At 68.2% G+C, this 223,843-nt stretch carries 226 protein-coding genes, 1 tRNA gene, 1 other RNA gene and 1 pseudogene (2 of these 229 cut by a window edge); 89 read left to right on the top strand and 140 right to left on the bottom strand.

What is annotated here, in order from left to right; all coding sequences use genetic code 11:
• Positions 1-92 carry the 5' end (the start) of a hypothetical protein gene (locus FHS98_RS02255; RefSeq protein WP_167099147.1) on the bottom strand. The gene continues 400 nt to the left of window position 1, outside the view, so the window shows 92 of its 492 coding nt (coding positions 1-92); it begins with the start codon at positions 90-92; the stop codon falls past the left edge of the window.
• Positions 93-244: 152 nt separating this feature from the next.
• Positions 245-1,408 carry a glutamine-hydrolyzing carbamoyl-phosphate synthase small subunit gene (gene carA, locus FHS98_RS02250; protein ID WP_243847807.1) on the bottom strand — a complete coding sequence of 388 codons (1,164 nt, stop codon included), beginning with the start codon at positions 1,406-1,408 and terminating at the stop codon, positions 245-247.
• A gap of 131 nt (positions 1,409-1,539) precedes the next feature.
• Between carA and FHS98_RS02245 the strand changes: the two genes are divergently transcribed.
• The 5 genes from FHS98_RS02245 (at position 1,540) to FHS98_RS02225 (ending at position 7,275) form a co-directional block, all read left to right on the top strand.
• Positions 1,540-1,992: a GatB/YqeY domain-containing protein gene (locus FHS98_RS02245; RefSeq protein ID WP_167099141.1), complete on the top strand. Its 453-nt coding sequence runs from the start codon at positions 1,540-1,542 to the stop codon at positions 1,990-1,992.
• A gap of 88 nt (positions 1,993-2,080) precedes the next feature.
• Positions 2,081-2,515, top strand: coding sequence for a GIY-YIG nuclease family protein (locus FHS98_RS02240; RefSeq protein ID WP_208401968.1), 435 nt, complete (start codon positions 2,081-2,083; stop codon positions 2,513-2,515).
• On the top strand, positions 2,512-4,383 hold the full coding sequence (gene dnaG / locus FHS98_RS02235) for a DNA primase (RefSeq protein ID WP_167099135.1): 1,872 nt from the start codon (positions 2,512-2,514) through the stop codon (positions 4,381-4,383). The genes FHS98_RS02240 and dnaG overlap by 4 nt, the downstream gene beginning before the upstream one ends.
• Positions 4,384-4,394: 11 nt before the next feature.
• A complete protein-coding gene (rpoD, locus tag FHS98_RS02230; protein ID WP_167099132.1) occupies positions 4,395-6,419 on the top strand; it encodes an RNA polymerase sigma factor RpoD in 2,025 nt (674 codons plus the stop codon).
• Positions 6,420-6,606: 187 nt separating this feature from the next.
• Positions 6,607-7,275, top strand: a complete 669-nt coding sequence (locus FHS98_RS02225) for a DUF6975 family protein (RefSeq protein WP_167099129.1) — start codon at positions 6,607-6,609, stop codon at positions 7,273-7,275.
• Positions 7,276-7,278: 3 nt separating this feature from the next.
• On the opposite strand, the gene FHS98_RS02220 is transcribed toward FHS98_RS02225, so the two are convergent.
• Both FHS98_RS02220 and FHS98_RS02215 read right to left on the bottom strand, forming a co-directional pair.
• Positions 7,279-7,605, bottom strand: coding sequence for a hypothetical protein (locus FHS98_RS02220; protein ID WP_208401908.1), 327 nt, complete (start codon positions 7,603-7,605; stop codon positions 7,279-7,281).
• Positions 7,606-7,619: 14 nt separating this feature from the next.
• Positions 7,620-8,720, bottom strand: a complete 1,101-nt coding sequence (locus tag FHS98_RS02215; protein ID WP_243847806.1) for an anhydro-N-acetylmuramic acid kinase — start codon at positions 8,718-8,720, stop codon at positions 7,620-7,622.
• Between the two features lie 33 nt (positions 8,721-8,753).
• Between FHS98_RS02215 and tyrS the strand changes: the two genes are divergently transcribed.
• Entirely contained in the window at positions 8,754-9,986 is a 1,233-nt protein-coding gene (gene tyrS, locus FHS98_RS02210) for a tyrosine--tRNA ligase (protein ID WP_167099126.1), read from the top strand.
• Positions 9,987-10,096: 110 nt separating this feature from the next.
• Positions 10,097-10,429, top strand: coding sequence for a PilZ domain-containing protein (locus FHS98_RS02205; protein WP_167099123.1), 333 nt, complete (start codon positions 10,097-10,099; stop codon positions 10,427-10,429).
• On the opposite strand, the gene recG is transcribed toward FHS98_RS02205, so the two are convergent.
• Complete coding sequence (recG, locus tag FHS98_RS02200) at positions 10,426-12,489, bottom strand: ATP-dependent DNA helicase RecG (protein ID WP_167099120.1); 2,064 nt, start codon at positions 12,487-12,489, stop codon at positions 10,426-10,428. The two genes, FHS98_RS02205 and recG, sit on opposite strands and share 4 nt — an antisense overlap.
• A gap of 74 nt (positions 12,490-12,563) precedes the next feature.
• On the opposite strand from recG, the gene FHS98_RS02195 reads away from it, so the two are divergent.
• The gene (locus FHS98_RS02195) at positions 12,564-12,827 is read left to right on the top strand and encodes an FAD assembly factor SdhE (RefSeq protein WP_167099118.1); all 264 of its coding nucleotides are present in this window, start codon (positions 12,564-12,566) and stop codon (positions 12,825-12,827) included.
• 7 nt (positions 12,828-12,834) lie between these two features.
• Positions 12,835-16,314 (top strand): transcription-repair coupling factor, encoded by a 3,480-nt coding sequence (mfd, locus tag FHS98_RS02190; protein ID WP_167099115.1) that lies wholly within the window; start codon positions 12,835-12,837, stop codon positions 16,312-16,314.
• A 167-nt stretch (positions 16,315-16,481) separates the two neighbouring features.
• On the opposite strand, the gene FHS98_RS02185 is transcribed toward mfd, so the two are convergent.
• Positions 16,482-16,697 carry a hypothetical protein gene (locus FHS98_RS02185; RefSeq protein WP_167099112.1) on the bottom strand — a complete coding sequence of 72 codons (216 nt, stop codon included), beginning with the start codon at positions 16,695-16,697 and terminating at the stop codon, positions 16,482-16,484.
• A gap of 138 nt (positions 16,698-16,835) precedes the next feature.
• On the opposite strand from FHS98_RS02185, the gene dcd reads away from it, so the two are divergent.
• Complete coding sequence (gene dcd / locus FHS98_RS02180) at positions 16,836-17,390, top strand: dCTP deaminase (RefSeq protein ID WP_167099109.1); 555 nt, start codon at positions 16,836-16,838, stop codon at positions 17,388-17,390.
• Between the two features lie 23 nt (positions 17,391-17,413).
• On the opposite strand, the gene FHS98_RS02175 is transcribed toward dcd, so the two are convergent.
• The 3 genes from FHS98_RS02175 to rnr are packed head-to-tail and all read right to left on the bottom strand — an operon-like array spanning position 17,414 to position 20,976.
• Positions 17,414-17,593, bottom strand: coding sequence for a DUF1508 domain-containing protein (locus FHS98_RS02175; RefSeq protein ID WP_167099106.1), 180 nt, complete (start codon positions 17,591-17,593; stop codon positions 17,414-17,416).
• A gap of 30 nt (positions 17,594-17,623) precedes the next feature.
• Positions 17,624-18,721 (bottom strand): AI-2E family transporter, encoded by a 1,098-nt coding sequence (locus tag FHS98_RS02170; protein WP_243847805.1) that lies wholly within the window; start codon positions 18,719-18,721, stop codon positions 17,624-17,626.
• Positions 18,718-20,976 carry a ribonuclease R gene (gene rnr / locus FHS98_RS02165; protein WP_167099104.1) on the bottom strand — a complete coding sequence of 753 codons (2,259 nt, stop codon included), beginning with the start codon at positions 20,974-20,976 and terminating at the stop codon, positions 18,718-18,720. Before rnr ends, FHS98_RS02170 begins: the two co-directional genes overlap by 4 nt.
• 117 nt (positions 20,977-21,093) lie before the next feature.
• On the opposite strand from rnr, the gene FHS98_RS02160 reads away from it, so the two are divergent.
• Entirely contained in the window at positions 21,094-21,282 is a 189-nt protein-coding gene (locus FHS98_RS02160) for a hypothetical protein (RefSeq protein ID WP_167099101.1), read from the top strand.
• A gap of 35 nt (positions 21,283-21,317) precedes the next feature.
• Here FHS98_RS02160 and FHS98_RS02155 read toward each other — a convergent pair whose 3' ends face one another.
• The 9 genes from FHS98_RS02155 to FHS98_RS02115 all read right to left on the bottom strand — a co-directional run bounded on the left by FHS98_RS02155 (position 21,318) and on the right by FHS98_RS02115 (position 32,200).
• Positions 21,318-22,355, bottom strand: coding sequence for an enoyl-CoA hydratase/isomerase family protein (locus FHS98_RS02155; RefSeq protein WP_167099098.1), 1,038 nt, complete (start codon positions 22,353-22,355; stop codon positions 21,318-21,320).
• The gene (gene wecB / locus FHS98_RS02150; RefSeq protein WP_167099095.1) at positions 22,352-23,446 is read right to left on the bottom strand and encodes a non-hydrolyzing UDP-N-acetylglucosamine 2-epimerase; all 1,095 of its coding nucleotides are present in this window, start codon (positions 23,444-23,446) and stop codon (positions 22,352-22,354) included. Before wecB ends, FHS98_RS02155 begins: the two co-directional genes overlap by 4 nt.
• A 142-nt stretch (positions 23,447-23,588) precedes the next feature.
• Positions 23,589-25,583 (bottom strand): acetyl-CoA carboxylase biotin carboxylase subunit, encoded by a 1,995-nt coding sequence (locus tag FHS98_RS02145; RefSeq protein WP_167099092.1) that lies wholly within the window; start codon positions 25,581-25,583, stop codon positions 23,589-23,591.
• A gap of 116 nt (positions 25,584-25,699) precedes the next feature.
• Positions 25,700-26,695, bottom strand: coding sequence for a biotin synthase BioB (gene bioB, locus FHS98_RS02140; protein ID WP_167099089.1), 996 nt, complete (start codon positions 26,693-26,695; stop codon positions 25,700-25,702).
• 1 nt (position 26,696) lies between these two features.
• Entirely contained in the window at positions 26,697-28,826 is a 2,130-nt protein-coding gene (gene scpA / locus FHS98_RS02135; RefSeq protein ID WP_167099086.1) for a methylmalonyl-CoA mutase, read from the bottom strand.
• Positions 28,813-29,232, bottom strand: a complete 420-nt coding sequence (gene mce / locus FHS98_RS02130) for a methylmalonyl-CoA epimerase (protein ID WP_167099083.1) — start codon at positions 29,230-29,232, stop codon at positions 28,813-28,815. Before mce ends, scpA begins: the two co-directional genes overlap by 14 nt.
• Complete coding sequence (locus FHS98_RS02125; protein WP_167099080.1) at positions 29,232-30,410, bottom strand: acetyl-CoA C-acyltransferase; 1,179 nt, start codon at positions 30,408-30,410, stop codon at positions 29,232-29,234. Before FHS98_RS02125 ends, mce begins: the two co-directional genes overlap by 1 nt.
• Before the next feature lie 9 nt (positions 30,411-30,419).
• The gene (locus FHS98_RS02120; RefSeq protein ID WP_167099077.1) at positions 30,420-30,671 is read right to left on the bottom strand and encodes a hypothetical protein; all 252 of its coding nucleotides are present in this window, start codon (positions 30,669-30,671) and stop codon (positions 30,420-30,422) included.
• Positions 30,668-32,200 carry an acyl-CoA carboxylase subunit beta gene (locus FHS98_RS02115; protein WP_167099074.1) on the bottom strand — a complete coding sequence of 511 codons (1,533 nt, stop codon included), beginning with the start codon at positions 32,198-32,200 and terminating at the stop codon, positions 30,668-30,670. The genes FHS98_RS02120 and FHS98_RS02115 overlap by 4 nt, the downstream gene beginning before the upstream one ends.
• Positions 32,201-32,313: 113 nt before the next feature.
• On the opposite strand from FHS98_RS02115, the gene FHS98_RS02110 reads away from it, so the two are divergent.
• Positions 32,314-33,720, top strand: coding sequence for a helix-turn-helix domain-containing protein (locus FHS98_RS02110; RefSeq protein WP_167099071.1), 1,407 nt, complete (start codon positions 32,314-32,316; stop codon positions 33,718-33,720).
• Between the two features lie 9 nt (positions 33,721-33,729).
• Here FHS98_RS02110 and FHS98_RS02105 read toward each other — a convergent pair whose 3' ends face one another.
• Entirely contained in the window at positions 33,730-34,107 is a 378-nt protein-coding gene (locus FHS98_RS02105) for a hypothetical protein (RefSeq protein WP_167099068.1), read from the bottom strand.
• 99 nt (positions 34,108-34,206) lie between these two features.
• Here FHS98_RS02105 and FHS98_RS02100 point away from each other — a divergent pair, with 99 nt between their 5' ends.
• Positions 34,207-34,836: a TetR/AcrR family transcriptional regulator gene (locus tag FHS98_RS02100; protein ID WP_167099065.1), complete on the top strand. Its 630-nt coding sequence runs from the start codon at positions 34,207-34,209 to the stop codon at positions 34,834-34,836.
• Between the two features lie 42 nt (positions 34,837-34,878).
• Here FHS98_RS02100 and FHS98_RS02095 read toward each other — a convergent pair whose 3' ends face one another.
• Both FHS98_RS02095 and FHS98_RS02090 read right to left on the bottom strand, forming a co-directional pair.
• On the bottom strand, positions 34,879-36,459 hold the full coding sequence (locus FHS98_RS02095) for an aldehyde dehydrogenase (NADP(+)) (protein ID WP_167099062.1): 1,581 nt from the start codon (positions 36,457-36,459) through the stop codon (positions 34,879-34,881).
• Positions 36,460-36,568: 109 nt separating this feature from the next.
• Entirely contained in the window at positions 36,569-37,723 is a 1,155-nt protein-coding gene (locus tag FHS98_RS02090; RefSeq protein ID WP_167099059.1) for a carbohydrate porin, read from the bottom strand.
• Positions 37,724-37,847: 124 nt separating this feature from the next.
• On the opposite strand from FHS98_RS02090, the gene FHS98_RS02085 reads away from it, so the two are divergent.
• Positions 37,848-38,819, top strand: coding sequence for a bifunctional helix-turn-helix transcriptional regulator/GNAT family N-acetyltransferase (locus FHS98_RS02085; RefSeq protein ID WP_167099056.1), 972 nt, complete (start codon positions 37,848-37,850; stop codon positions 38,817-38,819).
• 21 nt (positions 38,820-38,840) lie between these two features.
• On the opposite strand, the gene FHS98_RS02080 is transcribed toward FHS98_RS02085, so the two are convergent.
• From FHS98_RS02080 to proS, 3 genes are all read right to left on the bottom strand, one after another.
• Positions 38,841-39,530: an ABC transporter ATP-binding protein gene (locus FHS98_RS02080; RefSeq protein WP_167099053.1), complete on the bottom strand. Its 690-nt coding sequence runs from the start codon at positions 39,528-39,530 to the stop codon at positions 38,841-38,843.
• Positions 39,531-39,540: 10 nt separating this feature from the next.
• Entirely contained in the window at positions 39,541-40,788 is a 1,248-nt protein-coding gene (locus tag FHS98_RS02075) for a lipoprotein-releasing ABC transporter permease subunit (RefSeq protein ID WP_167099050.1), read from the bottom strand.
• 103 nt (positions 40,789-40,891) lie between these two features.
• On the bottom strand, positions 40,892-42,211 hold the full coding sequence (proS, locus tag FHS98_RS02070) for a proline--tRNA ligase (protein ID WP_167100287.1): 1,320 nt from the start codon (positions 42,209-42,211) through the stop codon (positions 40,892-40,894).
• 397 nt (positions 42,212-42,608) lie between these two features.
• Between proS and FHS98_RS02065 the strand changes: the two genes are divergently transcribed.
• On the top strand, positions 42,609-42,770 hold the full coding sequence (locus FHS98_RS02065; protein ID WP_167099047.1) for a hypothetical protein: 162 nt from the start codon (positions 42,609-42,611) through the stop codon (positions 42,768-42,770).
• Between the two features lie 46 nt (positions 42,771-42,816).
• Entirely contained in the window at positions 42,817-43,005 is a 189-nt protein-coding gene (locus FHS98_RS02060) for a hypothetical protein (protein ID WP_167099044.1), read from the top strand.
• 3 nt (positions 43,006-43,008) lie between these two features.
• Here FHS98_RS02060 and FHS98_RS02055 read toward each other — a convergent pair whose 3' ends face one another.
• The 3 genes from FHS98_RS02055 to tpiA form a co-directional block, all read right to left on the bottom strand.
• Positions 43,009-44,646, bottom strand: a complete 1,638-nt coding sequence (locus FHS98_RS02055) for a CTP synthase (protein ID WP_167099041.1) — start codon at positions 44,644-44,646, stop codon at positions 43,009-43,011.
• Between the two features lie 177 nt (positions 44,647-44,823).
• Positions 44,824-45,513 carry a preprotein translocase subunit SecG gene (gene secG, locus FHS98_RS19195; protein ID WP_481883001.1) on the bottom strand — a complete coding sequence of 230 codons (690 nt, stop codon included), beginning with the start codon at positions 45,511-45,513 and terminating at the stop codon, positions 44,824-44,826.
• Positions 45,514-45,854: 341 nt separating this feature from the next.
• Positions 45,855-46,598, bottom strand: a complete 744-nt coding sequence (gene tpiA / locus FHS98_RS02045) for a triose-phosphate isomerase (RefSeq protein WP_167099039.1) — start codon at positions 46,596-46,598, stop codon at positions 45,855-45,857.
• Positions 46,599-46,727: 129 nt separating this feature from the next.
• On the opposite strand from tpiA, the gene FHS98_RS02040 reads away from it, so the two are divergent.
• The 9 genes from FHS98_RS02040 to lexA all read left to right on the top strand — a co-directional run bounded on the left by FHS98_RS02040 (position 46,728) and on the right by lexA (position 56,464).
• On the top strand, positions 46,728-48,683 hold the full coding sequence (locus tag FHS98_RS02040) for a peptidylprolyl isomerase (protein ID WP_167099036.1): 1,956 nt from the start codon (positions 46,728-46,730) through the stop codon (positions 48,681-48,683).
• Positions 48,680-50,188 (top strand): anthranilate synthase component I, encoded by a 1,509-nt coding sequence (trpE, locus tag FHS98_RS02035; protein ID WP_167099033.1) that lies wholly within the window; start codon positions 48,680-48,682, stop codon positions 50,186-50,188. The genes FHS98_RS02040 and trpE overlap by 4 nt, the downstream gene beginning before the upstream one ends.
• Before the next feature lie 61 nt (positions 50,189-50,249).
• Positions 50,250-51,632, top strand: coding sequence for a methyl-accepting chemotaxis protein (locus FHS98_RS02030; protein WP_167099030.1), 1,383 nt, complete (start codon positions 50,250-50,252; stop codon positions 51,630-51,632).
• A gap of 41 nt (positions 51,633-51,673) precedes the next feature.
• Entirely contained in the window at positions 51,674-52,273 is a 600-nt protein-coding gene (locus FHS98_RS02025) for an anthranilate synthase component II (RefSeq protein WP_167099027.1), read from the top strand.
• On the top strand, positions 52,270-53,265 hold the full coding sequence (gene trpD / locus FHS98_RS02020; protein WP_167099024.1) for an anthranilate phosphoribosyltransferase: 996 nt from the start codon (positions 52,270-52,272) through the stop codon (positions 53,263-53,265). The genes FHS98_RS02025 and trpD overlap by 4 nt, the downstream gene beginning before the upstream one ends.
• Positions 53,265-54,056 carry an indole-3-glycerol phosphate synthase TrpC gene (trpC, locus tag FHS98_RS02015; protein ID WP_167099021.1) on the top strand — a complete coding sequence of 264 codons (792 nt, stop codon included), beginning with the start codon at positions 53,265-53,267 and terminating at the stop codon, positions 54,054-54,056. Before trpD ends, trpC begins: the two co-directional genes overlap by 1 nt.
• Complete coding sequence (gene moaC, locus FHS98_RS02010) at positions 54,053-54,529, top strand: cyclic pyranopterin monophosphate synthase MoaC (protein ID WP_167099017.1); 477 nt, start codon at positions 54,053-54,055, stop codon at positions 54,527-54,529. The genes trpC and moaC overlap by 4 nt, the downstream gene beginning before the upstream one ends.
• Positions 54,526-55,713 (top strand): molybdopterin-binding protein, encoded by a 1,188-nt coding sequence (locus tag FHS98_RS02005; RefSeq protein WP_167099014.1) that lies wholly within the window; start codon positions 54,526-54,528, stop codon positions 55,711-55,713. Before moaC ends, FHS98_RS02005 begins: the two co-directional genes overlap by 4 nt.
• Before the next feature lie 85 nt (positions 55,714-55,798).
• Entirely contained in the window at positions 55,799-56,464 is a 666-nt protein-coding gene (gene lexA / locus FHS98_RS02000) for a transcriptional repressor LexA (RefSeq protein WP_167099011.1), read from the top strand.
• 9 nt (positions 56,465-56,473) lie between these two features.
• Here lexA and FHS98_RS01995 read toward each other — a convergent pair whose 3' ends face one another.
• The gene (locus FHS98_RS01995; RefSeq protein WP_341786010.1) at positions 56,474-58,507 is read right to left on the bottom strand and encodes a ComEC/Rec2 family competence protein; all 2,034 of its coding nucleotides are present in this window, start codon (positions 58,505-58,507) and stop codon (positions 56,474-56,476) included.
• A gap of 192 nt (positions 58,508-58,699) precedes the next feature.
• Between FHS98_RS01995 and gltX the strand changes: the two genes are divergently transcribed.
• A complete protein-coding gene (gene gltX / locus FHS98_RS01990) occupies positions 58,700-60,163 on the top strand; it encodes a glutamate--tRNA ligase (protein WP_425057325.1) in 1,464 nt (487 codons plus the stop codon).
• 61 nt (positions 60,164-60,224) lie between these two features.
• Positions 60,225-61,511 carry a citrate synthase gene (locus tag FHS98_RS01985; protein ID WP_167099005.1) on the top strand — a complete coding sequence of 429 codons (1,287 nt, stop codon included), beginning with the start codon at positions 60,225-60,227 and terminating at the stop codon, positions 61,509-61,511.
• 77 nt (positions 61,512-61,588) lie between these two features.
• On the opposite strand, the gene FHS98_RS01980 is transcribed toward FHS98_RS01985, so the two are convergent.
• From FHS98_RS01980 to FHS98_RS01965, 4 genes are all read right to left on the bottom strand, one after another.
• Positions 61,589-62,971, bottom strand: a complete 1,383-nt coding sequence (locus FHS98_RS01980; protein ID WP_167099002.1) for a sensor histidine kinase — start codon at positions 62,969-62,971, stop codon at positions 61,589-61,591.
• Positions 62,965-64,017 carry a DUF2336 domain-containing protein gene (locus tag FHS98_RS01975; RefSeq protein WP_167098999.1) on the bottom strand — a complete coding sequence of 351 codons (1,053 nt, stop codon included), beginning with the start codon at positions 64,015-64,017 and terminating at the stop codon, positions 62,965-62,967. The genes FHS98_RS01980 and FHS98_RS01975 overlap by 7 nt, the downstream gene beginning before the upstream one ends.
• A 127-nt stretch (positions 64,018-64,144) precedes the next feature.
• Entirely contained in the window at positions 64,145-64,345 is a 201-nt protein-coding gene (locus FHS98_RS01970; protein WP_208401906.1) for a hypothetical protein, read from the bottom strand.
• A 117-nt stretch (positions 64,346-64,462) separates the two neighbouring features.
• Positions 64,463-65,680 carry a hypothetical protein gene (locus FHS98_RS01965; RefSeq protein ID WP_167098993.1) on the bottom strand — a complete coding sequence of 406 codons (1,218 nt, stop codon included), beginning with the start codon at positions 65,678-65,680 and terminating at the stop codon, positions 64,463-64,465.
• A 151-nt stretch (positions 65,681-65,831) separates the two neighbouring features.
• Between FHS98_RS01965 and FHS98_RS01960 the strand changes: the two genes are divergently transcribed.
• On the top strand, positions 65,832-68,090 hold the full coding sequence (locus FHS98_RS01960; RefSeq protein ID WP_167098990.1) for a coiled-coil domain-containing protein: 2,259 nt from the start codon (positions 65,832-65,834) through the stop codon (positions 68,088-68,090).
• A gap of 219 nt (positions 68,091-68,309) precedes the next feature.
• Here the strand turns inward: FHS98_RS01960 and FHS98_RS01955 are convergent, their stop codons facing one another.
• The 26 genes and pseudogenes from FHS98_RS01955 to thiE all read right to left on the bottom strand — a co-directional run bounded on the left by FHS98_RS01955 (position 68,310) and on the right by thiE (position 91,718).
• On the bottom strand, positions 68,310-68,582 hold the full coding sequence (locus FHS98_RS01955; protein ID WP_167098987.1) for a DUF1467 family protein: 273 nt from the start codon (positions 68,580-68,582) through the stop codon (positions 68,310-68,312).
• A gap of 52 nt (positions 68,583-68,634) precedes the next feature.
• The gene (locus tag FHS98_RS01950; RefSeq protein ID WP_167098984.1) at positions 68,635-70,275 is read right to left on the bottom strand and encodes a ribonuclease J; all 1,641 of its coding nucleotides are present in this window, start codon (positions 70,273-70,275) and stop codon (positions 68,635-68,637) included.
• 9 nt (positions 70,276-70,284) lie between these two features.
• Positions 70,285-71,076, bottom strand: a complete 792-nt coding sequence (locus FHS98_RS01945) for a type III pantothenate kinase (RefSeq protein WP_167098981.1) — start codon at positions 71,074-71,076, stop codon at positions 70,285-70,287.
• A gap of 4 nt (positions 71,077-71,080) precedes the next feature.
• The gene (locus FHS98_RS01940; protein ID WP_167098978.1) at positions 71,081-71,797 is read right to left on the bottom strand and encodes a biotin--[acetyl-CoA-carboxylase] ligase; all 717 of its coding nucleotides are present in this window, start codon (positions 71,795-71,797) and stop codon (positions 71,081-71,083) included.
• A 94-nt stretch (positions 71,798-71,891) separates the two neighbouring features.
• Positions 71,892-73,331, bottom strand: a complete 1,440-nt coding sequence (nuoN, locus tag FHS98_RS01935) for an NADH-quinone oxidoreductase subunit NuoN (protein ID WP_167098975.1) — start codon at positions 73,329-73,331, stop codon at positions 71,892-71,894.
• Between the two features lie 4 nt (positions 73,332-73,335).
• Positions 73,336-74,883 (bottom strand): NADH-quinone oxidoreductase subunit M, encoded by a 1,548-nt coding sequence (locus FHS98_RS01930; protein ID WP_167098972.1) that lies wholly within the window; start codon positions 74,881-74,883, stop codon positions 73,336-73,338.
• Positions 74,884-74,976: 93 nt separating this feature from the next.
• Positions 74,977-77,043 carry an NADH-quinone oxidoreductase subunit L gene (gene nuoL / locus FHS98_RS01925; protein ID WP_167098969.1) on the bottom strand — a complete coding sequence of 689 codons (2,067 nt, stop codon included), beginning with the start codon at positions 77,041-77,043 and terminating at the stop codon, positions 74,977-74,979.
• A gap of 7 nt (positions 77,044-77,050) precedes the next feature.
• The gene (gene nuoK, locus FHS98_RS01920; RefSeq protein ID WP_167098966.1) at positions 77,051-77,356 is read right to left on the bottom strand and encodes an NADH-quinone oxidoreductase subunit NuoK; all 306 of its coding nucleotides are present in this window, start codon (positions 77,354-77,356) and stop codon (positions 77,051-77,053) included.
• Complete coding sequence (locus FHS98_RS01915; protein ID WP_167098961.1) at positions 77,353-77,970, bottom strand: NADH-quinone oxidoreductase subunit J; 618 nt, start codon at positions 77,968-77,970, stop codon at positions 77,353-77,355. Before FHS98_RS01915 ends, nuoK begins: the two co-directional genes overlap by 4 nt.
• Before the next feature lie 38 nt (positions 77,971-78,008).
• Positions 78,009-78,494, bottom strand: coding sequence for an NADH-quinone oxidoreductase subunit NuoI (nuoI, locus tag FHS98_RS01910; protein ID WP_019833720.1), 486 nt, complete (start codon positions 78,492-78,494; stop codon positions 78,009-78,011).
• Between the two features lie 4 nt (positions 78,495-78,498).
• Positions 78,499-79,569, bottom strand: a complete 1,071-nt coding sequence (nuoH, locus tag FHS98_RS01905; protein WP_167098958.1) for an NADH-quinone oxidoreductase subunit NuoH — start codon at positions 79,567-79,569, stop codon at positions 78,499-78,501.
• Positions 79,566-81,557: an NADH-quinone oxidoreductase subunit NuoG gene (nuoG, locus tag FHS98_RS01900; RefSeq protein WP_167098953.1), complete on the bottom strand. Its 1,992-nt coding sequence runs from the start codon at positions 81,555-81,557 to the stop codon at positions 79,566-79,568. Before nuoG ends, nuoH begins: the two co-directional genes overlap by 4 nt.
• Positions 81,558-81,603: 46 nt before the next feature.
• Positions 81,604-82,902: an NADH-quinone oxidoreductase subunit NuoF gene (gene nuoF, locus FHS98_RS01895; protein WP_167100278.1), complete on the bottom strand. Its 1,299-nt coding sequence runs from the start codon at positions 82,900-82,902 to the stop codon at positions 81,604-81,606.
• A complete protein-coding gene (locus tag FHS98_RS01890; RefSeq protein ID WP_167098949.1) occupies positions 82,902-83,567 on the bottom strand; it encodes a complex I 24 kDa subunit family protein in 666 nt (221 codons plus the stop codon). The genes nuoF and FHS98_RS01890 overlap by 1 nt, the downstream gene beginning before the upstream one ends.
• 1 nt (position 83,568) lies before the next feature.
• The gene (locus FHS98_RS01885) at positions 83,569-83,907 is read right to left on the bottom strand and encodes a nuclear transport factor 2 family protein (RefSeq protein WP_341786009.1); all 339 of its coding nucleotides are present in this window, start codon (positions 83,905-83,907) and stop codon (positions 83,569-83,571) included.
• The gene (locus FHS98_RS01880; RefSeq protein ID WP_167100272.1) at positions 83,904-85,115 is read right to left on the bottom strand and encodes an NADH-quinone oxidoreductase subunit D; all 1,212 of its coding nucleotides are present in this window, start codon (positions 85,113-85,115) and stop codon (positions 83,904-83,906) included. The genes FHS98_RS01885 and FHS98_RS01880 overlap by 4 nt, the downstream gene beginning before the upstream one ends.
• Positions 85,116-85,168: 53 nt before the next feature.
• A pseudogene (locus tag FHS98_RS01875) lies at positions 85,169-85,822 on the bottom strand (NADH-quinone oxidoreductase subunit C); the annotation flags it as partial.
• Between the two features lie 9 nt (positions 85,823-85,831).
• Entirely contained in the window at positions 85,832-86,386 is a 555-nt protein-coding gene (locus tag FHS98_RS01870) for a NuoB/complex I 20 kDa subunit family protein (protein ID WP_026359747.1), read from the bottom strand.
• Positions 86,377-86,754, bottom strand: a complete 378-nt coding sequence (gene ndhC, locus FHS98_RS01865; RefSeq protein ID WP_167098941.1) for an NADH-quinone oxidoreductase subunit A — start codon at positions 86,752-86,754, stop codon at positions 86,377-86,379. The genes FHS98_RS01870 and ndhC overlap by 10 nt, the downstream gene beginning before the upstream one ends.
• A 171-nt stretch (positions 86,755-86,925) precedes the next feature.
• The gene (locus FHS98_RS01860) at positions 86,926-87,738 is read right to left on the bottom strand and encodes an inositol monophosphatase family protein (protein WP_167098936.1); all 813 of its coding nucleotides are present in this window, start codon (positions 87,736-87,738) and stop codon (positions 86,926-86,928) included.
• A 142-nt stretch (positions 87,739-87,880) separates the two neighbouring features.
• Positions 87,881-88,444 carry an elongation factor P gene (gene efp, locus FHS98_RS01855; protein ID WP_167098931.1) on the bottom strand — a complete coding sequence of 188 codons (564 nt, stop codon included), beginning with the start codon at positions 88,442-88,444 and terminating at the stop codon, positions 87,881-87,883.
• Between the two features lie 81 nt (positions 88,445-88,525).
• A complete protein-coding gene (locus FHS98_RS01850; protein ID WP_167098926.1) occupies positions 88,526-88,999 on the bottom strand; it encodes a GFA family protein in 474 nt (157 codons plus the stop codon).
• A 1-nt stretch (position 89,000) separates the two neighbouring features.
• The gene (locus FHS98_RS01845) at positions 89,001-89,582 is read right to left on the bottom strand and encodes a M23 family metallopeptidase (RefSeq protein ID WP_167098923.1); all 582 of its coding nucleotides are present in this window, start codon (positions 89,580-89,582) and stop codon (positions 89,001-89,003) included.
• The gene (locus tag FHS98_RS01840; RefSeq protein WP_167098918.1) at positions 89,579-90,580 is read right to left on the bottom strand and encodes a L,D-transpeptidase family protein; all 1,002 of its coding nucleotides are present in this window, start codon (positions 90,578-90,580) and stop codon (positions 89,579-89,581) included. Before FHS98_RS01840 ends, FHS98_RS01845 begins: the two co-directional genes overlap by 4 nt.
• A 56-nt stretch (positions 90,581-90,636) precedes the next feature.
• Positions 90,637-91,032, bottom strand: coding sequence for a hypothetical protein (locus FHS98_RS01835; RefSeq protein WP_167098913.1), 396 nt, complete (start codon positions 91,030-91,032; stop codon positions 90,637-90,639).
• Positions 91,029-91,718 carry a thiamine phosphate synthase gene (gene thiE / locus FHS98_RS01830; protein ID WP_167098910.1) on the bottom strand — a complete coding sequence of 230 codons (690 nt, stop codon included), beginning with the start codon at positions 91,716-91,718 and terminating at the stop codon, positions 91,029-91,031. The genes FHS98_RS01835 and thiE overlap by 4 nt, the downstream gene beginning before the upstream one ends.
• Positions 91,719-91,746: 28 nt before the next feature.
• Here thiE and FHS98_RS01825 point away from each other — a divergent pair, with 28 nt between their 5' ends.
• On the top strand, positions 91,747-91,947 hold the full coding sequence (locus tag FHS98_RS01825) for a hypothetical protein (protein WP_167098907.1): 201 nt from the start codon (positions 91,747-91,749) through the stop codon (positions 91,945-91,947).
• On the opposite strand, the gene FHS98_RS01820 is transcribed toward FHS98_RS01825, so the two are convergent.
• The 4 genes from FHS98_RS01820 to gap all read right to left on the bottom strand — a co-directional run bounded on the left by FHS98_RS01820 (position 91,920) and on the right by gap (position 95,646).
• Entirely contained in the window at positions 91,920-92,813 is an 894-nt protein-coding gene (locus FHS98_RS01820) for a fructose bisphosphate aldolase (protein ID WP_167098905.1), read from the bottom strand. The two genes, FHS98_RS01825 and FHS98_RS01820, sit on opposite strands and share 28 nt — an antisense overlap.
• Positions 92,814-92,886: 73 nt before the next feature.
• A complete protein-coding gene (locus FHS98_RS01815; protein ID WP_167098902.1) occupies positions 92,887-93,315 on the bottom strand; it encodes a VOC family protein in 429 nt (142 codons plus the stop codon).
• Entirely contained in the window at positions 93,312-94,508 is a 1,197-nt protein-coding gene (locus FHS98_RS01810) for a phosphoglycerate kinase (RefSeq protein ID WP_167098899.1), read from the bottom strand. Before FHS98_RS01810 ends, FHS98_RS01815 begins: the two co-directional genes overlap by 4 nt.
• Before the next feature lie 130 nt (positions 94,509-94,638).
• The gene (gene gap / locus FHS98_RS01805) at positions 94,639-95,646 is read right to left on the bottom strand and encodes a type I glyceraldehyde-3-phosphate dehydrogenase (protein WP_167098896.1); all 1,008 of its coding nucleotides are present in this window, start codon (positions 95,644-95,646) and stop codon (positions 94,639-94,641) included.
• Between the two features lie 227 nt (positions 95,647-95,873).
• Between gap and FHS98_RS01800 the strand changes: the two genes are divergently transcribed.
• The 6 genes from FHS98_RS01800 to FHS98_RS01780 all read left to right on the top strand — a co-directional run bounded on the left by FHS98_RS01800 (position 95,874) and on the right by FHS98_RS01780 (position 97,964).
• Positions 95,874-96,104: a hypothetical protein gene (locus FHS98_RS01800; RefSeq protein WP_167098893.1), complete on the top strand. Its 231-nt coding sequence runs from the start codon at positions 95,874-95,876 to the stop codon at positions 96,102-96,104.
• A 4-nt stretch (positions 96,105-96,108) separates the two neighbouring features.
• A complete protein-coding gene (locus FHS98_RS01795) occupies positions 96,109-96,426 on the top strand; it encodes a cell division protein ZapA (RefSeq protein ID WP_167098891.1) in 318 nt (105 codons plus the stop codon).
• 12 nt (positions 96,427-96,438) lie between these two features.
• Positions 96,439-96,595: non-coding RNA, 6S RNA (ssrS, locus tag FHS98_RS19125), on the top strand.
• Positions 96,582-97,169, top strand: coding sequence for a 5-formyltetrahydrofolate cyclo-ligase (locus tag FHS98_RS01790; RefSeq protein WP_167098888.1), 588 nt, complete (start codon positions 96,582-96,584; stop codon positions 97,167-97,169). Before ssrS ends, FHS98_RS01790 begins: the two co-directional genes overlap by 14 nt.
• On the top strand, positions 97,166-97,405 hold the full coding sequence (locus FHS98_RS01785) for a DUF2842 domain-containing protein (protein WP_167098885.1): 240 nt from the start codon (positions 97,166-97,168) through the stop codon (positions 97,403-97,405). Before FHS98_RS01790 ends, FHS98_RS01785 begins: the two co-directional genes overlap by 4 nt.
• A gap of 16 nt (positions 97,406-97,421) precedes the next feature.
• Positions 97,422-97,964, top strand: coding sequence for a YkgJ family cysteine cluster protein (locus FHS98_RS01780; RefSeq protein ID WP_167098882.1), 543 nt, complete (start codon positions 97,422-97,424; stop codon positions 97,962-97,964).
• Between the two features lie 225 nt (positions 97,965-98,189).
• On the opposite strand, the gene FHS98_RS01775 is transcribed toward FHS98_RS01780, so the two are convergent.
• The 21 genes from FHS98_RS01775 to FHS98_RS01675 form a co-directional block, all read right to left on the bottom strand.
• Positions 98,190-98,264 (bottom strand) — tRNA-Val (locus FHS98_RS01775).
• A gap of 68 nt (positions 98,265-98,332) precedes the next feature.
• A complete protein-coding gene (locus FHS98_RS01770; protein WP_243847804.1) occupies positions 98,333-99,211 on the bottom strand; it encodes a winged helix DNA-binding protein in 879 nt (292 codons plus the stop codon).
• A gap of 103 nt (positions 99,212-99,314) precedes the next feature.
• On the bottom strand, positions 99,315-99,713 hold the full coding sequence (locus tag FHS98_RS01765) for a flagellar export chaperone FliS (protein ID WP_167098879.1): 399 nt from the start codon (positions 99,711-99,713) through the stop codon (positions 99,315-99,317).
• A 49-nt stretch (positions 99,714-99,762) separates the two neighbouring features.
• On the bottom strand, positions 99,763-101,484 hold the full coding sequence (gene fliD / locus FHS98_RS01760) for a flagellar filament capping protein FliD (protein WP_167098876.1): 1,722 nt from the start codon (positions 101,482-101,484) through the stop codon (positions 99,763-99,765).
• 56 nt (positions 101,485-101,540) lie between these two features.
• The gene (locus tag FHS98_RS01755; protein ID WP_167098873.1) at positions 101,541-101,960 is read right to left on the bottom strand and encodes a hypothetical protein; all 420 of its coding nucleotides are present in this window, start codon (positions 101,958-101,960) and stop codon (positions 101,541-101,543) included.
• A 77-nt stretch (positions 101,961-102,037) separates the two neighbouring features.
• A complete protein-coding gene (locus FHS98_RS01750; RefSeq protein ID WP_167098870.1) occupies positions 102,038-103,174 on the bottom strand; it encodes an EscU/YscU/HrcU family type III secretion system export apparatus switch protein in 1,137 nt (378 codons plus the stop codon).
• Between the two features lies 1 nt (position 103,175).
• The gene (fliR, locus tag FHS98_RS01745) at positions 103,176-103,961 is read right to left on the bottom strand and encodes a flagellar biosynthetic protein FliR (RefSeq protein WP_167098867.1); all 786 of its coding nucleotides are present in this window, start codon (positions 103,959-103,961) and stop codon (positions 103,176-103,178) included.
• Positions 103,962-103,963: 2 nt separating this feature from the next.
• The gene (gene fliQ, locus FHS98_RS01740; RefSeq protein WP_167100264.1) at positions 103,964-104,236 is read right to left on the bottom strand and encodes a flagellar biosynthesis protein FliQ; all 273 of its coding nucleotides are present in this window, start codon (positions 104,234-104,236) and stop codon (positions 103,964-103,966) included.
• A 13-nt stretch (positions 104,237-104,249) separates the two neighbouring features.
• Positions 104,250-105,086: a flagellar type III secretion system pore protein FliP gene (gene fliP / locus FHS98_RS01735; RefSeq protein ID WP_167098864.1), complete on the bottom strand. Its 837-nt coding sequence runs from the start codon at positions 105,084-105,086 to the stop codon at positions 104,250-104,252.
• A 19-nt stretch (positions 105,087-105,105) separates the two neighbouring features.
• Positions 105,106-105,405 (bottom strand): flagellar biosynthetic protein FliO, encoded by a 300-nt coding sequence (locus tag FHS98_RS01730; RefSeq protein ID WP_167098861.1) that lies wholly within the window; start codon positions 105,403-105,405, stop codon positions 105,106-105,108.
• On the bottom strand, positions 105,402-105,719 hold the full coding sequence (gene fliN / locus FHS98_RS01725; protein WP_019833818.1) for a flagellar motor switch protein FliN: 318 nt from the start codon (positions 105,717-105,719) through the stop codon (positions 105,402-105,404). Before fliN ends, FHS98_RS01730 begins: the two co-directional genes overlap by 4 nt.
• 5 nt (positions 105,720-105,724) lie before the next feature.
• Positions 105,725-106,687: a FliM/FliN family flagellar motor switch protein gene (locus FHS98_RS01720; protein WP_167098858.1), complete on the bottom strand. Its 963-nt coding sequence runs from the start codon at positions 106,685-106,687 to the stop codon at positions 105,725-105,727.
• Between the two features lie 29 nt (positions 106,688-106,716).
• Positions 106,717-107,250 (bottom strand): flagellar basal body-associated FliL family protein, encoded by a 534-nt coding sequence (locus FHS98_RS01715; RefSeq protein ID WP_243847803.1) that lies wholly within the window; start codon positions 107,248-107,250, stop codon positions 106,717-106,719.
• A 56-nt stretch (positions 107,251-107,306) separates the two neighbouring features.
• Entirely contained in the window at positions 107,307-108,803 is a 1,497-nt protein-coding gene (locus FHS98_RS01710) for a flagellar hook-length control protein FliK (protein ID WP_167098852.1), read from the bottom strand.
• Positions 108,800-109,228, bottom strand: a complete 429-nt coding sequence (locus FHS98_RS01705; RefSeq protein WP_167098849.1) for a hypothetical protein — start codon at positions 109,226-109,228, stop codon at positions 108,800-108,802. The genes FHS98_RS01710 and FHS98_RS01705 overlap by 4 nt, the downstream gene beginning before the upstream one ends.
• The gene (locus FHS98_RS01700) at positions 109,225-110,553 is read right to left on the bottom strand and encodes a FliI/YscN family ATPase (RefSeq protein ID WP_167098846.1); all 1,329 of its coding nucleotides are present in this window, start codon (positions 110,551-110,553) and stop codon (positions 109,225-109,227) included. The genes FHS98_RS01705 and FHS98_RS01700 overlap by 4 nt, the downstream gene beginning before the upstream one ends.
• Positions 110,550-111,191, bottom strand: a complete 642-nt coding sequence (locus FHS98_RS01695; protein WP_167098843.1) for a FliH/SctL family protein — start codon at positions 111,189-111,191, stop codon at positions 110,550-110,552. Before FHS98_RS01695 ends, FHS98_RS01700 begins: the two co-directional genes overlap by 4 nt.
• A complete protein-coding gene (gene fliG, locus FHS98_RS01690) occupies positions 111,184-112,212 on the bottom strand; it encodes a flagellar motor switch protein FliG (RefSeq protein ID WP_167098840.1) in 1,029 nt (342 codons plus the stop codon). Before fliG ends, FHS98_RS01695 begins: the two co-directional genes overlap by 8 nt.
• A complete protein-coding gene (gene fliF / locus FHS98_RS01685; RefSeq protein WP_167098839.1) occupies positions 112,205-113,965 on the bottom strand; it encodes a flagellar basal-body MS-ring/collar protein FliF in 1,761 nt (586 codons plus the stop codon). Before fliF ends, fliG begins: the two co-directional genes overlap by 8 nt.
• A gap of 1 nt (position 113,966) precedes the next feature.
• Positions 113,967-114,326 (bottom strand): flagellar hook-basal body complex protein FliE, encoded by a 360-nt coding sequence (gene fliE / locus FHS98_RS01680; RefSeq protein ID WP_167098837.1) that lies wholly within the window; start codon positions 114,324-114,326, stop codon positions 113,967-113,969.
• Between the two features lie 11 nt (positions 114,327-114,337).
• On the bottom strand, positions 114,338-115,597 hold the full coding sequence (locus FHS98_RS01675; protein WP_167098835.1) for a sigma-54 interaction domain-containing protein: 1,260 nt from the start codon (positions 115,595-115,597) through the stop codon (positions 114,338-114,340).
• A gap of 306 nt (positions 115,598-115,903) precedes the next feature.
• Between FHS98_RS01675 and FHS98_RS01670 the strand changes: the two genes are divergently transcribed.
• Both FHS98_RS01670 and FHS98_RS01665 read left to right on the top strand, forming a co-directional pair.
• Positions 115,904-116,758, top strand: coding sequence for a flagellin N-terminal helical domain-containing protein (locus tag FHS98_RS01670; protein WP_167098833.1), 855 nt, complete (start codon positions 115,904-115,906; stop codon positions 116,756-116,758).
• A 111-nt stretch (positions 116,759-116,869) separates the two neighbouring features.
• The gene (locus FHS98_RS01665; protein ID WP_167098831.1) at positions 116,870-117,646 is read left to right on the top strand and encodes a hypothetical protein; all 777 of its coding nucleotides are present in this window, start codon (positions 116,870-116,872) and stop codon (positions 117,644-117,646) included.
• Here the strand turns inward: FHS98_RS01665 and FHS98_RS01660 are convergent.
• The 8 genes from FHS98_RS01660 to FHS98_RS01625 are packed head-to-tail and all read right to left on the bottom strand — an operon-like array spanning position 117,594 to position 123,744.
• Complete coding sequence (locus FHS98_RS01660) at positions 117,594-118,298, bottom strand: FliA/WhiG family RNA polymerase sigma factor (RefSeq protein ID WP_167100258.1); 705 nt, start codon at positions 118,296-118,298, stop codon at positions 117,594-117,596. The genes FHS98_RS01665 and FHS98_RS01660 overlap by 53 nt on opposite strands.
• Positions 118,299-118,312: 14 nt before the next feature.
• Entirely contained in the window at positions 118,313-120,442 is a 2,130-nt protein-coding gene (flhA, locus tag FHS98_RS01655) for a flagellar biosynthesis protein FlhA (protein WP_167098829.1), read from the bottom strand.
• A gap of 6 nt (positions 120,443-120,448) precedes the next feature.
• Positions 120,449-121,279 (bottom strand): transglycosylase SLT domain-containing protein, encoded by an 831-nt coding sequence (locus FHS98_RS01650; RefSeq protein ID WP_167098827.1) that lies wholly within the window; start codon positions 121,277-121,279, stop codon positions 120,449-120,451.
• A 53-nt stretch (positions 121,280-121,332) separates the two neighbouring features.
• The gene (locus tag FHS98_RS01645; RefSeq protein WP_167098825.1) at positions 121,333-121,656 is read right to left on the bottom strand and encodes a hypothetical protein; all 324 of its coding nucleotides are present in this window, start codon (positions 121,654-121,656) and stop codon (positions 121,333-121,335) included.
• Complete coding sequence (flgM, locus tag FHS98_RS01640; protein ID WP_167098823.1) at positions 121,653-121,943, bottom strand: flagellar biosynthesis anti-sigma factor FlgM; 291 nt, start codon at positions 121,941-121,943, stop codon at positions 121,653-121,655. The genes FHS98_RS01645 and flgM overlap by 4 nt, the downstream gene beginning before the upstream one ends.
• 18 nt (positions 121,944-121,961) lie before the next feature.
• Positions 121,962-122,513, bottom strand: a complete 552-nt coding sequence (locus FHS98_RS01635; protein ID WP_167098821.1) for a flagella basal body P-ring formation protein FlgA — start codon at positions 122,511-122,513, stop codon at positions 121,962-121,964.
• 50 nt (positions 122,514-122,563) lie between these two features.
• Positions 122,564-123,064 carry a flagellar motor protein gene (locus FHS98_RS01630; RefSeq protein WP_167098819.1) on the bottom strand — a complete coding sequence of 167 codons (501 nt, stop codon included), beginning with the start codon at positions 123,062-123,064 and terminating at the stop codon, positions 122,564-122,566.
• Positions 123,061-123,744, bottom strand: coding sequence for a MotA/TolQ/ExbB proton channel family protein (locus tag FHS98_RS01625; protein ID WP_167098817.1), 684 nt, complete (start codon positions 123,742-123,744; stop codon positions 123,061-123,063). Before FHS98_RS01625 ends, FHS98_RS01630 begins: the two co-directional genes overlap by 4 nt.
• A 258-nt stretch (positions 123,745-124,002) precedes the next feature.
• Here FHS98_RS01625 and flgB point away from each other — a divergent pair, with 258 nt between their 5' ends.
• From flgB to FHS98_RS01550, 15 genes are all read left to right on the top strand, one after another.
• Entirely contained in the window at positions 124,003-124,362 is a 360-nt protein-coding gene (flgB, locus tag FHS98_RS01620) for a flagellar basal body rod protein FlgB (RefSeq protein WP_167098815.1), read from the top strand.
• Positions 124,362-124,766 carry a flagellar basal body rod protein FlgC gene (flgC, locus tag FHS98_RS01615; RefSeq protein WP_019833840.1) on the top strand — a complete coding sequence of 135 codons (405 nt, stop codon included), beginning with the start codon at positions 124,362-124,364 and terminating at the stop codon, positions 124,764-124,766. The genes flgB and flgC overlap by 1 nt, the downstream gene beginning before the upstream one ends.
• A complete protein-coding gene (locus tag FHS98_RS01610; RefSeq protein ID WP_167098813.1) occupies positions 124,763-125,437 on the top strand; it encodes a flagellar hook assembly protein FlgD in 675 nt (224 codons plus the stop codon). Before flgC ends, FHS98_RS01610 begins: the two co-directional genes overlap by 4 nt.
• Before the next feature lie 28 nt (positions 125,438-125,465).
• Positions 125,466-126,779, top strand: a complete 1,314-nt coding sequence (locus FHS98_RS01605; protein ID WP_167098811.1) for a flagellar hook protein FlgE — start codon at positions 125,466-125,468, stop codon at positions 126,777-126,779.
• A gap of 33 nt (positions 126,780-126,812) precedes the next feature.
• Entirely contained in the window at positions 126,813-127,562 is a 750-nt protein-coding gene (locus tag FHS98_RS01600) for a flagellar basal body rod protein FlgF (RefSeq protein ID WP_167098808.1), read from the top strand.
• A 35-nt stretch (positions 127,563-127,597) separates the two neighbouring features.
• The gene (gene flgG, locus FHS98_RS01595) at positions 127,598-128,389 is read left to right on the top strand and encodes a flagellar basal-body rod protein FlgG (protein ID WP_167098805.1); all 792 of its coding nucleotides are present in this window, start codon (positions 127,598-127,600) and stop codon (positions 128,387-128,389) included.
• Positions 128,386-129,081, top strand: a complete 696-nt coding sequence (locus FHS98_RS01590; protein ID WP_341786008.1) for a flagellar basal body L-ring protein FlgH — start codon at positions 128,386-128,388, stop codon at positions 129,079-129,081. The genes flgG and FHS98_RS01590 overlap by 4 nt, the downstream gene beginning before the upstream one ends.
• Positions 129,082-129,090: 9 nt before the next feature.
• The gene (locus FHS98_RS01585; protein ID WP_167098802.1) at positions 129,091-130,185 is read left to right on the top strand and encodes a flagellar basal body P-ring protein FlgI; all 1,095 of its coding nucleotides are present in this window, start codon (positions 129,091-129,093) and stop codon (positions 130,183-130,185) included.
• Entirely contained in the window at positions 130,182-130,496 is a 315-nt protein-coding gene (locus FHS98_RS01580; RefSeq protein ID WP_167098799.1) for a rod-binding protein, read from the top strand. Before FHS98_RS01585 ends, FHS98_RS01580 begins: the two co-directional genes overlap by 4 nt.
• A complete protein-coding gene (gene flgK, locus FHS98_RS01575) occupies positions 130,493-131,857 on the top strand; it encodes a flagellar hook-associated protein FlgK (protein WP_167098796.1) in 1,365 nt (454 codons plus the stop codon). The genes FHS98_RS01580 and flgK overlap by 4 nt, the downstream gene beginning before the upstream one ends.
• A gap of 12 nt (positions 131,858-131,869) precedes the next feature.
• Positions 131,870-132,742 carry a flagellin N-terminal helical domain-containing protein gene (locus tag FHS98_RS01570; RefSeq protein ID WP_167098793.1) on the top strand — a complete coding sequence of 291 codons (873 nt, stop codon included), beginning with the start codon at positions 131,870-131,872 and terminating at the stop codon, positions 132,740-132,742.
• A gap of 143 nt (positions 132,743-132,885) precedes the next feature.
• Positions 132,886-133,749 (top strand): flagellar motor stator protein MotA, encoded by an 864-nt coding sequence (gene motA / locus FHS98_RS01565; RefSeq protein WP_167098790.1) that lies wholly within the window; start codon positions 132,886-132,888, stop codon positions 133,747-133,749.
• Positions 133,750-133,752: 3 nt separating this feature from the next.
• Complete coding sequence (locus tag FHS98_RS01560) at positions 133,753-134,724, top strand: flagellar motor protein MotB (RefSeq protein ID WP_167098787.1); 972 nt, start codon at positions 133,753-133,755, stop codon at positions 134,722-134,724.
• A gap of 369 nt (positions 134,725-135,093) precedes the next feature.
• Complete coding sequence (locus FHS98_RS01555) at positions 135,094-135,801, top strand: hypothetical protein (RefSeq protein WP_167098784.1); 708 nt, start codon at positions 135,094-135,096, stop codon at positions 135,799-135,801.
• A gap of 206 nt (positions 135,802-136,007) precedes the next feature.
• Entirely contained in the window at positions 136,008-136,655 is a 648-nt protein-coding gene (locus FHS98_RS01550) for a LuxR C-terminal-related transcriptional regulator (RefSeq protein ID WP_167098781.1), read from the top strand.
• Between the two features lie 6 nt (positions 136,656-136,661).
• On the opposite strand, the gene FHS98_RS01545 is transcribed toward FHS98_RS01550, so the two are convergent.
• The 6 genes from FHS98_RS01545 to FHS98_RS18735 form a co-directional block, all read right to left on the bottom strand.
• Positions 136,662-137,288, bottom strand: a complete 627-nt coding sequence (locus FHS98_RS01545) for a response regulator transcription factor (RefSeq protein ID WP_167098778.1) — start codon at positions 137,286-137,288, stop codon at positions 136,662-136,664.
• 549 nt (positions 137,289-137,837) lie between these two features.
• A complete protein-coding gene (locus FHS98_RS01540) occupies positions 137,838-139,253 on the bottom strand; it encodes an NAD(P)(+) transhydrogenase (Re/Si-specific) subunit beta (protein ID WP_167098775.1) in 1,416 nt (471 codons plus the stop codon).
• Positions 139,254-139,282: 29 nt separating this feature from the next.
• A complete protein-coding gene (locus FHS98_RS01535; protein ID WP_019833856.1) occupies positions 139,283-139,576 on the bottom strand; it encodes an NAD(P) transhydrogenase subunit alpha part 2 in 294 nt (97 codons plus the stop codon).
• Positions 139,577-139,594: 18 nt separating this feature from the next.
• Positions 139,595-139,735, bottom strand: coding sequence for a hypothetical protein (locus FHS98_RS01530; protein WP_167098772.1), 141 nt, complete (start codon positions 139,733-139,735; stop codon positions 139,595-139,597).
• A 5-nt stretch (positions 139,736-139,740) separates the two neighbouring features.
• On the bottom strand, positions 139,741-140,865 hold the full coding sequence (locus tag FHS98_RS01525; RefSeq protein WP_167098769.1) for an NAD(P) transhydrogenase subunit alpha: 1,125 nt from the start codon (positions 140,863-140,865) through the stop codon (positions 139,741-139,743).
• Positions 140,866-140,871: 6 nt separating this feature from the next.
• The gene (locus tag FHS98_RS18735) at positions 140,872-141,060 is read right to left on the bottom strand and encodes an aa3-type cytochrome c oxidase subunit IV (protein WP_167098766.1); all 189 of its coding nucleotides are present in this window, start codon (positions 141,058-141,060) and stop codon (positions 140,872-140,874) included.
• 78 nt (positions 141,061-141,138) lie between these two features.
• Between FHS98_RS18735 and FHS98_RS01515 the strand changes: the two genes are divergently transcribed.
• Positions 141,139-142,572, top strand: coding sequence for a sigma-54-dependent transcriptional regulator (locus tag FHS98_RS01515; RefSeq protein ID WP_167098762.1), 1,434 nt, complete (start codon positions 141,139-141,141; stop codon positions 142,570-142,572).
• Positions 142,573-142,746: 174 nt separating this feature from the next.
• On the opposite strand, the gene folP is transcribed toward FHS98_RS01515, so the two are convergent.
• From folP to msrA, 4 genes are all read right to left on the bottom strand, one after another.
• Positions 142,747-143,871: a dihydropteroate synthase gene (folP, locus tag FHS98_RS01510; protein ID WP_167098760.1), complete on the bottom strand. Its 1,125-nt coding sequence runs from the start codon at positions 143,869-143,871 to the stop codon at positions 142,747-142,749.
• Positions 143,868-145,004, bottom strand: coding sequence for a site-specific DNA-methyltransferase (locus FHS98_RS01505; RefSeq protein ID WP_167098757.1), 1,137 nt, complete (start codon positions 145,002-145,004; stop codon positions 143,868-143,870). Before FHS98_RS01505 ends, folP begins: the two co-directional genes overlap by 4 nt.
• Before the next feature lie 253 nt (positions 145,005-145,257).
• Positions 145,258-145,860, bottom strand: coding sequence for a ribonuclease HII (locus FHS98_RS01500; RefSeq protein ID WP_167098754.1), 603 nt, complete (start codon positions 145,858-145,860; stop codon positions 145,258-145,260).
• A gap of 248 nt (positions 145,861-146,108) precedes the next feature.
• Positions 146,109-146,651: a peptide-methionine (S)-S-oxide reductase MsrA gene (gene msrA / locus FHS98_RS01495; protein ID WP_167098751.1), complete on the bottom strand. Its 543-nt coding sequence runs from the start codon at positions 146,649-146,651 to the stop codon at positions 146,109-146,111.
• Positions 146,652-146,778: 127 nt separating this feature from the next.
• On the opposite strand from msrA, the gene FHS98_RS01490 reads away from it, so the two are divergent.
• Positions 146,779-148,101 (top strand): nucleotide sugar dehydrogenase, encoded by a 1,323-nt coding sequence (locus FHS98_RS01490; RefSeq protein ID WP_208401904.1) that lies wholly within the window; start codon positions 146,779-146,781, stop codon positions 148,099-148,101.
• Here the strand turns inward: FHS98_RS01490 and thiD are convergent.
• From thiD to glmM, 3 genes are read right to left on the bottom strand one after another with little or no spacing between them, the layout of a single operon-like run.
• Entirely contained in the window at positions 148,098-148,859 is a 762-nt protein-coding gene (gene thiD / locus FHS98_RS01485) for a bifunctional hydroxymethylpyrimidine kinase/phosphomethylpyrimidine kinase (protein ID WP_167098748.1), read from the bottom strand. The genes FHS98_RS01490 and thiD overlap by 4 nt on opposite strands.
• The gene (locus FHS98_RS01480) at positions 148,856-149,077 is read right to left on the bottom strand and encodes a DUF1272 domain-containing protein (RefSeq protein WP_167098745.1); all 222 of its coding nucleotides are present in this window, start codon (positions 149,075-149,077) and stop codon (positions 148,856-148,858) included. The genes thiD and FHS98_RS01480 overlap by 4 nt, the downstream gene beginning before the upstream one ends.
• Positions 149,077-150,414: a phosphoglucosamine mutase gene (gene glmM, locus FHS98_RS01475; RefSeq protein WP_167098742.1), complete on the bottom strand. Its 1,338-nt coding sequence runs from the start codon at positions 150,412-150,414 to the stop codon at positions 149,077-149,079. Before glmM ends, FHS98_RS01480 begins: the two co-directional genes overlap by 1 nt.
• A 95-nt stretch (positions 150,415-150,509) precedes the next feature.
• Here glmM and FHS98_RS01470 point away from each other — a divergent pair, with 95 nt between their 5' ends.
• Positions 150,510-151,457 (top strand): L-threonylcarbamoyladenylate synthase, encoded by a 948-nt coding sequence (locus FHS98_RS01470; protein ID WP_167098739.1) that lies wholly within the window; start codon positions 150,510-150,512, stop codon positions 151,455-151,457.
• A 203-nt stretch (positions 151,458-151,660) separates the two neighbouring features.
• Here FHS98_RS01470 and FHS98_RS01465 read toward each other — a convergent pair whose 3' ends face one another.
• A complete protein-coding gene (locus FHS98_RS01465) occupies positions 151,661-153,451 on the bottom strand; it encodes a peptide MFS transporter (RefSeq protein WP_167098736.1) in 1,791 nt (596 codons plus the stop codon).
• 197 nt (positions 153,452-153,648) lie between these two features.
• On the opposite strand from FHS98_RS01465, the gene FHS98_RS01460 reads away from it, so the two are divergent.
• Together FHS98_RS01460 and FHS98_RS01455 are read left to right on the top strand one after the other, a co-directional pair.
• Positions 153,649-154,227 (top strand): nitroreductase family protein, encoded by a 579-nt coding sequence (locus FHS98_RS01460; protein ID WP_167098733.1) that lies wholly within the window; start codon positions 153,649-153,651, stop codon positions 154,225-154,227.
• Between the two features lie 43 nt (positions 154,228-154,270).
• The gene (locus FHS98_RS01455) at positions 154,271-154,627 is read left to right on the top strand and encodes a GntR family transcriptional regulator (protein WP_167098730.1); all 357 of its coding nucleotides are present in this window, start codon (positions 154,271-154,273) and stop codon (positions 154,625-154,627) included.
• Between the two features lie 59 nt (positions 154,628-154,686).
• Here FHS98_RS01455 and FHS98_RS01450 read toward each other — a convergent pair whose 3' ends face one another.
• Together FHS98_RS01450 and kdsA are read right to left on the bottom strand one after the other, a co-directional pair.
• Positions 154,687-155,223 (bottom strand): TonB family protein, encoded by a 537-nt coding sequence (locus tag FHS98_RS01450; RefSeq protein ID WP_167098728.1) that lies wholly within the window; start codon positions 155,221-155,223, stop codon positions 154,687-154,689.
• A 248-nt stretch (positions 155,224-155,471) separates the two neighbouring features.
• On the bottom strand, positions 155,472-156,302 hold the full coding sequence (gene kdsA / locus FHS98_RS01445) for a 3-deoxy-8-phosphooctulonate synthase (protein ID WP_167098725.1): 831 nt from the start codon (positions 156,300-156,302) through the stop codon (positions 155,472-155,474).
• A 236-nt stretch (positions 156,303-156,538) separates the two neighbouring features.
• On the opposite strand from kdsA, the gene FHS98_RS01440 reads away from it, so the two are divergent.
• The 9 genes from FHS98_RS01440 to FHS98_RS01405 all read left to right on the top strand — a co-directional run bounded on the left by FHS98_RS01440 (position 156,539) and on the right by FHS98_RS01405 (position 165,139).
• Positions 156,539-157,525, top strand: coding sequence for a KpsF/GutQ family sugar-phosphate isomerase (locus FHS98_RS01440; RefSeq protein WP_167098722.1), 987 nt, complete (start codon positions 156,539-156,541; stop codon positions 157,523-157,525).
• A gap of 11 nt (positions 157,526-157,536) precedes the next feature.
• The gene (locus FHS98_RS01435; RefSeq protein WP_341786007.1) at positions 157,537-158,367 is read left to right on the top strand and encodes a 3-deoxy-manno-octulosonate cytidylyltransferase; all 831 of its coding nucleotides are present in this window, start codon (positions 157,537-157,539) and stop codon (positions 158,365-158,367) included.
• On the top strand, positions 158,364-158,966 hold the full coding sequence (locus FHS98_RS01430; protein ID WP_167098718.1) for a histidine phosphatase family protein: 603 nt from the start codon (positions 158,364-158,366) through the stop codon (positions 158,964-158,966). Before FHS98_RS01435 ends, FHS98_RS01430 begins: the two co-directional genes overlap by 4 nt.
• Positions 158,967-159,006: 40 nt before the next feature.
• Positions 159,007-160,047, top strand: a complete 1,041-nt coding sequence (locus FHS98_RS01425; protein ID WP_167098715.1) for a phytanoyl-CoA dioxygenase family protein — start codon at positions 159,007-159,009, stop codon at positions 160,045-160,047.
• A gap of 11 nt (positions 160,048-160,058) precedes the next feature.
• Entirely contained in the window at positions 160,059-161,741 is a 1,683-nt protein-coding gene (locus FHS98_RS01420) for a capsular polysaccharide export protein, LipB/KpsS family (protein ID WP_167098712.1), read from the top strand.
• Between the two features lie 89 nt (positions 161,742-161,830).
• Complete coding sequence (locus tag FHS98_RS01415) at positions 161,831-162,433, top strand: hypothetical protein (protein ID WP_167098709.1); 603 nt, start codon at positions 161,831-161,833, stop codon at positions 162,431-162,433.
• A 2-nt stretch (positions 162,434-162,435) separates the two neighbouring features.
• Positions 162,436-162,645, top strand: coding sequence for a hypothetical protein (locus tag FHS98_RS18635; protein ID WP_208401903.1), 210 nt, complete (start codon positions 162,436-162,438; stop codon positions 162,643-162,645).
• Positions 162,642-163,889, top strand: coding sequence for a capsule biosynthesis protein (locus FHS98_RS01410; RefSeq protein WP_341786006.1), 1,248 nt, complete (start codon positions 162,642-162,644; stop codon positions 163,887-163,889). Before FHS98_RS18635 ends, FHS98_RS01410 begins: the two co-directional genes overlap by 4 nt.
• Positions 163,886-165,139, top strand: coding sequence for a glycosyltransferase family 4 protein (locus FHS98_RS01405; protein WP_167098706.1), 1,254 nt, complete (start codon positions 163,886-163,888; stop codon positions 165,137-165,139). Before FHS98_RS01410 ends, FHS98_RS01405 begins: the two co-directional genes overlap by 4 nt.
• A 30-nt stretch (positions 165,140-165,169) precedes the next feature.
• Here FHS98_RS01405 and FHS98_RS01400 read toward each other — a convergent pair whose 3' ends face one another.
• The 5 genes from FHS98_RS01400 to FHS98_RS01380 form a co-directional block, all read right to left on the bottom strand.
• Entirely contained in the window at positions 165,170-165,643 is a 474-nt protein-coding gene (locus FHS98_RS01400) for a hypothetical protein (RefSeq protein ID WP_167098703.1), read from the bottom strand.
• A 116-nt stretch (positions 165,644-165,759) separates the two neighbouring features.
• Positions 165,760-167,115: an amino acid permease gene (locus FHS98_RS01395; protein ID WP_167098700.1), complete on the bottom strand. Its 1,356-nt coding sequence runs from the start codon at positions 167,113-167,115 to the stop codon at positions 165,760-165,762.
• Between the two features lie 77 nt (positions 167,116-167,192).
• Positions 167,193-167,477, bottom strand: a complete 285-nt coding sequence (locus FHS98_RS01390; RefSeq protein ID WP_167098697.1) for a hypothetical protein — start codon at positions 167,475-167,477, stop codon at positions 167,193-167,195.
• Between the two features lie 127 nt (positions 167,478-167,604).
• A complete protein-coding gene (locus FHS98_RS01385) occupies positions 167,605-168,666 on the bottom strand; it encodes a glycosyltransferase family 4 protein (RefSeq protein WP_167098694.1) in 1,062 nt (353 codons plus the stop codon).
• Positions 168,663-169,616: a UDP-2,3-diacylglucosamine diphosphatase gene (locus FHS98_RS01380; protein WP_167098692.1), complete on the bottom strand. Its 954-nt coding sequence runs from the start codon at positions 169,614-169,616 to the stop codon at positions 168,663-168,665. The genes FHS98_RS01385 and FHS98_RS01380 overlap by 4 nt, the downstream gene beginning before the upstream one ends.
• 259 nt (positions 169,617-169,875) lie before the next feature.
• Between FHS98_RS01380 and FHS98_RS01375 the strand changes: the two genes are divergently transcribed.
• Both FHS98_RS01375 and FHS98_RS01370 read left to right on the top strand, forming a co-directional pair.
• Positions 169,876-170,565, top strand: a complete 690-nt coding sequence (locus FHS98_RS01375) for a class I SAM-dependent methyltransferase (RefSeq protein ID WP_243847802.1) — start codon at positions 169,876-169,878, stop codon at positions 170,563-170,565.
• Positions 170,562-171,170, top strand: coding sequence for a hypothetical protein (locus FHS98_RS01370; RefSeq protein WP_167098686.1), 609 nt, complete (start codon positions 170,562-170,564; stop codon positions 171,168-171,170). Before FHS98_RS01375 ends, FHS98_RS01370 begins: the two co-directional genes overlap by 4 nt.
• Before the next feature lie 52 nt (positions 171,171-171,222).
• Here the strand turns inward: FHS98_RS01370 and FHS98_RS01365 are convergent, their stop codons facing one another.
• On the bottom strand, positions 171,223-172,905 hold the full coding sequence (locus FHS98_RS01365; protein WP_167098683.1) for an aminotransferase class III-fold pyridoxal phosphate-dependent enzyme: 1,683 nt from the start codon (positions 172,903-172,905) through the stop codon (positions 171,223-171,225).
• Positions 172,906-172,940: 35 nt separating this feature from the next.
• On the opposite strand from FHS98_RS01365, the gene asd reads away from it, so the two are divergent.
• On the top strand, positions 172,941-173,816 hold the full coding sequence (asd, locus tag FHS98_RS01360) for an archaetidylserine decarboxylase (protein ID WP_167098680.1): 876 nt from the start codon (positions 172,941-172,943) through the stop codon (positions 173,814-173,816).
• A gap of 416 nt (positions 173,817-174,232) precedes the next feature.
• The gene (locus FHS98_RS01355; protein ID WP_167098677.1) at positions 174,233-174,619 is read left to right on the top strand and encodes an endonuclease domain-containing protein; all 387 of its coding nucleotides are present in this window, start codon (positions 174,233-174,235) and stop codon (positions 174,617-174,619) included.
• Here FHS98_RS01355 and FHS98_RS01350 read toward each other — a convergent pair.
• From FHS98_RS01350 to FHS98_RS01325, 6 genes are all read right to left on the bottom strand, one after another.
• Positions 174,603-175,904 (bottom strand): Xaa-Pro dipeptidase, encoded by a 1,302-nt coding sequence (locus FHS98_RS01350; RefSeq protein ID WP_341786005.1) that lies wholly within the window; start codon positions 175,902-175,904, stop codon positions 174,603-174,605. The genes FHS98_RS01355 and FHS98_RS01350 overlap by 17 nt on opposite strands.
• 8 nt (positions 175,905-175,912) lie before the next feature.
• Positions 175,913-178,315: a TonB-dependent receptor gene (locus tag FHS98_RS01345; RefSeq protein ID WP_341786003.1), complete on the bottom strand. Its 2,403-nt coding sequence runs from the start codon at positions 178,313-178,315 to the stop codon at positions 175,913-175,915.
• 165 nt (positions 178,316-178,480) lie between these two features.
• Positions 178,481-180,391 carry a tetratricopeptide repeat-containing sulfotransferase family protein gene (locus tag FHS98_RS01340; protein WP_167098674.1) on the bottom strand — a complete coding sequence of 637 codons (1,911 nt, stop codon included), beginning with the start codon at positions 180,389-180,391 and terminating at the stop codon, positions 178,481-178,483.
• A gap of 19 nt (positions 180,392-180,410) precedes the next feature.
• On the bottom strand, positions 180,411-180,998 hold the full coding sequence (locus tag FHS98_RS01335) for a TetR family transcriptional regulator C-terminal domain-containing protein (protein WP_167098671.1): 588 nt from the start codon (positions 180,996-180,998) through the stop codon (positions 180,411-180,413).
• 1 nt (position 180,999) lies between these two features.
• Complete coding sequence (locus FHS98_RS01330) at positions 181,000-182,400, bottom strand: M20/M25/M40 family metallo-hydrolase (RefSeq protein ID WP_208401901.1); 1,401 nt, start codon at positions 182,398-182,400, stop codon at positions 181,000-181,002.
• 64 nt (positions 182,401-182,464) lie between these two features.
• Positions 182,465-183,553: an aminotransferase class V-fold PLP-dependent enzyme gene (locus FHS98_RS01325; protein WP_167098668.1), complete on the bottom strand. Its 1,089-nt coding sequence runs from the start codon at positions 183,551-183,553 to the stop codon at positions 182,465-182,467.
• 62 nt (positions 183,554-183,615) lie between these two features.
• Between FHS98_RS01325 and FHS98_RS01320 the strand changes: the two genes are divergently transcribed.
• Positions 183,616-184,791, top strand: coding sequence for a PrnB family protein (locus tag FHS98_RS01320; RefSeq protein ID WP_243847801.1), 1,176 nt, complete (start codon positions 183,616-183,618; stop codon positions 184,789-184,791).
• Here the strand turns inward: FHS98_RS01320 and FHS98_RS01315 are convergent.
• Positions 184,788-185,645, bottom strand: a complete 858-nt coding sequence (locus tag FHS98_RS01315) for an NAD(P)-dependent oxidoreductase (protein ID WP_167098665.1) — start codon at positions 185,643-185,645, stop codon at positions 184,788-184,790. The genes FHS98_RS01320 and FHS98_RS01315 overlap by 4 nt on opposite strands.
• A 133-nt stretch (positions 185,646-185,778) precedes the next feature.
• On the opposite strand from FHS98_RS01315, the gene FHS98_RS01310 reads away from it, so the two are divergent.
• From FHS98_RS01310 to FHS98_RS01300, 3 genes are read left to right on the top strand one after another with little or no spacing between them, the layout of a single operon-like run.
• The gene (locus FHS98_RS01310; protein WP_167098662.1) at positions 185,779-186,237 is read left to right on the top strand and encodes a PDZ domain-containing protein; all 459 of its coding nucleotides are present in this window, start codon (positions 185,779-185,781) and stop codon (positions 186,235-186,237) included.
• Positions 186,212-186,898: a winged helix-turn-helix domain-containing protein gene (locus FHS98_RS01305; protein ID WP_167098659.1), complete on the top strand. Its 687-nt coding sequence runs from the start codon at positions 186,212-186,214 to the stop codon at positions 186,896-186,898. The genes FHS98_RS01310 and FHS98_RS01305 overlap by 26 nt, the downstream gene beginning before the upstream one ends.
• 7 nt (positions 186,899-186,905) lie before the next feature.
• Complete coding sequence (locus tag FHS98_RS01300) at positions 186,906-188,276, top strand: ATP-binding protein (RefSeq protein ID WP_167098655.1); 1,371 nt, start codon at positions 186,906-186,908, stop codon at positions 188,274-188,276.
• Here FHS98_RS01300 and FHS98_RS01295 read toward each other — a convergent pair.
• The 5 genes from FHS98_RS01295 to FHS98_RS01275 form a co-directional block, all read right to left on the bottom strand.
• Positions 188,273-191,620: a trifunctional glycoside hydrolase family 18/polysaccharide deacetylase/glycosyltransferase family 2 protein gene (locus FHS98_RS01295; RefSeq protein ID WP_167098652.1), complete on the bottom strand. Its 3,348-nt coding sequence runs from the start codon at positions 191,618-191,620 to the stop codon at positions 188,273-188,275. The genes FHS98_RS01300 and FHS98_RS01295 overlap by 4 nt on opposite strands.
• Before the next feature lie 251 nt (positions 191,621-191,871).
• Positions 191,872-193,797 (bottom strand): sulfate adenylyltransferase subunit CysN, encoded by a 1,926-nt coding sequence (gene cysN / locus FHS98_RS01290; RefSeq protein WP_167098649.1) that lies wholly within the window; start codon positions 193,795-193,797, stop codon positions 191,872-191,874.
• A complete protein-coding gene (gene cysD, locus FHS98_RS01285) occupies positions 193,797-194,720 on the bottom strand; it encodes a sulfate adenylyltransferase subunit CysD (RefSeq protein WP_167098646.1) in 924 nt (307 codons plus the stop codon). Before cysD ends, cysN begins: the two co-directional genes overlap by 1 nt.
• Positions 194,721-194,792: 72 nt before the next feature.
• Entirely contained in the window at positions 194,793-195,530 is a 738-nt protein-coding gene (locus tag FHS98_RS01280) for a 3'(2'),5'-bisphosphate nucleotidase CysQ (protein ID WP_167098643.1), read from the bottom strand.
• Positions 195,531-195,594: 64 nt separating this feature from the next.
• On the bottom strand, positions 195,595-196,116 hold the full coding sequence (locus FHS98_RS01275) for an SH3 domain-containing protein (RefSeq protein ID WP_243847800.1): 522 nt from the start codon (positions 196,114-196,116) through the stop codon (positions 195,595-195,597).
• 131 nt (positions 196,117-196,247) lie between these two features.
• On the opposite strand from FHS98_RS01275, the gene FHS98_RS01270 reads away from it, so the two are divergent.
• Positions 196,248-196,532: a hypothetical protein gene (locus tag FHS98_RS01270; protein WP_167098640.1), complete on the top strand. Its 285-nt coding sequence runs from the start codon at positions 196,248-196,250 to the stop codon at positions 196,530-196,532.
• A gap of 58 nt (positions 196,533-196,590) precedes the next feature.
• On the opposite strand, the gene FHS98_RS01265 is transcribed toward FHS98_RS01270, so the two are convergent.
• The 4 genes from FHS98_RS01265 to FHS98_RS01250 all read right to left on the bottom strand — a co-directional run bounded on the left by FHS98_RS01265 (position 196,591) and on the right by FHS98_RS01250 (position 200,865).
• Complete coding sequence (locus tag FHS98_RS01265) at positions 196,591-197,298, bottom strand: glutamine amidotransferase (protein WP_167098637.1); 708 nt, start codon at positions 197,296-197,298, stop codon at positions 196,591-196,593.
• Complete coding sequence (locus FHS98_RS01260) at positions 197,298-198,701, bottom strand: nitronate monooxygenase (RefSeq protein ID WP_167098634.1); 1,404 nt, start codon at positions 198,699-198,701, stop codon at positions 197,298-197,300. The genes FHS98_RS01265 and FHS98_RS01260 overlap by 1 nt, the downstream gene beginning before the upstream one ends.
• A gap of 81 nt (positions 198,702-198,782) precedes the next feature.
• Positions 198,783-199,925 carry a glycosyltransferase gene (locus tag FHS98_RS01255; protein ID WP_167098631.1) on the bottom strand — a complete coding sequence of 381 codons (1,143 nt, stop codon included), beginning with the start codon at positions 199,923-199,925 and terminating at the stop codon, positions 198,783-198,785.
• A 52-nt stretch (positions 199,926-199,977) separates the two neighbouring features.
• Positions 199,978-200,865, bottom strand: coding sequence for an alpha/beta fold hydrolase (locus FHS98_RS01250; RefSeq protein WP_167098628.1), 888 nt, complete (start codon positions 200,863-200,865; stop codon positions 199,978-199,980).
• Between the two features lie 37 nt (positions 200,866-200,902).
• Here FHS98_RS01250 and FHS98_RS01245 point away from each other — a divergent pair, with 37 nt between their 5' ends.
• The 8 genes from FHS98_RS01245 (at position 200,903) to FHS98_RS01210 (ending at position 208,483) form a co-directional block, all read left to right on the top strand.
• Positions 200,903-202,312: a protein adenylyltransferase SelO family protein gene (locus FHS98_RS01245; protein ID WP_167098625.1), complete on the top strand. Its 1,410-nt coding sequence runs from the start codon at positions 200,903-200,905 to the stop codon at positions 202,310-202,312.
• Between the two features lie 46 nt (positions 202,313-202,358).
• A complete protein-coding gene (gene astD, locus FHS98_RS01240; protein ID WP_167100217.1) occupies positions 202,359-203,771 on the top strand; it encodes a succinylglutamate-semialdehyde dehydrogenase in 1,413 nt (470 codons plus the stop codon).
• 174 nt (positions 203,772-203,945) lie between these two features.
• Entirely contained in the window at positions 203,946-204,737 is a 792-nt protein-coding gene (gene cobA / locus FHS98_RS01235; RefSeq protein ID WP_167098622.1) for a uroporphyrinogen-III C-methyltransferase, read from the top strand.
• Positions 204,734-205,030 (top strand): DUF2849 domain-containing protein, encoded by a 297-nt coding sequence (locus FHS98_RS01230; protein ID WP_167098618.1) that lies wholly within the window; start codon positions 204,734-204,736, stop codon positions 205,028-205,030. Before cobA ends, FHS98_RS01230 begins: the two co-directional genes overlap by 4 nt.
• Position 205,031: 1 nt before the next feature.
• Entirely contained in the window at positions 205,032-206,666 is a 1,635-nt protein-coding gene (locus FHS98_RS01225; protein WP_167098614.1) for a nitrite/sulfite reductase, read from the top strand.
• Positions 206,659-207,084, top strand: coding sequence for a DUF934 domain-containing protein (locus FHS98_RS01220; protein ID WP_167098609.1), 426 nt, complete (start codon positions 206,659-206,661; stop codon positions 207,082-207,084). The genes FHS98_RS01225 and FHS98_RS01220 overlap by 8 nt, the downstream gene beginning before the upstream one ends.
• Positions 207,077-207,847, top strand: coding sequence for a phosphoadenylyl-sulfate reductase (locus tag FHS98_RS01215; protein ID WP_167098604.1), 771 nt, complete (start codon positions 207,077-207,079; stop codon positions 207,845-207,847). The genes FHS98_RS01220 and FHS98_RS01215 overlap by 8 nt, the downstream gene beginning before the upstream one ends.
• A gap of 99 nt (positions 207,848-207,946) precedes the next feature.
• Complete coding sequence (locus tag FHS98_RS01210) at positions 207,947-208,483, top strand: hypothetical protein (RefSeq protein ID WP_167098598.1); 537 nt, start codon at positions 207,947-207,949, stop codon at positions 208,481-208,483.
• A 49-nt stretch (positions 208,484-208,532) separates the two neighbouring features.
• Here the strand turns inward: FHS98_RS01210 and FHS98_RS01205 are convergent, their stop codons facing one another.
• Entirely contained in the window at positions 208,533-208,952 is a 420-nt protein-coding gene (locus tag FHS98_RS01205; RefSeq protein WP_167098595.1) for a nuclear transport factor 2 family protein, read from the bottom strand.
• Positions 208,949-210,469, bottom strand: coding sequence for a replicative DNA helicase (locus tag FHS98_RS01200; RefSeq protein ID WP_167098592.1), 1,521 nt, complete (start codon positions 210,467-210,469; stop codon positions 208,949-208,951). Before FHS98_RS01200 ends, FHS98_RS01205 begins: the two co-directional genes overlap by 4 nt.
• A 159-nt stretch (positions 210,470-210,628) precedes the next feature.
• Here FHS98_RS01200 and FHS98_RS01195 point away from each other — a divergent pair, with 159 nt between their 5' ends.
• From FHS98_RS01195 to FHS98_RS01185, 3 genes are read left to right on the top strand one after another with little or no spacing between them, the layout of a single operon-like run.
• A complete protein-coding gene (locus FHS98_RS01195) occupies positions 210,629-211,111 on the top strand; it encodes a UPF0262 family protein (RefSeq protein ID WP_167098589.1) in 483 nt (160 codons plus the stop codon).
• Positions 211,112-211,113: 2 nt separating this feature from the next.
• Complete coding sequence (locus FHS98_RS01190) at positions 211,114-211,581, top strand: cytidine deaminase (protein WP_341786002.1); 468 nt, start codon at positions 211,114-211,116, stop codon at positions 211,579-211,581.
• Between the two features lies 1 nt (position 211,582).
• Entirely contained in the window at positions 211,583-212,275 is a 693-nt protein-coding gene (locus FHS98_RS01185) for an HAD family hydrolase (RefSeq protein ID WP_167098586.1), read from the top strand.
• Between the two features lie 108 nt (positions 212,276-212,383).
• Here the strand turns inward: FHS98_RS01185 and ilvD are convergent, their stop codons facing one another.
• From ilvD to FHS98_RS01170, 3 genes are all read right to left on the bottom strand, one after another.
• A complete protein-coding gene (gene ilvD / locus FHS98_RS01180) occupies positions 212,384-214,237 on the bottom strand; it encodes a dihydroxy-acid dehydratase (protein WP_167098583.1) in 1,854 nt (617 codons plus the stop codon).
• Positions 214,238-214,312: 75 nt separating this feature from the next.
• Positions 214,313-214,609 (bottom strand): putative quinol monooxygenase, encoded by a 297-nt coding sequence (locus FHS98_RS01175; protein ID WP_167098580.1) that lies wholly within the window; start codon positions 214,607-214,609, stop codon positions 214,313-214,315.
• Positions 214,609-215,388, bottom strand: coding sequence for an enoyl-CoA hydratase-related protein (locus tag FHS98_RS01170; protein ID WP_167098577.1), 780 nt, complete (start codon positions 215,386-215,388; stop codon positions 214,609-214,611). The genes FHS98_RS01175 and FHS98_RS01170 overlap by 1 nt, the downstream gene beginning before the upstream one ends.
• A gap of 147 nt (positions 215,389-215,535) precedes the next feature.
• Here FHS98_RS01170 and leuC point away from each other — a divergent pair, with 147 nt between their 5' ends.
• Both leuC and leuD read left to right on the top strand, forming a co-directional pair.
• Complete coding sequence (gene leuC / locus FHS98_RS01165) at positions 215,536-216,972, top strand: 3-isopropylmalate dehydratase large subunit (protein WP_167098573.1); 1,437 nt, start codon at positions 215,536-215,538, stop codon at positions 216,970-216,972.
• The gene (gene leuD, locus FHS98_RS01160; RefSeq protein WP_167098570.1) at positions 216,972-217,571 is read left to right on the top strand and encodes a 3-isopropylmalate dehydratase small subunit; all 600 of its coding nucleotides are present in this window, start codon (positions 216,972-216,974) and stop codon (positions 217,569-217,571) included. Before leuC ends, leuD begins: the two co-directional genes overlap by 1 nt.
• A 4-nt stretch (positions 217,572-217,575) precedes the next feature.
• On the opposite strand, the gene FHS98_RS01155 is transcribed toward leuD, so the two are convergent.
• From FHS98_RS01155 to FHS98_RS01135, 5 genes are all read right to left on the bottom strand, one after another.
• Positions 217,576-218,475, bottom strand: a complete 900-nt coding sequence (locus FHS98_RS01155; protein WP_208401899.1) for an ROK family protein — start codon at positions 218,473-218,475, stop codon at positions 217,576-217,578.
• Positions 218,476-218,686: 211 nt separating this feature from the next.
• On the bottom strand, positions 218,687-219,985 hold the full coding sequence (locus FHS98_RS01150; protein WP_243847798.1) for an MFS transporter: 1,299 nt from the start codon (positions 219,983-219,985) through the stop codon (positions 218,687-218,689).
• A gap of 84 nt (positions 219,986-220,069) precedes the next feature.
• Entirely contained in the window at positions 220,070-221,110 is a 1,041-nt protein-coding gene (locus FHS98_RS01145) for a substrate-binding domain-containing protein (protein WP_167098567.1), read from the bottom strand.
• A gap of 32 nt (positions 221,111-221,142) precedes the next feature.
• Positions 221,143-222,201, bottom strand: coding sequence for a Gfo/Idh/MocA family oxidoreductase (locus FHS98_RS01140; RefSeq protein ID WP_167098564.1), 1,059 nt, complete (start codon positions 222,199-222,201; stop codon positions 221,143-221,145).
• 31 nt (positions 222,202-222,232) lie between these two features.
• Positions 222,233-222,637 (bottom strand): hypothetical protein, encoded by a 405-nt coding sequence (locus FHS98_RS01135; protein ID WP_167098561.1) that lies wholly within the window; start codon positions 222,635-222,637, stop codon positions 222,233-222,235.
• 150 nt (positions 222,638-222,787) lie between these two features.
• Here FHS98_RS01135 and FHS98_RS01130 point away from each other — a divergent pair, with 150 nt between their 5' ends.
• A complete protein-coding gene (locus tag FHS98_RS01130; protein WP_167098558.1) occupies positions 222,788-223,561 on the top strand; it encodes an SGNH/GDSL hydrolase family protein in 774 nt (257 codons plus the stop codon).
• Positions 223,562-223,564: 3 nt separating this feature from the next.
• Here FHS98_RS01130 and pip read toward each other — a convergent pair whose 3' ends face one another.
• Positions 223,565-223,843, bottom strand: partial view of a prolyl aminopeptidase gene (gene pip / locus FHS98_RS01125; protein WP_167098555.1) — the final stretch only. 684 nt of this gene lie beyond the right edge of the window; 279 of the gene's 963 nt are visible here — the last part of the coding sequence; the start codon falls outside the window, past its right edge; it ends in the stop codon at positions 223,565-223,567.

Below are 223,843 nucleotides of genomic sequence, written 5' to 3'. Positions count from 1 at the left end.
GCATATCGCAACCCGTCGCCTGTAAGGCGGCCTGCAGCAGTTTCATCCCCAAACATTGGCTCGATACCGCGCACCCAACCCTTGGCTTGCATCTCCCTCGACGCTTCAGCGAGGTACCCCCGTTCGTATTGGATACCGTACCTTGAAGCGAGCGCTTGGAACGAAATAAATCCATCCTGCTCTCGATGTTCACGATACAAAGCACGTACGAGATCAAGAAAAAAATCGTTGTACCGTATCCGGGTCACTTCAGAGCGCCCACGAACTGCTTGAACAGATAATGGCTGTCCTGAGGGCCGGGGCTGGCTTCGGGGTGGTACTGGACCGAGAAGGCCGGCTTGTCGGTGAGGCGAAGCCCCGCCAGCGAGCCGTCGAACAGCGAGACGTGCGTCGCCTCGGCATTGGCCGGGAGCGTCTCCACATCGACCGCGAAGCCGTGGTTCATCGAGGTGATCTCGACGCGACCGTCGTCCGAGCGCTTGACCGGATGGTTCGCGCCGCGATGGCCCTGATGCATCTTGTAGGTCTTCGCGCCCACCGCGAGGCCGAGCATCTGGTGGCCGAGGCAGATGCCGAACAGCGGCTTGCCCACTTCCAGAAGCTTCTTAATCACGGGCACGGCATATTCGCCGGTCGCGGCCGGATCGCCGGGGCCGTTCGAGAGGAAAACGCCGTCAGGCTCGTGGCGCATCACATCCTCGAAGCTCGCGGTCGCCGGCACCACCGTCACGCGCGCACCGGCGGCGACGAGGTTGCGCAGGATGTTGCGCTTCAGGCCATAGTCGATGGCGACGACGTGCGGCCCTTCCGGGTTCGCGGCGTGGGTCGCGTAGCCCTGGCCGAGCGTCCAGAGGCCGTCTTCCCAGGTGTAGCTCTGGAGGGCGGATACGTCCTTGGCGAGGTCCATGCCTTCGAGGCCGGGCCACGCCTTCGCCTGCTCGATCAGCGCGGGGATGTCGAACTTGCCGTCCGGGTCATGCGCGATCACGCCGTTGGGCGCGCCCCGCAAGCGGATCATGCGGGTCAGCGCGCGGGTATCGATGCCGGAGAGGCCGATGCGGCCGTTGACCTTCAGCCACTCGTCGAAATGCTGCGCGGCGCGGAAGTTGGAGGGCGCGGTCACGTCCTCGCGGACGATGCAGCCGAGCGCATGGGCGTTGGTCGCCTCGATATCCTCACCGTTCGCGCCGACATTGCCGATGTGCGGGAAGGTGAAGGTGATGATCTGCTTCTCGAAGGAAGGATCGGTCATCGCCTCCTGATATCCGGTCATGGCCGTATGGAAGCACACCTCGCCGACCGCCGAACCGACGGCGCCGAAGCCCCGCCCGAACAGCACATCGCCCGATGCCAACACCAATACGCCAGTGGCTCCTTGTGGAACGCGCACGGGTTCGGTCTCGGCCAAGGCGGCTCTCCTCATAGATGGACAGGCGGGTAAACGGCCGGGTTCCTAGGAGCCACCTCCTGCGCGGTCAATCTAGTAAAATCGGCGCGGGATCGCTATGTCTTCTCCTTTCCTGAATCCGACGGGGCCCCATGATTCGAGACGACATCAAGCAGGCGCTCGTCGCCGCAATGAAGGCGCGTGAGAGCGAGAAAACGGCGGCGATCCGCCTGATCCAGAGCGCTCTCAAGAACCGCGACATCGAAGCGCGCACCGGCGCGCCCATCGCCGACGATGATGCGCTCGTGGTCGAAGTGCTCAACAAAATGGCGAAGCAGCGCCGCGAATCGATCGAAATGTACGAGAAGGGCAACCGCCCGGAGCTGGCCGCCGCCGAGGCCGCCGAGCTTGCCGTCATCGAAAGCTTCATGCCCCAGCGCCTGACCGAGGAGGAAACCATCGCCGCGATCGACGCCATCAAGGCCGAGATCGGTGCCGAGGGTCTCAAGGACATGGGCAAGGTGATGGCCGAGCTGAAGGCCCGCCACGCGACCAGCCTCGACATGGCGAAGGCCAGCGGCCTCGTGAAGGCGCGGCTGGCCTGAACCGATCGGGAGGGGGAAGCCCCCTCCGCTCGTCCTGAGCGGAAGCGAAGGGCCTGCTACGGGAGAAGCAGTGGCATTTTGGGCCTATATGCTGAAATGCGCGGATGGCCGATATTATGTCGGCCAAACGGACGCGCTTGAGCGGAGGGTCATGCTGCATCAGGCCGGCAAAGGCAGTGATTTCACCGCGAGGCGACAGCCCGTCATGCTGGTTTGGAGCGAGACATTCGCCACGCGCGCGGAAGCGCTCGCGGCCGAATTGCGGATCAAGGGCTGGTCGCGCGCCAAGAAGGAAGCGCTGATCGCCGGCGACTGGAATCGGGTTTCCGAATTGGCGGTTTCCCATGGGGCACGTCCTTCGACAAGCTCAGGACGAACGGGAGGAATGGAGCCGACCCCGGAAACCTCCTCAGTTCCAGAAATTTCGCTGACCTCGGAAACTCCGTTCGTCCTGAGCGAAGTCGAAGGACGTGCCCCAGGCACAGGGACCGGAACGCCTCCCCGCCAATGGAGCGAGAAATGAGTCTCTCGCCGGCATGGCTGGACGAGTTGCGGGCGCGCACCCTGCTGTCCGCATTGATCGGCAAGACGACCAAGCTCCAGCGCGCGGGTCGCGAGTGGAAGGCGTGCTGCCCCTTCCATAACGAGAAGACGCCCAGCTTCACGATCAACGACGAGAAGGGCTTCTACCACTGTTTCGGCTGCGGCGCGCATGGCGATGCGATCCGCTGGATGACCGATCATCAGGGGCTGCCCTTCATCGATGCGGTGAAGGAACTGGCGCAGTCCGCCGGTCTCGAAGTCCCGGCGCAGGATCCCCGCGCCCGCGAGAAGGCCGAGCGCGCCTCCACGCTCCATGACGTGATGGGCGATGCCGAGGCCTTCTTCGTCGAGGAACTCGGCAAGGCTGAGGGTGCCTCTGCCCGCGCCTATCTCAAGAAGCGCGGCATCACCGAGGCGCAGGCGCGTACCTTCCGCATCGGCCTCGCGCCCGACAGCCGCACGCGCCTGCGCTCCGCTCTCTCCAAATGGGGCGACGAGAAGCTGATCGAATGCGGCCTCCTCATCCAGCCCGAGGAAGCCAAGCGCGAACCTTACGACCGCTTCCGCGGTCGGCTGATGATCCCGATCCGCGACGCGCGCGGGCGAACGATCGCGTTTGGTGGCCGCATCCTGGGCGAGGGCGAGCCCAAATATCTGAACTCGCCGGAAACGGTGCTGTTCGACAAGGGCCGCACCCTCTTCAACCTCGACCGCGCCGCACCCGCCAGCCGCAAGGCCGACCGGGTGATCGTGGTCGAAGGCTATATGGACGTGATCGCGCTCTCGGGCGCGGGGATCGACGAGGCCGTCGCCCCGCTCGGCACAGCGCTCACCGAAGGGCAGCTTGAGCGGCTATGGCGGCTCGATCCGCAGCCGATCCTCTGCTTCGACGGCGACAGCGCCGGGCAGAAGGCCGCCGTCCGCGCCATCGGCCGGGCGCTGCCCTTCCTCACGCCCGGCCGCACCCTCCGCTTCGTGACGCTGCCGCAGGGGCAAGACCCGGACGACCTGATCCGCTCGGGCGGCCGCGTCGCGATGGAAGCGCTGCTCGCCGAGCCCGAACCGCTGGTCGAGCGGCTGTGGCGTCACGAGCAGGCCGCCCTCCCCCTCGACACGCCCGAGGCCCGCGCCGGACTCAAGCAGCGGCTGGCCGAACATGCCCGCGCCATCGCGGACAAGGATGTGAGCCACGCCTACCTCTCCGAGTTCCGCCAGCGCGCCGACGCCCTCTTCGCGCCCCCCAGACGCGAGTGGCAGCCCCGGCCCCCGCAGGCCCGCCCGGCGCGCGGCAACGGGCGCGGCGGCTGGCCCCCAGTCCCTTCCCAGCCTCTCGCGGGCACGCGCGCCGTCAACCAGAGCGGCGTCGGCCCGCTGGAAGCACGCGCGCTGCTGATCGGCCTTGCCCGGCAGCCGGCGGTGATTGCGGCCCATGCAGAGCATCTTTCGCACCTGCATTTCGCCGACCCGGCGCTCGATCGTGTGCGGATGGCGCTCGTCGAGGCCACATGGCGGGGGGAGACGCTTGAAGGAGACGGAATTAGCACCATATTGCGGCGAGTCGGTGCGATTGAACTCCTATCGAAGCAGGGCCGTGCGAACGGGCTTGCCTTTTCCTTCCAGCGCGGCGATGCGGACCCTGAGCGCGCTCGTCGCGATCTGGGGGAAGTCATCGACGTGATGGTCAGGCGATCGGAGCTTGATGCTCGGATCGCAGAGGCGACCGCCCGGCTGGGGAATGCGACGGACGACGGCGCGTGGGAGGAGCAATTGCACCTCATACGCGAAAGACAGGAAACGGAGCGGCGGCTTTCCGAGTTGAGAGAGCTGACAGGCGACGCGGAACTTTGAGGTTGGGTGGTATGGCGAAGACGAACGGAGTGGACACGGCGGAGAAGGCGGACGGCGGCGATGCGCCCCTGATCGACCTGAACGACGCGTCGCTCAAGAAGCTGATCGCCCGCGCCAAGAAGCGCGGCTACCTCACTTATGACGAGCTGAACGACGCGCTGCCGCAGGGCGAGATGTCGTCGGACCAGATCGAGGACATCACCTCGGCGCTCTCCGAGATGGGCATCAACATCGTCGAGAATGAGGATGCCGGCGAGGACGAGAAGCGCGAGGAAGAGTCCGACGACGAGGAGCAGTCCTCCGACGACGGCTCGGGCGAAGTCTTCCAGGTCGCGGCCAAGAAGGAAACCGTCGACCGCACCGACGATCCCGTCCGCATGTATCTGCGCGAGATGGGCGCGGTGGAGCTTCTGTCGCGCGAAGGCGAGATCGCCATCGCCAAGCGCATCGAGGCCGGCCGCGACACGATGATCCTCGGCCTCTGCGAAAGCCCGATCACCTTCAACGCCATCATCGACTGGTCCACGGCCCTCAACGAAGGCACGATGCAGCTTCGCGAGATCCTCGATCTCGACGCGATGCTCAACAAGGATCCGGCGCCGGAAAGCCTCACCGAGGACGGTGAGGAGGACAATGGCGAGATCAGCGAGAAGACCGCTGGCCCGTCCTTCAAGGAAGAGGAAGAGCCCGAGGAGCAGTCCGCCGACGAGGACGAGGACGGCCTGACCGAGCGCCGCACCCCGCGCCCCGCCGAGGAGGAGGAAGAGGACAACACCCTCAGCCTCGCGCAGATGGAAGAGCAGCTCAAGCCGCTCGCGCTGGAGCGCTTCGCCAAGATCACCGAGCTGTATCACCAGTTCGCCAGCATCCAGCAGGCGCGCGTCGAGGCGCTGAACTCGGGCGGTTTCCCGGAAGCCGACGAGGCCCGCTATCACGAGCTGCGCGAAGAGCTGACCGCCGAGGTCGAAAGCGTCCAGTTCCATGGCGCCAAGATCGAGCATCTCGTCGACCAGCTTTATGCCTTCAACCGCCGCCTGACCGCGCTCGGCGGCCAGATGCTGCGCCTGGCCGAGCGTCACAAGGTGCCGCGCAAGGCGTTCCTCGATGCCTATATCGATCATGAGATCGAGGAAGGCTGGCTCGATCGCGTCAAGGGCATTGACAAGAAGTTCGCCGCCTTCGCCGCCGCCGAGGCGGGGCAGGTCGAGCGCATCCGCTCCGAGATCGCCGAGATCGTGCAGGCGACCGGCATGGCCCTGCCCGAATTCCGCCGCATCGTGAACATGGTGCAGAAGGGCGAGCGCGAGGCGCGTATCGCGAAGAAGGAGATGGTCGAGGCCAATCTCCGCCTCGTGATCTCGATCGCCAAGAAGTACACCAATCGCGGCCTTCAGTTCCTGGATCTCATCCAGGAGGGCAATATCGGCCTGATGAAGGCGGTCGATAAGTTCGAATACCGCCGCGGCTACAAGTTCTCGACCTATGCGACCTGGTGGATCCGTCAGGCGATCACCCGCTCGATCGCGGATCAGGCGCGGACCATCCGTATCCCGGTCCACATGATCGAGACGATCAACAAGCTCGTCCGCACCAGCCGCCAGTTCCTCCACGAGACCGGCCGCGAGCCGACGCCTGAAGAGCTGGCCGAGCGCCTCTCCATGCCCCTGGAGAAGGTCCGCAAGGTCATGAAGATCGCCAAGGAGCCGATCTCCCTCGAAACGCCGATCGGCGACGAGGAAGACAGCCACCTGGGTGATTTCATCGAGGACAAGAACGCGATCATCCCGGTGGACGCCGCGATCCAGCAGAACCTCAAGGAGACGGTGACGCGGGTATTGGCCAGCCTCACCCCCCGCGAGGAGCGCGTGCTGCGTATGCGCTTCGGCATCGGCATGAACACCGATCACACGCTCGAGGAAGTGGGCCAGCAGTTCTCGGTGACCCGCGAACGCATCCGCCAGATCGAGGCGAAGGCGTTGCGGAAGCTCAAGCATCCGAGCCGCAGCCGGAAGATGCGCAGCTTCCTCGATCAGTAAGACACAAACGGGCAGGGTCATTCCTGCCCGTTTTCGTTTCGGGTGGAGCGCATTCCGACGCAAAACCCCCGCAAATGCAGCGCTTTCCGTCAATTCGACATCATAAACCGCGCATTTACGCCTTTGGTCTATTCCCTGTTCGCAAGCGCGGCGACCGGCCCGCGTGGAGGACGAGCGGAGTGGGTTGATGACGGCGACAGCGAGGAGCGAGAAGCCTGAAGGCGTAGGCGCGCGTCTGTCTGCGCTGCTGTCCGCCGAGGGCAGCGCCCAGCATCCCTATTGCGGCTCGCCCGATCTGCTGACGGGTGCCGACGGCGCGCGCAATCTGGCTGACGCGGCGCATTTTCTGACCATGCTGCACGGCCGCCATCCGGGCGTCGCCGATCATGCCGCGCATCGCATCGTCCACCCCGCCGCGCGAACATGGATCTCCCACGTCACCGCCGGTTTCTCGGCCGAGCGGACGCTGCTCACCAAGCTTGCCGTCGTGGTCGGCCCGCTGCCGAGCACGCTGGGGCAGGCGCAGAGCGAGGCGGCGGTCTCAGGGCAGACCCATGCGCTCGCCACCCTCGCCCAGTCCGATCGCAACGGCACAGCGCTCGGCGCGACGCTGGCGCTCACGCTCGACTGGCGGCCGATCCGCCGCGTGCTGGATGCGGCGGCCGAGCGATTCGACCTCCAGCCGCCGCCGCTTGACCTGCCAGGCCTTCAGGAGGCGCTCGACGTCGCCACGCGGGCGGCCGAGACGCCCGGCATCGAACGCGCCATCCTGTTCGGCGCGCAGCAATTGCTCATCCAGCATCGCGGGCTGTGGGATCTGCTCGAAACCCGCCACTCCGCGCGCCGCGACGCCTGAGCGTCAGCGCTTGCGCGCCCAGGCGCCCGCTTCCTGCGTCTCCGCCTTCTTCGCGCGGCGATCGTAGAGGCACAGCATGGTGCCCGGCTTGCCCTTCATGAACTTCTGCGGATAGCGGCCGGTCACGAGGATCACGTCCTGCGCGGTGCGATCGCTGAAATGCACGGGCGCGGAGGCCGCGGCGTCGTTCAGCCCGCTCGCCTTGACGCAGGCGTTGCGCGCCGCGCTCTCCCCCGCCGTCCAGGCCGCCGTCGACGAGGCCGTGGCCGGTGCGGACAACAGGGCGGTCGCGGGCGCCAGCAGAGGCAGAAGGGCAAGGCGGTGACGCATGGATGCTCCCGGATTCAGGGCAGGCACAGGCGCCCCCCCGTCAATGGCTGAGCGACACCCGTGGTCCCTGGGAAGCTGATCGGCAAGCCCTTCAGGCTGCGTACCGCCATATAGGCAAAGCCTTCCGCCTCGGTCGCGTCGCCATTCTGGCCGAGCGCCTCGATCGGCTCGACCGGGATTTCGCAGGCGTCGGCCAGCATCGCCATCATCGTGGCGTTGTGACGCCCGCCACCGGCGACGATCATCCGCACCGGCCGCTCGGGCAGATGGTTGAGCGCCAGCGCCACCGTCGCGGCGGTGAAGGCGGTGAGCGTCGCCGCTCCGTCCGCCGGCAGCAGGCCGCGCGCGGGGGCCATGGTGAAGTCCGCCCGGTCGAGCGACTTGGGCGGCGCGAGATCGAACCACGGATTGTCGAGCATCGCCGCCAGAACCTGTCGATGAACCTCTCCGGTGGCCGCGAAGGCGCCCCCCTCGTCGAAGGTCTTGCCCGTCTCGGCGGCCATCCAGTCGTCGACGAGGCCGTTGGCCGGGCCGGTGTCGAAGGCGATCAGCTCGCCATCGCGGCCGATAAAGGTGATATTGCCGACACCGCCCAGGTTCAGCACCGCCAGCGGCAATTGCGCACCGGAAGCCAGCGCCCGGTGATAAACCGGGAGCAGCGGCGCTCCCTGCCCGCCCGCCGCCACGTCCGCCGAGCGGAAATCCGCCACCACCGGCACCTTCAGCGCCGCCGCCAACGCCGGGCCGTCGCCGATCTGCCAGGTCCAGCCCTGCGGGGGTCGGTGCGCGACGGTCTGGCCGTGGAAGCCCACCACCTTCACATGATCGAGCGGGATGCCGGCGGTCGCGACCAGTTGGTGGATAGCCAGAAGGTGTCGACGGTTGAGCATCTCGGTCGCCGCCGCGATCTCCGGGCTGAGGCGCGGTTTCTCATAGGTGAGCGCCAGCGCGGTCGCCTCCTGAAGCTGCTGCCGCGCCTGCTGCGAATAGGGCTCGGAGCGGAAGGCGATCGGCCGGACATGGCCCTCCCCGTCCGTCTCGATCAGCGCGGCGTCGATGCCGTCGAGTGACGTGCCCGACATCAGGCCGATTGCCAGCATCGCGTCGCTACCCATCCGCATCCCCCTTGTGCTACGCACCCGCCCGCCATGACGACGACGAGCTACAAATCCGATCTGCTGCGCCTACTCGACGCGCGCGGCTATATCCACCAGGTCACCGATGCCGAAGGGCTGGACGACCTCGCGATGCGCCAGATCGTGCGGGGCTATATCGGCTTCGATCCGACCGCGCCTTCGCTGCATGTCGGCAGCCTCGTCCAGATCATGATGCTGCGCCGGATGCAGCAGGCCGGCCACAAGCCGATCGTGCTGATGGGCGGCGGCACCGGCAAAATCGGCGATCCGAGCTTCAAGGACGAAGCCCGCAAGCTGATGACGGTCGATACGATCGCGGAGAACATCGCCTCCATCAAGCGCGTCTTCTCCCGCTTCCTGACCTTCGGCGACGGCCCGACCGACGCCGTGATGGTCGACAATGCCGAGTGGCTCGACAAGCTCGAATACATCCCCTTCCTGCGGGACATCGGCCAGCATTTCTCGATCAACCGGATGCTGAGCTTCGATTCGGTGAAGCTGCGCCTCGATCGCGAGCAGTCGCTGAGCTTCCTCGAGTTCAACTACATGATCCTCCAGGGCTATGACTTCCTGGAGCTGTCCCGCCGCGCCGGCTGCCGCCTCCAGATGGGCGGCTCGGATCAGTGGGGCAATATCGTCAACGGCATCGAGCTGACCCGCCGCGTGGCCGGCGAGCAGGTGTTCGGCCTGACCTCCCCGCTCATCACCACGGCCGACGGCGGCAAGATGGGCAAGACCGCCAAGGGCGCCGTCTGGCTCAACGCCGATGCGCTGCCGCCCTATGATTACTGGCAGTTCTGGCGGAACACGCAGGATGCCGATGTCGGCCGCTTCCTGCGCCTGTTCACCGATCTCTCGATGGACGATGTCGTGCGGCTGGAGGCGCTCCAGGGCGCCGAGATCAACGAGGCGAAGAAGGCCCTCGCCGACGCCGCCACCGCGATGGCCCATGGCCCCGACGCCGCGGTCGAGGCCGCCGAGACGGCGCGGCGCACCTTCGAGGAGGGTGCCGCCGGCGATTCGCTGCCGACGCTCCGTGTCGATGGCGGCCGCATCCCGATCGTGCAGGCGCTGACCGTGATGGGCTTCGCCGCCTCCAACGGCGAGGCCCGGCGCAAGATCGGCGAAGGCGCGGTGCGCCTCAACGATCTCGCCATCACCGATCCGACTTTCGAGATCGTTCTCGAGGACGTGCCGGTGAAGATCAGCCTCGGCAAGAAGCGCCACGGCATCCTCCTGCGCTGAGGCCCGGACGCGACGAAGCGAAGATGGTGAACGGTTATTAAGTCTGATGATTGAGGATCTCTTTAGGAGGCGGGCGGACAATGGCCGCGCACCTTCCGAAGGGTTTCCGCATGGCTACGGCACCGTTCATCATCGAAAGCCGCCGCGCGCCACGCGACGTCGTCTCCTTCCGCGCGCCGCTCGACGGGCCGTCAGGCGCGCGTGAGACGGCGCTGGTGGTGGACATCTCGCCTTATGGCTTCATGTCGCGCACGTCCGCGACGCTCCAGCCGGGCGACCTGATCGCGTTGAAGCTGCCCGTCGTGGGCATGACCCCGGCGCGGGTGGTCTGGTCGCTGGGCGGGCGCGTCGGCGGCGAGTTCATCGCGCCGATCAACGACACGCTCTATCCGAAGATGCTGGCCAACGCCCCCAACGACAAGCCGGCCTGGAACGAGTTCTAACCGGCCCGGAGAAGGCCCACCGCCGCATCGCGTTCGAACAGATAGAGCAATATCCGCGCCGCCTGTCCGCGTGGCGCTTCCAGACCACCGTCACGATCCGTCAGCAACCGCGCGTCATCGTGCGCGGTCGGGATCAGCGCCGCCGTCTGCTGGGCATCGGCCAGCCGCGCGCCCTGCTCGCCAGACTGGCGCGTGCCGAGAATCTCGCCGCCACCGCGCAGCCGCAAATCCTCCTCCGCGATCAGGAAGCCGTCGTTGGTATCGCGCATCAGCGCCAGCCGCGCCCGTGACGTCTCGCTGAGCGCGCTCCCGCGCAGCAGCAGGCACACCGAATGCGCCGTGCCCCGCCCGACCCGGCCGCGAAGCTGGTGGAGCTGGGCGAGGCCGAAGCGCTCCGCCCCCTCGATCACGATCAGCGCGGCATTGGGCACGTCCACGCCCACTTCGATGACGGTGGTGGCGACCAGCACCGCCACCTCGTTGCGCTGGAAGGCCGCCATCACGGCATCCTTCTCCGGCCCCTTCATCCGGCCGTGGACGAGGCCGACTTTCTCCCCGAACATCTCGCGCAGCGCCGCCGCGCGCGCCTCTGCGGCGGCATCGTCGCCGGTCTCGCTCTCCTCGACCAGCGGGCACACCCAATAGGCCTGCCCCCCGCCCGCGATATGGCGGCCGACGCCCGCGACCACCTCGTCCATCCGCTCGATCGCGATCACCTTGGTCTCGATCGGCTGGCGGCCGGGCGGCATCTCGTCGAGGCGGCTGACGTCCATCTCGCCATATTGGGCAAGCGTCAGCGTGCGCGGAATCGGCGTCGCGGTCATCACCAGCATGTGCGGCGGGCGATCCGCCTTGCCCGCCAGCATCAACCGCTGGGCGACGCCAAAGCGGTGCTGCTCGTCCACCACGACGAGGCCGAGTTCCTTGTAGGTGACGGCCTCCTGAAAGATCGCGTGCGTGCCGACGAGGATATGGATCGATCCATCCGCGAGACCCATCAATGTGGACTCCCGCGCGCGCCCCTTCTCACGCCCCGTCAGGATCGCGACATTGAGGCCGAGCGGCGAAAGCTGGCGTTGCAGCGTCGCGAAATGCTGGCGGGCGAGGATTTCGGTCGGCGCCAGCAGCGCGCCCTGCGCCCCCGCTTCCACCGCCGCGATCAAGGACATGGTGGCGACCAGCGTCTTGCCCGAGCCGACATCGCCCTGAAGCAGGCGCAGCATCGGCGTCTCCTGTTGCATGTCGCCCTCGATCTCGGCGATGGCGCGGGCCTGCGCGCCGGTGGGCTTGTAGGGCAGGTCGAGCTTGGCGCGCAGCCGCCCGTCGCCGAGCAGCGCCCAGCCCTTGCGCCGCCGCGTCGACGCCCGCACCAGCATCAGCGCGAGTTGGTTGGCGAACACCTCGTCATAAGCGAGCCGCTCGCGCGCCTTGGCGTCCTGCGGGTTGCCGTGCGCGTGCTCCAGCGCCTCCATGAAGCCCGGCCAGCCGCGCGCGGAGAGCAAGCTCGGCTCGATCCACTCGGGCAGCGCCGGCACGCGCTCCAGCGCCTGCGCGACAAGCTGGGCGATGCGGCGCGAGGTGATCCCCGCTGACAGCGGATAGACCGGCTCGCGCTCGACGATCTCGCCCGCCTCTTCCGGCGGCACGACCTGATCGGGATGCACGATCTGGAGCGTCTCCCCATAGAGATCGAGCCGCCCCGCCACGACTCGCGGCTCGTTCAGCGGGAACTGCTTGCGCGCCCAGCCCGAGGCATTGCCGAAATAGACGAGGCTGACGGCATTCCCTTCCCCGTCCACCGCCCGCACCCGGAACGGCCCGCGCGGAGAGGAGGAACCGCGATATTCGGTCGCCGTCAGCGTCACGATCACGCCGCGCCCTGCATCGGCCGGGTCCAGCCGCTCGATCCGCCGCCGCTCGACCACGCCGGTCGGCAGATGGAACAGCAGATCGATCCCGCGCGTCAGCCCCAGCTTCGCCAGCGGCTTGGCGAGCGCGGTGCCCACGCCCTTGAGGGCTTCGGTTTCGGCGAAGAGCGGATTGAGGATTTCGGGTCGCATGACTAGATGGGCCTGTATCACAGCCGACGCGCGCGACCAGCGCTTGGCCGCCATTTTGACGTTGGAGCCTCCCTTTGGATCGCGAGCATCACCTGAAGCGCCTCGGCTTCCGCGCCTGGCATCGCGGCACGCGCGAGGCGGATTACATGATCGGCGGGCTGTTCGATCGCTATGCGGCCGAGTGGTCGGACGAGGAGATCGCCTGGTTCGAGCGGCTGATCGAGCAGGAGGATGTCGACATCATGGCCTGGGCGATGGGCAAGGAGCCGGTGCCGGCCGCCTTCGACGGGCCGCTGATGCGCACCATGCAGAAGCTCGATTATATCTCGATCCACTGAGTCCACCTTGACCGACAATCTCCAGCGTATCCTGAAGGCCGACCGGCCGCTCACCCTTTCGGGCACACCCGCGGGCTTCCTGCCCTGGCTGCTCGCCGACGTCACCCGCGCCGCTTCGGGGCGAGCGGTGTTCGTCGCCTCCGACGATGTGCAGATGCGCGCGGTGGCCGACGCCGCCCGCTATTTCGCGCCCGAGCTGTCTATCCTGAGCTTCCCGGCATGGGACTGCCTGCCTTACGATCGCGCCTCGCCGTCGCTGCGCTCGTCGGCCGAGCGGCTGGCGACGCTCCATGCGCTCCAGAAGAAGGCCCAAGGCCCGACGCTGCTGGTGACGACGGTCAACGCCGCCACCCAGCGCACGCTCACCCCCTTCCGCATCCGCCAGCTCGTTGCCAAGCTCGCGCCCGGTGAGCGGATCGACCGCGACCAGCTCGGCAAGCTGCTTCAGGCCAACGGCTATATCCGCACCGACACCGTCGCCGATCCGGGCGAATATGCGGTGCGCGGCGGTCTCGTCGATCTCTGGCCCTCGGGCGAGGAGATGGCGCTCCGCCTCGATTTCTTCGGCGACGAGATCGAGAGCGTCCGCCGCTTCGACCCCGTCGACCAGCGCACCGTCGACCGGATCGACGGCTTCACCCTCCTCCCCGCCTCCGAAGCCCTCCTCGACGAGGAGAGCATCAAGCGCTTCCGCACCGGCTATCGCGAGCGCTTCGGCGCGACCGCGACAGGCGATCCGCTCTATCAGGCGATCAGCGACGGCCGCCGCCTCGCGGGCATGGAGCATTGGCTCCCGTTGTTCGAGGAGAAGCTCTCCACCCTCTTCGATCATCTCGCCGACGATGACGTGATCGTCCGCGACGCGGGCTCGCCGGGCGCCGCGCAGAACCGCTTCGAGAGCATCACCGACTATCACGCCAACCGCGTGCGCGCGCAGTCCTCCGATCCGGGCAGCTACCGCCCGCTGCCGGGGGCCACGCTCTATCTCCCCACCGACGAGTGGGAGAAGCAGATCGCGGCACGGCCGATGCACCTCGCCACGCCCTTCCGCGAGCCCGAGAGCGCCACCGTCCTCGATTTCGACGTGGACGGCCCCCGCGATTTCGCGCCCGAACGGGCGGCGCAGGAGAATGTCTACGAGGCCGTCTCGGCTTACGTCGGCGCGCAGTCGCGCAAAGGCCGACGCGTTATCCTCGCGAGCTATTCGATAGGCTCCCGTGAGCGTCTGGCCGGGCTGCTCTCCGATCATGGCCTGCCGCGCGTGCCGCTCGCCGAAAGCTGGCAGGAGGCGATGGGCCTCGCCGCCGAGGCCGCGAAGAATGGCGGTGGCGCCGCGCTCTCCGTGCTGCCGCTCGACCATGGCTTTTCCGCGCCCGACGTGCTCGTCCTCACCGAGCAGGACATGCTGGGCGACCGCCTCGTCCACCGCCAGCGCCGCAAGAAATCAGCCGACGCCTTCTTGCAGGAACTGGCGACGCTCTCGCCCGGCGATCTGGTGGTCCACGCGGATCACGGCATCGGCCGCTATGAGGGACTGACCTCGATCCCGGTCGGCCATGCGCCGCACGACTGCGTCCAGCTCACCTATGCGGGCGGCGACAAGCTGTTCGTGCCGGTCGAGAATATCGACGTCCTCTCGCGCTATGGCTCGGAGGCCGACGGCATCGCGCTCGACAAGCTGGGCGGCGTCGCCTGGCAGGCGCGCAAGAGCCGGATGAAGGAGCGCATCCGCGAGATCGCCGGCGAGCTGATGGCCACCGCCGCCGCCCGCGCGCTGCGCCCCGCCGATGTCGCCGAGCCGGACACCTCCTACCCCGAGTTCGTCGATCGCTTCCCCTATCAGGAAACCGAGGATCAGGACCGCGCCATCGCCGAGGCGCTGGAGGATCTGGGCGCCGGCAAGCCGATGGATCGCCTCGTCGTGGGCGATGTCGGCTTCGGCAAGACCGAGGTGGCGCTGCGCGCGGCGTTCGTCGCCGCGATGTCGGGAATGCAGGTGGCGGTGGTCGGCCCGACGACGCTGCTCGCGCGCCAGCACTACACCAATTTCGTCGAGCGTTTCCGCGGCTTCCCGATGAACATCGGCCGCCTCTCGCGCCTCGTCGGCGCGGCCGAGGCGAAGAAGGTGCGCGATGGGCTGGCGGACGGCACGATCGACATCGTCGTCGGCACGCACGCCGTCTTTTCCAAGCAGGTGGAGTTCAAGCGGCTCGGCCTCGTCATCGTCGACGAGGAGCAGCGCTTCGGCGTCACCCACAAGGAGCGGCTGAAGGCACTGAAGGCCGATGTCCACGTCCTAACGCTGACCGCCACGCCGATCCCGCGCACGCTCCAGATGGCGATGTCGGGCCTGCGCGAGCTGTCGGTGATCCAAACGCCGCCGGTCGATCGCCTCGCGGTGCGGACCTATGTGATGCCGTGGGATCCGGTGGTGCTGCGCGAGGCGCTGCTGCGCGAGCATTATCGCGGCGGGCAGGCCTATTTCGTCGCCCCCCGCGTCGCCGACCTGCCCGATATCGAGCGCTTCCTGCGCGAGGAGGTGCCCGAGGTCCGCTATGTGGTCGCCCACGGCCAGATGGGCGCGATCGAGGTCGAGGAGCGGATGTCCGCCTTCTACGATCGCAAATACGACGTGCTGCTCTCGACCACGATCGTGGAGAGCGGGCTCGATATCCCGTCCGCCAACACGATGATCGTCCACCGCGCGGATCGCTTCGGCCTCGCCCAGCTCTACCAGCTCCGCGGCCGCGTCGGGCGCTCCAAGACGCGCGCCTACGCCTATCTCACCACGCAGGGCGGGCGCATCACCACCGAGGCCGCCGACAAGCGCCTCCAGGTGCTGGCCAACCTCGATACGCTGGGCGCGGGCTTCCAGCTCGCCTCGCACGATCTGGACATTCGCGGCGCGGGCAATCTCGTCGGCGACGAACAGAGCGGGCATATCAAGGAAGTCGGCTTCGAACTGTATCAGGCGATGCTGGAGGATGCGATCCTCGCCGCCAAGGCCGGCGGGACCGATATCCCCGAGGCCGACGTGGACTTCTCGCCGCAGATCACGGTCGATGCGCCGATCATGATCCCCGAGGACTATGTGCCGGACCTCGACCTGCGCATGGGCCTTTATCGCCGCATGAACGAGATCGAGGACAAGGCCGGCATCGAGGCCTTCGCCGCCGAGATGATCGACCGCTTCGGCAAGCTCCCCGAGCCGACGCGCAACCTGATCGACGTGATCGGCATCAAGCTGGATTGCCGCGTCGCGCGCATCGCCAAGCTGGACGTCGGCCCCAAGGGCGCGCTGGTGACGTTCGCGGAAGGTGGCTTCCCCAATGTGCCGGGGCTGTTCGCTTACGTCGAGCGATTGAAGGGGACGGCGAAGCTCCGCCCGGACAGCAAGCTGGTCATTACGCGCTCCTGGGGCGATCCCAAGGCGCGACTGCACGGCGCGGGCCAGTTGGCGAAGGGGCTGGCGAAGGCGGTGGGGTGAGCAGCAACGCTTGAGCGCCCTGATAGCCGCCTAGCCGTCACCCCAGCGGAGGCTGGGGTCCATGTCTCTCGCTATCGGCCCCATTGCTTATGGCGCCAGAGATAGATCCCAGCCTTCGCTGGGATGACAGAATTTGGTGGTTAGCTGCCGTACGGCTTTGGTAGCTTTCAACGCCTCCAAGCGGTCGGCATCAGCCGCGTGAAGACAATCACGCCCAAGATGGTGATGCCCGCCGCCACCGCTTTGTCGTAGTCGCCGAATAGACGCCAACCCGCGTAGCTGCTTGCGCCTGCGATCACCAGCGCGGCCACAAGCAGGGCTGCGATAACTCGCTCGCGCATGTTTGGCGGACGCGGGGACCATTCGTATTCGTCGGTGTCCATGCTCACACTATGTGCCCCAACAGGCAATCTCGCAACGACCGCTAGTGGGCAAGACCCGCCATCTCCCACATCCCCCTTGCCAGCGCCACCGCTTCCCGCGAAAGCATCAGCCCACGAGAGCGTTTCCGAGGAGCCCCCATGTCCGTCCAATCCGACCGCTGGATCCGCGAGCAGGCGATGGAGCATGGCATGATCGAGCCCTTCGTCGAGGCCCAGCGCCGCGAGGGCTGCATCAGCTACGGCCTCTCCTCCTACGGCTATGACGCGCGCGTGGCGGACGAGTTCAAGATCTTCACCAACGTCGACAGCGCCACCGTCGATCCCAAGGATTTCGCGTCCAACAGCTTCGTCGATCGCAAGACGGATGTGTGCATCATCCCGCCCAACAGCTTCGCGCTCGCCCGGACGGTGGAATATTTCCGCGTGCCGCGCGACGTGCTGGTGATCTGCCTCGGCAAATCGACCTATGCCCGCTGCGGCATCATCGTGAACGTCACCCCGCTGGAGCCCGGCTGGGAGGGCCATGTCACGCTGGAATTCTCCAACACGACGCCGCTCCCCGCCAAGATCTACGCCAACGAGGGCGCGTGCCAGTTCCTCTTCCTCAAGGGCAACGAGCCCTGCGAGATCAGCTACGCGGACCGCGCCGGCAAATATATGGGCCAGCGCGGGGTGACCCTACCGCGTCTCTGAAGGGCAGCACCTCTGACGGAAGATCAGACGGTCTGGTCGTCCGTGGGCGCTCCCGGACCGTTCTTCTTGATCGAGTCGATCGCATTCTGGGCCGAGGCCTTGCTCGAATAGCCCTCGGTCGCGAAAATGATCTCGCTATTGTAGACGAAGTTCACGCGGAACTCGCCGGCCTTGTCCTTCTTGATGACGAACTTGTGAGCCACGACAACCCTCCCTCATCATAACAGACGAGGCTAACCTACATCAGTCCCGGCGGGCGGCAAGTCCCGCTCGACATACTCCCGCCACAGCATCACCAGCACCGCCATCGTCGCCGGCCCGACGAACAGGCCGAGCAGCCCCAGCGTCTCGACGCCGCCCAGGATGCCGACCAGCACCCACAGAAAGGGCAGCCGCGTCGCCCCGCCGATCAGCGCGGGCCGCACGAAATGGTCCGCCACGCCGACCACGGCGAAACCGATCACGTTGACGAGGATCGCCGCCGTCACCGCATCCTGCGTGAGCAGCGCGAAGGCCGCGATCTCGAACATCACGGCGGCACCGAACGGGATCATCGCCGCGATCGCCGTCGCGGCGCCCAGCAGCAGCGGGTGCGGCACGCCCAGCGCCAGATAGGCGACGGCCATCACCGCACCCTCGCCGATGCCGACCAGCACCAGCCCGTCGATCGTCCCGCGCACCGACTGGACGACCTGTTGCCCCATCCGCTCGCCCGACGGGCCGAACAGACGGGATCCGGCCGACTTGAGCTGCCCCACCAGCATGTCGGCGTCACGCAGCAGGAAGAACAGCGCGAGCAGCGTGAACAGGAAAATGATGCTGCGGTGGATCAGCCCCTTGCCCACGATCTGGGTGTGATAGAGCAGCGCCCGGTTGTTGAAGCGGGCCAGTTCGGCCTGCGTCGCCTCGGGCGTGGCGAGATGCTGCTGCCACCAGTTCACCGCCGCATCCCGGCCGAAAGGGATGGAATAGAGCCAATGCGGCACGGGAATACCGCTTTCGCGCGCGACGGTCAGCCAGCGCACGAGATCCTGCGCCTCGGACGCCGCACGGATGATGCCGAGGCTGACGGGCACGAGCACCAGCAGCGCCACCACGAGCGTGGTGATCGCCGGGAGGGTGACACCGCCCCGCAGATGCGGCCAGCGCCGCTCGGCACGTTCGTAAAGCGGAGAGATGGCGATCGCGATCACCGCCGCCCACACCAGCGAGGCGAGGAAATCGTGGATGATCCACACACCCAGCGCGACCAGCCCCAGCGCCAGGATCAACCGCGCCCGCTTCTGCCTCGGCAAGGGTTGGCCCACCATGTCCACCCGTCCTTCCGTCATCTCTTGCGCCCCTGGTGGCGGATGTTCGAGGGCCGCCCCCGCCGCCCGACAAGCGGGCGACTACCAGGCTTGCGGCGCAGGTTCCCCCGCATCGGCATGTGGTTCGCGCCCTCGGCCAGCTCGAAGCGCAGCGCGCCGCTCGCGACATTGGCCTCCACCAGCCGGAGCGTGATGGTCTGGCCCAGCGTGAAGCGCTCGCCCGTCTCCTCGCCGATCAGGCTGTGGGTGGTGGCGTCATGGTGGAAGCGCTCGGCGCCCAGCGTCGAGACCGGCACCAGCCCATCGCCACCCAGCCCCACCACGGTCGCGAAGAAGCCGAAGCTCTGCACGCCGGTGATCCGCGTGTCGACCAGCTCGCCCACCTTGGTGGAGAGATAGGCCGCCACATAGCGATCGATCGTCTCGCGCTCGGCCTCCATCGCGCGACGCTCGGCCTGGCTGATCTTCTCGCCGAGATCCTCCATCCGGTTCGCGTCATCAGCCGTCAGCTTCGTCTCCTCCACCGCCGGCTTCAACCCATAGGCCCCCACCAGCGCGCGGTGGACGAGCAGATCGGCATAGCGGCGGATCGGCGAGGTGAAATGCGCGTAGCTGCCCAGCGCAAGGCCGAAATGGCCGATATTGTTGGGTGAATAGACCGCCTGCATCTGCGTGCGGAGCACCTGCGTCATGATCTCCGGCCGCTCGACGCGATCGGCGATGCTGTCGAGGATTCGGTTGAACGTCTTGGGCCGCACCACCTGGCCCAGCGCCAGCGGCACGTCGAAGGTGCCGAGATAATCCTTGAGCGCGACCATCTTCTCGCGGCTCGGCGTCTCGTGGATGCGGTACATGACCGGCGCCTGCTTCTTCTCCAGCGCGCGCGCGGCGGCGACGTTGGCGGCGATCATATAATCCTCGACCAGCCGGTGCGCGTCGAGCCGTTCACGCGGCGCCACCGAGGCGATGCGCCCCTTCTCGTCGAGCTGGACCCGCTGTTCGGGCAGGTCGAGTTCGAGCGGCTCGCGCTTGTCCCGCGCCTTGGCGAGCGCCGCCCAGCAGCCCCAGAGCGGCTTCAGCGCATCCTCGGTGAGCGGATGGCTGATCGCCCCGTCGAAGGCCGCCTGCGCGTCCTCATAGGCGATCACCGCCGCGATCCGCACGATCGCGCGGGTGAAGCGGAAGGCGGTGACATTGCCGTCCTTGTCGACGGTGAGGTGGCACGCCATCGCCGCGCGATCCGCCCCCTCGCCCAGCGAGCAGACATCGGCCGACAGCACCTCGGGCAGCATCGGCACGACGCGATCCGGGAAATAGACGCTGTTGCCGCGCTTCCGCGCTTCCTTGTCGAGCGGGGTGCCGGGGCGGACGTAGAAAGAGACGTCGGCGATGGCGACGATCGCCTTCCAACCGCCTTCATTGACGGCATCGTCGTCGGGGGCGGCCCAGATCGCGTCGTCATGGTCGCGCGCGTCGGCAGGGTCGATCGCGACGATGGGGAGGTGGCGCAGATCCTCGCGCCCTTCGCCGAGCTTCTGGCGGGCGCTGCGATCCGCCTCCTCCAGCGCGGCTTCGGGGAAGACGTCGGGGATGCCGAACTTGTGGATCGCGATCAGGCTGAAGCTGCGCGGGGCGAAGGGATCGCCCAGCCGCTCGACGACGCGCGCCATGATGCGCGGCGGGCGACCCGCCTTCTCGGCCAGCACGAGATCGCCGACATCCGCCTCACCGACATCCGAGATGGGGAGGTCGTGCCGCTCTCGCTTGTCCACGGGGCGCAGCCACAGCCGGTCGCCCTCCTTGTGGACGACGCCGAGAACCTGCTCTTCGCCCTTGGCGAGCTTCTTGAGCAGGTGCGCGACCATGCCGCGCCCGGCTTCCTCGGTGCGGGCGAGGATGCGGTCCCCCACGCCCAGCGCACCCTGACGCCGGCCGCGCTCCATCACGCGCAGGCACGGCGGCGGCGTGCCTTCGGCCACCCAATGCTCGGGCACGGCGATCACCTGATCCCCATCGACATCGACGATGCGCAGCACCGTCACCTTCGGCACGCCGCCCATCTTGTGGAAGGCGCGGCCGGGGCCGAGATCGATCAGCCCTTCATCGGCCATGTCCTTGAGCAGGGCCTTCAGGCGAATCTTCTCATTGCCCTTGAGGCCGAAGGCGCGCGCGATCTCGCGCTTGCCGGCGGGCTGATCGCTCTCCTCGATGAAGCGGAGGATCTGCTCGCGGCCCGGCAGGCCGGGAGGGGTGGTGGTCTTGGAAAGCTTGGGCATCGCGCATCAACCTAGCCGCCCCGCCGCCGTCCGTCACCTATGCCCATATGGACCCGAATGCGGTATAGATCGTTACGGATGACGAACACGTCACCGATGTTCGAGGAGGAGAGTCCGATGCGTCTGCTCGCAATCGCTGCCGCCACATTGCTCGCCGCGGGGGTCGCCGCCGCGCCCGCGTCCGCGAACGGCTATCCGCCGGCGGGCTGGCATGGCAACAACCATGGCTGGCACGGCCATCGCCACAAGGTTTGCCGGACGGTGTGGCGCCATCACCATCGCGTCCGCCGGTGCTCGTGGCGCTGAGCTGACCTGACGCGCCGGGCGCCGCCCGCACCGCCTCAGCGGCCGAGCGGCGTCCACGCATCCGCCTCTGGCAAAGGCGCGAAGATCGTGTCGATCATGTGATCCGTCACGCCCTCCGGCGTCGCGGGGTTCCAGACGGGGCGATTGTCCCGATCCACCAGCAGGGCGCGCACGCCTTCCCGGAAATCCGGCCGCTGGCAGACATGCGCCGCGATGCCATATTCCGCCCGCATCTCGTCGGCGAAATCGGTGCGGCCGCGCGAATCCAGCACCAGCTTGAGGCTGACCTTGCAGGATTGCGGCGACTTGCGGCGCAGCGTCTTGAGCGTCGCCTCCGCCCATTCGGACGGATCGGCCTCCAGAGCCGCCAGAACATCCTCCAGCCTGCGATGCGCGAACAGGCGATCGATGTCCCGCCGATGCGCGAGGATGCCCGCCGACGGCGGCGGCGCCGAAGCCTCTGCCAGCAGCCGCTCGACCGAGCGCGGATCGGCCATGATCGCGGCCTTCAATTCCGGCAGCGCCTCGGACGGCACGAAATGGGTGGCGAGGCCCAGCGCGACACATTCGCCGCCGTCGAGCCGCGCGCCGGTCAGCGCCAGATATTCGCCCATCGCGCCCGCCAGACGCGAGAGATACCAGCCGCCGCCGACATCCGGGAACAGGCCGATCCCCGTCTCCGGCATGGCGAACAGCGTGTTCTCGGTGGCGATGCGATATTTCGCCGGCTGCGAGATGCCGACGCCGCCGCCCATCGTCACGCCGTCCATGAAGGCGACGGTCGGCTTGGCATAAGTGAAGAGCAGATGGTTGAGGCGATATTCCTCGTGGAAGAAGGCGCGCGCCGCCACCGGGTCGGTGGACGCCTGCACGACGTCGCCGCCCGCGCAGAAGCCCCGCCCCTCGGCATGGTCGATCAGCACCACCTCGACCGCGGTTTCGTCGCGCCACGCCTGAAGGGCTGCGATCATCACGCTGCACATGCCCGTGGTGAGCGCGTGGATGGCGCGCGGGCGGTCGAGCCGGATACGGCCCGCCCCGCCCTCGATCACCGTCTGGACCTCATCGCTCATCCACGTCGTCTCCTCAGATCGGCGACGCATCGTTCGGCCGTGCGCCCGTCCCAATGTACCGGCCGCGCCCTCTCGGACGGCGGCGTCGCCATCGCCTCGTCGAACGCGGCCGCAAGCGTGGCGGCGTTGACGAGGCGGTTCGTGCCCTGATCGATGGTGATCGGCCGCTCGGTATTCTCGCGCAGCGTCAGGCACGGAATGCCGAGATAGGTGGTCTCCTCCTGGATGCCACCGCTATCCGTAATCGCCGCCGCCGCGCCCGCGACAAGGCTCATGAAACGCACATAAGGCAGCGGCCCGACCAGCCGGACGCCGCCTTCCTCCAGCGTCTTGTCCAACCCCGCCGCGGCAAGCCGCTGCGCGGTCCGCGGATGCACCGGGAAGACCAGCGGCAGGCGCGCCTGCACCTCCAGCAAGGCCTCGACCAGCGCGGCCAGCGTCGCAGGATCGTCAACGTTGGAGGGGCGATGCAGCGTCACCACGCCATAGCGTTCGGGCAAGCCCAGCGCTTGCGGTTCGGCCGCCGCTTCGATCTTGGGGCGGACCAGCTCGAAGCTGTCCATCATGATGTTGCCGACCAGCGCGATCCGCTCGGGCGCGGTGCCCTCGGCCAGCAGATTCTCGTCGCCGTCGACGGAGGGCGTCCACAGCACGTCGGCGATCGCATCGGTGGCGAGGCGGTTGATCTCCTCGGGCATGTCGCGGTCGCGCGAGCGCAGCCCAGCCTCCAGATGCACCACCGGGATGCGCAGCTTCGCCCCCACCAGCGCGCAGGCGAGCGTGGAGTTCACGTCACCGACCACGACCAGCCAGTCGGGCCGCTCCGCCTGTGCGACGGCCTCATAGGCCATCATCACGCGGCCGGTCTGCTCGGCATGGCTGCCCGAGCCGACGCCGAGATGATGATCCGGCTGCGGCAGCGACAGATCGGCGAAGATCGCGTCCGACATGTTGGCATCATAATGCTGGCCGGTGTGGATCAGCACCGGCTCGAAATCCGGCGCGGCGGTGAGCGCGTGCCACAGCGGCGCCACCTTCATGAAATTGGGCCGCGCGGCGGCGATCAGGTGGACCCGTGCTGGTGCTGTCATACGCTACCCCTAGACGGCATTTGTGACCGTCGTCTTTACGTCTCTTCTTTACACGTCATCCCCGACTTGATCCGGGATCCAGAGCGACGGGCGCGGCGCATATGGCTCTGGATCCTGACTTTCGTCAGGATGACGGGGCAGCTCACTCGAATTCGAGGATCACCTGATCGATGGCGAGGCTGGCGCCCACTTCGGCCGCGACCTTCGCCACGGTGGCGCTCTTCTCGGCGCGGAGCATGTTCTCCATCTTCATCGCCTCGACGGTGGCGAGCGGCTGGCCGGCCTCCACCTTCTGCCCTTGCGCGACGAGCAGGCGGGTCAGCAACCCCGGCATAGGCGAGACGAGGAAGCGCGACATGTCCGGCGCCGGCTTCTCGATCATGTGGTGGCGCAGCGCCGCCACGACCGGGCGCATCACCTGCACCTTGCGCGCACGACCGGCGGTGGTGACGATCATGTGGCCGCGCTTGCGGACGATGCGGAGCGTGACGGGCTCGCCCGCCACATCCGCCTCGACCAGCGTCGCGCCGGGACGATAGTCGACCGACAGACTCAGGCTCTCACCGTCCACCGTGGCGGAGTCCGCCTCGATCAGCACGTCATGCTCGGTGCCGTCGATGCGGACGATCCAGTGGCCGGACGCCTCCAGCGGCGTGCCGAGCTGGCCGTCGACATGGAGCGCCCGCGCCGCATCCGCCCGCGCGATCGCGGCTGACACCGCCGCGACGCTGCGCGCGGTGGCCGGCGTCTCGGGCGCGCCGTGGAAGCCTTCGGGATATTCCTCGGCGATGAAGCCCGTGGTGATGTTGCCCGAGCGGAAGCGCGGATGCTGCGAAAGCGCCGAGAGGAAATCGAGGTTCGTGCCGACGCCGGCGATCTCATACCGGTCGATCGCGCCGATCTGGAGGTCGATGGCGGCCTCGCGCGTCGGCGCCCATGTCACCAGCTTGGCGATCATGGGATCGTAGAACATCGACACCTCGCCGCCCTCCGCGACGCCGGTATCGACGCGGACCACCGCATCCGATGCGCGGCTCTCGGCCGGCGTGCGGTAGCGGCTGAGGCGCCCGGTGGACGGCAGGAAGTTACGATACGGGTCTTCCGCATAGACGCGCGTCTCGACGGACCAGCCGTTGAGCTTCACATCGTCCTGCTTGAAGGCCAGCGCCTCGCCCGCCGCGACGCGGATCATCTGCTCGACCAGATCGAGCCCGGTGATCTCCTCGGTGACGGGATGCTCCACCTGAAGGCGGGTGTTCATCTCGAGGAAGTAGAAGCTCTCGCCCGTCGTATCCGCGCCGGAGACGATCAACTCGACCGTGCCGGCGGAATAATAGCCCACCGCACGCGCCAGAGCGACCGCCTGCTCGCCCATCGCCTTGCGCATCTGCGGCGTCACGAAAGGCGACGGCGCCTCCTCGACGACCTTCTGGTGGCGGCGCTGGATCGAGCATTCGCGTTCGCCGAGGTAGACGATGTTGCCATGCTGGTCGCCCAGCACCTGGATTTCGATGTGCCGCGGGCTCTCGATGAACTTCTCGATGAACACGCGGTCGTCGCCGAAGCTGGCGAGGCCTTCGCGCTTGGTCGCCTCGAAGCCTTCGCGCACGTCCTGCTCGGACCACGCAAGACGCATCCCCTTGCCGCCGCCGCCCGCCGACGCCTTCATCATCACCGGATAGCCGATGTCGGACGCGATCTTCACCGCGTCGTCGGTGGTCGCAATCTCGCCGAGGAAGCCAGGGACGACGTTCACGCCCGCCGCCTTGGCAAGCTTCTTGGACTCGATCTTGTCGCCCATCGCGGCGATGGCGCTCGGCGGCGGGCCGATGAAGGCGATACCGGCCTCTTTCAGCGCCTTGGCGAAGGACTCTCGCTCGGAGAGGAAGCCGTAACCCGGATGCACCGCCTGCGCGCCGGTGGCCTTGCAGGCCTCAATGATCGCATCGGCGAGCAGATAGCTCTCGGCCGCAGGTGGCGGGCCGAGCCGCACCGCCTCGTCGGCCATCTTCACATGCGGGGCGAGCGCGTCGGCGTCCGAATAGACCGCGACCGTCTTGATCCCCATCTTCCGCGCCGTGCGGATGACGCGGCAGGCGATCTCGCCACGATTGGCGATCAGGATCTTGTCGAACATCCGGCCTCTTCTCCTACGCCTTATCGTCACCCCGGCGGAGGCCGGGGTCCATTCGCGCTCCTTCGATGGAGGAAGAATGGATGCTGACCTTCGTCAGCATGACGGTGATTGTGATGTCATTCCGCCGCGTGGGCCAGATGCGCCTGCACCGGCTCGCCCTTCATCGGCACGATGCCGAGCTTGGCGAACAGGGCGGTATCCTTGCTCTCACCGGCATTGCCCGTGGTGAGCAGCTTGTCGCCGGTGAAGATCGAGTTCGCGCCCGCCATAAAGCACAGCGCCTGCGTCGAATCCGGCATGCTCTCGCGGCCCGCCGACAAGCGCACCATGCTCTCCGGCATGATGATCCGCGCCACCGCAACGGTGCGGATGAACTCGATATCGTCGATGCGCGCGCTCGGCACGTCCTTCAGGATATCGCCCAGCACCGTGCCCTCGATCGGCACCAGCGCGTTGATCGGCACCGAGCCCGGATGCTCCGGCAGCGTCGCCAGCGCGTGGAGGAAGCCGACGCGATCGGCGCGCGTCTCGCCCATGCCCATGATGCCGCCGCTGCACACGTTCACGCCCGCCGCGCGGACGCGGTCCAGCGTGTCGAGGCGATCCTGGAAGGTGCGCGTCGTGATGACGTTGCCGTAATTCTCCGGCGAGGTATCGATATTGTGGTTGTAATAATCGAGGCCGGCATCGGCGAGGCGCTGGGCCTGATCGCCCTCCAGCATTCCGAGCGTCATGCACGTCTCGAGGCCGAGCGCCTTCACGCGCGCCACCATGTCGAGCAGCGCGGGCATGTCGCGCTCCTTCGGCGAGCGCCACGCGGCGCCCATGCAGAAGCGGCCCGAGCCGGCGTCCTTCGCCTCCTGCGCGGCGGCGACGACGGCGTCGGCCTCCATCAGCTTCTCGGCCTTGAGCCCGCTGTCGGCGTGGGTCGATTGCGAGCAATAGCCGCAATCCTCGACGCAACCGCCGGTCTTGATCGAGAGAAGCGTCGAGAGCTGCACCTCATTCTCGGGATGATGGCGGACATGCACGTCGTGCGCGCGCGCCACCAGATCGAGGAAGGGCAGATCGAAGAGCTCGGCGATCTCTTCACGGGTCCAGTCGGTACGCATCTCAGGCAGCTTTCTCGGAAGGTGGCATGTTGTGACCAAGGAGCTTCAACACCTCCGCGGCCGCATCCGCAAGATTCGTTCCCGGCCCGAAAATGGCCGAGACGCCTGCGTCATACAGCGCCTGATAGTCCTGCGCGGGAATAACGCCACCCGCCACGACCTTGATATCGCTGCGGCCCTTCTCGCGGAGCAGGCCGATCAGCTCGGGGATCAGCGTCTTGTGCCCGGCCGCGAGGCTGGAGGCGCCGACCACGTCGACCTCCTCGCGGATCGCCATCTCGGCGGCCTCGGCGGGCGTCTGGAAGAGCGGGCCGGCGACGATGTCGAAGCCGAGATCGCCGAACGCGGAGCTGACGAGGTTGGCGCCGCGATCATGCCCGTCCTGCCCCATCTTGGCGACGAACATCTTCGGCTTGCGCCCCTTGCGACGCGCGACGGTCGAGACGCCGTCGACCAGCCCCTGCCAACGCGGATCGTCGCCATAGGCGCCGCCATAGACGCCTTTCACCGGGGTCGGCGTGGTGCCGTAGCGGCCGAACACATCCTCCATCGCGGCGGATATCTCGCCCAGCGTCGCGCGCTGGCGGGCGCATTCCACTGCGAGGCCCAGGAGGTTCTCCTGCCCCTTTGCGCCCTCGCGCAGCGCATCGAGCGCGGCCTGGCATTTCGCCTCGTCGCGGGCCGCCTTCATCTTCTGAATGCGGGCGATCTGACCGGCGCGGACCTTGTGGTTGTCGACATCGAGGATGTCGATCGCATCCTCTTCCTTCAGGCGATACTTGTTGACGCCGACGATCACATCCTCGCCGCGATCGACGCGCGCGGCGCGACCGGCCGAGGCCTCCTCGATCATCGCCTTGGGCCAGCCAGCCGCCACGGCCTTCGCCATGCCGCCCTCGGCCTCGACCCGCTCGATGATCTCCCAGGCCTTGTCATAGAGCTCCTGGGTCAGCGCCTCGACATAATAGGAGCCGCCGAGGGGATCGACCACCTTGGTCATCCCCGTCTCTTCCTGGATCACGATCTGCGTGTTGCGCGCGATGCGGGCGGAGAAATCCGTCGGAAGCGCAATGGCTTCGTCGAGGGCGTTGGTATGGAGGCTCTGGGTGCCGCCCAGCATCGCCGCCATCGCCTCGATCGTGGTGCGCATGACGTTGTTGTACGGATCCTGCTCGGTCAGCGACACGCCGCTGGTCTGGCAATGGGTGCGCAGCATCTTGGAACGCTCGTCCTTGGCGCCCAGATCGGTCATCACCCGATGCCACAGCTTGCGCGCGGCGCGCAGCTTCGCGACTTCCATGAAGAAGTTCATGCCGATCGCGAAGAAGAAGCTCAGCCGCCCGGCGAACTTGTCGAGATCGAGGCCCGAGGCCATCGCCGCGCGGGCATATTCCCTGCCGTCCGCGATGGTGAAGGCCAGCTCCTGCAACTGCGTCGCGCCGGCTTCCTGCATATGATAGCCGGAAATCGAAATACTGTTGAATTTCGGCATGTTCGCCGAGGTATATCCGATGATGTCGGAGATGATCCGCATCGACGGTTCGGGCGGGTAGATATAGGTGTTGCGGACCATGAACTCCTTCAGGATGTCGTTCTGGATGGTGCCGTCCAGTCTTTCCTGAGGGACGCCCTGCTCCTCGCCCGCGACGATGAAGAAAGCGAGGATCGGGATCACCGCGCCGTTCATCGTCATCGAGACGGACATCTCGCCGAGCGGGATGCCATCGAACAGGATCTTCATGTCCTCGACGCTGTCGATCGCCACGCCCGCCTTGCCGACGTCGCCGGTGACGCGGGGATGGTCGCTGTCATAGCCTCGATGGGTGGCGAGATCGAAGGCGACCGAAAGCCCCTTCTGCCCCGCCGCGAGGTTGCGGCGGTAGAAGGCGTTGGACTCCTCGGCGGTCGAGAAGCCCGCATATTGGCGGATCGTCCACGGGCGGCCCGCATACATCGAGGCGCGCACGCCGCGCGTGAAGGGCGCGAAGCCGGGCAGGCCCGGATCGATGCCTTCAACATCCTCGGCCGTATACAGAGGCTTGACGTCGATCCCTTCCGGCGTGTGCCAGGTAAGATCGCGGTCCTTCACCTCCTTGTCGGCGAGCGCCTTCCAGTCCTCAGTGGTCGCCACGGGGCGTCTCCATGATCTCGGTCAGCACGCCGTTCATGTCCTTGGGGTGGACGAAGAAGATCGGGGTTCCGTGCGCGCCGATGCGGGGTTCGCCCAGCACCTTGGCGCCCTTGCCCTCGAACCAGGCTTTCGCCTCGTGGATGTCGGGCACCTCATAGCACATATGATGCTGCCCGCCCGCCGGGTTCCTGACGAGGAAGACATGGATCGGCGAATTTTCGCCCAGCGGCTCAATCAGTTCGACCTGAAAGTTCGGAGCATCCACGAAGCACACCCGCACGCCCTGCGTGGGCATGTCGAACGGCTCGTGGATGGTTTCCGCCCCCATCACGTCGCGATAGAAGGCGACCGATTGCTCGATCGACGGCGTCGCGACGCCGACATGGTTGAGCCGCCCCAGCCTCATCAGACCAGTTCCACCGCCATCGAGGTCGCCTCGCCGCCGCCGAGGCAGATCGATGCGAGGCCGCGCTTGAGGCCGTTGACCTGAAGCCCGTTGATGAGCGCGCCGAGGATGCGCGCGCCCGACGCGCCGACCGGATGGCCGAGCGCACAGGCCCCGCCATGGATGTTGAGCACATCATGCGGCAGCCCGAGATCGTGCATCGCGATCATCGCGACGGTGGCGAAGGCTTCGTTGACCTCGAACAGGTCGACATCCCTGGTCGTCCAGCCGGCCTTCTCCAGAGCGCGCTTGGACGAACCCACCGGCGCGGTGGTGAAATAGTTCGGCGCCTGCGCGAATGCCGCGTGGGAAACGACGCGGGCGATCGGCTTCACGCCCAGCTTCTCGGCGACGCTCATCCGCGTCATCACCAGCGCGGCCGCGCCGTCCGAGATGGACGAGGCGTTGGCCGCCGTGATCGTGCCGTCCCTGGCGAAGGCGGGCTTCAGCGTCGGGATCTTCGCGATGTTGGCGTTGCGCGGCTGCTCGTCGGTGTCGACCACCACCTCACCCTTGCGGGTCTTGACCGTCACGGGGATGATCTCGTTGGCGAGCTTGTCCGCATGGGTTTGCGCGCGGGTGAGCGAGGCGATGGCGAACTCGTCCTGCTTCTCGCGGGTGAACTGATATTCCTGCGCCACGTCCTCGGCGAAATTGCCCATCAGCTTGCCCTGCTCATAGACGTCCTCAAGGCCGTCCATGAACATGTGGTCGTAGAACTTGTCATGGCCGATGCGCGCGCCGGTGCGATGCTTGAGGTTGAGATAGGGCGCGTTGGACATGCTCTCCAGCCCACCCGCGACGATAATGTCGGCCGAGCCTGCGACCAGCGCGTCCGATGCCATGATCGCGGCCTGCATCGCCGAGCCGCACATCTTGTTGATCGTGGTCGCCTCGACCGTGTTGGGCAGGCCGCCGAAAATCGCCGCCTGACGCGCCGGCGCCTGACCAAGGCCCGCCGGCAGCACGCAGCCCATGTAGCAGCGGTCGATCTGATCCGGGTTGATGCCCGATCGCTCGACCGCGCCCCGGACGGCGATGGCGCCCAGTTCCGTCGCCTTCAGCGAGGACAGTTCGCCGAGGAAGCTGCCCATCGGCGTGCGGGCGAAGGAGAGGAAAACGACCGGATCGGAGGTCATGGCATCATCCTAAATGATCCGCGCCAGCGAGGCCGCCGTGGCCAGGCCGAAGCAGAAGGAAAACAGCCCCAGCAGGGCAGCGAGCGCGGTTCCCACGACAACGCCCCAGAAACGGAGCGGATCGTCGTCCCGCCTATATGTTCCGAACCGGCTCCGCCCCTCGCCGGCGCGGACTTCCCGGATCGCCGCGCGCGAGCAATGGACCGCGAGGCCGCCGCCGACCGCGACCATCAGCACGGCCGAGGCGATCTCATTGCTCATAGCGGGATATTGTCGTGCTTCTTCCACGGGTTCTCGAGCTGCTTGTTGCGCAGCTTGCGAAGACCCAGCGCCACCCGGCGCCGCGTGGAATGCGGCATGATGATCTCGTCGATGAAACCCTTCGACGCCGCCACGAACGGATTGGCGAAGCGCGCCTCATATTCGGCGGTGCGGGCGGCGAGCTTCTCGGGGTCTTTGGCTTCCTGGCGGAAGATGATCTCCACCGCGCCCTTGGCACCCATCACCGCGATCTCGGCGGTCGGCCACGCATAGTTCAGATCGCCGCGCAGATGCTTGGAGGCCATGACGTCATAGGCGCCGCCATAGGCCTTGCGCGTGATGACCGTGATCTTGGGCACCGTCGCTTCGGCATAGGCGAAGAGCAGCTTCGCGCCATGCTTGATGATGCCGTTATGCTCCTGCGCGGTGCCGGGCAGGAAGCCGGGCACGTCGACGAAGGTGACGATCGGAATCTCGAACGCATCGCAGAAACGCACGAACCGCGCCGCCTTGCGCGAGGAGGCGATGTCGAGCACGCCCGCCAGCACCATCGGCTGGTTGGCGACGATGCCGACGGTGCGGCCCTCGATCCGGCCGAAGCCAGTGATGATGTTGGCGGCGTACGCTGGCTGGATCTCGAAGAAGTCGCCTTCGTCGACCGTCTTCTGGATCAACTCATGCATGTCGTAGGGGATGTTCGCGGACGCCGGAATCAGCGTGTCGAGGCTCGGCTCCTGCCGATCCCACGGATCGTCGGTCGGCCGCTCGGGGACACCCGAACGATTGCTCTCGGGCAGGAAATCGATGAAGTCGCGCGCGGCGAGCAGCGCCTCCACGTCATTCTCGAACGCCACGTCGGCCACGCCGGACTTGACGGTATGCGCCGACGCGCCGCCGAGATCTTCTTGGCTGACGACCTCGTTGGTGACGGTCTTCACCACGTCCGGGCCGGTGACGAACATGTAGGACGAGTCCTTCACCATGAAGATGAAGTCCGTCATCGCAGGCGAGTAGACCGCGCCGCCCGCGCACGGCCCCATGATGAGGCTGAGCTGCGGCACCACGCCGGATGCGAGCACGTTGCGCTGGAACACCTCGGCATAGCCACCCAAGGAGGCGACGCCTTCCTGAATGCGCGCGCCGCCGCTGTCGTTGAGGCCGATCACGGGGGCGCCGACCTTCAGCGCCATGTCCATGATCTTGCAGATCTTCTGCGCGTGCCGCTCCGAAAGCGAGCCGCCGAAGACGGTGAAATCCTGGCTGAACACGAAGACGAGCCGGCCGTTCACCGTGCCCGAGCCCGTCACCACGCCGTCACCGGGGATGTGGCTCGCGTCCATGCCGAAGTCGATGCAGTTATGCTCGACGAACATGTCCAGCTCTTCGAACGAGCCTTCGTCGAGGAGGATTTCCAGCCGCTCGCGGGCCGTCAGGCGGCCCTTGGCGTGCTGGGCATCGATCCTCTTCTGACCGCCGCCCAGGCGGGCCTCGGCGCGTCGTTGATCGAGCTTCTCGAGGGTCGTGGGCATCGCTCTCCTTTCCTGGGCGGCGGCGTTTCGCTGCACTGCACCTTGGCATCGACACGCGCAAATGTGGTTTTGTGAAGTTGCGAAGGCGATGTTTGTGAAATATGCGGAAGAGCATGGCCCGCCCTGTCCGCAGCCTCTACGCCGGCGCCCGAGTCCGCGTGCTGCGCGCCCAGCTTCGCCTCAGCCAGACGGTGATGGCCGAGCGGCTGGGCATCTCGGTCAGCTATCTCTCGCAGATCGAGACGGACGGACGCCCGCTCACCGCCGCCGTGGCGCTGGCGCTGGCCGCCGCCTTCCCGACAGACTGGACCGGCATCGACGAGGACGAAGGCGCGCGCTTGCTGGCGGGCCTCGCCGAGGCCGCCGCCGAGCCCCTCCTCCCCGAGCCGCCGCCCGAGCCCGAAGTCCTCGCCCGCGCGATCGAGCAGCAGCCCGACCTCGCCCGCCGCTTCGTCGCCCTCCATGCCGCATGGCGCCGCGCCGAGGATCAGCTCCAGCGCCTCGACGACGCCTATGACACCGGCGCCCCCTCCGGCGGCCGCCTGCCGTGGGACGAGGTGCGCGACTGGTTCCACGACGCCGGCAACTATGTCGACCTGATCGACACCGCTGCCGAGGCGATCGGCGCGACGCTCGAACCCGGCCCCGATGCTCTGGCCGAGCGGCTGCGTACCCGCCACCGCATCACGCTGCGCGCGCCCACGGGCGATACGCCGCCGCTCCGCAGCTACGATCCCGTCTATCGCATCCTGACGCTCGATTCCGCGCAGGCCCCCGAGAGCCGCGCCTTCCAGCTCGCCCACCAGCTCGCCCGTATCGAGCTGGCCAACGAGATCGACGTGGTGCTCGCCCGCGCCAGCCTGCCCTCCACCGAGGCGACGCGGCTCCTGACCGTCGGCCTCGCCAACTATGCGGCGGGGGCGATCCTGATGCCCTACGAGCTGTTCCGCTCCGAGGCGCGGCGCGTCCGCCACGACATCGACCGCCTGCGCCGCCGCTTCGCCGTCAGCTTCGAGCAGGCCTGCCACCGCCTCTCGACCCTCCAGCGGCCGGGGGCACGGGGCACGCCCTTCTTCTTCTGCCGCGTCGACATGGCGGGCAACATCACCAAGCGCCACTCCGCCACCCGCCTGCAATTCGCGCGCTTCGGCGGCGCCTGCCCGCTGTGGATCATGCACGAGGCCGTCGCGATCCCGGATCGCATCCTGATCCAGCTCGCCGAGATGCCTGAGGGCACGCGCTATGTCGTGGCCGCCAAGGGGTTGGTGAAGGAAAGCGGCAGCTTCGCGCGCGCGCCGCGCCGCTATGCGGTGGCGCTGGGCTGCGAGATCGGCGAGGCGGCGGACTTCGTCTATGCCGACCATCTCGACCTGACCCGCGCCGACGCGGCGACTCCGATCGGCGTTTCCTGCCGCATCTGCCCGCGCGAGGATTGCGAGCAGCGCGCCTTTCCGCCTTCCGGCCGCGCGATCCGCGTCGACCCGGAACGGCGCGACATCGTCCCCTATCGATTCGATTGAAAGCCGCCCTCAGGCGGCGATAGCGCGCAGTTCGATCAGGCGTATCTGCGGCAGGGAGAAGCCCGCCACGCGCAGCTCGGCCGCCTGCGCGTCCGGCATATGGTGGCGATGCCGCGTGACGACCACCGCGCGGCGCAGCGACTCCAGCCGCTCGTCCGCCAGCGCGCGACCGCCGATGTTCAGGCCGAAGACGAAGGAGAGGAAGCGCTCGATCCGCCCCGGCGCCTGAAGGCTGCCCAACCGCTCGCCGCGCGCCAGATCGATGACCTGCTCCTCAAGCGGCGAAAATTCGGCCTGTTCGCCTTCGCGCAGCAGGAAGGGCTCGTCCTCCACAGACAGCGGAAGGGGCGCTTCGGTCGTATCGTGGGCTACGCCCCGAAACTCCATGTCGCCTCCTTTCCGCTTCACTGTCCGACCTATCCGCCGTCTTGACCCGCGTACCGATCGGTAACATCCTGTCAAGAGTGCCGGGAGGGGAAATGGGCGATGGGAAGTGAACAGGAGATTGCCGAAAGAGTGGGGGTGAAGCCGTTGCTTTCCGCCCGCCAGCCTGCCTCCGAGCGTGTGTCGCGCACGGCCCGGCGGCTCTTCTATCGGCGCGGAATCCGGGCCGTGGGCGTCGAGGAGATCGTCGCGGAAGCCGGCGTCACCAAGCCCAGCCTCTATCGCAGTTTCTCGTCGAAGGACGCGCTGATCGCCAATTGCCTGCAAGTCCGGTTCGACCGGATCATGGGCTGGTGGGACGATCTGGAGCTGCGGACGCCCGGCGATCCGCTCGCCCGGCTGCGCACGCTCATCAGCGAGGTGGCGCGCGAAACCCGTTCCCCGACTCATCGCGGTTGCGCGCTCACCAACGCCGCCGTCGAGTTTCCAGAGCCCGGCCACCCCGCGCGCACCATTGCCGAAAGCTACAAGGGCGCGATGCGGGCAAGGCTGATCGCGCTGGTCGAGCAACTACCCGTGCCCGAACCCGTGCTGCTCGCCGACGGCATCATCCTGCTGTTCGAGGGCGCGCGGGCGAGCCGCCACACCTCCGGCGCGCAGGGGCCGGCCGCGTCGATGGAGGCGGTGGCCAACGCCCTGCTGGACGCCTTCCTCGCCGCCTCCCCGGCCTGAACGACAGGGCGGAGGATCGCTCCCCCGCCCCGCCTGTCCGGCTCAGCGGGTGCCGAGCTCGGTCTTGCCGTCGATCAGCCGCTGCACGCCCAGCGGGTTCGCCGCCTTGAGCGCCTGCGGGAGCAGCGCGTCGGGCAGGTTCTGATAGCTCACCGGGCGCAGGAAGCGCTCGATCGCCAGCGTGCCGACCGAAGTGGTGCGGCCATCCGACGTCGCCGGATAGGGGCCGCCATGCACCATCGCGTGGCTCACCTCGACGCCGGTCGGCCAGCCGTTCGCCAGCACGCGCCCGGCGCGCTGCTCCAGGATCGGCAGCAGCGGACGGGCGAGTTCGACGTCCGCCTCGTCCATCTGGAGCGTGGCGGTGAGCTGGCCTTCGAGGCCTTCGAGCACCTTGGCCACCTCGGCCATGTCCTTGCAGCGGACAAGGATCGAGGAGGAACCGAACACCTCGTGGCTCAGCGCCGGATCGGCGACGAACTCGGCGGCGGTGGTGGCGAACAAGGCGCCGCGCGCGCAATGCGGGCCGCTGCTCTCGGCTCCGCGCGCCAGCGTCTCGACGCCATGATGCTGGGCGAAGGCGTCCACGCCCTTCTCATAGGCGCTGTGGATGCCGGGCGTGAGCATGGTGCTCGGCGCGAGCGGGGTGAGCGTCCTGGTCGCGACTTCGACGAAGCTATCGAGGTCCGGGCCTTCCAGCGCCAGCAGGATGCCGGGGTTGGTGCAGAACTGGCCGGCGCCCATGGTGAGCGAGCCGACGAAGCCCTCCGCCAGCGCCTCGGCCCGCGCGGCGAGCGCGGCCGGGAAGAGTACGACCGGGTTCACGCTCGACATCTCGGCATAGACCGGGATCGGCTCGGCGCGCTCAGCCGCGATCTTCACCAGCGCGAGGCCACCGCCACGCGAGCCGGTGAAGCCCACCGCCTTGATGCGCGGATCGGCGACCAGCCCGCCGCCGAGCGCCGTGGTGGTGCCCTGAAGCAGCGAGAACACGCCCTCATGCAGGCCGCAGGCCTTCACCGCGTCGCGGATCGCGCGGCCGACCAGCTCGCCCGTGCCGGGATGCGCCGGATGGCCCTTCACGACGACCGGGCAGCCCGCCGCCAGCGCCGAGCCGGTGTCGCCACCGGCCACCGAGAAAGCGAGCGGGAAGTTGGATGCGCCGAACACCGCGACCGGGCCGATCGCGATCTTGCGCAGGCGGATGTCCGGGCGCGGCAGCGGCTTGCGCTCGGGCAGCGCGGTGTCGACGCGCACGCCGAGCCAGTCGCCCGAGCGGACCACCGAGGCGAACAGGCGGAGCTGGCCGCAGGTGCGCCCGCGCTCGCCTTCGAGGCGCGCGCGCGGCAGGCCGCTCTCGGCCATGACGCGCTCGATCAGCGTGTCGCCCAGCGCCTCGATATTATCGGCGATGGTTTCGAGGAAACGCGCGCGCGTCTCCGGGTCCGTCTCGCGATAGCTGTGGAAGGCCTCGTCCGCGAGCGCGCAGGCCCGCGCCACTTCCGCCGCGCCGACACCCGCAAATTCCGGCGCGATCAACTGGCCGGTCGACGGATCGACCGCCTGAAACAGATCCTCGCCCCGTACAGACTGTCCACCGATCAGGCTTGATCCATCCAGCATCGCGTCTTCTCCCGAATTGGTAGCGCTCCCACAGTGAGCACCCGCGTCGACCTAGGCGTTCCTGCGCCCGAGTTCAAAGGGGTCGGGGCGATTTTCTGCATGACCCGTCTCAATGCCCGCCCAGCCAGCTCCATTCCAGCCGAAGCGCAAGGACCAGCGCATTGCCGACGGCGGGCGCCCAGCCCGGATGGACGATATATTGCATATCGGGCTGGAGGAAGAAGCCGCGCGCCAACCGCTCGCGGGCGGTGACCTCCCACGCCGTCTCGGCGCGATAGGGTGCGGGCGCGGCCGGCTGCCCCGCGCGCCACGCCGGATCGCCCAGCACGGCCCGCGCCACGGCGATGCCCGCCATGCGCCGGTCCCCGCCCCAGGTGAGGCCGCCGCCGACATAGGTGCCGATCGGATTCGCGCCTGTCGTCGCCTTGCCCGCGCGCACCCAGCCCTTGAGCGCGCGGTTCGGCCCGTCGTCGAGCAGCCGCGTCTCGATCTCGACATATCCGCCCGCGCTCCGCGCCTCGCCCGGCGCGTCGATGCGGGGGAAGGGATCGGTATAGAGCCAGGCCCCCGCCTCCACCTCCACCAGCGGGCCGATCAGCGCGCGCGCCTGCCCGATCAGCAGCGCGCCATGGCGCCCGAACGAATCCGGCAAGACGCGGTGGAGATTCTGGGGATCGCCCGCCAGCGCATCGAATACGCCCAGCCGAGCGGACCAGCCTGCCGGCTCATAGGCCAGCACCATCCCCGGCGCGGTCACCGGAAAGATCGACGGGCCGTCCAGCCCCGACTGCGAGAGATCCGGCCCGATGCCGAACGAGCTGTTGAGGAAAAGCCCGCCGACATCCTGCTGATCGAACTCGCTGTTGAGATCGACAAGCCCGGCCTTCGCCCGCAATCGCGGAGTGAGCGGTACGCTGATCCACGCCTCGAACGGACGGATCGCATGGGGCGCGTCGATATTGCTCAGCACCTGCCCGTCGCCGGTGCGGTCCGCCGAGAAGCCGCCGCCGTGGAGCAGCATCATGTCGAACCGGGCATGGGCGCCGTCGATCCCGAACAGCCGGTCCCCGCTCGCAATCGCGAGGTCGAGCCGGCCCATCCAGTTGGCGCCGCGCTCCACTCCTCCCGAGGCGTTGCCGATAAGGTCCGTGATATAGTTCGCCGACACCGTGGGCGGATCGCCCGCCCACGCCGGACGCGCGACGGCGAGCGCGAACATCACGCCCGCGCACCAGCGCCCGATCGATCGACGGCTCCTGCCCATCCGGCCCGGCTAGCTGCGATTCGTGACATTGGCGCGATATTTTTCCGTTACAAATTGGAGAGGGGGCCGACCTTCCTTTCATGATAGATAGCATGTTATATTTCTTCCGACTCGGGAGAAGCGCATGGCCGACATATTGGCGGATATGGGATATCTGTTCCTCGGTAGCCGGCTGAAGCGGCTTGCCGAGCGGCTCCAGGCGGACGCCGCACGGCTACTCAAGACGAGCGACCTGCCGATCCAGCCCGCCCAATTCCCCCTGCTCGCCGCGATCGATCGCTATGGCCCGCTCACCATCGGGGATGCGGTGGAGGCGCTGGGGGTCAGCCAGCCCGCCGTCACGCGGACGGCCTCGTCGCTCCTCGACATCGGCCTGCTCGCCGCCAGCCGCGACGACGCGGACATGCGCCAGAAGACCCTCGCGCTGACCGACGCGGGCAAGGCGCTGATGGCCCGCGCCAGAGCCGTGCTCTGGCCGCCGCTCGGCACGGTCGTCACCGATCTGTGCGGCGATCTCTCGGGTCCGCTGCTCGATCAGATCGGCCAGCTCGAAACCAAGCTCGATCATTGCTCCATGGAGATGCGCGTGAACACCGCCACCCTCGCCGCCCGCCACGCCGCCACCGGCCTTTCGATCCGCGAATATTCGGACGATCTCGCGGAGGATTTCTACCGGATCAACGCCGAGTGGATCGAGCAGATGTTCGTGCTGGAGGAGAATGACCGGCAGATCCTCTCCCACCCGCGCGAACTCATCATCGATCGCGGTGGCATCATCCTGTTCGTCGAGGATGCGGAGCTGGGCGTGGTCGGCACCTGCGCGCTGATCCGCATCGACGAGGGCAGCTTCGAGCTGACCAAGATGGGCGTGTCCGAGAAGGCGCGCGGACGCAAGGCGGGGGAGTTCCTGCTCGCCAGCATCCTCGAACGCGCGCGGGCCATGGCGATGGACCGGCTCTATCTGCTCACCAACAGCAAGTGCGCGTCGGCCATCCATCTCTACGAGAAGCTGGGCTTCGTGCATGACGCGGAGATCATGGCGGCCTATGGCAGCCGCTACGAACGGTGCAACGTGGCGATGTCCAACCCGCTCTGAAGGAGCGGACGTGCCCGGCCCTTAGGCCAGCACGCCGTCATGGAGGCGCACGACCCGGTCCATCCGCGCCGCCAGCCGCTCGTTGTGCGTGGCGACCACGGCCGCCGAGCCCTCGCCCCGCACCAGCCGCAGGAACTCGACCAGCACCACGTCCGCCGTCGCCTCGTCGAGATTGCCGGTGGGCTCGTCCGCCAGCACCAGCGCCGGACGATTGGCGAGCGCGCGGGCCACCGCCACGCGCTGCTGCTCGCCGCCGGAGAGCTTGGACGGGCGATGGTCCAGCCGGTGCGACAGGCCGAGCGTGGTCAGCAGCGACTTCGCGCGCGCATCCGCATCCGCCCGCGCCGCGCCGCGCACCATCTGGGGCAGCACGACATTCTCCTCCGCCGTGAAATCGGGGAGGAGATGGTGGAACTGGTAGACGAAGCCCAGCGATTCCCGGCGGACGCGGGTACGCCCGTCATTGTCGAGCCGGGCCGCTTCCTCGCCCGCGATGCGGATCGATCCGTCGAAGCCGCCTTCCAGCAGGCCGATCGCCTGCAACATCGTCGACTTGCCCGAACCCGACGGCCCGAGCAGCGCCACGATCTCGCCCGGCGCCACGGACAGGTTCACGCCGCGCAGCACATGGATGGTCTGCCCGCCCTGCTCGTAGGAGCGCTTGAGGTCGGTGACGTGGAGGACCGCATCGCCGATCGTGGGGATGCACATCGAAGACTCCTCACTCATAGCGCAGCACCTGCACGGGATCGGTGCTCGCCGCCTTGTAGGCGGGATAGAGCGTCGCGAGAAATGTCAGCACCAGCGTCATCACGATGATGACGGTGATGTCGAGCGGGTCGGGCTTGGAGGGAAGCTCGGTCAGCACGCGGATCGACGGATCCCAGAGCTGGGCGCCGGTGATGTGCTGGATCACATCCACCACATCCTGCCGGAAGAAGAGGAACACCGAGCCCAGCACGATGCCGGCGAGGATGCCGAGCACGCCGATCGTCATCCCCACCGTCATGAAGATGCGCAGCATCGCGGCCCGGCTCGCGCCCATGGTGCGCAGGATGGCGATGTCCCGCGTCTTGGCGCGGACCAGCATGATGAGCGACGACAGAATGTTGAACGCCGCGATCAGGATGACGATGCCGAGCACGACGAACATCGTGATGCGCTCCACCTCCAGCGCCTGGAACAGCGAGGCGTTCATCTGCCGCCAGTCGCTGATGACGCCTTCGCGGATCACCTTGGGCGCAAGCGGCGCGAGGATCTGCGTCACCCGATCGGGATCGACGGTGCGCAGCTCGACCATCTGGACCGTATCGCCCAGCAGGAGGAGCGTCTGCGCATCCTCCATCGGCATGACGACATAGGCCTTGTCGAAATCATAGACGCCGACCTCGAAGGTCGCCGCCACGCGATAGCTCACGATGCGGGGCGCCGTGCCGAAGGGAGTGGCCTGCCCCGACAGGTTCACCACGCTGATCTGGTCGCCGACCGTCAGCCCCAGCGCCTGCGCGAGGCCCGTGCCGATCGCGACATTGCCGGAACCGGGCGTCACCTCGGCGAGATTGCCCTGCTTGATGTCGCCCTTGATCGTGTCCCGCAGGTCCGCGACACGCATCCCGCGCAGCAGGATCGGCTCGACCCGGCCATCCACGGTGGCGGCGAGCGGCTGCTCGATCAGCGGGATCGCGCTGGTGACGCCGGGCGTCGCCTTCGCCTCATCCGCGATCTGGCGCCAGTTGGTGAGCCCGTGTCCCGAATAACCCTGAATGACCGCATGGCCGTTCAGCCCGACGATCTTGTCGAACAGCTCCGCGCGGAAGCCGTTCATCACGCTCATCACCACGATCAGCGCGGCGACGCCCAGCGCCACCGCGCCAAGGCTGATCGAGGCGACGAGGAAAATGAACGCCTCGCCCCGGCCCGGCAGCAGATAACGCCGCGCCACCATCCGCTCGGTGCGGCCGAGGATCATCTTCCCTTTCCCGTCACCCCGGCGAACGCCGGAGTCCAGAGCGGCAGGCGACACGCATGGGGCCCTGGATCCCGGCCTGTGCCGGGATGACGGATGGCGTGGATCACGCCTCCGTCACCTTCGCCAGCGCGTCCTCGATCGACAGTTCGACCTTCTCGCCGTCCTTGCGACGCTTCAGCTCGACCACGCCCTTGGCGATGCCCTTGGGGCCGATCACGATCTGCCAGGGGATGCCGATCAGGTCCATGGTGGCGAACTTGGCGCCGCCGCGCTCGTCGCGATCGTCATAGAGCACCTCGACGCCCGCCTTCTGGAGCCTGGCGTAGAGATCGTCCGCCGCCGCCGTACAGGCCTCGTCGTCGATCCGCATGTTGATGATGCCGACCTTGTAGGGCGCCACGGCGTCCGGCCAGATGATGCCGTTGTCGTCATGGCTGGCCTCGATGATCGCGCCCATCAGGCGCGACACGCCGATGCCGTAGCTGCCCATGTGCGGGATCACTTCCGAGCCGTCCGGCCCCTGCACGCGCAGGTTCATCGGCTTCGAATATTTCTCGCCGAAGTAGAAGATGTGGCCCACCTCGATACCGCGCGACTGTTTAAGATCGCCGCCAATCTTTTGCTCCTTAGGCAGGTCTCGCTTCTCATCAGTCGCCGCGTAAGGTGCGAGCATATTATAGAAGCCCTCCATCAAGGCATCCTTGTCGTCATAATCGACGACGTAGCGAGAGACCGGCTCCTCCCATTGCTTATCGAAAAAGACTTCGCTCTCGCCGGTCGGCGCCAGCACGATGAACTCGTGGCTGAGATCGCCGCCGATCGGGCCGGTGTCCGCCTGCATCGGGATGGCGCGCAGGCCCATCCGCGCGAAGGTGTTGAGATAAGCAAAGAACATTCGATGATAGCTATGATGAGCGCCGGCTTCATCAAGGTCGAACGAGTAGGCGTCCTTCATCAGGAACTCGCGGCCGCGCATCACGCCGAAGCGCGGGCGCACCTCGTCGCGGAACTTCCACTGGATATGATAGAGCGTGCGCGGCAGGTCGCGATAGCTGCGCGCCGAATCCCGGAAGATGGCGGTAATCATCTCCTCGTTGGTCGGGCCGTAGAGCATCTCGCGGTCATGGCGATCGGTGATGCGCAGCATTTCCGGGCCATAGGCATCGTAGCGGCCCGATTCGCGCCACAGGTCCGCGGACTGGAGCGTCGGCATCAGAAGTTCGATGGCGCCGGCGCGATCCTGCTCCTCGCGGACGATGTCGGCGATCTTGCGCAGCACGCGCTGGCCGAGCGGCAGCCATGCATAGATCCCCGCGGCAGTCTGCCGGACGAGCCCGGCGCGAAGCATCAGCTTGTGGCTGACGATCTGCGCGTCAGAGGGCGATTCCTTGAGAACGGGCAGGAAATGGCGGGAGAGACGCATCGCGGCCTTCGAATTGGGCACCGTCACGGAATGCAACGGAATTTCCGTTGCTCTATTGTGTGGGGCGCACAGTGGCAACCATAGGGGCGTATGTTGCTGAAACATCACAGGACATGTCCATTCGATGAATGACCCCTTGAAGGGCGATGACAAGCCGAACTTTCGAGCGGTAGACCTTGTCCCACGAAACACAGGTCCAAGGCCGTGGTTCGGGGAAGGCTGAGGCCCCGTGGCCCCGTTTCTGAGGGGGGATGGGAACCGCGTGCGGGCCGAAAGCCAAAAAGGGGGCTGACGAGCATTCGTCACGCGGGACGCCCAGGTCGCAAGGCCTGGGCGTTTCGGTCAGGGAGCCCATCCTGCGGCGGAGCGTCCAGGCGCTTCGCCGCAGGAGCTTTCCATGATGAACCAGCATCCCAAACCGGACGATCCGACGCGCCGGCCCATCGACGATCCCGTGCCGACGCCGATCGATCCGCCGATCGTCTCACCCAGCGACCCGCCCGCCCAGCCGAGCGAGCCCCCGACCCGGCCGCCTTCCCCGCAACCGCAGGAAAACTGAGCGCCCGCTTTACCCGATGCTAACCGGGCGGCCGCAGAATGGGGCCATGCTGCCCATCCGCACCCGATCGATCTTCAGGAGCCGCTGGATCGCGCTGCTCTGGGCCGCCGGCATCATCTGGACGGCGATGGAGTATGCAGGCGGTCAGCCGCAAAACGACACCGCCGCCAACGCCAGCAGCAACGATGACGTTGCGGCGACGCAGGCGGCGATGAACGCGCTCGGAATCCAGTAAGGATCAGACCAGGCGGGAGTGCTTCACCGCCGCTTCGATGAAGCTCTTGAACAGCGGATGCGGATCGAAGGGCTTGGACTTCAGCTCCGGGTGGAACTGCACGCCGACGAACCAAGGATGATCCGGCCGCTCGACGATCTCGGGCAGCTCGCCGTCGGGCGACATGCCGGAGAAGGCCAGGCCGCCCTTTTCCAGCGCATCCTTGTAATGGACGTTCACCTCATAGCGGTGACGATGCCGCTCGGAGATGTCCGTGCCGCCATAGATCGACGCGACATGGCTGTTGCCGGCCAGCTTCGCCTCATAGGCGCCCAGACGCATCGTGCCGCCCAGATCGCCGCCGGCTTCGCGCTTCTGGAGGCCGTCCGCCGTCATCCACTCGGTGATGAGGCCGACGACGGGCTCTTCCGTGGGGCCGAACTCGGTGGTGGAGGCCTTCTCGATGCCCGCGGTGTTCCGCGCGCCCTCGATGCAGGCCATCTGCATACCGAGGCAGATGCCGAAGAAAGGCACGCCCCGCTCGCGCGCGAAACGGACGGAGGAAATCTTGCCCTCCGAACCGCGCTCGCCGAAGCCGCCGGGGACGAGGATGCCGTGCATCGGCTCCAGCGCCGGGGCGAGATCGGCCTCCGGCCCCTCGAACAGCTCGGCGTCCAGCCAGCGGACGTTGACCTTCACCCGGTTGGCGATGCCGCCATGGACGAGCGCCTCCTGGAGCGACTTATAGGCGTCCTTCATGCCGGTATATTTGCCGACGACGCCGATCGTCACCTCGCCCTCGGGATTGCCGATGCGATCGGTGACGTCCGCCCAGCGGCGCATGTCCGGCGCGGTGGTGTCGGGATCGATGTCGAACGCGCGCAGCACTTCGGCGTCGAGGCCCTCGGCGTGATATTGCGCCGGCACGCCGTAGATCGTCTCGGCGTCGAGCGCCGGGATCACCGCTTCGGGGCGGACGTTGCAGAACAGCGCGATCTTGGCGCGCTCGCCGGCCGGCAGCGGCTGCTCGCAACGGCAAACCAGCACGTCGGGCTGGATGCCCAGCGCGGTCAGATCGCGGACGGAGTGCTGCGTCGGCTTGGTCTTCAGCTCGCCGGCCGCCGCGATGTACGGCACCAGCGTCAGATGGACGAAGATCGACTGGTTGCGGCCGAGATCGTTCTTGAGCTGGCGGATCGCCTCCATGAAGGGCAGCGATTCGATGTCGCCGACGGTGCCGCCGATCTCGCAGAGCACGAAATCGAGGTCGTCGGTGTCGGCCCGCGCGAACGCCTTGATGGCGTCTGTGACGTGCGGGATCACCTGGACGGTCGCGCCCAGATAGTCGCCACGACGCTCCTTGGAGATGATCGTCTGATAGATCCGGCCCGAGGTGACATTGTCGCTCTGCCGCGACGGAACGCCGGTGAAGCGCTCATAATGCCCGAGGTCGAGATCGGTTTCGGCCCCATCGTCGGTCACATAGACCTCGCCGTGCTGATACGGGCTCATCGTGCCCGGATCGACGTTCAGATAGGGATCGAATTTACGGATGCGGACCCGATAGCCACGCGCCTGGAGGAGAGCGGCAAGCGATGCCGCCATGAGACCTTTGCCAAGCGAGGAGACCACGCCGCCGGTGATGAAGATGAACCGCGCCATGGGAGTCGGGCCTTAGCGGGTGAAGGGACGTGGAGGCAAGACAGCGACTCCAAATACACACACGACGAGACGAACGGACGCGTCAGGAGGGGGCCTGAAGCGACACGCAACGCCACGACAAGGAAACGCCCGCGCCATCATGGCGCGGGCGAGAGCGAAACGGCCGGGAGGCCGGTGTTATTGCGGCTGCGGGCTGCTGCCGTTGGCGGCGGCGGGCGCAGGCGGCGCGAGATTGAGCGTCGGGACCGGCTTGGTCGCGGCGGGCGCCGGCGTCGGAGCCGGAGGAGTGACGGCCGGGGTGGCCGCCTTGTGGGTCGAGCTGCCACCCGAGACGCCGCCGATGCCGATGCTGCCGCTGTTCGACGTCACCTTGCCGGTATCGATCGTCTTGAGGCTGGCGGCGGTCGGCGCGGTGCGGACGGGCTTGGGCGCCGGAGCGGCCTCGGCCGGAGCCGGCTGCGGCGCGGTGGCCGGAGCGCCCATCATCGGGATGCCGGTCGCCGGGAGGGCGGCCGGAAGCGGCGCGGTGATCGGGCCGGGCGTGCCCTGATTCTGGAGGCTGGTGTCGATCTTGCCGGCCGAGTTGCGCATCGAGGCGACGGTCGCCAGCACGAAGGCCATCACGACGAAGAGCGTCGCCAGCACGGATGTGGCGCGGGTCAGGAAGTCGGCCGCGCCGCGCGCGGTCATCAGCCCGGCCGGGCCGCCGCCCATGCCGAGCCCGCCACCTTCGGAACGCTGCATCAGGATCACGGTGACGAGCGCCGCCGCGATCAGCGCATGAATGACGAGCAGGAAGGTGAACATCTGTCGGACGATCTCTTCGGCAAAAGCGAGTGCGCCCGAACGCGACGTTCGGACGGCCAAGCCCGCTCCCTAGCGAAGGTGGAGCGGGAGTTCAATGCGACGCACCGCCTCCCGCCTCATCGCCCGACGGGAGCGCCCAGCCGCTTGCCCGGCAATCCGCGCCGTCGGCGGATGGGATCGGTGCATCACCCCCCTTCCCTCGACCCGAAGATCGCCAATCAACCCGTTGCGATAAAACGATAGTTCTATGCACGACGAAGAGTCGGCGAAATATTTTCAGGTGAAGGAAGCACGGTCGCTCCGCGCCACACAGATTCCGCCGCGAGCAGCTCCGTCTTGCCGGCGCGCGCGCCCGTCACGGCAACGGGCCGGGCGGAAAGCATCTCCGCCCGGCCCGGCGTTCAGGCCGCCGCCTCGATGATCGGGGCGAAAGCCGCCGCCGTCAGGCTCGCGCCGCCGACCAGCACACCGTCGACATTGGGCACCTCCAGCACCGCGGCGATGTTCGCCGCCGTGATCGAGCCGCCATAGAGGATGCGGATCGCCTCGGCCCGATCCGCGCCCAGCAGTTCGCGCAGCACGCCCCGGATGAGGCCATGCATCGCGCCGATATCCTTCATCGACGGCGTGCGGCCCGTGCCCACCGCCCAGACCGGCTCATAGGCGACCACCAGCGCATCGCCGCCCGCCACCGGCAGCGATCCGCGCAATTGCGTCTCGACCCGCTCGGCCGCCTTGCCGGCCTCGTGCTCCGCGCCGCTCTCGCCGACACAGACGACCGCCACGAGCCCCGCCGCAATGGTAGCCTCGGCCTTGCCCTTCACTTGCCCGTCGGTCTCGTGCTGGGCGGCGCGGCGCTCGCTGTGGCCGACGATGGCGAGCGTGGCGCCCGCCTCCTTCAGCATCCCCGCCGAGGTGCAGCCGGTATACGGCCCGCTGACCCCCGAGTGACAATCCTGCCCACCGATGATGAGCGACGGCTGCCTCGCCACCGCGCGTTCGATCAGGGTGAAGGGTGGGCAGATCACGACGTCGACATCCGGCGCCGCCTTGGCCGCGGCGGCGATACCATCCAGTTCCGCGAGACTTTCGCGGTCGCCGTTCATCTTCCAGTTTCCGGCGATCAGCCGTCTGCGCATGTCCATTCCCCTTATATTCTTTCTGTTATGGGCTCGTCCGATAGCGGCGGGGGCACGCTTGTGCCAGCGCCTCGCTTGAAGGGCGCGCGCTCGCCTTCTAAGGGAAGCGCATCCGATCCTTCTCCGGGAACCCGCATGATCGCTTTCTTCCGCCGTACCCTCGCCTCCAAGCTGGCGCTGGGACTCCTTGGGCTCATCATGCTGGCGTTCATCATCACGGGCGTCTTCACGCACGAGATGCCCGGAGGCTCCACCCGTGGCGGGCCGACCGGTGGCGACCTTGCGACCATCGGTGACGAGACGATCACCGCCAACGATATGGAGCAGCGCGTCCGCAGCCAATATGCCCAGGCCGTGCAGCAGCAGCCCGGCCTCGACATGGCGACCTTCGTCACGCAGGGCGGCTTCGCGGCCATCGTCGATCAGGTGATCGGCGGCGCCGCGCTGGATCATTTCGCGCAGTCGCTCGGCCTCGCCGCGAGCAAGCGCCAGATCGACGGCCAGATCGCCGCGATCCCGGCCTTCCACGGCATCGACGGCAAGTTCGACCAGAAGACCTATCAGGACATCCTCGCCCAGCAGCGGCTGACCGACGCGGCGGTCCGTTCCGACATCCGCAGCGATCTGGTGCGCAAGATGCTCTATCTCCCGGTCACCGGCGCGATGACGCTGCCGGACGGGTTGATCCGCCCCTATGCCAATCTGATGGTCGAGCAGCGTTTCGGCTCGATCGGCTTCGTGCCCGTCGCGCTGACGGGCGGCGGCGCCGCGCCGACCGATGCCGAGCTTCAGACCTTCTACAAGACGCACATCGCAGCCTACACCACGCCCGAGCGCCGCGCGCTGCGCTATGCGCTGATCGGCCGCGACCAGGTTGCCGCCGCCGCCACGCCGAGCGAGGCGGACATCCGCAAGGTCTATGATTCGTCGCAGGACAAATATGCCGCGCGCGAGACCCGTGACCTGTCGCAGGTCGTGGTCGATTCGCAGGCCAAGGCGCAGGCGTTCAAGGCGGCCGTCGCGGGCGGCAAGAGCTTCGCCGACGCCGCCAAGGCCGCCGGCTTCGGCGCCGCCGACATCGCCATCGGCACCAAGAGCCAGGCCCAGTTCGCGCAGCAGACCTCGGCCGGCGTCGCCGCCGCGGCCTTCGCGCTGGCTGAGGGCGCGGTCAGCGATCCGGTGAAGTCGGATTTCGGCTGGCACGTCGTGAAGGTGAACGGCATCACCCGCATTCCGGCCACGTCGTTCGAGGCGGCGCGCCCGCAGATCGCGGCCGACCTCACCAAGCAGAAGCAGGATCAGGCGCTGTCCGATCTCGTCGGCAAGGTGCAGGACGCGCTCGACGGCGGCCAGGGCTTCGCGGACATCGTGAAGGCCAACAGCCTCGCCGTCACCGAGACGCCGGCCGTCACCCCCAGCGGCCTCGCGCCCGACCAGCCCGCCTTCAAGCCCGCGCCGGAGCTTCAGCCGCTCCTCGCCGCCGGCTTCAAGGCCAGCCCGGACGAGGCGCCGACGGTCGAGACGATCCAGCAGGGCGAGCGCTATGCGCTGCTCTCTGTCGTCAAGGTGATCCCCGCCGCGCCGATCGCCTTCGCGCAGGTGAAGGACCGTGTCGTGGCGGACTTCAACGCCTCGCGCGCCAATGATCGCGCCAAGGCGATCGCCACCGCGATCGAGGCCAAGATCAAGGCCGGCACCCCCGTCGCCGATGCCTTCAAGGCCGCGCCCGTGAAGCTGCCCGACATCCATCAGACCAACGGCCGCCGCATCGAGCTGGCGCAGATGCAGGGCCATGTCCCCGCCCCGCTCGCGGCGCTGTTCCGCGCGCCGGTCGGCGGCACGCGCCTCGTCGCCGCCGAGAATGGCAGCGGCTGGTATATCGTCCATGTCGACAAGGTCGTGGCGGCCGACGACAAGGCGGTCGCGCCCGCCGTCACCGCCTCACGCCACGACCTCGTCGAGTCCGCGACCAGCGAATATCTGGAACAGCTTGCCGGCGCCGCGAAGCTCGCGGTCGGCACGCATCGCGACGAAGCGGCCATCGTCCAGCTCCGCGCACGTCTGCTCGGCGCCACGACGGTCGCCCAGTGAGCGCCGCCACCGCCGGCGACCGCCTCGCCGCCGAGGCGCTCGCCGCCGGACGGCCCGCGCTCGTCTGGCGGCGGCAGATCGCCGACACCGACACGCCCGTCTCCGCCGCGCTCAAGCTGATCGAGCCGGGCCGGGGCGACTATCTCCTCGAATCGGTCGAGGGCGGACGCACGCGCGGGCGGCACAGCATGATCGGCTTGGCACCCGATCTCGTGTTCCGCGCCAAGGGCCATAACGCCGAGATAAACCCACGCTGGCTGGAGGATCGCGAGGCCTTCCAGCCCTGCGCCGAGAACAGCCTCAAGGCGCTCCGCTCATTGGTGGCCCGTTGCCGCATGGAGGTGCCGGCGGGGCTACCGAAGGCGCTCGCCTGCCTCGTCGGCTATTTCGCCTATGAGACGATCGGGCTGATCGAGGATCTGCCCCGCCCCGCACCCAATCCGCTCGACCTGCCGGACATGCTGTTCGCGCGGCCGACGCTGATCCTGCTGTTCGACCGGCTGACCGACGAACTCTTCTGGGTCGCCCCGGTGTGGCCCGATGGCGGCGTCACCGTCGAGCAGGCCGTGGAGCGGATCGAGACGGCGCAGGCCCGCCTCGCCGCGCCCCTGCCCGCACCTCTCCGCCGGCCCGCCACCGACACGTCGGATGCCGCGCCCGAGCCCGTGCTGCCGCCCGGCCGCTATGGCGAGATGGTCGCCGCCGCGAAGGACTATATCGCGGCGGGCGATATCTTTCAGGTCGTGCTGGCGCAGCGCTTCACGCGGCCCTTTCCGCTCGCGCCCTTCGATCTTTATCGCGCGCTCAGGCGGATCAATCCGTCGCCCTTCCTCTATTTCCTCGATCTGCCGGGCTTCGCGCTGATCGGCTCGTCACCGGAGATTCTCGTCCGCGCCCGCGATGGCGAAGTGACCATCCGCCCGATCGCCGGCACCCGCCCGCGTGGGCGAACCGACGCCGAGGATACCGAGCGTCGCGAGGAACTGCTTGCCGATCCCAAGGAACGGGCCGAGCATCTCATGCTGCTCGATCTCGGCCGCAACGATGTCGGCCGCGTCGCGGCGCCGGGCACAGTGAAGGTGACCGAGAGCTACACGGTCGAGCTGTACAGCCACGTCATGCACATCGTATCGAACGTGACGGGGCGGCTCGATCCGTCGAAGGACGTGATCGACGCGCTGTTCGGCGGCTTCCCGGCGGGCACCGTCTCGGGCGCGCCCAAGGTCCGCGCCTGCGAGATCATCGCCGAGCTGGAGCACGAGACTCGCGGCGCTTATGCCGGCGGCGTCGGCTATTTCTCGCCCGACGGATCGATGGATAGCTGCATCGTGCTGCGCACCGCGGTGGTGAAGGACGGCGTGATGCACGTCCAGGCTGGCGCGGGCATCGTGGCGGACAGCGATCCGGCCTCCGAGCAGCGCGAATGCGAGGCCAAGGCCGGTGCCCTCTTCGCCGCCGCGCGCGAGGCGGAGGCCCGTGCGGCGGACGCGACTTTCGGCCAATAGGTTAACTCTGTTTTAGCCGCTGCCTCGCCATGATGCCCTATCTCGTTGGGGCAAATGGCAGATGAATCTCGCGAACACCGTGCGCAAGGCTGCGAAGCTGTCGGGCGATCTGGGCATTCGTACGCTCGACCTTCAGGCGAACATCGCCGCGCTGGCCGAGCGCGTGACCGAGCAGGCCGCCACGGTGGAACGCATCGGCATCGACACGGACCGGCTGGAGCGCGACCAGCAGGCCGTGTCCGTCGCCGCGCGCGAGGCGAAGGAGAAGGCGTCGGCCGCCCACGACGTGATCGACAATTCGACGCGCAAGCTCTCCGCCGCGAGCGCCGACGTGGTCGACCTGATCGAGCAGGTGAGCCACATCCATGCCGGCCTCGGCGCCTTCAACGCCGCGCTCGCCTCGGTGGCACAGGTGACGGAGGCGATCAGCCGCATCACGGGTCAGGTCAACCTGCTCGCCCTCAACGCCACGATCGAGGCGGCGCGCGCGGGCGATGCGGGGCGCGGCTTCGCGGTGGTGGCGCAGGAGGTGAAGAAGCTCGCACTCGAAACCGCCGCCGCCACGCAGAAGATCGATTTCTCGGTCCGTGCGCTGACCGGCGAGGCCGGCACCATGCTGAACCGGATCGAGAGCGGCGTCGACAAGGCCCGCGCGGCGCAGACCGGCACTCGGCAGATGGAGACCATGGTCGACGAACTGCGCGAGCTGATGATGGGCCTGAGCGACGATAACGATGCGGTCGCCCGCAGCATGGAATCGATCGTCGGCGCCGTCTCGGGCGTGCGGGGCGGCATCGGCGCGCTCAACGCCACGTCGGGCGACAATGCGTCGGACCTCACCCAGCTCAGCCGCCTGCTCAGCAACGTCAGCGATGACACCAACGTGCTGCTGCAATATATCGCGGAGAGCGAGGTCGAGATTCCCGACACGCCCTATATCCGCTTCGCCACCGGCGTCGTCGCCGATGTCGCCGGCCGCATCGAGGCGGAGATCGCCGCCGGCCGCCTGACGCTCGCGGACGCGATGTCGGAACAATATCGCCCCATTCCCGGCAGCGACCCCGCGCAGTTCGATCATCCGATCGTGCCCGCGCTCGTCGCCGCCATCCGCCCGCATCAGGAGGAGGCGCGCAAGCTCACCGGCTTCTTCGGCATGACGATGACGGACCGCAACACCTATGGCGCGGTGCAGATGCCGGAACGCTCGCAACCCCGCCGCCCGCACGATCCGGCATGGAACAGCGAGTATAGCCGCAACCTCCAGTTCTTCGACTATGAGGATCAGCGGGCGCAGTGCCGGACGATCCAGCCCTTCCTCATCAAGGCCTATCGCCGCCCCGTCGCGGGCGGCGGCGTGATGCTGCTCAAGCAGGTGATCGCCTCGGTGCATATCGCCGGGCGGCACTGGGGCATCCTCCAGCTCGCCTATCAGGATCAGGGCTGAGGCCTTGCGCTAATCCTCCCCTGCGCTAAGTCGCGGGTATCATGATCCTCGTCATCGACAATTACGACAGCTTCACCTGGAACCTCGTCCACTATTTCCAGGAGCTGGGGGCCGCCGTCGAGGTGGTGCGCAACGACCAGATCGGCGTCGGCCAGGCCATGTCGAGCAAGGCGGAAGCCTTCCTCATCTCGCCCGGCCCCTGCACGCCCAACGAGGCGGGGATCAGCCTGGAGCTGGTGGAAGCCTGCGCCAGAGAGGGCAAGCCGCTGCTCGGCGTCTGCCTCGGCCATCAGGCGATCGGGCAACAGTTCGGCGGCACCGTGTCACGCGCCCGCCAGCTCATGCACGGCAAGACCAGCCTCGTCACGCATGACGGCACCGGCATCTTCGAAGGTCTGCCTTCCCCCTTCACCGCGACGCGCTATCACTCGCTGATCGTCGAGGAGGGTGATCTGCCTGCCGATCTGGTGGTCAACGCCCGCAGCGAGGACGGCACGATCATGGGCTTCCGCCACAAGACGCTCCCCATCCACGGCGTGCAGTTCCACCCGGAAAGCATCGCCACCGAACATGGCCATGCGATGCTCGCCAACTTCATGCGGCTGGCGGGCATGTCGGTCAGCGAGCGCCTGGCGGTATGAGCACGCTGGCGCTGCTCCCCGATCCGTCGAGCCCTCTGGAGTTCGAGACGGCGGAAGCCGCCTTCGCCGACATCCTCGACGGCCGCGTATCGGATGCGGAAATCGCCGGCTTCCTGACCGGCCTGACGCTCCGCGACGAAACCTCGATCGAGATCGCCGCCGCCGCCCGCGCGCTGCGGGAGCGGATGATCGAGGTGAAGGCGCCGACAAGCGCCATCGACGTGTGCGGCACGGGCGGCGACGGAGCGCACAGCCTCAACATCTCCACCGCCGTGTCGATCGTTGTCGCCGCCACCGGCGTGCCCGTCGCCAAACATGGCAACCGCGCCGCCTCCTCCAAGGCGGGCGCCGCCGACACGCTGGAGGCGCTGGGCCTCGATCTGGACCGCGCCTCCGCCACGGCGGAAGAGACGCTGGCCGAACTCGGCCTCGCCTTCCTCTTCGCGCAGAAGCACCATCCGGCGCTGGGCCGCCTCGCGGCGGTGCGCAAGGCGATCGGGCGGCGGACGATCTTCAATCTGATCGGCCCGCTCTGCAATCCGGCACGCACGCCGCGCCAGCTCGTCGGCGTCGCGCGGACCGATTATCTCCCCACCGTCGCGCAGGCCATGACGCTGCTCGGCACCGAGAGCGCGATGATCGTCGCGGGCGACGAGGGCCTGGACGAACTTTCCATCGCGGGCGGCAGCCGGGTGGTCCGCATCGGCGCCTGTGGCGATCGCGAGGAACATGTCTTCCCCGCGCATGTCGGCGTCGCTCCGCATCCGCTGACGGCGGTGCGCGGCGGCGACGCTGCCTACAACGCAGCCGCGCTGCTGGCGCTGCTCCGGGGGGAACGCGGGCCGTATCGCGATGCGGTGCTGCTCAACGCCGCCGCCGCGCTGATCGTCGCGGACAAGGCGTCCGACTGGATGGAAGGCGCCGCCATCGCCGCCGAAGCCCTCGACAGCGGCGCGGCCGACCGCCTGCTGCAACGCTGGATCGCATATTGATGAGCACCATTCTCGACCGTATCCTCGAAGCCACCCGCGAGGAGGTCGCCCGGCGCAAGGCGGCCGTCTCGCTCGCCGACATGGAAGCGCGAGCCCGCGCCCTCCCCGCCCCGCGCGGCTTCGCGGCGGCGCTCACCGAGAAGGCGAAGACCGGCCACGCCCTCATCGCCGAGATCAAGAAGGCGAGCCCCTCCAAGGGGCTGATCCGCGAGGATTTCGATCCCCCCGCCCATGCCCGCGCCTATGAGGCCGGCGGCGCGGCCTGCCTCTCGGTGCTGACCGACAAGCCCTGGTTCCAGGGCGACGAGGCCTTCCTGATCGCCGCGCGCGAGGCCTGTTCGCTGCCCGCGATCCGCAAGGACTTCATGGTCGATCCCTGGCAGGTGGCCGAGGCCCGCGCCATCGGGGCGGACGCGATCCTCATCATCGTCGCGGCGCTCGACGACACCCAGATGGCCGAGATCGAGGCCGCCGCGATCGAACATGGCATGGACTCGCTGATCGAAGTCCATGACGAGGCCGAGCTGGAGCGCGCTTTGCGCCTGAAATCCCGCCTGATCGGCGTCAACAACCGCGATTTGCGTGATTTCACCGTCGATCTCGGCCGCACCGAGGCGCTGGCGAAGCGGATGCCCGAAGGCACCCAGATCGTCGCGGAGAGCGGCCTCGCCACCAAGGCGGATCTCGATCGGCTGGCGGCGGCGGGCGTCCACCGCTTCCTCGTCGGCGAGACGCTGATGCGGCAGGCGGACGTCGCCGCGGCCACCCGGAAGCTGCTCGCCGGCGCATGACCGGGGGCCTCACCCACCTCGACGCCGATGGCGCGGCGCGCATGGTCGATGTCTCGGCCAAGCCCGTCACCCTGCGCGAGGCGACCGCCACCGGCCATATCGCCATGTCAGAAGGGGCCGCGCAGGCCATCCGCGAAGGTGCGGTGAAGAAAGGCGATGTCCTCGCCGTCGCGCGCATCGCCGGCATCACGGCCGCCAAGCGCACCGCCGATCTCATCCCGCTCTGTCACCCGCTGCCGATCTCCGGCGTGACGCTCGACCTCACGGTGGGCGAGGCGCAAGCCACCGCCACCGCGACCGTCCGCACCACCCACGGCACCGGCGTCGAGATGGAGGCGATGACGGCCGTTTCCGTGGCGCTCCTCACCATTTACGACATGGCGAAGGCGCTCGATCGCGGCATGACGATCGGCGGCGTGCGCCTCCTCGCCAAGTCGGGCGGCCGCTCTGGCGACTGGCGGGCCGAGCCGTGAGCCTGCTGCCGGTGGCCGACGCGCAGGCGCGGCTGCTCGCGCTCGCGGAGCCGCTGCCGGAAGAGCAGGCTCCGCTCGCGGAGGCCGTCGGCCGCTGGGCCGCCCGCGACATCGCGGCGCTGCGCGATCAGCCGGGCTTCGATCTTTCGGCGATGGACGGCTATGCCATCCGCTATGCCGAGCGGCCCGGCCCCTGGACGATCGTCGGCGAAAGCGCGGCGGGGGCGGGCTTCGACCGTCCCCTCTCCTCCCATGAGGCCATCCGCATCTTCACCGGCGCGCCGATGCCAGAGGGCGCCGACAGCGTGCTCGTGCAGGAAGAGGCGACGCGCGAGGGCGATCAACTGCGCATGGCCGGCGAAGGCCCCCGCAAGGAAGGCGGCAATGTCCGCCCGCGCGCGGTGGATTTCGCGGCGGGCACGATCCTCGTCCCCACGGGCGCCGCCATCACCGCCCGCCATGTCGGCCTCGCCGCGATCGGTGGCCACGGGACGCTTCCCGTCCGGCGGCGCGCGCGGATCGCGCTGATCTCCACCGGCGACGAACTGGTGCCGCCCGGCGCTCCGCTATCGGGCGCGCAGCTCCCCGCCTCCAATGCGGCGATGCTGGCCACGCTCCTCGCCGGCCGGCCCGCCGAAGTGCTCGACCGGGGCATTGTCCGCGACGATCTCGACGCGATCAGCGAAGCCTTCCGCGCGGCCGCCTCGGAGGCGGATGTCATCGTCACCACCGGCGGCGTGTCGGTCGGTGACCGCGATCTCGTCCGCCCGGCACTGGAAAGGGCCGGCGCCACGCTCGATTTCTGGCGCGTCGCGATGCGACCGGGCAAGCCGCTGCTGGCGGGCACGCTCGGCGGCGCGATCATCCTCGGCCTGCCGGGCAACCCGGTGTCGAGCTATGTCACCGCGCGCCTGTTCCTCCTGCCGCTGATCGCCCGGCTCGGCGGCGCCAGCGACCCGCTGCCCCCCTCCCGCCTGCTGCCGCTCGGCGTCGATCTGCCGGCCAACGGCCCGCGACAGGACTATCTGCGCGCCCGCATCGAGGATGGCCGCGCCTATGCCCCCGACGGGCAGGACTCCGCCGCGATGGTCGCGCTGGCCGCCGCGGACGGGCTGATCGTCCGCCCGGCTCATGCCCCGGCCGCGCGTGCCGGCGACTCCGTGGAAATGCTCATTCTGGACTGAACGAGGCCGTTGACAGGTTCCTCGAAGTTGCCTACACGTTCGCCATCCGTTCCTTTTACGGGGCCGTTTTGCTCGGGGACCGCAGATGCTGACGCGCAAGCAACATGAGCTTCTCTGCTTCATCCATGATCGACTGAACGAGACCGGCGTCTCGCCGTCGTTCGAGGAGATGAAGGATGCGCTCGATCTGAAGTCGAAGTCGGGCGTACACCGGCTGATCCGCGCGCTGGAGGAGCGCAGCTTCATCCGCCGCCTGCCCAACCGCGCCCGCGCGCTGGAGGTGGTGCGGATGCCCGAGCGCACGATCGCGCCGCCACCGTCTTCGGCCCAGCCCTCCCCCGCGCCGAAGGTGCCGGTCGCGGCCAATGACAGCGTCATCGAGCTGCCGCTCCACGGTCGCATCGCGGCCGGTATGCCGATCGAGGCGATGGAGGGTCAGTCGAGCCTCTCCGTCCCCGCCGCGCTGCTGGGGCCAGGCGAGCATTATGCGCTGGAGGTCTCCGGCGATTCGATGATCGAGGCCGGCATCCTCGACGGCGACTATGCGCTCATCCGCCGCACCGAAACGGCGCGGGACGGCGAGATCATCGTGGCGCTGATCGACGATGCGGAAGCGACGCTCAAATATTTCCGGCGCGAGGGGCAGATGGTCCGGCTCGATCCCGCCAACCACATCTATTCGCCGCAGCGTTACAAGGCCGATCAGGTGCGCGTGCAGGGGCGCCTCGCGGGGCTTCTCCGCCGCTACTGAACGACCGGCTCAATCACCCTCCTTGCGCCAGGCCGAGGCTGGCGGGTCCGGTCTGGCGATCATGGCCCAGGGATGGTCCCCCTCCAGGCCCACAACGCTGTCGATGGTCGATCGCCGCAGGTGGATCGCGATGCCGCCGGTCCGTTCGAGAAGGTCGCGATCGGCCTTGAGCCAGCGGGGGCGACACCAGCCCGGCAGGCGGCGGTCGCTCGCGACGATGTCGGCGGCGGCGCAGGCGGGCTCCATCATCGCCCGATCGATCCGGTAGGCGCTGCGCGTGGCAAGCAGATGCCAGGGCCGGCCATCCCGGATCAACGTCGCCGCGCAGGCATCCAGGTTGCAGCGCGCACCCGGCCATTGATCGAGCGTCACCGCCTCGTCCCCATCGCGGCCGGAGAGTTCGGACAGGGTGTTGCGGACATAATCGCCCGTCCGTTCTCGAAGGAGCGCGATATGGCCATCCTCTCCGCGAACCGCGAGATGGCGGCCATCGCCGGTGATGAAGATATCCGGCGGCGATGCGCCGAGCGTCATCGCCAGCCCTGCGGCCATGGCGATCAGGCCGAAGAGCCGCACTCTTGTCCGCCATAGGGCGAGCCACAATCCCCCCGCCATGGTCAGCGCGAAGGCCGCGCGCGACATGGTCGGCACGAAGGTCACCGCGCCGGGCAGGCCGCCGACATGATGCGCGATCCCCAGCAGCACGCCGAGCGCCTTGCCCGTGAGCCACCATAAGGGCGCCCCCAAACCGACAAGATCGAACAGCAGCGCCAGCGCCTCCGCCGGCATGATGACGAAAGTGGTGAGGGGGATAGCGACGATATTGGCGGCCGCCCCATAGAGGCCCGCGCGGTGGAAGTGGAAGATGGCGATCGGCGCGAGCCCGGCTTCCACCACGAGCCCGGTCAGCAACAGCGCGACAAGCTCGCGGGTCCGGGCACGCAGGACGCTCTCCTCCCGCGCCTCGAAGGTGCGCCGCGTCCAGCCCAGCTCATGGAAGGCCACGATCGACAGGATCGCGGCGAAGCTGAGCTGGAAGCTCGGCCCCGCCGCCGCGTCCGGCCAGATCAGCACGCAGAGCAATGCCCCCGCCGCCACCAGACGCAACGTCATCGCCTCGCGGCCGAGCGCCATGCCGCCCAGCACCACGAGCGCCGCGATCAGCGAGCGCACGGTCGGCACCTCGGCGCCCGTCAGCAGCGTGTAGGCGATGCCGGTCGCCGCGCCGATGCCCGCGGAGATCAGCAGCAGCGGCGCGCGTAGCGCCAGCCAGGGGCTCAGCGACAGGAGGCGCAGCACGATCAGCATCGTCGCGCCCACGGCGGCCGTCAGGTGCAGGCCGCTCACCGACAGGAGATGGGCGAGCCCGGAATTGCGGAAGGCCTGATTGTCAGCCTCCGTGACGGCCCCCATGTCGCCGGTGATGAGCGCCGCCGCCACGCCGCCGCGCCCGCCGGGAAGCTGCGTCAGGATATGCCGCGTGAGCAGGATGCGCGCATCCGCCAGCCATTGCGCGGGTCCGCCGGACGGCGCGGGCGCGATCAGCCGCACCGGCTCCAGCGCCCGCCCGGTCGCGCCGATGCCCTGGAACCACGCGACCGCCGCATAGTCATAGGCGCCCGGCACGGCGGCCGAGGGCGGCGGCACCAGCCGCGCGCGCAACGCCACTTCCGCGCCGGGCAGCAGCCCCGCCGGCGCCTTGTCCTCCGGGATCGTCACCCGCACCCGCGCCGGCAATCCCGCGCCGGCCGCCGGACGGAGCAGCAGCCGCACCGCCTCGCGCGCCGGCAACGGCTCGACCCGCTCGATCGCCCCCGCGAAGCGGACGACCTCGGGGCGGGCCAGCCTTTCTCCGCCGCCACTCCACGCGGCCTTGCCCCACACCAGCCCGCAACCGAACGCCGCCGCCAGCGCGAAGATCGCGAGCGCCCGCCCGGCCCGTCCGCCACGCCCGAAAGCCAAGCCCGCGAGCGCCACCGCCGCCATCGCCAGCAGGAAGCCCGACCATGCCCGTGGCGACGGCAACCAGAACCAAGCGGCCACCCCCGCGACCAGCCCGACCGGCAACCAGAGCGGCAATTGCTCGCGTTCCGCCTCCAGCCAGGCTTCGAGTCGCGCGGACAGGGCCGAACAGGCGCGGTAAGCACCTGATATAAAGCGCGTTTGTCGCCCCCGAAACGCTATGCTAGGGCCGCCCGCAATATCCCCCATGGGGCCAGCTTGGAGAAAGTGCGCGTGGGCGCAAGCAACGACGACATCAACGGTACTCCATCGGCATCGGCGGGCTCGCCCGGCCAGGTCGTCACCCGTTTCGCACCCTCGCCGACGGGCTATCTCCACATCGGCGGCGCGCGCACCGCGCTCTTCAACTGGCTCTGGGCCAGGCATACCGGCGGCAAGTTCCTGCTGCGCATCGAGGATACCGATCGCGCGCGCTCGACGCAGGGCGCGATCGACGCGATCCTCGACGGCATGAAGTGGCTCGGCCTCGATTGGGACGGCGACGAGATATACCAGTTCGCCCGCGCCAGCCGCCATGCCGAGGTCGCCTTCGACCTGCTGGAGCGCGGCCATGCGTACAAGTGCTTCGCCACCGCCGAGGAGCTGGAGGAGATGCGCGCCCAGCAGCGCGCCAACAAGCTTCCGCTCCGCTATGACGGCCGCTGGCGCAACCGCGATCCCAGGGAGGCGCCGGAGGGCGCGCCCTTCGTCATCCGTCTGAAGGCCGAGACCGAGGGCGAGACGACCATCGACGATCTCGTCCAGGGCCAGGTGACGGTGCGCAATTCCGAGCTGGACGACATGGTCCTGCTCCGCTCGGACGGCACGCCGACCTACATGCTCGCCGTGGTGGTGGACGATCACGACATGGGCGTCACCCACGTCATCCGCGGCGACGATCATCTCAACAACGCCTTCCGCCAGCTCGGCATCATCCGTGCGATGGGCTGGCCGGTGCCGGTCTATGGCCATGTGCCGCTGATCCACGGGCCGGACGGGGCGAAGCTCTCCAAGCGGCACGGCGCGCTCGGCGTCGAGGCCTATCGCGACGAGATGGGCATCCTGCCGGAAACGCTTTCGAACTATCTCCTGCGGCTCGGCTGGGGCCATGGCGACGAGGAGATCATCGACCGAGCCCGCGCGATCGAGATTTTCGATGTCGCCGGCATCGGCCGTTCACCCGCGCGCACCGATCAGAAGAAGCTCGAAAACCTCAACGGCCATTATATCCGCGCCGCGTCGGACGAACGGCTCACCGAACTGGTCGCGCCGATGGTGGAAAGCCGAGTCGGCCGCGAACTCGCTGAAAAAGATCGCGATCTTTTGCGTCGCAGCATGGCCGTCTTGAAGGTTCGTGCCAAGGATTTGATGGAATTGGCCGAGGGTGCGACTTTTCTTTTTCGCACTCGCCCCCTAGATATTGATGACCGTGCCCAAGCCCTTCTTTCGGGTGAAGGCGCGTCTCTGCTTGCCGCTACGGCACGCGCGCTGGAGCCCATGGAGTGGTCGGCCGAAGCGCTCGAATCGGCGGTTCGCGGTGTGTCCGAAGAGGCCGGCGTCGGTCTCGGCAAGGTGGCCCAGCCGCTTCGCGCGGCGCTCACCGGCCGAACGACGTCGCCGGGCATCTTCGACGTGCTGTTGCTGCTTGGGCGGGAGGAAAGCCTTGCGCGCCTCGCCGACCAGGTAACGGCAGCTTGATCTGACGGCGCCACAAGCCCGGTCCCGGGCCTCCGTGGTGACCATATTGGAGGAAGAAGAAATGGCTGACGGCACCGCCAAGCTGGCGCTCGGCGACAAGAGCTTCGATTACAAGCTCATGTCGGGCACGGTGGGCCCGGACGTGATCGATATCCGCAAGCTTTATGCAGACACGGATGTGTTCACCTACGATCCCGGCTTCACCTCGACGGCGAGTTGCCAGTCGGGCCTCACCTATATCGATGGCGACAAGGGCGTGCTGCTCCACCGCGGCTACCCGATCGGCCAGCTCGCCGAGCAGTCGAGCTTCATGGAGGTCGCCTATCTGCTGCTGAAGGGCGAGCTGCCGTCGGCCGGCGAGCTGAAGACCTTCAACAACACCATCACGCGCCACACCATGGTGCATGAGCAGCTCTCGACCTTCTTCCGCGGCTTCCGTCGCGATGCGCACCCGATGGCGGTGATGTGCGGCGTGGTCGGCGCGCTGTCGGCCTTCTATCATGACTCGACCGACATCAACGATCCGGTGCAGCGCGAGATCGCCAGCCACCGCCTGATCGCCAAGATGCCGACGATCGCCGCGATGGCGTACAAATATTCGGTCGGCCAGCCGTTCGTCTATCCGAAGAACGATCTGAGCTACACCGGCAACTTCCTGCGCATGACCTATTCGGTCCCGGCGGAGGAATATGAGGTCGATCCGGTCATCGAATCGGCGATGGACAAGATATTCATCCTCCACGCCGATCACGAGCAGAACGCGTCGACCTCGACCGTGCGTCTCGCCGGTTCGTCGGGCGCCAATCCGTTCGCGTGCATCGCGGCCGGCATCGCCTGCCTGTGGGGGCCGGCGCATGGCGGCGCCAACGAAGCGGCGCTCAACATGCTCCGCGAGATCGGCACGCCGGATCGCATCCCCGAATATATCGCGCGCGCGAAGAACAAGGACGATCCGTTCCGCCTGATGGGCTTCGGCCATCGCGTGTACAAGAACTACGATCCGCGCGCGACCGTGATGCAGAAGACCGCGAAGGACGTGCTGGCGAAGCTCGGCGTCAGCGATCCGATCTTCGACGTCGCGCATGAGCTTGAGCATATCGCGCTCAACGATCCGTACTTCATCGACAAGAAGCTCTACCCGAACGTGGACTTCTATTCGGGCATCATCCTGTCGGCGATCGGCTTCCCGACGACGATGTTCACCGTTCTCTTCGCGCTCGCCCGCACCGTGGGCTGGGTGGCGCAGTGGAACGAGATGATTACCGATCCGGCCCAGAAGATCGGCCGCCCGCGTCAGCTCTATAACGGCCCGACGCAGCGCGACTATGTGCCTGTCAGCCAGCGCTGATCGACCCTAGTCCTCGAACAGGAAGGGGCGGTCGCGATGCGGCCGCCCTTTTCTTTTGCCCTGGGAGGAGGGCCGCGTCAGGCGGCGGGGAGCGTGAAGACGAAGCGCCCGCCGTGCTCGCTCCCATCCTCGATGGTGATGTCGCCGCCCATCGCACGGGCCAGCCGGCGCGAGATGTAGAGCCCGAGGCCGGCACCCGGCTCTCGGGTGCCCAGCCGCTCGAACTTCTCGAAGACGCGCTCGCGGTTTTCCGGGGCGATGCCGTCGCCCTGATCGATGACGATCGCCGCCGCGACGTCGCCGCGCTTCTCCACCGACACGCGCACCGTCGAGCCCGCCGGCCCGAAGCGCACCGCGTTGCCGATCAGGTTGAGCAGCACCTGGAGCGAGCGCTTGAAATCACCGATCGCACCGAGCGCCTCGGCCAGATCGGGTTGCTCGATCCGCATATCCTTGTCGTCCGCGCGCACCGAGAGCAGCCCCGCCGCGCGGCGGGCGAGGTCCGCCATGTCGAGCGCCTCGCTTTCGACCTCGAGGTCTGCGCCCTCCACCGCCTCCAGATCGGCGAGATCGTCGATCAGGCCGAGCAGGTGGCGCCCCGCATGAGCGATATCGCCGGCATAGGCGTTGTAATCGGCGCGGACCGGGCCTTCGTCCTGCTCGCGGATCTGCTCGGCGACTGCGACGATGCGGTGCAACGGCGTCCGCAGCGCCGTCTCGATCCGGCGCGCGAAGGCACTGCCGCCCTCCCCCTGCGGTTCGGCCGGCCTGGCGGGGCGCGGCTCGGGCACGGCTTGGCCATTGAGCGCGAAACCGCCGCCGCGAAAGCCCGTCACTTCACCCGCCGCATCGAGCACGGGAACGCCGGCCAGCCGGAAGCGCCGGTCGGTGCCGCGCAGCGTGACATATTGCTCGTCGAAGGGGCGGCGCTGCGCCAGCGCGTCGAGCAGCGGCAGGCCGCCGGACGGCGCCTCGTCGAGCACGAACAGCCGTGTCAGCGGATCGCCCAGCGCCGGCCCGGCGCCATCGGCCACCAGCGCCGCCATCCCCTCGGAGGAAAGCGCGATCAGGCGCAGCGCCGCGTCGCTGTCCCAAGACCAGTCGGCATCGGCGCGGAGGAAATCGGCATCGCGCGCGGATGGCCGGGCGGAGGGCAAGGGCGCGGCCGCCAGCCGCCGCGTCCAGCTCGCGATGGTGAAGGACACCTCGTCGCCTTCGGGGACCGCACGAACCCAGAGGTCGAGATCCTCCTCGCCATCCGCCGCCAGTACGGAGCGCGCGACCGGAATGCCCAGCCGCCGCACCAGCCGGGCCAGCGAGGCGAGCTGCGGCACCGCGAGCGGGCCGCCCTCTCCGCCGCCGGCGCGCGCGTGCAGATCGGCCAGCGCCGCGTCCGCCGCGATCAGCCGCCCGTCGACATCGACGCGGCCGCGGACCGGGCTGTCATCGGGCGTCAGCATCGCCGTCCCGCCAGCGCCGCGAGCGCATCGCGATAATGGAGATCGAGCCGGGTGCGCCGCACCGCCGCCCGCGCGGCATCCACCGGCAGATCGATATAGGCCTCGACCAGCGTTGCCGCCGTCTCCGCCGGGTCCACGCCGAAGCCGCGATCGAGGCCGAGCGCCAGCGCGAGGATCATCGCCGCCGCGATCCCGCGCTCGACGTCGCAGGCGCGCAGCAGCACGGCGAAACGCGCCGGATCGGTGAGCATCGCGCGGGCGTCGTCGAAGCCGATACCGGCCCTGACGGCGAGCAGCGCCGCGAGGCTCGCCACGCGCCCCGCCGCCAGAGTACCGGCGAGCAGGCTATCGTCCAGTTCCCCGGCGGTGAAGAGACTGTGGGCCAGACGCATGGCGGCGGGCGCGATGCCCTCGCCCTCGTCGATCGCGGCAAGCGCGCGCGCCACGGCAGCGGCCGCGGTGCGGTGGAGCGCGTCCTCGCTCTCCCCCTCGGCCAGCACGCGGTCGGCGAGGCAGGCGGCCACTTGCCAGAAGAGCGCATGGCGATCCTCGGCGGAGAGATCGTGGAGCGGCAGCAGCGGATCGCCGGTGCGCTCGGTACGGGCGGCTTCGGCCGCGCGGACGGCGAAACTCTCGCTGGCGAACTCGCCGCCGATGGGATCGAGCCGGTGGGCGCCGGGGCCTTCGGCCTCGCTCGCGCCGCGCACCAGCGCCGCCGCCAGCCGATGCTCCTCGGCCCGCAGCAAGGCCGCCGCGGCAAGTCCCGATCGGGCGAGCAACCCAGCCGAGACGAAGCGATCCGCCAGCAGGCCGGGCGTCCCGGTGTCGAGCGCGGGCTCGGCCGCTCGCAGCGCCAGTTCTGCCGTATAGATGGCAGCGCGGATCAGCAGACCGGATCGCGCGCGCGTCTCGTCGTCGATGCCGAAGGAAGGCGGGCGGGACAGCTCGACCCCGGCCGCCGCGACGCGATCGCCGAGCAGCGCCTCCGCCTCATGCGCAGCGGCAAGAAGCGCCACGGTGGGCATGGTCGAACCTGTCTGCGTCACGAACATGATAGCAGCGCTTAGCCCCACGTCGTTAAAATCCGCCTAAGCAACCGGATCGGGATCGCCGCTCGGGAGACGCAAGCCCAACGCCGCACACCGCTTTGGGAAATGGGATCGCCGCCGGCGGTCAGGAGATCAGGAGATATTCCGCCCCGCAGGAGCAGCGCCAATGATCGCCCTCGTCCACCTCGGCCCGTTGGGAGCGCTGGCCGCAGCTCATGCAGATGCGGCCGGGAGCCTGCGCATTGGTGCGGCGAAGTTCGGCGAGAAGCTCGGCGGTGCCCTGCGTGGGGAGCATCGCGTCCTCAAGCATCAGCGGTCGCGACAAGATCCGGGACAGGATTTTGGACCCCAGCATCGCATCCCCCTTCGTCCGTGGGCTTCTCCAGCATGGAACGGGATAGTTAACATCCGGTAGAATACAAATAATCCAGAAGTCTAAGGCTCAGGCCTTTCCTCGCGCCGCCCTGACGAGGCGATGCTGGGTGACGGCGAAGGAAGCGGCGGCATACAGGCCCAGCACCGCCAGCCCGGCCAGCGTCTGCTGGATGAAGACGAAGGGGATGAAGAGCAGCGTCAGCGCGTCCACGTCCGCCGTCCAGCCGGGCGAGCGCGGGCCGTCGCCCAGCAACCGCAACGCCAGCCGCTCGCGCGCCATCGCCGCCATCACCGCGACGATGCCGATGCCGAGCACCAGCGATGCCGGGTTGGCGCTCGCCTTGTGGCAGGCGAAGGCGAGCAGCCCGAGCCCCATCGCCCCTGCCCGCGCCAGCGCGATCCGGTCCTCCACCGATCCCGGCGACAATCGCAGCGATGCGAGCAGCCGCCCCGTCGCATCGAGCAGCGCGCCGAGCACGAGCAGCAGCAGCCCCGCCGCCAGCCAGCCTCGCCACAGCATTGGCACGGCGACCACCGCGGCCCCGATCCCACCCCAGCGCAGCCAGCGCGATTCGATGGGCCGATCGAGGATGACGCCCGAAATCGCCCGCGCCAGCGGCCCATAGAGCAGCCGTGCCGGCCAGCCTTCCCCCTCGCGATCGACGGCGAAGCTCGCCTCGGTCGCGGCGCGGGCGCCGGCACGGGAACGCACCAGCATCGCCGGGAAGGGCTCGCCGAGCCCGGCCCCGTCCGCGATGTCCACCCGCCGCGCGGAAGACCCGACCGCGCGGCGCAGCAAGGTCGAATGCAGATCCCAGTCGCCCAGCATCGCGACCGTCTTGCGCAGCGTGTCGCCCGAGACCAGCGCCAGCCCCGCCCAGTGCGCGCCGGCGTCGATTCGCTCGAACCCGCCGGAGCCGCCGCCTTCGCCGATGGTCAGCAATCCGGGCGCAGGCCCCGCCACCAGCCGCGCGATCGCCTCATGGCCGACCACCGCGCCATCCGCGAAGACGAGCACGCGCTCGTCGGGATGGAAGCGATCCGCCGCATCGCCGGCGCTGCGCGCGACATCGATGGTGATATTATCCCGCCGCAGCCGATCGATCGCGCCGGTCAGACCTGCCGGCAACCGTTCGATCAGCAACACGACATGGCTCGCCCCGGCGGCGGCGGCGAGCCGCGCCTGCCGTTCGACCAATGTACGACCCGCGACCGACAGCGTGCCTACCAGCCCGCTGCCATCATCCGCCTCGCGCACTGCCGCGATCAACGCTGCCAGCGCCACGCCTCAACTCCCCAAAAACGCATGAAACCGGGATAGACGGGTGCGAGCCCGAATGCCAACCCGCTGGCGCAACGATCCGCTCGCCAATCCGTGCCCGCCCCGCGTTGGCGTGACTATTCCACCGGCCGCGCTTGGGTGTAAGAAGGCGACCATGAACAGGGGGGCCTATTGGGCGGGTACACCGCTTCAGTCCGACGACCAGGAGTCCGTGGCGGCGCCTGTGTCTTCCCATGCCGATTCGATGCCGGGCATCGCGCAGGCTGATCTCGCCGACGAAGAGGCGATCGGGCCGCCGCCCGCCACGACGGCGGAGAAGGTGGTGCTGGCGCTGTTCGGCGTCGCCGCCTTCGCCTGGATCGCGACGGTGGTCGGGCTGGCGCTGAACGGGCTGGGCTCCGGCCCGGTCGCGCTCGGCGATGTCGCGCGCGGCATCAGCATGGCCACGGGGCCGCTGGCGCTGATCGTGGCGCTGCTGATCCTGTGGCAGCGCAATTCCGCCCGCGAGGCGCAGCGCTTCGCCGATGTGGCGCGTTCGGTCCGCATGGAATCGCTGGCGCTGGACGCGGTGCTGGGCCTCGCCTCGCGCCGCCTCGCCGAGGATCGCCTTGCCGTCGCCGAACAGGCCGATCGCCTGCTGCTGCTCGCCGACCAGACCTCGGTGAAGCTGCGCGAGGCGACCACGGACATCGCCCGCGAGATCGCCGAACTCGGCCGCCAGACACGCGACCTCGACGCCGCCGCCGGCACCGCGCGGGTCGACATGGGCGTGCTGCTCGCCGACCTGCCGCGCGCCGAGGAGCAGACCCGCAGCCTCGCCGAGCGCATCCGCACCGCCGGCGTGGGCGCGCATGAGCAGGCCGCGGCCCTCGACGCGACGCTCGCCAACCTCACCGCGCGCGCCAAGGATGCCGAGGATGGCACGTCCGGCGCCGCCAACCGCCTCTCCGCGCAGATTTCCCAGATTTCCGGTGCCAGCGAAGTCGCCGCGCGCGGCATCGAGGATGCCTCGAACCGCATGACCAGCTCGGTCGACGGCGTGCTCGAACGCGCGACCGCTGCCGTCGAGCGCACGCGCGAAGGCATCATCGCGCAGGGCGAGGCGATCAACGCGATGATCGACCGCGCGCAGACCTCCGCAGAGGCCGCCGCGCAGCAGGCCGCCGACGCGCTGGCACGGCAGGACGGGCTCGGCTCCTCGATGATCGAGCGCATCCAGCGCGGCCTCGCCCATGTCGAGGCGCGCTTCGCCGAGCTGGACGAGACGGGCCGCGCCCGCACAGAGCGGCTGGGCGACGCGCTCGGCCAGCTTGGCGGGCATATCGAGCGGGTCATGGCCTCGCTCAATGACGGGGGCACGGCCGCCACCACCTTCATCAACCGCGCCGAGACGCTGCGCGGCGCGATCGCCGCCTGCGTGACCGAGCTGGGCGAGACGCTGCCCGCCGCCCTCTCCGAGCTGGAGAGCCAGGCCGCGCGCAGCCGCGAGCTGGTCGCCTCCGCCGGCCCCGAGGCCGAGCGCCTCAACGAGGCCGCCCGCGCCGCCTCCACGGCGCTTGATGCCGCCCGCACCGCGCTCGACGAGCGCCGCGCCGCGATCGACACGCTGGCCGAGGCGATCGACCAGCGCCTCGCCGCCGCCCGCGACGGCACCACCACATTGGGCGAGGCCATCACGCAGGTAGACCGCGAGGCGGTGAAGCTGGCCGACGCCACCTCGCCCAAGCTGGTCGAGGCGCTGATCCGCGTCCGCGAGACCGCCACGCAGGCCGCCGAGCGCGCCCGCGAGGCGCTGGGCACGATCATACCGCGCAGCGCCGAGGCGCTCGGGGATGCCGGCCGCAAAGCGCTGGAGCAGGCCGTGGTCGATCAGGTCGATGGCCAGATCGCCCGTGTCGCGGCGGTGTCCGAAGCGGCGGTCGAGGCCGCGCGCTCGGCGACCGCCCGGCTGGAGGAGCAGCTCGGCCGCATCGCGGAGACGAGCGCCTCGGTCGACACGCAGATCGCCGAGGGCAAATCCACGGTCGAGAATGCCGATCGCGACAATTTCTCGCGGCGCGTGGCATTGCTGATCGATTCACTCAACTCGACGGCGATCGACGTCACCAAACTGCTCTCCAACGAGGCCAGCGACAGCGCCTGGGCGTCCTATCTGCGCGGTGACCGGGGCGTGTTCACCCGCCGCGCGGTGAAGCTGATCGAGAATGGCGAGGCCCGTGAAATCGCCCGCCATTACGAGGAAGACCCCGAGTTCCGCGAGCAGGTGAACCGCTACATCCACGATTTCGAGGCGCTGCTCCGCCCGATCCTGACGACCCGCGACGGCTCGACGCACGCGGTCATCATGCTCTCGTCGGATATGGGCAAGCTCTACGTCGCCCTCGCCCAGGCGATCGCCCGCCTGCGCTCCTGATACGCGAAAGGCCGGCGGGGATGCCCCCTGCCGGCCTTTTCTTTCTGTCGCGGCTCTCCCCTCCCGTCATCCTGTTTCGTCGCCCGTCATCCTGACGAAAGTCAGGATCCAGAGCCGCAAATGGCCCTGGATCCCAGAGCAAGTCCGGGATGACGAAGGCGGGCGAGGATGACGAAGGATGCAGAGGGCGACGAAGGTTTTGGAAACTGACCAAGCGGCTCAGGGAATGCGGCCCGCCGCAGCCGAGGAAATCTGAACGTCGATCCACCCTTCCGCGTGGACGAACCAGAAGGCCGCCAGCAGCACCGCCGCGACCAGACTCGTCCGCCACACGACCGTCCACGGGCGGAAATCGTGCGGCGCGCTCTCGGCATGGCCGATCACCGGCTTCTCGCCCGCTTCCTCCGCCGTCCGCGCGCTGAACGGGAGGACGACGAACAGCGTGATGAACCAGAACAGGAAATAGATCGCGACGAGCGAAAACCAGCGCATTCGGCCTGTGCCTCCCCGAAAGGCCGTCCGCGCGGCCCTTCGGGGATGAAGGCTACACCCGCAGCAGCAGGACGTCGACCACGGGCTTCTTGCCCGTCCACGCGGTCGCGCGGCGGCGGACGCCGAGGCGGATCGCCTCGCGCAGCTTGGCCTCGTCACGCGGCCCCGCCTCCAGCGCATCGAGCGCGGCCTCAGCGGCATCCTCGATGAAATCCTCACGGTCCTCTTCCACAGGGAGGCCCTGCACGGCGATCTGGGGCCGCCCCTTGGCCTTGCCCGCCTTGTCCACCGCAATGGCAACGGACACCAGACCATTGGCCGCGAGCTTGCGCCGCTCGTTCATCGTCGTGCCGTTGGCGGACAGGATCACGTCGCCGTCGAGCACCAGCCGGCCGGCACGCTCATGGCCGACGATCTTCGGCCCCTCCGGCGCCAGGCGGACGACGTCGCCATTCACCTGCACCAGAGTGCGCGGCACGCCGAGCGAGGCGGCGAAGCGCGCATGTTCGGCCATGTGGCGGCGCTCGCCATGGACGGGGACGACGGTCTCCGGCTTCAGCCAGCCATAGAGCGCCTCGATCTCCGGCCGCCCCGGATGGCCCGAGACGTGGATATGCGCCTGCCGCTCCGTCACCATGCGGATGTTGCGGGCGGCGAGCGCGTTCTGGACGATGCCGATCGCCTCCTCGTTGCCGGGGATCTGCTTCGACGAGAACAGCACCGTGTCGCCCTCGGAGAGCTTCAGCTTGTGGCTGTCGTGCGCGATGCGGCTGAGCGCGGCGCGGGCCTCGCCCTGCCCGCCGGTCGCGATAATCATCAGATCCTTGGGCGGCAGGCGCATCGCGGTGTCGAAATCGACCGTCGGCGGAAAATCGAGCAGATAGCCCGCCGCCTTGGCGATCTTGATGATGCGATCGAGCGAGCGGCCCGCGACGCAGACCTGCCGCCCGGTCGCGACCGCCACCTGCCCCAGCGTCTGCACGCGGGCGGCGTTGGAGGCGAAGGTGGTGATGAGGACGCGCTTGTCCGCCTCGCCGACGAACCGCTCCAGATCGGCGCGCACGCTCGATTCCGAGCCCGACGGCTCCGGGTTGAACACGTTGGTGCTGTCGCCCATCAGCGCCAGCACGCCTTGTCTGCCGATCGCCTTCAGCGCTTCCGCGCTGCTTGGCTGGCCGATCACCGGATTCTCGTCGAGCTTCCAGTCTCCGGTGTGGAAGACGCGACCGTAAGGCGTGTCGATCAGCAGCGCGTTCATCTCGGGGATGGAGTGCGCCAGCGGCACCCACTCGACCGAGAACGGCCCGAGCTTCAGCGGCTCGCCTTCCTTGACGATCTTCACCGTCACGCGGTCGGTGAGCCCCTCTTCCTCCAGCTTGGCGTGGATGAGCCCGGCGGTGAACCGCGTCGCGTAGATCGGCACGCCGAGGTCCAGCGCCATATAGGGGATGGCGCCGATATGATCCTCATGCCCGTGGGTCACGACGAGGCCGAGCAGATCCTCCTGCCGTTCCTCGATGAACGCGAGATCGGGCAGCACCACGTCGATGCCGGGATAGGCCGGGTCCGCGAAGCTGAGGCCGAGGTCCGCCATCAGCCACTTGCCGCGGCAGCCATAGAGATTGACGTTCATGCCGATCTCCCCCGAGCCGCCAAGGGCCAGGAACAGGAGCTCGTCGCCGGGTTTGGTCATCAATAATCCTTAAGTCCGCGGCAAACGGCGATGCATCATCGCCAGGCCGGTAATGGTGAGATCGGGCTCGATCGCATCGAACACCGATGTATGTTTATCGAACAGCGATGCGAGCCCGCCGGTGGTGACAACCTTCACGGGCCGGCCGATTTCCGCGCGCATCCGCGAAACCAGCCCCTCGATCATGGCGATATAGCCCCAATAGATGCCGATCAGCATCTGATCTTCGGTGGTGCGCCCGATGACGCCCGGCTTCTCGGGCGCGGCGATCGCGATGCGCGGCAGCTTGGCGGCGGCGGCCACCAGCGCATCGAGCGACAGGTTGATGCCCGGCGCGATGATGCCGCCCTTGTATGCGCCCGAATAATCCACGACGTCGAACGTCGTCGCCGTGCCGAAGTCGATCACGATCTTGTCGCCGGGGTGGAGCGCATGGGCCGCGATCGCGTTGACCGCGCGGTCCGCGCCGACCGTATGCGGCTCGGGGACGTCGAGCGTGATGCCCCAGTCCATCGGCGGGCGCCCCGCGACGAGCGGCTCCACGCCGAAATATTTGGTGGCCAGCACCTCCAGATTGTGGAGCGCGCGCGGCACCACGGTGGAGATGATGACCGCGCTCACGGCGCTGCGTTCGATGCCCTCGAGCGCGAGGAGCTGATGCAGCCACACGGCATATTCATCGGCGGTACGGCGTGCATCTGTGGCGATGCGCCAGCGGGTGCGGATCACGGGCGCGTCGCCGCCCTGCGCCACCAGCGCGAAGACGATATTGGTATTGCCGGCGTCAATGGCAAGCAGCATACGCTCAATCCCGGATCAGGAAGATGTCGGCGGCGTGAATGACATGGCTCGCCCCGTCCGCCAAGCGGAGCCTGAGCGCGCCGCCCTCGTCCAGCCCCTCGAACAGCCCGTCGAGGCTGGTGCCGTCGGGGAGCCGCGCCGTCAGCGCGCTGCCGGCCGGGTGAGCGCGCTCCAGCCAGCGGGCACGCACCGGGGCCAGCCCCTCGCCCCGCCAGCGGCCCAGCCAGCGCGCGAAGGCCTCGGCCAGCGTATGGACGAACTGGTCAGAATCGGGCGCCGTGCCGGTCAGCGCCGGGAAGCTCGTCGCCTCGCGATCGAGCCCGGTCGGATGCCCCGCGAGATTGACGCCGAAGCCGATCACCACCGCATCGTCGGCGCGCTCCAGCAGGATGCCCGAGAGCTTGGCCCCGTCGACCAGCAGGTCATTCGGCCATTTGAGCATGGCGGTGACGCCATAGGCCCCGGCCGCCTCCGCCAGCGCCACGGCGGCGACCAGCGCCAGCGTCGGCGCGGGCGGCTCGCCGGAGCGGACACGCACCAATGTGCTGGCGAAGAGATTGCCCTCGGGGGACACCCACGCCCTGCCCTGACGTCCACGCCCGGCCGTCTGGCGCTCGGCCCGCAGCCACAGCCCCTCGGCCGCCCCCTGCCGCGCGAGCGCCGCCACGTCGTCGTTGGTCGACGCCGTCTCGGCCACGGTGCGGATATCGAGCATCGTCATGGGCTTACCCCATATAGCAACGGGGATCCGGCGTCCTGGTTGCCCAGGAACACCGAATCCCCATCCACTAAGAGGCCCTGATGCGTCAGACGGATCAGAACAGAGCGTTCGCGGCGGTCTGCGTGATCCGGCCGAGCGGCCCGATCATCAGATAGCCGAGCGGCGAGACGAACAGCGCCGCCAGCGCGATCAGCACGCCCTCGATCATCGAGCGGGACGGCGCCAGAACGCCGGCCGGCTCGTCGAAGTAGATCGTCTTGACGATCTTGAGATAATAGAAGGCGCCGATCACCGAGGTCGCGATGCCGATCATGGCGAGCGGCCACATGTCGACCCGCACCAGCGCGTCGAACACCATGAACTTCGGCCAGAAACCGAACAGCGGCGGGATACCGGCCAGCGAGAACATGAAGATCGCGAACGCCGCCGCCAGCGCCGGGCGCGTGCGCGACAGGCCGGAGAGCGCGGCGATCTGCTCGGTCGGCGTGCCGTCGGCGGTCCGCATCTGGAGGACGCAGATCAGGCTGCCCAGCGTCATCACGATATAGACCGTCATGTAGGTCATCACCGCGGACGCGCCGTAGGCCGTGCCGGCGACGAGCCCGAACAGGGCGAAGCCGACATTGTTGATCGACGAGTAAGCGAGCAGGCGCTTGATGTTGGTCTGCCCGATCGCACCCACCGCGCCGAGGATGGTGGAGGCCAGCGCGCAGAAGATGATGATCTGGCGCCATTCGCCCGTCGCCGGACCCATCGCCTCGATCGCCACGCGGACGGTCAGCGCCATCGCCGCGACCTTCGGGGCCGAAGCGAAGAAGGCGGTCACCGGCGTCGGCGCGCCTTCATACACGTCCGGCGTCCACATGTGGAACGGCACGGCCGAGATCTTGAAGGCGAGACCGGCGAGAACGAACACCAGCCCGAACAGCAGGCCCGAGCCCATGCTCGCCTTCATCGCGGCGGCGACGCCGACGAAGCTGGTCGTGCCCGAGAAGCCGTAGAGCAGCGAGATGCCATAGAGCAGGATGCCCGAGGCCAGCGCGCCCAGCACGAAATACTTCAGGCCCGCTTCCGCCGAACGATCGTCACGACGCAGGAAGCTCGCGAGGACGTAAGCGGCAAGGCTCTGGAGTTCGAGGCCGACATAGAGCGTCAGCAGGTCGACCGCCGACACCATCGTGCCCATGCCGACCGCCGAGAGCAGGATCAGCACCGGATATTCGGCGCGCATCTCGCCGTCGCGGTTGAAGAAACCGGGGGCGACGAGGATCGCGACCGCCGCGCCGACATAGATCAGCAGCTTGGCGAACGCCGCGAAAGGATCGGCCACATACAGGCCGTCATAGCCCAGCCCGCCCGAGCCCGCCGGCCCGAGCAGCGCCAGACCGGCGCCGGCCAGCAGCAAGACGCTGACCCAACTGATCGCCTTGGAAGCCTTGTCGCCCATCCAGGCGGCCGCCAGCATCAGCACGATCGCGCCGAAGGAAAGGATGATCTCCGGGAGGGAGAGCGCAAAGGAGTCGATATAGCTCATGATCTCAACGCTCCCCGGCAACGGCGGCGGCGGGCGCCGCGTGCGGCACCGTCAGGGCGGCGTCGCTGGCCGGCGCGGCCGGGTGAATACGCTCCAGCAGGGCGCCGACATCGGCGCGCATCGGCGACAGGAAGCTCTCGGGATAGACACCCATCCACAGCACCGCAGCGGCAAGCGGCGCCAGCACCAGCCACTCGCGCTTGTCGAGATCGGACATGGCGGCGGCGTCCGCATTGGTCTGCGGGCCGAAGCAGATGCGGCGGTAGAGGTACAGCATATAGGCCGCGCCCGTGATGATGCCCGTCACCGCGATGAAGGCCGCCCAGGACGAGATCTCATAGGTGCCCATCATCGACAGGAACTCACCGGGGAAGTTCGACAGGCCCGGAAGGCCCACCGACGCCATGGTGAAGAACAGGAAGAAGGTGGCGTAAGCCGGCATGTTGGTGGCGAGGCCGCCGTAGCGCGCGATCTCACGGGTGTGCAGGCGATCATAGACGACGCCGACGCACAGGAAGAGCGCGCTCGACACAAGGCCGTGGCCCAGCATCACCATCATCGCGCCTTCGATGCCCTGCCGGTTGAAGGCGAACAGGCCGAAGGTGACGAGCGCCATGTGGGCGACCGACGAGTAGGCGATCAGCTTCTTCATGTCCTTCTGCACCAGCGCGACGAGCGAGGTGTAGACGGTCGCGATCATCGACAGCGCGAAGATCAGCCACATGTAATGGGCGGACGCCTCCGGGAACATCGGCAGCGAGAAGCGGATGAAGCCGTAGCCCGCGAGCTTCAGCATCACGCCCGCCAGGATGACCGAACCCGCCGTCGGCGCCTCGACGTGCGCGTCGGGAAGCCAGGTGTGGACCGGCCACATCGGCATCTTCACCGCGAAGGAGGCGAAGAAGGCGAGGAACAGCCAGAGCTGCGCCTGCGACGAGAAGTTGAAGGCCATCAGCGTCGGAATGAAGGTCGTGCCCGCCGTCTGCGCCATGTAGAGCATGGCGATCAGCATCAGCACCGATCCGAGCAGCGTGTAGAGGAAGAACTTGTAGCTCGCGTAGATACGACGCGCGCCGCCCCAGATGCCGATAATCATGTACATCGGGATCAGGCCGCCCTCGAACATGATGTAGAACAGGAACAGATCCTGCGCCACGAACACGCCGAGCATCAGCAGCTCGGTCAGGAGGAACACGGCCATATATTCGGGCACGCGCTTCTGGATCGAAGTCCACGAAGCCAGGATGCAGAGCGGCACGAGGAAAACGGTGAGCACGATCAGCATCAGCGCGATGCCGTCGATGCCGAGCGCCCAGGAGAAGCGGCCGAAGACATCCGCCCGCTCGATGAACTGCCAGCGCGCGCCGCCGACCTCATAATTGGCCCAGAGCACGCCGCCGAGCACGAGATCGATGAGGCTGGCCGCCAGCGCCGTCACGCGGGCGCTCCTGGCCTTGGCCTCGCCCTCGCCGGGCGCGAACAAACACCAGAGCGCGGCGACGAGCGGCACCGCCAGCATGATCGACAGGATTGGGAAACCGAGCTGATTCATTGTGTTATCGTTCCCCGGCGGAAGCCGGGACCATGGTCCGGCGGTTGAACTCGATGTCGGCCAGCGCCGGACAAGCGGAGAAGGAAAGGACGCTCATCGCGTCACCGCCCAGGTGGCGAGCCCGGCGAGGCCCAGCAGCATCACCAGCGCATAGCTGTAGACGTAGCCGGACTGCGCACGCGCCATGAAGCGGTTGCCGACGACCATGAGCTTCGAGATGCCGTCCGGGCCGAAGCGGTCGATCGTGCCCTCGTCGCCCTGCTTCCAGAGGAAGCGGCCGATGGCGAAGGCCGGGCGCACGAACAGGAAGTCGTACAGCTCGTCGAAATACCACTTCTTGAGCAGGAAGACGTAGAGCCCGCGGAAAGTCCTGGCGAAGCGATCCGGGATCGTCGTGTCGACGATATAGCCCCAATAGGCGATCGCGAGACCGATCAGCATCACGATCGTCGGCGCGAGGCCGAGCAGCGTCGGCAGATGCTCCGCCTTCTCGTGCAGTTCGGCCGAATAGGCGACCGCGCCCTGCCAGAACTCCGCCTCCAGGAAATAGTGCGCGAACGCCCAGCCCGCGAACACCGCGCCAACCGCCAGCGCGAGCAGCGGTAGCTTCATCACCCACGGCGCGGCGTGCGGATGATAGCCGAGCGTGCCATGCGCGATCTCGTTGATCGAGCGGCCCTCGGGGCGCGGCTCGTGGCCGGCCGTCTCGTCGGGCGCGTGATGATCGTCATGGCCATGATCGTCATGACCGTGCCCATGATCGTGCATCGCGTGCTGGATATGCTCGGAAGCGGCCCAGCGCGGTTCGCCGAAGAAGGTGAGGAAGATCAGGCGCCACGAGTAGAAGCTCGTCAGGCCCGCCGCGAACACGCCCATGAACCAGGCGAAGCCGCCCACCTGCGTGCCGGTGGCATAGGCCGCCTCGATGATCGCGTCCTTCGAGTAGAAGCCCGCGAAGCCGAACACGCCCGCCACGCCGACACCGGTGATGGCCAGCGTACCCGCGATCATCACCCAGAAGGTCAGCGGGATATGCTTACGCAGGCCGCCATAGAAGCGCATGTCCTGCTCGTGGTGCATCGAGTGGATCACCGAGCCCGCCGAGAGGAACAGCAGCGCCTTGAAGAAGGCGTGCGTGAAGAGGTGGAACATCGCCGCGCCGAACGCGCCCGAACCGGCCGCGAAGAACATGTAGCCGAGCTGCGAGCAGGTCGAATAGGCGATCACGCGCTTGATGTCGGTCTGCGTCGTGCCGACGGTCGCGGCGAAGAAGCAGGTCAGCGCGCCGATCACGGTGACGACCTCGAGGGCAACATGGCTCGTCTCGAACATCGGCGACAGGCGGCACACCATGAACACGCCCGCGGTCACCATGGTGGCGGCGTGGATCAGCGCGGAGACCGGCGTCGGGCCTTCCATCGCGTCCGGCAGCCAGGTGTGCAGGCCGAGCTGCGCCGACTTGCCCATCGCGCCGATGAACAGCAGCAGGCAGAGCAGCGTCATCGTGTCGACGCGATAGCCGAGGAAGCCGATCGTCGAGCCCGCCATGCCGGGAGCGGCATGAAGGATCGCCGGGATCGACGTCGTGCCGAACACCAGGAAGGTGCCGAAGATGCCGAGCGAGAAACCGAAGTCGCCCACGCGATTGACGACGAACGCCTTGATCGCCGCCGCGCCGGCCGACGGCTTCTGATACCAGAAGCCGATGAGCAGGTAGGACGCGAGGCCCACGCCTTCCCAGCCGAAGAACATCTGCACCAGGCTGTCCGCCGTCACGAGCATGAGCATCGCGAAGGTGAAAAGCGACAGATAGGCAAAGAAGCGCGGCTGGTCCGGGTCTTCGCCCATATAGCCCCAGCTATAGAGGTGAACGAGCGCGGACACGCTGGTCACCACCACGAGCATCACGGCCGTCAGCGCGTCGACCCGCAGCGCCCAGTCGACCTGAAGGTCGCCCGAGTGGATGAAGGTGAGCACCGGGGCGACATAGGCATGGTTCGTGCCCGTCAGGAAACCGATGAAGATCGGCCACGCGATCGCGCAGGACGCGAACAGCGCGCCCGTGGTGACGAGCTTCGCCGCCGTGTTGCCGATCATGCGGTTGCCGAGGCCGGCGACCGCCGCCGCGAACAGCGGCAGGAATACCAGGAGCTGGATCACGGCGGGTTCAGCCCTTCATCCGATTGATGTCATCGACCGCGATGGTGCCGCGGCCACGGAAATAGATCACGAGGATGGCAAGGCCGATGGCCGCCTCACCCGCCGCGACCGTCAGCACGAACATCGCGAAGATCTGGCCGACAAGATCGTGCAGATAGGCCGAGAAGGCCACCAGATTGATGTTCACGCTGAGCAGGATCAGCTCGATCGCCATCAGGATGATGATGACGTTCTTCCGGTTCAGGAAGATGCCGAGCACACCCATGACGAAGAGGATCGCCGAAACGACGAGGAAATGCTGGAGACCGATCACAGCTCGACTCCCTGGCCGACAGTCGGGTTGGTCATGCGGGTGGCGTCCTCCGCCCGGCGCATGGACTGGCGCATGATGTTCTGGCGACGGACGCCGCCACGGGCACGGTGGGTCAGCACGATCGCGCCGATCATGGCGACGAGCAGCACAAGGCCTGCGCCCTCGAACACGAACAGGTAGCGCGTGTAGAGCAGCGTGCCGAGCGCCTCGATATTGGGCACCTGATCCGGCGACGGCGTCACGGCGGTGCGGCCGGCGAGCTGGACGGGGCCAGCCTCCCACACGCCCGCGGCGATCACGATCTCCGCCAGCAGCGCCGCCGCGATGGCGACCCCGAAGGGCAGATATCTGGAAAGGCCCGCCCGGAGTTCGGCGAAGTCGATGTCGAGCATCATGACGACGAACAGGAACAGCACGGCGACCGCGCCGACATACACGATGACAAGAAGCATCGCGATGAACTCGGCGCCGACGAGCAGCATCAGCCCCGCCGCGTTGAAGAAGGCGAGGATGAGCCAGAGCACGGAGTGCACCGGATTGCGCGCGGTGATGGTGAGCGCCGCGGAGGCGATCACCATGACGGCGAACAGATAAAAGGCGATCGTCTGGATCACGGCGCTGTTCGAGCCCCTGTCAGATTCGTTGCGAGCGATTAACGGTACGGCGCGTCTGCGGCAAGGTTCGCCGCGATCGCCCGTTCCCAGCGATCCCCGTTGTCGAGCAGCTTGGCCTTGTCATAGATCAGCTCCTCGCGGGTCTCTGTGGAATATTCGAAGTTCGGCCCCTCGACCACCGCATCGACCGGGCAGGCTTCCTGGCAGAAGCCGCAGAAGATGCACTTGGTCATGTCGATGTCGTAGCGCGTGGTGCGGCGGCTGCCGTCGTCGCGCGGTTCGGCCTCGATCGTGATGGCCTGCGCCGGGCACACCGCCTCGCACAGCTTGCACGCGATGCAGCGCTCTTCCCCGTTGGGGTAGCGGCGCAGCGCATGTTCGCCGCGGAAGCGGGGCGACAGCGGGTTCTTCTCGAACGGGTAGTTGATCGTCGCCTTGGGCTTGAAGAAATACTTCAAGGTGAGGGCATGGCCCTTCACGATCTCCCAGAGCGTGAACGATTTGACGAAGTGCGCGACGCTCATCGCATCAGGCTCCGATCGGGTGGTAGCGGGTGAGCATCAGCCACCCGGAGACGAGGAAGACGAACAGCAGCGACAGCGGCAGGAAGATCTTCCAGCCCAGACGCATAAGCTGATCGTAACGATAGCGGGGCAGCGTCGCCTTCACCCACGAGAAGATGAAGAAGAAGACGGCCATCTTCAGCAGGATCCAGAACAGACCCAGCCCGATCGTCGTGCCCGGAATATGATAGAGGAACGGCAGATCGAGCGGCGGCAGCCAGCCACCCCAGAACAGCGTCGCGTTGAGCGCGCACATCAGGATGACGTTGGCATATTCGCCGAGCCAGTAGAGCGCGAAGCTCATCGACGAATATTCGGTCTGATAACCGGCGACCAGTTCGCTTTCCGCTTCGGTCAGATCGAACGGCGTACGGCTGGTTTCCGCCATCGACGAGATCAGGAACACCACCGCCATCGGGAAGAGCAGCGGGTTGAAACCATTGGCGTTGATGATGCCGAGGATCGTGCCCTTCTGCGCCAGAACGATGGTCTGCATGTTGAAGCTGCCGGCCCACATCACCACCGAGATCAGCACGAAGCCGATGGCGACTTCATAGCTGACCATCTGGGCGGCGGCGCGGATCGCCGAGTAGAACGGATATTTCGAGTTCGACGCCCAGCCCGCGAGGATCACGCCGTACACGCCCAGCGACGAGGCCGCGAGAATGTAGAGCAGGCCGACATTGATGTTCGCCAGCACCGAGAAGGAGCTGAACGGGATCACCGCCCAGGCGATCAGCGCGACGGTGAAGGTAATCACCGGCGCGACGAGGAACAAAGTGCGGTTCGCGGCCGACGGGATGATGGTTTCCTGAAGGAAGACCTTCAGACCGTCCGCGAAGGACTGGAGCAGACCGAACGGACCGACGACGTTCGGGCCGCGACGCAGCGCCATCGCCGCCCAGATCTTACGATCGGCGTAGATAATCATGGCCACGGCCAGCATCACCGGCAGCGCGATCACGAGGATATCGATGATCGTGGCGATGAAATAGGCCCAGCCATAGGGCACAACGCCGGTAAACCAGGAGATCATTCTGCGGCCTCCGCGAAGCTCTCGCCATGGATCAGCTCGGCCGAGCAGCGCTGCATGGTGGGCGACGAGCGGGCAATCGGGTTGGTGAGATAGAAGTCGGCGATCGGATAGACGATCGTGCCGGAGACGTCACCACCCTTCGGCGCGGCATCGAGCGCGGCGACCGGAGCGAGCCCCTCCTCCGCCAGCGTCGGATGATCGGCCGCGATCTTCGAGCGGAGCTGCGCGAGGCTGTCGAACGGCAGCGTCTTGCCCAGCACGGCCGAGAGCGCGCGCAGGATGGTCCAGTCCTCGCGGGCATCGCCGACCGGGAACACCGCCCGCTCGGTCCGCTGCACGCGGCCTTCCATGTTCACCCAGGTGCCCGGCTTCTCGACATAGGTCGCGCCCGGCAGGATCACGTCCGCGCTGTGCGCGCCGCGATCGCCATGCGTGCCGATATAGACCTTGAACGCGCCGCCGAAGAAGCCTGCCAGCTCCGCCTCGTCGACGCCGAGCGAGAAGATCACCTTCGGCGCCGCCTCGACGACCGCGCCGAAACCGCCCTCGGTGGTGAAGCCGACATCGAGCGCACCCACGCGACCGGCGGCCGTGTGGAGCAGGCCGAAGCCCGCGTTCAGCGCCGAGGCGACCTGACGGGCCGCCGCATAGCCGCCCTCGATCAGGCACGCGCCCATGCCGGCGATGACGATCACGTCTTCCGCCTTGGTCAGCGCTTCGGGCAGCTCGTTCAGAGCCGAGATATCGGCGCCAAGCCACTGAACCGGATAGGTAAGATCGACTTCGGGGCCGACGGCGTAAACCTTCGCGCCCTTCTTGATCGCCTTGCGGATGCGGGTGTTGACCAGCGGCGCTTCCCAGCGCGGGTTGGTGCCCACGAGCAGGATCGCCTTGGCGTCCTCGACGCCCGCGATGGTCGGGTTGAAGCGGTACGATGCCGGGCTCGCGACGTCATAGAGCGCGCCATCGACGCGCGCTTCGTGCAGCGACGAGCCATAGGCCTTCAGCAGCGCCTTGAGCGCATAGACGCTCTCGACCTCGGCCAGATCGCCGGCGAGGCCCGCAACCTGATTGCCGCTGACGCCCTGCATCGCCTTGGCGATCGCGGCGAACGCCTCTTCCCAGCTCGCAGCCTTCAGCTTGCCGTCGACGCGGACATAGGGCTTGTCGAGACGATTGCGGACGAGGCCGTCGACGGCATGGCGCGTCTTGTCCGACGCCCATTCCTCGTTCACGTCCTCGTTGATGCGCGGCAGCGAGCGCAGAACCTGACGGCCACGCGCGTCGAGACGCACGTTGGTGCCGATCGCGTCCATCACGTCGATGCCGGGGGTCTTCTTCAGCTCCCACGGGCGCGCTTCGAACGCATAGGCCTTGGAGGTCAGCGCGCCGACCGGGCAGAGATCGACCACATTGCCCGACAACTCGGACGTGACCGCACGCTCCAGATAGGAGGTGATCTGCATGTTCTCGCCGCGATAGATCGCGCCGATTTCCTCGACGCCGGCGACTTCCTCGGCGAAGCGCACGCAGCGCGTGCACTGGATGCAGCGGGTCATGACCGTCTTGACGATCGGACCCATGTACTTTTCCGTCACCGCCCGCTTGTTCTCGTCGAAGCGGCTATGGCCCTTGCCATAGGCGATCGACTGGTCCTGCAGGTCGCACTCGCCGCCCTGATCGCAGATCGGGCAGTCGAGCGGGTGATTGATGAGCAGGAACTCCATCACGCCTTCGCGGGCCTTCTTGACCATCGCACTGTCGGTGCGGATTTCCTGGCCGTCGGCGGCGGGCAGCGCGCACGAAGCCTGGGGCTTGGGCGGCCCCGGCTTCACCTCGACGAGGCACATGCGGCAATTGCCGGCGATCGACAGGCGCTCATGGTAGCAGAAGCGCGGGATTTCCTTGCCGGCAGCCTCGGCCGCCTGGAGCACGGTGGCACCGGCGGGGACTTCGACTTCGATCCCATCGACTGTGAGCTTGGGCATCAGAGCGTCTCTTTGAAAAAACGGTCAGCAGGGCGAGCGGCGGAGATCATTCCGCCGCCACCGCAACAGGAGCCTCGCCGCGCTTGACGGCGATGCGGCGCTCGAGTTCCGGGCGGAAATGGCGGATCAGGCCCTGGATCGGCCATGCCGCCGCGTCACCGAGCGCGCAGATGGTGTGGCCTTCGACCTGCTTGGTCACTTCCTGGAGCATGTCGATCTCGGAGACGTCGGCATTGCCTTCGCGCAGACGCTCCATCACGCGCCACATCCAGCCGGTGCCTTCGCGGCACGGCGTACACTGGCCGCAGCTCTCATGCTTGTAGAAGTAGCTGAGGCGGCTGATCGCGCGGACGATGTCGGTCGACTTGTCCATGACGATCACGGCCGCGGTGCCGAGGCCCGAGCCGAGCGCACGCAGGCCGTCGAAGTCCATCGGCGCGTCCATGATCTCCGCGGCCGGCACCAGCGGCACCGACGAACCACCGGGGATCACGGCGAGCAGGTTGTCCCAGCCGCCGCGGATGCCGCCGCAATGCTTCTCGATCAGCTCGCGGAAGGGGATGCTCATCGCCTCCTCGACCACGCACGGCTTGTTCACATGGCCCGAGATCTGGAAGAGCTTGGTGCCCTTGTTGTTCTCGCGCCCGAAGCTCGCGAACCACGCCGCGCCACGGCGCAGGATGGTCGGCGCGACGGCGATCGACTCGACGTTGTTCACGGTCGTCGGGCAGCCATAGAGGCCCGCGCCGGCCGGGAACGGCGGCTTCAGGCGGGGCTGGCCCTTCTTGCCTTCGAGGCTCTCCAGCATCGCGGTCTCTTCGCCGCAGATGTAGGCGCCGGCGCCGCGATGGACGAAGACGTCGAAGTCGTAGCCCGAACCGCAGGCGTTCTTGCCGATCAGGCCCTTGTCATAGGCCTCCTGAACGGCCTCGAAGAGCACCTTCGCCTCGATGATATACTCACCGCGGATGTAGATGTATGCCGCGCGGGCACGCATCGCGTAGCCGGCGATCAGTGCGCCTTCGATCAGCTTGTGCGGATCGTGGCGGATGATCTCACGGTCCTTGCACGAACCGGGCTCGGACTCGTCGGCGTTGATGACGAGGAAGTTCGGCTTACCCGGCTTGGGCTCCTTGGGCATGAAGCTCCACTTCATGCCGGTCGGGAAGCCCGCGCCGCCGCGACCACGGAGCCCTGAGTCCTTGATCGTCTGGATGATGTCATCCTGCGCGATCTGCATCAGCGCCTTGGTGTTGTCCCAGTCGCCACGCTTCATCGCGGCTTCAAGGCGCCAGTCCTGAAAGCCGTAGAGGTTCGTGAAGATGCGATCCTTATCCTCAAGCATCACCAGCGACCCCGATAATCATGATTTTCCGTCACCATCTCGACGAGCGTCGTCGGGCCGCCCTCGGGCGCGCTCACCTGACGGTCGATCTGCGGGCCGATCTTCACCGGCTTGCCCTCGGCCAGCGCCTCCAAGAGCGCGATGGTGCTGTCGTAGGTGAGATCCTCGAAATTATCGTCGTTGATCTGCACCATCGGCGCGTTCGAGCAGGCGCCGAGGCATTCCACCTCGGTCAGCGTGAACAGGCCGTCGGGCGTGGTTTTGCCCTTGACGAGGCCCTTGTTCTTGCAGGCCGCCAGCACGTCGTCAGACCCACGCAACATGCACGGCGTCGTGCCGCAGACCTGCACATGGAAGCGGCCGACCGGGGCCAGATTGAACATCGTGTAGAAGGTCGCGACCTCGTACACGCGCATATAGGATACGCCGATCTGCTTGGCGACGAACTCGATCACGGGGACCGGAAGCCACCCTTGCGTGTTCGTCTCGGCGCCGACCTGACGCTGGGCCAGATCGAGGAAAGGGATCGAAGCCGACTGCTCGCGCCCCTTGGGATAGCGGGCGAGAATCTGCTGCGCCTTCTCGGCATTTTCGGCGTTCCAGGCAAAGCCGCCCCAGCGCGCGCGGGTCTCGGCCTCGTCGGGGATATGTGCTGCGTCAGCCATCTTACTTCACGAACTCCACGCGCTCGATCAGATCACCGGCGAAGGAATAGATCGCCAGAACCTCGAACGGCTCGCCATCGGGGGTACGCCACACCTTCTCATGCACGGTCACGCGATCGCCGAACGCGTTGCGGCCCAGCACTTCGGCGCGGTTCTGCGGGAAATCGGCGAAGGTCTTGGCGTTGCCGTCGCGCACGCCGTCCTTGCCGGAGCGCAGCACCTCGCCACGATAGACCGCCTCGGCGCCATCGTTCGCGAAGAAGGCCGAATACCCCTCCGCGTCGCCGGCGTTGTAGCGCTCCATCAACCTGTCGAGCAGGGCGAAACGTTCGGCGCTCACCGATCGCACTCCCCGAACACCACGTCGATCGCGGAAAGGATCGCCGTCGTGTCGGCCAGCATGTGGCCCTTCATCATGAAGTCCATCGCCTGGAGGTGGCTGAACGCCGTGGGGCGCAGCTTCACGCGGTACGGCTTGTTGGTGCCGTCCGAGACGAGATAGACGCCGAACTCGCCCTTGGGGCTCTCGGTCGCGACATAGACCTCGCCCGCCGGGACATGGAAGCCCTCGGTGTAGAGCTTGAAGTGGTGGATGAGCGCTTCCATCGAGCGCTTCATCTCGCCACGCAGCGGCGGGGCCACCTTGCGGTCGGTCGACGCGATCGGACCGTCGGGCATCTGCGCGAGGCACTGCTTGATGATCCGCGCGGACTGACGGACCTCCTGCACGCGCACCATGAAGCGATCGTAGCAATCGCCACGAGTGCCGACCGGAATGTCGAAGTCCATGCGGTCATAGACCTCATAGGGCTGCGACTTGCGGATATCCCACGGCACGCCGGCGGCGCGCAGCATCGGGCCGGAGAAGCCCCACGCGATCGCGTCCTCGCGGCTCACCGTGCCGATATCGACGTTCCGCTGCTTGAAGATGCGGTTGTCCGCGATCAGCGACATGGTGTCGGTGAACAGCTCGTCGAGACGGCCGTCGACCCAGTCGCCGATGTCGGAGAGCAGCTTCAGCGGCACGTCCTGATGCACGCCGCCCGGCCGGAAATAGGCCATGTGCATACGGGCGCCGGACGCGCGCTCGAAGAAGCCGTAAGTGTCCTCGCGGATTTCGAACAGCCACAGGTTCGGCGTCATCGCGCCGACGTCCATGATGTGCGAACCGAGGTTCATCATGTGGTTCGAGATGCGGCTCAGCTCGGCGAACAGCACGCGCAGATACTGGGCGCGCAGCGGCACCTCGATCCCGAGCAGCTTCTCCACCGCGAGCACATAGCTGTGCTCCATGTTGAGCGGCGAGCAATAGTCCAGACGGTCCAGATAGGGCACGTTCTGGAGATAGGTGCGCGCCTCCATCAGCTTCTCGGTGCCGCGATGCAGCAGGCCGACATGCGGATCGACGCGCTCGACGATCTCGCCGTCCAGCTCCATCACGAGGCGGAGCACGCCGTGCGCCGCCGGATGCTGCGGGCCGAAGTTGATGGTGTAGTTCTTGATCTCGACGTCGCCGACGGTGGGCTTGTCGTCGCTCTCGTAGAGCATGTCGGCCGCGATCTTCGCGTCCTGGATTTCGTGGAGGTCGGCCATCAGCGCTTCACCTCATCGGCCTTGGCGGGCGTGGGCGCGCCGGGGGCCTGTGGAGCCTTCTCGTCACCGGGGAGCTGGTAGGCAGCGCCTTCCCACGGCGAGAGGAAATCGAACGAACGGAAATCCTGCGCGAGCTGCACAGGCTCATAGACCACGCGCTTCGCCTCTTCCGAATAGCGCAGCTCGACATAGCCCGTCATCGGGAAGTCCTTGCGCAGCGGGTGGCCGCGGAAGCCGTAGTCGGTGAGGATGCGCCGCAGGTCCGGGTTGCCGTCGAACAGCACGCCGAACAGGTCGTACACCTCGCGCTCCAGCCAGCCGGCGACCGGCCACAGCACCGTCGCGGACGGGATGGCCTTCACCGCATCGGTGCGGACATGGACGTGCAGGCGATGGTTCCGCGTGAGCGAGAGGAGGCAATACACCGCCTCGAACCGCTCTTCGCCGCGATCGGGATAATCGACGCCGGCGATTTCCATGAGCTGCTGATATTCGAGGCCCGGCGTGTCGCGCAGCGCGCGCAACGCATCCACGGTCGCCTCGCGGCGGACATGGAGCTGAATCTCGCCGACCTTCTCGACAGCCTCGATGAGAGCGTCACCGAGGGCGGCCTTGGCCTTCTCGATCACGCCCTCGTTGGAGCTGAACTTCGGATAGTTCATCAAACTGCCTCAGCGCTCGATCGTGCCGACGCGGCGGATCTTCCGCTGCAACTGCATGATGCCGTAGAGCAGCGCCTCGGCGGTCGGCGGGCAGCCGGGCACATAGATGTCGACCGGAACGATCCGGTCGCAACCGCGCACCACCGAGTAGCTGTAGTGATAATAGCCGCCGCCATTGGCGCACGAGCCCATCGAGATGACGTATTTCGGCTCCGACATCTGGTCGTAGACCTTGCGGAGAGCAGGCGCCATCTTGTTGCAAAGCGTGCCGGCCACGATCATCACGTCCGACTGGCGCGGAGACGCGCGCGGAGCGGCGCCGAAGCGCTCGAGATCGTAACGGGGCATGTTCACATGGATCATCTCGACCGCGCAGCAGGCGAGGCCGAAGGTCATCCACCACAGCGAGCCGGTACGAGCCCACTGGAACAGCTCCTCGGTCGAGGTGACGAGGAAGCCCTTGTCCTGCACTTCCGCCGACAGATCGTCGAAGAAGGCCTTGTTCGGGGGCGTATGCTCCGGCGCGAACGGCGCCTTCACATCGCGGGCGACTTCTACTCCCATTCCAGCGCCCCCTTCTTCCAGGCGTAAGCAAAGCCGAGAATCAGTTCGGCGAGGAAACCCATCATCGCGATCCAGCCGGTCCAGCCGATCTCCTTGAGCGACACCGCCCACGGATAGAGGAAGGCCGCTTCGAGATCGAAGACGATGAAGAGAATGGCGACCAGATAGAAACGCACGTCGAACTGCGCGCGGCTATCTTCAAAGGCCGGGAAGCCGCACTCATATTCGGCGAGCTTGTCGGTGGTCGGCTTGTACGATCCGGTCAGGCGGGACACGACCATCGGCAGCACCACGAAGGCGGTCGACAGCAGCAGGGCCACGCCCAGGAACAGCAGGATCGGGAGATATTGGGCGGCGACGGACGCCATGGCTTTCTCCGCAAACGGGCGCGCGCGAACGCGCGACTTCTTGGGGGCGTCTCTAGGCCTGCTGCACTCGCGAGGCAACAGGTCGAGGCCATGAGAATGAATCGCAATAAGAAGGGGTTGGCCCGTATGGCCGGGTCACCCCCGCGAGGGCGGGGATGACCACCCGAAAGATCAGCGGAGCGCCGCCGCAACCAGCTTGAGAAGGCGCGGATGGAGGGCGTCGTTGGACGCCAGCCACTGCTTGCGCTCCTGCATCTGGTCGCCGCCGCGATAGTCCGTGACGAAGCCGCCGGCCTCGCGCACGAGCAGTTCGCCCGCCGCCACGTCCCAGCGGCTCAGATGCGTTTCCCAGAAGCCGTCGAATCGGCCGGCCGCCACCCAGGCGAGATCCAGCGCGGCGGAACCGAAACGACGCACACCCGCGACCTCCGGGCCGACGGTGCGGAAGATACGGCTCCAGGTGTCGAAATCGCCATGGCCGGCGAAGGGCATCCCGGTCGCCAGCAGCGCCTCGGAGATGTCGCGGCGCGCCGAGACTCGAAGGCGGCGATCGTGCAGCCAGCAGCCCCGGCCCTTCTCGGCCCAGAAGCTCTCGTCGGTGAGCGGCTGATAGACGAGCGCGGCGGTGACCTCGCGCGTGCCGTTCGGGCGCGGCTCCTCCACCGCGATCGAGATGGCGAAGTGCGGCAGGCCGTGGAGGAAATTGCTGGTGCCGTCGAGCGGATCGACCACCCAGCGCGGCTTGGTGGGATCGCCCGCGATCTCGCCGGCTTCCTCCATCAGGAAGCCCCAATCGGGGCGGGCGTGCTTCAGTTCTTCATAGATGGTGCGCTCGGCGGCCTTGTCGGCGGCGGAAACGAAGTCGGCCGGCCCCTTGCGGGACACCAGAAGGGCGTCGACCTCGCCGAAATCGCGGCGGAGCTTGGGAGCCGCCTTGCGCGCGGCCTTCTGCATGACGGTGATAAGGCCGGAATGGGCAACCATGGGCAACTTCTCCCCCCTCCCGCGGTCGGGAGGGGCTGGGGGTGGATGTCGTCGGCCCTCCCCCAGGCACGACGGCGAAGGGGCAGGTTCCAAGTCACCCGCCCCAGCCCCTCCCCCATCACGGAGGAAGGGTCAGAGCAGGTCAGTCCGCGCGGCGGACATATTCCTGGCTGTAGACGTCGACGACGATCTTGGTGCCCGAGGCAATATGCGGGGGAACCATGACGCGCACGCCATTGTCGAGCATCGCGGGCTTGTAGGAGGAAGAAGCCGTCTGGCCCTTCACCACCGCATCCGCCTCGACGATCGTCGCTTCGACGGTGTCGGGAAGCTGGACGTTGATGGCTTCCTCTTCATAAAGCTCCATCACGACGTCCATGCCGTCCTGAAGGAAGGCGGCGGCATCGCCGAGCAGGTCACGCGGGAGCGTGATCTGGTCGTAGGTTTCCTTGTCCATGAAGGTCAGCGTCTCGCCGTCCGCGAACAGGAACTGGAAGTCCTTGGTGTCGAGGCGCACGCGCTCCACCGTCTCGGCCGAGCGGAAGCGGACGTTGTTCTTGCGGCCGTCCCGCAGGTTCTTCATCTCGACCTGCATATAGGCACCGCCCTTGCCGGGCTGGGTGTGCTGGATCTTGACGGCGCGCCAGATGCCGCCTTCATATTCGATGATGTTACCGGGACGAATGTCCACGCCGCTGATCTTCATTGCGACACCTGAAGCCTGAGTTTGGGAAAGAGCAGGCGCGCGCTTTAGCGGGAGCGGGCCTCGCGGGCAAGAGAGGGCATCCTAGCCGCCCCTGACCGCCGCCAGCCGCGCCTGCACCTCCGCCGTCCAGAGCGACCCGTCGCCCTCGGCGGGCAGCGCCTCATAAGCGGGCACGCCCTCGGGCAGCACGATCCACGGATGCTTGCTGCGCGTGAAGAAATGCGCGTCGGGCGCGAGTTGCTCGCCCTCGTCGAGCGTACCGGCATGGACGAAGCGGATGCCCTCCCCGAACATCCGGTGATGCCCCCAGAGCGCCGTGCCGCAGCGCGGGCAGCGGGCGCCGGTCTGGCCGGGCGGCAGGTTCTCGGGCGGATGGACGATCTCGGGCTCTCCCTCGCCGATCAGTTCCACCCGGTCCGCCTCGATCATCGCGTTGATGGCGAAGGCCGATCCGCTCGCCTTCTGGCACATCCGGCAATGGCAGCCGTTCACGAACATCGGCAGGCTGGTCAGACGGTAGCGGACGAAGCCGCAGAGGCAGCCGCCCTCCAGCATCCTAGCCCCGCACGGCCTTGAACAGCGGATAGGGGTCCACCGCCCTGCCCTGCCACCACCCTTCGCCCGCCGCCATGCGATGCACCTCGAAATGGAGATGCGGCGCGCCCGGATCGGCATTGCCCGTCGAGCCGACCGTCGCGATCGCCTGACCGGCGCGGATCGCCTGCCCCTCGGCCAGCCCCGGCGCATAGGCGTCGAGATGCGCGTAATAATAGACGACGCCGCCATCCGCCGAGCGCTCGTAGACGGTCAGCCCGCCCCGCCGGCTCTCGAACAGCTTCTCGATCTTCCCGTCCGCCACGGCGCGGACGGGCGTTCCGGTGGGCGCCATGATGTCGATGCCCTGATGCGCGCGCATCCCGTGGCCGCGCTTCTCGTTCCAGTTGTCGCGAAGCTCGGCGCCCTGCACGGGCATCACCATCGATGCCGCGACCGGCGCCGGCGCGCGGGCGACATCCGGCCCCGTCCCGCCTTCCTCCGCATGACCGGTCCAGCCCGGACCCGTGACATGGACCATGGTGGCGAAGGCGACCAGAAGGATCACCAGAAGCAACGCGATGCCGGCACCCAAGCGATTCATGGCTGAAAGATAGCCGGAGTTCCGGGTTTGACCATCAGGGAAAGGCGCGCGGCATCCCAATTGCTGAGGCGGATGCAGCCATGGCTCTCCGTCCGCCCGATATTCTGCGGCTCGGGCGTGCCGTGGATGCCGTAATGCGCCCTAGAGAGATCGAGCCAGACGACGCCCACCGGTCCGTTCGGCCCCGGCGGCAGCGTGGCCTTCCGGTCGCCCTTGCGCGCATCCCAGAACAGCCGGGGATTATAGTGAAATTCCGGGTTGTAGGAGGCGCCCAGCACCTTCCAGCGGCCGATCGGCAGGGGATCATGGCGGCTTCCCGTCGTCACCGGGAACCGGGCGACGAGCTTGCCCGCCGCGTCATAGACGGAGAGCGTCTTGTCGGACTTGTCGACCACCAGACGATCCGCCTGCGGTTGACTGGAATCGACGTTCAGCCCGGCGAGCGTCCGCTTATAACCGTCCGGCAACGACGCCGGATAGGCGCGGCCCGCCGTCGCGACATTGGGCACCTTGATCTTCGTGCCCGCCTTCATCGGCGTGTCGGGCGAGTTGAGCGCGATCAGCGTCGCGGGCGTGGTGTGATAGCGTTCGGCCAGCATCTCCAGCGGATTGGAATAGCCGAGCGAAGGCAGCTTCGCCTGCTGGTCCTCGCGCTTCGGGATCGGGCCGACGAACGGCCCGGCGAGATCGGCGGCGGAGAGCGTCACCTCGGCGACCGGCGGCGTCGCGCCGAACCTGCCGACGGCGGCGGCGGTGCGCGGGTCCATCTCGCCGGTCGCGGGCAGGCCTTTCGCCTGCTGGAACCCCGCGAGCGCCCGTTTCAGCGAGGCGCCCGGCTTGCCGTCCACCACCCCCGGCGAGAAGCCGAGATGATCGAGCACGACCTGCATCTGCATCACCCTCGGGTCCGGCCCGGCGGCGTTGGGCGGAGCCCCTTGCGCGCCGCCCGCCAACAGCCATCCGAATCCGGTAGCGATCGCAAATCGCAGCGTTTTCATACACTTCCCTTCACCGTGACAACGGAAGGGTAACGCCGCATATCCGTGAAAGTGCCTTAGCGGCGCGCCGGCCGGGGTCTCGCCTGGGATAGCGCCAGCGCGATCAGCGCGATCCCGCCGAGGAAGATATAGAGGCCGAACCCCTCGCCCATCGCCGCCAGCGTCCCGATCCCGCCGAGCACGGCCGCACCGACATAACCGCGCGGTACGATCAGCGGCAGGCGGATCGTGTCGATGGTCCGAACCGGCCCACGGCTCGCCATCGGGCGGCGGAGCTGCCCTCCGATCACGGCAAGGAAGGCCAGCGCGCACGGAACCAGCGCCAGCGCCGTCACCAACGCCGCGACGCGCAGCCGGATGTGGAGATCGCCCTGATTCCAGTCCAGCCCCGCGGCCACGAGGTCGATGGCGGTCGCCGTCAGCGCCGCGGTCCGGGCGAGCCTGCGGATCACGCCTTGAGCACGCCCCCGAAGGCGCGGACGGCCGCTTCCGGCCCCTCGGCCGCATTCCACACGGCGGCGCTCACCGCCAGAAAATCTGCGCCCGCCGCCACCAGCGGCGGCGCGTTGACCGGCGTGATGCCGCCGATCGCGACACAGGGCAGCTCGAACAGCGTCGTCCACCAGGAGAGGATCGACGGCTCCGGCTGGTGCTGCGTCTCCTTGGTGGTGGTCGGGTAGAAGGCGCCGAACGCGACATAGTCCGCCCCCGCCTCCCCGGCCTCCATCGCGAGATGGCGGCTGTCGTGGCAGGTCACGCCGATCTGCACCGACGGGCCGAGGATCTCGCGCGCCTCGCGGGCATCGCCGTCATCCTGCCCCAGATGCACGCCATCCGCGCCGAGACGCTTGGTGAGCGACACCGAGTCGTTGACGATGAACGCCACGTCGCGTTCCGCGCAGAGCTTCTGGATCGGCTCGGCGAGGCGGGCGAGATCATGCTCGATCATGCCCTTCACACGAAGCTGGAAGGCCGCGACCGGGCCACCGTCGAAGGCGGCGGCGAGGCGGTCGACGAAGCCCGCGTCGATGGCCGGAGGCGAGATCAGATAGAGCTGGCACGCCGGCCGGCTGTCGTCGCGCTCAAAGCGTTCGGCGAAGCCCGGATCGAGCTTCAGTTCGTCTTCATCGATCTCCATGCGCGCCCTCTAGACGCGCCATGGCGGCATGGAAAGCGACTGGATCGTCCGGCCGATGCGCTATTGCCGAGATGATGCGCCGACGCCTCACTTCGATCGGACGCGCCGGATCGACCATCGTATCGGGCCGGAGCGGCGCGACGGCAGGAGAGAGGATCGCCGCCGGATCGTCATCCGAAGCGGCGGCGATCCTCATCGAGATCAGGCCTTCACCACCGAGGCGGCGTAAATCTCGTCGATCGCGGCGCTCAGCGTCCGGTCGAACGCGTCGTCGCTCTGCTGGTGGCGGAGATCCTCCAGCAGCGCGCGCGAGAAGCTGGCGATCATGCCGTGATTGTGGGTGAGAAGCTCGCACGCCTCCGGCCGCGGGAAGCCGCCCGACAGCGCCACCAGGCGCACCACGCGCATATGCCCGATCAGCGGCGCGTAAAGGTCCGCCTTCGCCGGGATCGACAGCTTGAGCATCACGCGCTTGCTGCCGGTCATGGCGTCGAGCGCCTTGGTCAGCTCGTCGAGGAGGATGTCCTCGATCGCCTCGCGATTGGGGCTCTTGATGAGCACCTCGGGCTCGATGATCGGGATCAGGCCATGCGCGAGAATCTGCTCGGCCAGCTCGAACTGCTGCTTCACGATGGCCGCGATGCCCTTGCGATCGGCCGCCTTGATGACCGAGCGCATCTTGGTGCCGAACACGCCGAGCTTCGCCCCGCGCGCCAGCAGATCGTCGAGGCCGGGAATCGGCTTCATGAGCTGCACGCCGTCGGCCTCGGGCTCCAGCCCCTTGTCGACCTTCAGGAAAGGCACCACGCCGCGCTGCCACAGCGCCGCCGGAACCGGCACGCCGTTCGCCTGCCCGTCCATCGTCTTCTCGAACAGGATCGCCGCGATCACCTTGCGGCCGTTGAAGCTCGGCGCGGTGATGATGCGGACGCGCATCTCGTGGATGCGCTCGAACATCTGCTCTTCGGTCGCGAAGTCGGCTTCCGCGAAGCCATAGGCCTTGAGCGCGCCCGGCGTCGAACCGCCGCTCTGGTCCAGCGCGGCGATGAAACCGGCCCCGCCCACCATCTGCGCCATCATCTTCGGATCGGTCATTTGCGGCCTTCCTCCATGCCTATTGTGCGCTGCGATAGAAGCTAGCCGCGCCACGGCAAGGCTGACAACGCCGTCAGCGAGACGGAGCGCCCGGCACCGGCGACCAGGGCGGCCCCTTCAGCTCCAGCGCATTGCCTTCGGGGTCGTTCAGATAGATCGAAGGGCCGTCGCCTTCCGCGCCGTAGCGCGAGACGATCTCGCCTTCGATGCCATGCCGCGCCAGTTCGGCGAGAATCGCCGGCCCGTCCCAGGGCAGCACGCGGAAGCAGATATGATCGACGTTGCGCCCTTCAAGGCCGGGCGCGGCGCCGCCCCTGCGGCCCAGTTCGCCGTCGACCGGCACGAGATCGATCAGCGCATCCCCGACGCGGAGCTGGAGGAGGCCGATCGCCTCCTGATGCTTCTCCAGCCGCGCGCCGAGCACGTCGACATAGAAACGCACCATCCGGGCAGCATCGACCACGCGGAGCACCACATGGTCGATGGCCCGGATATTTATCATTTCAGCAATGCCGCCACGCCGGGCAGTTCCTTGCCTTCCATCCATTCGAGGAAGGCGCCGCCCGCGGTGGAGACGAAGGTGAAGTCGTCGCCCGCGCCCGCCTGGTTGAGCGCCGCGACCGTGTCGCCGCCGCCCGCCACCGAGACGAGGCTGCCGTCCTGCGTCAGCGCCGCCGCCGTGCGCGCGAGGCTGACCGTCGCGGCGTCGAAGGGCGGCGTCTCGAACGCGCCGAGCGGGCCGTTCCAGACCAGCGTGCGGCAGGTCTTGAGCGCATCGGCCAGCGCCTCCACGGCGGCCGGGCCGACATCGAGGATCATCTCGTCGGCCGCGACCTCATGGACGTTGACGGTGCGGACCGGCGGATTGGCGCGGAATTCCTTGGCCACCACCACGTCATAAGGAAGGTGGACGGTGCAGTTGGCCTTGTCCGCCGCATCGAGGATTTCGAGCGCGGTGCCGGTCAGATCGTGCTCGCACAGCGACTTGCCCACATCGATCCCGCGCGCGGCGAGGAAGGTGTTGGCCATGCCGCCGCCGATGATGAGGTGGTCCACCTTCGTCACCAGATGCCTGAGCACATCGAGCTTGGACGACACCTTCGCCCCGCCGACCACCGCCGCGACCGGATGCTCCGGGCTGCCCAGCGCCTTCTCCAGCGCCACCAGCTCGGCCTGCATCGAGCGGCCGGCATAGGACGGCAGCTTGTGCGCCAGCCCCTCGGTCGAGGCATGGGCGCGGTGCGCGGCCGAGAAGGCATCGTTGACGTAGAGGTCGCCGAGCGCAGCCATCGCATCGACCAGCGCGGGGTCGTTCTTTTCCTCGCCCTTGTGGAAGCGGGTGTTCTCCAGCACCGCGATGCCGCCCGGCGCCAGCGCATCGACCGCCTTGGCCGCATCCGCGCCCTGGCAATCGTCGATGAAGCTCACCTCGCGGCCGAGCACTTCGGAGAAGGCCTTCACCACCTTGGCGAGGCTCATCTCGGGGTTCCGCTCGCCCTTGGGGCGGCCGAAATGGGCGAGGACGAGCACCTTCGCGCCCTTGTCCGCCAGTTCGGCGACGGTCGGCGCCGCCGCGCGCAGGCGCGTGTCGTCGGTGACGCGATCGCCGTCCATCGGCACGTTCAGATCCTCGCGCACCAGCACCCGCTTGCCCGAAACGTCACCAATGTCGTCGAGAGTCCGAAACGCCGTCATACCGCCTCCTGCAAACTGGCAAAAACTTCCGTTCGTCCCGAGCTTGTCGAAGGACGTGCCACAAGCGATGCGCTCGGGGCACGCACTTCGACAGGCTCAGTGCGAACGGGTTATTCGGAGCAAGCCCCGATCAGAGCGTCTTCGCGATCGCGCCGGCCGTATCGACCATGCGGTTCGAGAAGCCCCACTCGTTGTCGTACCACGACACGACGCGGACCAGCTTGCCTTCCAGCACCGCCGTCTCGAGGCTGTCGATCGTCGAGGAGACCGGCGCGCCGTTGAGATCGATCGAGACCAGCGGTTCGTCGGTATAGTCGAGCACGCCCTTCAGCGGGCCTTCGGCCGCCGCCTTCAGGATCGCGTTGACCTCCTCCTTGCTGGTGTCGCGCTTCGGCGTGAAGGTCAGGTCGATGAGGCTGACGTTCGGGGTCGGCACGCGGACGGCCGAGCCGTCGAGCTTGCCCTTCAGCTCCGGCAGAACCTCGCCCACCGCGCGGGCGGCGCCCGTCGTGGTCGGGATGATCGACATGCCGGCGGCGCGCGCGCGGCGCGGGTCGGAGTGGATCTGGTCGAGGATCTTCTGGTCGTTGGTGGAGGCGTGGATCGTGGTCATCAGGCCACGCTCGATGCCGATCGTGTCGTTGAGCACCTTGGCCACCGGCGCGAGGCAGTTGGTGGTGCAGGACGCGTTGGACACGATCGTGTGCTCGGCGGTGATCTTGTCGTCGTTCACGCCGAACACGACCGTCAGGTCGACATTCTTGCCCGGCGCCGAGATCAGCACGCGCTTGGCGCCCGCCTTCAGATGCTTGCCGGCCGATTCGCGGTCGGTGAAGAAGCCCGTGCATTCCAGCGCGATGTCGACGCCGTTGGCGGCGTGCGGCAGGTTCGCCGGATCGCGCTCGGCGGTCACGAGGATGCGCTTGCCGTCGACGACCATGTGGTTGCCGTCCGCCTCGACGGTGCCCTTCCAGGTGCCGTGGACCGAATCACGCTTGAACAGGCGGGCATTCGCCTTGGCGTCGCCCAGATCGTTGATCGACACCAGATCGAGCCCGCAATCGGGCCGCTCCAGGATCGCGCGCGCGACCAGCCGGCCAATGCGGCCGAAGCCATTGATCGCAACTTTCACCGCCATTCTGTTTCTCCTCAAAGCGAGCGTTCGGGGGCCTAAATAGGAAGAGAGCGCCGTCACGCGAGCCCTCGGCCGGGGAAGGCCGGTGATAGGCGAACGGTTTTGCGGCCCTCCGATGATGGCGGGCCAGCGATTCCGGCCCGGTCGCGGGTTCTTTGTCCCGCGCCCGACCGATCGTCAACCGCGCCGGATGCCCCGGACGGCGGCTTGTCGCCCCGCGCCCACCTGCTATGCGTTTTGTCATCATGGACAATGAGCGTTTCAACAAGGCCCTCGGCCGCATCGAAGCCGCCATCGAGCGGCTGGAGCAGGCCGGCCCCGCCGCCCCCTCCGCCGCCGTCGACACGCGCCTCGCCGAGCTGGAGGCCCGCCACCAGCGCCTGCGCGACGGCACCAGCGATGCATTGGCCCGGCTCGACCGGCTGATCGACAGCGCCTCAAGTGCGCCGAAGGGGGGCTGACACGATGGCGCAGGTGAAACTCGAAGTGGGCGGACGCCAATATGAGGTGATGTGCCGGGACGGCGAGGAGGAGCGGCTGAAGATGCTCGCCCGCCTCGTCGACAGTCGCGCGTCGGACGTCATCCGCTCGATCGGCCGCGGCAACGAGCCGCGCGAGCTGCTGCTCACCGCCCTCCTTCTCGCCGACGAGCTGGACGAGGCGCGCGGCGCCGCCGCCAGCGCGCGCACCGAGGACGTCCAGCGCATCGCCGCCATGGAGCATTGCGCCGAACGGCTCGAAAGCCTCGCTTCGAGGCTTGAGAAGCCGCGTCCGGCCTCCTAGATAGGTTCGCGGTGGGCACTGCCCGGTACGAGCTTTAGCGAACATCCCTGAGGCGATTCAACATCCTAGGGGGTCGTCCCTGGCCGGGCCTTGGTCCGTGCTACATGGTCCCCACCTGACGTTAACGGCGTCAGAGGATATTCCGGCAAACGGCCATGGCGGTCCCACCACCCCTCCCCGAACCGAACGACAAGGCGGACCTCCGCCGCCGGTTGCGCGCCGCGCGGCAGGCGTTCGTCGCGGGACTGGATGCGACGGCGCGGGCGGAGGCGCTGGCCGCCGTCCATGATCGCCTCGCGCCGCTCCTCGCTCGGCCCGGCAGCATCGCGGGCTATGTCGCCCATCGCGGCGAGGTCGATATCCTGCCCTTCCTGCTCGGCGCCTTCCATCTCGGCCGCACGGTGGCGCTGCCGCATGTCGCGGAAGGAAGCCCGACGATGCGCTTCGCCGCCTGGCATCCCGACGCGACGCTGACGCCGGGGCTGGCCGGCATCCTCCAGCCCGACGCGACCGGAGAGGCGCTGGTGCCCGACATGCTGCTGGTGCCGCTGGTCGGCTTCGATCGCGCAGGCAACCGCGTCGGACAGGGCGGCGGCTTCTATGATCGCTGGTTCGAGGCTCACCCGCAGGCTATGCGGATCGGCATCGCGTGGAGCGTGCAGGAGACATCGCCCATCGCGCCCGATCCGTGGGACATGCCGCTCCACGCGATCGTCACCGAGAAGGAGTGGATCGCGCCATGACGCCGGACCCGTATCAGCCGAGCTGGCGCCGCACGGCGGGCGCTTTCCTGATCCTCGCGCTGATCGCGCTGTGGGCGGGGCTGGTGGTGCATTTCTCCGATCCGGTGAGCCGCTGGCCCGCGCTGGCGCAGGGCGTCTTCTATGTGATCGCCGGGCTGGCGTGGATCTGGGTTCTACCGCTGCGCCGTATCCTCGCATGGAGCGAGACGGGACGCTGGCGACGCCCGGCGGATTGAGGGCATCGACGCGATCATGGATTTGGAAGCCACCCTGCTCGGCCCGCTGGTGGAGGGCCGGACGTGCGGCGATTGCACGGCCTGCTGCGCAGCCCTGAAGATCGAGACGCCCGACTTCCAGAAGCCGGCCGGCGAGGCTTGCCACCATCTCTCGGTCCATGGCTGCGCCATCCACGCGGCGCGCCCGGATGTCTGTCGGGCCTGGTTCTGCGGCTGGCGCAGGATCGAGGCGCTCCCCGACGCGGCGCGGCCGGATCTCAGCGGCCTGATGGTGTCGCTGGATTTCAACCGGGAGCCGCGCAACTGCCTCGAAGGCGTCTCGATCGTCGTCCGTTCGCTCACCGGGAGGGAGGCGTTCGAGAGCGGCATGGCGGAGCATATCCTCGACGAGCTGTGCGATCGACTCGTGCCCGTCTGGCTCAACGATGGCGTGCAGAAACTGCTGATCCACCCCGAGAGCGACGTCGCCGATTATGTGATCTCAGACCGAACGCCGCCCGCGGAACTGAGCGAAGAAGTCCAGGCATGGTGTTCGCGCTATGGGATGTTCAGGCGATAGCCGAACCGGTGCGGACGGCCCGCAACCCGACGCCCCAAGCCATGCGACCCGCGCCTCGAAACCAGCCGCCGGTCAGCTTCCGGCTCCTGATGCGAAACCATCTCGGCCTCCCGGCAAGCGAGCAATCATATCATGGTGACGGGGAGACGCATCATAGCCCCCGATCGGAAGGCCGAGGCACCCAAGGCCGGTGAAGGCATCTTCACCCCCGGGAACTCAGGCATCTGGTGGGCGGTGAGAGGATCGAACTCCCGACCCGCTCGGTGTAAACGAGCCGCTCTACCGCTGAGCTAACCGCCCACATGCGCCGGATGCCGCCTCTTAGCGGGGTTTGGCGTTCCGGCAAGCCCGTTTCGCCATGCCGCCGATCAGCCGGCCGGCGCCACGATCCGCCGGGCAGCTGCCAGATAGTTATGCATCACCACCGCCGCCTGCTCGGAAAGGGCGATGAACACCCGGCGGCCGTCGCGCGGATCGGGGCGGCGGACGAGAAGCTCCTGCTTCGTCATGTGCGCGATCCAGCGCAGCGCCGTCGTCGCCGGCACCGCCGCCGCGATGCACAGGCTCGACGCCGACACCGAACGCCGCCCGAGCCGGGCGCCCATCAGGTCGAGCAGGATGTCCCACGCCGGATCGGCGAACAGCGACGGCACGAAATGCTGCCCGCGCAGGCGGCGCAGACGCAGCATCGCCTGCACCAGCCGCGCATCCGTCGCCGAGCCTTCCACCATCGGCTCCGCCTCCTGCGCAGACGGCGGCAGACGGCGCGCGATCAGCCCTACCTCGTCGCTCAGCCGCTGCTCCTCTTCGCGGGAGCTGTCCGACGTCAATGGCGGCGGCGGCGCGAGGAGATCCTCCAGCGCGGCCTCCAGTTCGCCGCCCTCGGGATCGACGAGGATGCGCACGCCGATATCCGCGATCCGCGCTGTCACCACGTCGATGAGCCCCGGCGGCGTCAGGATCAATGTGGAGAGCCTCCCCACCCGCCCGGCCTGCGCGTCGAGCCACATCAGCAGCCCGTCCAGCGCCGCCCCGCCATCCTCGCGCAGATCGACCACGATCCGCGCCCCGGCCTGACCATCGAGCCGGTCGGCGGCCGTGTCGATCGGCTCGCTCGCCGTCACCCTGCCCCCCGACAGGATGATCCGGTCCGCCAGACGCTCGCGCCTCGCCGCATCGTCCCCGAACAACAGCACGGCCGGCGCGCACGACCGGTCATAGAGAATGTCAGCGGGCTGGGCGTTCATCGGGAGACCTCCGTTCCATCTCCGTTCCGGTATTGCACCGGAGCGGAGAGAGGTCATCCCTCAAACAAATCCAAAACGGAGCGATCCCGATCGCCCCGGAGTGTCAGCCGATCCTGGCCCAGGCGGAGGCGATCTCCGAAATCATCTCGCGCGTCTGGATCACGGGCTTGGGATCATGCTCGCCGACCCCCTGCTCCAGCAGTCGGCGCGCCTCGCGATAGATGGCGGACAGGCCGCGTGCCAACTCGCCACCCTGCTCATGATCGAGGCAGCCCTCCAGCCCGAACAGGATCGCGTTGGCGCGCGCCTTGCGCTGGATCGCGCCCGCGCGGGTCAGCGTGCCGTTGGCGGAGAGGCCCACCACCAGCGTGTCGAGCGACTTGATGAGTTCCTCGTACAGCACCGCGATGAGCTGGTGGGGCGTGGCGCCCTCCACCTTGCTGGCGATATCGATCGTGCTGTAGCGCGCCTTGGCGGCGGCGTATCCCGCTGTCGCGAACATCGTCTTCTTCCTCTAAATCCTGTCGTTTCCGGGGCCGTGGAGCACCGGGTCAGCTCGTCGATTTCGTCCAGAGATCAACCTGTTGCGTCAGATAGCTCTGGGTCGCCTTGTAGCCCGAGACCAGCGTGTTCATCGTCGTGAACTGAGAGACCAGCCGGTCGTGATAGACCTGCACCTGCGTGTCCGCCTTGGTGAGCGCGTCGGCGAGGTTGCTCTTCTGCGTGGTCAGGCTCTTGTTGAGCGCCGTGAGCACGCCGCTGGAGGAGTTGGTCATCGCATTGGCGAGCGTCTGGAGCGCACCGCCCAGCCCCTGGTTGATCGTGATCGTCGCCGTGCCCGGCGCGCCCGACAGGATCTGGAGCGCGAGGCCGTCCGCGCCGCTGCCGACCGGCGCCGTCAGGTTCCAGCTCGACGCGTTCATCGGTATGCCGTTCACCGAACCCGTGGCGTTGCCGCCGTTCAGGGCGGGCGTGATGCCCGTGATGGTATAGACGCCCGAAGCCGCGGCGCCGGCCGTGCTGGTGATGAGCACCTGCCCCGAGCTGCTCGACTGGGATGTCTGGAACATCGCGGCCACGTCGTTCGGATAGCTGGTCAGCATCTTCGACAGCTTGGTCTGATCGACCGTCAGCGTGCCGTCGAGGTTGGTGCCGACGCCCAGCTCCGCCAGCGTGCGGACCGAGCCCGTGGCGGTGAGCGCGGTGGTCGTCAGCTTGGAGAGCTGGTCCTTCAACTGGCGCATCGACGTGTTGCCGTACAGCGGCCCTGCGGTGCCGCCGCTCGAAGCCGCCGCCGTCGCGGTGGTGATCTCGCCCATCAGGCTGTTGTAGGCCGTGACGAAATCGTTGACCGCCTCGTTGATCGCGTCGGTCGGCACCGAGGAGCTGAGGCTCACGTCGCCCGTGCCCGTGAGCGTCATGGAGACGCCCGGAATCACGTCGTCGAAGCTGTTGCTCGGGCGCGTGACGGTGACGCCGTCGACCGTGATGCTCGCGTCCTGCGCGGCGGTGGTGAGGCTCATGCCGCCGGTCGCGCCGCCGCCATAGGAAAGGCTGGAGAGCGACTGGCCGCCCGTGCCCGTGTCGCTGCCCAAGACGGTGAAGGCCTGCGCGGCGCCCGTCTTGCCCTTGAGGACCAGCGTGCTGCTGCCGTCGGCCGCCGTCACCACGTTCGCGGTGACGGCGCCGCCCTGCGCGTTGATCGCCTGGGCGATGCCGGCGACCGTGTTGTTGCTGCTGTCCACATTGACCGTGATCGGCGAGCCGCCGGAGACCGTCAGGGTCAGCGTGCCGCTGTTGAAGGTCTGGCCCGACGCGAAGGTGGTCGACTTGATCGACTGCGCCTGGGCCAGCGCATCGACGTGGATGGTCGAGGTGAGATCGCCCAGCGGCACGCCCGCCTTGGCCGTCACCTTCATCACATTGGCGTTCGACGACACCGGCTGCACCTGGAGAGAGCCGCCGCTGATGAGCGTCTGGAGGGATTGCGAGAAGGTGAGGAGATCGCTGGCGATCGAGCCTTCCGCCGAAAGCTGCGCGGTGTTCGTCGCCTGCTTCGCGGTGATGCCGTCTTCCAGCGACGCCTTCTGCGCGGCGGTCAGGCTGGTGATGATATTGTCGGTGTCGATCCCCGCGCCGGCGTTGAGGCCGCTCAGGATGGACTGGCCGAGCGACGCGTTGGTGGACGTGCTGGTGCTGGACGACGAGGAGGAGGAGGAGGTCGTCGAGGTCGACGCCGCCGTGCTGCTGCTTGTCGCTGAAGTCGTCGTCATGCCCATTCCTCTTCGGATCTCAGAACGACAATGCCGCCAAAAACTTTACAGGCCGTTCACCGCGCCCAGCCGACGAGCTGGCGCACCGCGGCCGAGCCCAGCCGGGCCTGCGCGCGCAGCGACTGATCGCCCGCCGCCCCGATCCGCTGCGCCAGCTCGGTGGCCGTGATCGTGTCGCGCGATTCAACCGCAACCTCCCCCGATCCACGCGACAGGCTGCCCATCGCCTCGACCAGCGAGACCGTCGTGGCCAGCCGCGCGCGCATGTCGGAGAGCCTGCGCTCCTCTTCCTCGCGCTCCAGCTCGGCGGCGTCTTCCTCGTCGAGCAGCGACGCCCCGCCCTGCGCGGCGTGCAGCGACTTCAGCCAGCGCAACCGGCGCTCCCGCCGCGCCACGCCCTGCCGGGTGGAGAGCGCGCTCGCCACGGAGAGCGTCACCGGCTCCACCGCGCCGATCGCCTCGACCCCTTCGATCATCGCCTGCACGCTCCCTCGGGCTGTCCCAAGGGCTAGAACGGCAGCGATCCGCTTTTCTTGAGGGGCCGGCGCGCGAATCAGGCGTCGGGGCGGCCATTCTCGTCGAAGCGCGCTTCGGTCGGCACCTCGACCACCGGCTGGGTGATGCCGTCCGCCATGGCGCGATCGATGTTGAAGACGAAAGCCAGCACCGTCGCCACCGCGATATAGAGATCCTCCCGGATCATATGGCCGGAGCGCGTGGTGAAATAGATCGCGCGGGCGAGCTGCGGATAGCGCAGCATCGGCACCTTCGCCTCCTCGGCCAGCGAACGGATCGCGTCGGCGGTGGCGCCCCGCCCCCGCGCCACCACGATCGGCGCGGCGTCCTGACCGGGGCGATAGCGCAGCGCGACCGCGAAATGGGTTGGATTGGTGAGCACCACGCTCGCCTCCATCACCGCCGAGCGGGCCGAGCGGCGCGAGGCCTCCATCTGGCGCCGGCGGATCGCGCCCTTGAGTTCGGGCGAGCCCTCGCTCTGCTTGTGCTCGTCCTTCACCTCCTGCTTGGACATGCGCAGGCGCGAGGTGCGGCGGATCATCTGCGCGGGCACGTCGATGCCGGCGATCAGCACCAGCCCCATCGCCATCACGATCACCGCGAAGACGAAGCTGTGCCCCAGCTCGATCATTGTGCCGCGGATGTCGCCCCGGCCGAGCGTCGTCAGCCCCTTGAGGCGCGAGGAGAGCAGCCACCAGCCGATGCCGCCCATCACCGCCACCTTGGCGAGCGACTTCAGCAGCTCGATCAGGCCCTGCGCGCCAAAGATGCGCTTCAACCCGTTCAAAGGATTGAGCTTGTCCGGCTTGAAGGCGATCGCGCCCCAGCGGAAGCCGAACGCCCCCAGCAGCGCGGGCGCGCCCACCGCCGCCACGATCGTCGCCGCGAAGAGCAGCCCCAGCGGCAGCGCGATCCGGCCGAGCTGGGTCGCCAATGTCGCCCCCGGCTCGAAATCGTCGACCGCGCTCCGCCCGAAGCTCAGCGATCCGCGCAGCAGCTCCGCCAGCGCCTGCACCAGCAGCGGCCCGCCCAATGCGATCCAGCCCGCGCCGACGATCATGACGAGCGCCGTGCCCAGCTCCCTGGACTGGAGGACATCGCCCTTCTCGGCCGACTCCTTCAGGCGCTTCTGGGTCGGTTCTTCTGTCTTCTCGCCGCCTTCGCCCTCGGCCATCTCAGCCTCTCCCGAGCGCGAGCTGGCGCGAGAGGTCGAGGCCGCGCTGGATCGAGCTGGCGATGCCGTCGCCGATGGCCGGCGCCGCCACCGCCATCAGGATCACGCCCGCGAGGATCGCCGCGGGCATCCCCACCGAAAACAGGTTCATCGCCGGGGCCGAGCGCGCCAGCATCGCCATCACCACCTGCACGAGGATCAGCGCGAAGCCCACCGGCAGCGCGATCGCCACGCCCGCCGCGAACATGTCGCCGCCGAACATCACGACGTCGTTGAGGCTCCCCTGCCCCAGCCAGGCCTGCCCCGGCGGCAGCGCGCGATAGCTGTCCACCACCACGCTCGCCAGCGCGAGATGGCCGTTCATGGCGAGGAAGAGGAAGGTGCCGAGGATCGAGAGCATCTGCCCCAGCGCCGGCGAGGACGCGCCCGACTGCGGATCGACCATCTGCGCGAAGCCGAGGCCCATCGAGTTGCCGATCACCTCGCCCGCCATCATCGCGGCGGCGTAGCCGAGCTGCACCGCGAAGCCGAGCGCGAGGCCCGCGACCACCTCGCCCGCCACCAGGAACACGCCCGCGAAGCTCGCGATGCCGCCCGCCGGCAGATCGAAGGGCACCTGCTGGATCGCCGGGATGCCGATCGCCAGCGAGATGATGATCCGCACCTGCACGGGCGTGTTCTGCGCGCCGAACACCGGCGCCGCGAGGAACGCCGCGCCCGGCCGGATCATCGCGATCATGAAGACCCAGAGCTGCGCTTCCAGTCCGACGAGGCCGGTCGGGAACATGGCTATTGCAACAGGTCCGGGATGCGGTGGTACATCTCGCGCGTGAAGTCGGCGAGCAGCGTCAGGATCGCGCCGCCGAACAGCGCGATGCAGATCGCCACGATCAGCAGCTTGGGCACGAAGGAGAGCGTCTGCTCGTTGATCGAGGTCGCCGCCTGCACCATGCCGAGGATCAGTCCCGCCACCAGCGCCGGGATCAGGATCGGCGCGGACGCGAGCGCCAGCACCCACAGCGCCTGCTGCGTGACGCCGATGAAATAGTCCGTGCCGACCATGGGCTCCATGGCGCTATCCGAAACTCGACGCAAGGCTGCCCATGGTGAGCGCCCATCCGTCGACAAGAACGAACAGCAAGAGCTTGAACGGCATGGATATGATCGTCGGCGACAGCATCATCATGCCGAGCGACATGAGCGTGGTCGCCACCACCAGATCGATCACGAGGAAGGGCAGGAAGATCAGGAAGCCGATCTGGAACGCCGTCTTCAGCTCCGAGGTGACGAAGGCCGGCAGCAGGATCGAGAAGGGAATATCCTTGGCGCTCGCGAACTTGGGCGCATGGGCGATGTCGGCGAAGAGCTGGATGTCCGTCTTGCGGACCTGCCGCACCATGAAGACGTGCAGCACGTCGGCGGATCGGCCGATCGCCTGCTCCAGCGGCAACTGGCCCTGCCCGTAAGGCACGATGGCGGCCTTGTTGATCTCGTCGATCGTGGGCCGCATGATGAACAGCGTCAGGAACAGCGACAGGCCGACCAGCACCTGATTGGGCGGCGTCTGTTGGAGCCCCAGCGCCTGCCGCAGGATCGACAGCACGATGATGATGCGCGTGAAGCTCGTCATCATGAGCAGCAGCGACGGCAGCACCGTCAGCAGGCTCATCAGGATCAGGATCTGGAGCGAGAGCGACAGCGGCTTGCCGTCGCCCGACACCTGACCCAGCGCGCGGTTCAGGGCGCTCGCCTGCACAGCCCCGCCCGTCGCGGGGCCAGCGGTGGTCGCGGTCTGCGCCACGACGCCCGTGCCCGGCGCGGCCGCCTGCGCGAAGGCCGGATGCGCCAGCAGCAACGCCGCCAGGAGCGCCGCCACCATCAGCAGCGCCGGCATCCACCAGCCCCGACGCATGAGCCCCCCCTGGGTCACGTCAGGCGTCCCCGTCGTCGATATAGCGCGAGAAGGCGCCGTCGATCGGCGCTTCGGAGAGCACGTCCATCCGCCCGCGCGAGATGCCGACGAGGATGCGCTTGCCCTCGAACTCCACCACCGCGAGGCGGCCGCCGGTCGCGCCCATCGGCACCGCGTCCACCACCTTGACGAGGCGGTCGCGCTGGCCGCCCATCGACAGGCCCGGCTGGAACTTCCGCATCAGCCAGAGCGTGCCCACCGCCATGCCGGCGACCAGCGCCAGCATGAGGAGCACGTTGAGCAAATAGGTGATCGTCATGCCCGGCGTTCGAGCCCCGCGAGGCGCGCCTCGGCCGCGACGACATCGACGACGCGGATGCCGAAGCGTCCGTTCACCGTCACCACCTCGCCCTTCGCCACCAGCGTGCCGTTGACAAGGATGTCGAGCAGCTCGTTCGCCTGCCGGTCCAGCTCCACCACGGAGCCTTCGTTGAGATCGAGCAGCTCCGCGAGCTTCAGCGAGGTGGAGCCCACCTCCACCGACAGGCGCAGCGGAATGTCCGCCAGCAGCCGGAAGTTCCGGCCGGCCGGGCTGTTCGGATCATCGATGCCCGGAAAGGGCGCTTCGGTCATGTCGTTCAATTCCTGTGGCCCCCTGTGCGATCATTCGCCCCGATCGTCTCGATCTGGAACGCCGCGCGCCCTTCCTGCTCGCCGATCGTGCCTTCCGCAAGCCGTCTGTTGCCGACGATCAGCGGAACGCGGGGCGAGAGCGTGATCGGGATCACGTCGCCGGGTTTGAGCGACATCAGCTCGGAAACCGAGAGCGTCGGCCGCGCCACCACCGAGCGGACCGGGAAGCTCACGCCTTCGAGCGCCCGCGCCATGCGATAGCGGAACTCGCTGTCCACCGGCCCCGCCTCGGCATGGACCTTGGCGGCGAGCTGGCCTTCATGCGCGCGCATCGCGGTCAAGGGGAAGACGAGATCCATGCTCGTCTTGCCCGGCCCGCCGCCGGAAATGGTGAAGCGCTGCACCACCACCGATTCGTCGCCGCGCACGAGGCTCGCATAACCGGAATTGGTCTCGCGCGAGGCCAGCATCGGCTCCAGCGGCACGATCTCGCTCCAGCTTTCGACGACCGCGCCGGTGATCGCGTCGGTGAGCCGGGCGAGCAGCCGCTCCTCGGCGGCGGTGAACTCGCGCTTGCGCGCCACCCCGGCACCCACCGCGCCGGTGCCGCCATAGAAGCTGTCGACCAGCCGGCTCACATATTCCGGCTGGATCGCGATCAGCATCCCGCCCTTCATCGGACGCAGCCGATAGAGGCTGATGCTGGTGAACTCCGGCAGCGCGTCGCGCCACGTCTCGAAGCGCGAGGTGAGCGCGGATTCTGCCTCCACCTTGGGCTTCACGCGGGCGAAGGGCTCGAACACGTCGCGCAGCCGGCGCGCCAGCCGCTCCCCGATCCGGTCCAGCCCGGCCAGACGCGCGCCGGGGCGCAACGCCTCGCTGCCGAGCGCGAAGGATTTCACCTCGCTCTCGCCCAGCTCGGCCCGCTGCCGCTTGTCGTCACCCCTGCCTGCCGGCTGTTTCGCCACGCTTGTCCACTCCGCTTCGCGCCCTCATCCTACTGGATGATGAAGCTGGTGAAATAGACGTCATCGATGCCGCCGTAACCCGTCTTCTCGATGAGAACCTTGTTGATCGCGTCGCGCAGCGTCTTCTGGAGCTGCTCCTTGCCGGCCGGCGTCTCGAGAACCATCGAGTCCTGATTGGCCAGCGTCGCGAGCACGGCCGAGCGGATCGGCATCTCATTGTCCTTGAAGTTGTCCAGTACCTTGGCGTCGTAGAAGGTGGAAACGCCGATCGAAAGCTGCGCGATCCCATCGGTGTCGCGCAGGTTCGAGGTGAACGCCTGCTCCATGGTGTAATAGCTCGCCTTGTAGCGGCGCGGATCGGGGGCGAAGCTGCCCACCGCCTTGTGGGCGATCGTGGGATCGGCGCTCTGCCCGTCACGCAGCACGAGCTTGGGCGCGTCGGGGTCTTCGGCCGGCTTGGCGTGCGAACCGCCCAACCCCATGCCGGCCGCGAACATCCCCCCCGCGACCCCGCCGCCGACGAGGACGAGGCCGCCGACGGCCATCAGGATAAGCTTCTTCATGCCCCCCTTCTTCTTCGGGGCGGCAGCGGCGGCGTCACTCATCGATCAATCCTTGGTCATGCATAGCGTGCGTCGGCGGGCGTGGGCTTTGGAGCCGCCGCCTGGCCGGTGGTTCCGCCGCGAACTGTCCGCGTTGGCCCACTCTGATACTCGGGAAGAGGTTGCGATCGGGTTTGCGATCGGTTGCCGGCACTGCCGCCGCTGCCCATTCCGCCCGAAAATCCGCCATTTCCGGCCATCGCCTGACCGCGCGAATCATGTTGGTGGGAGGAGGATTGGGGCTGCGAATCGCGATTCGAACCCGTGTCGCCCGTGCCGACATCCACCTGCGCGTTGGCGATATGGATGCCGTGCGCGCGCGCCTCGGCGATGAGCTGCGGCCGCGCATCGGCGAGCGCGACACGCGAGGCCTCGCTGGTGGCGGTGAGCGTCACGGCCGAACCATCGTCGCCGCGCTTCATCTCCACCTGCACGGTGCCGAGATGCTGGGGCGAAACCTGGAAGCGGACGGTACCCGTCGACGCGCCGGTCGACGCGATGTCGCGGGCGAGCCCGTCGAGCCACGCGCCCTGCCTGGCGAGATCGAGCTGACGATCTGCCGTGCCGGCGGCGAGCGTCTGGCCCGCATTGTCGGCGGGCGCGACGGTGGCCGACTTCGGCGCCGCGGCGACGTGCGCGCCGACGGGCGCCGGAGCAGCCTTCGGATCGACATCCGGGTCCGTCGCGTCGGCGGAGCGCTTCTCCTCCTTCGCGGACTTGGGCGCCGGGGCGGCGGGCTCGACGGGCTGCGCCGGGGCAGCGGGCTTCGCCGTGGCGACGCGCGCCGCCAGCAGCGCGGCGGTCGCGGGGAGCGGCTCGGGCGCGGGCGTGACGGGCGGCTGGGCGGACGGCGCCTGCTGCGAAGCCTGCGTTGCGTCGACCGCCGGGGTAACAGGCGGCGCGGCAATGGCAGCCGGCACGGACTTGTCCGTCGCCGTCGCTGGCGCGGCCTGCTCGGCCTGCGGCTTCGCAGTCCGCTCGGGGAGCGGCAATTTCGCCGAGCCGGTCTTGCCGGTCTGCTGTTCCAGCGCGGCAAGGACGAGATGCGGATCGGCCGGCGGGGCCGGATCGGCAGCGGGCGCAGGCGCGGGCGTCCCGTCGGCCGGCATGGCCGGAGCCGTGGTGACGGTCGCGAGCGGCACGTCCTTGCCCTTGGCGGACCCGCCATCCTTCGCGGCCGTCTCGACCGGCGGGGTCACGGAGGGCGGAGCCGGCGGCGCGAGCGGCACCGGCACGCCGAGCATCGCCATCAGCGCGGCATCGTCATCGCCTTCCGTCTTGTTCGAGCCCTTGTCGTCGCCCGTCTGCGCGTCGTCGTCGCTCTTGTCGTGGAGCGCATGGGCATCCTTGCCGTCATCCGGCGAGGGCGATCCGGCCATGATCGACGGCTTGCCGAGATCCGCCATCATCGCCGCGAAGGCATCGGCGCCGTCGGGCGTCGCCCCGGTCGCGCCGGAGGCATCCTGCGTCGCCGGCATCAGGCCCGCGAGCAGCGAAAGACCACCCACCGTCATGCCTCCTCTCCCATCGAACGATAGGCTCGCGCGCGCACCGACGACGCCATGCGCCGCTCGGCGACGGCGGCCGCATCCGTGGCCGCGCGCTCGACGAGGCGATCCGCGCTCTCCTGCCGGATGCGCGCCTCGATCCGCTCGGCGGCGCGCGTGTGGGCGGTGGCGCGGGCACCGGCGATGGCATCGGCCAGACCGAAACGCGCCACGTCGAGACGATGCGCCAGCTCGCCCCGTGCGGCCAGCGTCGAGGCCATCATGCTCCCCACCTCGCTGGTCAGGCTGAGCCGCAGATCGAGCACCCGCGCCGCGCTATGCTCCAGCGACTGGAGCTGCGCCTCGGCCGCCGCCGCCGCGCCCGCCGCTTGCACATGCTCGACGCGCCGGACGCGGGCGATGCGCTCGCGCCGCTTGACGAGGTTGCTCATCCGCCGAACCTTTCGATCAGTTCAGCCGAGGCGTGCGCCAGATCGATGCGCTCCTTCGGCTTCTGCTTCAGGAAGTCGAGAATCTCGTGATGCCGCGCGATCGCCTGATCGATGGTGCCGTCACTGCCCGCTTTGTAAGCGCCCATCAGGATGAGATCGCGGTTTTCCTCATAGACCGACCACAGCCGCCGCAGCGCCGCCGCCGCCTCGGCATGTTCGTCGTCGACGATATCCGCCATGACGCGCGAGAGCGAGCGGCCCACATCGATCGCCGGGAACACGCCCTGCTCCGACAGCGAACGCGACAGGATGATATGCCCGTCCACGATCGCGCGAGCGGTATCGACAATGGGATCATCGCCGTCGTCGCCATCGGCCAGAACGGTGTAGAGCGCGGTGATCGATCCGCCCGAATGCGCGTCGGCGCCGGCACGCTCGATCAGGCGCGGGATCATGCCGAGCGCGGAGGGCGGATAGCCCTTCATCGTCGGCGGCTCGCCCAGCGACAGGCCCAGTTCGCGCTGGGCGTGGGCGCAGCGGGTCAGCGAGTCGATGAGGAGCAGCACGCGCTTGCCCTGCGCGCGGAAATATTCGGCGATGGCGGTCGCCCGCATCGCGGCGCGCAGGCGCAGCACCGGGGGATGATCCGCCGGCACCGCCACCACCACGCTCTTCTCGCGCACGCCCGGCACCAGCTTGGTGGCAAGGAAATCCGCCACCTCGCGCGAGCGTTCGCCGATCAGGCCGACCACGATGATGTCGGCGTCGGCGCCCTGGATCATCTGCCCCATCAGCACCGACTTGCCGACGCCCGAGCCCGCGCAGATCGCGATGCGCTGGCCGACGCCTGCCGTCAGCAGCGCGTTGATCGCGCGCACGCCCATGTCGAAGCATTCGGTGACGCGCGCACGGTCGAGCGGGTTGGCGGGCCGCCCGGCGAGCGGCCAGGTGCCGGTGGAGTCGATCGGGCCGAGCCCGTCGAGCGACTGGCCCGTCGCGTCCATCACCCGGCCGAGCAGCCCCTCGCCCACCTCGGCGACGCCGCCGCGCGCATCCGGCTCGACGCGGCCGCCATTGCTGTGCGGCGCATCGCCGTCGAGCGCCATCAGCAGCGAGCGTTCCCCCCGGAAGCCCACCACCTCGGCGCGCGTCGCATGGCCGTCCGCGTCGATCACGCGCACCGAGGCGCCGACCGGCATCGAAAGCCCCGTCGCCTCCAGCATCTGCCCGTCATAGGCGACGAGCTTGCCGATCCGGCGCGGGCCGGCATCGCCGACGGTCAGCCCTTCGAGCAGTTCCGAAGCGCGGGCTTCCAATGTGCTCATCGCGCGCCGGCGACCCGGTCCAGCGCGGCGCGCAGCCGCTCGAGCCGCACCGAGGCGCCGTCCTCGATCGCGCCGGCGCCCGTCTCCAGCCGCAGGTCGCCCGGCGCGAGCGTCGGATCGGCCTCGACCGAGACCGGCAGCTCGGCGCCGTTCAGGCGCGAGATATCATCGGGGTTGAGCTTCAGCACGGTGGGGCGAGTCTCCTCGCCGATCATGGCGGCGGCGGCCTGTGCGCGATCCATCAGCGTGCCCACATCAACCTCGACCTCGCCCATCACCTGGCGGACCAGCCGCTCGACAGTGGTGGCGATCATCGCGCCGAGGCCCTGCGTCGGCTCGGGGCGGAGCATCTGGAGGCCGAGGGCGAGCCGCTCCAGCGCGTCCCGCTCCTTGTCCGCCTCGCGGCGTCCGGCTTCCAGCCCGGCGGCATAGCCCTGCGCGATCGAGGCGGCGCGGACCGCATCGAGATCGACGCGCTCCTCTTCCGGCTCGGCCTCGGGCTCCACATCGCCATCGGGCTCGCCATGATCCTGAAGCGCCTCGTGCCACGAGGTGAAGGGCGCGGCGCGGCGCGGCTGGGTCCAGACCGGAACCGCGGTGGCACCGGCCGCACGCTCGGCGGCGAACAGATTAGACATAGTCTTCCCCCTTGCCGCCGAGGCTGATCGTGCCGGCTTCCGCCAGACGACGCGCGATGGCGAGCACCTGCTTCTGCGCCTCCTGCACCTCGACCAGGCGCATCGGGCCACGCTCGGCCATCTCGTCCTGGATCGACTGCGCCGCGCGGCTGGACATGCAGCCGAACATCTTGTTGCGCAGCATCGGCTCGCAGCCCTTGAGCGCGACGATGAGGATTTCGGTATCCACCGAGCGGAGCAGCGCGCCGAGATCCTTCTCGGTGAGCGCGTTGAGATTCTCGAAGACGAACATCTCGTCCTCGATCGTGCGGGCGAGGCTCTTGTCCAGCTTGGCGAGCTGGCGGATCACACGCTGCTCGACATTGGCGCGCGTGGAATTGACGATCTTCGCCGCTTCCTGCGCGCCGCCGCGCTTGGGCGCGCTGCCCTGCGAGCTGACCTTGTTGACCTGGCGCAGCAGCAGCCGCTCCAGATCGTCGAGCGCCTCGGCGGACACGGTGCCCAGCGTCGCGACGCGGTAGACGATATCGGCCTGCACGTCCTCGGCGAGCTGCTGGAGCACGTCGGCGGCGACGCCCGCCTCCAGATGCGCGAGCACCAGCGCGGCGATCTGCGGATGCTCGGGCTCGATCAGCGTGGCGATGGTCTTGGCGTCCATCCACTTGAGCGAGTCGAGCGCGGAGGATCGCGTCGGCGGGGTGATGCGGGCGAGCATGTTCTCGGCCCGCTCGGCGCCCAGCGCGCGCTCCATCATGTTGCGTATCTGGCTGTCGGCGGCGAAGCCGATCGTCGTGCGCTCGCGGGCGCGATCGACGAACTGGTCCAGCACGCCGTCGACCTCTTCCTCCGAGACGTCGGCGACGCCGAACATCGCGGTGCCGAGCTGCTGCACCTCGTCCGGGTCGAGCCGGCCGAGCACCTGCGCGGCCTCGTCCTCGGCGAGCAGCATCAGCAGGATCGCGGCGGCGCTGGAGCCGCTCGGGCCGGAAAGCTGCGGAGCGGCGGGAACGATCTCAGGCATTCGCCGCCTCCGGCTTGGGCATGTCGGCGCGGATCAGATCGCGGACGACCAGCGCGGCACGATCCGGGTCTTGCCGCACGAAGTTGCGGATCAGCGCCGCGCGGGCGGCATAGCCGGGCGCGGCCTCGATCATGTCGAGCGTCACCGGGCGATCGAGCGCGCCCTCCTCCGTCTGGCTGGCGAGCGCGGTGGCGATCTCCTTGCCGACGGCGGCACGTTCCCTGGCCTTGTTGGCGATCTTCTGCTCGGCGACGGCGGCGCGGCGCTTCAGCAGCGGGCGGCCGATGCCGAAGACGAGGATCGCGGCGACGGCGAGCGCGGTCAGATTGCGGCCGACGACCGGCAGCCAGCTCGCCTCGTACCATTTGGGGCCGACCGAACCATCCTCCGGCGCGAAGGTCTGCGAGGTGACCGCGACGATGTCGCCCCGGTTCTGATCGAAGCCGACCGCGCCCTTCACGAGGTTCTGGATCTGCTGCTGCTGCTGCGGGGTGAGCGGCTTGGCACCCGGCGCCTGACGCAGCGCCACCGCGACGGTGAGACGATGCACGGTGCCGACCGGATTCTTCGTCACCGAGATCTGGTGACCCAGCTCATAGCTGCGGTTGTAGGTCTCGTTGGACTTCTGCGGCGCGGCGGCGGCGGCCTGACCGGGCGCGGTGCCCGGCGCGGCGGGGCCGTTCTGCGGCGGCTGGCCGTTCGCGGTGGCCGCGGGCTTGGCCGGCGCCGGCGCGGTGTTGGAGAGCGCGCCCGGAATGCCGGTGGCCGGCTGGTTCGCGCCGTCCTGCGTGCTGGTCCAGCTCCCCTGCTCGGTGCGGACGACCGAGCCGTCCTTCGGATAGGTTTCGGTCGTCGAGGCGACTTCCGCGAAGTCGAGATCGGCATGGACCTCGGCCGTGAAATTGCCCGCGCCGACGATCGGCGTCAGCAGCGAGGTGAGCGCGCGGCGATAGCGATCCTCGACCTTGGTCTGGAGCGCGACCTGCTTGTCCGCGACATCGTCATCGCCCTGCCCCGCGCTGTGGCTGAGCAGGCGGCCGGTCTGATCGACGACCGACACGTCATCCGGCGACATGCCCGATACCGAGGCGGCGACGAGGTGGATGATCGCCTGCACCTGCCCGTCGGACAGCGTGCGGCCGCTGCGCAGCGTCAGCATCACCGAAGCCTGCGGCTTGGCATCGTCGCGCAGGAACACGCTCGGCTGGTCGGCGGCGATATGGACCTTGGCGGTGGCCACCGCGTCGATCGCCTCGATCGTGCGGGCGAGGTCCATCTCCTTGGCCTCCTGGAGGCGCGCGCCCTCGACGGCGCGGCTGGCGCCCATCGGCAGGTTGGAGATGAGCTGGTCGCCGTCGGGCGCCGATTTGGGCAGGCCCTGCTGCGCGAGCAGCATCTTGGCGCGGTAATAGCTGTCCTCCGGCACGGTCAGCGCGCCGGTGGAGTTGTCGATGTGATATTTGATCCCCGCCGTATCCAGCGCCTGCACCACCGAGGCCTTGTCGGCATCGCCGAGGCCGGAAAACAGGTCGCGCTGCGGGCCGGTGTGGAGCACCGCCCATACCAGCGCCGCCGCCGCGAGCAGGCCGACCAGGCCCAGCATCGGCAGGCTCTTCGCCACCGCCGGCTGGCGCGCGAAGGCGTTCAGCCGGTCCATGATGCCGCCGAAGCCGCCCTTGCCGAGATCGGCGAGCGGAATCGGCATCGAGCGCCCGGAGGCTGCGTCGCTGGGGATGAGTGCGTTCTCAGCCATATCAAACCGGCATGCTCATGATGTCCTTGTATGCGGACAGGAGTTTGTTGCGGACTTGCAGCGTGGCCTGGAAGCCGACCGAAGCCTGCTCCCGCGCCAGCATCACCGAGGCGACATCCGTGGTGTCGCCGCGTTCGTAGCTGTTCGAGATATCCTCGGCCTTGCTCTGGAGGCCGTTGACCTGCTGGAGCGCGCCCTTGAGCGCCGAGCCGAAGTCGGTCGACTGGGTGCCCTCCGTCGCCGGCTGCGCGCCGGAAATCGGCATGGCCGGCCCCGTCGCCGCGGCCTTCTGGAGCGCGGAGTTCTGCTGGAGGATCTGATTGCGCAGAGCCAGCAGGCTGGATGCATTGATCGAAGTCATCGCTTTGGTCCTCAGGCCGCCGCCAGCTCACGCATTTCTGCGAGCCGGTAGCGGAGGGTGCGTTCGGAAATGCCCAGCCTGGCCGCCGCCAGCAGGCGCTTGCCGCCAACCGCGTCGAGCGCGGCGCGGATCGCCTCCATCTCGCTCGCCCGCGCCACGTCGGCGAGGTTGGCGCCCCGGACGGACGGAGCCGGCACGACGGTCAGCGCCGGCGCGGCGTGGTGCATGATCTCGATGGCGAGGTCGTCCGCCTCGATGCGATCGCCCATGCGCAGCAGCAGCGCACGCTGGACGACATTGTCGAGCTCGCGGACATTGCCCGGCCATTCGTGCGCCATCAGGCGATCGAGCGCGTTGGCGGTCGGCCATGCGACGCTCTCGCCCTCGCGGGTGTGGCGCAGGATGAGCGCGGCGGTGATCGCGCGGATGTCGAGGCGACGGGCCTTCAGCGGCTTCAGCGCCAGCGGCATCACGTTGAGGCGCCAGTAAAGATCGGCGCGGAAGCGGCCTTCCGCCACCTCGGTCGCCAGCTCGCGGTTGGCGGCGGCGATGATGCGGACGTCGATCTTAACCGGTTGGGTTGCACCGACCGGAAGGACTTCGCGCTCCTGGATCGCGCGGAGCAGCTTCGCCTGAAGCGGAAGCGGCATTTCGGCGATCTCGTCGAGGAGCAGCGTGCCGCCCTCGGCGGCGCGGAACAGGCCTTCGCTCGCGCCCGCCGCGCCGGTGAAGGCGCCCTTGGCATGGCCGAACAGGATGGCTTCGAGCATCGTGTCCGGCAGCGCGGCGCAGTTCACCGCGACGAACGGCTTGTCGGCGCGCGGGCTGGCGGCGTGGATGAAGCGGGCGACGCCCTCCTTGCCGGTGCCGGTCTCGCCGAGGACGAGGACGGTGGCATCCGAACCGGCGACCTTTTCGGCCAGTTTCAGATAGATCGCGCTTTCCGGCTCGCCCACCGCCGGGCGCGCCGCCGGGCGGCACAGCTCGGCAACCAGCGCGAGGCCAAAAGCCATATCCTCGAAACCAAATCGGATCGTCGCGGGCAGGCCCTTGGCCGCCAGCCGAAGGCTCGGCGCGCCGGTCGCCATCTCGATCAGGATATCGCGGACGGTCGCCTGCCGGATTTCGGAAGCCGAAAGGATGCGGATTTCGTCACGCGCCGGAGCCTGCTGAGGATCGACCGTGCGCGTCGCAATGCCCACGCCGGAGAGCCACGCCGCAAGGGCAGGATTCTCTAGGGCTGCAAGAGCACTGATCCCGATTGCGCACATGCCCAGCTTTCCCCCTCTGGAGCCCCAAAATCCGTCGAGCACCCTTATGGCGGCGCTTCTCCAACAAATGGTTAACGCGCACGTACACATTTGCGCGCGCTCGCTTCCGCCCCCGCGGATCAACCCGCGCGCACGCACACTCGCGCGTAGCGGGTCACCAGCGGGTCACCGAGGTTGGTTAACACCAAGTTGGGAAAAAACTTTGCGGCCCGCCGCTAAAACTTCCCGCCGGCCCGTCGTTACCCGGAACGTAGCCGAGACGGACACTGACCCCGGAGCGGCACAGAGCGGGAAAAGGAATTTGAAATGACCGTGATCAACTCGAACACGTCGGCGCTCCGGGCCCAGAACAGCTCGCGTATGGCGAACGACGCCCTCAGCCAGGCGATGGCTCGCCTCTCCTCGGGCAAGCGCATCAACTCCGCCTCGGACGACGCCGCCGGCCTCGCGATCTCGAACTCGATGACCGCGCAGATCAAGGGCATGAACCAGGCGATCCGTAACGCCAACGACGGCATCTCGCTGGCCCAGACCGCCGACGGCGCGCTGGACGAGGTGACCAACGCTCTCCAGCGTATGCACGAGCTGGCGGTCCAGTCGGCCTCGGGCACCTACCAGGACAGCGACCGCACCAACATGCAGGCCGAAGTCACCGCGCTGAGCGCCCAGGTGCAGAGCATCCTCGGCACGCAGTTCAACGGCAACGCGCTGTTCGACAAGACCACCGCGGCCGGCACGGTTTCGACCAACAAGCTGACGATCCAGACCGGCAATGACTCGACCGACACGGTCGATATCGCCCAGTCGTCGATGAAGGAGGTTTCCGACCTCACCGACGCCGGCGGCACGCCGCTCGACATCAGCACGCAGGCCGGCGCCACCGCCGCCCTCGGCTCCACCGGTGTGATCCAGGTCGCTCTGGATGCGGTCGGCACGGCCCGCGCCCAGCTCGGTGCGAACGAGAGCCGCCTGAACTCGGTGGTCAACAACCTGACCAACAACGTCACCAACCTGACCGACGCGAACTCGCGCATTCAGGACGCGGACTTCTCGGCCGAGACGACCAACCTCGCCAAGGCCCAGATCCTCTCGCAGGCTTCGACCGCGATGCTGGCCCAGGCCAACCAGTCGCAGCAGGGCGTGCTGAAGCTTCTCCAGTAAGGAACTCGCTTCCTTGACTTGAGGCGGAAGGCCTCCGGCGCAATCGCTCCCCCGCGCCGGAGGCTGTTTCGCGTTTTCGTGTCGGTGCACTCGAGACGACGGACGACTTCGATGAGCGAGACGCTCCCCAATCCGCAGGATTTCATCGGCGACGACGACGATGAGGAACTGGTGTTCGACGAGGCTCCGGCCGCCGAACCCATCGCCTCGCCGGCAGCGTCGCCGAAGCCGTCCAAGGGTCGCGCGGTCAAACGCGCCGCTCCCGCGATGGCGGAGACCGCGCCCGCTCCCGAGCCCGTCCGTATCGAGACCCCGACGCCTTCGTCTTCCACGGTTGCCGTTCCGGCGGTTCCCGTGGAGGAGCCGGCCGGTGGCGCGCCCGCGCCTTTCCCGCCGCATGGCGCTGAATCGGCCGGCTCCAGGACGAACCCTTTCCTGCTCGCGATCGTGGGGCTGGCGTTGCTGAGCAGCCTGCTCTCGGTGGGCGGGCTGATCGCCGTCGGCCGGACGCTCGCCGAAGCCAATGTCGCACGGCAGGAGGCCGAGGCCCGCAGGGATGCGCTGGCCGGCGTCCCCGCGATGGTTGCTCAGCTCAAGACGGCGACCGACCGGCTCGACACGGCCTCGACACGCGCCGCGTCGGCCGCGCCGTCAGGCCCGCCCGCGACGATCGAGGATATCCGCCATGAGCTGGACATGCTGAAACTGGCGCTCGCGCAGCATCAGCCGGACGGCGTCTCGGCGCTCGCCGGCACGACACAGGACGGGTTTGCGGAAATGGGGGAGCGGCTGGACCGCCTGTCGGCTCAGCTCGATCGAACGAAGGACGCGGCGGTCAGCGCCAGCCCGTCAGCTTCCCGCGAAGCTTATCCAAGGCACTCTTCTTGATCTGGCAGACGCGGGCGGCGCCGATCTCCAGCACCTGCCCGATCTCCTCGAGGTTCAGTTCCTCGACGAAATAGAGCTGGAGGACCATCGCCTCGCGCTCGGGGAGTGCGGCGATATGCTCGGCCAGCGCCTCGCCCAGCCGTTCGCGGTCGAGCGCCTCGTCGGCCCCCTCCTCCTCCAGATCGGCGAACCACATCGACTGATCCGAATAGACCTCGTCGAGGGACTCCTGGCGCACCGCCTCGGCGGCGTCGACCAGTTCGCGAAAGGCGCTGGCTTCGAGGCCCATCGCCTCCGCCAGCTCAAATTCGGTGGCCGCGCGCCCAAGCCGCGATTCCAGTTCACCACGCGCGCGCGCGAGTTCCTTGCGCTTCACCATGCCCGAACGGGCCTGCGCGGCGTGGCGGCGGAGGTGATCGATCATCGCCCCGCGCACGCGCATCCCCGCATAAGTGGAGAAGGCGTGGCCGCGATCCTCATAGCCATTGGCCGCCTCGACCAGCGCGACCATGCCGATCTGCACCAGATCCTCGACGTCGATCGCGTTCGAGACGCGGCCATGGACGTGCCAGGCGATCTTGCGGACCAGCGGCATATGCGACTGCACGAGCTGCGCCGGATTGATGCGCGCGGGTTTGCGCGCATAGGTCATGGGGGCTTCGGCGTTCAACGGACCATCTCCGCTTCACGATGCTGCTGGGTGACCTGCGCCGGCTTGCCGCCGACGACCGCCACCACCTCGACGGGCTTGCCGTCCGGGATTTCGAGGAAGGAGAGAACCGGCGCGTCCGACAGATGCGGGCGCAGCAGGCGGCCCAGCGCGCGGCGCGCGATCGGCGAGGTGACGATGGCGAAGCGCCTCGCCTCGCCCACCAGCGGCGCGGCCGCCTCGCTCACCGCCTGCACGATGCGGCTGGCGAGCGCCGGCTCGATCGGGTGATTGGCGTTCGGGCCGCTGCGCACCGCCTGGGTCAGCAGGCTCTCAAGGCCCGCGTCGAGCGTCACCACCGGCAGCGGCATCCTGACCGGCACCAGCGTCTGCACGATCAGCGCGCCGATCCGGCGGCGGACCTGCTCGACGATCTGGACCGGATCGCTCTCCTCGCGGGCGGCATCCGCCATCGCCTCGGCGATGCGGCGGAAATCCTTGAGCGGCACGCCCTCGGACAGCAGCGCGCGGCAGAGCGCGGCGATGGCGGAGAGCGACAGCGGCGTGGGCGTCAGCCCGGTGACGAGCTGCGGCGACGTCTCCTTGAGCGCATCGAGCAGCTTCTGCGCCTCGTCCATGCCGAACAGGTCGGAGGCCGAGTTCAGGATGAGCTGGTTCAGGTGCGTGGCCAGCACGGTGGAAGCATCCACCACCGTATAGCCCGCGATCACAGCCTCGCCGCGCTTGTCGGGCGAGATCCACACGGCGTCGAGGCCGAAGGTCGGGTCTTTCGCCTTGCGGCCCTCGACCGTCGCGGCGAGATCGCCGCTGTCGAGCGCGAGCAGGTCGGACGGGTGGCATTCGTCCTCGCCCACCACGACGCCGGCGACGGTGATGCGATAGGCGTTGGGCGCCAGATTCATATTGTCGCGCACGCGCACCAGCGGGATCACGAAGCCCAGTTCCTTGGAGAGCTGGCGGCGGATGCCGGTGATCCGCGCCATCAGCGGCGCGCCCTTGCGCTCGTCGACGAGGCTGACGAGGCCATAGCCGATCTCCAGGCCGAGCGGAGCGTCGTCGGACACCTCGTTCCAGCCGATCGCGCTCGGATTGGCGGGCGCCGGCGGCGGAGCCTTGGCGGCCAGCTCGGCCTCGGCCTTGCGGAGCGCATCGGCGCCGCGCAGCTTCCACGCGATATAGGCGCAGGCCGCGGCCGCCGGCAGGATGACGACATGCGGCATCCCCGGCAGCACGCCGAGGATGGTGAGGATCGCGGCCACCGGCGTCCACGCCTTGGCCGAGCCGAACTGGCTGCTGATCTGCCCACCGAGATCGAGCGGCGAGCTGACGCGGGTGACGATCGAGGCCGCCGCGATCGAGAGCAGCAGCGCCGGAATCTGCGCCACCAGCGCGTCGCCGATGGCGAGCTGGACGTAGGTCTTGGCGGCGTCGCCGATCGCCATCGAGTGGCTCAGCACGCCGAGGATCAGCCCGCCGACGATGTTGACCGCGAGGATCAGCACGCCCGCGACGGCATCGCCCTTCACGAACTTCGAGGCGCCGTCCATCGAGCCGTAGAAATCGGCTTCGGTCGCGACTTCCTGACGGCGCTTCTTGGCGTCGTCCGGGGTGAGCAGGCCGGCGTTCAGATCGGCGTCGATCGCCATCTGCTTGCCGGGCATCGCGTCGAGCGTGAAGCGCGCCGACACTTCGGACACGCGGCCCGCGCCCTTGGTGATGACCACCAGATTGATAATCATGATGATCGCGAAGACGAAGATGCCGACGGCGTAATTGCCGCCGATCAGGAAGCTGCCGAAGGACTCGATGACATGCCCGGCCGCGCCCGCGCCCTCATGGCCGTGGACCAGCACGACGCGCGTCGAGGCCACGTTGAGCGAGAGCCGCAGCAGCGTGGTGAACAACAGCACCGTCGGGAAGGCCGAGAAGTCGAGCGGCTTGGCGGCGTTCAGCGCCACCATCAGCACGGCGAGCGAGATCACGATGTTCGCTATGAAGCCGATGTCCAGCATGATGGCGGGCATCGGCACCACCATCAGCGCGATGAGCATCAGCGAGGCGATCGGCAGGATCGCGCCCTTGCTCGCATCCATCCACACACGCTTGTTGATCGCGGTCGCGGCCATTGATCGTCAGACTCCGAGGGATGCGAGCATGAGGTAGGCGAGCCGCGCGGTCTGCGGGCTCGGGGTCAGAAGGCTCTGCGCGGTCGGCAGCGGGCTGGTGCCGTCGCTGGTTCCGTTCAGCGCGGCGAGCTGCATCTGCGCGAGATCGGACGGGCTGTCCGCCGGGCTGCCGCTCGGCGCCGGGGCGGCCGGTGTCGACTGGTTGAAGCGCGAGGCGAAGCGCTCATAGACCTGCTCCAGGCTGCGCGGATTGCCGGACTTATCGTAGAACACCCAGCGATTGGCGCGCGCGGCGGCCGGCATCACCGAGGCGGCCGCCTGATCCGGGTTGGCATCCTTCGCCTTCAGGAAGCGGGTCGCGCCCGCCGGCCCGAGGAAGTGCGCCATATAGAGATCGGTGGAGTTCGCCTCACGGCCGAGCTTGGCCTCCAGCACATCTTTATTGTCGGAGGCATATTCGCCCGCCATCGCGGCCGATGTCTCCGGGTTCTGGCGCAGCGCCAGAATTTCCTGACGGGTCGTGTCGTCGGACACATAATAATGCCCGTCCGAACCCTTGGTGATCGCGTTGGCGGCCCAGCTCAGGCCATGCTCCGCGCCATGGTTCTTGAGGACGCCGAGCCAGGTCTGCGTCGTGAACTGGTAGAGGCCGGATGCGCTCGAGGTGCTCGCCTTCGCGTTCGGGTTGAAGCCGCTCTCGATGCGGGCCTGATGATAGAGATAACCGAAGTTGACGCCCGTGCTGGCCGACGCGGAGGCGATGGCGTTCTGGACGCGGCCGCCGATCGGCCCCGTCCCTCCCGTCTCTCCATTGCCGCGAATGATGGTCAGCGTCATGTCGTTCCCTTGGTTAACACGGAGATTTAAGCAAACTCCGTGCCACTTTCCGCCTATCGACCAAGCCGGCCGTTGCGCCCGTAGGTGGGGGCGGCATTGCCCTTGCCGGTCGCCGTCGCGAGGCGGGTCAGGCGGCGGGTCGTCATGTCGGCGAGCACGTTCACGCGGATGCGCGCGGCATCCGCCAGCGTGATGGACTCGCCGACGAGCGCCTTGGCCTCGGCGCCCGTGAAGCGTGGGCTGAGCGCCCGGATGCGGACCAGCGCCTCGTCGACCGCGACGGTCTGCGCGGAGATGGCGTCGACATCGTCGGCGTCGAGCGCGGCGATCAGCGCGCGCTGGGCATGGATCAGGGCTTCCAGAGGCGCCGTGCTCACAGGCCGGCCCCCATGTCGCTCTGGATCATGCTGCCGGCGATCGCCCTGGCGTCGGGACGATACTGACCCGACTTGATCGCGGCGCGGAGCGAGGCCACGCGATCGAGATCGACGGGCGCGCCCTCGGCCACCATCTGCGCGCTGGTGGTGGAAACGGCCGCGCGATCCTCGATCGAGGAGGTCTGCGCCGGCGTGACGCGCTGGGCGCCCTCGCCGCGCTGGGTGGCGGTCTTCCCCCCGATGCCGGCGAGCGAACCGCCGGTCGAAAGGCCGATACCGTTAATCATGATGCTGCCCCTCCGGGATCAGAAGCTGGTCACGCGAACGCGGCCGGTATCGACCACCTCGCCGACGACGATGGCGCCCTTGTCGACGGGCTTCACGCGAATACGGCCACCGACGCGCCCGTCCTCCTGCGCCACCGCTTCGGTGGTGACGGTGAAGCCGTTGTCGGTGGCGGCGAGTTCGACGGGGTCGCCGCGCTTGATGACGGCCGGGCCGAGCGCCGGCATCGCCCGCGCGGCCACGGGCATGACGGCACCGCCGGCCGCCGTGGCCGTCTGGCCCGGCGCCTTCATCAGCGGCACGCGGATGCGCCAGCCGAGCGGCTCGCAGCGCAGCGCCACGGCGCCCAGCGCGGGCGGATCGATGGTGGCGGGAACCGGGCACGGCTTCAGCTTCAGCCGGCGGTCGAGATGGGTCAGCGGGCCGCCGGGCTTGCCGACCTCCACGTCCAGCGCGCCCACGAGGCGGCCTTCGAGCTTGTCGAGATCCTCGAAACCGCTGGCGTCAGTGGCGGCATGAGCCGCAGCCGACGCCCCCAGCAGCAGGAAGAAGGCCAAAGCCTTGCGTGCCATGAAAGATGCTCCCGTCATACGGGCGCATTTCAAGCAAGAGGCGTGCCAGTTTAACCCTTATGCGCGACCATCGTGACGCGGACATGCTGGCCGCGCCCCGCCGCGACGGGGCCGGTTCCGTCGATGGAAAGGTCGATGCGGCCGGCCTCCAGCCCGCCGGACTGGATCGCCCGCGCGATCGAGGCGGTGCGCGCCGCGGCCAGCTCCCAGGCGTCGAAGCGCTGGGCATGGCCGTCGGTGCCGACGCTCTCGACATGGACGAGATAATGGCCGCTCGCCGCCTCCCGGCCGAGCGCGGTGAAGTGCGCGCGGGCATCGTCCAGCAGCACCGCCTCGCCGGGCTGGAACAGCGGCGCCGCCTGCTCGTCGAGCGAAGGCATGGAGGGCGCGCCGAAAGCCGAGCGGATGCTCGCGCCCAGCAACGCCGGATCGCCCCTATGCGCCTGCAAAAGCAGCAGGAATGCCAGCAGCACGAGGCACAGGTCGGCGAAGCTCGTCGCCCAGCGCGCGCCGTTCGGCGAGGTGCCCGAGGACAGGATGGGCAACCTCATTTGACGACGCGCAGCCGCGCCTCGATGCGCGACACCCGCGTCTCCAGCGGCCCCATCAGTTCCTCGCGCGCGACCGTCGAGAGCTTGTCGAGCGCCTCCTTCTGCCACAGCAGCTCCGCGCGGCTCAGCCGCTCCAGACGGGCGGCGACCGGCCCGGCGACGCAGTTGGCGACGATCACGCCATAGAGCGTGGTGAGCAGCGCCAGCGCCATGCCCGGCCCGATGCGGGTCGGGTCTTCGAGCGCGGAAAACATGCGGATCAGGCCGATCACCGTGCCGATCATTCCCATCGCGGGCGCAGCATCCGCCATCGCCCGCCACACCGCATGGACCGCCGCATGGCGCTCGGCCCGGCGCGCGAGTTCGTCGCTGCCCCAACTGAGCAGGCGGCCGGGCTCGCGGACATCGGAGAGCTGCGCCGCCGCGTGCGCCAGAAAGCGCTCGACCACCGGCACGCGATCGGCCGTCGCGATGCCGGTGAGGCTCGCGCGCTCGACGATGCGGTTGACGGCGACGCGCACGGCCTGCGCCTCGGCCTCGGGGCGGCTGCGGAAGAGCGGCCCCAGCGCGGCGATCGCGCGGCCCATATCATGGAAGGTGGAGCGCATCGCCGCCACCAGCACCGCCCCGCCGAAAACCAGCAGAATAGCGACCGGATCGAGGAAAATCGCGACGTTCACAGGCCCTGCCCCCTTCCTGTAGCCGATGCCCCGCCCGTCGCACCGAGGCACGGCAAAGCGACCGGCAAAAATTTGCCGCCTGCCGGCAAAGGCTTGCCGCCCCTGTCGTCATTGCCCGGAAAGTCCCGGCCTCCCGATGGCTCCGGCGAGTTGGCACGCCCATTGCATCAAGCATGGACGAACCCTCGTGGTCGGGCCTTTCAATCCCAAGGACGGCCGCTCGGGGCGAAAGTTTAGAGGTGGGACGAAAGAAATCTCATGAGCAACGATGCACTCTTCGGCATCCATGGCGCCGCGCTGGAGCTTCGGTCCCAGCGCATGGCGATGCTCGCCTCGAACATCGCCAACGCCGCCACCCCCGGCTTCAAGGCGCGCGACTTCGATTTCGCCAAGGCGCTCGACAGTGCGACCGGCACGAACGCCCAGTCCACCTCGGATGCCGCTCAGGATGCGCTCGGCTATCGCGTGCCCGTCCAGGCGTCGATCGATGGCAACACCGTCGAGCTGCCGGTCGAGCAGACCAAGTTCGCCGAGAACGCCGTCGCCTACAAGGCGACGCTCACCTTCCTGCAGGGCCGTGTCGACACGGTGATGCAGGCGCTCAAGGGAGATAGCTGATGAGCGGCTCCATGTCGGTCTTCGACATCGCCAGCCGGGCGATGTCCGCGCAGGTCGTGCGTCTCAACACGGTCGCGTCGAACATGGCCAATGCCGGTACCGTCTCGACCACCAAGGAAGGCGCGTTCCGCGCGCTGAAGCCGGTGTTCTCGCAGGTGTCCGACGCGCCGGGCGTGTCGACCGTGCGCGTCGACCAGGTCGTCCAGTCGAACACCGAGCCGACCCGCCGCCACGATCCGTCCAACCCGCTCGCCGACAAGAATGGCGACGTCTGGGATGCGGGCGTCGATAGCGCGGCGGAGCTGGTCGATATGATCGACACCCAGCGCCAGTACCAGAACAACGTCCAGGTCATGCAGACCGCCAAGACGCTGACCCTCGACACTCTGCGGATCGAAAAATGACCAGCACCACCAGCACCACCAGCACCAATCCGTTCGCGAGCATCACCCCGCCCGCGGCGGCCGCCTCCACGGCGAGTTCGGGCATCGACCAGGCGGGTTTCCTGAAGCTGCTCACCACCCAGATGACGCAGCAGGATCCGACCGCGCCGATGGACACGAGCACCATGGTGCAGCAGCTCACCGAGATGTCGACCGTCTCGGGCATCACCGAGATGAACCAGTCGCTGAAGGACATGACCACCGAGCTGACCGGCAACCGGATCGGCGACGCGGCGAGCTGGATCGGCAAGAAGGCGCTGGTGGAATCCTCCACCGCCCAGCCTCTGTCCGACGGCAGCTACGGCGGCGAGATCGCGCTTTCCGACGACGCGACGAGCATGAACCTCAGCCTCGTCGATGCCAATGGCAACACGGTCTGGTCCAAGACCTACAACGGCCAGAAGGCCGGCGTGGTGGATTTCTCGTGGGACGGCAAGCTGCCCGACGGCACCGCCTCCACCGGCCCGCTCAAGGTCGTGGTCTCCGCCGCCACCGCTTCGGGCCAGACCGCGCCCGCGACCGCCGTGTGGGCAACGGTGACGGGCGTCCAGTCGCCCGCCGGCGGCAGCGCCGCGCAGATCTCCACCTCGCTCGGCACCGTCGCTCCCGCCGACGTGCTGAGCCTCTCCTGATCCCTTTTACGACTGAGGAGCTGATCCCATGTCCTTCTACACCTCGCTCTCGGGCCTCAACGCTGCCCAGACCAACCTCAACGTGACGTCGAACAACATCGCCAATGTCGGCACGGTCGGCTTCAAGGCGAGCTACGCGCAGTTCGGCGACCTGATCTCGTCCTCGCCGCAGCAGGCGGCGTCCTCGGTGATCGGCTCGGGCACCAAGCTCAAGGGCGTCACCCAGCAATTCTCGCAGGGCTCGCAGGAGACGACCAGCCAGACGCTCGACCTGATGCTCTCGGGCGGCGGCTTCTTCATCACCAAGTCGGCCGGCACCGGCGCGCAGGTGAGCTACACCCGCAACGGCAGCTTCAGCCCGCTCGGCAACGGCGACGTGGTCGATTCCAACGGCAACAATGTGCAGGTGCTGCCGGTCGATCCGCTCGGCAACGTGACGGCCACCGGCCTCGGCGCGCTCCAGAGCCTCCATATCCCGGCGACCAACGGCAGCCCCAAGGCGACCAGCCAGATGGACCTGTCGATGACCTTCCCGTCGGATGCCGACCTGCCGGCGGACCGTTCGGTCTACACAGCGTCGGAACCCTACAAGTTCGATCCGAAGGATCCGAACAGCTACAACAACGCGACGTCGATGACGGTCTATGACTCGGCCGGCAACGCGATCCCGGCGACGGTCTATTATGTCCGCGACACGGCGCCCGCCGCCGACGGCTCGACCACGACGAGCGACTGGACCGCCCACATGTATGTCGGCGACAAGGAAGTCTTCCCCGCCGGCGCCACGCCGGCCGACACGCCGCTGAAGCTCACCTTCGACGAGAACGGCGTCATGACCGCCCCGAACCCGTCGAACACCGCCTATGACTCGGTCTCGCCGACGGGCGCCGTCGCGCCGCTGACGATCAGCGTCGACTATGGCAGCGCCACCAAGCAGGGCGCCTACGCCTTCTCGGCCGTCTCCTCCTATCAGGACGGCTCGACCACCGGCAAATTCTCCACCCTCGCGATCGACGAGAAGGGCCTGGTCACCGCCTCCTATTCGGACGGCTCGACCATCGCGCTCGGCAAGATCGCGGTCGCCAACTTCAACAATCCGTCGGGCCTGCACCAGGTCGGCAACACCACCTGGACGGCGTCCGGCACCAGCGGCGACCCCGAGATCGGCGAGGCCGGCAGCGACGGGCGCGGCACCATCTCGTCGGGCGAGCTGGAGATGTCGAACGTCGATCTCACCACCGAGCTGGTCAACCTGATCTCGGCGCAGCGCGATTTCCAGGCGAACGCCAAGGCGATCGACACCGACAAGCAGATGATCTCCTCCATCCTCAACATGCAGTGATGATGGCGGCGGGACAGGCACGGGACTGAAACGATGGATCGGCTGATCTACACCTCGCTTTCGGCGATGCGCACCCTGATGCAGAAGCAGGCGATGACGGCGAACAACCTCGCCAACGTCAACACCGTCGGCTTCCGGGGCGATCTCACCAACAGCGAGGCGGTGTATCTGGGCACGGGCGACGGCGCCGTCACCGCGCGCGCCCAGGCGGCCGACAGCAAGGACAGCCCCGACATGGCCGCCGGCGCCAGCGTCTCCACCGGGCGGGATCTCGACATCTCGCTCGATGGGGAGGCGCTGCTCGGCGTCCAGGCCAAGGACGGCACCGAGGCCTATACCCGCCGCGGAGACCTTCAGGTCTCGCAGAGCGGCCTGCTCACCACCGGCGACGGTCTGCCGGTGATGGGCGACAGCGGCCCGATCACGCTGCCGCCGGCCGACAAGGTCACCATCGACAAGACCGGCGTGATCTGGATCGTGCCGCAGGGCGGCGATCCGGCGAACCCGGTGCAGACCGATCATCTGAAGCTCGTCTCCGCGACGGGCTCCCAGATCGCGAAGGGCGAGGACGGGCTCTTCCACGTCGCCAACAACGGCGCCCTGCCCTCCGATCCCAATGCGCGCGTCACCTCCGGCGCGCTCGAAGGCTCGAACGTGAACGTCACCAAGACGCTGACCGACATGATCGATGCGAGCCGCGCCTGGGAAACCCAGGTGAAGATGCTCTCCGGCGCGAAGGAGATGGATACCTCCTCCGCCGAGCTGATGAACGTGCAGGACTGATCGGCCGCCGCCGGCCTGAACAAGGATAGACGACCATGACGAACGCCGCCCTCCATGTCGCCCGCACCGGCCTCGACGCTCAGCAGGAGCGTATGCAGGTCATCGCGAACAACATCTCGAACGTGAACACGACGGGCTTCAAGCGCGACCGTGCGAACTTCCAGACGCTGGCCTACCAGTATCTGACGGCACCGGGCGCGACCTCGTCGGGCGACGACAAGTACACGCAGGGCATGGCGCTGGGCGGCGGCGTGCAGATCACCGGCACGTCGCGCACCGACACGCAGGGCGCGACCCAGCAGACCGGCGGCACATACGATCTCATGATTAACGGCGCCGGCTTCTTCCAGATCGAGCAGCCCGACGGCACCATCGCCTACACCCGCGACGGCAGCTTCACGCTGTCGCCGGAAGGCCAGGTGACGACCGCGGACGGCCGCCCGCTGATCCCGAACATCCAGGTGCCGGAAGGCGTGGACAAGGTGGTGATCGGCGCCGACGGCACCGTGACCGCCACCTCCTCCAGCAACTCCGCGCAGCCGACCGAGCTGGGCAAGATCCAGCTCGCCAGCTTCGTCAATCCGACCGGCCTTCAGGCGATCGGCAACAACCTGCTCGTCGAGACGCAGGCGTCGGGCACGCCTCAGCTCGGCGATGCCGGCGTGGACGGCCGCGGCACGCTCACGCAGGGCTCGCTCGAAGCATCCAACGTCGACGTCACGCAGGAGCTGGTCGACATGATCGAGACCCAGCGCGCCTACGAGGTGAATTCCAAGATGATTAAGGCGACGGACGAGATGCTCCAGTTCGCCAACCAGAACATGTGATCGGCGCAACCGTGACGCTCACCCCCACCCTTCGCGCTTCCTGCACGGCGCTGGCCCTCGTGCTCGTCGCGGCCCCGGCCGTGGCGCACAAGGACAAGAAGCCGAAGATCAGCGAATATGCGCCGACGCTCTCCACGCCGATGCCGACGCCGGTCGCCAACGGCGCGATCTTCCAGGCGTCGATGGGCTATGCCCCGCTGACGTCGGGCGCGCGCGCCGCGATGGTGGGCGATCTCGTCACGATCGTGCTCGTCGAGAGCACGCAGGCCCAGAAGACCAACTCGGCCTCGACCGATCGTTCGGGCAGCATCGGCATCCAGCCGCCGCCGACCGGCCCGCTCTCCTTCTTCAAAGCGAGCGACACGCAGACCGGCGCCAGCAGCACCTTCGCCGGCAAGGGGCAGGCCTCGCAGTCCAACCAGCTCACCGGCGCCATCACCGTCACGATCGCGCAGATCTATCCGAACGGCACCTATCTGCTGCGCGGCGAGAAGCATCTGACGCTCAATCGCGGCGACGAGACGATCCAGATCAGCGGCATCGTCCGCTCGACCGACATCGACTCCACCAACAGCGTATTGTCCACCCGCGTGGCCGATGCCCGCATCACCTACACCGGCAAGGGCGAGATCGCGCGCGCCAGCTCGCAGGGCTGGCTCGGCCGCTTCTTCTCGCGCATCAGCCCGTTCTGAGGATCTGACGTGAAGCGCCTCTTCCTCCTCTTCGCAGCGCTGGTCGGCTTCGCCGCCGCGCCCGCCCATGCCGACCGGATCAAGGATCTCGGCACCTGGCAAGGGCTGCGCACCAACCAGCTCACCGGCTACGGCATCGTCGTCGGCCTGTCCGGCACGGGTGACGACAGCCTCGAATATGCCACGCAGGCGATGAAGGGCGTGGCCTCGCGCTTCGGCCTCCAGATTCCGCCGGGCGTGAACCCGGCCACCAAGAACGCGGCCGCCGTGCTCATCACCGCCGACCTGCCCGCCTTCGCCAAGCCCGGCCAGACGCTGGACATCACCGTGTCCGCGCTCGGCAAGGCCAAGTCCTTGCGCGGCGGCACGCTGGTGATGGCGCCGATGGTCGGCGCCGACGGCCAGATCTATGCAATGGCGCAGGGCAACCTCGCCGTCGGCGGGCTCGGCGTCTCGGCGGCGGACGGCTCGAACGTCGTCGTCAACGTGCCGACCGCCGGCCGCATCCCCGGCGGTGCGACGGTGGAACGCTCGGTCGACGCCGGCTTCGCCACCTCGCCCACCATCAACTTCAACCTCTCCGAGGCGGACCTCACCACCGTCCAGCGTGTCGCGATGGCGATCAATCAGGCGATCGGCCCCGGCCGCGCGCAGGCGATCGACGCCGAGACGGTCGCCGTCTCCGCCCCGCAGGGCGCCGAGAGCCGCACCGCGCTGATGGCCCAGATCGAAGACCTCAACGTCACCCCCGCAGACGCCCCCGCGCGCGTGGTTGTTAATGCCCGGACGGGAACGGTCGTTATCAATGGTGCGGTCCGTATCGCGCCGGCCGCCGTCAGCCATGGCAAGCTGACCGTGAAGGTCGACGAGAAGCCGCAGGTGTCGCAGCCCGCGCCCTTCTCCGGCGGCCAGACCGTGGTGACGCCGAACAGCGCGATCTCGGTGGAGGAGAAGTCGTCGCCAGCCTTCCAGTTCCAGGGCGCCAACCTGGCCGACATCGTGAAAGCGGTGAACGCCATCGGAGCCTCGCCCGCCGACCTCGTCGCCATCCTCGAAGCGCTGAAGCAAGCCGGCGCCATGAAAGCGGATTTGATCATCCTATGATCCAGTCAGTCACCACCACCGCCACGACCGCCACGACGGACCCGAAGGCAGCGAAGCTGAAGTCGGCCGCGCAGGCGTTCGAGGCCGTGTTCCTGCGCCAGATGATCGGCGCGATGCGCCAGGCCGGCCTCGGCGACGGGATGCTGGACAGCGACGCGTCGAACCAGTTCCGCGACATGGCCGATTCCAAGCTGGCCGATTCCATGTCGCAGAAGGGCGTGCTCGGCATCGCCGACATGCTCATCAAGCAGATGACCCCGATCGTCGAGCATGAAAGCGGGACGGCGGCCACCAGCGGAGCCAAGGCATGAGCGACCTCCTCGGGATCGGCGCCTCGGGCGTCGCCGCCTACAGCAACATGCTGTCGGCGATCGGCAACAACGTCACCAACGCGAGCACGCCGGGCTATACGCGCCGCTCGGTGACGTTCGCGCAGAACACGTCTGCCAACGCGACGAGCCTCTATTTCACCAGCCGTCCCGAGTTCAGCGGCGTGTCGACTGTGGCCGTCACGCGGTCATGGAACGATTATCAGGCGGCGGTCGCCCGCACGGCCGCCGGCGAGGCCGGCCGCGCCGACGCGCGCGCCACCTGGCTCGGCAATGCGGAAAGCGCGCTCAACGACACCGCCACCGGCGTCGGCCAGAGCGCGACGGCCTTCTTCAGCGCGGGCAACGCCCTCGCCGCAGATGCCGGCAACACCGGCAACCGTCAGGCCTTCCTGAACGCGCTGAACCAGACCGCCTCGGCCTTCAACACCACCGCGAACGCGCTCGCGCAGACCTCCGCCGGCATCGCCACCGCCGCGCAGACCAGCGTGCAGACGGTCAACTCCGATCTCGACGCGCTCGACAAGGTGAACGCCTCGCTCAACCATCAGGTGGCCGGCTCCTCGGCACAGGCCGACCTGATGGACCAGCGCGACCGCATCCTCGACGATCTGTCGAGCCAGATCGGCATCAACGTGAAGCTCGACGACAGCGGCGTCGCCACCGTCACGCTCGCCAATGCGAGCAGCATCCAGCTCACCGCCAGCATCGGCAACAGCAGCTCGCAATTGCCGGGCACGCGCTTCATGCTCGAACAGGGCGACAATGGCGCGCTCCAGCTTTCCGCCGTCACCGCCGGCAAGCCGCAGGCGATCGCCGCGCCAGGCGGCGAGCTGGGCGGCCTGGTGGAGAGCGCGCAGACCGTCACGGACCGGCGCAATTCGCTCAACAAGATGGCCACCGATTTCGTGAAGTCGGTGAACGACTGGCAGGCCGCCGGCCTGAACCCGGCCGGCACGGCGGGCGTGCCCCTGCTGAGCGGCACCGACGCCGCCTCGATCACGCTCACCACCAACGATCCGAGCGCGATCGCCGCCGCGTCGTCGACCGCCAGCAACGGCAATCTGCTCAACCTCTCGTCCCTGCGCGGAGACAGCGGCCTCGAAAAGACGTGGGCCGGCATGATTACCGATCAGGGCCAGATGGTCTCGGCCGCCCAGTCCGAGAACACCGCCACGGCGGCGGCCAGCAACTCCGCCTTCGCCGCGCGGGACTCCCTGACCGGCGTCGACCTCAACACGGAGGCCGGCGAGATGATCCGCTATCAGCAGGCCTATAGCGGCGCCGCCAAGGTGATCCAGGTCGCCAAGGATACCATGCAGTCGATCTTCGATCTGTTCTGAGGGATTTGAACGATGCTCAACACCCAGTACAGCCTCCAGTCGGAGATCGCGCGGCAGCAGGCGCTCGAATCCCAGATCGCCCAGCTCCAGACGAATATCTCGTCGGGCATCCAGGTGCATGTCGCCTCCGACGATCCGCAGGCCGCCGCCCGCATCGCGCAGATCGGGCGCCAGCAGGCCGACGAGACCGTCTATTCCACCAACGTCAAGCAGGGTCAGGCGATCACCTCGCTGCTCGATACCAATCTGAGCGGCGTGCAGAACGCGCTGGTGCAGGCCAAGACGCTGATGCTCCAGGCCTCCAACGGCACGATGAGCGACAGCGACCGGCAGGCCATCATCACCTCGTTGCAGGGCCTCCAGCAGGATCTCCAGAACTTCTCGACCCAGACGGATTCGAGCGGCAACGCCCTGTTCGCGAAGAATGGGCAACCCACGCAGATCCCCATCGGCAGCAACACCACCGTCGCCGCGGCGGACAGCTATGACGACGTGTTCGGATCGGTCACCCTGTCCAAGGGCACCAATGCCGGCAGCACCGTCAGCATCGACGACATCATCAGCGGCGCGATCGCCGGGCTCCAGCAAACCGATCCCACCGCGCAGCGGCAGGCGATGGATGACTCGATGAACGCGCTCGACGATGCGGCCAGCCATATCTCCATGGCCCAGTCCGACCTGGGCGTGCGCGAGGGCCGGTTCAACGCCGCGAGCGATGCGCTGGCCACCTCGGCGACGGACCTCAAGGCCGAGCGATCGGGCCTCGAAGATACCGACGCCACCGCTGCTTATGCGGAAATGTCGAGCAAGATGACGATCCTGAACGCCGCCCAGTCGGTGCTGGCGTCGATGAACAAGGTGTCGCTGTTCGACAAGATCAGTTGATCGCAAACGCACCGCAAAACGCGGTGAACGGCGCGTTAGCTTAGGATTTCGTTTTCGATTGGCCGCTATCCTTGGGTCCACAGGGAAAGCGGGCGATGGGCGTCCGGCCCGGAATGTGCGTCAACGCGGGAGTCAGTGGCCTTATGTTCGCAGCGATCGGCCTGATCGTGCTTCTCGTCATGGTGTTCGGCGGCTTCGCCTTCACCGGCGGCGATCTGCACCCGATCATGGAGGCCGTGCCGCACGAGATGATTATCATCGGCGGCGCCGCCGTCGGTGCGATCATCGCCGGCAACTCGATGAAGGAGCTGAAGCAGTTCGGCGCCGGCATCGGCAAGATCTTCAAGGGTCCGAAATACAAGAAGCAGGACTATCTCGACGCGATCTTCCTCGTGTCGACGCTGATGAAGATGCTGCGCACGTCCGGCCCGGTCGCGGTCGAGCCGCATATCGAAGACCCGAAGTCCTCGACGGTGTTCGCCGACTATCCCAAGCTGCTCAAGGACGACACGCTCGTCCACCTGATCTGCGACACGCTGCGCCTCGTCGTCGTGTCGTCGGGCACGCTCGATCCGCACGCTGTCGAGGAGGTGATGGACAACAGCCTCAAGACCCACCATCACGACGACATCCGCCCCGCCGACATGCTCCAGAGCCTGGCCGACGCGCTCCCCGCGCTCGGCATCGTGGCCGCCGTGCTGGGCGTGGTGAAGACGATGGGCTCGATCGACAAGCCGCCGGCGATCCTCGGCGCGATGATCGGTTCGGCGCTGGTCGGCACCTTCATGGGCGTGCTGCTCGCCTATGGCATCGTCGGCCCCTTCGCGTCGCGCTGCCGTCAGGTGGTGGAGAGCGACGCGGCGATCTATCATGTGGTGAAGCAGATCATCATCGCCTCGCTCCACGGCCATCCGCTGCCGCTGGTGATCGAGGCGGCGCGTTCCTCGATCAGCCACTCGAACCAGCCCGCCTTCGCCGACGTCTTCGACGGTATGCGGGGCCGTTAAGCGATGGCGAGCGCCGCCCCCAAGCGCGCCCGGCCGGAAGCCGAGCCCGCCAAGATCATCATCGTCAAGAAGATCGTCGGCGAAGGCCATGGCGGCCATCATGGCGGCGCGTGGAAGGTCGCCTATGCCGATTTCGTGACGGCGATGATGGCCTTCTTCCTGCTGCTGTGGATTCTCGGCGCCACCACCGAGAAGCAGCGCAAGGGCATCGCCGACTATTTCTCGCCCACGCTCGTCGAGATGCGCGAGAAGTCGGCCGGATCGAACGGCGCGTTCGGCGGCGACAGCATCATCGCCAAGGACAAATACGCGCACCGCGCCTCGCAGACCGGCTCGAAGAGCATCACCATCCCCAAGGACGCGACCGGCGGCCCGAAGGAAGGCGCCGCCGCGATCCGCACGCGCGACCGCGAGCGCTTCCGCCAGCTCAAGCAGAAGATCGAGCTGAAGATGCAGGCGAACAAGTCGCTCACCGGCCTCGCCCCGCATGTCCGCTTCACCGAGACGCCGGACGGCCTGCGCATCGACATCGTCGACGGGGCGGACTTCTCGATGTTCGCGCTCGGCTCGGACGTGCTCGTCCCCCGCGCGGCGCAGCTTATCGGCGAGGTGGCGGACACCATCGCGGGCGTGCCCAACGGCGTGATCGTGCGCGGCCACACCGATGCCCTCCCCTATGCGGCGGGACGTCAGGTCAACAACTGGACGCTCTCCTCCGCCCGCGCCGAAGCGACGCGCAAGCGGCTGGCGGATGGTCATGTCGCGCCGGATCGCTTCGTCCGCATCGAAGGCGTCGCCGATCGCGAGCCGTTCGTGCCGCAGGACATGTACGATCCGCGCAACCGCCGCATGTCGATCACGCTCGCCTGGACGCCCGGCGGCGCCGACGATGCGCAGGTGCAGGCGATGCAGACGAAGGTGGGCGCCGGGGCCGCGCCGGACGACGGGGATCGGCGGGGCTTCGACGCCCATTGAGGGCGGCCCCATGCCTCCCCGTGATGGAGCAGCCTAGCCCTTCGGGATATCGCCCCATGCTCTGTCGCCAGAAGCGGCGGAAAACCGGCATATCGGCGGATATCCCAACATCGGATTCGTTTCCGACGATGCATGTCCCATGGAGAGGGCCGCCCCGAATTGGCACAGACGCCCGGTGAGCCGGTAGACCGGTAAGCACATGTCGTTACGCTTGGGCGTCGGGGGGCTCCTTCGCGTGACGCGGACTGCCGATCGGCCCTTGGGCGAGTTTCTGCATATCCGGCCGGCCGAAGGGGCAGCCGCCGGACAATGGCCCGGCGCGGTGCGATCCGTCCGCCCGCCGGGAGAAGGCGGGGGAGAAGGACGCCGATGTTGGAGAAAATGAAGCGGACGCTGGAAGGCGTCTTCTCCGGCTGTCACGGAATTCCGGCACCCGAGCGCAACGCGCCCCGTCTTTCGATCGCGAGCGCCCCGGATCATGGCCCCTCGCCCGAGATTGTCGATCATCTGCGCGCGCAGGGCGTGTCCAGCAGCTTCTGCCTGCATGGCGCCTGCATCGGACCCGACCCCCGGCCCGGCCCGCTGACGAACGACGGGGAGGCTCTCTATGTGCCGGGCTATGACGCGTTCGGCATGGATCGGATTCCGCCCGAACCCTTCTTCGCCAGGCCGGATCGCGACGACGATCTCATCACCCGCCTCCAGCCGGAGCCGACGCCCTGTTTCGTGCGCCTGCCCCATGGCGGCGGCCATCACATGCTGCGCGTGCATCGCCTGCTCCGGGATCGCCTGTCGGACTGGCTGCTGGTCCACTGGGCGGGTTCGCCCGATGCCCCCTCCCCCGCGCCTGGATATGAGGATGAGCAGGATCTCGTCGCCCGCTGCCGGGAAGCCGCGAAACGGACCTTCGCCGATCACCGCATCTCCGGTGCCATCATCCTCATGTACGGCGATCCGGCGGACATGAACGTGTCGCTCACGGCGCAGGTGGCGCCGCTGCTGCTGCGCGAGGTGCTTTCCGGCGCGCACCATCCGCATTGGACGGTGATCGGGATCGGCGCCCCCGTCCCCGCCTGAAATCCTGTGCGGACGGGCGCATCGTCCCGTATCGGAACAATCATGCGCCCAAACGGCACATAATCCTGTCCGCAGGAGCGATATCCTGTGGGAGCGTGTCGCTCCAAGACCGCGCACGGAAGTGGCGTCCAGGGCGATCATCGCCGCGGGCCTTCCTGCGACACGGCGGAACGCGCGGCGTGCGAAGCCATGAAGGGGGCGCACCCATGGGCCAAATGCGGATCACGATCGTCTCGAATTGCGAGCTTAGCCGCGAGGGGTTGAAGCGCCTGATCCTCTCGAACGGGCTCTCGGCGGCATGCCTCTCCTTCGTGGAAGCGGGGCGTCTTCCCCTCGGGCAGGACGATCCGCATCACCTCCTGCTCGTCGAGGCCGACGGCGAGGACGGCGCGCTGGCGATGGGGCTCCGGCACCGGGGGCGCTTCCCTCTCTCGCCGATCGCGCTGCTCTGCCCGGATTTCCGGCTGGCTTTCGTGAAGAACGGCCTCGCCGCGGGGATCAACGGCTTCCTGACGCGCGACATGCCCTTCGCCGCGCTGCTCCACAGCCTGCGCCTGATCCTGACCGGGCAGAAGATATTGCCGACCCGCTGCATCGAGCATCTGATGGGATCGGACGTCTCCGTCCTCCCGCCCGACTGGAACGAGATCGCCGATCATCGGCAACTCTCGCAACGGGAGGTCGGCGTGCTGCACTGCCTGATCGAAGGGGACGCCAACAAGGTCATCTCCCGCCGCCTGAACATCGCCGAGCCGACCGTGAAGGTCCACATCAAGGCGATCCTGCGCAAGCTCCACGTCGGCAACCGCACGCAGGCGGCGGTGTGGGCGGTCAGCCGGCGGGCGACAGGCTGAGCGGCCTCACGCGTCGCCGCAGGCCGCCAGGCTATGCTCCTCCAGCAGCCCCTGATTGACGACCCAGATCGCCGCCTGCGTCCGATTGAGCACATGGAGCTTCCGCAGGATCGCCTTCACATGCACCTTCACCGTCGCCTCCGCGATGCCGAGCTTGCGGGCGATCACCTTGTTGGCATCCCCCTCCACCAGACAGCGCAGGATGCCGATCTCGCGCTCGGAGAGATTGTTGCGGGTTTTCACGTCGTCCCACTTCGCCACGGCGGCGACATGGCCGTTGGAGGCGAAATCCTCGACGAATTCGGTGGGAAGAATCTTCTCCCCCATCGACACCAGTTCGAGCATCAGGATCAGCGGCTCATAGGAGACCTGCCGCGCCAGATAGCCGTCCGCGCCCATGGTGAGCGACCGGCGAACCGTCGCGGTGTCGCAGCCGTCGCCGATGAGGACGATGCGCGCGGCCTTGAGCTGTTCCCGGATCGCGGCGCAGGCCATCAGCCCCGCCTCCGCCGACTGGGCGTCGACGATGACGACATGCTCCGGCTCGTCGTCCAGCTCGCCGGCCACCCGGCCGATCTCGTCCACCGCCCGGCAGCGCGTTTCGAACCCGCCTTCCACGAGAAGGCGCTTCAACCCCTCCCGAGCGATCTCATTATCCCCAAAGAGCGAAATGTGCGCAGATTTGGCCATGCCAACCCCCGGAATGACAGCCCACTGACGCGCTCCGCAACACTCCATCAACCGACCGACATCATGGAGGTTTCTGGTTCGCCCTCCGAAAGTATTAATATACTCGGAGCCCCCCGAGTAACAAGGCGCTAACCAACCAATCTGTCACAAGTGCCCACATCCGGTACAAATCATTTGGCCTTTGGTCTAAACTTGAGAGGCGGCCGCGGGTTGTTTCGGGCAAAGAATAATGATGAACGGAACCCCGAGACGATATTGGAACGGGGAAATAACGGATGGCCCGATCATCTCATCTGGATGGCCCCTCTACTCCAGAGGGATGGAGGCTCATCCGTTCGGCTGGTTTTGCGGCCGAATCGGCACGCTCGGGCCTTCGACGGCACGGCCGGCGAATGAGGCGATTCTCGTCGGGATGCGATGCGCAAGGGACGAGGCGAGGGCCGCCGCCTCCCATGCGGAAGGCGGATCGGCACGCCCCGTCCGAAGCGGGCGTCAGCCCATCGCCTTGACGATTTCCTCCACCATCTTCTTGGCGTCGGCAAGAAGCATCATGGTATTGTCGCGGTAGAACACTTCGTTATCGACACCGGCATAGCCGACGCCGCCCATCGAGCGCTTCACGAACAGCACCGTCTTGGCCTTCTCCACATCCAGCACGGGCATACCGTAGATGGGCGAGGACTTGTCCGTCTTGGCGGCCGGATTGGTGACGTCGTTGGCGCCGATCACGAAGGCGACGTCGGTCTGCGCGAACTCGCCGTTGATGTCCTCCAGCTCGAACACCTCGTCATAGGGGACGTTCGCTTCGGCCAGCAGCACGTTCATATGGCCCGGCATACGACCCGCCACCGGATGGATGGCGTATTTCACGCGCACGCCTTCCTTCTTGAGCAGATCGCCCATCTCGCGCAGCGCGTGCTGCGCCTGCGCCACCGCCATGCCGTAGCCGGGCACGATGATGACCTGCTCGGCCTGCTTCATCAGGAACGCCGCGTCCTCGGCCGAGCCGCGCTTCCACGGCCGGTCGATCGCCGCGCCGCCACCGGACGCGCCCGCCTCGGTGCCGAAGCCGCCGGCGATCACGCTGATGAAGCTGCGGTTCATCGCGCGGCACATGATGTAGGAGAGGATCGCGCCCGAAGAGCCCACCAGCGCGCCCGTGATAATCATCGCGGTGTTGTGCAGCGTGAAGCCCATCGCGGCGGCCGCCCAGCCCGAATAGCTGTTCAGCATCGACACCACGACCGGCATGTCCGCGCCGCCGATCGGCACGATCAGCAGGAAGCCGATGACGAAGCTCAGCGCCGTGATCGCGGCGAAGACGGGCAGCGCGTCGTCGGTGAGGAAATAGCCGATCAGCGCGACGATCAGCGCCAGCGTGCCGAGATTGATGACATGGCGCGCCGGCAGCAGGATCGGCTTGCCCGACATGTTGCCGTTGAGCTTCAGGAAGGCGATCACCGAGCCCGAGAAGGTGATGGCGCCGATCGCGATGCCGAGCCCCATCTCGATCCGGCTGACCTGGTGGATATGCCCGGTCGCCAGATCGAGGATGCCGAACGCGCCCGGATTGGCATAGGCGGCGATCGCCACCAGCACCGCCGCGAGGCCGACCAGCGAGTGGAAGGCCGCCACGAGCTGCGGCATCGCCGTCATCTGGATGCGGCGCGCCACCACGAAGCCGATGCCGCCGCCGATCGCCATCGCCACCACGATCTCGGGCAGGCTGGCGATCTTGTGCGTGACGAGCGTCGTCCCCACCGCCAGCACCATGCCGACCATGCCGAAGCGATTGCCGCGCCGGCTGCTCTCCGGGCTCGACAGCCCGCGCAGCGCGAGGATGAAACAGAGCCCCGCGATCAGATAGATGAACGCCACCCACGGATTGACGGCAACGGCTTCGGACATTCCTTAAACCCCCAGATGTCGGTGCCGGATCACTTGGCCGCCGGCCGATCCTTCTTCTTGTACATGGCGAGCATCCGCTCGGTGACGGCGAACCCGCCGAAGATGTTGACGCTCGCCAGCACCACGGCGGCGAGGCCGAGCCATTTCGACGTGGTCGAGCCCTCGGCCGCCGACGCGATCAGCGCGCCGACGATGATGACCGACGAGATCGCGTTGGTGACCGACATCAGCGGCGTGTGCAGCGCCGGCGTCACCGACCAGACGACATAATAGCCGACGCAGCAGGCCAGCATGAAGATCGACAGGACCGAAACGAAATCCATTCCCAAGCTCCTATTCCGTCACTGTCGTATCGAACGCATGTCCCGAACGGCCCAGAGGATCAGAGCCACGCCGATCAGCATCGGCCCCGTCGCGGCACCGACCATCATGTGCAGCCCGAAAGCGAGCAACAGGACGCCAGCGACGATCTTCAGCGTCATGGCTTTCATCCGAGCAGCCTCGGGTTCACCACCTTGCCGTCCTTCGTCAGGCGGATCGCGTCGCCGATCTCCTCGTCGAGCACGGGCACGCCCTTCTCCTTGTCCCAGAAGGCGGAGAGGAAGTTGAAATGGTTGCGTGCGAACAGCGCCGAGGCGTCCGCCGCCAGACGGGAGGGCACGTTGCGATGGCCGACGATCTTCACGCCATGCCGCACGACCACCTCGCCGGGCACCGCGCCCTCGACATTGCCGCCCGCTTCCACCGCGAGGTCGACGATCACGGAGCCCGGCCGCATCGTCGCGATCTGCGCGTCCGAGATCAGGCGCGGCGCGGGGCGTCCGGGGATCAGCGCCGTCGTGATGACGATGTCCTGCCTGGCGATATGGCTGGAGACCAGCTCCGCCTGCGCCTTCTGATATTCGGCCGACATCTCGGTGGCGTACCCGCCCGAGCCCTCGCCCTCGATCCCGGCGACATTCTCGACGAAGATCGGCTTGGCGCCGAGCGACTGGATCTGTTCCCTGGTGGCCGATCGCACGTCCGTGGCCGACACCTGCGCGCCCAGACGGCGCCCGGTGGCGATCGCCTGGAGCCCGGCGACGCCGACGCCCATCACGAACAGCCGCGCGGCCGACACCGTGCCCGCCGCCGTCATCATCATCGGGAAGGCGCGGCCATATTCGCCCGCCGCGTCCAGCACCGCCTTGTAGCCGGAGAGGTTCGACTGCGAGGACAGGATGTCCATCGACTGCGCACGGGTGATGCGCGGCATGAACTCCATCGCCAGCGCCTCGATCCCGGCGGCGGCATAGGCATCCACCCGCGCCCGCTCGCCGAACGGATTGAGCGCGGCCGCCAGCCACGCCCCCGGCTTCACACCGGAGAGGCTCGCCGGGTCCGGCCCCTGCACACCAAGCAGGATATCCGCCCCCGAAATGACCTCCGCCCGAGTCGCGACCCTGGCGCCAGCCTCCGCGAAGGCCGCGTCGGCGATCGACGCGCCTTCGCCCGCCCCCGCTTCAACAGCCACTTCCGCGCCGAGCCCGATGAATTTTTTCACCGTCTCGGGCGTGACGGACACCCGCCGTTCCCCCGCCGCGCTCTCCCTGAGCGCCCCGATCTTCGCCATCGGCCGTCAGTTCGCGATGAGCAGGATGACGACAAACGCCGCAACGAAACAGGCAGCAGCACCATATTTCAACAGCCTGACGAAACTGCCATAGGTTTGCTGATGAGCATTCATCTCAACGTGGGAGCTTTCTGCCATCGGGGCCTCGCTGGATTGCAGTGCGGTGATTTCTACCTGCCTGAATCCGGGCTGCAAGCCTAATCATATGTAGGGTGATTAAGCCTGTCTTTACCTGACGACGTTACCGACAAGACCAATTCCAGAGGAAACGGAATGCCGCGCGAGACGATCCGAAGCCTTTTGCTGATCGATGAGGATGCCGGCCAGCGGCGTCTCGTCTCCGCCATCGCCGCCCGCGCCGGCTGGCGGACGATCGTCGCGGATATCGGCCCGGATTCGCTCGCCTCGCTCTCCACGCCGCAGGGCAGCACCATCGAGGCGATCCTGATCGACCAGCGCGACGACACGCCCGCCATGGTCGCGGAGCTGCGCGCCCAGCATCCCGACAAGGCCGTCCATATCCTCACCGAAATGGCGGGCCTCGCCGTCGCGGTGGAGGCGATGCGTCAGGGCGCGACAGACTATCTGGTGAAGCCGATCGCGCCGGATCGCCTGCTGGCCGCCCTCGACGCCGCCGCCAACCGCCAGTCGATCGAGGGCGAGCTGCGCCCGATGGCGGAGAAATTGTGGCAGCCGCTCCCCTTCGAGGAGATCGTCGGCACGGGCACCGCCTTCCGCGCGGCGGTCGCCACCGCCGCCAAGGCCGCCCGCGCGCGCATCCCCGTGCTGATCGAGGGCGAGCGCGGCACCGGCAAGGAGATGTTCGCCGAGGCGATCCACGCCGCCTCGCCCCGCGCCCAGCGCCCGCTGGTGGTGATCGATTGCGGCGCCATCCCCGCCAACGTCATCGATTCGGATCTGTTCGGCCATGAGCGCGGCGCCTTCGCCGGCGCCTTCGAGCGCAAGCCCGGCCGGTTCGTGGAGGCGGACGGCGGCACGCTGTTCCTCGACGACGTCTCCTCGCTCGCGCTCGACACGCAGGCGCGCCTGCTCGCCACGATCGAGACGGGGCGCATCTGGCCGCTCGGTAGTCGCGGGTATCGCGAGGTCGATATCCGCATCATCGCCGCCAGCCGCATGTCGCTGGCCGAGGAGGTCGCCGCCGGGCGCTTCCGCGAAGACCTGCTCTATCGGCTCGCCGGCGTGCATGTCGCGATCCCGCCGCTGCGCGAACGGATGGGCGACCTGCCGCTGCTCGTCCGCCATCTGCTCGATCGCATCGCCCACCAGCCGGGTCTGCGCGAGCTGGAGATCACCGACGACGCGCTGGCGCTGCTCGCCGGCTATGACTGGCCGGGCAATGTCCGCCAGCTCCAGAACGCGCTGTTCCGCGCCGCCGTGCTGTGCGACGCGCCGTCGCTCACCACCGCCGACTTCCCGCAGATCGCGCAGGAGAGCTTCTCCCGCCGCCGCCAGCCGCGCGGCAACGGGCTCGGGCATCGCGTGCCGGTGTCGCCGTCCGGCGGCGTGACGCTCTACACGCCGGACGGGCACCTCCGCCCGCTCGACGAGATCGAGGCCGACGTCATCCGCCACGCGATCAGCCATTATCGCGGCCGCATGAGCGAAGTCGCCCGCCGCCTCGGCATCGGCCGCTCGACGCTCTACCGCAAGCTCGGCGAACTCGGGATCGATACGGCGGCCTGAGGCCTGCCTCTCCCGCTTTTCGTCATCCCGGCGGAGGCCGGGATTCATTCGACGCCACGCGAACCGCATCGCCGTCGCGCCCGCCGCCAAGCGGAGCGACCACTCGAACGCCGCGTTCATGGATCCTGACTTCCGTCAGGATGACGAAGAAGGGAAGGACGGCGCGAACGCCCCCTAAGGCGTCAGCGCCTCGTCGCGCAGGCCCCGCCATACGCGCAGCGCCTGCACCGTCTCGAACACGTCGTGGACGCGCAATATCTGCACGCCCTGCGCGGCGCCTTTCAGCGCCAGCGTGATCGATCCGCCGAGCCGCTGGCTGACATCCGCCTCGCCCGAGAGCGCGCCGACGATCCGCTTGCGGCTCGCGCCCAGCACGATCGGCAGGCCGAGCGCATGGAACAGCGACAGCCCGTTCAGGATGGCGAGATTGTGGCGCAGCGTCTTGCCGAAGCCTATGCCCGGATCGATCAGCAGCCGCTCCCGCGCCACGCCCGCCGCCGTCACAGCCGCGATCCGGGCCTCCAGCCAGTCATACACGTCGAGCAGCGCGTCACGATATTGCGGGTCTTGCTGCATCGTCTCGGGCGAGCCCTGATGGTGCATCAACACCACCGGGCAGTCGCTCGCCGCCACGACCCGCAGCGCCTCGCCGTCATAGGTGAGCGCCGAGACGTCGTTGATGATGTGCGCGCCCGCCGCGAGCCCGGCCGTCATCACCGCCGCCTTGCGCGTGTCGAGCGAGAGCGCCGTGCCGCTCGCCTTCAGCCGCTCGATCACGGGGACGACGCGGGCGATCTCGTCGCCTTCCCAGACGGTCGCGGCGCCGGGGCGGGTGGACTCGCCGCCGATGTCGACGATCGCCGCCCCGGCGGACGCCAGCGCCACCGCATTGTCGGCCGCCTCGGCGGGCTGCTCCTCCAGGCCCTTGCCGGTCGAGAAGCTGTCCGGCGTCACGTTGACGATGCCCATCACCTGCGGCTGGTCGAGCCGGATGACGCGCTCGCCCAGCGTCAGCGGCGCGCGATCGGCCGTGATACGCTGGAGCTGCCGCCCGGCGGAGGTCCGCTGCGGCTCGGGCAGGCTGTCGACGAAATCCTCGATCCGCTCGACGGGGACGAGGGCATGGTCGAAGCGCCCACCCGCATCGGCGGCCAGCACCTCGACCATCGCGAACCAGACGAGCCCGCCCGCCAGCCGCATCGCCTGCCCGTCATAGCCGAAGGGCGCGTCGATGAAGCCGGTGGGCCGGAGATAGATCCGCGCGGAGCGGCCGCGCCGCGCGATCTCGGCGGAGATCATGCGGCCGGCTGGCTGGCCAGATAGGCCTGTCGAAGCGTGTCGATCGGCTCCAGCTTGCCGTTGCGCTCATAGTGCCAGAAGGTCCAGCCGTTGCACGACGGCGCGCCCTGCAACTCGGCACCGAGCTTGTGGATCGAGCCCGTGCGCGCCTCATGCGTCAGCGAGCTGTCAGCGCGGACACTGGCGCTCCAGCGGCGCTTGGCATCCATCAGCACCGCGCCCGGCTCCAGCAGCCCCGCCTCGACCAGCGCGCCGAACGGCACGCGCGGCGTCGACTTGCGCGACGGCATCACCATCATCGCGCTCTCGTCGAGCGGCAGCGCTGCGGCGATGCGCTCGCGCGCCACGCGGATGTAGCGCGGCTCGCGCTCGATGCCGATCCAGCGGCGGCCGAGGCGCTTGGCGACCGCGCCCGTCGTGCCGGTGCCGAAGAAGGGATCGAGCACCACGTCGCCCGGCTTCGTCGTCGCGAGCAGGATGCGATAGAGCAAAGCTTCCGGCTTCTGCGTCGGGTGCGCCTTGGCGCCGTCATCGTCCTTGAGGCGCTCGCCGCCCGAGCAGATCGGCAGCACCCAGTCCGAGCGCATCTGGAGATCGTCGTTGAGCGCCTTCATCGCCTTGTAGTTGAAGGTGTAGCGCGCATCCTCGGATTTCGCCGCCCAGATCAAAGTCTCGTGCGCGTTGGTGAAGCGCGTTCCCTTGAAGTTGGGCATCGGGTTCGCCTTGCGCCACACGATATCGTTGAGGATCCAGTAGCCTTCGTCCTGAAGATTGGCGCCGACGCGGAAGATGTTGTGATAGCTGCCGATCACCCACAGCGTGCCGTCGTCCTTCAGGATGCGGCGCGCTTCCTTGAGCCAGGCGCGGGTGAAACGATCGTAGGTCGCGTAGCTTTCGAACTTGTCCCAATCGTCGTCGACGGCGTCCACCTGGCTGCCGTCCGGGCGGAACAGATCGCCGCCGAGCTGGAGGTTGTAGGGCGGATCGGCGAAGATGCAGTCGACCGACTTGTCCGGCAGCGCCTTCATCGCGCGGACGCAATCGTCGCGCAGAATCTGGTCGAGCGGCAGAACGCCCTCGGCAGCCCGCGCCTGAGCCACGCGCGTCTGCGCACCAACATCGAACTGCCCCATGACGCGAACCCTTATACACCGATTGACACTGTCAGATGGGTGCTAAGTGATTCCCCGCGACTCGCCCGTCAAGCAAAAAACCCCCGGAATCCCGCGAGTCGCGGCGGTACGGAGGGAGAACCGATTCACCCTGACACCACATCTAGGAGTCGGAGCAACTCGCCTGACTCAACCCCTTGTGGTGTGACTCAAACGACTCAGTTTCATTTTTAGGGTAAATTTCCGCGCCTAGGATGAGCGCTCGGTTGTCAGCCTAAAGCGCAAGGCAAAGCTGCGCGACCGGCGCGAAGCTCCGCCTGTGGAGCGGCGTCGGCCCAAGCTCGATCAGCGCCGCGCGATGCTCCGCCGTGCCGTAGCCCTTGTTCTGACGCCAGCCATAGCCCGGATATTGCCCGTCATACTCCTGCATCATCCGGTCGCGCGTCACCTTGGCGATGATCGAGGCGGCCGCGATCGAGCGGCTGAGCGCGTCGCCCGAGACGATCGCCCGCGCCGGATGCCGCCATTTGGGCAGCGCGTTGCCGTCGACCAGCACCATCCCCGGCTCGACGCCCAGCGCATCCACCGCGCGGCTCATGGCGAGCATCGTGGCGTGATAGATGTTGAGCCGGTCGATCTCCTCCACGTCGACGATGCCGACGCCCCAGCCCGTCGAGGATCGCACTATGCGGTCATAGAGCCCCTCGCGGGCGGCCTCGGTGAGCTTCTTGGAGTCATCGATGCCGCGCGGCACGCGCCGCCGGTCGAGGATCACGGCCGCCGCGACCACCGGCCCGGCCAGCGGCCCCCGCCCCGCCTCGTCGACGCCGGCGCAGGGTTCGGGATGGTCTCGCTCATAACGGAAGCTGGGAGGCATGACGCCCCTCCTAGGGCGATCCGGCCGATCAAGGAACCGTCAAACATATGCTCATCTTTGCGGCGCAGGATGGCGCCACAGGGGGATGATGCCATGAGTCTCTGGAAGGGGGCGCGACCGGCGCCGATTTCGCCGAAGCTGGTGCTGATCGTGATCGGCGGCAGCTTCTGTCTCGGCTTCGTGGCGCTGGCCGGCCACTGAGGACGAAGCGGGCGGAGGCCGGCAGGCCCCCGCCCCGCCCGATCAGATCAGGCCGTCTGGCGCTTCAGCCGCGCCGCATAGCTCTTGCGGAACTTCTGGAGCTTGGGCGCGACGACCGCCATGCAATAGGCGTTCTCCGAACCCTGCCGCTCGAAATATTCCTGGTGATAGTCCTCGGCGACATACCAGGGCGCGAGCGGCTCGATCGTGGTCACGACCGGCTCCTCATATTCGGCCTGCGCACGCGCGATCGCGGCGCGGGCGGATGCCTCCTGCGCGGGCGAATGCGGGAAGACCGCCGAGCGATACTGCGTGCCGACGTCGTTGCCCTGACGGTTGAGCTGCGTCGGGTTGTGGATGTGGAAGAAGATGTCGAGCAGGTCGTCATAGCTGATGACGTCCGGGTCGAAGGCGACGCGCACCGCCTCGGCATGGCCTGTATCGCCCTCGCACACCCGCTTGTAGCTCGGGTTGGCCACCGTGCCGCCGGTATAGCCGCTCTCCACCGACTCGATGCCGATCACATCGTCGAACACGGCCTCGACGCACCAGAAGCAGCCCCCTGCCAGCGTCGCGATCTCCTGCGCCATTTCCTTACTCCGAAGCTAGAGAATCTCTCGGGCGAGAGGGTGGTGCGCCGGAACGGGATTTTCAACGGCAGAAGCCGACGAAAGGCGCCTTGACGAAGCTTTTACACCAACGCGTTATGCCGCCCGCATGGACGTACGCTTCGCAGACCCGACCTCCGCCCCCAACGCCTCCGCTTCGGGCGCGGCCGATACCCAGTCGATCGTCGTGATCGGGCTGGGCTATGTCGGCCTGCCGCTGGCGGTCGCGCTGGCCCGCAGCTTCCCGACCGCGGGCCTCGACATCAGCGCAGAGCGCGTCGCGGAACTGACCCGAGGCGAGGATCGCACCGGGGAGATCGATGCGGAGACGCTCGCCGCATCCACGCTCGAATATCATTCGGACGCGGCGGGATGCGCCCCGGCGGACGTCTACATCGTCACCGTCCCCACGCCCGTCGACGAGCGCAACCGGCCGGACCTGCGCGCGCTGATCTCGGCGAGCGAGATGGTCGGGCGGATGCTGGACGGCAGCCGCAAGCCGCTCGTGATCTTCGAGAGCACCGTCTATCCGGGCGTCACCGAGGAACTGTGCGTGCCCGCGATGGAGCGCGTCTCGGGGCTCCAGTGGAAGGAAGGCTTCGTCGTCGGCTATTCGCCCGAACGCATCAATCCCGGCGACCGCGAGCATACCGTCGACCGCATCGTGAAGGTCGTCTCCGGCGACAGCCCCGAAACGTGCGAGCGCGTCTCCGCCATCTACGAGCGCGTGACGACGGGCGGCACCTTCCGCGCCGCCTCGATCAAGGCGGCCGAGGGCGCCAAGGCGATCGAGAACGCCCAGCGCGACATCAACATCGCCTTCATGAACGAGGTGACGCGCATCTTCGCCCGCCTCGACGTATCGATCTGGGATGTGATCGACGCGGCCAGGACCAAGTGGAATTTCCTGCCCTTCACCCCCGGCCTGGTGGGCGGGCACTGCATCGGCGTCGATCCCTATTATCTCTCGCACCGCGCGATCGAGCTGGGGCACCTGCCCGAAGTCATCCCCGCCTCGCGCCGGGTGAACGACGATATGGGCCGCTGGATCGCCGACACGCTGCACCTCAAGATGGGGCGCCACGCGCTGCGCATCCTGATCCTCGGCGTCACCTTCAAGGAGGACGTGCCCGATCTCAGGAACTCCAAGGTCGGCGATATCGTGAAGCGCTTCTGGTATCACGGCCATTCGGTGACGGTGCATGATCCGCTCGCCGATGCCGCCGAGGCCGAGAAGGATTATGGCGTCCGCCTCGATCCCGACGCGCTGGGCCGGCAATACGATCTCGTCGTGTCGGCGGTGTCGCATCGCTTCTATCGCGACATGAGCGATGCGGCGCTGGCCGCCCTCGTCGAGGAAAACGGCCTGTTCGCGGATGTGAAGGGCGTGTTCCGGGGCCGGGACTTCGGCCGGAAGGTCTGGACGCTCTAGCCGACGATGCCGGGGCCGAGCGGCCCGCTGCCCTGCCCCAGCCCCGGCGCCGCCTCGATCGCCGTGCGGACATAGCGCCGCGCCGCCGCCACCGCCTTGGCGAGATCGTCGCCCCGCGCCAGCCCCGAGGCGATCGCGCTCGCCATCGTGCAGCCGGTGCCGTGGGTGTGGCGGGTGACGATCCGCTGGCCGCCCCATTCGGTCCGCTCCCCGCCGGGGAGGATGAGCGCGTCGATCAGCAGTTCCCCTTCGCCATGGCCGCCCTTGGCAAGCACCGCCGTGCCCGTCCGCCGGACCAGCGCCTCGGCCCCCCTGGGCGACAGCACGGCCAGTTCGGGGATATTCGGCGTCACCAGCACCGCGAGGCGCATCAGCCGCTCGAACGCCGCGATGGTGGCATCGTCCGCCAGCATCGCCCCGCTGGTCGCGACCATCACCGGATCGAACACCAGCGGCACACGCGCGTCGGCCGCCTCCAGCCGATCGGCCACCGCCTCGGCGATGGCAGACGAGCCGATCATGCCGATCTTGATCGCATCCGCGCCGATGTCGGAGAGCACCGCGTCGATCTGCGCCACCACCATCGCCGGATCGGTGAGCGCCACGCCCGTCACGCCCCGCGTGTTCTGCGCGGTGATCGCGGTGATCGCGGTCATGGCGTGGCAGCCGAAGGCGGTCACCGTCCTGATGTCGGCCTGAATGCCCGCCCCGCCCCCGGAATCCGAGCCGGCGATGATGAGTACGCGCGGGATGGTCATGCCGGACGCGCCGCCGCCGCCGGATAGCGCGCCAGCAGATCGCCCCCGCGCGGCGGACGCGGGCGCAGCTCGCCCTTGCAGTTGGGGCACGCGCCGTCGAGCGGCCCCACCACGCAGTCCGAACAGAAGGTGCATTCCATCGAGCAGATGAAGGCCCCGTCGCGATCGGCCGGCAGGATGCGCCCGCACGCCTCGCACAGGGGCCTCATCTCCAGCATCAGGCGGCGCGCCTCACCGCCTCGCAGACGGCCTCCACCACCTGCTGCACCAGCGCCGGGTCTTCGCCCTCCGCCATCACGCGGATCAGCGGCTCGGTGCCCGACTTGCGGATCAGCAGGCGGCCGGTGCCGGCGAGCTTCTCCTCCGCCTCGGCGATAGCCGCCTTCACCGTATCGGCCTCCAGCGGCGCGCCGTTCTTGAAGCGGACATTCTGGAGCTTCTGCGGCAGCGGCTCGAAACAGCGGAGCAGCTCCGAGGCGGGCTTGCCGCTCTCGACCAGCTCGGCCAGCACCTGAAGCGCGGCGAGCAGCCCGTCGCCGGTGGTGGCATAGTCGGACAGGATGAGATGCCCAGACTGCTCGCCGCCGACATTGAAGCCGTCACGGCGCATCGCCTCCAGCACATAGCGGTCGCCGACCGCGGTGCGGTGCAGCGTCAGCCCGTTCGCCTCCAAATAGCGTTCCAGCCCGAGGTTGGACATCACCGTCGCGACGATGCCGCCGCCCTTGAGCAGGCCGCGCCGCTGGAAGCCGGTGGCGATCACCGCCATGATCTGGTCGCCGTCGACGATCTGGCCGCGCTCGTCGACGATGATGAGCCGGTCCGCGTCGCCGTCCAGCGCGATGCCGATATCGGCGCGCGTCTCCAGCACCTTGCGCTGCAAGGCCTCGGGCGCGGTGGAGCCGACCTTGTCGTTGACGTTGGTGCCGTCCGGCTTGACGCCGATCGCGATCACGTCGGCGCCCAGCTCCCACAGCGCGGAAGGCGCGACATTATAGGCGGCGCCGTGCGCGCAATCGATCACGATACGCAGGCCGTCGAGGCGCAGATCCTCCGGGAAGGTCGCCTTCACGCCGTGGATGTAGCGGCCGCGCGCGTCCTCGATGCGCTGGGCGCGGCCGATCGCCTCGGGCTTCGCGAGCGTCGGCGGCTGATCGAGCATCGCCTCGATCTGCATCTCATCCTCGTCGGAGAGCTTGAAGCCGTCCGGGCCGAACAGCTTGATACCGTTATCCTGATAGGGATTGTGGCTGGCCGAGATCATCACGCCGATATCCGCGCGCATCGCCTTGGTGAGCAGCGCCACCGCCGGGGTCGGCATCGGGCCGACGAGGATCACGTCCATGCCCACCGAGGTGAACCCCGCCACCAGCGCGGATTCCATCATGTAGCCCGACAGGCGCGTGTCCTTGCCGATCACCACGCGGTGGCGATAATCGCCGCGCAGGAAGTGTGCGCCGGCCGCCTGCCCCACGCGCATCGCCAGCTCCGCCGTCATCGGCGCCTCGTTGGTCCGCCCGCGAATGCCGTCCGTGCCGAAATATTTGCGCGCCATAGATGCTCCTTCCTCGGGCGCTCATACTCCGCTCGGGCGGCCGACCGCCAGTTCATACTGTTGCCTGATCGGCCCCGGCGGTTTAGCGCCCGGTCATGCCGTCCCATCCCCGCATCCTCCCCCTCGACGACGACGCGATCGCGGTCGCCGCCGCGCAGATCCGCGAAGGGCTGCCCGTCGCGGTGCCGACCGAGACGGTCTACGGCCTCGCCGCCGACGCGACCTCGGGCGAGGCGGTGGCGCGCATCTATGCGGCCAAGGGGCGGCCCTCGTTCAATCCGCTGATCGTCCATGTCGCGAGCCTGGAGCAGGCCGAGACGCTGGCCGAGCTGCCGCCCGCCGCCCACCGCCTCGCCGCCGCCTTCTGGCCGGGGCCGCTGACCATGGTACTGCCCGCGCGCGCGGGATCGCCGGTCGCCGATCTGGTGACGGCGGGGCTGTCGACGGTCGCCATACGGATGCCGGCGCACCCCGCGATGCGCGCGCTGATCGCGGCCTCGGGCCGCCCGCTCGCCGCCCCCTCCGCCAACGCCAGCGGCCGGATCAGCGCGACCCGCGCCGCGCATGTCGCGGCCTCGCTCGGCGGCAAGGTGAGCCTCATCCTCGACGGCGGCGCGACGCGGCATGGGCTGGAATCCACCATCGTCGCGGTGGAGGAGGACAAGCTGCGCCTGCTCCGCCCCGGCCCGGTGGATGCGAAGGCGCTGGAGGAGGCGAGCGGCCTGCCCGTCCTCTCCCCCGTCGCGGATGCGGCGATCGAGGCGCCGGGCCAGCTTTCCAGCCATTATGCGCCGGGCAAGCCGCTCCGCCTCGATGCGACCGGGCGGCGCGACGGCGAATGGCTGATCGGCTTCGGAGACGTCGCGGGCGACGACACGCTGTCCGCCTCAGGCGATCTGATCGAGGCCGCATCCCGGCTGTTCGGCGCGCTGCACGATGCGGATGAAACCGCGTCCACGGCCATCGCGGTGGCGCCTATCCCGCGCGAAGGCCTCGGCCTCGCGATCAACGACCGCCTCGCCCGCGCCGCAGCCCCCCGATAAGCGCCAGATACAAATTGCCCCGCTGGCCAAGGGGGGGAGCCAGCGGGGCGTAGGGTTCTCTGATCCGGGCCAGGGGAGGAACCCGGGGAACACAGGCTTGATAGCCTTGTCCTGCGCTGTCGTGAAATTGATCGTCTGCGTCACAGTGATCGGAAAAGGCGCGCGGCCGACGGAGCGAACCCCGCCAGCCGCGCGTCCGTCCGTCAGCGCACGCCGTGCATCAGGCGCTTGAGCACCGGCGCCAGCACCAGCAGCAACACGCCCGCCGCAATGGTCGCGATGCCGCCCGTCTGGAAGCTGCCGAGATAGGTGTGGAGGCTCAGTTCGGCGTTGGTCACCTGGCCGCCGACGGTCTGCACCGAGGCCGCCTGCGCGATCGCGCCCGCGAAATATTCCGCCACCGAGATCGACAGGAACCACACGCCCATCATCATGCCCACCACGCGCGCGATCGACAGCTTGGTAATCATCGACAGGCCGACCGGCGAGATGCACAGCTCCGCGATCGAGTGGAGGAAATAGGTCGCCACCAGCCACCACAGCGACACGCGGAACCCGGAACCCGCGAAGTGGCCGCTGAACGCCAGCAGCACGAAGCCCGCGCCGACCAGCACCAGCGCCAGCCCGAACTTGATCGGGATCGACGGTTCCCAGTTGCGTTTCGCCAGCGCCAGCCACAGCCAGCTCATCACCGGCGCGAACAGCACGATGGTGATCGGGTTGAAGTTCTGCGTCTGCGCGGCCGACATGGTGAGGCCGAACAGGTTCAAGTCGGTGTTGCGATCGGCGAACAGGGTGAGCGAGGAGCCCGCCTGCTCGAACAGCGTCCAGAAGGTGACGTTGAAGACGACGAGGATGACGGCCGCCAGCATCATCTGGAACTCGGCGCGGGTGCCCGCGCGCCACGCCCAGACCGGGATGCCCACCACGGCCGCGAGGAAGGTGACGAACAGCACCTTGCCCAGCACCGGCAGCGCCAGCAGATAGCCGACGAAGCCCGCGCCGGCGGCGGCTTCCGGGGCCTCCATCACGTTGCGCAGCACCAGCCAGGTGATCGGCGCGGCGAGGATGGCGAGAATGTAGATGATCGCCGCGCGATCCTTGCCCTCCTGAACCGGAGGCTCGCCATAACCGGCGAGGCGGCCGCCGTCGAAGCGGATCAGCGCATAAGCGAACAACATGCCGATCGCGGCGAGCAGGAAGCCCGCCCACCAGCCGAACATCGTCACCAGCACGGGGCAGAAGGTCTGGCTGCCGATGGAGCCGATGTTGATGCCCCAGTAGAAGATGGTGAAGCCCGCGTCGCGTCGCCGGTCCCCCTCGGCATAGAGCGAGCCGACGATGGTGGAGATGTTCGGCTTGAAGAAACCGTTGCCCACCACGATCAGGCTGAGCGCGAAGAGCATCAGCGTGACGTAGAACGGCGAGCGATGGGCGTCGGAGGAGAAATCCCGCTTCGCCACCGTGCGCGCGACATGGCCGTCGTCGGCGAGAAGCTGCACCGAGCCGTCCGGCTGGCCCTTGATGCGCAGATGCTGGCCGGCGGCGGTGATGAATTGCAGCTTGGTGTCGCCCGATGCCTTCTGCTCGGTGACTTCGTAGCGCTGGCCGTCGATCACCGCGAAGGGCTTGGCCGGCTGCCCGCCGAAGCAGAGCAGGAAATAGCCCACCGCCATCACGATCGCGCCGAACTTCACCGAGCGTTTGGAGCCCAGATACCGGTCCGCGATCAGGCCGCCGACCACGGGCGTCAGATAGACGAGGCTCATATAGCCGCCGTAGAGGCCGTTGGCCTCGCGATCGGACAGCAGGAAATGGTTGGTCAGATACAGGACCAGCAGCGCGCGCAGGCCGTAGAAGCCGAAGCGCTCCCACGCCTCGACCGAGAAGAGGCGCGCAAGTTGTCGCGGATGGCCGAGCCAGGTGCCGCCGTCAGATCGGCTGACATGGGGCGACCCCGGCTCGAAGGTGGCGTCGGCGTCCGGCAGGACCATGGATGCTCCAGAACAAGAGGACGGCGCGCGGCACCTTGCGGGCGCGCGGCCGATTATGGCGCGCACCCTAGCGGCGACGGCGGCGATGCCAAGAGCCCCGCGCAAGGATATTGCTGACTATCGCACTATTGCAACGCAGCATCCTCCTTCACGCGCCGCGAGTTGGCGGCGGCGCCTCCGGCTGCTAGCGGGGCGCCATGCTGAACGACCTCTCCTCCCCCGCCACGCTCGCCGCCACGCGCCGCTCCGGCAAGCCGCGCGAGATGGTGGCCCCCGGCCCCGACGAGGCGCAACTCCGCCGCATCCTGACGGCCGCGATGCGCGTGCCCGATCATGGCAAGCTGGCGCCGTGGCGCTTCGTGGTGATCGGCGCGGACGAGCGCGAGGCGTTCGCCGCCCTGCTCGAACGCGCCTATCGCGCCGACAAGCCGGAGCCCGGCCGCCTGGAGCTGGAGGCGGTGCAGCAGTTCGCGCATCAGGCGCCCACGCTCGTCGCCGTGCTGTCGACGCCCAAAGCCGAGAGCCACATCCCGCTGTGGGAGCAGGAGCTGTCCGCCGGCGCCGCCTGCACCGCGATGCTCTATGCCGCCCATGCGGAAGGCTTCGTCGGCGGCTGGCTGACGAGCTGGGCGGCCTATTCGGCCGAGGTCGCCGAGGCGCTCGGCCATCCCGGCGCACGGATCGCGGGCTTCATCTTCCTCGGAACGCCCGGCAAGGAGCCCGAAGAGCGGCCTCGTCCCGATTTCGACAGCATTGTCTCGCATTGGAACGGCTGATGGCGCTTGATCCTGCGCTGCTGTGTTAGTACAGCATATCGCCATGGCCCATGACGATCGCCCCGTCTATCTCCGCCTGCGCGATTCGATCGCGGAGGCCATTCTCGAAGGCCGGTATCGCGATGGCGATCCCCTTCCCTCGGTCCGCGCGCTGGCCGCCGAATATGGCGCCAATCCGCTGACTGTCGCCAAGGCCTATCAGAGCTTTCAGGACAATGGCCTCGTCGACGTTCGCCGCGGCATCGGCATGTTCGTCGCCAAGGGCGCCAGCGAGCGCCTGCGCACCGAGGAGCGCACCGTCTTCCTGCGCGACACATGGCCGCGCATCCACGCGCAGATCCGCCGGCTGGACCTCGATCCGGCCGATCTTTTCCGGGAAGATATCGAAACGCCCGCCTGAGCCGGAGGGCCGGCGGAGGGGAGGATGGGGAAACCCCCTCCGCGCGGCAGGCTAACGGGTCAGTTGGCGGCGATCACGATCGGCAGCGCGTTGCCCGCCACCTGATGGCCGGCGCGATCCCGCTCCACGCGGGCGTTCATCCGGTCGGCGTCGCGATGGGCCGCATTGGTCATCCTCTTCAGCGAATCCTCGTCGAGCGCGAAGGCGACCCAGGCCTGGAACGCCCGGTCATGGCCGATGCCGTCGGGCAGCGGATGCAGCGTGGGGATGCGCTTCACCGCCCGCATCGCCGCCCGGTCGAGATCGTGCGACCCGGATGAGGAGAGCACCGCGATCTCGCCCGGCCGGCCGTCATCCGAGCAGCGGAAGCTCACCTTGGCGAGCCCCTGCGCATTGTCGTCCGGCCCCGCCTTGCTCGGATAGGCCAGCTCGCCACTGAGGCTGCGGCCGACACGCTGGGACCATTCGCCCACCGTCTCGTGCTGCGCCTGCACGGTGATGGCGGGGTTGCTGTCGCGGGTCTGGGCTCCATGCGCCCATACAGGCGTGGCCAGAAGCGGCGCGAGCGCCAGCAGGCGCCAGTTGCGCTTGAGCATATCCCTCTCTCCTTTGCGTAGATGCCCGCGACCGGGGATGCGGTGCGCACCCCGCCACGAGCCCCTCCCACGCGACGCAGGTCCGGCATGTCCGGCGCCCTCGTCGCGAGTCATCGGGCAAGGGTCAGCTAGCGCCCGGAGGTAATTTTCCTTAAGGCGGGATCGACGAACAGCACGATCGCTTCCACGAACTGCATCATTCGTGAAATTTCATTGCCGGGATGACATGTCGCCGGGCCGAGCCGGCGTCAGCGGCCCTTCACCACCGCGTCGATCGCCAGAAGCTGGCGCAGCAGCGGCTCCGCCTCGTCGAGCGGCAGCGCGTTCGGCCCATCGGAGAGCGCCGCGTCGGGATCGGGATGCGTCTCCATGAACAGGCCCGAGATGCCCGCCCCCACCGCCGCGCGGGCGAGGACCGGCACGAACTCGCGCTGCCCGCCCGAACGATCGCCCTGCCCGCCCGGAAGCTGCACCGAATGGGTCGCGTCGAACACCACCGGGCAGCCGGTGTCGCGCAGGATGGCGAGGCTGCGCATGTCGGAGACGAGGTTGTTGTAGCCGAACGAGGCCCCGCGTTCGCAGACCATGAACTGATCGTCGGGCACGCCCGCGCGAGTCGCGGCATCGCGCGCCTTCGTGACGACATTGCCCATGTCGCCCGGCGCCATGAACTGCGCCTTCTTGATGTTGACCGGCTTGCCGCTCGTCGCCACCGCCGCGATGAAGTCCGTCTGCCGCGCGAGGAAGGCGGGCGTCTGGAGCACGTCGACCACCTCGGCCACCGGCTTCACCTGATCCGCGTCATGCACGTCGGTGAGCACCGGAAGGCCCGTCTCGGCGCGCACCTTCTCGAGGATGCGCAGCCCTTCTTCCATGCCGAGCCCACGATAGGACGTGCCCGAGCTGCGGTTCGCCTTGTCGAACGAGCTTTTGTAGATCAGCAGGATATCGAGCCGTTCGGCGATGCCCTTCAGCGTCTCGGCGGTCGAGAGCGCGAGCGCCTCGCTTTCGATCACGCAGGGGCCGGCGATCACGAAGAGCCGCTGGTCGAGCCCCACTTCCTGCCCACACAAAAGCATTTGCCGTCGTCCTCTCAGCCGGCCATGGGGAGCCGCTGCAAAAAAGTCGCACGTTCATCGGGAACGGCGCACCGTTGATCTTCGTTTCGGCTCCTGCGACGCGATTGCGGTGGAAGTCAACGCTTGTGACCGTTACGCCCTCGCCTAAGGGAAAACCGGACTCGCAACGTCATAAGAGGTCGGCACTGCATCGACGGCGCCGGGAGGCCATGGGTATGAAGGGGAGTTTGCGTATCATGGAGATGAGCAGGATTGGCGAAAACGCCACGCTCTCTGCCGTCCAGACCGTCCGTATCGAGCAGGAAGCGCTGGCGACCCTCGCCCAGGCGCTCCGCGAGACGGACCTCGGGGAATCTTTCGCCCAGGCGGTGGACACCATCCATGATACCAACGGCCGCGTGATCGTCACCGGCATGGGCAAGAGCGGCATCATCGGCCGCAAGATCGCCGCCACCATGACGTCCACCGGCACCCGCTCGATGTTCATCCATCCGGGCGAGGCGAGCCATGGCGATCTCGGCATGATTACGCCGGACGATATCGTGATGGCGCTCACCTGGTCGGGCGAGACGACCGAACTCGGCGACATCATCGCCTATTGCCGCCGCTTCGGCGTGAAGCTGATCGTCTGCACCTCGCGCGCCGACAGCACCGCCGGCCGCGCCGCCGACATCTGCCTGCCGCTGCCCGCCGTGCGCGAGGCCTGCCCCAACCAGCTCGCGCCCACCTCGTCGACCACCATGCAGGTGGTGCTGGGCGATGCGCTGGCGATCGCCCTCATCGAGAAGCGCGGCTTCTCCAAGTCGGATTTCCACGTCCTCCATCCCGGCGGCCGCCTCGGCGCGCAGCTCACCACGGTGGGCCAGCTCATGGGCACCGGCGAGGCCGTGCCCGTCGTCTCGACCGGCGCGACTCTGATGGACGCCACCTTCGAGATGAGCCGCAAGCGCTATGGCAGCACGGCGGTGGTGAACCAGCAGGGCGAGCTGGTCGGCGCCTTCACCGACGGCGATCTTCGCCGCAGCTTCGCCACCAATCACCTGCACGACGACATCAGCGCGCACATGACGTCCCACCCGCTGGCGGTGCCGCCGACCACGCTTTCGTCCGACGCGCTGCGCATCATGAACGAGAATGCCGTCACCGTGCTGTTCGTGTGCGAGAATGAGCGGCTGGTCGGCGCGATCCACCTGCACGACGTGCTGCGCCACGGGGTCGCCTGAGCCTCTCTTCGGTGTCCCGAACCGACCTGCCCAATCCTGACCTGATCGTCATCCCGGCCCGCTTCGGATCGAAGCGGCTGCCGGGCAAGCCGCTCGTCCCGATCGCGGGGCGGACGCTTCTGGAGCGGGTCGCCCATGTCGCGCGCGAGGCATCGCGGATGGCGGGCGGCATCGACATCCTCGTCGCCACCGACGATCCCCGCATCGAGGCGCACGCCCGCGATCTCGGCTGCGAGGCGGTGATGACGGCGAGCGACATCAGCTCCGGCTCGGGCCGCGCCCATGCCGCGGCACTGAGCCGGGCGGAGCGGCCGGAGATCGTCGTCAACCTTCAGGGCGATGCGCCCTTCATGCCGCCGGAGGTGGTCGCCCGGCTGATCGAGGCGGCGCGCTCCAGCGCCGCCGCCGCCGCCACGCCGGTCACGCGGATGGGCTGGGCCGAGCTCGACCGCCTGCGCGACCATAAGACCCGCGCGCCGTTCAGCGGCACCACCTGCATCCGCGCCGCCGACGGGCGGGCGCTGTGGTTCTCGAAAAACATCATCCCCGCCATCCGCGACGAGGCCGAGCGGCGGAAGCAGTCGCCCGTTTCGCCGGTGTTCCAGCATCTCGGCCTCTACGCCTATCGCTTCGATGCGCTGGAGCGGTTCGAGCAGGCGCCGCCCTCGCATTACGAGCAGATCGAGGGGCTGGAGCAGCTCCGCCTGCTGGAGATGGGGCTCGACATCCTGACCGTCGAGGTCGCCCCGCCGCGCTTCGCCGTCTCGGGGATCGACACGCCGGAGGATGTCGCGCTGGCGGAGACGCTGATCGCCGAGCTGGGCGATCCCTGCGGGGCATGAGCGCCCGCTTCACGATCGTCCGCCACGGCAACACCTTCGCCCCCGGCGAACCCGCGCGCCGCGTCGGCCTGCGGACGGACATTCCCCTGGTCGAGAGCGGCCGCGAGCAGGGCCGCGCGCTGGGGCGCGCCTTCGCCGGCCGGAGCTTCGACCGCATCCTCGCCTCCCCGCTGCTGCGCACCCGCGAGACGGCGGAACTGATCGCCTCCGCCCTCGCCAGCCCGCCCCCCATCGAAACGGCCGACTGGCTGGCGGAGATCGATCACGGTCCCGACGAGAACCAGCCCGAAGCCGCCATCCTCGCCCGTATCGGCGCGGACGCGCTGGCGGCATGGGAGCGCGAGGCGATCGTCCCGCCCGGCTGGGAGATCGACGTCCCCGCCCGCCTCGCCGCGTGGCGACGCCTCTACGACGGGGCGAGCGACGCCATCCTCCTCGTCACCAGCAACGGCGCGGCCCGCTTCGCGCTCACCGCCGATGCGGCGCTCCGCGCGCAGGCGGAAGCCCTCCCGACGCTCAAGCTGCGCACCGGCGCATGGGGCGAAATCGCCGCCACCGACGCGGGGCTCCGCCTCGAAGCCTGGGATCGCCGCCCCTGACCCTCTTGCGCGCGGGCGGCGGCTGGCCGAAAGGGCGCGGATGAACCCGTTGCGCTATCTCCTTTTCCCGTGGTGGCTCGCCGAACTGGCGACCGGCGCCAAGGCGTTCAGCGACAACCCCCTGATCGGTTCGCCCACGCTCAACCGCTGGGGCCTGCATGTCGGGCGCGTGCGCCTCGCCGCCGCGCTGGCGCGGTCGCGGCGGGGGCGGCTGAGCGCTCTCGTCTCGGCCGAGGAGCGCGCCGCCTTCGAGCGCGACGGCTTCGTGATGAAGCGCGATTTCCTGCCGCCGGAGGAGTTCGCCCGCCTGCGCGCGGAGGCGCTCGCCTATAGAGGCCCCGCGCGCGAGATGGTGCAGGGCGACACCATCACCCGCCGGATGGCGCTCGATCCCACCGCGCTGGAGGCGATGCCGCGCGTCCGCGCGCTGGTGCATGGCGCTAAGTGGCGCGGGCTGATGCGCTATGTCGGCAGCTTCGACAGCGAGCCGATCGGCTATATCCAGACCATCCTCAGCCATGTGAACGACCGCGAGCCCGATCCGCAGACCGCGCTCCACGCCGACACCTTCCATGCGACCGTGAAGGCCTTCTACTTCCTCACCGACGTGGCGGAGGACGAGGGGCCGTTCGTCTACGTTCCCGGCTCGCACCGGATGACGCCGCGCCGCCTCGGCTGGGAGAAGGAGCGCAGCATCCGCGCGCGGGACGGGCTGGACCGGCTCTCCTCGCGCGGCTCGCTGCGCATCGGGCAGGAGGAGCTGGCCGGCCTCGGCCTCCCCGCGCCGAAAGCCTTCGCGGTGCCCGCCAACACGCTGGTCGTCGCGGATACCTCCGGCTTCCACGCGCGCGGGCCGTCGGTGCGCCCGTCGATCCGCGTCGAGATCTGGACCTATGGCCGCCGCAATCCCTTCCTGCCGTGGACGGGGCTGGACCTGCTGAGCCTTCCCGGCATCGCCGAGCGGCGCGCCAACTGGATGTGGGCGGCGCGCGATCGTTTCCGCGCATGGCTCGGCCAGCCGTGGCGCGATGCGGGCCTCAAGTCGCCCGCCACCCCCGCGACCCAGGACGCGGGCGGCTGAGCCGGAGCCCGATGCCGAGCTTCCCGCCCCTCCTGCGTTCCCCGCCCTTCCCGCGCGCCGATCCGGCGGAGGCGGCGGTGAGCCGCCGCGTGCCGGGGCCGATGTCCGAGACTTCGCCGGAGCGGATCGACGCGCTGTTCGCGGCCATTCGGGATGCCCGGATCGGCGGCCCGAGCTGGGCCGCGCCCACCGGGTTCGGCCCGGTGACGGCGGTGCTGCGTCCCGCCTCCGCCGTCGAGGCCGAGCGGATGCTGGACGCCCTCACCACCCCCGAGGCGGCCTCGCCGCTGCTGGTGCTGCCGTCCGCCAAATGGGCGCGCCACGCCGCATGGAAGCTGCGCGGGCGAGGTGTCGCCGTGGCGATCGGGGAAGTCGATCCCTGGCCGCTGCTGGCGGGCGGCGCCGTCTGGCACGTCCATGGCGACGACGAGATGGCTGCGCTCGCCTGCATCGCCGGAACGCGCCTCCGCATCCACACGCCCGGACGCTTCGGCGACGACGCCACGCCGCCCGAGGAGCGCGCCCGCCTCGTCGCGCGCGATCTGCTCGGCGCGACCCGCTATCGCAACCCCTTCACCGGCAAGAGCTGCGCCGCCGAAGAGGCGATCGCCCTCCTCGCTTTGTGGCGCGAGACGATCGACGCCAACCACCGCATCGCCGTCGCCGCCGGCATCGCCTGGTGGAAGCGCCGCGAGATCGAGCGCTTCCTCTGGGCGCCGCGCAGGGCGCCGCTGCGCTTCACCACCGCCACCCGCCCCGCGATCGAGGCGGCGAGGGCGGCGGGCGCCGGGATCGCCGTCTGGCCGTCCCGCCTGCCCGAGGGGTTCCGTGAAGAGGCCGCGCGCGAGGGCGTGCCGCTGGTGCGCGTGGAGGACGGCTTCGTCCGCTCGGTGGGGCTGGGCAGCAATCTCTTCCCGCCCTTCTCGGTCGCGGTCGACCGGCGGGGCATCCATTATGATCCATCCCGTGCGAGCGACCTCGAGCATCTGCTTGAAACGGCGGCCTTCCCCGAAGCGCTGATCGAACGGGCGCGATCGCTGGAGGCCTTCATCGTCAAGGCCGGCATCAGCAAATATGGCGGTGCGGCGGCGCACCGCTTCCCCGAGCGCGATGCTGCACGCCGCCTCGTCCTCGTCCCCGGACAGGTGGAGGACGACATGTCCGTCCTGCTCGGCGGCGGCGGGCTGGCGAGCAACCTCACGCTGCTGGAACGGGTCCGCGCGCTGGAGCCGGATGCGGAGATCTGGTTCCGCCCCCACCCGGACGTCGACGCCGGCCACCGGCGCGGCGCGGTGCCCGACGAGGATGCCCTCCGCCATGCGGACCGCGTGGTGCGCGGCGGCGGCATGGCGCAACTCCTCGATCTGGTCGACGGCGTGCATGTGCTGACCTCGCTCACCGGCTTCGAGGCGCTGCTGCGCGGACGGGATGTCACCACGCATGGCGTGCCCTTCTATGCGGGCTGGGGCGTCACCCGCGATCTCGGCGCCGTGCCCGAGCGGCGGACGCGGCGGCTGACGGTCCACGAACTCGTCGCTGGCGTGCTGATCCTCTATCCGCGCTATCTCGATCCGGTCACCTTCCTGCCCTGTCCCGCGGAATTGCTGGTATCGCGACTGGCCGGGCAGGTCCGCCCCAAGGCGACATGGCTCACGACGCTCCGCCGCCTCCAGGGCCGCCTTACGAGCCGCTAGCCCGATTTTGGCGTCATCCTGACGTCACTCCCCTGTTTTCAGCGTGGCCATGATAGGCTAGGGCGCGCCGGGGCCGGAGGGAGTGACGCTTGGATCTAGTTGGTACGGTGATGGGATTGGCGACGATCCCCATGGCCCTGTTGAGCGTCGTCAGCGTTATCAGCGGCGTTGCCCTCCTGCTGTCCGGCGCGTGGATGGTCGTCGTCGGCGGGATCGTGGCCTTCGCCGTCGGCCTGATCGTGGCCGCTCTGCTCGAATTCGTGGTGAAGGGGCTCGACGCCGCCGCGCTCGCGGTGCTGGAACGACGCGGACGGCGCGCGGGGCGCTTGGTCGGCCTGCTGAGCGGCATCCTGCCGATGCTCGTCGTGCTCGGCTGGGAATATCTCTGCCTCACCCGCATCATGGCGACGCAGGCTCGCCCGGAGCTGCTCTGGTTCTGGTCCTATGGCGTGGCGACCGGGCCGTGGACGATCTTCGCCCAATATGTCGGCAGCGATCAGCGGACGAGCTGCGGCATCCGCGCCTATGCGGGGCATCTCGCTTACTGGCTGCTGTCCGCGCTGGTGCTGATCTGCCATGTGCCGCACTGGCTGGCCTTCGCCGCGATGCTCCTGCCCGCCATCCTGCCGATCACCGTCGGCACGCTGCTCGCCACCGCCGATCGCGAAGCGCTGCGGAACGTCAGGATCTGACCATGGCGCGCCTCCCTTCCGCCGGCGCGGCTTGCGGCGCCGGCCGCGTTTCGGTATCCGAAATAATGTTGCTTTTGATGCAATTCGCGCGCCTCATCGGACTTCGAGACCAGATCGCGACCGATAGAGACGCTGCCGTGTCCGCCATGATTGCCGGGGATCACATGATTGGGCAGACCTCCCGTTCCATGATGTGGAGCGCGCATTCGTGAGGCAGCACCCCAGGATACGCCGGACCTTCCTTTTCCTTCAGGGGCCGCACGGCTCCTTCTTCCCCAAGCTCGGCAACGCCATGGAGCTGGCGGGGCATCGCGTGCGCCGGATCAACTTCAACGGCGGCGACCGCGCAACCTGGCCCACCGGCACCGATTTCCGCGGCAAGGAACGGCACTGGCCGGCCTTCTTCGAGCGCTATCTCGCCAAGGAAGCCGTCACCGACCTGATCCTGTTCGGCGACAGCCGCCCCCAGCATATCGAGGCCGTCGCCATCGCGCGCGCCGCCGACGTGCGCATCCACGTCTTCGAGGAAGGCTATATCCGGCCGGACTGGGTGACGCTGGAGCGCGACGGCGTGAACGGCAACTCCACCCTGTCGCGCGATCCGCAATGGTATGTCGAGCAGGCGCGCGGTCTGCCGGCACCGCCGGCGCACGATCCGATCCCCTCCTATGCGACGGCGCGCGGCTGGGCGGCGTTCTTCTATTATGCGGAGGTCGTGCTCCAGCACTGGCGCTTCCCGTTCCACGGCAGCCATCGCTCGCGCAATCCGGTGTGGGAGGGCATCATGTTCCTCCGCCGCTTCTCGATGCACGACGAGGATCGGGCGCGGACGCAGCTCGACCTCCAGAAGCTGGAACGCTCGGACTATTTCCTGTTCCCGCTCCAGTTGAACTCGGATTACCAGATCCGCGTCCACTCGCCGTTCGGCGAGATGCGGCCGGCGATCGAGACGGTGATGCGCAGCTTCGCGGCCCATGCCCCCGCCGACACGATGCTCGCCATCAAGGAGCATCCGCTCGACAGCGGCCTGAAGGACTGGCGGACGGTGGTGGCCGAGATCGCGGGCTCGCTCGGCATCAGCGACCGCGTCGCCTTTCTGGAGCAGGGCGATCTGCTGAAGCTCGTCAACGGCTCGCGCGGCATGGTGACGGTGAACAGCACCAGCGGCACGCTCTCGCTCGCCGCCGGGCGCGCGGTGAAGGTGCTGGGCGATGCGGTGTACGACATCCCCGGCGTGACCGACCAGCAGCCGCTGGACAGCTTCTGGCTGAACCCGGCGGCGCCCGATCCGACGATCTACGACGCGTTCCACCGCGTTCTCGCCAATCGCTGCCTGCTGCACGGCGCCTTCCTCAGCAACGCCGGCATCGACCTGCTCGTCTCGGCCGCCATGGCCCGGCTGACCGAGGCCGGCCCCGTCGATCTGGCCATTCCCGTCGCCCGCCCGCTTCCATGACGACCGCCTCGCGCGATCCGCAGGATCGGCGCACCGTCCCTCCCCTCGCCGATCGGCCCGAGATCCTGCTCGACATCTCGCGGCTGGTCTCGCGCGTGCTGCACAAGACGCCGACCGGCGTGGACCGGGTCGAGCTGGCCTGGGCCGAGGGGCTGCTGAGGGAGGCGCCGGAGCGGCTCTCCTTCTGCCTCGTGCATCCGACCGGCTTCTACGGCCGCATCCCGACGGAGACCGCCCGCGCCTTCCTGAAGGCGACCCGCGCCGCCTGGGCGGGGGAAATCGACATCCCCGCGGGCGGGATCGGGCGGAAGCTCCACGCGCTCGGCGTGCTGTGGCGGATGCGTCCGCGCCGGGTGCCGGCCGGCGGATCGGCGCGCCGCGTGCTGGTGCAAAGCTCGCCGCACCATCTCCATAACGAAGCGCTCGTCCGCGATATCCTGCGGCGGGAACAGGCGCGCTTCGTCTGCCTGATCCACGATCTGATCCCGATCGAATATCCCGAATATGCCCGCCCCGGCGGCGATGCGCTCCATCTGAAGCGGGTGCGGACCATGGCGCGGCTCGCCTCGGCGGCGCTGGGCAATTCGGCGGCCACGCTGCGCTCCTTCGCGCCGCATCTCGCGGCCGAGCGGAGGGAGATTCCGCTCCACGTCGCCCATCTCGGCCTCCACGACGAAAGCCGCCCGGCGCCGCGCCCGCCGGCCGAGCCCTATTTCGTCTGCCTCGGCACCATCGAGGCGCGCAAGAACCATCTGCTGCTGCTCAACATCTGGCGGCAATGGGCCGAGCGGGGCGAGCCCGGATCGATCCCGAAGCTCATCATCATCGGCCGCCGCGGCTGGGAGAATGAGCAGGTGGTCGACATGCTCGATCGCTGCCCCGCGCTGAAAGGCCATGTCGAGGAGATGTCGGCGCTCCCCGACGCGGAGATGCGCGCGATCGTGGCGGGCGCCTGCGCGGTGCTGCTCCCCTCCTTCGCGGAAGGCTTCGGAATGCCGGTGACCGAGGCGCTGGCGCTCGGCACGCCGGTGATATGCAGCGACCTGCCTGCGCTGCGCGAGGCCGGCGGCGACGCGGCGGACTACCTCCATCCTCTGGATGGTATCGGCTGGCACAATGCGTTAATCGAGTATAGCGCTCCGGGATCGGGACGCCGCGCGGCGCAACTCGCGCGGATGCAGGCCTGGATGCCCCCCAGTTGGGAAGAGCATGTGCGGATTATATTGAAGACCGTCGAGGAAATTGCCTGATCTCACGGATCGCCGGCAAGCCTGAGGCGGCTAGAGCGAGGTTCCGGCCATCTGCCGGAGATAGGTTTCGGCGGGATAGGCCATCGCTTCCGCCGGCGCGCGCGCGTTGTGGTCGAGCCGGTTCGCGCCGGCACGCGCATGGAGGATGTGCTGGCGGATGCGCTCGATCAGCCCGAGCGCCGCGGGGCGATATTCCTCCCACATCGCCGCCGGTGACTGCGCGGCCCATTTGCGGGCGTGGGCGCGCATCGCCTCGGCCAGCGCGTTGCACTCGGTGCCCAGCCGCCGCCCGCATTCGACATCGGCGGCGTGGCGGCTCGACAGGAGGGCGTGGAACAGCTCGCGATGCGCGAAAAGCTGATAGGCCGTGAGCGTCCGCGCCATCCGCATCCGATGAGAGTCGAGATGCGCGAAATCCACCGCCGGCGCCGACAATATCTCGATCTCCGCCGAAACCGTGATGGCGATCATCCGTTCGAGATATTCTTCCAGCATGTCCCGCATTGGGGGCGCTCCCGCTGCCTTTGCCGATGCAACCACGGGCGGCCCGTCGAGGTTGCATGGAAAGACGGGACAGGCGGCGAATTTCGACCAAAGTCTTTATCCGCCGTTAGGCATGTTCACCCCGTCGCCAGCGCCGTCCGGCCCGCCCGCTCCCGCCAGCGCATCAGCGCGTAGACCGGCAGCGCCGAGAGCAGGAAGACCAGCCCCCACAGCGCCGGCCCCCGCCCCGCGCCCCAGATCGCCCACAGCGAATAGGCCGCCGCCACCGCCGCCACCCCGCGCAGCAGCAGCGAGGCCGGCATCCCGCCGCGCCGCTGGAGCAAGATCGCCGCCAGCGCGCTGAACAGATAGGCGAAGAGCGATGCCGTGGTGGAGAGCAGCGCGATGAAGGTGAACAGCTCCACCATCGAACGCTGGAAGTTCATCAGCATCGTCGCCGTCAGCACCGCCGCCGAGACGAGATGCGCGCGCACCGCCGTGCCCTGCGCATTGGTCTTGCCCAGCCAGCGCGGGAAGACGCCGCGCCGCGCCATCACGCCCGGCAGCTCGCCCTGGAGCAGCACCCAGCCGTTGAGCGCCCCGAACGCGCTCAGCGCCGCGAAGCCCGCCAGCACCGGGCCGCTATGCGCGCCGGCATGGGCGTCGAGGAAGTCCGCCAGCGGCGCCGGCGAATGGGCGAGCCGATCCGCCGGCATCAGCAGCAGCACCGCCGAACAGAGGCAGAGATAGACGAGCCCGGCAAAGGCCGTCCCGAACAGGGTGGCGCGCGGGATGGTGCGCGGCGCGTCGATCACCTTGTCCGCCGGGACGGTCGCGGATTCGAGGCCGAGCAGCGCCCACAGCGTCAGCGTCGCCGCGCCCGTCACCGCGCCGGGATGGAGGTCCGCCAGCCGCAGCGGCGTGACCGGCGTGGCCCCGCCCGCGAACGCCAGCACCGCGACCAGCAGCACGGCGGCAAGCGGCAGCAGCTTCAGGATCGTCGCGGCAAGCTGCACCCACCCCGCCGAGCGCGCGCCGAGGCAGTTCACCAGCGTCAGCGACCAGATCACGCCGAGGGTCAGCAGCGGCGGCAGGGCATGGACCTGCCCGATCGCGGGGATCAGCACGCTCAGATAGCTCACCCCCGCGACGGCGATGGCCGCGTTGCCCACGACGATCGACAGCCAATAGGTCCAGGCGACGGCGAAGCCCGCCATCGGGCCGAACGCGGCGTGGGTATAGGCATAAGGCCCGCCGGCCTGCGGGAAGGCCTGGGCGAGGCGGGCGAAGACGAAGGCGATGGTGAGCGCGCCGGCGATCGTCACGATCCAGCCGAGCATCGCATTCCATCCGAACGGCGCGAGCGAGGCGGGCAGCATGAACACGCCCGATCCGATCATGTTGCCGACGACGAGCGCGCTGCACATCCAGAAGCCGAGCGACCGCGCCGATCGACTGCCCCGGCCTGCGCCGCCTTCCACCTCGTCCGCCATCGCGCGCCCCCATCGCTGAGGACGCGAGATTGCACATCCGTATCGCAGTCCGTCAACTCAGCGGATAGGGGTGGCTCTCAGCGCGAGCGCCCGCTGCGGGCCGGGGCGACCGCCCCGCGCAGCGCGACGCCGACCAGGAACAGCAGGTCGGCGAAGACGAAGCCCAGCAGCGTCGAGTCCAGCGCGCGGGCGGCTGCCCAGCCGGCGATGCCGAGCAGGGCGATCAGCAACAGCCCGGTCACGACACGGCGGACCAGATCGAAGCAGAGGCCCGCCATGGCCGGAGCCCGCCGGGAGGGGCGGCCGAACGCGGCCGGATCGGCACCGGTGCAACGCGCTACGGCATAGGCGAACTGAACCATGGCGGGCCTCCTGTCAGCACGCCGGAGGGGGGAGCGGCGTGGCTGACGATGTGTTCATACTTCGATCGGACTTTGCGGATCAGCCCGATAGTTTCGACGAAATCGTTCCAGAGTTTCGAACGGCCGATCAGGCCGCGACGACGAGACCGGCATCCGCGATCGACACCAGCCCGGCGAGGAACTGGCCCGTGCAGCGATCCCAGCCATAGCGCCGCCCTTCCGCCACGCAGTCCCGCCGGTCGAGCGGCAACGCCTTGCGGATCGCCGTCTCCAGATCGGGGTCGAGCGCGCCGACGGGCCGCCCCGCGCCGCCCGCCATGCCGGTGCCGTCGCGCCCGACGATGTCGAGCGGCCCCTGCACCGGGAAGGCCGCGACCGGCACGCCGCTCGCCAGCGCCTCGATCATCACGAGGCCGAAGGTGTCGGTGAGGCTCGGGAAGACGAACACGTCCGCCGCCGCATAGGCCGCCGCCAGCCGCCCGCCATGCAGCGCGCCGAGGAAGACCACGTCGGGAAAGCGCTTCTCCAGCATCGCGCGCGCCGGGCCGTCTCCCACCACCACCCTGGTGCCGGGCACGCCGGAGCGCAGGAACGCCTCGATATTCTTCTCCACCGCCACGCGGCCGACCGAAAGCTGGATCGGGCGCGGCAGGTCCGCCAGTTCGGGCAGCGGCGCGAGGCCCGGCGCGAACAGCGTGAGGTCGACGCCGCGCGACCAGCGGTGCGTCTGCGGCAGGCCGCGCGTCGCCAGCTCGTCGGCCAGCGTCCCGGTCGCCGCGAAGATGCGCGCGGCGGGGCCGTGGAAGCGGCGGACGATCGGCCAGAACCAGTCCGCCGGAAGCCGGCTGCGCATCGCCACATAATCGGGGAAGCGCGTGTGGAAGGAGGTGGTGAAGGGCAGCCCCCGATCCATGCACCAGCGCCGCGCCGCCCAGCCCAGCGGGCCTTCGGTGGCGATGTGGATCGCATCCGGCGCGAACGCCCTCAGCCGCGCCGCCACCGCGCGCCCGCTGCCCAGCGCCAGCCGGATCTCCGGGTAGCTCGGGCATGGCAGGGTGGCGAACTGATCGGGCGTGATCGTCTCGATCTCATGCCCCTGCCCGCGCAGCATCGCGACCGTGGTGGTCAGCGTGCGGACGACGCCGTTGACCTGCGGCGCCCAGGCGTCGCTGACCAGCGCGATCCTCATGCGGGCACCGCAGCACCGGTGGAGGGCACCGCGCGGACACCGGAACCGGCGGCGGCCATCGTCTCGGCGCGCACCTTCTCGGCCCAGTCGATGATCTCCATCCGGCCGTCGAAATGCTCGACCAGCGCGGTGCAGCTCTCCACCCAGTCGCCATCGTTATAATAAGTGATCGGGCCGAACTGGCGGATCTCGGCCGAGTGGATGTGCCCGCACACCACCCCGTCCACCCCGCGATCGGCGGCGGCGTGGGCGACCACCTCCTCATATTTGGAGATGAACTGAACGGCGTTCTTGACGCGCTTCTTCAGATGCGCGGCGAGCGACCAGTAAGGCAGGCCGAACATCCGCCGCACCGCGTTCACCAGCGCGTTGGACTTGAGCAGCAGCACATAGGCGCTGTCGCCCAGGAAGGCGAGCCAGCGGGCATAGAGTACGATGGAGTCGAACTGATCGCCGTGCAGCACCAGCAGGCGGCGGCCGTCGGCGGTGGTGTGGATGTCCTCGGGCACCAGCTCGATGCCGCCGAAATCCAGCCCGACGAAATCGCGGAATGCCTCGTCATGGTTGCCCGGCACATAGACGACCCGCGTGCCGCGCTTCACGCGCTTGAGGATGCAGCGCACCACGTCGTTGTGGCGCGGCGGCCAGTACCAGCCTTTGCGGAGCTGCCACCCGTCGACGATGTCGCCGACCAGATAGAGCGTCTCGCACTCGGTGGATTTCAGGAAATCCAGCAGCAGGTCGGCGTTGCAGCCGGCGGTGCCGAGATGCGTGTCCGAAATCCAGATCGTGCGGAACGGCAGGCGCTGCCTGTGCGGATGCTGATCGCGCCTGTCGTTCTCGTGGATCCAGTCGGGCAGCTTGCTGCTCGCACGCGGCGGCACGCGATCATGGCGCGGCGCGGGCGGCGACCGGCGGGCCTCGGCGGGGGTGTCGGGAAGGGTCGCCATGCGCTGGCCTCCGAAATGAAAATCGCGACCGGCGGCGGCATCCCGCCGTCGTCAGGCCCTATAACCCGAAATCAAGACTCCGCCGTTTCCACTTCTTTACGGAATCTTGACTGTAGCCATCCGCCCGAAACCACCCTCCAGACTGTCTCCGAATTGAAACGCGAACATTGCAAAAGCTACGCGGATCAGACGCTTCTTTGTCGCGCATCGAGATCATAGGCGAAGGTCAGGATTCAGGAGGTTGGCGATGGTGCCGCAAATGGAAACCGATCAGGTCGCGAACGCCTATGGGCGGTGGGCGCCGGTCTATGACCTCGTGTTCGGGCCGGTGTTCCGGCAGGGCCGCCGCGCGGCGATCGACGTGGCGGAGCGGATCGGCGGCCGCATCCTCGAAGTGGGCGTGGGCACGGGCATCTCGCTGCCCGGTTATGACAGGGCCAACCGCATCACCGGCGTCGACATCTCCGAGCCGATGCTCGAAAAGGCGCGCCAGCGCGTCCATGCGCTCAAGCTCGGCCATGTCGAGGCGATCGCGGTGATGGACGCCGAGAACATGGATTTCCCCGACAACAGCTTCGACGTGGTGGTGGCGCAATATGTCATCACCTCGGTGCCGAACCCCGAGAAGGCGCTGGACGAGTTCGCCCGCGTCGTGCGGCCGGGCGGCGAGATCGTCATCACCACCCGCGTCGGCGCCGAGCAGGGGCTGCGCGGCAGGATCGAGAAGGCGCTGATGCCGGTGACGAGCCGTTTGGGCTTCCGCACCGAATTCGCCTTCTCCCGCTATTCCGACTGGGCCGGGACGATGCCCGAGATCGAGCTGATCGAGCGCCGCGAGCTGCCGCCGCTCGGCCATTTCTCGCTGGTGCGCTTCCGCAAGACGGCGCTGGCCGCCAACGATTCCATCAACGGGGCCGTCCGGGCGCCCGTCAACGAGGTGGTTCAATGAAGAGCTTCCGCGAACATCTGCACGAGCAGCGCTGGGACGATCATCGCTATTATCATCACAGCCTGGTCAACCAGAGCCTGCACTTCCTCTCCGCCTGCACCTTCCTCACGGCCTATGTGCTGATGTTCAAGGATCCGGCGCTGGCGAGCCTGCTGGCCTGGACGGTCGCGATGACCAGCCGCCAGATCGGCCACTTCTTCTTCGAGCCCAAGGGCTATGACGTCGCGAACGACGCCAGCCACGCCTACAAGGAAGACGTGAAGGTCGGCTACAATCTCGCGCGCAAATGGGTGTTCATGACGATCTGGGCGCTGGTTCCGGTGGCGCTCTGGGTGAACCCGACGCTGTTCGGCCTGTTCGACAGGCCGGCGGGCGCGATGGAGTGGCTGCGCCATCTCGGCCTGGTGTGGCTGGCGCTGGGCGCCGGCGGGCTCGTCTTCCGCGTCGTGCAGCTCTTCTTCGTGCGCGACGTGCAGACCGGCCTCGTGTGGGGCGCCAAGATCCTCACCGACCCGTTCAACGACTTCAAGCTCTATCGCAAGGCGCCGGGCCGCCTGATGCGCGGCGAGCGTCTCGATAACTGGGCGACCGCCGAGGCGAATTGAGCTTCGGGTGACGTCCGGGGCGCTCCGGTCCGTGCCGGAGCGCCCCTTTCTTTTACTTCGCCCGGCGGGCCGCCCACATTTCCTTGAGGATCGAGCGGCGGATCATCCTGTTGGTGACGGCCGGATCGTTCCACCACCAGCCGTCCGCCTGCATCGCCTTCGCCGCCTTCACGAAGCGCTCCACCACCTCGGCGAAGTCCGCATCCGTGTAGTTCAGGCTGAAGATCAGGCGGCCGGTGCCGACCCAGCTCAGCGCCAGCCCCTCGGCCCGGAGATAATATTGCAGCATCCAGTTGTAGCGCGACGGCTGCGTATAGCCGACCGTCCAGATCGACGAGAGGTTGCTGACGCTGACCGGAACGCCCGCCTCCGCGAGCTTGGCGTTGAGCAGCGCCGCGCGGCCGTTCCAGAGATCGTCCGCGCCTTCGTAGAGCGCCCGGCCCTCGTCGGTGTCGAGCGCGCGGAGGAAGGCGTTCATCGCGCCCATCACATAGGGATGCGAATTGAAGGTGCCGCGCGCGAAGCAGATGTCGACGGGCCTGTCGTCGCGGTATCGCTTCATCAGCGCCGCCCGCCCGCACAGCACGCCGACGGGAAGCCCGCCGCCCAGCGTCTTGCCATAGGTCACCATGTCGGGCTGGACGCCGAAATATTCGGCCGACCCGCCCTTGGCGAGGCGGAAGCCCACGAACACATCGTCGAAGATCAGCACGATGCCGTTCGCCCGGCACGTCTCGGCCAGTCTCTCCAGCCACGCCGCGTAAGCCGCCTTGTCGAAGCCCGCCCTGCGGCTGCTGTCGACCAGCGCGGAGTCCGACGGCGCGCCGCTGTTCGGGTGGAGCGCCTGAAGCGGGTTCACCAGCACGCAGGCGATGTTCTTGCGGGTCGCGAGCACCTTCAGCGACGTCTCGCTCATGTCGGCGAGCGTATAGGTATAATCGGCGGGCGTGGGGTTGCCGACGCCCGGCTGCACGTCGCCCCACCAGCCATGATAGGCGCCGCAGAAGCGCACCACATGGCTGCGCTTCGTATGGTAGCGCGCCAGCCGCACCGCCTGCATCACGGCCTCGGTGCCGGACATGTGGAAGCTCATCTCGTCCATCTTCGAGATGGCCTTGAGGCGCGCCACATTGTCCACGACGACCGGGTGATAGGCGCCCAGCACCGGCCCCAGCTCCGCCACCTGCGCCGCGCCCTCCGCGATCATGCGCTTATAGGCATCGAAGCCCATCAGGTTGACGCCATAGGAGCCGGCGAGATCGTAGAAGCGGTTGCCGTCGAGATCGGTGACGGTCACGCCGTCGGAGGAGGCGAGGAAGCTCCCCGCCGAGAGATTCTCGCGCACGAGGCGGCTGAACTGGAACGGCACGCGATAGCTGCCGGTGAACTGGAGATCGGAGAGACCCGTCGCGGCCTCCCTGGTCAGCGCCGCCGTCCTGGCGAAGCGCTCCCTGTAGAGCGCGGAGAGACGCTGGAACCCCGCCCGACGCAGCCGCACCACCTCGTCCGGCGCGGCATCGGCGCGGAAGAAGCGCTGCTCGTCATAGCTCCACGCCGGGATCAGCCCCGCCACCCGGCGCGACATGCGCGCATGGCCCGCCAGCGAGCGATGCTTCGCGCGGGACAGCATGAGCCGCGCCCGGCCCTTGGCGGCGGCGGCGGCGGCAACGGCCAGCGCGCCCGCGCCCCACAGGGCGAGAGGCTGCGCGGCGACGGCGGTGAGATTGGCTTCCATGCCCAATGACAGGCACGAAAAACGGTGACGGCATCATGACATTGCGCAGCGCACTCGCCCGCATCGGCGGCAACGAGGATCTGAACTTCCTGCTGACCAACCGCATTCCGCGGCGTTTCACCACCAGGCTGATGGGCCGCATCGCGCCGATCGAGCAGCCGCTGATCCGCAAAGCCTCGCTGGCGCTCTGGCAACTCTTCTGCGACGTCGATCTGAGCGACGCCGCCGACAGCCGCTTCAGAAGCCTCCACCACGCCTTCACCCGCGCGCTGAAGCCGGGATCGCGCGTGCCCGATCCCGATCCTCAGGTGCTGGCCAGCCCTTCGGATGCGATCGTCGGCGCGTGCGGCCGGGTCGAGGACGGCAAGCTCGTCCAGGTGAAGGGCATGGACTATGCGCTGGCCGATCTGCTCGGCGACGAGACGCTGGGCGCGCCCTATCGCGACGGCATGTTCGTCACGCTGCGGCTGACGGCGGCGATGTACCACCGCTTCCACGCGCCCCACGACCTGACCGTGGAGGAGGTGCGCTACATCTCCGGCGACACATGGAACGTGAACCCGATCGCCCTGAAGCGCGTCGAGCGCCTGTTCTGCCGCAACGAACGCGCACCGATCCGGGTGCGGCTGGAGCGCGGGGGGCACGAGATGCTGCTGGTCCCGGTGGCGGCGATCCTCGTGGCGGGCATCCGCTTCACCTTTGCCGACGTGGGGCCGCATATCCGCGAGGGCGGCACGCGCGCCATTCCCCTCCCCGGCCCGGTGCGGATGCGGAAGGGCGAGGAGATGGGCTGGTTCGAGCATGGCTCCACCATCATCCTCTTCGCGCCGGACGGCTTCACGCTGGCGGACGGGATCGAGACGGGTGTCCAGATTCGGGCCGGGCAAGCTTTGATGCGGCTCCCCTCTTGACATTTTGAACCATATGGGTTATTCAATGGCGCGTCTTCATCACCCGAGGCCAGGGCGGATGAAGGCGAGGTCCGGGTTGCGGCGTTCTTCGCATCGTCGCCCGGATCGGCCGGCGCGGAGCCATCCGGTAGTCAGCCGAAGCTTCGCACCCTCGCTGTCGATGATAGCGCCGCCCAGCCACCTTCGACGGGCGGGCTGGTCGACAGCCCCCAGACCGGACGCGATCTGACACATCGCGAGACTTCCTGAAAGTCGTCCGGCACCGGATGCCCGTGGCAAGGACGCGCCGGCCGTTTCCTTCTGATCGTTGACGGCGGGAGAACTGCGCCCGCATTTCCTACAGGAACCTCCCCTCCCTAAAAGGGAGGGGTCGGGGGTGGGTTGTCCTCCGTATCGCGACCCGGCAGTCTCCAGCCATGCCCCGCGTCGCTCCCGACATGACATCCAAGGCCCGCGCCTTGCGGACCGGCGCGACGGCGGAGGAACGCCTGCTATGGGCACGGCTCCGCCATATCCGCCCGCGCTTTACGCGACAGTTGCCCCTTGGAGGCTATATCGTCGACTTCGCCTGCCGCACCGCCAGGATCGCGGTGGAACTGGACGGCAGCCAGCATCTCGATTCCATCGCTTATGATGCGCAGCGAACGGCATTCCTCGAAAGCCTGGGCTGGCGAGTGCTGCGCTTCTGGAACAGCGATGTGCGTGCCAATCCCGATGGTGTGGCGGAGGCGATTGCTTTGGCCGTCGATCTCCGCCTTGGGCGAACCCACCCCCCACCCCTCCCTTTCAGGGAGGGGAGTTAACCGCCGGAACCGCCTTCACCACCTCGCCGCCCTTGATGACGCCTTTCACGTCCTCCAGCAGGCGGATGTTCTTCAGCGGATCGCCGGCCACCGCGATCATGTCGCCATAATGGCCGGGGCTGAGCGCGCCGATGTCCCTCTCGCGCCGCATCAGTTGCGCGGAGACCACCGTCGCCGCCTGGATCGCCTGCATCGGCGTCATCCCATAACGCACCATATAGGCGAACTGCCGCCCGCCGAGGCCGTAGCGATAGACGCCCGCGTCCGTGCCGAAGCTCAGCTTCACGCCCGCCTTCACCGCTTTCGCGAAGCCCTGTCGCTGCTCCTCGGTCGTCTCGCGGTTCTTGCGGAGATATTCCTCCGGCATCCCGAGCTTCGCGCCCTCTTCCGCGATCCAGTCGCCGTCATAGATGTCCATGTCGAGCCAGACGCCCGCCTTCTTCGCCATGGCGATGCCCTCGTCATCGATCAGCGAGGCATGTTCGACCGAGCGCACCCCCGCCCGGATCGCCGCCTTGATCCCCTCCGTGCCATGGGCATGGGCGATGCAATAGCTGCCGTGGAGCTTCGCCTCGTCGCAGGCGGCCTTCATCTCCTCGGGCGTGAGTTCCAGCGCGCCGGGCGTACTGCCCACCGCCAGCACCGCGCCGGTGGCGATCATCTTGATGAAGTCCGCCCCGTGCGCGAACAGGAAGTCCACCTTCTCGCGCGCCTCGTCGGCGTTGCGGACATATCCGTACTGGAAATCCTCCGGGATCTTCACGTCCGGCGAGAAACCGGTCACCGCGCCGCCACCGCCGGGAATGGTGATATATGCCCCCGCCACGATCATGCGCGGCCCCTCGACCACGCCCTTCTCGATCGCATCGCGCAGCGCCACGTCGGTGAGGCCGCGATAGACGCCGACATCACGCACGCTGGTGAAGCCGGCGTCCAGTTCCACCTTCGCCATCGCCGCGCCGCGCAGCACGCTCTCCGCCGCGGTGGAGCGCAAGGGCGCGATCGGGTCGCCCTGATCGAAGCCGTCGGCGATGTGGGTGTGGCAGTCGAGCAACCCCGGCAGCACCGTATAGGCCGACCAGTCGACCAGCGTGCCGTCGGCCGGCGCCCCCTTCCACGGGCCGATCGCCGTCACCCGCCCGTCGACCACCGTCACCATCTGGTCGGCGAGCACGCGCCCCTGCTCGGGATCGATCAGATGGCCGGCATGGACATGCACCGTCGCGGCCCGCGCCGTACCGGCCGCGACGAACAGCGTCGCGGCCAGGAGAAGGGCTTTTCGCACCGCCCGGCTCAGAATTTCTGGCCGAAGCGGATGCCGAACTGCTGCGGCTTGACCGGATAGATGCGGGCATAAGGCCCGCAATAGATCGGCGAGCAGACGGTGTTGCGGCTGAGCTGGCCGCGTTTGTCGAAGGCGTTCTGCACGAAGACTTCGAAGCTCATGTTCCGAAGCTTGCCGCCCAGCGAGAAGTCGAACGTCGTGAAGGACGGCGTGTCGCCCAGCAGCGTGCCCTCGACCACGCCCAGATAGCTGCGCGTGCTGCTTTGATAGAGCATACTGCCCTGCACGAAGGCGTTCACGTCGCCCACCTGCCGGTCGTAGCGCGCCGTCAGCGTGCCCTTGAACTTCGGCTGGATCGGCAGGCGCGTGCCCTTGGGGGCGGCGACATCCCCATCGGCGACGGAACAGCTTGTCAGCGGGTTCAGCGTCACCGGATCAACCTGACAGAAATTCCTGGTGAGCTTCGCGTCGTTATACGCGCCCGAGCCCGAGAAGGTGAGATGGCCGAGCGCGAGGTTGAAATCCGCCTCCACGCCATACACCCGCGCGTCGCCCGCATTGTAGATGTTGGTCACCCCCACCGAGCCGACCGGCGCCAGCGCATATTGGAGCTTGTTCCACGTCTCGTAATAGAAGGCGCCGTTCAGCGTCAGCTTGCGGTCGAACCAGCGCGTCTTCCAGCCGATCTCGTAATTGTCGAGCGTATCGGCGTCGTAGGGATTGATGCCGAGGCGGCGATTGTTGCCGCCGGGGCGGAAGCCGGTCGAGTAGGTGGCGTAGACCATCCGGTCCGGGTCCACCTGCCAGGTGAGCGTCACCTTGTGGGTCTCGCCCGCCTCGTCGACCTTCTTGTTGATATTGTCGCATGGGCGATCCGTCCCCGTGGTCGGCCGGCAGAGCGCGTTGCCGGCGTCGTCCGTCTTGGTGATGTCGCTCTGGAAGCCGGAGAAGCCGGTCAGCGTGTTGCGCGCCATGAAGCCGCGGATGCCGGCGGTCAGCGTCAGGTTCGGCAGGATGTCGAACGCCGCCTGCCCGAACATCGCATAGTCGCGGTCGACGATGTGCGTGCGCGTCAGGAAGATGTCGTCGCCCCACACCGCCGGCGTATCCGGGATCGAGCCCAGCCCCGGAATATCGTAATGCGCCGTGTTCTGGTTGGCCTGCCGCTGGTAGAACATACCCGCCGTCAGCCGGACGCGCTCGTCCGCCGGGGAGCTGATCCGCAATTCGTGCGTCTGCTTGCTGATCTTCTGGTGGACGTGGAAGACCTGCGTCGGATCGAGCGGCGATCCGTCGGCGTTCTGGAAATAGGTGTAGCCGGGAATCTGGTCGTAGGCGACCGTGTAATAGCTGTAATCCTGCACCGTATCGAGCGAACGCTGGAGATAGCCGCCCGAATAGAGCACATCCCAGTTGGAGAGCTTGCCGGTGATCGTCAGCGCCGCCTGATACCATTTGTCGAGCGTGTGCTCGGGCGTGAAGTCATGCACCTCCAGATCGCCCGCCTTGGGATCGTAGAGGAAGCTGCCCTTGGTCTTCTGGTGCTGGGCGATGATCGTCGGCGTCGCCGTCCAGTCGTCGCTGAGATCGATGCCGAGTGCGGCGCGGCCGCCATAGGTGTCGACCGGGTTGAAGTTCTTCTTGACGAACCTGTCGTTGTTGATCGTCAGCGGGCTGTCGATCGGCGGCCCGTCCGGGTCGGCCGGATTGGTGTGCGGCCGCTGATAGGTGCGGGTGCCCGGCGTGTTGTCGATATAGCCGCCGTCATGCTCGTAGAAGCCGACGAGGCGGATCGCCGCCCGCTCGCTGATCGGCAGGTTGACGAAGCCCTCCGCCGTGCCGCCGGCATTGCCCTTGCCGAACTTCGTGCCGGTGAGATCATAGCCCGCCGAGAATTTGGACGGATCGGGCTTGTTGGTGATGATGCGCAGCGTGCCGGAGAGCGAACTCGCGCCGTAAAGCGTGCCCTGCGGGCCGGACAGCGCCTCGACGCGGGCGATGTCGTAGACATGGACGTCGAGCAGAGCGCCGATCGTGGTGACCGGGATTTCGTCGAGATAGACGCCCGACGTCGGCAGCGCGCCGCCCGGAAGCCCGTCGCCGCCCGACGAGATGCCGCGGAAGAAAAGCTGCGACTGGCCGGGGCCGAACGACTGGAAGCTGACGCTCGGCAACTGCTTGGCATAATCGTCGAACGCCTGGACCTGGTGCTGCTCCAGCGTCGCGGCGCCCAGCGCCTGGATCGAGATGGGGACTTTCTGGAGGCTTTCCGCGCGCTTCTGCGCGGTGACGATGATCTCGCCGGGCAGCGGGGTGCCCGTATCGGCGACGGCGACCTGCGTGGGCGGGCTCTGTTGAGCAAGCACAGGCGCCGCGGCGAGCAGCGAAGACGAACCGAGCAACAGTGGCACGACATGTCGCAATGCCGTGCGACGAACAGGCGTCACAGCCGTCATCATATCTTATGTCCCCCTTAGACCATCTTTGTGGTCATCGCCCCATCATTGTCTTATCCGAACAGCCTCTTCCTTTGTCTTGGTGTCGTCAATCTCCGGCTCGTTGCATTGCAGCAACAGTCAGCCGGAAAGCGCCGGATAGTGTCTGTCGAGCCCATCAAGCGCGAGCTTGAGCGGCCCCAGCCACGGCTCGAAATGCCGCCACTGCTCCACGCCCTCGCGGAAGATCGGGCGGCGGACCTGCTCCGAACTCGCCGTCTGCACCGCGCGCTCCGTCTCCCAGAAGCGCAGGCAGGCGGGATCGAAGGGCAGCCCCAGATGATCGAGCAGCGCGCGGATCTCGGCCTCGGTGTCCGCCACCATCGCCTCGTGCGGCACGCGGTGGACGCGGCCGGGCAGCACCGCGTCGATCCGCGCCATCGCCGCGACATAATCGGCATAATAGCGGCCCATCTCCTCCAGAGAGTAGCTGAACGCCTGCCCCCGCGCGAAATGCTGCTTGAAGTTGGAGAAGCAGCAGCCGAGCGGATGGCGCCGCGTATCGACGATCTTCGCATTGGGCAGGATCAGGTGGATCAGCCCGATATGCGCCCAGTTGTTGGGCATCTTGTCGATGAAATAGGGCCGGTCGGTCTTGCGGTGGACGCGGACACCTTCGAGATATTCCTCGCCCAGCGCGCGGAGCTGCGCGGCGTCCAGCTCCGCCAGTACCTCGGGATAGCGCGACGGATCGGAGCGCGCCTTGCGCCCCGACAGGCGGTGCGCCAGCGCGAGCAGATCGGGCAGCTCGCGCGTCCCCTCGACCAGCGGGTGGCTGGCGAGGATCTGCTCCACCAGCGTCGAGCCCGAGCGCGGCATCCCCAGCACGAAGATCGGATCGGACGCATCCGCCCCCTGCCCTGCCCGCGCGGCGAAGAAGGCCGGCGTGAACAGCGCCGCCGAACGCGCGACGAGATCGCCCGTCTCGCCGGCGTCATGGTCGATCACCTGCCGCCTCAGCCGGTTGCCCTCGGCATAATGGCGGAAGGAGGCCTCCCACGCGGCCGCATCCTCGAACGCCTTGCCCAGCGCGAAATGAAGGTGGAAGCGATCCTCCGTGCCGATCTCGCCTTCGAGCGCCGCCTCCATGCGGGCGATGTCCCCGGCCGTGAAACGCACGGTCTTGAGGTTGGCGAGGCTCCACCACGCCTCGCCCAGGCCGGCGCGCAGATCGATGCTGCGGCGATAGGCGGCGACGCTGTCCTCCCGCCGGCCGACCGTCTTGAGCGCATGGCCGTAGCTCATCCAGACCACGGCCGTATCGGGCCGCTGCCGCAGCACCGCCTCGAACTGCCCGATCGCCTCGCCATGATCGCCGATCCGGCTCAGCACCGCGCCCTTGAGATTGCCGTAGGCGGCGTTGTCCGGCTCGTCCGCAAGCAGCCGATCGAGCTCGGCCAGCGCGTCGAGCGGCCGGTTCTGGCGATGCAGCACGGTGGCGAGGTTGTAGCGCGCGGGCGCGAAGCTGGGCGACAGTTCGATGGCGCGGCGCAGCAGTTTCTCGGCATCGGCGTTGCGCCCGATCCGGCCGGCCAGCTCCGCCAGCATACGGATCGCGGCGACGTCGGTCGGATGCTCGGCGAGCCATGGCTTGAGGATGCGCTCGGCGACGGGCAGGTCATTCTCCGCCAGCGCGATCGCCGCGCGGCGCAGCTCCGGGTCGTTCACCGAGGCGCGGATATGATGGGCATAGGCCGCGTCCGCCCCCGCCCCGTCGCCGATCAACATGAGCTGGTCGCCAAGCGTGCGCCAGGCGTCGGCGGATTCGGGATCGCGCGCCGCCGCCTCGCGCAGCACCCGGATCGCGTCGGCGCGCCGCCCCGTCGCCCCCAGCGCCTGCCCCAGCAGCAGCAGCCCGCGCGGGTGGCCCGGCGCCACCCGGAGGATTTCGCGCGCCTGCTCCATGGCCATCATCGGATCGCGGGCCAGCAGGGTGCGGGCGTGGGCCAGCGCCACCTCCAGCGTTCCGCGCGGTTCCGATGTCGTGACCATCACGCTGCGACCGTCCCCCTCAGCTAAATCGCGCCTCCAGCCAGCGCGTCGCGATGCCGATCGCCTCCTCGGGCGTGAACACGCTGTCGTCGAGGCACAGCTCCAGCCACAGCCCGTCGATCAGCGCGGTGATCGCCACCGCCTCCAGCCGATGGTCGCCGGGCGTCCGGCAATCGTCGAGCAGCCGCTCCACTTCGGCGCGATAGGCGGCGTAGGTCTCGGCATGGGCGGCGGCGACCAGCGGCATCGACTTGGTGAGGCTGAGCAGCCCGAGCCATGTCGCCAGCAGGTCCGCATCCATCACCGGCGGCCGGAAATTGCCGCAGACATAAGCGGTGAGCCGCGCGCGCGGATCGGCGCCGGCCGCCTCCACGGCCTCGGCCAGCGCGTCCCCCACCCGGTCGGACACCTGCCGGTAGGCGGCGGCGAGCAGCGGCTCCACGCCCTCGAAATGATGCGTCACGAGGCCGGGCGACACGCCCGCCTCCGCCGCGATCGTCCGCACCGACACGCCGCCCGCGCCATGGATCGCGAGCGCGCGCTCGGCCGCGTCGATCAGCGCCTGCCGCCGCTCGACCGGAGCCCGCCTGTATCCCGCCCGCGCCACGTCAGCGCGACGACAGCGTGGTGAGCAGGCTGTGCCACTGCACCAGCGCGCCGGGGATGGCGGCGACAGGCGCGCGCTCGTTCAGGCCATGGGCGAAATCGTCGGAGGGCTTCATGAACACCGCCGACACGCCATAGCTCGGCACGCCCTTGGCGCGGAAATAAAGGCTGTCGCTGGCGCCCGCCGCCATGTTGGGCACCACCGGCACGCCCGGATGGGCGAGGTCCACCGCCTTACGGACGGCGTCCATTACGTCGGGGCGGAGCGGCGAGGCGTCGCTCGCGGTCGGATCGCCGATGGTGGCGAAGCTGGCGTCCTTGTCGGCCACCACCTGCTTCAGCGTCGCCTCCACGTCGGCGATCTTCACCCCGGGGAAGATGCGGCAGTTGACGGAGACCGAGGCCTTCTGCGGCAGCGCGTTCAGCGCGTGCCCGCCCTGCAACATGGTCGCGACGCAGGTGGTGCGGACCTGCCCGATATATTCGGGTTCGGCCGAAAGCGTGGCGGCGGCCTCCGCATCCTTCGGGTTCGCGGCAAAGCGCCGCATCGCATCGCCGAGCGCGCCGGGCGTCTTCTCGGCCGTGGCCTTCAGATAGGCGATGGTCAGCTCGTTGGACTGGACCGGGAACTGATAGGCCGCGATCCGGTCGATCGCCCTGGCGAGGCGGTAGATCGCGTTGGTGTCGGGCGATCCGGGGCGGCTCGAATGGCCGCCGGGGCTCACGAAGCTGATCTCGAAATCGGCATAGGTCTTCTCGCCGGCCTGGAAGCCGAAGACCATCGGCTTGCCGCTCTCGTCGAGCGTGCCGCCGCCGCCGTCGCCATTCAGCACCAGCTCGGCGCCCTTGAGCTGATCGGCCAGCACGCGGGTGGTCGCCATCGCCGTCTCCTCGTCGCCCGAGAGCGCGAGGACGATGGTGCGGCGAGGCTTGTAGCCCTCCTTCTTCAACTGGGTGAGCGTGGTGACGACCATCGCCACGTCGAACTTGTTGTCGAGCGAGCCGCGCCCGTAGACATAGCCGTTCTCGACCACCGGCGTGAAGGGATCGCGCGTCCAGTCCTTCGGATCGGCGGCGACGACGTCCATATGATCGGAGATGACGAGCGGCTTCAGCGCCTTGTCGCTGCCCGGCCATGTGACGGTGAGCGTCCCCGTCTCGCCGATCGGCTGGAAGCGGATGTCGCTCTCCGCGAAGCCGGCCTGCTGGAACTGGCCGGCGAGATAGTGGGCGAAGGCGGGCACCTGATGGAGGCCCTCGACCGTCTTGAAGCTCACCGCCGTTTTGAGCAGCTCCAGCGCGCGATCCGCCTCGCCCGCCGGGGGCGTCGCCGGCAGCGCGAACGCCGCACCCGAAACGCCCAGCGACAATGCGGCCAGCATGGCCTTGCTCCAACGCGACATGAAATCCCCCGATCCGGTCTTGTTGGACAATCGTATCGTTGCCCGCCCGCCAGTCAACAGGCTGTCATATTGCCGCGACCAGCCGGTCGATGTCGTCGGCGCTGTTGTAGATATGGGGGGATAGCCGGATGCAGCCCTCGCGCGCGTCGACGAACAGGCAGGCCTCGCGGAGCTTCGCCAGTGTCGCGGCGGCATCGTCCACCGCGACGAGCACCGCATTGCCGCGCCTCTCGCGGGCCGAGTGGATGCGGCCGGGCAGGGCATCGTGGAGACGCTGGATCAGGCCCTGATTGTGCGCGTGGATCGTCTCCACGCCGATGTCGAGGATGCGCCCGATCGAATAGGCGCCTTGCGCGAAGGGCAGCACCGAGGGCGTGCCGCCCCAGAAGCGGCTGGCATCCCCGGCCGCGCGGAAATCATGGATGTCGAACGCGAAGGGATTGGCGTGCGAGAACCAGCCCACATCGATCGGATCGGTCGCGGCGAGCGCCGGGTCCGCCACCCAGAGGAAGGCCGCTCCCGGCCCGCCGCACAGGAACTTGACCGAGGAGCCGACGACGAAATCCGCGGCCCATTCCGCCACGTCGACCGGCACGACGCCCAGCGTCTGCACCGCGTCGACGATGGTGAACACGCCCTCCCGCCGCGCCGCGCGCGTGATCGCGTCGACCGGCAGCCGCGCGCTGCGGTTCGAGAAGGCATGGGTGACGAGCGCCACCTGCACGTCGCCGGCGGCCATCTCCGCCGCCCAGCGCGCCGCGTCCTCGACCTCCGCGCCCCGTGGCAGAAAGCGCGTGCGATAGCCCCGCGCCGCCGCCGCCGAGGCGACGAAGCCGATCGAGGGGAAGTCCTCCTCGCTCAGCAGGATCACGTCCCGCCCCGCCCGTTCGGGCAGCGCGTGGATGATCTTGGCGACCGCGCCCGACACGTTGGTCTGCGGGCAGACCTGATCCACCCGCGCGCCGATCAGCCGCGCCACCGCCTCCCGGAAGCCCGTCACCGCCCCCAGCCAGGCGGGCCAGGCGTCTCCGCCCGCCTCGCTCCATGGCTGGTAGAAGGCCTCGGCCACCGCCGCCTCCGATCCGCGCGGCAGACAGCCGACCGAATGGCTGAGCAGATAGACGCCCTCGGGCATGTGGAAGTGCGCTCTCATGGGTTGGGGTGGTTGCATCGCTCGCGGCCAAGTGCAAGGCAGTCCGCCACCAGACGGAGGGGATGATGGGTAGCCTTGCCGAGGGCTTCGATCGCTGGATTCGAGGCGCGTTCGTGGAGATGAACAGCGCGCTGGAGGAACTCTATTTCGCGCAAGGCGATCGCGGCCGGGTCGAGGGCGTCGGCGATGCGATCAAGCAGGCGCTGCATGACGAGGGCCATGCCCATGTCGTGGCGCTGTGGCGCGAGGGGAATACCGGCGACGGCTTCGAGAGCGCGTTCGGCGTGCTCGGCAATGTCGGCATGTATCTGGCGGCGCTGCGCCGGCACGAGCTGACCAACCCGGCGCGCGAGGAGCGCTCCCCCTTCCGCGAGGCCTCGTCCCTGGCGCTCGACGTCGGCACCGCGATCGGCATGGCGCCGCGCTTCGCCACCGCGCATCTCGCCACGCACAACCGGGCGATCCACGGGGTCCGCAAGAGCTTCACCGATCTGGCGGACGAGTTCCTCTTCATCGACGAGAATGCGCGCGGCATCCTCGCCTTCCAGCGCGCCGCCGACGCGCTCGGCCGGATCGTGCCGCTCGGCGTCACCAATCCGGTCGCCGACACGCTCTTCGCCGCCGCCGCCGATGCGCTGCGCGAGGTGATCGCGATCAACCGGCGCCTGTTCGACCAGCTCGACGTGGCGCGCTTCTTCTGGAGCGTCAGGCCCTACTACAAGCCGTACCGCGTCGGCCGGCAGGAGTATCGCGGCGCCAATGCCGGGGATTTCTCCGGCATCAACGAGATCGACCTGCTGCTCGGCCTCTGCCGCGCGAGCGATCCCTATTATGCGCAGCTTCTCGTCGACAAGATGGCGTTCATGCTGCCCGGCGATCAGGCCCGGCTGCGCGACACGATGCGCCACAGGAGCCTGATGGACGAGTTCCTCGCGCTCGCCGCCGATCATGCCGGGGCGGACTGGTTCCAGGCGAACGCCCGCGCCTTCCTCGACATCTGCGATCTCTATGCCGAGACGGCGCGCCAGCATCATGACGCGCTCGTCCGCCGCTTCATCGAGGAGCCGTCGGCGGGCCTGCCCGAGAACCGGATGGCGGGGCTCACCGCCTCCGGCCCGCCGCTCGCCGTGCTGCTGCGCTCGCTGGAGACGCTGCGCGACTTCCGCATGGCGGCGCCGCGCCCCGATATCGAGACGCGGGCGGACGACCTCGCCCGGCTGCGCGCGGCTGTCGGCTAAGCCTTGGGCGGCTGGCCGAGCGCGGCCCAGTCGCGGGTGCCGCCATCGGCCGCGATGATCGCGTCCATCCGCTCCGCGAGCTGGCGGATGAAGGGGATGTCCGCCCCCTCGCCCGCCGCCGCGAGCGCAAGGCCGACATCCTTGCGCCCGAGGATGAGCGGGAAGCCCGCCGGCTCGAACGTCTCCGCCGCGATCAGCGGGCCGTAGACGGTCATCATCCGGCTGCCGAAATCGGTCTCTTGGAAGAAGCCGGCCATCGCCTCCGGCGCGACGCTCTCGGCGGCGGCGATGCGATAGGCCTCGCTCAGCGTCTCGATGATCGCCGCGATCGAGGCGTTGGCCGCGAGCTTCGTCACCGCGGCCATCGCCGGCTCCGCGCCCATCCGCAGCACCCGCACGCCGATCGCCTCGAACAGGGGCTCAAGCCGCGCCAGATTCTCGTCCTCCCCGCCCGCGATGATCGAGAGCCTGCCTGCCGCCGCCGCATCCGGCCGCCCCAGCACCTGCGCCGAGACGAAACGCTGCCCCCGCGCACGATGCGCCTCCGTCAGCCGCTTGGTCAGCGCCACGCTCACCGTGCTGCACGAGACATGGAGCACGCTCTCGCCACCTGAGAGGATGCCGCCCTCGCCCTCCGTCACCGCCTCCAGCGCGGCGTCGTTGGCGAGCATGGTGAAGACGATCCCCGCCTTCGCGGCCCCGGCCGGCGTGTCCGCCCGCACCGCCCCGCGCTCCACCAGCGCATCGGCCTTGGCGGAATCGCGGTTCCACACCGTCAGGCGATGGCCGGCCTCCAGCAGGCGCCGCGCCATGCCCTGCCCCATCTGCCCGAGCCCCACGAAACCTGCATCCATGTCCTTGTCTCCCATCGCCGCAGCGCACGCGGTGAGGATGGGAAGCCCGGCCGCCTCCCGCAATGAGCCGCTTATGAACAAACGGTCATCTACCCCTCATTGCGTTGCAAATGCCGAACCGTGAGAAGGGGGCATGATGGCGTATCGGCGCATGACGGAGCGCCGCATCGGACGGGGGCTCGCAATCGGCGTCGGCATCGTTGTCGGGGCCGTCGCGCTTGTTCTGATGCTGGCGGAAAATGGCAGCTTCCAGCGGTTCGGCCGCGGGGGCGGCGCCGTCACGTCCATCCCCGGCCTGACCATCGGCGACACCCACGACCAGATGCCGATCGTCACCAGCGTCCGCTCCGACGGCGCGGCGGAGCGGGCGGGCATCCGCGTCGGCGACGAGATCGAGGCGATCGACGGCCATGCCGTCCACAATGTCGCGGCGTTGCGCGCCGTGATGCTGCGGCAGGGGACACGACGTCTGGCGCTTCATATCCGGCGCGGAGATGCGGTATGGACGATCGCGATCGACCGCAATGAACCCGCGGGCGATGCCATGGCGGCGACGGGGACAAGATATGGCGCAGAAAATCCTGCTGATTGAGGACGACGCGCAGACCGCAGGCTATATCGTCAAGGGGCTGACCGAAGAGGGCATGACGGTGGATCATGCCGCCAACGGCCGCGACGGGCTCTTCCATGCGACGGACGGCGGCTATGACGCGATCATCCTCGATCGGATGCTGCCGGGGATGGACGGCATGGCGGTGCTCGGCGCGATCCGCGCGGGCGGCATCCATACGCCGGTGCTGATGCTCTCGGCGCTGGCGGCGGTGGATGACCGGGTGGCGGGGCTCACCGCCGGATCGGACGATTATCTCACCAAGCCCTTCGCCTTCGCCGAGCTGCTCGCGCGCCTCCGGCTGATGCTGCGCCGGGGCGGAGGCAGCGCCCAGCCGACCACGCGGCTTTCCTGCGGCGGGCTGGAGATGGACCTGCTCTCCCGCAAGGTGAAGCGGGATGCGCGCCCGATCGAGCTTCAGCCGCGCGAGTTCCGGCTGCTCGAATATCTGCTGCGTCACAAGGAGCAGGTCGTCACGCGCACCATGCTGCTGGAGGGCGTGTGGGATTATCATTTCGATCCCGGCACCAACGTGATCGACGTGCATGTCAGCCGCCTGCGCCGCAAGATCGACGATGGCGAGACGGTGCCGCTGATCCACACGGTGCGCGGCGCGGGTTACCGCCTCGGAACGGAGGCCTGAGCGCGACGTGAGGCTGCCGGCGATCCTTCGCTCGTCGACGACCCGCTTCTTCGCGCTGGTCTTCATCCTCCAGCTCATCTCGGGGACGGCGCTGCTGCTGTTCGTGCGGCACATCATCGCGGACGAACTGGAGCGCACCTCGCGCACGCTGGTGACGGCGCTGCGCGACGATCTGATCGCGGATTACGAGCATGAGGGCTCGCGCGGCCTGAGGCAGCTCATCGCCACGCGCCTCGCCACCACCGGCGCGCGCGACGCGGCCGTGCTGCTGGACGATCCGGTCGGCAACCATCTCGCCGGCAATATCGAGGATTGGCCGCCCTTCCTGCCCTTCAACGCCGGCTGGCAGGTGACGCCGCCGCTCTACCGCGTCGGGCGCGACAAGCCCGAGCAGATGGGCGTGATCTCCACCAAGCTGCCCGACGGCACGCACCTGCTCGTCGGCCATGTCATCGAGGGCGATCTGCGCGTCCGCCGCCTCACCGGCGAGGCGATGATCGCGGCGCTGCTGCTCGCCATCCCGCTCGCGCTGCTCGGCGCGATCGTGGCGACGCGGGTCATCACCGCGCGCGTCGAGCGCATCGCCGAGACGGCGCGCCGCGTCGGCATGGGCGACCTCTCGCTCCGCGTCCCCGCCGATGAGAGCCGAGGCGATGCGTTCGGAGACCTCGCCGATGCGATCAACCTGATGCTCGCCCGCATCGAGGCGCTGGTCGCGGAGCTGCGCGTCGTCACGGACTCGCTGGCGCACGATCTGCGATCCCCCCTCACCCGCCTGTCGGCCACGATCGACCGGGCGATGCGCGAGACCGATGACGAAGCCGCCGTCGCCGCGCTGGAGCGCGTGGGCGCCGAGGCGGACACGCTGCTCGCCATGCTCTCCACCGCGCTCCAGATCAGCCGCGCGGAAGCCGGCATCGGGCGCGACCGCTTCGTCTCCACCGATCTCGGGCGGATGCTGGAGGATCTAGCCGAGGTCTACGGCCCGCTCGCCGAGGAGCGCGGCTTCACGCTCACCGCCAGCGGCCAGGGCCATGCCGACGTCCATCGCGAGTTGGTCGGCCAGGCGCTCGCCAACCTCGTCGACAATGCGATGAAATATGGGCGCGCGGGCGGGCATATCCGCCTCTCGGTCGCCAGCCATGGGGATTTCGTGTCGCTGCTGGTCGACGATGACGGGCCGGGCATCCCCGCCGATCAGCGCGAGCAGGCGCTCCGCCGCTTCGGCCGGCTCGACCCGGCGCGGCAGCCCGGCGGCGCGGGGCTCGGCCTCGCGCTCGCCGCGGCGGTCTCTCGCCTGCACGGCGGCGGCATCGAGCTGGGGGACAACCAGCCGGGCCTCTCGGTCCGGCTGTCGCTGCCTCGCGTACGGGCCTAGGCGCTCGCCTCCACCCGGCCGGTGCGCTGGAGCTTGCCCCAGCCGACCCATGGACCCGACAGCGCCGCGCCCACCGCGCGGAGCACCACCGAATACATGAGCTGGCGATAGACGAAGCGCTGCGCCAGCAGCAGATGGCCCGGATAGAATTGCCGCCGCGGCTCCAGCCGATAGGCGATCCAGCCGCAGATCAGATCGATCGACGTGAAGGCCACCCAGTAGACGCCCATGCGCAGCACGTCGCTCTGGGTCTGCGCCCAGCCGTGCTGGTGGATGCGGAGGATCGTCGAGACGATGCTGATGCCGAGCGCGAGATCGATGATCGGCGAGATCATCGCGAACACGATCTGGAACAGCCACGCCTGCGGGATGCCGACCAGCGCGAGGCCGGCTGGCTTGCGCTCGCGCAGGATGGCGCGGTGCTTCCACAGGCATTGCAGCGTGCCGAACGCCCAGCGGAAGCGCTGCTTGGCGAGCGCGCGGAACGTTTCGGGCGCCTCCGTCCACGCTACCGCGTCCACGTCATAGGCGACGCGCCAGCCGACGCGCTGGATGGCGATGGTGAGATCCTGATCCTCGGCCAGCGTGTCGACCGGATAGCCGCCCACCGCGTCCAGCGCCGAGCGACGCCATGCGCCGACGGCTCCCGGCACCACGGTGATCGCGTCGAAGCGGCTGAGCGCGCGGCGTTCGAGATTCTGCGCCGTCACATATTCCACGGCCTGCCAGCGGGTGACGAGGTTCACCCGATTGCCGACCTTGGCGTTGCCGGCGACCGCGCCGATCTCCTCGTCCGCGAACCAGCGCGCGAGGCGCGCGATGGTGGTCTTCTCGAACTGGGTGTCGGCGTCGAGCGCCACGATCACGTCACCGCTCGCCAGCGTCATGCCCCGGTTGAGCGCAGCCGCCTTGCCGCCGTTGGTGAGCGTCAGCACGCGCACGCGCGGTTCGCCAGCAAAGGCCTGGTTGACGATCTCGCTGGTGCCGTCGGTCGATCCGTCGTCGATGACGATCACCTCGAGCCGCACCTGCTCGCTCTCCAGCACGCGGCGGATCGAGCTTTCGATCACCCGCGCCTCGTTGAAGGCGGGGATCAGCACCGAGACGAAACGGTTGGGATCGATCTCGGGCACCGGCTCCTTCGCCTGCTCGCGCTTCGAGAAGATGGCGAGGATCGCCATCAGCACGGCGCGCGAGATACCGAGCGTGATCGCCACGAAGAACAGCCACTTCAACGTCGCCAGAAGCCCGGCGAGGAACAGGAAGATGCCGACGTCGGCCCGAACCGCCACCAGATCCTGGCCCGAGATGGTGGGCATCACCTGCTGCGGCGTCAGCCCGACGAGCTGCGACACGGTGACGAACTTATAGCCTTTCGCCTTCAGCGTGCGGATCAGGATCGGCAGCGCCTCGACCGTTTCGCTGCGGTCGCCGCCCGCATCGTGGAGCAGCATGATGTTGCCGGACCGTTCGGCGTTGCTCGCCAGCACGCCCTCGATGCCGTTGCGGATGATCGTGGCCGCGCCGGGGCGCGTCCAGTCCTCGGTGTCGACATGGAGACCGACATTGACATAGCCGTCGTCCTGCGCGCGCAGCGCGGGGATGAGTTCGTCGTCGGTCGTCGGCTCGGCGTCGCCGAAATAAGGGATGCGCAGCAGGCGCGTGCCGCGGCCGGTATAGGCCTCGATCAGGCGCTGCGTGGCGTTGAGCTCGATATTGATGCCGCGCCCTGAGGCGAGCGCCATGTTCGGATGCGTATAGCTGTGGTTCCCGATCTCGCCGCCTTGCGCGATGATGCGGTTGAGCAGGCCGGGGTGGCTGACCGCATTCTCGCCGATCACGAAGAAGGTGCCGGGAACGCCCTCCTTCTTCAGGATATCGAGGATCTTCGGCGTCCACACCGAATCCGGCCCGTCGTCGAAGGTCAGCGCCACCATGCCCGGCTGATAGCCGGTGCGGGTGACCACATAGGGCGTCGGCAGGCTCTCATACGCCTCGCCGCGGATCAGGTTGTTGCCGTCGGCCGTGATGGTGCGGTGGCCGGTGGTGGGCGTATCGGTGATGCGCAGCACCTCGCCATTGCCCTCGACGTCGACGTCGCCGACCGAGCGCAGCGAGCCGAGATCGGGCACCTTCCGGCTCTCGAACGCCTTGAACGCATCCCAGACGCCGGGGTCTTCCGAACCCAGTCGCCATAGCGCCACGCCCGAAACGCCGATCGCGTCCGCCGCGCGGAGCTGGTTCCACGCGGTTGCGGCGTCGAGGAACCAGACGGAATGGGGCACGCCGTCGTCGTCGGCATAATCGAAGGTCGGGTTGCCGCTCTCCGGGTCGAAGCGGATCTGCGATTCGCTGTCGTGCGCGGTCAGCCACGCATCCTCGACCGAGACGATGCCGGCCTCCTTGTTCCCCTTCTTCCAGTCATAGCCGTAATTGGCGATGGCGACGATCGACTTGGCCGGGCCGATGGCGGCGACCGCCTCGCGCATCCGGTCGACGAACCAGCGCTGCGAGGCGACAGGCCCCGGCTCGCTGCTCGTCTCATGCTCGTCATAGTCCATGATGAACAGGCGATCGGCGATCTGGGCATAGGCCTTCAGGTTCCACTCGGGATTGCCGACCGGGACGGCAACCGTCACCATCAGCCCCTTGGCGCCGAACCGCGCCTTCGCCTCGGCGATGAAGCGCAGATAATCGCGCTGGGCGGTGACGGGCAGATCCTCGAAATCGAGCGCCACGCCGGCCGCCTGCCAGCGCACCAGCATCGGCTCGATCTGGTCGAGCAGGCGCGCGCGCGCCTTCGGATCGCGCAGCAGCGCCGCGAAGCCGGGGCCGTCGGGCTGGCCGTTGGAGAAGTTCTGGACGAGCGGCAGGATCTTGGGCCGGCTGCTGCCCTGACGCAGCACCGCGTCGAGCACACGGTCGTTCAGGGCCGTGAAGTCGTGGTTCGGGCCGTTCACCGTCGCCAGCACCGGCACCAGCCAGTCGATCTGGCCGATGTGGCGGACGAGCGAGGTGCGCGAGGCATCGTCCCACGGCACATAGAAGGCGACGACCTGCTGATGCACGGCGGCGGCGGCCCGCTCCTGCGCGCCGGTCGAGACCGGCAGCCAGCCGCCCAGCGCGCGCTTCAGCACGCGGCGGACATGCGCGATCTGCGCCGGCAGCGGGCGCGGCTGCGCACGTTCGATGCGGATATCCAGCGGGCTCGGCACCGGGACATGGACGATCGTCAGCGCGAAGACGCAGGCGGTGATCGCCAGCGCGATAATCAGCGCGAACAGGGCTCGAAGCGACCAGCGCTTCCGCCTGCCGCTGGGATCGTAGAAAACCGGGGCCTTCATATCACCTGTTACCCCACCCTCACGCAAAAACGAAAACGGCGCCCGGCCGGGAGTGGGTAGCCGAGCGCCGTTCCGTCATGCATCGGCGTGACAGGGTCCAGGCCCGCCGACGCCGTTGACCGTAGCCGTGGCGCCTCAGCGGTGCCGTGACCTCGGCATGAAGGATCGGTAATGTCTTCCCCGGACGCCCCGGCCGGGCGTTCGCATCAAGCCTTATCCTGCCGCGAACGCCGTGGGAACCTCTGCCGGCCTCAAATCTCCCAGATGATGGCGTCGCGCAGGATGTGATCGACGATCCGCTCTGCCGCGGCCTCCGCCGACATCCGCGTGGTGTCGATGCGAATCTCTGGATTTTCAGGGGCTTCGTAGGGGCTGTCGATGCCGGTGAAATGCTTCAGTTCGCCCCGTCGCGCCTTAGCGTAGAGGCCCTTCACGTCGCGCCGCTCGGCATCGGCCAGCGGGGTATCGATGTGAATCTCGACGAACTCGCCCTGCGGCAGCATCCGGCGCACCATCTCGCGCTCGGCCCGGAAGGGCGAGATGAAGGCGGTGAGCACGATCAGCCCGGCATCCGCCATCAGCTTGGCCACCTCGCCGACGCGGCGGATATTCTCCACCCGGTCCGCGTCGGTGAAGCCCAGATCCTTGTTGAGCCCGTGGCGCACATTGTCGCCGTCGAGCAGGAAGCTGTGCCGCCCGAGCGCGTGGAGCTTCTTCTCCACCAGATTGGCGATGGTCGACTTGCCCGCCCCCGACAGGCCCGTGAACCAGAGCAGCTTGGGCGCCTGGTTCTTGAGCCGCGCATGGGCCTCGCGGGTGACGTCGATCGCCTGCCAGTGGACATTCTCCGCGCGGCGCAGCGCGAAGTGGATCATGCCCGCCGCGACGGTCGCGTTGGTGAGCTTGTCGATCAGGATGAAGCCGCCGAGCGCACGGTTCTCCTGATAGGCCTCGAACACCAGCGGGCGATCGGTGGAAAGGTTCGCCACGCCGATGGCGTTCAGCTCCAGCGTCTTCGCCGCGAGCTTCTCCATCGTGTTGACGTTGATCTGATATTTGGGCGCCTGCACTTGCACGGTGACGGTCTGCGCGCCGAGCTTCAGCCAATAGGGCCGGCCCGGCAGCATCGCCTCCTCGGCCATCCAGACGAGGCTCGCCTCGAACTGGTCGGCGGCCTGCGGCGGGTTGGAGGCGACCGCGATCACGTCGCCGCGCGAGCAGTCGATCTCGTCGGCCAGCGTCAGCGTGACCGACTGGCCCGCCACCGCTTCCGGCAGATCGCCGTCGAGCGTGACGATGCGCTCCACCGTCGAGGTCTTGCCCGAGGGCAGCACCCGGATCGCATCACCCGGACGGACCACGCCCGCCGCAATCTGCCCCGCGAAGCCCCGGAAATCGAGGTTCGGGCGGTTCACCCACTGCACGCTCATGCGGAACGGCCTGGCCTGCTCCGCCTCGGCATCGACCTCGACGCCTTCGAGATGCTCGATCAGCGTCGGCCCCTGATACCAGGGCGTGTTCTCGGACCGCGTCGTGATATTGTCGCCGACGAAGCCCGAGATCGGCATGGCGACGAAATCCGCGATGCCGATCGAGTCGGCGAAGGCGCGGTAATCCGCCACGATCACGTCGAAGGTGGCCCGGTCATACTCGACCAGATCCATCTTGTTCACCGCCAGCACGATATGCCGCACGCCGATCAGATGCGCGAGATAGCTATGCCGCCGCGTCTGGGTCAGCACGCCCTTGCGCGCGTCGATCAGGATCACGGCGAGGTCGGCGGTGGACGCGCCCGTCACCATGTTGCGCGTGTATTGCTCGTGGCCGGGTGTGTCGGCGACGATGAACTTGCGCTTCTCGGTCGCGAAGAAGCGATAGGCGACGTCGATCGTGATGCCCTGCTCGCGCTCGGCGGCGAGGCCATCAACCAGCAGCGCGAAGTCGATCGCCTGCCCCTGCGTGCCGACGCGCCTGGAGTCCGCTTCGAGCGCCGCGAGCTGATCCTCGAAGATCATCTTCGAATCATAGAGCAGCCGCCCGATCAGCGTGGACTTGCCGTCGTCGACCGATCCGCAGGTGATGAAGCGCAGCAGCGACTTGCGGCGATGCCGGTCGAGATAGGCGTCGATGTCGGCGGCGATCAGCGCGTCGGCGCGATAGCTGGAGGTGTCGTTCATCAAAAATACCCCTCCTGCTTCTTCTTCTCCATGCTGGCGTCGCCCCCGTCGCGATCGATGGCGCGCCCCTGCCGCTCGGACGTGGTGGTGAGCAGCATCTCCTGGATCACCTCGCTGAGCGTCGCCGCCTCGCTCTCCACCGCGCCGGTCAGCGGATAGCAGCCCAATGTGCGGAAACGGATCGAGCGCATCACCGGCTCCTCGCCCGGCTTCAGGCGGAAACGCTCGTCGTCCACCATCAGCAGCAACCCATCGCGCTCCACGGTCGGGCGCGGGGCGGCGAAATAGAGCGGCACGATCGGGATATTCTCAAGCTGGATATACTGCCAGATGTCCAGCTCGGTCCAGTTGGAGATCGGGAAGACGCGAATGCTCTCGCCCTTGTTCTTGCGCGCGTTGTAGAGGTTCCACAGCTCCGGGCGCTGGTTCTTCGGATCCCAGCGGTGCGAGGCGGAACGGAAGGAGAAGATGCGCTCCTTGGCCCTCGACTTCTCCTCGTCGCGCCGCGCGCCGCCGAAGGCCGCGTCGAAGCCATAATGGTCGAGCGCCTGCTTCAGCCCTTCCGTCTTCCACATGTCGGTATGGAGCGCGCCATGATCGAACGGGTTGATGCCCCGCTCCATCGCCTCCGGGTTGTGGTGGACGAGCAGGTTCATGCCGCTCTCCGCCGCCATCCGGTCGCGCAGTTCGTACATCGCCTTGAACTTCCACGTCGTATCGACATGGAGCAGCGGGAACGGCGGCGGCGAGGGATAGAAGGCCTTGCGCGCCAGATGCAGCATCACGGCCGAATCCTTGCCGACCGAATAGAGCATCACCGGCCGCGTCGCCTCCGCCACGACCTCGCGCATGATGTGGATGCTTTCCGCCTCCAGTCGCTGGAGATGGGTGAGGCGTTCGGCGGCGAGGGGAAGGACAGTCATGATGCGCCTCGTTTGGCGGGCAATGGGCCGGCTTGCCAGACTCGCTTTCTTCTTACCCCCAAAGCTCGGCTGTCAGGCGGCGAGATGGAGCGCGCCGTGCAGCCGCTCGGTCCATTCCGGGCGGCTGACGAGCAGGTCCGGCATCCAGCTTTCCGGCTGGTTGTAGACGAGCGGGCGGCCGTCGAGCGTGGTGGCATTGAGCCCCGCTGCCTTGGCGATGGCGACGGGCGCGGCCGAGTCCCACTCATATTGCCCGCCGGCATGGAGATAGGCGATCGCATCGCCGCGCAGCACCGCCATGGTCTTGGCGCCCGCAGAGCCCATCGGCAACATCTCGACATCGAGCTTGGCGCAGGTCTTGATCGCGCATTCGGGCGCGCGCGAGCGGCTGACGAGAATGCCGGGCTTCTTGTGGAGGTCCGCCAGCGTCGCCTTGTCGGAACGCCATAGCGTCCCGCGCGCCGGCTCCGCGACTGCGCCCACCACCGGTTCGCCGTCGATGGTGAGCGCGACATGCACCGCCCAGTCGTCCCGGCCCTCGGAATATTCGCGCGTGCCGTCGAGCGGATCGATGATCCACACGCGACGCTTCTCCAGCCGCGCCTTGTCGTCGGCGCTTTCCTCCGAGAGGAGGCCGTCGTCGGGCCGCTGGTGGCGGATGGCGCGCACCAGGAAGGCGTTGGCGGTCTGGTCCCCCGCCTCGCCCAGCGCCTTGCCGGTGAGCAGGTTGCAACGCCTCAGGTCGAGGAGGACACGCCCCGCAACGTCGGCGAGGCTGGCAGCAAGATCAATGTCGTTCACGAGCGCCAAAATGAGGCCCGAACGCGCCGAAATCAACGGAAGCCTTTGTTGGCGCCCCCACAGCGCGGGTATCTCAGTCGAACGTCTCGCCCGGCCCGACGCCCCAGAGGCGCGCCTCTTCGAGATAGCCGCCACGCCCCTGCACATCGAACTTGCACCAGCCCGCCGCGCATTTCGAAAGACGGCCGATCACGCCGGGCTCGGCCCGCCACACCACCTTCGATCCGGGATCGGGCCGATCGCGCAGCTCCGCCACGCCGCCCTTCACCATGCCGGTCCGCTGGTCGGAGACGAGGTTGCCGATCATCCAGCCCTCGGTGCCGTCGGGATCGCGGATCTTGCGCCAGCCGGGATAGACCTCGATCACCTGCACCGGCAGGCCCTGCCGCTGGTAAAGCCAGCTCGCCGGATAATTGCGCCCCGGCCCTGTCCGCATCCGCGCCTGCCCGGCGGAGATCGAGCCCCAGTACGGCGTCTGGCGAACCTGATTCGACGCCGCCTCGGCGCCCGCTCCGATCGCGAGCGCGGCGATCGCCGCCATCATCACCGACTTCGCCGCCGATCCCATCGCCTTCATCCCCAAACCGCTGCGCATCCAGGGCTCTAGGACAGGCGCCGGACCCCGCACAAGGCCCACCAAAGGCGGAACCCGCCCAATCGCTCAACCGTTTTCCGCCCTGTGCCCGCGTGCTATGTTCGCGGCAGAGTGTTCGAGAGGGAGTTGTTATGAAGCGCAAGATCCTGCTCGGCGGCATCGTCGCCGCCACCATGGCCGGGGCGCCGGCTTATGCGCAAAGCTCGGGCCAGCTTCTGAAGGGCGGCGCGATCGGTGCGGGCGCCGGTGCCGTCGCGGGCGCGATCATCCCCGGCATGTCGGTCGGCACCGGCGCGCTGGTCGGCGCGGCGGGCGGCGCCGCCATCACGGCGCTGAACCACCGCCACCATTATTATCACGACCGTTATGGTCGCCGTTATTATCTGGATAAGCGCGGCCGCCGCATCTACCGCTGACGCCGGCTTGAGAAAGGGCGCGGCCCCTCGGGGGGTTCGCGCCCTTCTTGCGTCCGGTTCAGGCCGGCAGCCGCCGCAGCCACTCCCGCAGCATCCGCTGCCCCGCCCGCGCCGCCTCGCGGCCGAACCGGGCATGATCCGCGCGGATGACCTCCGCCGAGCTTCCCGCGCCGCGGACATAATCCGCATCCGCCGTCAGCCACTGGTCGATGCCGTCGCCGATATCGCCCATCTCGGGGTGGCATTGCAGCGCCAGCACCGAAGCGCCCATCGCGAAGGCCTGCGGGAAATGCTCGGTCTCGGCGAGGAGATCGGCGCCGTCGGGCACGTCGAAGCCGTCGCCATGCCAGTGCAGCACCGGCGCCCCCGCCAGCGCCGCCAGCGGAGAAGCCCGCCCCGCCGCCGTCAGTGCGATCGGCGCGAAGCCCACTTCCCGCACCGGGCCGGGCGCGACGTTCGCGCCCAGCGCCGCCGCGATGAGCTGCCCGCCGAGGCAGACGCCCAGCGTCGGCCGGCCCGCCACGAGACGCTCCGAGAGCCGGGCGATCTCGCCCTCCATCCACGGATGCCGCCCCCGCTCGGGCACGCCCATCGGGCCGCCCATCAGCACCAGCAGATCCGGCGAGAGAAAGTCCGCGCCCTCGAACCCGGCATCGCCGAGGCCGAGCCGTTCGATGGCATAGCCAGCATCGGCCAGGGGGCCGGCGAACGCCGCCGGCCCCTCATGCGCGACATGCTGGACGACGAGCGCCCGCTTCGCCGACATCAATCGCCCGTCAGGATGCGATCGACGAGCTGCTTCACGGTCGGCACGAAGCCGTTCGAATAGAACGGATCCTGCTTGAAGCGGTAAGCCGCGTGGCCGGCGAACATCAGGTTATGTTCGACATCGCCGCCATGCGCGATATCCTGAAGCGTCTTCTGGATGCAGAAGCTGCGCGGATCGGCGAGGCGGCCGGTCGAGTTGGTGTCATTGTCCGCCCAGGACGAGAAGCCGCACTGGCTGAGGCAGCCCATGCAGTCCGCCTGATCCTTGCGGATGACCTTCATCTCTTCCGGCGTGACGAACACCAGCGTGTTGTCCGGCGTCTTGAGCGCGACGGTGAAGCCATGGCCATACCATTCGCGCGCGCGCAGCAGGTCGCCCCGCGTCACCCAGAAGCTCTTGCCCTTCACGCCCACGTCGAGCTGGAACTGATGGTCCCCCGCCGCCTCGCCCGAGAAGGCGATCTGGCGCTCGGAGCGCTCTTCCAGATTGCGCAGGAAGGGATTGCGCACGGCGCTCGAATAGAAGCCGGTCGGCGAGAAGCGGTGCAGCAGCACATCGCCTTCGTTCAGCGTCATCAGGCGCTGCTTCCAGGCATCCGGGATCGGGCTTTCCTGCGTCAGCAGCGGCCGCGTGCCGAACTGGAAGGCGATCGCCCCCAGCTCGGGATTGTCGATCCAGTCGTCCCACTCGCGCAGGAACCAGACATTGCCGGCCATCACGATCGGCGTCGTATCGGGGATGCCGCCCTCGCGCATCGTCTCGCGCAGCGCCTTCACGCGGGGATAGGGGTCTTCCGGCTTCAGCGGGTCTTCGGCGTTGGACAGGCCGTTATGGCCGCCCGCCTTCCACGGATCCTCATAGACCACCGCCGAAAGCCAGTCCGCCGCCTTGTGATAGGCGCGCTTCCACAGCGCGCGGAAGGCGCGCGCGGAGCTGACGATCGGCAGGTAGCTCACCTGATGCTCGGCCGCGATCTCGGAAAGCTTGTAGGGCATTCCCGCGCCGCAGGTGACGCCCGAGACGAGACCCCGCGTCCGCTCCAGCACGCCCTGGAGCACGCGCTGCGCCCCGCCCATCTCCCACAGCACGTTGATGTTGATCGCGCCCTTGCCGGACGCGAGATCATAAGCGCGCTTCACCTGCTCGACGGCGCCGTCGATCGCGTACTGGATCAGCTCCTCATGCCGCTCGCGGCGCGTCAGCGCGCGATAGATCTGCGGGATGATCTTGCCTTCATGATCGTAGCTGTCGGCGTTCACGGCCGAAACCGTGCCGATGCCCCCCGCCGCGGCCCACGCCCCGGAACTCATATGATTGGTCGCCGAAACGCCCTTGCCGCCCTCGACGAGCGGCCATACTTCGCGGCCGCCGTACAGGATCGGCTGCAAACCTTTGAACAAATCGTCCTCCGTCCCGGAACTGGACCCCGGCGGGTCTTTAGCAGGAAGCGCGGGATTGCGCTCCTTAATATTGCCTTGATGTCAGGATAACGCCCCGGGGCGGCCCATGGCTTCCTCATAGAGCGTCCGATAGGCCCCGATCATCGCCTCCTCGCCATAGCGCCCCCACGCGATCTGACGGTTCGCGGAACCGAGCCTGTGGCGCAGATCGCGGCTGGCGACGAGCCGGCCCAGCGCCTCGGCGAGGCCGGGCTCGTCCTCCGGCGGCACGATGTAGCGGCGGTTGCCCGGCGCCACCATCGAGGCGACGTCGCCCACCTCGGTCGCCACCACCGGCAGGCCGGCCGCCATCGCCTCGACCAGCGAGATCGGGAACTGCTCGCTGTCGGAGGACAGCGCGAAGATATCGAAATGCCCCACATAGCGCGCCGCGTCCGGCAGGAAGCCGGGCAGCAGCAGCCGGTCCGCCACGCCCTCGGCCCGCGCCGCGGCAAGCACCGCGTCGCGCTCCGGCCCCTCGCCGACGATCACCAGCCGCCCGCCCTGCCCCGATCGCGCGAACATGCGGACGAGGCGCGGCAGGTTCTTCACCGCGCGCAGGCCCGCCATGGTGCCCACCACCACGTCGCCCGAGGCGCGGCGGAAGCCGGGGATGGCATCCGGCTCGGGCTGGCCGGCATAGCGCTCCAGCGGCACGCCGTTGGGAATGCGGCGGATGCGCGCGGCGGGGCGGCCCCAGTCGATCCGGGCGATCCGCTCCAGCCGGGCGGACGGCACCACCGTGCGATAGGCGGAGCCCAGCGCAAGGCGCCGGAACAGGATGCGCGAGCGCTTCTGCCGGGCCAGTTCGTCGGCGTTGAAGCCGTCCTCATGATGGACCAGCGGCGGCAGCCCCATGCCCCGCGCATGAAGGCGATGCGCCATCACGCCGTCCATCGAGCCCCAATTATAGCTGAGCACGAGATCGAAGCCCGTCATGTAGCGGGCGAGCTGGCGATAGCGGGCGAGGCCCGGACGCCCCGCGAGCGAGGGCGCCTCGTCGCTGCCCGGAAAGCGGACGGCCATGCCCCGATCGATCGCATCCCGCGCGCCCAGGGCGCCGGGAACCGCGCTCAGCACCACATGCTCCGCCGATGCGCCGAAGGCATTCATCAGCCGAACCGCACGCGCCTCCTTCCCACCCAGCGAAAAGGTCGAATGGAGATGAAGGACTCGTACCGACATGACCCTAATGGCTTATGCCATTCGGGCGATGAACCGAAGGTGGCTGATCGTCCTATTGTCCTGCGATGATACGATCGAGCAGCCTGTCGATTGCCGCATCGGACTCCGGTTCGTCCAGCGCCGGGGCATGGCCGACATCCGCGATGGTGGTGACATCGAGGCCCGGCAGGCGCCGCGCCATCTCGTCCGCCGTCGCCGCGCTCAGCAGATCGCTCCGCGCGCCGCGCAGCAGCGCGACCGGGCGGCCCGCCAGCGCCTCGAACGCCGGCCACAGGTCGACCGGCGGCGCGTCTGCCGGAGCCTCGCGGATCGGCTCGGCGATGCGCATGTCGTAATCGAACACGATCCGCCCCGCCGAGGTGAGCCGGCACACGCGCTTCGCCATCGCCAGCCAGTCGCGCAGCTCGTATCGGGGATAGACGTCGCGCTGCGCCTCGGCGAGCGCGCGGGCGGCGTGGAGCCAGGTCGGCCAGCTCGCGCTTTTGCCGACATAGCCGCGGATGCGCGCCATGCCCGCCGGATCGATCACCGGCCCGACATCGTTGAGCAGCACGCCCGCCAGCCGCTCGGGCGTGGTCGCCGCGATCAGCATGGCGAGGATGCCGCCGAGCGAGGTGCCGAACAGCACCACCTTGTCGAGCTTCAGCGTCACGAACAGCGCGGCGATGTCCAGCACATAGGACGGCGGCGCATAGATGGAGGAATCGGGCGCCGGCGGGCTCTCGCCCCGGCCGCGCAGATCGATCGCGATCACGCGCCATGCGGGCGACAGCCGCTCGGCGACGCCCTCGAAATCGCGCGCGTTACGGGTGAGGCCGGGGACGCACAGGATCGGCGGACGCCCCTCCGCTTCCGGCCCGCCGGGATAATCGCGGTAGTGGAGCTTGAGCCCGTCGGTCGTCTGCCACCAACCGTCTTCGTAAGGCTGTGATACGGCCATGCTTGTCTCCCATGCGCGGCGCGCCCCATATCGCGGCATGGCACCCTCCCCGCAAGCATCCTCCGCCTTCCGCCCCGAGGCGCGCATCCTCTCTCTGGGCGACGCATTCTACGATCCCGTGACGGCGGCCGATTTCCCGGCGGCCATCCTGCGCTTCCGCAACGATCGCGCGGCGGCGGAGGTAGGGCTTTCGGGCCTGAGCGACGCCGAGTGGATCGAGCGTTTCGGCCGCTTCCGCGCCTTCGAGGGCTCGCTGCCCCAACCGCTGGCGCTGCGCTATCACGGCCACCAGTTCCGCCAGTACAACCCCGAGCTGGGCGACGGGCGCGGCTTCCTCTTCGCCCAGATGCGCGATCAGGCGGGCCGGCTCATGGACCTCGGCACCAAGGGCTCCGGCCAGACGCCGTGGAGCCGCTTCGGCGACGGGCGGCTGACGCTCAAGGGCGGCGTGCGCGAAATCCTCGCCACCGAGATGCTGGAGGCGCTGGGCGTCAACACCTCGCGGACCTTCTCGCTGATCGAGACGGGCGAAGCGCTCCATCGCGGCGACGAGCCCTCCCCCACCCGCTCGGCGGTGCTGGTGCGGCTTTCGCACGGCCATATCCGCATCGGCAGCTTCCAGCGCCTCGCCACTCTGAACGACGCGGCGGGCACCGAGGCGCTGGTCCGCTATGCACTCCGCGAACTCCATGGCGAGGAGCCCGGCGACCATCCGGCGCTCCGTCTCTACGAACTGGTGGTCGGGCGGACGGCGCGGCTGGCGGCCTCCTACATGGCGGCGGGCTTCGTGCATGGCGTGCTCAACAGCGACAATATCGCGATCACGGCGGAGAGCTTCGATTATGGCCCCTGGCGCTTCACGCCCTATTGGGATCTGAGCTTCACGGCCGCCTATTTCGACCAGACCGGCCTCTATGCCTTCGGGCGGCAGCCGCAGGCGATCCATTGGGACGTGGCGCAGCTCGCCCTCTCGCTCACCGCGATGGAGCCGGTCGACGCGCTGGCGCCGATCCTCGATCGCTTCCCCGCACTTTACGAGCAGGCGCTGGCGGAGGCGATGCTGAAGCGGCTCGGCGTCGCCCCCCGCAGCGAGGCGAAGGACATCGCCCTCACCGACGCGATCGCCCGCGCGCTCCAGCAGAACACGGTCACCATCGACCGCTTCTTCTTCGACTGGCGCGGCGGTGCGCGGCGCGGTCCCTCGCCGGACGAGGCGGCCTATGACCATCCCGTCTTCCACCCCTTCGTCGAGGCGGTCGCGGCCTATGAGCCCGCGGTCACGCTCGATCATCCCTATTGGGCCGACCCTGCTCCCTGCTCGATGCATATCGAGGAGGTGGAGGCGATCTGGGCGCCGATCGCGGACGCCGACGACTGGTCGGGACTGGAACGAAAAGTGAAGGATATCCGTCGTATGGGAGAGGCCATGGCATCGCCGCGCCCTTGACCGGGCATGGCAAAGGATGCTGGGTAAGCAATTGGACAGGCGAGCAATTCCACCCATGCTGATTTCGACCGAACCCGCCACCGGCGCCACGCTCTGGAAGGGCGTGGAAGGCGATCCCGACGCCGAGGTGGCGATGGCGCGCGGCGCGTGGGCGGAATGGGCCGCCCGGCCGCTCACCGTGCGCATCGAGGCGCTGCGCCGCGTCGCCAACATGATCCGCTCGCGCGCCGACGCCTTCGCCGAGCTGATCGCGCGCGAGACGGGCAAGCCGCTGTGGGAGGCGCTCACCGAGGTGCAATCGGTGATCGCCAAGGTGGATATCTCGGTCAGCGCCTATTCGGAGCGGACGTCGCAGCGGAAGCTCGAAGGGGCGATGCAGTCCCGCACGGCGCTGCGCCACAAGCCGCATGGCGTGCTGGCGGTGCTGGGGCCGTTCAACTTCCCGGCACATCTCCCCAACGGCCACATCGTCCCGGCGCTGATGGCCGGCAATGCGGTGGTGTTCAAGCCATCCGAGAAGGCCCCGGCCTCGGGCGCCTTCCTCGTCCAGTGCTTCCATGAGGCGGGGATTCCCGAAGGCTGCCTCCGACTGCTCCCCGGCGGGCCGGAGACGGGTCAGGCGCTCGCCCGCCATCCCGGCGTCGACGGCGTCCTCTTCACCGGCTCGGCGCGCGCGGGCCATGCGCTGCACCGCCAGTTCGCCGAGACGCCGCACAAGATGCTGGCGCTCGAAATGGGCGGCAACAACCCGATCGTCGTGTGGGAGACGCCGCACCTCCACGCCGCCGCGATCCTGTGCGTGCAGTCCGCCTATCTCACGGCCGGCCAGCGCTGCACCTCCGCGCGCCGGCTGATCGTGCGCGACGGAATGCACGAGCCGCTGCTGGAGGAGATCGCCAGGATCGTCGGCCGCCTCGTCATCGACGGACCGCTGGCCCAGCCCGCACCCTTCATGGGTCCGGTGATCGACAACGAAGCCGCCGATCATCTCCAGAATGCGTGGCTCGATCTCATCATGCGCGGTGGCCGCCCGATCCACCACCTCCAGCGCCCGGATGCCGAGCGCCCCTTCCTCACCCCCGGCCTGATCGACGTCACCGATATCGAGAAGCGCACCGACGAGGAACTGTTCGGCCCGATCCTCCAGATGGTCCGCGTGCCCGATTTCGACGCCGCGCTGACCGAGGCCAACGCCACCCGATACGGCCTGTGCGCCTCGCTCATCACCGATCAGCCGGCACTCTACGAACGTTTCTGGTCGGTCGTCCGCGCTGGCATCATCAACTGGAACCGGCCGACCAACGGCGCGCCCTCCAACGCCCCCTTCGGCGGCATCGGGCTTTCCGGCAACCACCGCCCCAGCGCCTATTATGCGGCGGATTACTGCGCCTATCCGGTCGTCTCGGGCGAGGCGGAGACGATCCGCGCCTCGATCGGCGTGGGCCTGCGCGAGGCCTGACACGGCGCGTTCCTCCCGTCACCCTGACGAAACCACACGCACGACGCCTGTCGCTCTGGCCCCCGGATCAAGTCCGGGGTGACGGGGAAGAGGCGCGCCGCCCCAAGCTCTTCTAGCCCGGTCCCAAGATGCTTTCGGTTGTGACGCGGCGCATCCTGCCCCATCTCCCGCACCATGACATCCCTGTTGGACCCCTCCGCGCGCGGGCGCGTCATCCTTGTCGGCGCCGGCCCCGGCGATCCCGGCCTCCTCACGCTCAAGGCCGTGGAGGCGCTGCGTTCGTGCGACGTCGTGGTTCATGACGGCCTGATCGATCCGCGCGTACTCGATTATGCGCCCGAACATGCCCAGCGCATCTCGGTCGCCAAGAAGCGCGCGCGCCACACGCTGCCGCAGGAGGCGATCAACGCGCTCATCATCGCGCATGTCCGCTCGGGCTCGATCGTGGTGCGGCTGAAGGGCGGCGATCCCTTCGTCTTCGGCCGCGGCGGCGAGGAGGTCGAGGAGGTCCGCGCGGCGGGCCTGCCCGTCGAGGTGATCCCCGGCGTGTCGGCGGCGCTCGGCTGCGCGGCGGAGGCGATGCTGCCCTTGACCCACCGCGACTGGTCGAGCGCGGTCAGCTTCGTCGCCGGCCAGTGCAAGGGCCTCTCCGAGCAGGACTGGTCCGGCCTCGCCGGCAAGGGCCGCACGCTCGTGATCTACATGGGCGTCGCCAATGCCGGCGCGATCGCGGACAAGCTGATGGCGGACGGCGTCGATCCGGCGCTCCCCGTCGCGATCATCGAGAAGGGCACGCTGCCGGGCCACCGCGCCGTCCGCACGCTGCTGGCGGATCTGGGCGACATGGTGGAACGCGAAAAGGTCGAAAGCCCGGCGATCATCGTCGTGGGCGAAGTGGTGGTGCTGTCCGACGCGGAGAACCGCCTCGCGACGCTCGCCAGTCAGGCAGAGGCGATGAACGCATGAAGATCGCGACCGGAAACGACCTCCCCACCGGCGACGTGGTGTGGTGGGACGGCGAAGGCTGGACCCGCCATGTCGAGGATGCCGCCGAGGTGGGCGAGAATGGCGCCGCCCTGATCGCCCGCGAGGAAGCCTCGCGCCGCGTCAACGCGCCCTACATCATCGACGCCGAGATGACCGAGCGAGGCCCCCGCCCCGCCCACATCAAGGATCGCATCCGCGCCCGTGGCCCCACGGTGCGGCTCGACCTCAACCGCGTTCCCATCGATCCCGCGACCGGAAGCTGGGTGATCTGACATGTACCGCTACGACCAGTTCGACCAGTCCATCGTCGACGCCCGCGTCGAGGATTTCCGCGATCAGGTGGCCCGCCGCCTCTCAGGCGCGATGAGCGAGGACCAGTTCAAGCCGCTGAGGCTGATGAACGGCCTCTACCTCCAGCTCCACGCCTATATGCTGCGCATCGCCGTGCCCTATGGCACGCTGAACAGCCGTCAGGTGCGGATGCTGGCGCATATCGCGCGCAAATATGATCGCGGCTACGGCCACTTCACCACGCGCCAGAACCTCCAGTTCAACTGGATCGAGCTGAAGGACGCACCCGACATCCTCGCCGAGCTGGCGACCGTGGAGATGCACACGATCCAGACGAGCGGCAACTGCATCCGCAACACCACGTCGGATCAATATGCCGGTGCCGCCGCAGACGAGATCACCGATCCGCGCCCCTGGGCCGAGCTGCTGCGCCAATGGTCGAGCTTCCACCCGGAGTTCACTTACCTGCCGCGCAAGTTCAAGGTGGCGATCATCGCCTCGGACGAGGATCGCGCGGCGATGCGGCTGCACGATATCGGCGTCCAGATCGTCCGCAACGAGGCAGGCGCGCTCGGCTTCAAGGTGTTCGTCGGCGGCGGCATCGGGCGCACGCCGATGATCGCGCCGCTGATCCGCGAGTTCCTCCCCGCCGAGCATTTCCTGAGCTATCTGGAAGCCTGCCTGCGCGTCTACAATCGCTACGGCCGGCGCGACAACATCTACAAGGCGCGCATCAAGATCCTCGTCCACGAGATCGGCGCTGAAGAGTACGCCCGTCAGGTCGAGGAGGAATGGGCGCATGTGAAGACGCTCGGCCTCGATCCGCCGATGAGCGAGTTCGACCGCATCGCCGCCTATTTCACGCCCCCGGCGTGGGAAGAGGGCCTGTCGGACGACATCGACCTGTCGGACCCCGAGTTCAAGGCGTGGGTCGACCAGAACATCGTTGCCCACAAGCAGCCCGGCTATGCGATCGCGACGATCAGCCTGAAGCCGGTCGGCGGCATCCCCGGCGATGCCTCCGCCGAGCAGATGGAAGTGATGGCCAGCCTCGCCGAGCGCTACAGCTTCGACGAACTGCGCGTCACCCACGCGCAGAACATCACGCTGCCGCATGTGAAGAAGGCCGATCTGTACGCCGTCTGGCAGGCGCTGAAGGAGGCCGGGCTCGCCACCGCGAATCTCGATCTCATCAGCGACATCATCGCCTGCCCCGGCCTCGATTATTGCTCGCTCGCCAACGCCCGCTCGATCCCGCTCGCGCAGAAGATCGCCGAGCGTTTCGCGCCCCTCGACCGCCAGCGCGACCTCGGCGAGCTGAAGCTCAAGATATCGGGCTGCATCAACGCCTGCGGCCACCACCATGCCGGCCATATCGGCATCCTCGGCGTCGACCGAAAGGGCACCGAGAACTACCAGCTCCTGCTCGGCGGATCGGGCGCGGAGGATGCGAGCCTCGGCCGCATCACCGGCCCCGGCTTCGACGAAGACGGCGTGGTCGACGCGATCGAGCGCACGCTCGACAAGTATCGCGCCGTCCGCGAGCCGGGCGAGCGTTTCCTCGACACCTATCGCCGCGTCGGCTTCGAGCCCTTCAAGGAGGCCATCTATGGTTGAGGCCCTGCGCTATCGCGACGATAGCGAGCATGAGGAGCCGGCCGTCACGCTCGACGCCTTCCTCGACCAGACCAACGCCACCGCCGTGCGCCTGGAATCGGACGAGGACGCGCGCGCCCTCATCCCCTATCTCGACCGGCTGGCCTTGATCGAGATCGCCTTCCCCACCTTCCGCGACGGGCGCGGCTATTCGGCCGCCTCGATCCTGCGCGAGGCGGGCTACAGGGGCGAGCTTCGCGCCGCGGGCGACGTGCTGATCGATCAGGTCGCCCATATGCGCCGCTGCGGCTTCGACGCCTTCGCGCCGGACAAGCCGCTCGATCCCGCCGCCGTCGAGCGGGCCTTCCGCCGCTACCCCTTCTCCTACCAGAAGGCCGAGGACGGGAGGGCGCCCGTCTGGGCGCTGCGCCGTGGCTGAGGCGGTGCGCACGCGCGACGTGATCGAGACCGGCCCGCGCCACACGCCCGCCGACGTGATCCGCCTCAACACGCGCTTCGCCAATGCGGCCCCCGCCGACCTGCTCCGCGCGGCACTGATCGAGAGGCTGACCGGCCGCACGGCGGTGGTCTCGTCCTTCGGGGCGGAATCGGCGGTGCTGCTCCACATGGTCGCCAGCATCGATCCGGCGACGCCGGTGATCTTCCTCGATACGCTGAAGCACTTCCCCGAGACGCTCGCCTATCGCGACCAGCTCACCGAGCGCCTTGGCCTCACCGACGTCCGCACCATCCGTCCCGATGCCGAGCGGCTCGCGGCCCGCGACGCGACGGAGCTGCGCTGGTCCTACGACCCGGACGGCTGCTGCGAGATCCGCAAGGTCCAACCCTTGACCCGCGCGCTCGCCGATTTCGACGCCACGGTCTCGGGCCGCAAGGGCTTCCAGTCGGCCACGCGCACGCACATCCCGTCCTTCGAGATGGACACGAGCGACGCCGCCGGCCGGATCAAGGTCAACCCGCTCGCCGGCTGGACCAAGGCCGATCTCGACGCCTATTTCGAGGCCCACGACCTGCCCCGCCACCCGCTGGAGGCCGAGGGCTATCCCTCGATCGGCTGCTCGCCCTGCACCAGCGTCGTGCAGGAAGGCGAAGACTCCCGCGCGGGCCGCTGGCGCGGGTGGGACAAGGTGGAATGCGGCATCCACACCCCCGCCGAAGGGCCGAACCAGCCGAGCTTCTGAGCCCATCCAATCCAGTTACGACCGGATCAACGGAAGCTTTAGGATTTTCTGCGAGAAGCCGCTCCGGGAGTTTTCAGGGTCTCGGGGGAGCAACCCGCAATGACGAGTATTTCAGGCAATAGCTGGGGATCGGGCATCCAGGCCCTTCTCCAGAAGCAAGTGACGGCGGGCACCATCCCGTCGGGCGATCAGTCGGCGCTATCGTCGGCGATCGGCGATATCGGCAAGGCGATCCAGTCGGCCGGCACATCCGCCGGCTCGATGAAGGATCAGGTGAGCAGCGCCATCGACAACGAGGTGTCGACCGGCAAGCTCACCACCGATCAGGCGACCGAGCTGAAGGGCCTGTTCGCCAAGGCCCATGCCGGCCATGCCCACCACGCCCATGGCGGCGGCGGGGCATCGGCGCTCGACAGCCTCTTCTCGGACGACGGCACCGATCCCACGAGCACAGCCTCATCCACGACGTCGACCGACCCGTTCGCCACCGTCGCCGGCGATGCGAACAGCGCGGTCGACAGGCTGAGTTCCTTCGTCTCCAGCCTGCGCTCGGCGGTGTCGTCGAACAGCCTGTACGGGGCCGCCGGCAGCACGGCGGGCCGCCTCGGCTCGATGCTGGTCAACAGTTTCGCGTGATACTTCCCGGCCGCTTCGTCCTCTGATGTGGACGGAGCGGCTACCGCGCTCAGGGGCGCGGCAGGCTCGTCACCTGCGTGTAGACGACGACCCAGCGGCCGTGCCGCCGCGCGAACGCATCCACATAGCGGAAGTGCGAGACGAAGGGCTTCCCGTCCTGCGTGCCGCGCTCGATCCCCTCGCCGCTGACCACGCCGCCATCGGCGCCCTGCGGCTCGACCCGGTGATGCGTGATGACGAACGGCTCCAGAACCTCGCCCGGCGTCGTCGCGCCGGCGATGAAGCCGTCACGGCCGAGCGCCTCGCCCTTACCCGTCACGAACAGGAAATCGGGCGCGAGGAAACGCTCCAGCGCGGCCCGGTCATGATGGAATTGCGCATCGTCGAAGGCCCGCGCCGCCTCCGCCAGCGTGCCGCGCTGCGCGTCGGGCGCGGCGGCGGCGAGCAGCAGGGCGGCCAGCGCGATCATTCGAAATCCGGGACGACGTAGCCCGAATCTACCAGATCGGAGAAGCGCGTGATCTTGGCGTCGAACTTCACCGGCACCGTGCCGGTGGAGCCGTGACGGGACTTGGCGACCACCACTTCCGCGACGCCATGGACCTGCTCCATCTTACGCTGCCACTCCCGATAGGCGATGTTCACGGGGTCCATCTCGCCTGTGTCGGGGCCGGGCTCGGTCGGCTTGGTGAAGTTGACGTAATATTCCTCGCGATACACGAACAGCACGAGATCGGCGTCCTGCTCGATCGAGCCCGATTCACGAAGATCGGAGAGCACCGGCCGCTTGTTCTCGCGCTGCTCGACCTGACGGCTGAGCTGCGAGAGCGCGATCACGGGGACATGCAGTTCCTTGGCGAGCTGTTTCAGGCCGCGCGAGATTTCGGAGATTTCCTGCACGCGGTTCGCCTCGCCGCCACGCCCCGAGCCCGACAGGAGCTGGAGATAGTCGACGATGATGAGATCGATGCCGCGCTGGCGCTTGAGCCGACGCGCACGGGTGCGCAGCGCCGCGATGGTGAGGCCCGGCGTATCGTCGATATAGAGCGGCAGCGTCTCCAGCTCGGCCGCCGCGCGGGCGAGGTTGCGGAAATCATGCTGGCTGATCCGGCCCATGCGCAGGCTTTCGCCGCTGATCCCCGAGCTTTCCGCGAGGATACGCGTGGCGAGCTGATCCGCCGACATTTCGAGGCTGAAGAAGGCGGTGCCGGCACCGAGCGACTTCTCCATCCCGATGCCGTCCTCCTTGTCGCGCATCAGCCGCTGGGCGGCGTTGAAGGCGATGTTGGTGGCGAGCGAGGTCTTGCCCATGCCGGGGCGCCCGGCGAGGATGATGAGGTCCGAGCGATGCAGGCCGCCCATCTTGGCGTTGAGGCTGTCGAGGCCCGTCGTGATGCCCGAGACATGGCCGCCGCTGTTCAGCGCGCGCTCGGCATTCTTCACGGCCTCGGTGGCGGCCTGGAGGAAGCTCTTGGTCGAGCCCTGCTCGCCGCCCTCCTCCGCCACCTTGTAGAGCGCGACTTCGGCCTGCTCGATCTGCGTCTTGGGATCGACCTCGTCGGAGGTGTCCATCGCGCTCTCGACCATGCCGCGCCCGACGCCGACCAGCGCGCGCAGCAGCGCGAGGTCATAGATCTGCATCGCGAAGTCCCGCGCACCGATCAACGCCGCGCCCGATCCGGTGAGCTGCGCCAGATAGGCCGGGCCGCCGAGCTGCTTCATCGCCTCATCCGCCTCGAATAGCGGGCGGAGCGTCACCGGGTTGGCGATCATGTTCCTGTCGACCAGCCGCAGGATCTGCTCGTAGATGCGGCCGTGCAGCGGCTCGAAGAAATGCTCCGCGCGCAGCTTCACCTGCACGTCCTCGCACAGCCGGTTGTCGATCATCATCGCGCCCAGCAGCGCGGCCTCGGCCTCGATGTTCTGGGGCAATGCAGGTGCTTCCGCCTCTCCGGCGGGCGGGACGATTCGATAAGCTTCGGCCATCCCCCTTCATCCGCCCGTCTGCCCTCGGGCTCAAGCCGCACGCACAGGGATATCCCCGCCCAAAGCGAATCGACCCACGATTCCATCCACAGACTTCTGCCCAAACGGTGGATAACAGGCCTCTCGCCAAGCGCTGCCGGACCCGATACCCAAGGCCGCATGAGTGACCCGCGGATCATCGATATCACGCTCGACGAGCGCACGATCCTGTGGCGCAACGCGGACATCGAGCAGGAGCGCAAGGTTGCCCTGCTCGACCTACTGAACGACAATTATTTCAAGCCCTTACGCCCCGCGTCGGATGGCTATGAAGGCCCATACAAGGTGGCGCTGCGCGTCGAGGAAGGGCGGCTCGCGATCGATATCCAGCGCGGCGACGGATCGCCGATCGAAACGATCGGGCTCGGCATGATGCGCTTCCGCCGCTCGATCAAAGATTATTTCGCGATCTGCGACAGTTACTATCAGGCGGTTCGTCAACAGACGCCGCAGCAGATCGAAACGGTCGACATGGCACGCCGGGGGCTCCACAACGACGCCGCCGAGTTGCTCCGCGAGCGGCTGGACGGCAAGATCGAACTTGATTTCGATACCGCGCGGCGGCTCTTCACGCTGATCTGCGTGCTGCATATCCGGGGATAGAAGTGACGGAAGTTTCGGTGGAAGAAGTGGGCGTCGCGGTTCTGGTCGACGCGGCGCGGGCGGCCGCGCGTCATGCACACGCGCCTTACTCGCGCTTCGCGGTGGGCGCGGCGCTGTTGATGACGGACGGGTCGATCGTCACCGGCACCAATTTCGAGAATGCGAGCTATGGCCTGTCGCTCTGTGCCGAGACGGTCGCACTGGCGACGGCGAACGCCGAGGGGCGACTGGCGGACGTGATCGCCGTGGCGGTGATCGGCGGCATGAAGGGCGCGGACGGCCTTCCCACCGGGGACAAGCCCGTCGGCCCGTGCGGCCGCTGCCGTCAGGTGTTGAACGAAGCGGCGCAGATGGGCGGGCGCGACCTGCCCGTCTTCTGCGCCTCGGCGGATGGCGTGACGGTGGAGCGGCACATGCTCTCGGCGCTGCTGCCCCATGCGTTCGGGCCGGCCGATCTGGGGCTCGCCTGAGATGGCCATCGAGCTGATCTGCCTCGATGCCGACGACACGCTGTGGCACAATATGCGGCACTTCGACGCGACGCAGGCGATCTTCGCGGACCTGCTCGCGCCCTTCGCCGACGCGGGCGTCAGCCGCGAGCAGCTCACCGCCATCGAGATCCGCAATCTCAAGCTCTACGGCTATGGCGCCAAGAGCTTCACCCTCTCGATGATCGAGACGGCGCTGGAGCTGGCCGGCGACAAGCTCACGGATCGCACCATCGCCGACATCCTCGCCGCCGGGAGGCAGTTGCTCGCCCATCCGATCGAGCTGTTCCCCGGCATCGAGGAGGCGCTGGACAGGCTGGGCAGCCATGCCCGGCTGGTGCTCGTCACCAAGGGCGACCTGCTGCATCAGGAGACGAAGCTCGCCGCCTCCGGCCTCGGCGATCGCTTCTCGGGCGTGGAGATCGTCAGCGACAAGAATGCCGACACCTATCGTCGCCTGTTCGCCCGCCACGGCGTTGCGCCCGAGCAGGCGGTGATGGTGGGCGACTCGCTGCGCTCCGACGTGCTGCCCGCGCTCTCGGCGGGCGCGTTCGCGGCCTATGTGCCCCACGATATCGTCTGGGAGCATGAGCGGGCCGACGAACCCGTCGGTCACGAGCGCTATCGCCGATTGAGCCATCTCGCCCATCTCGGCGACTGGATCGCGACGCTCTAAGCCCCTCCTCCGTCACCCCGGACCTGATCCAGGGTCCAGAGCGTCAGGCGGTATCGCTTGCGGCTCTGGATGCCGGAGCAAGTCCGGCATGACGGTCCGGGGGCTGGCTCAGCCCCGCTCCACCTGGCTCACATCGCGCACCGCACCGCGCGCGGCGTTCGTCGTCATCGCCGCATAGGCCCGGAGCGCCGGCGACACCTCGCGCTTGCGGCCGAACGGCTTCCACGCCTTGGCGCCCTTCGCCTCCATCGCGGCGCGGCGCCCGGCCAGCACGGCCTCGTCGAGATCGACGCGGATCACGCGGTTGGGGATGTCGATCAGGATCGGATCGCCCGTCTCGACCAGCGCGATGAGGCCGCCCTCGGCCGCTTCGGGCGAGACATGGCCGATCGACAGCCCCGACGTTCCGCCCGAGAAGCGCCCGTCGGTGATGAGCGCGCAGGCTTTGCCGAGCCCCTTCGATTTCAGATAGCTGGTCGGATAGAGCATCTCCTGCATCCCCGGCCCGCCCTTCGGCCCTTCGTAGCGGATCACCACCACGTCGCCCGCGACCACCTGATTGCCGAGGATGCCGGCCACCGCCGCATCCTGGCTCTCATAGACGCGCGCCGCGCCCCGGAAGGTGAGGATGCTCTCGTCCACGCCCGCCGTCTTCACGATGCAGCCTTCGGGCGCGAGATTGCCGAACAGCACGGCGAGCCCGCCATCCTTCGAGAAGGGATGCTCCGCCGAGCGGATCACGCCGCCCTTGCGATCGGTGTCCAGTTCCTTCCAGCGCGCGGACTGGCTGAAGGCGGTCTGCGTCGGAACCCCACCCGGCGCCGCGCGGAAGAAGGTGCGGACATCCTCGCTGTTGGTCCGCCCGATATCCCAGCGGGCGAGCGCATCGCCCAGCGTCGGGGCATGGACGGTCGGCTGCGAGGCGTCGATCAGCCCGCCGCGCTCCAGCTCGCCGAGGATCGCCATGATCCCGCCCGCGCGGTGGACATCCTCCATATGGACGTCCTGCTTGGCCGGCGCGACCTTGCAGAGACAGGGCACCCGGCGCGAGAGCCGGTCGATATCGGCCATGGTGAAGTCCACCCCCGCCTCCTGCGCGGCGGCGAGCAGGTGGAGCACGGTGTTGGTCGAGCCGCCCATCGCGATATCGAGGCTCATCGCATTCTCGAACGCCGCGAAGGTGGCGATGCCGCGCGGCAGCGCAGTCGCGTCGTCCTGCTCGTACCAGCGCTTGGCGAGATCGACGATCAGATGCCCCGCCTCGCGGAACAGCTTCTCGCGATCGGCATGGGTGGCGAGCGTCGAGCCATTGCCCGGCAGCGACAGCCCCAGCGCTTCCGTCAGGCAGTTCATCGAATTGGCCGTGAACATGCCCGAACAGGAGCCGCAGGTGGGGCAGGCCGAACGCTCGATCGACTTCACCTCCTCGTCGGAGAAATGATCGTCGGCGGCGGCCACCATCGCATCGACCAGATCGAGCGCGACCTCCTTGCCCTTCACCACGACCTTGCCGGCCTCCATCGGCCCGCCCGAGACGAACACCGCCGGGATGTTGAGCCGCAGCGCCGCCATCAGCATCCCCGGCGTGATCTTGTCGCAGTTGGAGATGCAGACCAGCGCATCGGCGCAGTGGGCGTTGGCCATATACTCCACGCTGTCCGCGATCAGCTCGCGGCTGGGCAGCGAATAGAGCATCCCGCCATGGCCCATGGCGATGCCGTCATCGACAGCGATGGTGTTGAATTCCTTGGCGACTCCGCCCGCCGCCTCGATCTCGCGGGCGACGAGCTGGCCCAAGTCCTTCAGATGGACATGGCCCGGCACGAACTGGGTGAAGCTGTTGACGACGGCGATGATCGGCTTGCCGAAATCCTCGTCCTTCATCCCCGTGGCGCGCCACAGACCGCGCGCGCCGGCCATGTTGCGGCCATGGGTGGTGGTACGGGAACGATAGGCGGGCATGGACGGTCCTCAGGTGAATGAGGACCGGCCTTGCGCAACCTTAGGTCGAAATGTCAACCATCAATTGAAATGATATTACGCGACGACATCGATCTCCTCGACGACCGTAACCTCGGGCGGCCCGGCCAGCAGATCGCCCGCCGCGCCCCGGAAAGCGATGTAGTGGGCGGCGTTGCGATGCGCCTCGACCGCGTCATGGTCGACATAGAGTTCGTCGATGACGATCCGCACGCCGTCCTTCTCGCGCCACGCGTCGTAGCGCAGATTGCCGGGCTCGGTGCGCGCGCCCGCGACGGCGGCGCGGACGGCGGTGTCCAGATCGGCTTCGCGGCCGGGCTTCGGGGTGAGGAACGCGACGATCTTGACGGGCATTACGGCTTTCCTTCGCGACGGAAATTGGGGGGGCGCTTCTCGAAGAAGGCGGTGAAGGCCTCGCGTGCCTCCGCCGACTGCATGGTCTCGCGGAACAGGCGGGCCTCTTCCTCGATCCGCTCAAGAATGGGAACGATATCGCCCTTCATCAACCGCCGCGTGTGCGCGAGCGCCTGCGGAGGCTTGGCCGCCAGCGCCGCCGCCTTGGCGCGGGCGACGGCGAGCAGGTCGCTCGCCACCACGATGCCCGTCACCAGACCGACCTTGTCGGCACCCACCGCATCCATCGGCTCGCCGAGCAGCAGCATCGACGCCGCCTTGGCATGCCCCATCCGCATCGGCGCGAGCAGGCTGGAGGCCGCCTCCGGCACGATGCCGAGATTGACGAAAGGCATCACGAAGCGCGCGTCCGGCGCGGCATAGACGAGGTCGCAATGGAACAGCATCGTCGTGCCGACCCCCACCGCGAGGCCCTGCACCGCCGCGACGATCGGCTTCCCGAAGGCCGCGATGGCGCGGATGAATTCGAACGCGGCCTGCCCGCCTTCCGGCCCGGCGAGGAAATCCTTGAGGTCGTTGCCCGCGCAGAAGGCGTCGCCCTTGCCCGCGATCAGCACCGCGTCGATGTCCGCCCGCTGAGATGCCTCGCCCAGCGCCGCCGTCATGGTGCGATACATGCACGCGGTCAGCGCGTTCTTCTTGTCCGCCCGATCGAGGTGCAGCTCGATGATGCCGCCGGATTCGATGGTTTCGATGCCTTCGCCGAGTTGCACGGTCATCCGCCCTCTCCTTTACGTTTACGGAAAGCGTAGCGCGTCGGCGCGGTCAAGGGAACCGTCGTTCGACGCACGAATATTCCGCCTATCACGCCCACAAGGACATAAACGGAGACAAGCGCGCGCACCCGCGCTAGAGGCACCGGCATTATGGCAACCGAGTCCAAACCCCGCACGCTCTACGAGAAGATCTGGGACGCGCATGTCGTCTCGCAGCGCGAGGACGGCACCGCCCTCCTCTATATCGACCGTCACCTCGTCCATGAGGTGACGAGCCCGCAGGCCTTCGACGGCCTTCGCGCGGCCGGTCGCACGGTGCGCCGCCCCGATCTCACGCTTGCGGTGCCGGACCATAACCTGCCCACCACGGCGAGAGCTGACGCGCAGGGGAAGCCCCTGCCGATCGCCGACGCCCAATCCGCCGAGCAATTGTCGGCGCTGACGCGCAACACCGCCGCATTCGGCGTCGAGTTCATCGACGCGCTGGCACCCGAGCAGGGCATCGTCCACGTCATCGGCCCGGAGCAGGGCTTCACCCTGCCCGGCACCACCGTCGTCTGCGGCGACAGCCACACCGCGAGCCATGGTGCGCTAGGCGCGCTCGGCTTCGGCATCGGCACGTCGGAGGTGGAGCATGTGCTCGCCACGCAGACGCTGCTGCTGAAGCGCTCGAAATCGCTGGAGGTGCGCGTCGATGGTCCGCTGGGGCCGGGCGTGACGCCCAAGGACGTGGCGCTCGCCATCGTCGGCGCGCTGGGCGCGGGCGGCGGGGCTGGCTATGTCGCGGAATATACCGGCTCGGTGTTCCGCGAGATGTCGATCGAGGGGCGGCTGACCGTCTGCAACATGTCGATCGAGGCAGGCGCCCGCGCCGGCCTCGTCGCGCCCGACGACAAGACCTTCGCTTATCTCAAGGATAAGCCCCGCGCGCCCAGGGGGGCGGATTGGGACAAGGCCGTGGCGTGGTGGCGCACGCTCGCCACCGATCCGGGCGCGACCTACGACAAGACGATCGTCATCGACGCGACCAGCATCGCGCCCTTGGTGACATGGGGCACGAGCCCGGACGATGTCGTCTCGATCACGGGCATCGTCCCCGATCCGGCCGATCTCGCCGATCCGGCGCGCCGTGCCGCGGCCGAGAAGTCGCTGGCCTATATGGGCCTCACGCCGGGCACGCGGATGCAGGATGTGGCGGTGGACCGCATCTTCATCGGAAGCTGCACCAACAGCCGCATCGAGGATCTCCGCGCCGCCGCCGCCATCGCGCAGGGCCGCCATGTCGCGGCCAATGTGAAGCAGGCGATGGTGGTGCCGGGCTCAGGGCTCGTGAAGCGTCAGGCCGAGGCCGAGGGGCTCGACCGCATCTTCATCGAGGCGGGCTTCGAATGGCGCGAGCCGGGCTGCTCGATGTGCCTCGCCATGAACCCGGACAAGGTGCCGGCCGGCGAGCGCTGCGCCTCCACCTCCAACCGCAATTTCGTCGGGCGGCAGGGGCCGGGATCGCGCACGCATCTGCTCTCCCCCGCCATGGCCGCCGCCGCGGCCGTCACCGGCCACCTGACAGATGTGAGGGAGTTCGCCTGATGCAGGCCATCGACACCATCGAGGGCAAGGCCTACCCGCTCGGCCGCCCGAACATCGACACCGACATCATCATCCCTGCCCACTGGCTCAAGACGGTGACGCGCGAGGGCCTCGGCAAGGGCGCCTTCGAGACGATCCGCGCCGAGCCCGGCAATGTGTTCGACGACGAACGCTACAAGGGCGCACCGATCCTGATCGCGGGCGACAATTATGGCTGCGGCTCCAGCCGCGAGCACGCGGCCTGGGCGATGGCGGACATGGGCATCCGCGCCGTGATCGCGCCGGGCTTCTCCGACATCCACGCCGGCAATGCCTTCAAGAACGGCATCCTGACCGTCGTGCTGCCGCAGGAGGAGGTCGACCGGCTGATGGAGGTGGCGAAGGACCATCCCATCTCGATCGATCTCGAACACCAGACGGTGACGACCCCCTATCAGGATCGCTTCCGCTTCGAGATCGATCCCTTCCGCAAGGATTGCCTGCTGAAGGGCCTCGACGAGATCGGCATCACGCTCGAACTGGATGCCGCCATCGCCGCGCATGAGGCGAAGGCGCATCTCGATACGCCGTGGGTCGAAGGGGCCGCGAAGGCCGCCTGAGCCGTCAGGCGGCGGCGAGCGCGTCCATCGCCAGCGCGATCGCGCCCATCGGCCCGGCCTGATCGCCGAGCGCCGGGGGCGCGATATAGCGTTCGATCTGCGAGGACAGCGCCACCGCGTCGCCATAGCCCGCGAGGCTCTCGACCAGCATCGCGCGCACCATCGGCAGGATCTGCGGCTGCTTGGTCGCGACTCCGCCGCCGATCAGGATACGCTCGGGCACCGATCCCATCACGAGATTATGGCAAAGCCCGGCGATGGCATGGGCCACCATCGACCAGACGACATGATCGGCCGGCAATTCGCCGCCATTCCTGCCCGTCCGCTGCTCCACCGCGAAGCCCGAGGCGAGGCCCTCGACGCAATCGCCGTGGAACGTGCAGGCGCCCTTCCAATCGTCGCCCGGAAAGCGGGGAACACGCATATGGCCGGCCTCGGCATGGCCGATGCCCATCACCGGGCGGCCATTGACGATGATCCCGGCGCCGACGCCGGTGCCGACCGTGATATAGGCATGGGAGGAGAGCCCCTGCGCCCCGCCCCAGCGCCCCTCCGCCAGCGCCGCGCCCGACACGTCCGTATCGATCGCGGTCGGCACGCCGTAGCGGCTGCCGAGCCGCCGCGCGACGTCGGTGTTGCGCCAGCCCGGCTTGGTCGTGGCGGTGATATAGCCATAGTCGGGCGCGCCCGGCTTGAGCTGCAACGGCCCGAAACAGGCCAGCCCCAGCGCCGCGAACCCGCTCTCCGCCTGCCATCGGTCGAGCACGCGCTCAATCGCGGACAGCGTTTCCTCAGGGCTGGTGGTAGGGACGCGCTCCTCCGCGACAACCCCGCCCGGCCCGGTGGCCAGCACGCATACGCATTTCGTGCCGCCCAGTTCGACGCCCGCCGCCAGCACGCTCATCGAACGGAATCCCACTGATACTCAGGCATTCATCCTCGCGTCTTCGGGCTCATGACCATGATCGCTCATTTATGAGCAGACCGTCCCTCTCCTCTCCGGGAAAAAAACTAAAATTGAAAGAAGAATTTCGAGGGAAGCGGATCACAAATGAAAAGGCCCCGCCGCAACGGTGCGGCGAGGCCCTTCCTTCTTGCCCCGGATGGTGCCCGGATCAGTGCCCCGCGGGCAGCGCCACGGTGGCATGTTCCGCGCCCTTCACCCGCGCCGCCGCCAGCGCGAAGATGAAGATTCCGGCATAGCCGATCACCGGCACGATGAAGGCATGGCCGAAGCCGCCCGTCACATCCGCGATCTTGCCGGCGACGATCGGCAGAACCGCCCCGCCGAAGATCGCGACGCACAGCAGGCCCGACGTGGCCGAGGCCGGCGCGGACGATCGCTGGAGGGTCAGCGTGAAGATGGTCGGGAACATGATCGAGTTGAACAGGCCGATGCTGAGCGCGCACCAGGCCGCCGCCGGGCCGCTCAGCGTGAAGGCCGCCAGCGACAGCAGCCCCGCCGCCGCGACCATCACCGCGAGCAGGATCGGCGCCGGGAACACCGCCAGCAGGCCGCTGCCGATGAAACGACCGACCAGCGCGCCGCCCCAGTAATAGTTGGCCAGCATCCCGCCCGCGACGAGCAGGCTGACGCCCAGCACCTCCGGCTGGTTGAGGAAGTTAATCATGATCGAACCGATCGACACTTCCGAGCCGACATAGAGGAAGATCGTCAGCGCCCCCGCCAGCGCCCAGCCGGAGCGCAGCGCGGCCAGCGGCGAGGCATTCTCGCCCGTGGCGCCCGCTCCGCCACGATGCGGCACGGCATTCTCGATGCGGTGGCGCATCACGAAGATCAGCAGCCCGAGCGCCAGCAGGAAGGCCGCGATGATGAGGAAGGCGTGGTTGACCGCGCCGAGGCCCGCGACGCGCGAGGCTTCGTCGGTGATGGTGGCACCGCCATCCTTGAACACGTCGCCCGACAGCATCAGCGACGAGCCCAGATGCACGCCCAGCACCACGCCGAGCGAGTTGAACGCCTGCGCCAGCGTGAGCCGGAAGTGGGACTTTTCGGGCGCGCCCAGCGCCGCCGCGAGCGGGTTCGCCGCCACCTGGAGCGCGGTGATGCCCGCCGCCAGCGTGAACAGCGCCACCAGCACCAGCGCGTAGGTCCGCGCCGCAGACGCCGCGAGCACGATGAGGCAGCCGAGGATCATCACGCCGAGCGCCGCCATGATCGTGCGGCTCGGCCCCAGCCGGCCGAGCACGGCGGCGGCGGGCAGCGAGAAGACGCCATAGGCCAGGAAGAAGGCGAACTGGGTCAGCATCGCCTCGGCGCGGCTCAGGCTGTAGATGCCGCGCAGCGCCGCGATCAGCGGGTCATTGTTGGAGGTGATGAAGCCCCAGGCGAAGAAGAGGCAGGTAACGGTAATGAACGCGGGCAACGCACCCGCCGCGGAACGACTCTGCATCTCTCCTCCTGTGAGCTTTTGGCCGACCGCCGGACAAGCGATCGGCCGGCGGAGGTTGCGCAGGCGCTGACGCCGCTGTCAATCTTAACGGATCGCCTTCTCCCGCACCGGGCCGGTCGAGCCCCGCACGACGAGCTGATAGGGCAGCATCCGGTGCGGCGGCACCTCCTCGTCCTCCAGCAACGCGAGCAGCGCGCCGGTCGCCTCGCGCGCCATGTCGCGGATCGGCTGGTGGATGGTGGTGAGGCGCGGCCAGACCACCGACGCGATATTGCTGTCGTCGAAGCCGACCACCGAGAGATCGCCCGGCACGGACACGCCCGCTTCATAGGCCGCGTTGAGCACGCCCGCCGCCATGTCGTCGTTGCAGGCGAAGATCGCGGTGGGCCGATCCTTCAGCGCCAGAAGCTTGCGCCCCGCCTCATAGCCCGAAAGGAAGGTATAGGCGCCCTGCGTCTCCAGATCGGCGTCGATCGGCAGGCCATGCGCTTCCAGACCGGCGCGATAGCCCTCGAAGCGCGCCATCGCCGAAGCATGGGTGACGTGGCCGCGCACGATGCCGATGCGCTTGTGGCCCAGAGCCGCGAGATGATCGACCACGGCGCGAGCCGCGTGGCGATCGTCCATCGCGACGTCGGGCGCCTGGCTGCCGCCGCTGGTCGGCGCGATGCGGGCATAAGGCAGCCCGCAGGCCTCCAGCTCCGCCACCGTCGCGGCATCGTCGCAGAGCGGGGGCGCCAGCACCACGCCGTCCAGACCCGAGGCGCGCGCGATCGCCTGCATCTTGCCGGACGCCGTCGCCGCATCGGCGAAGGGCAGCACCAGCAGCCGGTATCGCTCGCCATGCAGCCGGTCGAGCGCGCCGGTCTGGAGATCGACGACATAGTTGGGGCTGGGGTTTTCATAGGCCAGCCCGATCAGGAAGGAGCGCCGCCCTGCAAGGCTGCGCGCCGCCACGTTCGGATGGTAATCCAGCTCCGTCGCCGCCGCGAGCACGCGATCGCGCGTCAGCGGGCGGACGTTGGGCTCGTTGTTGAAGACCCGCGATACCGTTTTGATCGATACGCCGGCGGCATCCGCGACATCGGTGATGGTGGAGTGTCGCGTCGCTGGTTTTCTTGCCACCCTTGTCCCCGTTCTGGCTCTCCTGTGGGCAATTAGCCCTGTCGGACGGCTACAGGCAAGCGCCGCGCGCCACGCGGTGTCGGCAGGGCCTCGCCGGCATGGGCGGCGGCGATCATCGCCACCACGTCCCGCGCCTCCACCGGATCGACCGGAAGCGGCCCGCCGGAGCGGATCGCGGCCGCCATCGCGCGATAGAAACCATAGGGATCGCCCGCCGGAACCGGGGCCTCCAGCCGCTCGCCATCCTTGGTCGCGCGATAGGCGGGGATCGGCGGCAGACCCTGCGCGAAGCCCGGCCGCGAGGGGCTCTCCCCGGCCCGGAGCGCCGCCTCCAGCGGATCGAGCCCTTCGGTCCACCAGCTCCCGCCCGTTCCGTGCAGCGCCATATGCGGCCGCGTCGCGGCGACCAGAGTCGAGGCGGAGAGGATGGCGCGGGCCTCGCCATAATGCAGCGTCAGCTCGAAATAATCGTCCGCCCCGGCGCCGCTGCGCTGGGTGGCGACATCGGCCGCCATCGCATCGGGCCAGCCGAACAGGCCGAGCGCCTGATCGATCAGATGCGGCCCCAGATCCCAGAGCAGCCCCGCCCCCGGCCTCGGCGTGTTGCGCCACACCGCCGCAGCTTCGGGCCGGAAACGATCCCAGCGCGCTTCGTAGAGCGCGACCGGCTCCTTCGCCGCGATCGCGCGTGCGGCGAGATAGTCCCCGTCCCACCGGCGATTATGATAGACGCTGAGCAGCCTTCCCGTCTCCGCCGCGACATCGATCAGCCTGTCGCATTCGGCGAGGCTGGGCGCCATCGGCTTGTCGACCACGACATGCCGCCCCGCCCGCAGCGCCGCCTCCGCATGGGCGGCGTGGAGATCGTTGGGCGTCACCACCACGATCAGCTCCACCGCGTCGATCGCCAGCAGCGCGTCGATGTCGGAGACGACCTGCGGCCGGTCGCGCCGCTCGGCGGCCTCGGGCCGCGAGGTCATCACGGCAGCGATGCGATAATCGGGAAGCGCCTCGATGATCGGCGCATGAAGGACCGCGCCGGCAAGGCCATAGCCCACCAGCCCGACCCCGATCGGGGAGGATGTCGTCATGCCGCCAGTTGGGCGCGCCCAGGCGAGTCCGTCAAGGCTTGGAGGGTTTGGATTGCTTCGGCGTGTTGGGCATCGGCTCGAACCAGCCGAGCACGCAGCGCGGATAGGCCTGGATGCCCACCGTCTGTACCGCCGTCGTATCGAACACGCGGACGAAATCGCCCTCGCAGAGCTGCGATCCCCACGGCTCCGTCTCCAGCGCGCCGAAGCTGCTGTTGAGCCGCTCCACCCCCGGACATTCGGTGCGCAGATGGTTGCGATAGGCACGCAGGCCCGAGGTGAAGATGATCGTGTCCTTCCCCTCCGATCGATGGCCGGTGTAGCGCTGGCCGTCGATGCACGAGATCGCGCCCGGCGGACGCGGCGCATCCGGCGCCTTGGCCGCCACCGCGAGCAGCGCGCAAGGAAGGATGACGCTCCAGCGAAGCATGTTCATCGGCCTGTTCCTCCGCATCCCCTGTACGCGCCCCGCCCTGAACGGGGCATGGCCGGATCATATCATATAAATCGGGCCACCATGGTTGCCTTCGCCGGAACGGTCGAGCATCTCTCGGCCTGCCTTGCTTCCTCCGTTGGAGACCAGCCGATGATCCTCCGCCGCCTTGCCCTTGCCGCCGCGATGGCGCTCGCCCCGATCGCGGCCCACGCCGCCGAGCCGACTCAGGCCCAGAAGGACCAGTGGGCGAAGGAAAACGAAGAGCGCCTCCACACCGATTGGGCATGGCTCGGCAAATATCAGGCCGCCAATGCGGCGCTGCCCGCCCGCACCAAGGAACCGCGCGTCGTCTTCATGGGCGATTCGATCACGCAGGGCTGGTTCGATCAGGTGCCGGAGTTCTTCACCGTCGGCCGCGTCGGCCGCGGCATCAGCGGGCAGACGACGCCGCAAATGCTGCTGCGCTTCCGGCAGGACGTGCTCGATCTCCACCCGGCGGTCGTCCAGATCATGGCCGGCACCAACGATATCGCCAGCAACACAGGCCCGATGACCATCGAGCAGACCGAGGCGAACTTCCGCTCCATGACCGAGCTGGCGCAGGCGCATGGCGTGCGCGTGATTATCGCCTCGATCCCACCGTCCTCGCATTTCCCGTGGCGGCCGGGCCTCGCCGTCACCGAGAAGATCGAGACGATCAACGCGTGGCTGAAGCAGTACGCCGCCGAGACGGGCTCGACCTATGCCGACTACTGGACCGCGCTTCAGGACGGTCAGGGCGGCTTCCGCAGCGCGTGGACCCTCGACGGCGTCCATCCCAACAAGGATGGCTACGCCGTCATGATCCCGATCGCGCGGAAGGCGATCGCGCAAGCGCTGGCCAGGCCCGCGCCCAAGCCGATCGCCATCGCCGCCAGGCCCTGATCGTCAGCCGTGCCGATCCGCGTGGGCGTCGGTCGCGCGGATCAGCCGGTCGAGGATACCGGGCTCGCTGTACGCATGGCCCGCATCCGGGATGAGGTGGAACTCCGCCTCGGGCCAGGCGCGGTGGAGATCCCAGGCGCTGCGCACCGGCGTCGCGGTATCGTAGCGACCCTGCACGATGGTGCCGGGAATGCCCTTCAGCTTGTGGACGTCGCGGAGGAGCTGGCCTTCGTCCATCCAGCCCTTGTTGACGAAATAATGATTCTCGATCCGCGCGAAGGC

Origin of the sequence: Sphingomonas oligoaromativorans, assembly GCF_011762195.1 — a bacterium.
Taxonomy (GTDB): domain Bacteria; phylum Pseudomonadota; class Alphaproteobacteria; order Sphingomonadales; family Sphingomonadaceae; genus Solisphingomonas; species Solisphingomonas oligoaromativorans.
The sequence above is the reverse complement of the archived record's forward strand: the minus strand, read 5'-3'. Positions and strand labels throughout refer to the sequence as shown.

Excerpts from the sequence above, each read along its gene's own strand:
- FHS98_RS02240 (WP_208401968.1), top strand. The coding sequence starts at position 2,081 with ATGCTGAAATGCGCGGATGGCCGATATTATGTCGGCCAAACGGACGCG.
- FHS98_RS02055 (WP_167099041.1), bottom strand. The coding sequence starts at position 44,646 with ATGGCGCGGTTCATCTTCATCACCGGCGGCGTGGTCTCCTCGCTTGGC.
- FHS98_RS01440 (WP_167098722.1), top strand. The coding sequence starts at position 156,539 with ATGGAGATGAGCAGGATTGGCGAAAACGCCACGCTCTCTGCCGTCCAG.
- fliR (WP_167098867.1), bottom strand. The coding sequence starts at position 103,961 with ATGTTCCCGACCGGCCTCGTCGGACTGGAAGCGCAGCTCTGGGTCTTC.
- FHS98_RS01480 (WP_167098745.1), bottom strand. The coding sequence starts at position 149,077 with ATGCTGGAGATGAGGCCCCTGTGCGAGGCGTGCGGGCGCATCCTGCCG.
- tpiA (WP_167099039.1), bottom strand. The coding sequence starts at position 46,598 with ATGGACATGCGCAGACGGCTGATCGCCGGAAACTGGAAGATGAACGGC.
- FHS98_RS01490 (WP_208401904.1), top strand. The coding sequence starts at position 146,779 with ATGGACGTACGCTTCGCAGACCCGACCTCCGCCCCCAACGCCTCCGCT.
- FHS98_RS02205 (WP_167099123.1), top strand. The coding sequence starts at position 10,097 with ATGGCTACGGCACCGTTCATCATCGAAAGCCGCCGCGCGCCACGCGAC.
- FHS98_RS01315 (WP_167098665.1), bottom strand. The coding sequence starts at position 185,645 with ATGGATGCAGGTTTCGTGGGGCTCGGGCAGATGGGGCAGGGCATGGCG.
- FHS98_RS01305 (WP_167098659.1), top strand. The coding sequence starts at position 186,212 with ATGGCGCAGAAAATCCTGCTGATTGAGGACGACGCGCAGACCGCAGGC.
- FHS98_RS01820 (WP_167098905.1), bottom strand. The coding sequence starts at position 92,813 with ATGACCGATCCGAAGATGATGGCGCAGATGGTGGGCGGGGCCGGTTTC.
- FHS98_RS01185 (WP_167098586.1), top strand. The coding sequence starts at position 211,583 with ATGGCCATCGAGCTGATCTGCCTCGATGCCGACGACACGCTGTGGCAC.
- FHS98_RS01515 (WP_167098762.1), top strand. The coding sequence starts at position 141,139 with ATGCCGCGCGAGACGATCCGAAGCCTTTTGCTGATCGATGAGGATGCC.
- FHS98_RS01270 (WP_167098640.1), top strand. The coding sequence starts at position 196,248 with ATGAAGCGCAAGATCCTGCTCGGCGGCATCGTCGCCGCCACCATGGCC.
- FHS98_RS01945 (WP_167098981.1), bottom strand. The coding sequence starts at position 71,076 with ATGCTGCTTGCCATTGACGCCGGCAATACCAATATCGTCTTCGCGCTG.
- FHS98_RS01405 (WP_167098706.1), top strand. The coding sequence starts at position 163,886 with ATGACGACCGCCTCGCGCGATCCGCAGGATCGGCGCACCGTCCCTCCC.
- FHS98_RS01815 (WP_167098902.1), bottom strand. The coding sequence starts at position 93,315 with ATGATAAATATCCGGGCCATCGACCATGTGGTGCTCCGCGTGGTCGAT.
- FHS98_RS01580 (WP_167098799.1), top strand. The coding sequence starts at position 130,182 with ATGATCCAGTCAGTCACCACCACCGCCACGACCGCCACGACGGACCCG.
- FHS98_RS01845 (WP_167098923.1), bottom strand. The coding sequence starts at position 89,582 with ATGAATCGCTTGGGTGCCGGCATCGCGTTGCTTCTGGTGATCCTTCTG.
- FHS98_RS02080 (WP_167099053.1), bottom strand. The coding sequence starts at position 39,530 with ATGTGCATCCCCACGATCGGCGATGCGGTCCTCCACGTCACCGACCTC.
- FHS98_RS01660 (WP_167100258.1), bottom strand. The coding sequence starts at position 118,298 with ATGACCTATGCGCGCAAACCCGCGCGCATCAATCCGGCGCAGCTCGTG.
- FHS98_RS02225 (WP_167099129.1), top strand. The coding sequence starts at position 6,607 with ATGACGGCGACAGCGAGGAGCGAGAAGCCTGAAGGCGTAGGCGCGCGT.
- leuD (WP_167098570.1), top strand. The coding sequence starts at position 216,972 with ATGCAGGCCATCGACACCATCGAGGGCAAGGCCTACCCGCTCGGCCGC.
- FHS98_RS02100 (WP_167099065.1), top strand. The coding sequence starts at position 34,207 with ATGGGAAGTGAACAGGAGATTGCCGAAAGAGTGGGGGTGAAGCCGTTG.
- thiE (WP_167098910.1), bottom strand. The coding sequence starts at position 91,718 with ATGGAGATCGATGAAGACGAACTGAAGCTCGATCCGGGCTTCGCCGAA.
- FHS98_RS01225 (WP_167098614.1), top strand. The coding sequence starts at position 205,032 with ATGTACCGCTACGACCAGTTCGACCAGTCCATCGTCGACGCCCGCGTC.
- FHS98_RS01500 (WP_167098754.1), bottom strand. The coding sequence starts at position 145,860 with ATGCCTCCCAGCTTCCGTTATGAGCGAGACCATCCCGAACCCTGCGCC.
- ilvD (WP_167098583.1), bottom strand. The coding sequence starts at position 214,237 with ATGCCCGCCTATCGTTCCCGTACCACCACCCATGGCCGCAACATGGCC.
- rnr (WP_167099104.1), bottom strand. The coding sequence starts at position 20,976 with ATGCCCAAGCTTTCCAAGACCACCACCCCTCCCGGCCTGCCGGGCCGC.
- FHS98_RS01550 (WP_167098781.1), top strand. The coding sequence starts at position 136,008 with ATGGGCCAAATGCGGATCACGATCGTCTCGAATTGCGAGCTTAGCCGC.
- FHS98_RS01425 (WP_167098715.1), top strand. The coding sequence starts at position 159,007 with ATGAACCCGTTGCGCTATCTCCTTTTCCCGTGGTGGCTCGCCGAACTG.
- trpC (WP_167099021.1), top strand. The coding sequence starts at position 53,265 with ATGAGCACCATTCTCGACCGTATCCTCGAAGCCACCCGCGAGGAGGTC.
- FHS98_RS01155 (WP_208401899.1), bottom strand. The coding sequence starts at position 218,475 with ATGAGCGTGCTGGCGGCGGGCGTCGAACTGGGCGGCACGAAATGCGTA.
- FHS98_RS02025 (WP_167099027.1), top strand. The coding sequence starts at position 51,674 with ATGATCCTCGTCATCGACAATTACGACAGCTTCACCTGGAACCTCGTC.
- msrA (WP_167098751.1), bottom strand. The coding sequence starts at position 146,651 with ATGGCGCAGGAGATCGCGACGCTGGCAGGGGGCTGCTTCTGGTGCGTC.
- FHS98_RS01390 (WP_167098697.1), bottom strand. The coding sequence starts at position 167,477 with ATGGTTCAGTTCGCCTATGCCGTAGCGCGTTGCACCGGTGCCGATCCG.
- fliQ (WP_167100264.1), bottom strand. The coding sequence starts at position 104,236 with ATGGTCGGCACGGACTATTTCATCGGCGTCACGCAGCAGGCGCTGTGG.
- FHS98_RS01130 (WP_167098558.1), top strand. The coding sequence starts at position 222,788 with ATGATCCTCCGCCGCCTTGCCCTTGCCGCCGCGATGGCGCTCGCCCCG.
- FHS98_RS01265 (WP_167098637.1), bottom strand. The coding sequence starts at position 197,298 with ATGTCGGCGAAGCGGGCGCTCGTCGTCCAGCATGTCGCGCATGAGGGG.
- cysD (WP_167098646.1), bottom strand. The coding sequence starts at position 194,720 with ATGACTGTCCTTCCCCTCGCCGCCGAACGCCTCACCCATCTCCAGCGA.
- FHS98_RS01540 (WP_167098775.1), bottom strand. The coding sequence starts at position 139,253 with ATGTCCGAAGCCGTTGCCGTCAATCCGTGGGTGGCGTTCATCTATCTG.
- lexA (WP_167099011.1), top strand. The coding sequence starts at position 55,799 with ATGCTGACGCGCAAGCAACATGAGCTTCTCTGCTTCATCCATGATCGA.
- fliP (WP_167098864.1), bottom strand. The coding sequence starts at position 105,086 with ATGCGTCGGGGCTGGTGGATGCCGGCGCTGCTGATGGTGGCGGCGCTC.
- fliD (WP_167098876.1), bottom strand. The coding sequence starts at position 101,484 with ATGACGACGACTTCAGCGACAAGCAGCAGCACGGCGGCGTCGACCTCG.
- FHS98_RS01940 (WP_167098978.1), bottom strand. The coding sequence starts at position 71,797 with ATGACGATGCTCGATATCCGCACCGTGGCCGAGACGGCGTCGACCAAC.
- tyrS (WP_167099126.1), top strand. The coding sequence starts at position 8,754 with ATGACGACGACGAGCTACAAATCCGATCTGCTGCGCCTACTCGACGCG.
- FHS98_RS01535 (WP_019833856.1), bottom strand. The coding sequence starts at position 139,576 with ATGGATTTCGTTTCGGTCCTGTCGATCTTCATGCTGGCCTGCTGCGTC.
- flhA (WP_167098829.1), bottom strand. The coding sequence starts at position 120,442 with ATGGCCGCGACCGCGATCAACAAGCGTGTGTGGATGGATGCGAGCAAG.
- nuoH (WP_167098958.1), bottom strand. The coding sequence starts at position 79,569 with ATGATCTCCTGGTTTACCGGCGTTGTGCCCTATGGCTGGGCCTATTTC.
- FHS98_RS01340 (WP_167098674.1), bottom strand. The coding sequence starts at position 180,391 with ATGGTCACGACATCGGAACCGCGCGGAACGCTGGAGGTGGCGCTGGCC.
- FHS98_RS01675 (WP_167098835.1), bottom strand. The coding sequence starts at position 115,597 with ATGTGCGCAATCGGGATCAGTGCTCTTGCAGCCCTAGAGAATCCTGCC.
- FHS98_RS01505 (WP_167098757.1), bottom strand. The coding sequence starts at position 145,004 with ATGGGGCAGTTCGATGTTGGTGCGCAGACGCGCGTGGCTCAGGCGCGG.
- FHS98_RS02160 (WP_167099101.1), top strand. The coding sequence starts at position 21,094 with ATGCGTCTGCTCGCAATCGCTGCCGCCACATTGCTCGCCGCGGGGGTC.
- FHS98_RS01170 (WP_167098577.1), bottom strand. The coding sequence starts at position 215,388 with ATGACCGTGCAACTCGGCGAAGGCATCGAAACCATCGAATCCGGCGGC.
- flgG (WP_167098805.1), top strand. The coding sequence starts at position 127,598 with ATGACGAACGCCGCCCTCCATGTCGCCCGCACCGGCCTCGACGCTCAG.
- leuC (WP_167098573.1), top strand. The coding sequence starts at position 215,536 with ATGGCAACCGAGTCCAAACCCCGCACGCTCTACGAGAAGATCTGGGAC.
- FHS98_RS01385 (WP_167098694.1), bottom strand. The coding sequence starts at position 168,666 with ATGAGGATCGCGCTGGTCAGCGACGCCTGGGCGCCGCAGGTCAACGGC.
- FHS98_RS01695 (WP_167098843.1), bottom strand. The coding sequence starts at position 111,191 with ATGTCTAATCTGTTCGCCGCCGAGCGTGCGGCCGGTGCCACCGCGGTT.
- FHS98_RS02105 (WP_167099068.1), bottom strand. The coding sequence starts at position 34,107 with ATGGAGTTTCGGGGCGTAGCCCACGATACGACCGAAGCGCCCCTTCCG.
- FHS98_RS01175 (WP_167098580.1), bottom strand. The coding sequence starts at position 214,609 with ATGCCCGTCAAGATCGTCGCGTTCCTCACCCCGAAGCCCGGCCGCGAA.
- FHS98_RS01890 (WP_167098949.1), bottom strand. The coding sequence starts at position 83,567 with ATGGCTGACGCAGCACATATCCCCGACGAGGCCGAGACCCGCGCGCGC.
- FHS98_RS02060 (WP_167099044.1), top strand. The coding sequence starts at position 42,817 with ATGCTGCCCATCCGCACCCGATCGATCTTCAGGAGCCGCTGGATCGCG.
- FHS98_RS01320 (WP_243847801.1), top strand. The coding sequence starts at position 183,616 with ATGATGGGTAGCCTTGCCGAGGGCTTCGATCGCTGGATTCGAGGCGCG.
- FHS98_RS01570 (WP_167098793.1), top strand. The coding sequence starts at position 131,870 with ATGCTCAACACCCAGTACAGCCTCCAGTCGGAGATCGCGCGGCAGCAG.
- FHS98_RS01980 (WP_167099002.1), bottom strand. The coding sequence starts at position 62,971 with ATGCTGACGCCCGATGACAGCCCGGTCCGCGGCCGCGTCGATGTCGAC.
- nuoG (WP_167098953.1), bottom strand. The coding sequence starts at position 81,557 with ATGCCCAAGCTCACAGTCGATGGGATCGAAGTCGAAGTCCCCGCCGGT.
- fliN (WP_019833818.1), bottom strand. The coding sequence starts at position 105,719 with ATGACCGAAGCGCCCTTTCCGGGCATCGATGATCCGAACAGCCCGGCC.
- FHS98_RS01840 (WP_167098918.1), bottom strand. The coding sequence starts at position 90,580 with ATGAAAACGCTGCGATTTGCGATCGCTACCGGATTCGGATGGCTGTTG.
- FHS98_RS01420 (WP_167098712.1), top strand. The coding sequence starts at position 160,059 with ATGCCGAGCTTCCCGCCCCTCCTGCGTTCCCCGCCCTTCCCGCGCGCC.
- FHS98_RS01395 (WP_167098700.1), bottom strand. The coding sequence starts at position 167,115 with ATGGCGGACGAGGTGGAAGGCGGCGCAGGCCGGGGCAGTCGATCGGCG.
- FHS98_RS01195 (WP_167098589.1), top strand. The coding sequence starts at position 210,629 with ATGAGTGACCCGCGGATCATCGATATCACGCTCGACGAGCGCACGATC.
- recG (WP_167099120.1), bottom strand. The coding sequence starts at position 12,489 with ATGCGACCCGAAATCCTCAATCCGCTCTTCGCCGAAACCGAAGCCCTC.
- FHS98_RS02085 (WP_167099056.1), top strand. The coding sequence starts at position 37,848 with ATGGCCGACATATTGGCGGATATGGGATATCTGTTCCTCGGTAGCCGG.
- FHS98_RS01200 (WP_167098592.1), bottom strand. The coding sequence starts at position 210,469 with ATGGCCGAAGCTTATCGAATCGTCCCGCCCGCCGGAGAGGCGGAAGCA.
- FHS98_RS01220 (WP_167098609.1), top strand. The coding sequence starts at position 206,659 with ATGGTTGAGGCCCTGCGCTATCGCGACGATAGCGAGCATGAGGAGCCG.
- mce (WP_167099083.1), bottom strand. The coding sequence starts at position 29,232 with ATGAGGCTGGGGCGGCTCAACCATGTCGGCGTCGCGACGCCGTCGATC.
- FHS98_RS01870 (WP_026359747.1), bottom strand. The coding sequence starts at position 86,386 with ATGGGAGTAGAAGTCGCCCGCGATGTGAAGGCGCCGTTCGCGCCGGAG.
- kdsA (WP_167098725.1), bottom strand. The coding sequence starts at position 156,302 with ATGCTTTTGTGTGGGCAGGAAGTGGGGCTCGACCAGCGGCTCTTCGTG.
- FHS98_RS01205 (WP_167098595.1), bottom strand. The coding sequence starts at position 208,952 with ATGATCGCGCTGGCCGCCCTGCTGCTCGCCGCCGCCGCGCCCGACGCG.
- nuoI (WP_019833720.1), bottom strand. The coding sequence starts at position 78,494 with ATGAGCGTCGCGCACTTCGTCAAATCGTTCACGCTCTGGGAGATCGTG.
- FHS98_RS02245 (WP_167099141.1), top strand. The coding sequence starts at position 1,540 with ATGATTCGAGACGACATCAAGCAGGCGCTCGTCGCCGCAATGAAGGCG.
- FHS98_RS01355 (WP_167098677.1), top strand. The coding sequence starts at position 174,233 with ATGCCCCGCGTCGCTCCCGACATGACATCCAAGGCCCGCGCCTTGCGG.
- fliF (WP_167098839.1), bottom strand. The coding sequence starts at position 113,965 with ATGGCTGAGAACGCACTCATCCCCAGCGACGCAGCCTCCGGGCGCTCG.
- FHS98_RS01275 (WP_243847800.1), bottom strand. The coding sequence starts at position 196,116 with ATGCGCAGCGGTTTGGGGATGAAGGCGATGGGATCGGCGGCGAAGTCG.
- FHS98_RS01250 (WP_167098628.1), bottom strand. The coding sequence starts at position 200,865 with ATGGCCGTATCACAGCCTTACGAAGACGGTTGGTGGCAGACGACCGAC.
- FHS98_RS01450 (WP_167098728.1), bottom strand. The coding sequence starts at position 155,223 with ATGCTCAAGCGCAACTGGCGCCTGCTGGCGCTCGCGCCGCTTCTGGCC.
- FHS98_RS01730 (WP_167098861.1), bottom strand. The coding sequence starts at position 105,405 with ATGACGATCACCTATTTGCTCAACGTGCTCCTCATGCTGGCGCTGGTC.
- FHS98_RS01470 (WP_167098739.1), top strand. The coding sequence starts at position 150,510 with ATGCCGTCCCATCCCCGCATCCTCCCCCTCGACGACGACGCGATCGCG.
- FHS98_RS02075 (WP_167099050.1), bottom strand. The coding sequence starts at position 40,788 with ATGATCCTCGGCCGCACCGAGCGGATGGTGGCGCGGCGTTATCTGCTG.
- FHS98_RS01135 (WP_167098561.1), bottom strand. The coding sequence starts at position 222,637 with ATGAACATGCTTCGCTGGAGCGTCATCCTTCCTTGCGCGCTGCTCGCG.
- FHS98_RS02215 (WP_243847806.1), bottom strand. The coding sequence starts at position 8,720 with ATGGGTAGCGACGCGATGCTGGCAATCGGCCTGATGTCGGGCACGTCA.
- nuoN (WP_167098975.1), bottom strand. The coding sequence starts at position 73,331 with ATGAGCTATATCGACTCCTTTGCGCTCTCCCTCCCGGAGATCATCCTT.
- gap (WP_167098896.1), bottom strand. The coding sequence starts at position 95,646 with ATGGCGGTGAAAGTTGCGATCAATGGCTTCGGCCGCATTGGCCGGCTG.
- FHS98_RS01860 (WP_167098936.1), bottom strand. The coding sequence starts at position 87,738 with ATGGTTGCCCATTCCGGCCTTATCACCGTCATGCAGAAGGCCGCGCGC.
- glmM (WP_167098742.1), bottom strand. The coding sequence starts at position 150,414 with ATGGCGCGCAAATATTTCGGCACGGACGGCATTCGCGGGCGGACCAAC.
- FHS98_RS01705 (WP_167098849.1), bottom strand. The coding sequence starts at position 109,228 with ATGAGCAACCTCGTCAAGCGGCGCGAGCGCATCGCCCGCGTCCGGCGC.
- FHS98_RS01630 (WP_167098819.1), bottom strand. The coding sequence starts at position 123,064 with ATGAGGTTGCCCATCCTGTCCTCGGGCACCTCGCCGAACGGCGCGCGC.
- FHS98_RS01460 (WP_167098733.1), top strand. The coding sequence starts at position 153,649 with ATGCTGAACGACCTCTCCTCCCCCGCCACGCTCGCCGCCACGCGCCGC.
- cobA (WP_167098622.1), top strand. The coding sequence starts at position 203,946 with ATGACATCCCTGTTGGACCCCTCCGCGCGCGGGCGCGTCATCCTTGTC.
- FHS98_RS01750 (WP_167098870.1), bottom strand. The coding sequence starts at position 103,174 with ATGGCCGAGGGCGAAGGCGGCGAGAAGACAGAAGAACCGACCCAGAAG.
- FHS98_RS01790 (WP_167098888.1), top strand. The coding sequence starts at position 96,582 with ATGGCGGTCCCACCACCCCTCCCCGAACCGAACGACAAGGCGGACCTC.
- FHS98_RS02220 (WP_208401908.1), bottom strand. The coding sequence starts at position 7,605 with ATGCGTCACCGCCTTGCCCTTCTGCCTCTGCTGGCGCCCGCGACCGCC.
- FHS98_RS01825 (WP_167098907.1), top strand. The coding sequence starts at position 91,747 with ATGGAAAGCGACTGGATCGTCCGGCCGATGCGCTATTGCCGAGATGAT.
- nuoF (WP_167100278.1), bottom strand. The coding sequence starts at position 82,902 with ATGCTTGAGGATAAGGATCGCATCTTCACGAACCTCTACGGCTTTCAG.
- FHS98_RS01380 (WP_167098692.1), bottom strand. The coding sequence starts at position 169,616 with ATGGCGACCCTTCCCGACACCCCCGCCGAGGCCCGCCGGTCGCCGCCC.
- FHS98_RS02170 (WP_243847805.1), bottom strand. The coding sequence starts at position 18,721 with ATGACGGAAGGACGGGTGGACATGGTGGGCCAACCCTTGCCGAGGCAG.
- FHS98_RS01530 (WP_167098772.1), bottom strand. The coding sequence starts at position 139,735 with ATGACGCTGAAGATCGTCGCTGGCGTCCTGTTGCTCGCTTTCGGGCTG.
- FHS98_RS02145 (WP_167099092.1), bottom strand. The coding sequence starts at position 25,583 with ATGTTCGACAAGATCCTGATCGCCAATCGTGGCGAGATCGCCTGCCGC.
- rpoD (WP_167099132.1), top strand. The coding sequence starts at position 4,395 with ATGGCGAAGACGAACGGAGTGGACACGGCGGAGAAGGCGGACGGCGGC.
- FHS98_RS02030 (WP_167099030.1), top strand. The coding sequence starts at position 50,250 with ATGAATCTCGCGAACACCGTGCGCAAGGCTGCGAAGCTGTCGGGCGAT.
- FHS98_RS02155 (WP_167099098.1), bottom strand. The coding sequence starts at position 22,355 with ATGAGCGATGAGGTCCAGACGGTGATCGAGGGCGGGGCGGGCCGTATC.
- flgC (WP_019833840.1), top strand. The coding sequence starts at position 124,362 with ATGAGCGGCTCCATGTCGGTCTTCGACATCGCCAGCCGGGCGATGTCC.
- FHS98_RS01880 (WP_167100272.1), bottom strand. The coding sequence starts at position 85,115 with ATGCTCTACGAGAGCGACGACAAGCCCACCGTCGGCGACGTCGAGATC.
- FHS98_RS01525 (WP_167098769.1), bottom strand. The coding sequence starts at position 140,865 with ATGGCGAAGATCGGGGCGCTCAGGGAGAGCGCGGCGGGGGAACGGCGG.
- bioB (WP_167099089.1), bottom strand. The coding sequence starts at position 26,695 with ATGCGTACCGACTGGACCCGTGAAGAGATCGCCGAGCTCTTCGATCTG.
- flgB (WP_167098815.1), top strand. The coding sequence starts at position 124,003 with ATGAGCAACGATGCACTCTTCGGCATCCATGGCGCCGCGCTGGAGCTT.
- FHS98_RS01365 (WP_167098683.1), bottom strand. The coding sequence starts at position 172,905 with ATGGAAGCCAATCTCACCGCCGTCGCCGCGCAGCCTCTCGCCCTGTGG.
- FHS98_RS01150 (WP_243847798.1), bottom strand. The coding sequence starts at position 219,985 with ATGCAGAGTCGTTCCGCGGCGGGTGCGTTGCCCGCGTTCATTACCGTT.
- FHS98_RS01785 (WP_167098885.1), top strand. The coding sequence starts at position 97,166 with ATGACGCCGGACCCGTATCAGCCGAGCTGGCGCCGCACGGCGGGCGCT.
- FHS98_RS01400 (WP_167098703.1), bottom strand. The coding sequence starts at position 165,643 with ATGCGGGACATGCTGGAAGAATATCTCGAACGGATGATCGCCATCACG.
- FHS98_RS01310 (WP_167098662.1), top strand. The coding sequence starts at position 185,779 with ATGATGGCGTATCGGCGCATGACGGAGCGCCGCATCGGACGGGGGCTC.
- FHS98_RS01245 (WP_167098625.1), top strand. The coding sequence starts at position 200,903 with ATGGCACCCTCCCCGCAAGCATCCTCCGCCTTCCGCCCCGAGGCGCGC.
- FHS98_RS01800 (WP_167098893.1), top strand. The coding sequence starts at position 95,874 with ATGCGTTTTGTCATCATGGACAATGAGCGTTTCAACAAGGCCCTCGGC.
- FHS98_RS02185 (WP_167099112.1), bottom strand. The coding sequence starts at position 16,697 with ATGGACACCGACGAATACGAATGGTCCCCGCGTCCGCCAAACATGCGC.
- fliE (WP_167098837.1), bottom strand. The coding sequence starts at position 114,326 with ATGACTTCGATCAATGCATCCAGCCTGCTGGCTCTGCGCAATCAGATC.
- FHS98_RS01850 (WP_167098926.1), bottom strand. The coding sequence starts at position 88,999 with ATGCTGGAGGGCGGCTGCCTCTGCGGCTTCGTCCGCTACCGTCTGACC.
- FHS98_RS01210 (WP_167098598.1), top strand. The coding sequence starts at position 207,947 with ATGACGAGTATTTCAGGCAATAGCTGGGGATCGGGCATCCAGGCCCTT.
- FHS98_RS02110 (WP_167099071.1), top strand. The coding sequence starts at position 32,314 with ATGGCCCGCCCTGTCCGCAGCCTCTACGCCGGCGCCCGAGTCCGCGTG.
- moaC (WP_167099017.1), top strand. The coding sequence starts at position 54,053 with ATGACCGGGGGCCTCACCCACCTCGACGCCGATGGCGCGGCGCGCATG.
- FHS98_RS01765 (WP_167098879.1), bottom strand. The coding sequence starts at position 99,713 with ATGTTCGCGACAGCGGGATACGCCGCCGCCAAGGCGCGCTACAGCACG.
- FHS98_RS01780 (WP_167098882.1), top strand. The coding sequence starts at position 97,422 with ATGGATTTGGAAGCCACCCTGCTCGGCCCGCTGGTGGAGGGCCGGACG.
- FHS98_RS01955 (WP_167098987.1), bottom strand. The coding sequence starts at position 68,582 with ATGCGCTGGTTTTCGCTCGTCGCGATCTATTTCCTGTTCTGGTTCATC.
- FHS98_RS01455 (WP_167098730.1), top strand. The coding sequence starts at position 154,271 with ATGGCCCATGACGATCGCCCCGTCTATCTCCGCCTGCGCGATTCGATC.
- dcd (WP_167099109.1), top strand. The coding sequence starts at position 16,836 with ATGTCCGTCCAATCCGACCGCTGGATCCGCGAGCAGGCGATGGAGCAT.
- FHS98_RS01600 (WP_167098808.1), top strand. The coding sequence starts at position 126,813 with ATGGATCGGCTGATCTACACCTCGCTTTCGGCGATGCGCACCCTGATG.
- wecB (WP_167099095.1), bottom strand. The coding sequence starts at position 23,446 with ATGACAGCACCAGCACGGGTCCACCTGATCGCCGCCGCGCGGCCCAAT.
- dnaG (WP_167099135.1), top strand. The coding sequence starts at position 2,512 with ATGAGTCTCTCGCCGGCATGGCTGGACGAGTTGCGGGCGCGCACCCTG.
- FHS98_RS01715 (WP_243847803.1), bottom strand. The coding sequence starts at position 107,250 with ATGAAGAAGCTTATCCTGATGGCCGTCGGCGGCCTCGTCCTCGTCGGC.
- FHS98_RS01755 (WP_167098873.1), bottom strand. The coding sequence starts at position 101,960 with ATGATCGAAGGGGTCGAGGCGATCGGCGCGGTGGAGCCGGTGACGCTC.
- FHS98_RS01375 (WP_243847802.1), top strand. The coding sequence starts at position 169,876 with ATGGAAACCGATCAGGTCGCGAACGCCTATGGGCGGTGGGCGCCGGTC.
- flgM (WP_167098823.1), bottom strand. The coding sequence starts at position 121,943 with ATGATTAACGGTATCGGCCTTTCGACCGGCGGTTCGCTCGCCGGCATC.
- FHS98_RS01605 (WP_167098811.1), top strand. The coding sequence starts at position 125,466 with ATGTCCTTCTACACCTCGCTCTCGGGCCTCAACGCTGCCCAGACCAAC.
- FHS98_RS01430 (WP_167098718.1), top strand. The coding sequence starts at position 158,364 with ATGAGCGCCCGCTTCACGATCGTCCGCCACGGCAACACCTTCGCCCCC.
- FHS98_RS01325 (WP_167098668.1), bottom strand. The coding sequence starts at position 183,553 with ATGAGAGCGCACTTCCACATGCCCGAGGGCGTCTATCTGCTCAGCCAT.
- FHS98_RS01635 (WP_167098821.1), bottom strand. The coding sequence starts at position 122,513 with ATGGCACGCAAGGCTTTGGCCTTCTTCCTGCTGCTGGGGGCGTCGGCT.
- FHS98_RS01710 (WP_167098852.1), bottom strand. The coding sequence starts at position 108,803 with ATGACGGTGGGTGGTCTTTCGCTGCTCGCGGGCCTGATGCCGGCGACG.
- FHS98_RS02090 (WP_167099059.1), bottom strand. The coding sequence starts at position 37,723 with ATGGGCAGGAGCCGTCGATCGATCGGGCGCTGGTGCGCGGGCGTGATG.
- FHS98_RS01960 (WP_167098990.1), top strand. The coding sequence starts at position 65,832 with ATGAACAGGGGGGCCTATTGGGCGGGTACACCGCTTCAGTCCGACGAC.
- FHS98_RS01295 (WP_167098652.1), bottom strand. The coding sequence starts at position 191,620 with ATGAAGGCCCCGGTTTTCTACGATCCCAGCGGCAGGCGGAAGCGCTGG.
- ndhC (WP_167098941.1), bottom strand. The coding sequence starts at position 86,754 with ATGGCGTCCGTCGCCGCCCAATATCTCCCGATCCTGCTGTTCCTGGGC.
- FHS98_RS01610 (WP_167098813.1), top strand. The coding sequence starts at position 124,763 with ATGACCAGCACCACCAGCACCACCAGCACCAATCCGTTCGCGAGCATC.
- FHS98_RS01665 (WP_167098831.1), top strand. The coding sequence starts at position 116,870 with ATGAGCGAGACGCTCCCCAATCCGCAGGATTTCATCGGCGACGACGAC.
- FHS98_RS01770 (WP_243847804.1), bottom strand. The coding sequence starts at position 99,211 with ATGAACGCCCAGCCCGCTGACATTCTCTATGACCGGTCGTGCGCGCCG.
- FHS98_RS01555 (WP_167098784.1), top strand. The coding sequence starts at position 135,094 with ATGTTGGAGAAAATGAAGCGGACGCTGGAAGGCGTCTTCTCCGGCTGT.
- folP (WP_167098760.1), bottom strand. The coding sequence starts at position 143,871 with ATGATCTCCGCCGAGATCGCGCGGCGCGGCCGCTCCGCGCGGATCTAT.
- FHS98_RS18635 (WP_208401903.1), top strand. The coding sequence starts at position 162,436 with ATGGCGCGCCTCCCTTCCGCCGGCGCGGCTTGCGGCGCCGGCCGCGTT.
- FHS98_RS02040 (WP_167099036.1), top strand. The coding sequence starts at position 46,728 with ATGATCGCTTTCTTCCGCCGTACCCTCGCCTCCAAGCTGGCGCTGGGA.
- efp (WP_167098931.1), bottom strand. The coding sequence starts at position 88,444 with ATGAAGATCAGCGGCGTGGACATTCGTCCCGGTAACATCATCGAATAT.
- FHS98_RS01140 (WP_167098564.1), bottom strand. The coding sequence starts at position 222,201 with ATGACGACATCCTCCCCGATCGGGGTCGGGCTGGTGGGCTATGGCCTT.
- FHS98_RS01930 (WP_167098972.1), bottom strand. The coding sequence starts at position 74,883 with ATGAATCAGCTCGGTTTCCCAATCCTGTCGATCATGCTGGCGGTGCCG.
- motA (WP_167098790.1), top strand. The coding sequence starts at position 132,886 with ATGTTCGCAGCGATCGGCCTGATCGTGCTTCTCGTCATGGTGTTCGGC.
- FHS98_RS01465 (WP_167098736.1), bottom strand. The coding sequence starts at position 153,451 with ATGGTCCTGCCGGACGCCGACGCCACCTTCGAGCCGGGGTCGCCCCAT.
- FHS98_RS01650 (WP_167098827.1), bottom strand. The coding sequence starts at position 121,279 with ATGACGCTGACCATCATTCGCGGCAATGGAGAGACGGGAGGGACGGGG.
- fliG (WP_167098840.1), bottom strand. The coding sequence starts at position 112,212 with ATGCCTGAGATCGTTCCCGCCGCTCCGCAGCTTTCCGGCCCGAGCGGC.
- FHS98_RS01985 (WP_167099005.1), top strand. The coding sequence starts at position 60,225 with ATGGCTGACGGCACCGCCAAGCTGGCGCTCGGCGACAAGAGCTTCGAT.
- FHS98_RS01810 (WP_167098899.1), bottom strand. The coding sequence starts at position 94,508 with ATGACGGCGTTTCGGACTCTCGACGACATTGGTGACGTTTCGGGCAAG.
- flgK (WP_167098796.1), top strand. The coding sequence starts at position 130,493 with ATGAGCGACCTCCTCGGGATCGGCGCCTCGGGCGTCGCCGCCTACAGC.
- FHS98_RS01370 (WP_167098686.1), top strand. The coding sequence starts at position 170,562 with ATGAAGAGCTTCCGCGAACATCTGCACGAGCAGCGCTGGGACGATCAT.
- FHS98_RS01795 (WP_167098891.1), top strand. The coding sequence starts at position 96,109 with ATGGCGCAGGTGAAACTCGAAGTGGGCGGACGCCAATATGAGGTGATG.
- FHS98_RS01670 (WP_167098833.1), top strand. The coding sequence starts at position 115,904 with ATGACCGTGATCAACTCGAACACGTCGGCGCTCCGGGCCCAGAACAGC.
- trpD (WP_167099024.1), top strand. The coding sequence starts at position 52,270 with ATGAGCACGCTGGCGCTGCTCCCCGATCCGTCGAGCCCTCTGGAGTTC.
- FHS98_RS02120 (WP_167099077.1), bottom strand. The coding sequence starts at position 30,671 with ATGAGCAATGAGATCGCCTCGGCCGTGCTGATGGTCGCGGTCGGCGGC.
- FHS98_RS02125 (WP_167099080.1), bottom strand. The coding sequence starts at position 30,410 with ATGACCTCCGATCCGGTCGTTTTCCTCTCCTTCGCCCGCACGCCGATG.
- FHS98_RS02095 (WP_167099062.1), bottom strand. The coding sequence starts at position 36,459 with ATGCTGGATGGATCAAGCCTGATCGGTGGACAGTCTGTACGGGGCGAG.
- FHS98_RS01330 (WP_208401901.1), bottom strand. The coding sequence starts at position 182,400 with ATGTCGCGTTGGAGCAAGGCCATGCTGGCCGCATTGTCGCTGGGCGTT.
- FHS98_RS01230 (WP_167098618.1), top strand. The coding sequence starts at position 204,734 with ATGAAGATCGCGACCGGAAACGACCTCCCCACCGGCGACGTGGTGTGG.
- thiD (WP_167098748.1), bottom strand. The coding sequence starts at position 148,859 with ATGACCATCCCGCGCGTACTCATCATCGCCGGCTCGGATTCCGGGGGC.
- FHS98_RS02065 (WP_167099047.1), top strand. The coding sequence starts at position 42,609 with ATGATGAACCAGCATCCCAAACCGGACGATCCGACGCGCCGGCCCATC.
- FHS98_RS02115 (WP_167099074.1), bottom strand. The coding sequence starts at position 32,200 with ATGCCCACGACCCTCGAGAAGCTCGATCAACGACGCGCCGAGGCCCGC.
- FHS98_RS01950 (WP_167098984.1), bottom strand. The coding sequence starts at position 70,275 with ATGACCAAACCCGGCGACGAGCTCCTGTTCCTGGCCCTTGGCGGCTCG.
- FHS98_RS01700 (WP_167098846.1), bottom strand. The coding sequence starts at position 110,553 with ATGAGCACATTGGAAGCCCGCGCTTCGGAACTGCTCGAAGGGCTGACC.
- cysN (WP_167098649.1), bottom strand. The coding sequence starts at position 193,797 with ATGAACGACACCTCCAGCTATCGCGCCGACGCGCTGATCGCCGCCGAC.
- FHS98_RS01255 (WP_167098631.1), bottom strand. The coding sequence starts at position 199,925 with ATGTCGGTACGAGTCCTTCATCTCCATTCGACCTTTTCGCTGGGTGGG.
- asd (WP_167098680.1), top strand. The coding sequence starts at position 172,941 with ATGACATTGCGCAGCGCACTCGCCCGCATCGGCGGCAACGAGGATCTG.
- FHS98_RS01560 (WP_167098787.1), top strand. The coding sequence starts at position 133,753 with ATGGCGAGCGCCGCCCCCAAGCGCGCCCGGCCGGAAGCCGAGCCCGCC.
- proS (WP_167100287.1), bottom strand. The coding sequence starts at position 42,211 with ATGCGTCTCTCCCGCCATTTCCTGCCCGTTCTCAAGGAATCGCCCTCT.